Origin of the sequence: Caballeronia sp. ATUFL_M2_KS44 (assembly GCF_023630965.1) — a bacterium.
Classification (GTDB): domain Bacteria; phylum Pseudomonadota; class Gammaproteobacteria; order Burkholderiales; family Burkholderiaceae; genus Caballeronia; species Caballeronia concitans.
In genome coordinates this window covers 508902-739587 of record NZ_JALQEA010000039.1, presented here as the reverse complement: position 1 = coordinate 739587, position 230686 = coordinate 508902, and the positions used below count along the sequence as shown (strand labels likewise).

At 63.4% G+C, this 230686-nt stretch carries 216 protein-coding genes (2 of these 216 only partly in view); 118 read left to right on the top strand and 98 right to left on the bottom strand.

Annotation, left to right across the window (positions count from 1 at the left end; genetic code table 11):
- From NCR39_RS18835 to NCR39_RS18825, 3 genes are all read left to right on the top strand, one after another.
- Window positions 1-560, top strand: partial view of an OpgC domain-containing protein gene (locus NCR39_RS18835; RefSeq protein WP_250453567.1) — the final stretch only. The gene continues 583 nt to the left of window position 1, outside the view; the window shows 560 of its 1143 coding nt (coding positions 584-1143); the start codon falls outside the window, past its left edge; it ends in the stop codon at window positions 558-560.
- A gap of 141 nt (window positions 561-701) precedes the next feature.
- Complete coding sequence (locus NCR39_RS18830) at window positions 702-875, top strand: DUF1328 domain-containing protein (RefSeq protein WP_035964337.1); 174 nt, start codon at window positions 702-704, stop codon at window positions 873-875.
- 153 nt (window positions 876-1028) lie between these two features.
- Window positions 1029-2894 (top strand): sigma-54-dependent Fis family transcriptional regulator, encoded by a 1866-nt coding sequence (locus NCR39_RS18825; RefSeq protein ID WP_250453566.1) that lies wholly within the window; start codon window positions 1029-1031, stop codon window positions 2892-2894.
- On the opposite strand, the gene eutC is transcribed toward NCR39_RS18825, so the two are convergent.
- Entirely contained in the window at window positions 2891-3661 is a 771-nt protein-coding gene (gene eutC / locus NCR39_RS18820; protein WP_250453565.1) for an ethanolamine ammonia-lyase subunit EutC, read from the bottom strand. The genes NCR39_RS18825 and eutC overlap by 4 nt on opposite strands.
- Complete coding sequence (locus tag NCR39_RS18815) at window positions 3658-5046, bottom strand: ethanolamine ammonia-lyase subunit EutB (protein WP_250453564.1); 1389 nt, start codon at window positions 5044-5046, stop codon at window positions 3658-3660. Before NCR39_RS18815 ends, eutC begins: the two co-directional genes overlap by 4 nt.
- 135 nt (window positions 5047-5181) lie before the next feature.
- Here NCR39_RS18815 and mnmH point away from each other — a divergent pair, with 135 nt between their 5' ends.
- The 5 genes from mnmH to NCR39_RS18790 all read left to right on the top strand — a co-directional run bounded on the left by mnmH (window position 5182) and on the right by NCR39_RS18790 (window position 10202).
- Window positions 5182-6249, top strand: a complete 1068-nt coding sequence (mnmH, locus tag NCR39_RS18810) for a tRNA 2-selenouridine(34) synthase MnmH (RefSeq protein WP_250453563.1) — start codon at window positions 5182-5184, stop codon at window positions 6247-6249.
- 29 nt (window positions 6250-6278) lie between these two features.
- Complete coding sequence (locus NCR39_RS18805) at window positions 6279-7331, top strand: permease (protein ID WP_250453562.1); 1053 nt, start codon at window positions 6279-6281, stop codon at window positions 7329-7331.
- Window positions 7332-8022: 691 nt separating this feature from the next.
- Entirely contained in the window at window positions 8023-8574 is a 552-nt protein-coding gene (locus NCR39_RS18800; RefSeq protein WP_250453561.1) for a PAAR domain-containing protein, read from the top strand.
- The gene (locus tag NCR39_RS18795) at window positions 8571-9491 is read left to right on the top strand and encodes a glycine zipper family protein (protein WP_250453560.1); all 921 of its coding nucleotides are present in this window, start codon (window positions 8571-8573) and stop codon (window positions 9489-9491) included. Before NCR39_RS18800 ends, NCR39_RS18795 begins: the two co-directional genes overlap by 4 nt.
- 6 nt (window positions 9492-9497) lie before the next feature.
- The gene (locus NCR39_RS18790; protein WP_250453559.1) at window positions 9498-10202 is read left to right on the top strand and encodes a hypothetical protein; all 705 of its coding nucleotides are present in this window, start codon (window positions 9498-9500) and stop codon (window positions 10200-10202) included.
- A gap of 228 nt (window positions 10203-10430) precedes the next feature.
- On the opposite strand, the gene NCR39_RS18785 is transcribed toward NCR39_RS18790, so the two are convergent.
- Genes NCR39_RS18785 through NCR39_RS18775 form a run of 3 tightly spaced genes read right to left on the bottom strand, consistent with a single transcriptional unit; the run spans window position 10431 to window position 12982 of the window.
- The gene (locus tag NCR39_RS18785) at window positions 10431-10595 is read right to left on the bottom strand and encodes a hypothetical protein (RefSeq protein ID WP_250453558.1); all 165 of its coding nucleotides are present in this window, start codon (window positions 10593-10595) and stop codon (window positions 10431-10433) included.
- The gene (cydB, locus tag NCR39_RS18780) at window positions 10573-11574 is read right to left on the bottom strand and encodes a cytochrome d ubiquinol oxidase subunit II (protein WP_250453557.1); all 1002 of its coding nucleotides are present in this window, start codon (window positions 11572-11574) and stop codon (window positions 10573-10575) included. Before cydB ends, NCR39_RS18785 begins: the two co-directional genes overlap by 23 nt.
- A gap of 4 nt (window positions 11575-11578) precedes the next feature.
- The gene (locus tag NCR39_RS18775; protein WP_250453556.1) at window positions 11579-12982 is read right to left on the bottom strand and encodes a cytochrome ubiquinol oxidase subunit I; all 1404 of its coding nucleotides are present in this window, start codon (window positions 12980-12982) and stop codon (window positions 11579-11581) included.
- Window positions 12983-13401: 419 nt separating this feature from the next.
- Between NCR39_RS18775 and ypfJ the strand changes: the two genes are divergently transcribed.
- Together ypfJ and NCR39_RS18765 are read left to right on the top strand one after the other, a co-directional pair.
- Complete coding sequence (gene ypfJ / locus NCR39_RS18770; protein WP_250453555.1) at window positions 13402-14274, top strand: KPN_02809 family neutral zinc metallopeptidase; 873 nt, start codon at window positions 13402-13404, stop codon at window positions 14272-14274.
- Window positions 14275-14443: 169 nt separating this feature from the next.
- Window positions 14444-15343, top strand: a complete 900-nt coding sequence (locus tag NCR39_RS18765; protein WP_250453554.1) for a flagellar brake protein — start codon at window positions 14444-14446, stop codon at window positions 15341-15343.
- A 21-nt stretch (window positions 15344-15364) separates the two neighbouring features.
- Here the strand turns inward: NCR39_RS18765 and NCR39_RS18760 are convergent, their stop codons facing one another.
- The 4 genes from NCR39_RS18760 to NCR39_RS18745 all read right to left on the bottom strand — a co-directional run bounded on the left by NCR39_RS18760 (window position 15365) and on the right by NCR39_RS18745 (window position 17603).
- Window positions 15365-16015, bottom strand: a complete 651-nt coding sequence (locus tag NCR39_RS18760) for a DsbA family oxidoreductase (RefSeq protein ID WP_250453553.1) — start codon at window positions 16013-16015, stop codon at window positions 15365-15367.
- A gap of 143 nt (window positions 16016-16158) precedes the next feature.
- On the bottom strand, window positions 16159-16617 hold the full coding sequence (locus NCR39_RS18755; RefSeq protein ID WP_250453552.1) for a DUF4279 domain-containing protein: 459 nt from the start codon (window positions 16615-16617) through the stop codon (window positions 16159-16161).
- Window positions 16589-17395 carry a hypothetical protein gene (locus NCR39_RS18750; protein WP_250453551.1) on the bottom strand — a complete coding sequence of 269 codons (807 nt, stop codon included), beginning with the start codon at window positions 17393-17395 and terminating at the stop codon, window positions 16589-16591. The genes NCR39_RS18755 and NCR39_RS18750 overlap by 29 nt, the downstream gene beginning before the upstream one ends.
- A 67-nt stretch (window positions 17396-17462) precedes the next feature.
- On the bottom strand, window positions 17463-17603 hold the full coding sequence (locus tag NCR39_RS18745; protein ID WP_250453550.1) for a hypothetical protein: 141 nt from the start codon (window positions 17601-17603) through the stop codon (window positions 17463-17465).
- 149 nt (window positions 17604-17752) lie between these two features.
- Between NCR39_RS18745 and NCR39_RS18740 the strand changes: the two genes are divergently transcribed.
- The 5 genes from NCR39_RS18740 to NCR39_RS18720 all read left to right on the top strand — a co-directional run bounded on the left by NCR39_RS18740 (window position 17753) and on the right by NCR39_RS18720 (window position 21989).
- The gene (locus NCR39_RS18740) at window positions 17753-18184 is read left to right on the top strand and encodes an OsmC family protein (RefSeq protein ID WP_040050978.1); all 432 of its coding nucleotides are present in this window, start codon (window positions 17753-17755) and stop codon (window positions 18182-18184) included.
- Window positions 18185-18467: 283 nt separating this feature from the next.
- Window positions 18468-19553, top strand: coding sequence for a calcium:cation antiporter (locus NCR39_RS18735; protein WP_250453549.1), 1086 nt, complete (start codon window positions 18468-18470; stop codon window positions 19551-19553).
- Window positions 19554-19672: 119 nt separating this feature from the next.
- Window positions 19673-20482: an ABC transporter substrate-binding protein gene (locus NCR39_RS18730; RefSeq protein WP_250453548.1), complete on the top strand. Its 810-nt coding sequence runs from the start codon at window positions 19673-19675 to the stop codon at window positions 20480-20482.
- 92 nt (window positions 20483-20574) lie between these two features.
- Window positions 20575-21696, top strand: a complete 1122-nt coding sequence (locus NCR39_RS18725) for a succinylglutamate desuccinylase/aspartoacylase family protein (protein ID WP_250453547.1) — start codon at window positions 20575-20577, stop codon at window positions 21694-21696.
- Between the two features lie 143 nt (window positions 21697-21839).
- Window positions 21840-21989, top strand: coding sequence for a hypothetical protein (locus tag NCR39_RS18720; RefSeq protein WP_250453546.1), 150 nt, complete (start codon window positions 21840-21842; stop codon window positions 21987-21989).
- 117 nt (window positions 21990-22106) lie between these two features.
- Here the strand turns inward: NCR39_RS18720 and NCR39_RS18715 are convergent, their stop codons facing one another.
- The 3 genes from NCR39_RS18715 to NCR39_RS18705 all read right to left on the bottom strand — a co-directional run bounded on the left by NCR39_RS18715 (window position 22107) and on the right by NCR39_RS18705 (window position 26337).
- Window positions 22107-23507 (bottom strand): NCS2 family permease, encoded by a 1401-nt coding sequence (locus tag NCR39_RS18715; RefSeq protein ID WP_250453545.1) that lies wholly within the window; start codon window positions 23505-23507, stop codon window positions 22107-22109.
- Window positions 23508-23794: 287 nt separating this feature from the next.
- Window positions 23795-25528 carry a gamma-glutamyltransferase gene (ggt, locus tag NCR39_RS18710; protein WP_250453544.1) on the bottom strand — a complete coding sequence of 578 codons (1734 nt, stop codon included), beginning with the start codon at window positions 25526-25528 and terminating at the stop codon, window positions 23795-23797.
- 47 nt (window positions 25529-25575) lie between these two features.
- Window positions 25576-26337 (bottom strand): SDR family NAD(P)-dependent oxidoreductase, encoded by a 762-nt coding sequence (locus tag NCR39_RS18705; RefSeq protein WP_250453543.1) that lies wholly within the window; start codon window positions 26335-26337, stop codon window positions 25576-25578.
- Window positions 26338-26504: 167 nt separating this feature from the next.
- On the opposite strand from NCR39_RS18705, the gene NCR39_RS18700 reads away from it, so the two are divergent.
- From NCR39_RS18700 to NCR39_RS18650, 11 genes are all read left to right on the top strand, one after another.
- Entirely contained in the window at window positions 26505-26978 is a 474-nt protein-coding gene (locus NCR39_RS18700) for a VOC family protein (protein ID WP_250453542.1), read from the top strand.
- Window positions 26979-27304: 326 nt separating this feature from the next.
- A complete protein-coding gene (locus NCR39_RS18695) occupies window positions 27305-28945 on the top strand; it encodes a peptide ABC transporter substrate-binding protein (protein ID WP_250453541.1) in 1641 nt (546 codons plus the stop codon).
- 18 nt (window positions 28946-28963) lie between these two features.
- Complete coding sequence (locus NCR39_RS18690) at window positions 28964-29884, top strand: ABC transporter permease subunit (RefSeq protein WP_250453540.1); 921 nt, start codon at window positions 28964-28966, stop codon at window positions 29882-29884.
- An 11-nt stretch (window positions 29885-29895) separates the two neighbouring features.
- On the top strand, window positions 29896-30786 hold the full coding sequence (locus NCR39_RS18685; protein WP_250453539.1) for an ABC transporter permease: 891 nt from the start codon (window positions 29896-29898) through the stop codon (window positions 30784-30786).
- Window positions 30787-30789: 3 nt separating this feature from the next.
- Window positions 30790-31785 carry an ABC transporter ATP-binding protein gene (locus NCR39_RS18680; RefSeq protein WP_250453538.1) on the top strand — a complete coding sequence of 332 codons (996 nt, stop codon included), beginning with the start codon at window positions 30790-30792 and terminating at the stop codon, window positions 31783-31785.
- Window positions 31778-32761 carry a murein tripeptide/oligopeptide ABC transporter ATP binding protein OppF gene (gene oppF / locus NCR39_RS18675; protein ID WP_250453537.1) on the top strand — a complete coding sequence of 328 codons (984 nt, stop codon included), beginning with the start codon at window positions 31778-31780 and terminating at the stop codon, window positions 32759-32761. Before NCR39_RS18680 ends, oppF begins: the two co-directional genes overlap by 8 nt.
- A gap of 207 nt (window positions 32762-32968) precedes the next feature.
- Window positions 32969-34366, top strand: coding sequence for an OprD family outer membrane porin (locus tag NCR39_RS18670; RefSeq protein WP_250453536.1), 1398 nt, complete (start codon window positions 32969-32971; stop codon window positions 34364-34366).
- 345 nt (window positions 34367-34711) lie between these two features.
- Window positions 34712-36028 (top strand): oxalate/formate MFS antiporter, encoded by a 1317-nt coding sequence (oxlT, locus tag NCR39_RS18665; protein WP_250453535.1) that lies wholly within the window; start codon window positions 34712-34714, stop codon window positions 36026-36028.
- Between the two features lie 145 nt (window positions 36029-36173).
- Window positions 36174-37298: an MGDG synthase family glycosyltransferase gene (locus tag NCR39_RS18660; protein WP_250453534.1), complete on the top strand. Its 1125-nt coding sequence runs from the start codon at window positions 36174-36176 to the stop codon at window positions 37296-37298.
- Entirely contained in the window at window positions 37295-37786 is a 492-nt protein-coding gene (locus tag NCR39_RS18655; RefSeq protein ID WP_250453533.1) for a hypothetical protein, read from the top strand. Before NCR39_RS18660 ends, NCR39_RS18655 begins: the two co-directional genes overlap by 4 nt.
- Window positions 37779-38423, top strand: a complete 645-nt coding sequence (locus tag NCR39_RS18650) for a dual specificity protein phosphatase family protein (protein WP_502800235.1) — start codon at window positions 37779-37781, stop codon at window positions 38421-38423. The genes NCR39_RS18655 and NCR39_RS18650 overlap by 8 nt, the downstream gene beginning before the upstream one ends.
- A gap of 16 nt (window positions 38424-38439) precedes the next feature.
- Here NCR39_RS18650 and NCR39_RS29665 read toward each other — a convergent pair whose 3' ends face one another.
- The 3 genes from NCR39_RS29665 to NCR39_RS18640 form a co-directional block, all read right to left on the bottom strand.
- The gene (locus tag NCR39_RS29665) at window positions 38440-38574 is read right to left on the bottom strand and encodes a hypothetical protein (RefSeq protein ID WP_284507250.1); all 135 of its coding nucleotides are present in this window, start codon (window positions 38572-38574) and stop codon (window positions 38440-38442) included.
- Window positions 38575-38671: 97 nt separating this feature from the next.
- Complete coding sequence (locus NCR39_RS18645; RefSeq protein WP_250453532.1) at window positions 38672-39076, bottom strand: cupin domain-containing protein; 405 nt, start codon at window positions 39074-39076, stop codon at window positions 38672-38674.
- A 10-nt stretch (window positions 39077-39086) separates the two neighbouring features.
- Window positions 39087-39524: a carboxymuconolactone decarboxylase family protein gene (locus NCR39_RS18640; protein WP_250453531.1), complete on the bottom strand. Its 438-nt coding sequence runs from the start codon at window positions 39522-39524 to the stop codon at window positions 39087-39089.
- A 347-nt stretch (window positions 39525-39871) separates the two neighbouring features.
- Here NCR39_RS18640 and NCR39_RS18635 point away from each other — a divergent pair, with 347 nt between their 5' ends.
- The 5 genes from NCR39_RS18635 (at window position 39872) to NCR39_RS18615 (ending at window position 46101) form a co-directional block, all read left to right on the top strand.
- A complete protein-coding gene (locus tag NCR39_RS18635; protein WP_284507249.1) occupies window positions 39872-40438 on the top strand; it encodes a fimbrial protein in 567 nt (188 codons plus the stop codon).
- A 54-nt stretch (window positions 40439-40492) separates the two neighbouring features.
- The gene (locus NCR39_RS18630; RefSeq protein WP_250453530.1) at window positions 40493-41233 is read left to right on the top strand and encodes a fimbrial biogenesis chaperone; all 741 of its coding nucleotides are present in this window, start codon (window positions 40493-40495) and stop codon (window positions 41231-41233) included.
- A gap of 132 nt (window positions 41234-41365) precedes the next feature.
- The gene (locus tag NCR39_RS18625) at window positions 41366-43981 is read left to right on the top strand and encodes a fimbria/pilus outer membrane usher protein (protein ID WP_250453529.1); all 2616 of its coding nucleotides are present in this window, start codon (window positions 41366-41368) and stop codon (window positions 43979-43981) included.
- A gap of 18 nt (window positions 43982-43999) precedes the next feature.
- Window positions 44000-45085: a fimbrial protein gene (locus NCR39_RS18620; RefSeq protein WP_250453528.1), complete on the top strand. Its 1086-nt coding sequence runs from the start codon at window positions 44000-44002 to the stop codon at window positions 45083-45085.
- 89 nt (window positions 45086-45174) lie between these two features.
- The gene (locus NCR39_RS18615; RefSeq protein WP_250453527.1) at window positions 45175-46101 is read left to right on the top strand and encodes a fimbrial protein; all 927 of its coding nucleotides are present in this window, start codon (window positions 45175-45177) and stop codon (window positions 46099-46101) included.
- Window positions 46102-46151: 50 nt separating this feature from the next.
- Here the strand turns inward: NCR39_RS18615 and hmpA are convergent, their stop codons facing one another.
- Window positions 46152-47336 carry an NO-inducible flavohemoprotein gene (hmpA, locus tag NCR39_RS18610; protein WP_250453526.1) on the bottom strand — a complete coding sequence of 395 codons (1185 nt, stop codon included), beginning with the start codon at window positions 47334-47336 and terminating at the stop codon, window positions 46152-46154.
- A gap of 109 nt (window positions 47337-47445) precedes the next feature.
- Here hmpA and norR point away from each other — a divergent pair, with 109 nt between their 5' ends.
- The 10 genes from norR to NCR39_RS18560 all read left to right on the top strand — a co-directional run bounded on the left by norR (window position 47446) and on the right by NCR39_RS18560 (window position 57219).
- Window positions 47446-49032 (top strand): nitric oxide reductase transcriptional regulator NorR, encoded by a 1587-nt coding sequence (gene norR / locus NCR39_RS18605; protein ID WP_250453525.1) that lies wholly within the window; start codon window positions 47446-47448, stop codon window positions 49030-49032.
- 418 nt (window positions 49033-49450) lie between these two features.
- Window positions 49451-50131: a c-type cytochrome gene (locus tag NCR39_RS18600; protein WP_250453679.1), complete on the top strand. Its 681-nt coding sequence runs from the start codon at window positions 49451-49453 to the stop codon at window positions 50129-50131.
- Window positions 50132-50143: 12 nt separating this feature from the next.
- Window positions 50144-51412: a c-type cytochrome gene (locus tag NCR39_RS18595; RefSeq protein WP_250453524.1), complete on the top strand. Its 1269-nt coding sequence runs from the start codon at window positions 50144-50146 to the stop codon at window positions 51410-51412.
- Between the two features lie 14 nt (window positions 51413-51426).
- Window positions 51427-51585, top strand: a complete 159-nt coding sequence (locus tag NCR39_RS18590) for a hypothetical protein (RefSeq protein WP_250453523.1) — start codon at window positions 51427-51429, stop codon at window positions 51583-51585.
- A gap of 30 nt (window positions 51586-51615) precedes the next feature.
- On the top strand, window positions 51616-52182 hold the full coding sequence (locus tag NCR39_RS18585) for a cupredoxin domain-containing protein (protein WP_250453522.1): 567 nt from the start codon (window positions 51616-51618) through the stop codon (window positions 52180-52182).
- A complete protein-coding gene (locus NCR39_RS18580; RefSeq protein WP_250453521.1) occupies window positions 52172-53797 on the top strand; it encodes a b(o/a)3-type cytochrome-c oxidase subunit 1 in 1626 nt (541 codons plus the stop codon). The genes NCR39_RS18585 and NCR39_RS18580 overlap by 11 nt, the downstream gene beginning before the upstream one ends.
- The gene (locus NCR39_RS18575) at window positions 53794-54594 is read left to right on the top strand and encodes a c-type cytochrome (RefSeq protein ID WP_250453520.1); all 801 of its coding nucleotides are present in this window, start codon (window positions 53794-53796) and stop codon (window positions 54592-54594) included. The genes NCR39_RS18580 and NCR39_RS18575 overlap by 4 nt, the downstream gene beginning before the upstream one ends.
- 146 nt (window positions 54595-54740) lie before the next feature.
- A complete protein-coding gene (locus NCR39_RS18570; RefSeq protein WP_250453519.1) occupies window positions 54741-55784 on the top strand; it encodes an NAD(P)/FAD-dependent oxidoreductase in 1044 nt (347 codons plus the stop codon).
- A gap of 15 nt (window positions 55785-55799) precedes the next feature.
- A complete protein-coding gene (locus NCR39_RS18565) occupies window positions 55800-56510 on the top strand; it encodes an extensin-like domain-containing protein (RefSeq protein ID WP_250453518.1) in 711 nt (236 codons plus the stop codon).
- Between the two features lie 118 nt (window positions 56511-56628).
- Window positions 56629-57219, top strand: coding sequence for a hypothetical protein (locus NCR39_RS18560; RefSeq protein WP_250453517.1), 591 nt, complete (start codon window positions 56629-56631; stop codon window positions 57217-57219).
- A 63-nt stretch (window positions 57220-57282) separates the two neighbouring features.
- Here the strand turns inward: NCR39_RS18560 and NCR39_RS18555 are convergent, their stop codons facing one another.
- Window positions 57283-57627: a hypothetical protein gene (locus NCR39_RS18555; protein WP_250453516.1), complete on the bottom strand. Its 345-nt coding sequence runs from the start codon at window positions 57625-57627 to the stop codon at window positions 57283-57285.
- A 181-nt stretch (window positions 57628-57808) separates the two neighbouring features.
- Between NCR39_RS18555 and NCR39_RS18550 the strand changes: the two genes are divergently transcribed.
- The 3 genes from NCR39_RS18550 to NCR39_RS18540 all read left to right on the top strand — a co-directional run bounded on the left by NCR39_RS18550 (window position 57809) and on the right by NCR39_RS18540 (window position 59637).
- Complete coding sequence (locus NCR39_RS18550; RefSeq protein ID WP_250453515.1) at window positions 57809-58465, top strand: OmpW/AlkL family protein; 657 nt, start codon at window positions 57809-57811, stop codon at window positions 58463-58465.
- Window positions 58466-58656: 191 nt separating this feature from the next.
- Window positions 58657-59169, top strand: a complete 513-nt coding sequence (locus NCR39_RS18545; RefSeq protein ID WP_250453514.1) for a hypothetical protein — start codon at window positions 58657-58659, stop codon at window positions 59167-59169.
- Between the two features lie 66 nt (window positions 59170-59235).
- Entirely contained in the window at window positions 59236-59637 is a 402-nt protein-coding gene (locus tag NCR39_RS18540; protein ID WP_250453513.1) for a GFA family protein, read from the top strand.
- A 21-nt stretch (window positions 59638-59658) separates the two neighbouring features.
- On the opposite strand, the gene NCR39_RS18535 is transcribed toward NCR39_RS18540, so the two are convergent.
- On the bottom strand, window positions 59659-60669 hold the full coding sequence (locus NCR39_RS18535) for a zinc-binding alcohol dehydrogenase family protein (RefSeq protein ID WP_250453512.1): 1011 nt from the start codon (window positions 60667-60669) through the stop codon (window positions 59659-59661).
- 146 nt (window positions 60670-60815) lie between these two features.
- Between NCR39_RS18535 and NCR39_RS18530 the strand changes: the two genes are divergently transcribed.
- Complete coding sequence (locus tag NCR39_RS18530; RefSeq protein ID WP_250453678.1) at window positions 60816-61706, top strand: NAD-dependent protein deacetylase; 891 nt, start codon at window positions 60816-60818, stop codon at window positions 61704-61706.
- Here NCR39_RS18530 and NCR39_RS18525 read toward each other — a convergent pair.
- On the bottom strand, window positions 61678-62943 hold the full coding sequence (locus NCR39_RS18525) for an aminotransferase class V-fold PLP-dependent enzyme (RefSeq protein ID WP_250453511.1): 1266 nt from the start codon (window positions 62941-62943) through the stop codon (window positions 61678-61680). The two genes, NCR39_RS18530 and NCR39_RS18525, sit on opposite strands and share 29 nt — an antisense overlap.
- Window positions 62944-63182: 239 nt before the next feature.
- Here NCR39_RS18525 and NCR39_RS18520 point away from each other — a divergent pair, with 239 nt between their 5' ends.
- Window positions 63183-64751, top strand: coding sequence for a methyl-accepting chemotaxis protein (locus NCR39_RS18520; protein WP_250453510.1), 1569 nt, complete (start codon window positions 63183-63185; stop codon window positions 64749-64751).
- Between the two features lie 270 nt (window positions 64752-65021).
- Here the strand turns inward: NCR39_RS18520 and acuI are convergent, their stop codons facing one another.
- The 9 genes from acuI to NCR39_RS18475 form a co-directional block, all read right to left on the bottom strand.
- Window positions 65022-66005: an acrylyl-CoA reductase (NADPH) gene (gene acuI / locus NCR39_RS18515; protein ID WP_250453509.1), complete on the bottom strand. Its 984-nt coding sequence runs from the start codon at window positions 66003-66005 to the stop codon at window positions 65022-65024.
- An 84-nt stretch (window positions 66006-66089) separates the two neighbouring features.
- Entirely contained in the window at window positions 66090-66527 is a 438-nt protein-coding gene (locus NCR39_RS18510) for a PRC-barrel domain-containing protein (protein WP_250453508.1), read from the bottom strand.
- A gap of 153 nt (window positions 66528-66680) precedes the next feature.
- Window positions 66681-66890: a hypervirulence associated TUDOR domain-containing protein gene (locus NCR39_RS18505; protein ID WP_250453507.1), complete on the bottom strand. Its 210-nt coding sequence runs from the start codon at window positions 66888-66890 to the stop codon at window positions 66681-66683.
- Window positions 66891-66953: 63 nt separating this feature from the next.
- Window positions 66954-67376, bottom strand: a complete 423-nt coding sequence (locus tag NCR39_RS18500; RefSeq protein ID WP_250453506.1) for a DUF1810 domain-containing protein — start codon at window positions 67374-67376, stop codon at window positions 66954-66956.
- Between the two features lie 30 nt (window positions 67377-67406).
- A complete protein-coding gene (locus tag NCR39_RS18495; RefSeq protein WP_250453505.1) occupies window positions 67407-68363 on the bottom strand; it encodes an aldo/keto reductase in 957 nt (318 codons plus the stop codon).
- A 66-nt stretch (window positions 68364-68429) separates the two neighbouring features.
- The gene (locus tag NCR39_RS18490) at window positions 68430-68783 is read right to left on the bottom strand and encodes a winged helix-turn-helix domain-containing protein (protein ID WP_250453504.1); all 354 of its coding nucleotides are present in this window, start codon (window positions 68781-68783) and stop codon (window positions 68430-68432) included.
- A 271-nt stretch (window positions 68784-69054) separates the two neighbouring features.
- On the bottom strand, window positions 69055-70815 hold the full coding sequence (locus NCR39_RS18485) for a chloride channel protein (protein WP_250453503.1): 1761 nt from the start codon (window positions 70813-70815) through the stop codon (window positions 69055-69057).
- 19 nt (window positions 70816-70834) lie between these two features.
- Complete coding sequence (locus NCR39_RS18480; RefSeq protein ID WP_040052308.1) at window positions 70835-71245, bottom strand: MarR family winged helix-turn-helix transcriptional regulator; 411 nt, start codon at window positions 71243-71245, stop codon at window positions 70835-70837.
- A gap of 7 nt (window positions 71246-71252) precedes the next feature.
- Window positions 71253-72410, bottom strand: coding sequence for an HPP family protein (locus NCR39_RS18475; protein WP_250453502.1), 1158 nt, complete (start codon window positions 72408-72410; stop codon window positions 71253-71255).
- Between the two features lie 168 nt (window positions 72411-72578).
- Here NCR39_RS18475 and NCR39_RS18470 point away from each other — a divergent pair, with 168 nt between their 5' ends.
- Window positions 72579-74450 (top strand): DUF3857 domain-containing transglutaminase family protein, encoded by a 1872-nt coding sequence (locus tag NCR39_RS18470; RefSeq protein WP_250453501.1) that lies wholly within the window; start codon window positions 72579-72581, stop codon window positions 74448-74450.
- A 6-nt stretch (window positions 74451-74456) separates the two neighbouring features.
- Here the strand turns inward: NCR39_RS18470 and NCR39_RS18465 are convergent, their stop codons facing one another.
- On the bottom strand, window positions 74457-76319 hold the full coding sequence (locus tag NCR39_RS18465; protein ID WP_250453500.1) for an SUMF1/EgtB/PvdO family nonheme iron enzyme: 1863 nt from the start codon (window positions 76317-76319) through the stop codon (window positions 74457-74459).
- Window positions 76320-76611: 292 nt separating this feature from the next.
- On the opposite strand from NCR39_RS18465, the gene NCR39_RS18460 reads away from it, so the two are divergent.
- The 10 genes from NCR39_RS18460 (at window position 76612) to NCR39_RS18415 (ending at window position 89036) form a co-directional block, all read left to right on the top strand.
- Window positions 76612-77049: a DUF4399 domain-containing protein gene (locus tag NCR39_RS18460; RefSeq protein ID WP_040052305.1), complete on the top strand. Its 438-nt coding sequence runs from the start codon at window positions 76612-76614 to the stop codon at window positions 77047-77049.
- Between the two features lie 109 nt (window positions 77050-77158).
- Entirely contained in the window at window positions 77159-77560 is a 402-nt protein-coding gene (locus NCR39_RS18455) for a DUF4399 domain-containing protein (RefSeq protein ID WP_502800243.1), read from the top strand.
- 228 nt (window positions 77561-77788) lie between these two features.
- Window positions 77789-78073: a hypothetical protein gene (locus NCR39_RS18450; protein WP_250453498.1), complete on the top strand. Its 285-nt coding sequence runs from the start codon at window positions 77789-77791 to the stop codon at window positions 78071-78073.
- 48 nt (window positions 78074-78121) lie between these two features.
- Window positions 78122-78400: a hypothetical protein gene (locus NCR39_RS18445; protein ID WP_250453497.1), complete on the top strand. Its 279-nt coding sequence runs from the start codon at window positions 78122-78124 to the stop codon at window positions 78398-78400.
- Window positions 78401-78526: 126 nt separating this feature from the next.
- Window positions 78527-79936 carry an efflux transporter outer membrane subunit gene (locus NCR39_RS18440; protein ID WP_250453676.1) on the top strand — a complete coding sequence of 470 codons (1410 nt, stop codon included), beginning with the start codon at window positions 78527-78529 and terminating at the stop codon, window positions 79934-79936.
- Between the two features lie 85 nt (window positions 79937-80021).
- Window positions 80022-82520: an FHA domain-containing protein gene (locus NCR39_RS18435; RefSeq protein ID WP_250453496.1), complete on the top strand. Its 2499-nt coding sequence runs from the start codon at window positions 80022-80024 to the stop codon at window positions 82518-82520.
- Complete coding sequence (locus NCR39_RS18430) at window positions 82498-83871, top strand: beta-barrel domain-containing protein (protein ID WP_250453495.1); 1374 nt, start codon at window positions 82498-82500, stop codon at window positions 83869-83871. Before NCR39_RS18435 ends, NCR39_RS18430 begins: the two co-directional genes overlap by 23 nt.
- A 17-nt stretch (window positions 83872-83888) precedes the next feature.
- Entirely contained in the window at window positions 83889-84638 is a 750-nt protein-coding gene (locus tag NCR39_RS18425; protein ID WP_250453494.1) for a peptidylprolyl isomerase, read from the top strand.
- 31 nt (window positions 84639-84669) lie between these two features.
- Window positions 84670-87729, top strand: a complete 3060-nt coding sequence (locus tag NCR39_RS18420) for a peptidase domain-containing ABC transporter (protein WP_250453493.1) — start codon at window positions 84670-84672, stop codon at window positions 87727-87729.
- Window positions 87726-89036 (top strand): sigma-54 interaction domain-containing protein, encoded by a 1311-nt coding sequence (locus NCR39_RS18415; RefSeq protein WP_250453492.1) that lies wholly within the window; start codon window positions 87726-87728, stop codon window positions 89034-89036. Before NCR39_RS18420 ends, NCR39_RS18415 begins: the two co-directional genes overlap by 4 nt.
- A gap of 4 nt (window positions 89037-89040) precedes the next feature.
- On the opposite strand, the gene NCR39_RS18410 is transcribed toward NCR39_RS18415, so the two are convergent.
- Both NCR39_RS18410 and NCR39_RS18405 read right to left on the bottom strand, forming a co-directional pair.
- Window positions 89041-89811 (bottom strand): PP2C family protein-serine/threonine phosphatase, encoded by a 771-nt coding sequence (locus NCR39_RS18410; protein WP_250453491.1) that lies wholly within the window; start codon window positions 89809-89811, stop codon window positions 89041-89043.
- A gap of 78 nt (window positions 89812-89889) precedes the next feature.
- The gene (locus NCR39_RS18405) at window positions 89890-90180 is read right to left on the bottom strand and encodes a hypothetical protein (RefSeq protein ID WP_040052295.1); all 291 of its coding nucleotides are present in this window, start codon (window positions 90178-90180) and stop codon (window positions 89890-89892) included.
- 388 nt (window positions 90181-90568) lie between these two features.
- Here NCR39_RS18405 and NCR39_RS18400 point away from each other — a divergent pair, with 388 nt between their 5' ends.
- The 3 genes from NCR39_RS18400 (at window position 90569) to NCR39_RS18390 (ending at window position 92539) form a co-directional block, all read left to right on the top strand.
- A complete protein-coding gene (locus NCR39_RS18400) occupies window positions 90569-91042 on the top strand; it encodes a lecithin retinol acyltransferase family protein (protein WP_250453675.1) in 474 nt (157 codons plus the stop codon).
- A gap of 10 nt (window positions 91043-91052) precedes the next feature.
- On the top strand, window positions 91053-91301 hold the full coding sequence (locus tag NCR39_RS18395) for a hypothetical protein (RefSeq protein ID WP_250453490.1): 249 nt from the start codon (window positions 91053-91055) through the stop codon (window positions 91299-91301).
- A 134-nt stretch (window positions 91302-91435) separates the two neighbouring features.
- Window positions 91436-92539 carry a 4-hydroxyphenylpyruvate dioxygenase family protein gene (locus NCR39_RS18390; RefSeq protein ID WP_250453489.1) on the top strand — a complete coding sequence of 368 codons (1104 nt, stop codon included), beginning with the start codon at window positions 91436-91438 and terminating at the stop codon, window positions 92537-92539.
- Window positions 92540-92564: 25 nt separating this feature from the next.
- Here the strand turns inward: NCR39_RS18390 and NCR39_RS18385 are convergent, their stop codons facing one another.
- A complete protein-coding gene (locus NCR39_RS18385) occupies window positions 92565-92936 on the bottom strand; it encodes a cupredoxin domain-containing protein (RefSeq protein ID WP_250453488.1) in 372 nt (123 codons plus the stop codon).
- Complete coding sequence (locus NCR39_RS18380) at window positions 92933-93913, bottom strand: metallophosphoesterase family protein (RefSeq protein ID WP_250453487.1); 981 nt, start codon at window positions 93911-93913, stop codon at window positions 92933-92935. The genes NCR39_RS18385 and NCR39_RS18380 overlap by 4 nt, the downstream gene beginning before the upstream one ends.
- 193 nt (window positions 93914-94106) lie before the next feature.
- Between NCR39_RS18380 and NCR39_RS18375 the strand changes: the two genes are divergently transcribed.
- The 7 genes from NCR39_RS18375 to NCR39_RS18345 all read left to right on the top strand — a co-directional run bounded on the left by NCR39_RS18375 (window position 94107) and on the right by NCR39_RS18345 (window position 102695).
- Window positions 94107-94745, top strand: a complete 639-nt coding sequence (locus tag NCR39_RS18375; protein ID WP_040052290.1) for an RNA polymerase sigma factor — start codon at window positions 94107-94109, stop codon at window positions 94743-94745.
- Window positions 94732-95442 carry an anti-sigma factor family protein gene (locus tag NCR39_RS18370; RefSeq protein ID WP_250453486.1) on the top strand — a complete coding sequence of 237 codons (711 nt, stop codon included), beginning with the start codon at window positions 94732-94734 and terminating at the stop codon, window positions 95440-95442. Before NCR39_RS18375 ends, NCR39_RS18370 begins: the two co-directional genes overlap by 14 nt.
- A gap of 233 nt (window positions 95443-95675) precedes the next feature.
- Window positions 95676-96887, top strand: coding sequence for an ABC transporter substrate-binding protein (locus NCR39_RS18365; protein ID WP_502800242.1), 1212 nt, complete (start codon window positions 95676-95678; stop codon window positions 96885-96887).
- 100 nt (window positions 96888-96987) lie between these two features.
- A complete protein-coding gene (locus NCR39_RS18360) occupies window positions 96988-97860 on the top strand; it encodes a branched-chain amino acid ABC transporter permease (protein WP_040052287.1) in 873 nt (290 codons plus the stop codon).
- 10 nt (window positions 97861-97870) lie between these two features.
- Entirely contained in the window at window positions 97871-99814 is a 1944-nt protein-coding gene (locus tag NCR39_RS18355) for a branched-chain amino acid ABC transporter ATP-binding protein/permease (protein ID WP_250453674.1), read from the top strand.
- A gap of 50 nt (window positions 99815-99864) precedes the next feature.
- Entirely contained in the window at window positions 99865-100599 is a 735-nt protein-coding gene (locus NCR39_RS18350) for an ABC transporter ATP-binding protein (RefSeq protein ID WP_250453484.1), read from the top strand.
- A gap of 74 nt (window positions 100600-100673) precedes the next feature.
- Window positions 100674-102695 carry an acyl CoA:acetate/3-ketoacid CoA transferase gene (locus NCR39_RS18345; protein ID WP_284507248.1) on the top strand — a complete coding sequence of 674 codons (2022 nt, stop codon included), beginning with the start codon at window positions 100674-100676 and terminating at the stop codon, window positions 102693-102695.
- A gap of 9 nt (window positions 102696-102704) precedes the next feature.
- Here NCR39_RS18345 and NCR39_RS18340 read toward each other — a convergent pair whose 3' ends face one another.
- The gene (locus tag NCR39_RS18340) at window positions 102705-104216 is read right to left on the bottom strand and encodes an amino acid permease (RefSeq protein WP_250453672.1); all 1512 of its coding nucleotides are present in this window, start codon (window positions 104214-104216) and stop codon (window positions 102705-102707) included.
- 298 nt (window positions 104217-104514) lie between these two features.
- On the opposite strand from NCR39_RS18340, the gene NCR39_RS18335 reads away from it, so the two are divergent.
- A complete protein-coding gene (locus NCR39_RS18335; RefSeq protein ID WP_035963697.1) occupies window positions 104515-105171 on the top strand; it encodes a peroxiredoxin in 657 nt (218 codons plus the stop codon).
- A 56-nt stretch (window positions 105172-105227) separates the two neighbouring features.
- On the opposite strand, the gene NCR39_RS18330 is transcribed toward NCR39_RS18335, so the two are convergent.
- The gene (locus tag NCR39_RS18330) at window positions 105228-105701 is read right to left on the bottom strand and encodes a ferritin-like domain-containing protein (RefSeq protein ID WP_250453483.1); all 474 of its coding nucleotides are present in this window, start codon (window positions 105699-105701) and stop codon (window positions 105228-105230) included.
- Window positions 105702-105796: 95 nt separating this feature from the next.
- Window positions 105797-106507 carry a FadR/GntR family transcriptional regulator gene (locus NCR39_RS18325; RefSeq protein WP_250453482.1) on the bottom strand — a complete coding sequence of 237 codons (711 nt, stop codon included), beginning with the start codon at window positions 106505-106507 and terminating at the stop codon, window positions 105797-105799.
- Between the two features lie 415 nt (window positions 106508-106922).
- Here NCR39_RS18325 and NCR39_RS18320 point away from each other — a divergent pair, with 415 nt between their 5' ends.
- The 4 genes from NCR39_RS18320 (at window position 106923) to NCR39_RS18305 (ending at window position 111562) form a co-directional block, all read left to right on the top strand.
- Window positions 106923-107834, top strand: a complete 912-nt coding sequence (locus NCR39_RS18320; RefSeq protein ID WP_250453481.1) for a ketopantoate reductase family protein — start codon at window positions 106923-106925, stop codon at window positions 107832-107834.
- A gap of 79 nt (window positions 107835-107913) precedes the next feature.
- Window positions 107914-108243, top strand: a complete 330-nt coding sequence (locus NCR39_RS18315; RefSeq protein ID WP_250453480.1) for a DUF4148 domain-containing protein — start codon at window positions 107914-107916, stop codon at window positions 108241-108243.
- Between the two features lie 858 nt (window positions 108244-109101).
- A complete protein-coding gene (locus NCR39_RS18310; protein WP_250453479.1) occupies window positions 109102-109359 on the top strand; it encodes a hypothetical protein in 258 nt (85 codons plus the stop codon).
- 391 nt (window positions 109360-109750) lie between these two features.
- Window positions 109751-111562, top strand: a complete 1812-nt coding sequence (locus NCR39_RS18305) for an alpha/beta fold hydrolase (protein ID WP_250453478.1) — start codon at window positions 109751-109753, stop codon at window positions 111560-111562.
- 151 nt (window positions 111563-111713) lie between these two features.
- On the opposite strand, the gene NCR39_RS18300 is transcribed toward NCR39_RS18305, so the two are convergent.
- The 3 genes from NCR39_RS18300 to NCR39_RS18290 all read right to left on the bottom strand — a co-directional run bounded on the left by NCR39_RS18300 (window position 111714) and on the right by NCR39_RS18290 (window position 114794).
- Window positions 111714-113558: a glycoside hydrolase family 15 protein gene (locus tag NCR39_RS18300; RefSeq protein ID WP_250453477.1), complete on the bottom strand. Its 1845-nt coding sequence runs from the start codon at window positions 113556-113558 to the stop codon at window positions 111714-111716.
- A 75-nt stretch (window positions 113559-113633) separates the two neighbouring features.
- Window positions 113634-113861, bottom strand: a complete 228-nt coding sequence (locus NCR39_RS18295) for a hypothetical protein (protein WP_250453476.1) — start codon at window positions 113859-113861, stop codon at window positions 113634-113636.
- A gap of 114 nt (window positions 113862-113975) precedes the next feature.
- On the bottom strand, window positions 113976-114794 hold the full coding sequence (locus tag NCR39_RS18290; RefSeq protein ID WP_250453671.1) for a TerC family protein: 819 nt from the start codon (window positions 114792-114794) through the stop codon (window positions 113976-113978).
- A gap of 132 nt (window positions 114795-114926) precedes the next feature.
- Here NCR39_RS18290 and NCR39_RS18285 point away from each other — a divergent pair, with 132 nt between their 5' ends.
- Window positions 114927-115808 carry a LysR family transcriptional regulator gene (locus tag NCR39_RS18285; protein WP_250453475.1) on the top strand — a complete coding sequence of 294 codons (882 nt, stop codon included), beginning with the start codon at window positions 114927-114929 and terminating at the stop codon, window positions 115806-115808.
- A 94-nt stretch (window positions 115809-115902) separates the two neighbouring features.
- Window positions 115903-116259, top strand: a complete 357-nt coding sequence (locus NCR39_RS18280) for an HPF/RaiA family ribosome-associated protein (RefSeq protein ID WP_250453474.1) — start codon at window positions 115903-115905, stop codon at window positions 116257-116259.
- A 3-nt stretch (window positions 116260-116262) separates the two neighbouring features.
- On the opposite strand, the gene NCR39_RS18275 is transcribed toward NCR39_RS18280, so the two are convergent.
- The 4 genes from NCR39_RS18275 to NCR39_RS18260 form a co-directional block, all read right to left on the bottom strand.
- Window positions 116263-116580, bottom strand: a complete 318-nt coding sequence (locus NCR39_RS18275; RefSeq protein ID WP_250453473.1) for a four-helix bundle copper-binding protein — start codon at window positions 116578-116580, stop codon at window positions 116263-116265.
- Window positions 116581-116597: 17 nt separating this feature from the next.
- Entirely contained in the window at window positions 116598-116783 is a 186-nt protein-coding gene (locus tag NCR39_RS18270) for a hypothetical protein (protein ID WP_250453472.1), read from the bottom strand.
- Between the two features lie 312 nt (window positions 116784-117095).
- Entirely contained in the window at window positions 117096-118310 is a 1215-nt protein-coding gene (locus NCR39_RS18265; protein WP_250453471.1) for a glycosyltransferase family protein, read from the bottom strand.
- A 241-nt stretch (window positions 118311-118551) separates the two neighbouring features.
- Window positions 118552-119958: an MFS transporter gene (locus tag NCR39_RS18260; RefSeq protein WP_250453470.1), complete on the bottom strand. Its 1407-nt coding sequence runs from the start codon at window positions 119956-119958 to the stop codon at window positions 118552-118554.
- Window positions 119959-120138: 180 nt separating this feature from the next.
- Between NCR39_RS18260 and NCR39_RS18255 the strand changes: the two genes are divergently transcribed.
- Window positions 120139-121740 (top strand): FAD-dependent monooxygenase, encoded by a 1602-nt coding sequence (locus NCR39_RS18255; protein WP_250453469.1) that lies wholly within the window; start codon window positions 120139-120141, stop codon window positions 121738-121740.
- A gap of 17 nt (window positions 121741-121757) precedes the next feature.
- Here the strand turns inward: NCR39_RS18255 and NCR39_RS18250 are convergent, their stop codons facing one another.
- On the bottom strand, window positions 121758-121994 hold the full coding sequence (locus NCR39_RS18250; RefSeq protein WP_250453468.1) for a hypothetical protein: 237 nt from the start codon (window positions 121992-121994) through the stop codon (window positions 121758-121760).
- Window positions 121995-122241: 247 nt separating this feature from the next.
- On the opposite strand from NCR39_RS18250, the gene NCR39_RS18245 reads away from it, so the two are divergent.
- The 11 genes from NCR39_RS18245 to NCR39_RS18195 all read left to right on the top strand — a co-directional run bounded on the left by NCR39_RS18245 (window position 122242) and on the right by NCR39_RS18195 (window position 134083).
- On the top strand, window positions 122242-123246 hold the full coding sequence (locus NCR39_RS18245; protein ID WP_250453467.1) for a hypothetical protein: 1005 nt from the start codon (window positions 122242-122244) through the stop codon (window positions 123244-123246).
- A 78-nt stretch (window positions 123247-123324) separates the two neighbouring features.
- Window positions 123325-124044 carry a PIG-L deacetylase family protein gene (locus NCR39_RS18240; protein WP_250453466.1) on the top strand — a complete coding sequence of 240 codons (720 nt, stop codon included), beginning with the start codon at window positions 123325-123327 and terminating at the stop codon, window positions 124042-124044.
- The gene (locus NCR39_RS18235) at window positions 124041-124961 is read left to right on the top strand and encodes a glycosyltransferase family 2 protein (RefSeq protein ID WP_250453465.1); all 921 of its coding nucleotides are present in this window, start codon (window positions 124041-124043) and stop codon (window positions 124959-124961) included. The genes NCR39_RS18240 and NCR39_RS18235 overlap by 4 nt, the downstream gene beginning before the upstream one ends.
- Window positions 124962-125197: 236 nt before the next feature.
- Window positions 125198-126487: a glycosyltransferase family 4 protein gene (locus tag NCR39_RS18230; RefSeq protein ID WP_250453464.1), complete on the top strand. Its 1290-nt coding sequence runs from the start codon at window positions 125198-125200 to the stop codon at window positions 126485-126487.
- Window positions 126484-127062, top strand: coding sequence for a D-glycero-alpha-D-manno-heptose-1,7-bisphosphate 7-phosphatase (locus tag NCR39_RS18225; protein WP_250453463.1), 579 nt, complete (start codon window positions 126484-126486; stop codon window positions 127060-127062). The genes NCR39_RS18230 and NCR39_RS18225 overlap by 4 nt, the downstream gene beginning before the upstream one ends.
- Window positions 127059-128225, top strand: coding sequence for a lipopolysaccharide heptosyltransferase II (gene waaF, locus NCR39_RS18220; RefSeq protein ID WP_250453462.1), 1167 nt, complete (start codon window positions 127059-127061; stop codon window positions 128223-128225). Before NCR39_RS18225 ends, waaF begins: the two co-directional genes overlap by 4 nt.
- A gap of 12 nt (window positions 128226-128237) precedes the next feature.
- The gene (locus tag NCR39_RS18215; RefSeq protein ID WP_250453461.1) at window positions 128238-129983 is read left to right on the top strand and encodes a carbamoyltransferase family protein; all 1746 of its coding nucleotides are present in this window, start codon (window positions 128238-128240) and stop codon (window positions 129981-129983) included.
- Window positions 129984-130063: 80 nt separating this feature from the next.
- Window positions 130064-131044, top strand: a complete 981-nt coding sequence (locus NCR39_RS18210) for a glycosyltransferase family 2 protein (RefSeq protein WP_250453670.1) — start codon at window positions 130064-130066, stop codon at window positions 131042-131044.
- Window positions 131041-132105: a glycosyltransferase family 9 protein gene (locus NCR39_RS18205; RefSeq protein WP_250453460.1), complete on the top strand. Its 1065-nt coding sequence runs from the start codon at window positions 131041-131043 to the stop codon at window positions 132103-132105. The genes NCR39_RS18210 and NCR39_RS18205 overlap by 4 nt, the downstream gene beginning before the upstream one ends.
- Window positions 132092-133051 (top strand): glycosyltransferase family 4 protein, encoded by a 960-nt coding sequence (locus NCR39_RS18200; protein ID WP_250453459.1) that lies wholly within the window; start codon window positions 132092-132094, stop codon window positions 133049-133051. The genes NCR39_RS18205 and NCR39_RS18200 overlap by 14 nt, the downstream gene beginning before the upstream one ends.
- Window positions 133052-133099: 48 nt before the next feature.
- Window positions 133100-134083, top strand: coding sequence for a UDP-glucuronic acid decarboxylase family protein (locus NCR39_RS18195; RefSeq protein WP_250453458.1), 984 nt, complete (start codon window positions 133100-133102; stop codon window positions 134081-134083).
- Here the strand turns inward: NCR39_RS18195 and NCR39_RS18190 are convergent.
- The 9 genes from NCR39_RS18190 to NCR39_RS18150 all read right to left on the bottom strand — a co-directional run bounded on the left by NCR39_RS18190 (window position 134073) and on the right by NCR39_RS18150 (window position 147575).
- Window positions 134073-134669 (bottom strand): ParB/Srx family N-terminal domain-containing protein, encoded by a 597-nt coding sequence (locus NCR39_RS18190; protein ID WP_250453457.1) that lies wholly within the window; start codon window positions 134667-134669, stop codon window positions 134073-134075. The two genes, NCR39_RS18195 and NCR39_RS18190, sit on opposite strands and share 11 nt — an antisense overlap.
- Window positions 134670-134681: 12 nt before the next feature.
- Window positions 134682-137339, bottom strand: a complete 2658-nt coding sequence (locus NCR39_RS18185) for an ATP-binding cassette domain-containing protein (RefSeq protein ID WP_250453669.1) — start codon at window positions 137337-137339, stop codon at window positions 134682-134684.
- A 96-nt stretch (window positions 137340-137435) separates the two neighbouring features.
- On the bottom strand, window positions 137436-139811 hold the full coding sequence (locus tag NCR39_RS18180) for a DNA polymerase II (RefSeq protein ID WP_250453456.1): 2376 nt from the start codon (window positions 139809-139811) through the stop codon (window positions 137436-137438).
- Between the two features lie 170 nt (window positions 139812-139981).
- Window positions 139982-140653 carry a flagellar transcriptional regulator FlhC gene (flhC, locus tag NCR39_RS18175; RefSeq protein WP_250453455.1) on the bottom strand — a complete coding sequence of 224 codons (672 nt, stop codon included), beginning with the start codon at window positions 140651-140653 and terminating at the stop codon, window positions 139982-139984.
- A 15-nt stretch (window positions 140654-140668) separates the two neighbouring features.
- Window positions 140669-140986, bottom strand: coding sequence for a flagellar transcriptional regulator FlhD (gene flhD, locus NCR39_RS18170; RefSeq protein WP_035963774.1), 318 nt, complete (start codon window positions 140984-140986; stop codon window positions 140669-140671).
- A gap of 689 nt (window positions 140987-141675) precedes the next feature.
- A complete protein-coding gene (locus NCR39_RS18165; protein ID WP_250453454.1) occupies window positions 141676-144219 on the bottom strand; it encodes a mechanosensitive ion channel domain-containing protein in 2544 nt (847 codons plus the stop codon).
- Window positions 144220-144903: 684 nt separating this feature from the next.
- Window positions 144904-145830: a cation diffusion facilitator family transporter gene (locus tag NCR39_RS18160; protein ID WP_250453453.1), complete on the bottom strand. Its 927-nt coding sequence runs from the start codon at window positions 145828-145830 to the stop codon at window positions 144904-144906.
- A 28-nt stretch (window positions 145831-145858) separates the two neighbouring features.
- Window positions 145859-146929 (bottom strand): selenide, water dikinase SelD, encoded by a 1071-nt coding sequence (gene selD, locus NCR39_RS18155; RefSeq protein ID WP_250453452.1) that lies wholly within the window; start codon window positions 146927-146929, stop codon window positions 145859-145861.
- 67 nt (window positions 146930-146996) lie between these two features.
- Window positions 146997-147575 (bottom strand): putative glycolipid-binding domain-containing protein, encoded by a 579-nt coding sequence (locus NCR39_RS18150; protein ID WP_250453451.1) that lies wholly within the window; start codon window positions 147573-147575, stop codon window positions 146997-146999.
- A gap of 229 nt (window positions 147576-147804) precedes the next feature.
- On the opposite strand from NCR39_RS18150, the gene NCR39_RS18145 reads away from it, so the two are divergent.
- Complete coding sequence (locus NCR39_RS18145) at window positions 147805-148227, top strand: BspC domain-containing protein (RefSeq protein ID WP_250453450.1); 423 nt, start codon at window positions 147805-147807, stop codon at window positions 148225-148227.
- A gap of 370 nt (window positions 148228-148597) precedes the next feature.
- Entirely contained in the window at window positions 148598-148816 is a 219-nt protein-coding gene (locus NCR39_RS18140) for a hypothetical protein (RefSeq protein WP_040052255.1), read from the top strand.
- A gap of 54 nt (window positions 148817-148870) precedes the next feature.
- Here NCR39_RS18140 and NCR39_RS18135 read toward each other — a convergent pair whose 3' ends face one another.
- From NCR39_RS18135 to NCR39_RS18120, 4 genes are all read right to left on the bottom strand, one after another.
- The gene (locus tag NCR39_RS18135) at window positions 148871-149641 is read right to left on the bottom strand and encodes an anti-sigma factor family protein (RefSeq protein WP_250453449.1); all 771 of its coding nucleotides are present in this window, start codon (window positions 149639-149641) and stop codon (window positions 148871-148873) included.
- The gene (locus NCR39_RS18130; protein ID WP_250453448.1) at window positions 149638-150156 is read right to left on the bottom strand and encodes an RNA polymerase sigma factor; all 519 of its coding nucleotides are present in this window, start codon (window positions 150154-150156) and stop codon (window positions 149638-149640) included. Before NCR39_RS18130 ends, NCR39_RS18135 begins: the two co-directional genes overlap by 4 nt.
- A 39-nt stretch (window positions 150157-150195) precedes the next feature.
- Complete coding sequence (locus NCR39_RS18125; RefSeq protein WP_250453447.1) at window positions 150196-150567, bottom strand: COG4315 family predicted lipoprotein; 372 nt, start codon at window positions 150565-150567, stop codon at window positions 150196-150198.
- 89 nt (window positions 150568-150656) lie between these two features.
- Window positions 150657-151670, bottom strand: a complete 1014-nt coding sequence (locus NCR39_RS18120) for an AraC family transcriptional regulator (protein WP_250453446.1) — start codon at window positions 151668-151670, stop codon at window positions 150657-150659.
- A 216-nt stretch (window positions 151671-151886) separates the two neighbouring features.
- Here NCR39_RS18120 and NCR39_RS18115 point away from each other — a divergent pair, with 216 nt between their 5' ends.
- On the top strand, window positions 151887-152939 hold the full coding sequence (locus NCR39_RS18115) for an aldo/keto reductase (RefSeq protein ID WP_250453445.1): 1053 nt from the start codon (window positions 151887-151889) through the stop codon (window positions 152937-152939).
- 27 nt (window positions 152940-152966) lie between these two features.
- Here NCR39_RS18115 and NCR39_RS18110 read toward each other — a convergent pair whose 3' ends face one another.
- A complete protein-coding gene (locus NCR39_RS18110) occupies window positions 152967-153833 on the bottom strand; it encodes an SDR family oxidoreductase (protein WP_250453444.1) in 867 nt (288 codons plus the stop codon).
- A 184-nt stretch (window positions 153834-154017) separates the two neighbouring features.
- On the opposite strand from NCR39_RS18110, the gene NCR39_RS18105 reads away from it, so the two are divergent.
- Window positions 154018-155199 (top strand): 4-hydroxybenzoate 3-monooxygenase, encoded by a 1182-nt coding sequence (locus NCR39_RS18105; protein WP_250453443.1) that lies wholly within the window; start codon window positions 154018-154020, stop codon window positions 155197-155199.
- A 314-nt stretch (window positions 155200-155513) separates the two neighbouring features.
- On the opposite strand, the gene NCR39_RS18100 is transcribed toward NCR39_RS18105, so the two are convergent.
- Complete coding sequence (locus tag NCR39_RS18100) at window positions 155514-157772, bottom strand: amylo-alpha-1,6-glucosidase (protein WP_250453442.1); 2259 nt, start codon at window positions 157770-157772, stop codon at window positions 155514-155516.
- A 190-nt stretch (window positions 157773-157962) separates the two neighbouring features.
- Between NCR39_RS18100 and NCR39_RS18095 the strand changes: the two genes are divergently transcribed.
- Complete coding sequence (locus tag NCR39_RS18095; RefSeq protein WP_250453668.1) at window positions 157963-158757, top strand: sulfite exporter TauE/SafE family protein; 795 nt, start codon at window positions 157963-157965, stop codon at window positions 158755-158757.
- Window positions 158758-159033: 276 nt separating this feature from the next.
- The gene (locus NCR39_RS18090) at window positions 159034-160716 is read left to right on the top strand and encodes an acid phosphatase (protein ID WP_250453441.1); all 1683 of its coding nucleotides are present in this window, start codon (window positions 159034-159036) and stop codon (window positions 160714-160716) included.
- Here the strand turns inward: NCR39_RS18090 and NCR39_RS18085 are convergent.
- Together NCR39_RS18085 and NCR39_RS18080 are read right to left on the bottom strand one after the other, a co-directional pair.
- Window positions 160713-161105, bottom strand: coding sequence for a RidA family protein (locus NCR39_RS18085; RefSeq protein WP_250453440.1), 393 nt, complete (start codon window positions 161103-161105; stop codon window positions 160713-160715). The two genes, NCR39_RS18090 and NCR39_RS18085, sit on opposite strands and share 4 nt — an antisense overlap.
- Before the next feature lie 30 nt (window positions 161106-161135).
- Window positions 161136-162035: a LysR substrate-binding domain-containing protein gene (locus tag NCR39_RS18080; protein WP_250453439.1), complete on the bottom strand. Its 900-nt coding sequence runs from the start codon at window positions 162033-162035 to the stop codon at window positions 161136-161138.
- A gap of 126 nt (window positions 162036-162161) precedes the next feature.
- Here NCR39_RS18080 and NCR39_RS18075 point away from each other — a divergent pair, with 126 nt between their 5' ends.
- Window positions 162162-163058, top strand: a complete 897-nt coding sequence (locus NCR39_RS18075) for an NAD-dependent epimerase/dehydratase family protein (protein ID WP_250453438.1) — start codon at window positions 162162-162164, stop codon at window positions 163056-163058.
- A 75-nt stretch (window positions 163059-163133) separates the two neighbouring features.
- On the opposite strand, the gene NCR39_RS18070 is transcribed toward NCR39_RS18075, so the two are convergent.
- The 3 genes from NCR39_RS18070 to NCR39_RS18060 all read right to left on the bottom strand — a co-directional run bounded on the left by NCR39_RS18070 (window position 163134) and on the right by NCR39_RS18060 (window position 168381).
- Entirely contained in the window at window positions 163134-164228 is a 1095-nt protein-coding gene (locus NCR39_RS18070) for a malate/lactate/ureidoglycolate dehydrogenase (protein ID WP_250453437.1), read from the bottom strand.
- A gap of 178 nt (window positions 164229-164406) precedes the next feature.
- Entirely contained in the window at window positions 164407-165876 is a 1470-nt protein-coding gene (locus tag NCR39_RS18065) for a M20 family metallopeptidase (protein ID WP_250453436.1), read from the bottom strand.
- Between the two features lie 81 nt (window positions 165877-165957).
- Complete coding sequence (locus NCR39_RS18060; RefSeq protein ID WP_250453435.1) at window positions 165958-168381, bottom strand: penicillin acylase family protein; 2424 nt, start codon at window positions 168379-168381, stop codon at window positions 165958-165960.
- A gap of 151 nt (window positions 168382-168532) precedes the next feature.
- Here NCR39_RS18060 and NCR39_RS18055 point away from each other — a divergent pair, with 151 nt between their 5' ends.
- Window positions 168533-168721: an oxidoreductase-like domain-containing protein gene (locus tag NCR39_RS18055; protein ID WP_250453434.1), complete on the top strand. Its 189-nt coding sequence runs from the start codon at window positions 168533-168535 to the stop codon at window positions 168719-168721.
- Between the two features lie 101 nt (window positions 168722-168822).
- The gene (locus NCR39_RS18050) at window positions 168823-169332 is read left to right on the top strand and encodes a DUF1993 domain-containing protein (protein WP_250453433.1); all 510 of its coding nucleotides are present in this window, start codon (window positions 168823-168825) and stop codon (window positions 169330-169332) included.
- A 13-nt stretch (window positions 169333-169345) separates the two neighbouring features.
- Here NCR39_RS18050 and NCR39_RS18045 read toward each other — a convergent pair whose 3' ends face one another.
- Both NCR39_RS18045 and mprF read right to left on the bottom strand, forming a co-directional pair.
- Entirely contained in the window at window positions 169346-170653 is a 1308-nt protein-coding gene (locus NCR39_RS18045; RefSeq protein ID WP_250453432.1) for a virulence factor family protein, read from the bottom strand.
- Window positions 170650-173247, bottom strand: coding sequence for a bifunctional lysylphosphatidylglycerol flippase/synthetase MprF (gene mprF / locus NCR39_RS18040; RefSeq protein ID WP_250453431.1), 2598 nt, complete (start codon window positions 173245-173247; stop codon window positions 170650-170652). The genes NCR39_RS18045 and mprF overlap by 4 nt, the downstream gene beginning before the upstream one ends.
- Before the next feature lie 311 nt (window positions 173248-173558).
- Between mprF and NCR39_RS18035 the strand changes: the two genes are divergently transcribed.
- A complete protein-coding gene (locus NCR39_RS18035; RefSeq protein ID WP_250453430.1) occupies window positions 173559-173882 on the top strand; it encodes a hypothetical protein in 324 nt (107 codons plus the stop codon).
- Window positions 173883-173892: 10 nt separating this feature from the next.
- Here NCR39_RS18035 and NCR39_RS18030 read toward each other — a convergent pair whose 3' ends face one another.
- Together NCR39_RS18030 and NCR39_RS18025 are read right to left on the bottom strand one after the other, a co-directional pair.
- Window positions 173893-174444 (bottom strand): hypothetical protein, encoded by a 552-nt coding sequence (locus NCR39_RS18030; RefSeq protein WP_250453429.1) that lies wholly within the window; start codon window positions 174442-174444, stop codon window positions 173893-173895.
- 113 nt (window positions 174445-174557) lie between these two features.
- Window positions 174558-175253: a response regulator gene (locus tag NCR39_RS18025; RefSeq protein WP_284507247.1), complete on the bottom strand. Its 696-nt coding sequence runs from the start codon at window positions 175251-175253 to the stop codon at window positions 174558-174560.
- 193 nt (window positions 175254-175446) lie between these two features.
- Here NCR39_RS18025 and NCR39_RS18020 point away from each other — a divergent pair, with 193 nt between their 5' ends.
- Window positions 175447-175899: an ANTAR domain-containing protein gene (locus NCR39_RS18020; RefSeq protein ID WP_250453427.1), complete on the top strand. Its 453-nt coding sequence runs from the start codon at window positions 175447-175449 to the stop codon at window positions 175897-175899.
- A gap of 57 nt (window positions 175900-175956) precedes the next feature.
- Here NCR39_RS18020 and NCR39_RS18015 read toward each other — a convergent pair whose 3' ends face one another.
- The 9 genes from NCR39_RS18015 to NCR39_RS17975 all read right to left on the bottom strand — a co-directional run bounded on the left by NCR39_RS18015 (window position 175957) and on the right by NCR39_RS17975 (window position 184026).
- Window positions 175957-176907, bottom strand: coding sequence for an aldose epimerase family protein (locus NCR39_RS18015; protein WP_250453426.1), 951 nt, complete (start codon window positions 176905-176907; stop codon window positions 175957-175959).
- Entirely contained in the window at window positions 176904-177743 is an 840-nt protein-coding gene (locus NCR39_RS18010) for an ABC transporter permease (protein WP_374728889.1), read from the bottom strand. The genes NCR39_RS18015 and NCR39_RS18010 overlap by 4 nt, the downstream gene beginning before the upstream one ends.
- Window positions 177744-177811: 68 nt before the next feature.
- Window positions 177812-178675, bottom strand: a complete 864-nt coding sequence (locus NCR39_RS18005) for an ABC transporter permease (RefSeq protein ID WP_250453425.1) — start codon at window positions 178673-178675, stop codon at window positions 177812-177814.
- Window positions 178672-179760, bottom strand: a complete 1089-nt coding sequence (locus tag NCR39_RS18000; protein ID WP_250453424.1) for an ABC transporter ATP-binding protein — start codon at window positions 179758-179760, stop codon at window positions 178672-178674. The genes NCR39_RS18005 and NCR39_RS18000 overlap by 4 nt, the downstream gene beginning before the upstream one ends.
- Window positions 179761-179864: 104 nt before the next feature.
- Window positions 179865-181037 carry an ABC transporter substrate-binding protein gene (locus NCR39_RS17995; protein WP_040052229.1) on the bottom strand — a complete coding sequence of 391 codons (1173 nt, stop codon included), beginning with the start codon at window positions 181035-181037 and terminating at the stop codon, window positions 179865-179867.
- Between the two features lie 569 nt (window positions 181038-181606).
- A complete protein-coding gene (locus NCR39_RS17990) occupies window positions 181607-182299 on the bottom strand; it encodes a FadR/GntR family transcriptional regulator (RefSeq protein WP_250453423.1) in 693 nt (230 codons plus the stop codon).
- A gap of 75 nt (window positions 182300-182374) precedes the next feature.
- Complete coding sequence (locus NCR39_RS17985) at window positions 182375-183211, bottom strand: 3-oxoadipate:acetyl-CoA acetyltransferase (RefSeq protein WP_250453422.1); 837 nt, start codon at window positions 183209-183211, stop codon at window positions 182375-182377.
- A gap of 40 nt (window positions 183212-183251) precedes the next feature.
- Window positions 183252-183530, bottom strand: a complete 279-nt coding sequence (locus tag NCR39_RS17980) for a DUF3303 domain-containing protein (protein WP_250453421.1) — start codon at window positions 183528-183530, stop codon at window positions 183252-183254.
- 157 nt (window positions 183531-183687) lie between these two features.
- Window positions 183688-184026 (bottom strand): hypothetical protein, encoded by a 339-nt coding sequence (locus tag NCR39_RS17975; protein WP_250453420.1) that lies wholly within the window; start codon window positions 184024-184026, stop codon window positions 183688-183690.
- A gap of 255 nt (window positions 184027-184281) precedes the next feature.
- Here NCR39_RS17975 and NCR39_RS17970 point away from each other — a divergent pair, with 255 nt between their 5' ends.
- The 5 genes from NCR39_RS17970 (at window position 184282) to NCR39_RS17950 (ending at window position 188271) form a co-directional block, all read left to right on the top strand.
- Window positions 184282-184590 (top strand): EF-hand domain-containing protein, encoded by a 309-nt coding sequence (locus NCR39_RS17970; RefSeq protein WP_250453419.1) that lies wholly within the window; start codon window positions 184282-184284, stop codon window positions 184588-184590.
- A 19-nt stretch (window positions 184591-184609) separates the two neighbouring features.
- Window positions 184610-185323: a response regulator gene (locus tag NCR39_RS17965; RefSeq protein ID WP_250453418.1), complete on the top strand. Its 714-nt coding sequence runs from the start codon at window positions 184610-184612 to the stop codon at window positions 185321-185323.
- Entirely contained in the window at window positions 185320-186639 is a 1320-nt protein-coding gene (locus NCR39_RS17960) for an ATP-binding protein (RefSeq protein ID WP_250453417.1), read from the top strand. The genes NCR39_RS17965 and NCR39_RS17960 overlap by 4 nt, the downstream gene beginning before the upstream one ends.
- A gap of 70 nt (window positions 186640-186709) precedes the next feature.
- Entirely contained in the window at window positions 186710-187408 is a 699-nt protein-coding gene (locus NCR39_RS17955) for a helix-turn-helix domain-containing protein (protein ID WP_250453416.1), read from the top strand.
- Between the two features lie 479 nt (window positions 187409-187887).
- Window positions 187888-188271: a DUF3564 family protein gene (locus tag NCR39_RS17950; RefSeq protein WP_250453415.1), complete on the top strand. Its 384-nt coding sequence runs from the start codon at window positions 187888-187890 to the stop codon at window positions 188269-188271.
- A 28-nt stretch (window positions 188272-188299) separates the two neighbouring features.
- Here the strand turns inward: NCR39_RS17950 and NCR39_RS17945 are convergent, their stop codons facing one another.
- A complete protein-coding gene (locus tag NCR39_RS17945; protein ID WP_250453414.1) occupies window positions 188300-188491 on the bottom strand; it encodes a DUF2964 family protein in 192 nt (63 codons plus the stop codon).
- A gap of 257 nt (window positions 188492-188748) precedes the next feature.
- Between NCR39_RS17945 and NCR39_RS17940 the strand changes: the two genes are divergently transcribed.
- Window positions 188749-189174, top strand: a complete 426-nt coding sequence (locus NCR39_RS17940) for a phasin family protein (RefSeq protein WP_250453413.1) — start codon at window positions 188749-188751, stop codon at window positions 189172-189174.
- Window positions 189175-189177: 3 nt separating this feature from the next.
- Here the strand turns inward: NCR39_RS17940 and NCR39_RS17935 are convergent, their stop codons facing one another.
- Window positions 189178-191286, bottom strand: a complete 2109-nt coding sequence (locus tag NCR39_RS17935) for a serine/threonine-protein kinase (RefSeq protein ID WP_250453412.1) — start codon at window positions 191284-191286, stop codon at window positions 189178-189180.
- Between the two features lie 369 nt (window positions 191287-191655).
- On the opposite strand from NCR39_RS17935, the gene NCR39_RS17930 reads away from it, so the two are divergent.
- The 3 genes from NCR39_RS17930 to NCR39_RS17920 all read left to right on the top strand — a co-directional run bounded on the left by NCR39_RS17930 (window position 191656) and on the right by NCR39_RS17920 (window position 192644).
- Window positions 191656-191940, top strand: coding sequence for a hypothetical protein (locus NCR39_RS17930; protein WP_250453411.1), 285 nt, complete (start codon window positions 191656-191658; stop codon window positions 191938-191940).
- A 36-nt stretch (window positions 191941-191976) separates the two neighbouring features.
- Entirely contained in the window at window positions 191977-192237 is a 261-nt protein-coding gene (locus NCR39_RS17925; RefSeq protein ID WP_040052219.1) for a hypothetical protein, read from the top strand.
- Window positions 192238-192428: 191 nt separating this feature from the next.
- Window positions 192429-192644, top strand: a complete 216-nt coding sequence (locus NCR39_RS17920; RefSeq protein ID WP_250453410.1) for a hypothetical protein — start codon at window positions 192429-192431, stop codon at window positions 192642-192644.
- A 28-nt stretch (window positions 192645-192672) separates the two neighbouring features.
- On the opposite strand, the gene NCR39_RS17915 is transcribed toward NCR39_RS17920, so the two are convergent.
- Window positions 192673-197040, bottom strand: a complete 4368-nt coding sequence (locus NCR39_RS17915; RefSeq protein ID WP_250453409.1) for a DEAD/DEAH box helicase — start codon at window positions 197038-197040, stop codon at window positions 192673-192675.
- 128 nt (window positions 197041-197168) lie between these two features.
- On the opposite strand from NCR39_RS17915, the gene NCR39_RS17910 reads away from it, so the two are divergent.
- From NCR39_RS17910 to NCR39_RS17900, 3 genes are all read left to right on the top strand, one after another.
- A complete protein-coding gene (locus NCR39_RS17910; protein WP_250453408.1) occupies window positions 197169-198470 on the top strand; it encodes a glycosyltransferase family protein in 1302 nt (433 codons plus the stop codon).
- A gap of 157 nt (window positions 198471-198627) precedes the next feature.
- Window positions 198628-201027 carry a phosphoketolase family protein gene (locus tag NCR39_RS17905; protein ID WP_250453407.1) on the top strand — a complete coding sequence of 800 codons (2400 nt, stop codon included), beginning with the start codon at window positions 198628-198630 and terminating at the stop codon, window positions 201025-201027.
- Between the two features lie 4 nt (window positions 201028-201031).
- Window positions 201032-202138, top strand: coding sequence for an acetate/propionate family kinase (locus tag NCR39_RS17900; protein ID WP_250453406.1), 1107 nt, complete (start codon window positions 201032-201034; stop codon window positions 202136-202138).
- Window positions 202139-202196: 58 nt separating this feature from the next.
- Here the strand turns inward: NCR39_RS17900 and NCR39_RS17895 are convergent, their stop codons facing one another.
- The 4 genes from NCR39_RS17895 to amaB all read right to left on the bottom strand — a co-directional run bounded on the left by NCR39_RS17895 (window position 202197) and on the right by amaB (window position 206552).
- A complete protein-coding gene (locus NCR39_RS17895) occupies window positions 202197-202583 on the bottom strand; it encodes a PaaI family thioesterase (protein ID WP_040052215.1) in 387 nt (128 codons plus the stop codon).
- Window positions 202584-202643: 60 nt separating this feature from the next.
- The gene (locus tag NCR39_RS17890; protein WP_250453405.1) at window positions 202644-203105 is read right to left on the bottom strand and encodes a hypothetical protein; all 462 of its coding nucleotides are present in this window, start codon (window positions 203103-203105) and stop codon (window positions 202644-202646) included.
- 744 nt (window positions 203106-203849) lie between these two features.
- Window positions 203850-205022, bottom strand: a complete 1173-nt coding sequence (locus NCR39_RS17885; protein WP_250453404.1) for an NAD(P)/FAD-dependent oxidoreductase — start codon at window positions 205020-205022, stop codon at window positions 203850-203852.
- Window positions 205023-205052: 30 nt separating this feature from the next.
- Entirely contained in the window at window positions 205053-206552 is a 1500-nt protein-coding gene (gene amaB / locus NCR39_RS17880; RefSeq protein ID WP_250453403.1) for an L-piperidine-6-carboxylate dehydrogenase, read from the bottom strand.
- A 215-nt stretch (window positions 206553-206767) separates the two neighbouring features.
- On the opposite strand from amaB, the gene NCR39_RS17875 reads away from it, so the two are divergent.
- On the top strand, window positions 206768-207370 hold the full coding sequence (locus tag NCR39_RS17875; RefSeq protein ID WP_250453402.1) for a helix-turn-helix domain-containing protein: 603 nt from the start codon (window positions 206768-206770) through the stop codon (window positions 207368-207370).
- Here NCR39_RS17875 and NCR39_RS17870 read toward each other — a convergent pair.
- The 9 genes from NCR39_RS17870 to NCR39_RS17830 all read right to left on the bottom strand — a co-directional run bounded on the left by NCR39_RS17870 (window position 207367) and on the right by NCR39_RS17830 (window position 215838).
- Window positions 207367-208224 (bottom strand): phytanoyl-CoA dioxygenase family protein, encoded by an 858-nt coding sequence (locus NCR39_RS17870; protein ID WP_250453401.1) that lies wholly within the window; start codon window positions 208222-208224, stop codon window positions 207367-207369. The genes NCR39_RS17875 and NCR39_RS17870 overlap by 4 nt on opposite strands.
- Window positions 208225-208265: 41 nt before the next feature.
- Window positions 208266-208550: a type II toxin-antitoxin system RelE/ParE family toxin gene (locus tag NCR39_RS17865; protein WP_250453400.1), complete on the bottom strand. Its 285-nt coding sequence runs from the start codon at window positions 208548-208550 to the stop codon at window positions 208266-208268.
- Window positions 208547-208744, bottom strand: a complete 198-nt coding sequence (relB, locus tag NCR39_RS17860) for a type II toxin-antitoxin system RelB family antitoxin (protein ID WP_250453399.1) — start codon at window positions 208742-208744, stop codon at window positions 208547-208549. Before relB ends, NCR39_RS17865 begins: the two co-directional genes overlap by 4 nt.
- Window positions 208745-208838: 94 nt before the next feature.
- Window positions 208839-209699, bottom strand: coding sequence for an IclR family transcriptional regulator (locus NCR39_RS17855; protein WP_250453398.1), 861 nt, complete (start codon window positions 209697-209699; stop codon window positions 208839-208841).
- Between the two features lie 56 nt (window positions 209700-209755).
- Complete coding sequence (locus NCR39_RS17850) at window positions 209756-210574, bottom strand: sugar phosphate isomerase/epimerase family protein (protein ID WP_502800241.1); 819 nt, start codon at window positions 210572-210574, stop codon at window positions 209756-209758.
- Window positions 210575-210588: 14 nt separating this feature from the next.
- Window positions 210589-211200 carry an NIPSNAP family protein gene (locus NCR39_RS17845; protein ID WP_250453396.1) on the bottom strand — a complete coding sequence of 204 codons (612 nt, stop codon included), beginning with the start codon at window positions 211198-211200 and terminating at the stop codon, window positions 210589-210591.
- Window positions 211197-212945, bottom strand: coding sequence for an FAD-dependent oxidoreductase (locus NCR39_RS17840; protein WP_250453395.1), 1749 nt, complete (start codon window positions 212943-212945; stop codon window positions 211197-211199). Before NCR39_RS17840 ends, NCR39_RS17845 begins: the two co-directional genes overlap by 4 nt.
- Complete coding sequence (locus NCR39_RS17835) at window positions 212942-214711, bottom strand: FAD-dependent oxidoreductase (protein WP_250453394.1); 1770 nt, start codon at window positions 214709-214711, stop codon at window positions 212942-212944. The genes NCR39_RS17840 and NCR39_RS17835 overlap by 4 nt, the downstream gene beginning before the upstream one ends.
- 89 nt (window positions 214712-214800) lie before the next feature.
- Window positions 214801-215838: a Gfo/Idh/MocA family protein gene (locus NCR39_RS17830; protein WP_250453393.1), complete on the bottom strand. Its 1038-nt coding sequence runs from the start codon at window positions 215836-215838 to the stop codon at window positions 214801-214803.
- 190 nt (window positions 215839-216028) lie between these two features.
- Here NCR39_RS17830 and NCR39_RS17825 point away from each other — a divergent pair, with 190 nt between their 5' ends.
- Complete coding sequence (locus NCR39_RS17825) at window positions 216029-216856, top strand: shikimate dehydrogenase family protein (protein ID WP_250453392.1); 828 nt, start codon at window positions 216029-216031, stop codon at window positions 216854-216856.
- Window positions 216857-217076: 220 nt separating this feature from the next.
- Complete coding sequence (locus NCR39_RS17820; RefSeq protein ID WP_250453391.1) at window positions 217077-217550, top strand: hypothetical protein; 474 nt, start codon at window positions 217077-217079, stop codon at window positions 217548-217550.
- Window positions 217551-217872: 322 nt separating this feature from the next.
- On the opposite strand, the gene NCR39_RS17815 is transcribed toward NCR39_RS17820, so the two are convergent.
- Window positions 217873-219138 (bottom strand): hypothetical protein, encoded by a 1266-nt coding sequence (locus tag NCR39_RS17815; protein WP_250453390.1) that lies wholly within the window; start codon window positions 219136-219138, stop codon window positions 217873-217875.
- 561 nt (window positions 219139-219699) lie between these two features.
- On the opposite strand from NCR39_RS17815, the gene NCR39_RS17810 reads away from it, so the two are divergent.
- Window positions 219700-220179, top strand: coding sequence for a hypothetical protein (locus NCR39_RS17810; RefSeq protein WP_250453389.1), 480 nt, complete (start codon window positions 219700-219702; stop codon window positions 220177-220179).
- Between the two features lie 14 nt (window positions 220180-220193).
- On the opposite strand, the gene pdxY is transcribed toward NCR39_RS17810, so the two are convergent.
- Entirely contained in the window at window positions 220194-221075 is an 882-nt protein-coding gene (gene pdxY / locus NCR39_RS17805; RefSeq protein ID WP_250453388.1) for a pyridoxal kinase PdxY, read from the bottom strand.
- Between the two features lie 444 nt (window positions 221076-221519).
- Here pdxY and glgC point away from each other — a divergent pair, with 444 nt between their 5' ends.
- From glgC to NCR39_RS17785, 4 genes are all read left to right on the top strand, one after another.
- The gene (gene glgC / locus NCR39_RS17800; protein ID WP_250453387.1) at window positions 221520-222794 is read left to right on the top strand and encodes a glucose-1-phosphate adenylyltransferase; all 1275 of its coding nucleotides are present in this window, start codon (window positions 221520-221522) and stop codon (window positions 222792-222794) included.
- A gap of 96 nt (window positions 222795-222890) precedes the next feature.
- Entirely contained in the window at window positions 222891-224354 is a 1464-nt protein-coding gene (glgA, locus tag NCR39_RS17795; protein ID WP_250453386.1) for a glycogen synthase GlgA, read from the top strand.
- Between the two features lie 54 nt (window positions 224355-224408).
- On the top strand, window positions 224409-225209 hold the full coding sequence (locus NCR39_RS17790; protein ID WP_250453385.1) for an SDR family oxidoreductase: 801 nt from the start codon (window positions 224409-224411) through the stop codon (window positions 225207-225209).
- Between the two features lie 29 nt (window positions 225210-225238).
- Window positions 225239-226675 (top strand): dihydrolipoyl dehydrogenase, encoded by a 1437-nt coding sequence (locus tag NCR39_RS17785; RefSeq protein ID WP_250453384.1) that lies wholly within the window; start codon window positions 225239-225241, stop codon window positions 226673-226675.
- Window positions 226676-226744: 69 nt separating this feature from the next.
- On the opposite strand, the gene NCR39_RS17780 is transcribed toward NCR39_RS17785, so the two are convergent.
- The 3 genes from NCR39_RS17780 to NCR39_RS17770 form a co-directional block, all read right to left on the bottom strand.
- Window positions 226745-227101: a hypothetical protein gene (locus NCR39_RS17780; RefSeq protein ID WP_250453383.1), complete on the bottom strand. Its 357-nt coding sequence runs from the start codon at window positions 227099-227101 to the stop codon at window positions 226745-226747.
- Between the two features lie 263 nt (window positions 227102-227364).
- A complete protein-coding gene (gene mmsB / locus NCR39_RS17775) occupies window positions 227365-228249 on the bottom strand; it encodes a 3-hydroxyisobutyrate dehydrogenase (RefSeq protein ID WP_250453382.1) in 885 nt (294 codons plus the stop codon).
- Between the two features lie 17 nt (window positions 228250-228266).
- Window positions 228267-229799, bottom strand: a complete 1533-nt coding sequence (locus tag NCR39_RS17770) for a CoA-acylating methylmalonate-semialdehyde dehydrogenase (protein WP_250453381.1) — start codon at window positions 229797-229799, stop codon at window positions 228267-228269.
- Window positions 229800-229978: 179 nt separating this feature from the next.
- Here NCR39_RS17770 and NCR39_RS17765 point away from each other — a divergent pair, with 179 nt between their 5' ends.
- On the top strand, window positions 229979-230686 hold the 5' portion of the coding sequence (locus NCR39_RS17765; RefSeq protein ID WP_250453380.1) for a LysR family transcriptional regulator. It continues 255 nt past the right edge of the window; the window shows 708 of its 963 coding nt (coding positions 1-708); it begins with the start codon at window positions 229979-229981; the stop codon falls past the right edge of the window.

The following is a 230686-nucleotide window of genomic DNA, read 5'->3' as shown; positions in this document are numbered from 1 at the left end:
ACTTCAATCCCGCCGCCTGGCAACTGATGTTCATGCTCGGCGTGCTCGCGCGCTGCCAGCCGGTGTATCAGCGGATCACGTCGCATCGGCTGGGCTGGACGATCAGCGCGACGGCGCTCGCGCTCATCGTCGGCATGGCGTATTACAAGCTGCTCGTGCTGCCGCCCGTACTCGACAGCGCGTTCAAGCGCGATCTCGCGGGCGCGCGCGTCGTCAATTTCCTGGCGATCGCGTGGATCGCGACGAACCTCGCGCGCTATGGCGTGGTGAAGGAAGTCGCGCGGCGTTTGCCGTGGATCGGCGCAGTGGGGCGTGACGGCATGGTGTGCTTCGTCGCGGGGACGGTGATTTCGCTCGTCGTCGATTCGATTCTCTTCACGCTGACCGACGGCCTCATCAACGTGCCGGCCGGTCTCGCCGCCGATGCCATCGCGATTTCCGCGCTGCTGTCGGTGCCGCAAGTGCATCAGCCGATCGCGAACTGGCTGCGCGCGCGGCAAGGCGCGCCCGCTCCGGCGACGGTTGCCGCCACGGACAATCGCGCGCGCGGCGTGCGTTGATTGCGAAAGGGCAGCGTCTTCGGGCGCTGCTTTTTTTAGTCATAAGGAGGCAACTAACGGTCGATCCGATCCACGTCCGCAAACAAAGTGGCACGTCGCTTGCAAGGAGCACGGCATCCGATAACAACAAAGGACGCTGTCATGCTCAAACTCGCCATTCTTTTCGCGGTCATCTCCGTTATCGCCGGCTTCTTCGGCTTCGGGCGCGTGTCGTCCGGCGCGGCGGGCATCGCGAAAATCTGCTTCTTCATCTTCCTCGTGCTGTTCGTGATCTTCCTGATCGTCGCGATTTCGGCGGGATCGCTCGTGCTCTGATAACGCCCGTCAAGGGCGATACCAGCGGACGCTCATAGGCGCTTCCTCGCATCGACCCACGCGCCGGGACAATGTTAAATTCCGTGAAGGAGACATTCGACCGGCGGCGCGGCCCATTGGCCATGCGCGCGATGGATCGACGAGGAGGAGCCCATGCATGCCATCGGCGCGGCTTTGCGGCCGGCGCATCGCGACGTCGTGCAGCAGGACGTCATCCGCCACGCTCACGAGCGATCGGCCACGTTCGGCTTGATCGCCACGATGCGTCCCGAATATGCCGTGCTGAGCGCGACTCAACTGGCCGCGAGCCTCGACGAGAGCCGCACGCTGTGCGCTCACGCGCTGCCGGTCATGGAGACGCTCTACGCGCAGATCGCGAACACGCACAGCATGATCGCGCTGACGGATGCGAGCGGTCTCATCCTCCATTCGCTCGGCGACGACGATTTCCTCGCCCGCGCGCAAAAGGTCGCGCTGCAGGCGGGCGCGGTCTGGAGCGAGGCGCAGCAGGGCACGAACGCGATCGGCACGACCATCGCGGAGCGCGAGGCCGTCACCGTTCACGGCGATCAGCACTATCTGCGCGCGAATCATTTCCTCACCTGTTCGAGCGTGCCGATCCTCGATCCGCTCGGCAATCTGGGCGGCGTGCTCGACGTGACCGGCGACCGGCGCGGCTACCATCAGCACACGATGGCGCTCGCCAAGATGTCCGGACAGATGATCGAGAACCGGCTGATCGCGAGCGCGTTCGGCGAAGGCTTGCGCATCCATTTTCATAGCCGCCCGGAGTTCATCGGCACGTTGATGGAAGGCATCGCCGTATTCGATCCCGACGGCCGCCTGCTCAGCGCGAACCGCAGCGCGCAGTTTCAGTTGGGCATCGAGCTTGGGCGGCTGCGGGCGCAGACGCTGGCGTCGCTGTTCGGCGCGAACGCGGACGTTCTGATCGCGCGCGCGGGCGAGACGTGCCGGCTCGAATTGCACAACGGCGTCGGCGTGTTCGCGAGCGTTCGATTCGAAGCGCGCCGCGTCTTCACGACGCCAGCCCGGAACGCGCAGCCAGCGCCGCCGTCGTCGTCGAAGCTGCTCGAACTCTGCACCGGCGATCCGCCCATGCGCGATATCGTCGAGCGCGTGCGCAAGGTCATCGGCAAGCCGATTCCGATTCTCATCGGCGGCGAAACCGGCGCGGGCAAGGAGATGCTTGCGCGCGCGATTCATGCCGATTCGCCACGTCGTGCGGGGCCGTTCGTGGCGGTGAATTGCGCGTCGCTGCCGGAAACGCTGATCGAATCGGAGCTTTTCGGCTATGCGCAAGGCGCGTTCACCGGCGCGGCGAAGCGCGGCGCGACCGGCAAGATCGTGCAGGCGAACGGCGGCACGCTCTTTCTCGACGAAATCGGCGACATGCCGCTCGCGCTGCAAAGCCGCCTCTTGCGCGTGCTTCAGGAGCGCGTGGTCGAGCCGCTCGGCGCGGCGCGCGCGATGCCCGTCGATTTCATGCTGATTTGCGCGAGCAATCGCAGGCTGCGCGAGCAGGTCGCGGCGGGCGCGTTCCGCGAAGACTTGTATTACCGCGTCAACGGGCTGTCCGTGACGCTGCCGCCGCTTCGCGCGCGTGGCGATCTGCGCGCGGTCGTGCATCGGCTGCTTGCCGTCGATGGCTGCACGGGGCGCGCGATCGGCATCGGCGAGGACGTGCTCGCGCTGTTCGCGCGGCATCGCTGGCCGGGCAACTTGCGGCAGTTGAGCAACGTGCTGCGCACGGCTTCGGCCATGCTCGACGATCACGACGCGTGCATTCGCATCGAGCATCTTCCGCGCGACTTTCTCGAAGAACTCGACGATGCGTCGCCGGAGCAAGCGCCATCGCCATCCGCGAGCGATGCGCGCCTCGCCGATATCGCCGTCAGCGCGGTGGCGGCGGCGCTCGAAAAACATGGCGGCAACGTATCGGCGACGGCGCGGGCGCTGGGCGTATCGCGCACGACGGTGTATCGCAAGTTGCGGAGTTAGGCGCTTTTTCCGATTTCGCCCGCATTCGAAGGCGACGCCAGCGCGCCGCTGTGATCCTTCAGCGCGACGCCCGTCAGCTTCAGCCGCCGCGCTTCGTTCAGCAGCCAGTGCAGCTTGAACGCGGCGGCGTCGTAGCCGAGTCCCTCGGGCCGCACGTTCGATATGCAATTGCGCTCCGCATCGCTGCGACCGGCGCGCGGCGCGTACGTCACGTAGAGGCCCAAGCTGTCGGGCGAACTCAGGCCCGGCCGCTCGCCGATCATCACCACGACGATCCGCGCCCGTAAAAGCTCACCGATGCCGTCGCCGAGCGCCACGCGCGCCTGCGTCGCGATCACGGCGGGACCGATCGCCCAGCCGTCGAGCATCGGACGCAGCTTCGCGAGCAGCGGCGCGGCGTGGCGCTGCGTCGCGACGGCCGAAAGGCCGTCGGCGGCGACGAACACGATTTCGCTTGATGCGGCGTGCGCGGCGAGGCGCGCGGCGCTGGCATCGTCGAGCGTGCGGCCCAAGTCCGGGCGACGCAGATAACAATCGCGATCCGGCGCGGCGCTCGCGGCTTCGAGCGTATCGAAGCCGGCGGCGCGGATGGCATCGGCAAGCGCGGCCGTATTCAGCGGATGATGCACCGCGTCGCGCGCCTGCGCGTGCGCGAGCTGGAACGCAAGCAACGGCGCGGTCGGCAGGCTGCTGCCCGCGCGCCCGAGCGCGATGCGCGCGTTCGTGAAGCGCCGCAGCGCTTCCCACGGATTCGGTTCGATCGTCATTCGTCGATCCAGTCGAGCAGCGGTTGAGCTTGCGGTTGCGTGTGCGCGGAAAGCAGCGCGCCGTGCGTATCCGTGACGCGCATTTTCGCGAGCCACGCCTCGAATTCCGGCGCGCGTTTCAGGTCGAGCACGCGGCGGATAAACAGCGCGTCGTGGAACGAGGTGCTTTGATAATTGAGCATGACGTCGTCGGCGCCGGGCACGCCCATGATGAAGTTCACGCCCGCGACGCCGAGCAGCGTCAGCAGCGTGTCCATGTCGTCCTGATCCGCCTGCGCGTGATTCGTGTAGCAAATGTCGCAGCCCATCGGCACGCCGAGCAGCTTGCCGCAGAAGTGGTCTTCCAGCCCCGCGCGGATGATCTGCCGTCCATCGTAGAGATATTCCGGGCCGATGAAGCCGACCACCGTGTTCGTCAAAAGCGGATCGAACCGGCGCGCGACCGCGTAGGCGCGCGCTTCGCACGTTTGCTGATCGACGCCGTGATGCGCGTTCGCCGACAACGCGCTGCCCTGGCCCGTCTCGAAGTACATCACGTTATTGCCGACGGTCCCGCGCGCCAGCGATTGCGCCGCGTCGCGCGCCTCCTGCAACAGCGCGAGCGATACGCCGAAGCCCGCGTTCGCGCGCTCCGTGCCGGCGACCGACTGGAACACGAGATCGACGGGCGCGCCGCGCTCGATCGCGGCGATCGTGTTGGTGACGTGCGTGAGGACGCACGATTGCATCGGCACGTCGTAGCGCTGACGGAAGTCGTCCATCATCGTGAGCAGCGCGGCGATGGCGGCGGGCGAATCCGATGCCGGATTGATGCCGATCACGGCATCGCCGCAGCCGTAGAAGAGGCCGTCGAGCATGGACGCGGCGATGCCCTTCGGATCGTCGGTCGGATGATTCGGCTGCAGGCGCACCGAAAGCCGGCCCGGCAAACCGATGGTCGTGCGAAAGCGCGTGACGACGGGGCGCTTCTTCGCGGCGACGATCAGATCCTGATTGCGCATCAGTTTCGACACGGCCGCGGCCATTTCCGGCGTCACGCCCATCTCGATGCGCTCCAGCGCGGCGGTATCGGCGGCGTCCGACAGCAGCCACTCGCGAAACTCGCCGACGGTCAGATGCGCGATCGGCGCGAAGGCGTCGGCGTCGTGGGTATCGACGATCAGGCGCGTGACTTCGTCGATTTCATAGGGGATGAGCGGCTCGTCGAGGAACGTGCGCAGCGGCACTTGCGCGAGCGCCATTTTCGCGGCGACGCGCTCTTCCTCCGACGCCGCCGCGACGCCCGCGAGTTCGTCGCCGGAGCGCTGCGGACTTGCGCGGGCGAGCAGCGTCGTAAGGTCGTCGAAGCGGTAGCGGCGCGCGCCGATCGTCTCGTGGTAGCTCATCGCTTTTTCCCGGACCGATGTTCCTGTCACTTTAACCGTATCGCGTTCCGTCGCAAAAATCGGGCGCCGAAGCGAAAACCCGAGCCGTGCGATAATTTCAGTCTTCGCCGCCGCCTCGTTCCCGTTGATTTTCAAGTGAAAAACCTGCTCGCTCCTATCGATCGCCTCGGCGATTTCGAAGAAATCGTCGATGTCCGCACGCCGCTCGAATTCGCCGAGGATCACATTCCGGGCGCCATCAACGCGCCGGTGCTGGACAACGAGGAGCGCGTGATCGTCGGCACGATGTACAAGCAGGTCTCGCCGTTCGAGGCGACGCGCGTGGGCGCCGCGATGGTCGCGCGCAATATCGCGCGTCATCTGGACACGCTGTTCGCCGACCGGCCGCGCAACTGGCGGCCGCTCGTCTATTGCTGGCGCGGCGGCAAGCGTTCCGGCGCCATGACGACGTGGCTCAACATGATCGGCTGGCAGGCGCGGCAGCTCGAAGGCGGCTACAAGAGCTATCGGCGCGACGTGCTCGACCGGCTGACGACGCTGCCCGGCCAATATCGCTATGTCGCGCTGATCGGCCATACGGGCAGCGGCAAGACGCGGCTGTTGCAGGCGCTCGGGCAGGCGGGCGCGCAGGTGCTGGATCTGGAAGGGATGGCGTCGCATCGCGGTTCGCTGCTCGGCGCGCTGCCGGGGCGCGATCAGCCGTCGCAGAAAGCGTTCGATTCCGCGCTCGTCGCGACGCTGCGCGGCTTCGATCCGGCGCGGCCCGTGTTTATCGAGGCGGAAGGGCGGCGGATCGGCGCGATCACGATGCCCGATTCCCTGCTCGACAACCTGCACGCCGCCGCGTGCGTCGAAGTCGAAGCGCGCCGCGAGGACCGCATCGCGTTTCTTTTGCAGGACTACGCGCATCTTTTCGACAGTCCCGCGTTCTTCAAGACGCAATTGTCGAAGCTCGTCGCGCTGCATAGCCGTGAGCGCGTGGCGTACTGGCATCGGCTGATCGATGAAGGCGCGCGCGCCGACCTTTTTGCAGAGCTGATCGACCGGCACTATGATCCCGCCTACGGCCGCAGCAGCCGCGCGCTTTACACGCAATTGCCTCAGGCGGCGCACATGCTGTTCCGTCCGAACGACGCCGACAGTCTCGATCAGGCGAAGGCGCTACTCGCGCAATTGTCCGAGACCGCTCCGGCGCTCGATTGATTTTCTTGTTCCACTCGACGAAATAAAAAATGATGACCACGTTCCGACAACCTCGCGTCGCGCTCGGCTGGATGGTGTTCCTGCTGATCGCGGTCGTGGGCCTTTTCTATGTCAAATGGTTTCCGTACTACAACCGCGCGTTCGTCGCGGCGAGCCAGCATTCGATCGGCAAGTCGATCCTGATGGGCACGGCCGCGAGCGCGCCGGAGCCGTCGTGGCGCGCTGCGCTCGACTACGCGATGGCTTACGGCAAGGCCATCTGGCAGGCGATGGTGCTGGGCCTTTTGCTCGGATCGGCGGTGCAGGCGTTGATTCCGCCGCGCTGGGTGGCGCGCGCGCTCGGCGAGCATGACTTCGGGAGCGTGGTGAACGGCGGCCTGATGTCCTTGCCGGGGATGATGTGCACGTGCTGCGCGGCGCCGGTCGTCGCGGGCTTGCGGGCGCGGCATGCGGCGCCGGGTGCGGCCATTGCGTTCTGGCTGGGCAACACGGTGCTGAATCCGGCGGCGCTGGTGTTCATGGGCTTCGTGCTGGGCTGGCAGTGGACGGGCTTGCGTCTGGTGCTTGGCGTGCTGATGGTGTTCGGCCTTGGTTATGCGGTGAATCGCATGGTGACGCCGGCGCAGGCAGCGGCATCGCGCGAGGCGTTGTCAAAGTTGATCGACGAAGACGATCCCGGCACGGCATTCACGCGCTGGCTGAAGATACTTGGCCGCATGACGTTGCGGCTGGTACCGGAGTACATCGTGCTGGTGCTGCTGCTGGGCGCGGCGCGCGCGTGGCTGTTTCCGCACATTGGGCCGGACATCGGCAATGGTGTGTTGTGGATCGTGGCGTTCGCAGTGGCGGGCATGTTGTTCGTGATTCCGACGGCGGGCGAGGTGCCGATCATCCAGGCGATGCTGTCGCTGGGCATGGCGGCGGGTCCTGCGGGCGCGTTGTTGATGACGTTGCCGCCGGTGAGTGTGCCGTCGCTGGCGATGCTGGGGAAATCATTCCCGGGGAAGGTGTTGGCCTTCGTGGCGGCGGCGGTGGTGATCTTCGGGATCGTCGGCGGCGCGGTTGCGGCGTGGCTATTCTGAGAGCCGAAAGAAAAGCGCTTTGCACAACGTACGATCGGTGTTAACCGAGCCGGGGGGCTCGGCTGACGTGGCGCTCAGTGGGCGTGGAAGGTGCTTCAGGGCTGTGTCAAGCTGAGTGCCACCGATTATCTGCGAAGTGGCATCTGCCCGTTACGCCACCCGCCACCGCTGCCATATCACCTGTGGCACCGCCATCTCCTCGAGCATCGAAGGCGAACCGCGCTTTCTTTTCTCGCGAGTTCAAAGCTCTCATACCTGAAGAAGCGGCCGCGTTCATCGCGACGGCCGCGCATTCCTTCGCGCATGGCGCACCTTTCGCGGGTTGTCTGTCCGAGATGTTGCGAAGTTGATCGGCAAGACGCCCGGCGCCGCTGGCTTCTATGAATCGGCTATTACGCACCGACCGAGCAAGCGCTTCAACTCTTGGCGGATGCGTTCAATTGCACGCTCGATCAATCGACGGTCAAGCCCGGGTTAAACACCGCGCCATGTCTCGATCTTGTGAAGCCGCCGAAGGAGGCGTCGAGCCGCGTGCGCCAGAACGCACCGAGTAGCCCGATGCGCTTTGCATGGTCCCTTTCTCGATTCACTGCCTTCAGGCAACGATCAATTTTGACCGCACCAAGACGCCGAAAACGATAGGGTGAAGTCCTTCGCAGTGCTGACAGGCTATTTCGGTTAGGTTGAAAAGATGCGACGTTATTTTTTGAAAGTAGGCGATAAATCGACGGCCGGCGGACTTGTTCTCGAAGGCGAATCGACCACGATGCATCACGGCACGCCGCTTACGTCTCTTGGTGCGCTGGTCTTCTGTCATGCTTGTAAGTCGCAAGGGAGGCTTGTCGGTCAAGGCCCACGAAGGCCGGTCACGATCATGGGGAAACAGGTGGCGCTGGACGGTGACTTATGCCTATGCAAGTGCACGCCGACCCCGCTCATGCTGGCATCTCAAAGCACGGCGTTTGAAGAATTCGAAAGTGGCGAGCTTCAGAGAATGGGCTTCCAGCCTAACGGCACGCCCATTGAGACAACGCCGAAGAGGGATTTCGATGAACGTGTGCAGATCATGGATGAGCGCAATCGGCCGCTCGCTTGCGTGCCGTATCACATACGCACTTCGCGCGGCATCGTCTACAAGGGAATAACGGATGCTTCGGGCTATTGCCCGCGCGTGTACACCGAGCAAGCGGAATCGCTTGAAATTGCGTTGGGCATGAAGGCTTTGGACCGGTGGGAACAATGACAATCTATGTTCATCGAGCCGATACGAATACGCGCACCGGATCTGAAGTAACGGCTCTCGGACCGCTGATGCCCGCGAGAGCATTCTTCTTTGTCACAGTCGATGAAGTCGGCCCGCAAGGTTTCCTTGTTCGCAAGACATACACCGCCGTCAATGCGCCTTTTCTTCAAGGCATGAACCTTGGCCCGCTCGAAATGATTCGCGATGTTGCGCCCGAACGCTATGGGTTGTGGGCGCGCAATCCGGAATCGCTTGCCAGCATTAGCTCGCATGTTCTTGGAACGGACAAGGTTACTTCATATGTGTCCACGAGCGGCAACTTTCCCGAAGGCTCGCTGCGCTTTGAAGGCAAGAGCATCTACATTGACATCGCCGCCGCTAAGCGTGCGGGCGCGAGGATCGTCACGCCGGAAGAGATTGGTCAAGATATCGATGCGTACCTTAAAGATAAGTCTTCCAAAGTAAAGCGCGAAGGAGAATATCTCAAGAAAAAAGCGCTTGGCACCGACAACGAATTTCTGGTGAAGCCGAACCCGGTCGTACCGCCTGAAGGCATCTTCACGAGGCAGGGTTTGGCTATCGCGATGGGTTTTGAGAAGTGGGCGCGCGTGGTGCAAGTCTGGTGCATCGTGCTGACCGGCTACGATCTCGCCATCGCCACGGAAGAATCAAGCCGGATCAGAAGCATTCGGCCGCTCGAAAAGGCGGTACTCACGAATATCGCCGGATGGGAGGGAAGTATGGCCGGTAGATGGGCTGGCGCGGTTCTGGGCGCGCGCATCGGTGCCGCAACGGGTAGCATCGTCGGCATCGAGACAGGGCCGGGTACCCTTATCACAGGCGCGATTGGCGGCATCATTGGCGGGGCCATCGGCTTCTTCGCTGAATCGTGGGTTATGGAAAAGGCCGGCATGTAGAAGGTCATGATGTCATTCCGAGATTTCTTTAGCCGCAAGTCAAACCAAACGCTCGCGCGGGAACGGGCCGAGCGCGAGCTTCGCGCGTCACTGCGCGATGGCAAACCGCTTGAAACGCAATTTCGGGTGCCACTCGCGCGACTGCGTGAGACATTCACAGTGGATATACCGACTTCATTCGACGGGACGCGCGCATATCCCTATGTTTCGTATCAGGAGGAACACGGTGTAAAGGCGTTCGTGCACTGGCAGAGCATCGAAATGGATGAGTTTCCGCGTTATATCAATGCGATCCGTGCCGGTTGCACCGAAGTCGAAGCGGATCGGCTTCACTATCAACGTGGCGCGCTTCATTCGTTCGTTTCCTACGGCGATGAACTTGCGGGCCGTAACGTTTTCGTCCTATCGAACGATGTAAATTTGATCGAGCGGCTTGCGCCGCCGAAATTCTCGCCTTCGCCGCCGTGGGTTCTTCACTATGCCGAAGGGCCATTTATGTCATACAACCAAGGCGCACCGGAGTACTGGCATCAATTCATTTGGTTGCCCTTTTGGTTGAGCATAAGTCTTGATGAGCAAGCGCAGTATCTTGAGCGACAACGTGCGAAGACAAAGGACTTCATCGACGATGAGGCGTGGTGCGATTGGGTTTATTCAGTTCGCCGCCTAGACCCGCGCACGCGCGATGAGAGCGAGAAAGGACGACGATAAGTAGTCGCGAACTCAAATCCGATCACATCGGGCCGGTATCGCCGTTTCTTCAGCCCGCGAGCGGCAAGCTTTCGGCTTCCGGCTCAAGGTGCGTGGCCCATTCTTGCATCAACTTCACACGCGCTTCGAAGTGTCGGGTGCGTTCGTAGGCTTGCTGGAGTGCATATTCAGGAAAGAAAGTGAGCCCTACTGAAAAAGCCGCCCGTTACCGCGAAAAAGAACGCAGCCTCAAAACCCCGCCGAAGCGCCCCATTTGATCAGCAACTTGAACGGCAGCGCGAGCAGCATGGCCCCGCCGACCCCGGCGACCCACAACGCGACGAACCAGAACACTTTACGAAAGCGCATCGGCCAGAAAGAACCGCATCGCTCAGTGATAGTGATGTTCGCCATGACGCACCTTCCCTCTAAAGACCCAATACCCCAAAGTCGTATAAGCGACGATGACCGGCAGAATGACCGCCGCACCGACGATGGTGAATAGCTGGCTGGACCGCGGCGACGCCGCATCCCAGATCGAAACGCCAGGAAAAATTTCGTGCGGCGAAATGCTCGCCACGAGCCCCGCATAGCCGAGCAGCACGAAGCCGAGCGCCACGGCGAACGGCCGCTTCTCATGCCGCGATTCGATCGACCGGCGCATCGCCCAGGCGCACGCCGCGACGAGCACCGGCGCGGGCAGCATCCGATAAAACAGCGGCGAATCGAACCAGCGCGACGCGATGCCCGCATCGAGCAACGGCGTCCACACGCTGACGACGGCGATCGTCGCGAGTTGCAGAAGCGTGAGCGGCCACACGACGCGATACATCCGCCGCTGCAATTCGCCTTCCGTCTTCGCGATCAGCCAGCACGCGCCGAGCAGCGCATACGTGACGACGAGCGCGCCGCCCGTGAAGATCGCGAACGGCGTGAACCAGCCGAAGGCATCGCCGGAAAAGCGTCCATCTGCGACAGGAATGCCTTCGAGAAACGCGCCCAGCGCCACGCCCTGAAAGAACGTCGCGCCCGCCGATCCGCCGATGAACGCGAGATCCCACATATGCTTCGTGCGCGCGGCCTTCGCGCGAATCTCGAACGACACGCCGCGAAAAATCAGGCACACGAGCATCAGCACGAGCGGCAGATAAAGCGCGGAAAGCACGGTGGAATAGACCATCGGGAACGCGGCGAAGAGGCCCGCGCCGCCGAGCACAAGCCACGTTTCGTTGCCGTCCCAGACGGGCGCGACGGTGTTCATCATCACGTCGCGGTCGTGCTGCTCCGGGAAGAACGGAAAGAGAATGCCGATGCCGAGGTCGAAGCCGTCGAGCACCACGTACATGAAGAGGCCGAGCGCGATGATCGCGGCCCACGCGAGTGTCAGGTCCATGTTCTCATGCTCCTTCGATGGACTGGTTGGGCAGGGAAAGCGGCCGGCGCGCGGTGCCTTCGGATGACGGTTCGTGCGGCGTCTGTCCCGGCAGCGCGGGGCCCTGGCGCAGCAGCTTGAGCAGGTAGTAGATGCCGGTGCCGAACACGATCGTGTAGACGATCACGAACGCCATCAGCGAGACGCCGACCTGCTGCGCGGTGACGGGCGAAACGGCATCGGCGGTGCGCATCACGCCGTAGACGACCCACGGCTGACGGCCCGCTTCGGTCGTGACCCAGCCCGCGAGCAGCGTGACGAAACCGCTCGGGCCCATCAACAACACGAAGCGATGAAACCAGCGCGCCTCGAACAGCTTGCGCTTGCGATGCAGCAGCCACGACGCCACCGACATCGCGATCATCAGCACGCCGAGACCGGCCATCACGCGGAAGCTCCAGAAGACGATCGTCGAGTTGGGGCGCTCGTCCTTCGGGAAGGACTTCAGGCCGCGAATTTCGCCGTCCCAGCTATGCGTGAGGATGAGGCTGCCGAGATGCGGAATCTTCACCGCGTATTTCGTCGTTTCCGCTTCCATGTCGGGGATGCCGAACAGGTTCAGCGCGGTGCCGCCTTTCTCGGTGTCCCACAGACCTTCGATCGCCGCGATCTTCGCCGGTTGATGCTCGCGCGTGTTGATGCCGTGCGCATCGCCGACGACCGCCTGAATCGGCGTCAGCGCGAGCAGCAGCCAGAGCGCCATCGAGAAGGTCTTCTTGATCGCGGGATCGCGCCGTCCTTTCAGCAGATGCCACGCGCCCGTCGCGGCCACCACCAGCGCCGCCACGATGAACGCCGCGATCGCCATGTGCGCGAGCCGGTACGGAAACGACGGATTGAAGATGATCGCGAACCAGTCGACCGGCACGACGTGATCGCCTTCGATGCGGAATCCTTGCGGCGTCTGCATCCAGCTATTCGAGGCGAGAATCCAGAACGTCGAGATGAGCGTGCCGATGGCGACCATCAGCGTCGCGCCGAAATGCGCCCTCGGGCCGACCTTGTTCCAGCCGAACAGCATGATGCCGAGGAAGCCCGCTTCGAGGAAGAACGCGGTCATCACTTCGTAGGTCAGCAGCGGGCCGGTGACCGGGCCGGCGAAGCTGGAGAAGCCGCCCCAGTTGGTGCCGAATTCGTACGCCATGACGACGCCCGAGACCACGCCCATGCCGAAAGCCACGGCGAAGATTTTCGACCAGAAGAGGCACAGCTCCTTGTAGACAGGCTTGCCGGTTTTGAGCCACGCGCCTTCGAGCACGGCGATGAAGCTCGCGAGCCCGATGCTCAGGGCAGGAAAGATGATGTGGAACGATACGGTGAACGCGAACTGGATCCGCGCCAGATCGATTGCTTCGGGAGTCGAGTGCATGATGACTTGTGCTTTGAAATTCACGCGCCCGTGTTGGAAGGCCGGGCCGGTCCTGTACTTCGACGAAATGCGTCAGATGACGGGCCGGAGCTTAGCGCCGAATTTCGCCGGGTGTTGCGCTGCGTCAGTTACGTCGCATTGCGCGGAAATGCCGCAGTTTCAAAGGCTTATCGTCGCTATCGGCTTGATATTTATCGTTTTTCGAGATGACCGCATGTGATCCGATGTCAGGCGCGCCGCGTGCCCTTCGCGACAATCGACCGCACTGCATCACGCGTTTTCATCGACATTCGGCAATGCGTTGCGGACGAAATCGGCGAACGAAGTTTCACCTGCGGGCAGCAAGAAAGCCCACGGCGCGCAGGTACGATATTGGCTTTTGAGAAGCGCGCGACGCGCGAACACAACGGAGAACCAACATGCGCCTCGATGATGAAGCGGAAAGTCAGAACGTCGAAGACCGGCGCGGCTCGGGCGGCATCGGCATCGGCGGGGGAACGATAGGCATCGGCACGATCATCGTGGCGCTGGCTGCGTCGTACTTTTTCGGCATCAATCCGATGACGATCATCAACGGCGCGCAGGTTTTGCACGGCAACGCGCCGCAGCAGCAGGCCGCGCCGAGCAACGCCGAGCCCGCGCACGATGCCGGCGCGGTGTTCGTGCGCCGCGTGCTCGGCAACACCGAGCGCACGTGGCAGCACATCTTTCGCACGGAGTTCAACCAGGACTATCCGGCGCCGAAGCTCGTGATGTTCACGGGCGGCACGCAGACCGGCTGCGGCATGGGCCAGTCGGCGATGGGACCGTTCTATTGTCCGGCGGACCGCAATGTTTATATCGATTTGTCGTTCTATCGCGAACTGCGCGATCGATTCGGCGCGAGCGGCGACTTCGCGCAGGCGTATGTGATCGCGCACGAAGTGGGGCATCACGTGCAGAACGTGCTCGGCATTTCGGACAAGGTGGAGCGGGCGCGCGCGCGGATGTCGCGCGAGCAGGCGAACGCGTTGTCGGTGCGCGTCGAGTTGCAGGCGGACTGCTTCGCAGGCGTCTGGGCGGCGGTCGCGCAGCAGCAGAATGCGAAGCTGATCGAGCCGGGCGATTTCGAGCAGGGGTTGAACGCGGCGGGCGCCATCGGCGATGACCGTCTGCAGCAGCAGACGCAAGGGCGCGTCGTGCCCGAAGCCTTCACTCACGGAACGAGCGCGCAGCGTCAGCGGTGGTTGCGCCGGGGTTTGACCAGTGGCGACGTACGGCAATGCGACACCTATTCGGCACAAAATCTTTGAATGCTTATTTCTCGACGCCGATATTTATGCGCATAAAAGCGGTATGAATAACCGATGTTGACGGATATCGGCCTCGCGGCGTAAGGCTTGCCGAAAATCGCTTGACGAGGCCGCCATCATTCGGGACGATTCAGGAAAACATTAAGAATTTTCCTAACATTCCGAACCCATGATCGCAGAACCCGTCCTTGAGAAACGACCGGCTCTCGTCCGTCTCAGTCCAGCCGACATCCCTCTGAACGCGCCGCTCGAATGGCCGATTCTGTCGCCGGAAGGCGCGGTGCTGTTCGAAAGCGGCACCGTCGTTCCCGATGAAGCCGCCCGCGCATTCCTCTGCGTTCAGTTCCAGCCGCATCGTCCGTCGCAGGAAGCGGCGGGGACCGCATCTGGCGACGCCGCCGGCGAAGGCCCGCCGACGCTCGAAGACATGGGTCTTGCCATCGGCGGGCGCGTGGGATTGCGGGGCAGCGGCGTGTCAGGCTCCGCGATGTACGCGAGCCGGGTCATCGGCTTCTCGAATCCGCGGCGCAACGGCGAGCGCTCGCTTTTCATCACGCAGCCCCTGATGACCGGCTTCGCGCCGCTCGAATTGACGCGCGGCGAGCAGGTCGACCTGATCGCGCTGACGGGACGCGGCGTGTTTCGCTTCGCCTGCACCGTCGATGCGACGAGCCGCGAGCCGTTCAATTACGTGGTGTTATCGGCGCCGGGCGCGATTCGCCGGCTGCGCGCACGCAAGTTCGCGCGCATGCCGACGCGGCTCGGAGCGCGATTCACGGTGGAAAGCGCGACGGACGCCGTGCCGCAACTCGGCCGCGTGGCGGACATCAGCCCGTACGGCATGTCGTTGACGGTGCCCGCCGCGACGGCCGCCGCCGGCGATCGGCTGAAGCTGTCGTTTCGCTTCAGCACGGATGGCGTCGATGTGCAGATCGATACCATCGCGATCGTGCGTCACGTCGGCCCGACCGAATCGGGTGCGCCGGGCGCTGCCTACGGACTCGAATTCGAGGCGCTCGAACCGTCGCAGCGGATCGCGCTGAAGTCGTTCATGGCGGAGCACAGCTAGAAGGCGCTGCGCTCGTCGAGGTCAGCTTCCGGGAAAGCCGTCCGGAAAGAGGCGTTCGATGGCGGCTTCGTAGTGTTGAATCGGCGCGGCGCCGCGCAGCGCGATGGGCGGCGGCGGTTCCTGGCCCGGCGCGGGTTCGCGCGAGAGCACGGCGAACGGCACGCCGCTCACGCCGAGCTTCTTCGCGAACTCTTCGTCCTCGATGACAAGGTCGGTGTACGTGCCGTCGTCGAGCGATTCTTCCAGCAGTTCGGGATCGATGCCGCAGGCCGCGGCAATGTCGAGGAGGGCGTCCGTATCGCCGATATCGATGCCTTCCTCGAAATACGCCTTGAAAATGGCGCGATGCACGACGTCGTACCGGCCCGACTCGCGCGCGAACAGTGCCGTTTCGAATGCCTTGCGGCTGCGCGGCGCGACCGGCGGCATACGCATGAGCAGACCGCGCTCGTCGGCGAGCGGGCGCACGGAATTTTCCCATGCATCGACGATGCGCTCGCTGTTCGGATCGAGTAGCGGCGCCGGCTCGGGGCGCAGTTCGAACGCGTGCCAGCGAATTTCGACGGCGTCCCCGTACGCGTTGCGCAACTGGTCGAGCACCGGCGTTTCCAGGTAGCAGAAGGGACAGACGAAGTCCGACCAGACGTCGACGTACAGAAGAGGGCTTGTCATATAAGGCTTTGGCGGATGCCGTTCAAAATTCGTTCAAAACATCGTCCAAAATTTTAGCCGACTTTCGCCTTCACCTCAGTCCACTCGCGATACCGTGCAGCCATGTCGGCCGACGCGCGCCATAACGATCCCGGCGGCGTTTGCTACCGATACTCGTCTAACTCGACCGTGCCGCCGAGCGCTTCCATCATCTCCCGAATGTCGTCGGGCACGTCTGGAACGCGGTCGCCTGACCTGTTGAGCCAGTAGCACCACAAAGCCAGTTTGGCGCCTTGCTGCTGGATCATTTCTCGCAGGTCCGCCCGTGGCAGCGCGAGGCGGCTCTTGATGAACCGCAGGTGCGGCGCAAGGTGATCGCTGCGAAGTGCGTGTTCGCTCGTGAATGCCCAGAATCCGCTTCGCGCCGGTCGATTGCTCAGTTTCCCAGACGGATAGCGGTACAACTCCCCCTTGGTTCGAACACCGCTCGGTGTGACGTTGAAATAGCCGGTCCAGAATTCTGGGACTACAGCGTCACCGGAGACGATGAGTGTCGCGAATGCGAGCCTGCGCGCGCTGCTTTCGTGCGTTGTCTCAGGGCGCATAGTCGTGGATGCCTTCATCGAGAATTTTCCCATCAAACTCAACGCTGCCGTCGTCATGAAAAATGACGTTGTCCGCGGGTCCCAAGCCGTTCCTGGGCTTGAACAAGTGAAGCATTTTGCTGAAGGTGTCTCGATCATATCCGAGCATCTTCGCGGCGTAATCGGGGTTGCGGGTACTGGCGGCAATGTCCAGGACATCGTCACTCAACTCGTCCGGCACATAATCGAACGGCGCCGCATCGCTCAACGCTGTGGCGATTCTTCCGTCCGGCAGCACGTCGCCCGGTTCTGCTGCCATGATCGCGAAAAAATCATCGGCGGGCAGTCTCGGGAGCGTTGGAGGAGCGCACGTACGGACGGCCGCCGCGACACCCGCTCCGCGAGCAAACAATTGCGATGACGTGAATGTGAACGACTGCGGCCTTGGCGCATCGCCGCCGCGACTGCCGCGACTGCCGCGACTGCCGCGCAGGCCGCTGCTCGGCGCATCGGGAATTGTCAGCAACTCGCCCGATTCGATCGCGCGCCGTACCTTCCATCGAGCGATCTGTGCGTCGTCTTCGTCGAGTTCGAGCAGCGCGCACACTCGTTCGATAAACGATTGATCGTGCTCCCATTCGAACGAATCAGCCAGGAAAGCGCGTGCCGCCTGCGATGCTCTTTCTCGGTCCTTCGCGCTCGCGAACACTGCATCGCGTCGCCTGTAAAGCGTGAGCGAGCGAGTTCCTATACGTATGGCGTTTTGCAAGTCCGTCTCTGGCAGTTTGTCGAAGAAGCCCAGGTGAGAGGCGAGCACACGCCTGCCTGATCAGCCGCCGATGCAGGTAGCGCGGCGTGAACGCATCATGATGCTCAACGCAGCATCACGAGCAAAAGGCGAATCTTCCGAAATGCCCGGAAACCTTGGGGTGCGCAAAGAGCCGCGCTTTCTCCCACGCGCGCAGCCGCTCAAAACCACCATCGATCTCGACGGTGACCACCGGCGCACGCTGATGCACCACCAATCCCGTTCCGCTACGATGAACGCGATGACGTCGTCACGTCGTCACGTCAGCGGCACCGGGCACGGTGCGTGCGGTTCGTCGGCGCTGCGAAAGGCAGTACTCAGGCCGGCTGTGCCGGTCATCGCAATCCCATTTTTTGGAGAACTCTCGTGCAAAAGACTGCATCGGCAAAATGGAGCGGCGGCATCAAGGATGGCAAGGGGTTCATTTCGACGCAAACCGGCGTGCTCAACGAAGCGCCGTACGGATTCAAGTCGCGTTTCGAAGACGGTCCGGGTACCAATCCCGAAGAATTGATCGGCGCGGCGCACGCGGGCTGCTTCACGATGGCGCTCTCGCTGCAACTCGAACAGGCGGGCATGAAGGCCGAAAGCCTCGAAACGAAATCGACGGTCACGCTCGAAAAGGACGGCGAAGGCTTCTCGATCACCTCGTGTCAACTCGACCTGAAGGCGAAGATTCCCGGCGCCGACAAAGCCGCCTTCGACAAGGCCGCACAGGCCGCCAAGGAAGGCTGCCCGGTTTCGAAGCTGTTCGCGGGCAACGCGAAGATCACGCTGAACGCGCAACTCGAATCCTGACGTTCGTAGCGTTCGGAAGACCGGCCTGCGCGCTTCGATGCCGCAGGCCGGTTTTTTTGCGCCTGTCACCTCCAAACCAATCGTCAATTGACACGTGCCGGATCGGACCGTCAGCACGCAAGCCACAATGCACGTCCACCGCTTGCCACGGGCGCTATCATGCCGATGGCATGCGGCCCTTTGCCGCGGCGCTTTCATCGCACGCTTGCTGCGCGGGGCGGTCGGACCACTTCGCCGCATCGCCACGAGCGCACGCCCCTCCACCGACCCACCCGGATTGCCGATGAAATCGAAGCTGAACTGGACCGTCCTTACCCCGATTGCAGCGATCGTCGTGCTCGCCGCCGCCGCGTTCATCCACAGCGCATGGCTGACCGGCCTTTCGGCGGTCGCGCTGGCGCTCGCGGTGTTCGCGGCCGTGCATCACGCGGAAGTGGTCGCGCATCGCGTCGGAGAGCCGTTCGGCACGCTGGTGCTGGCGGTCGCGGTCACGGTGATCGAAGTCGCGCTGATCGTCTCCGTGATGCTCTCCGGCGGCCCGGAAAAAGCCGGCCTGCCGCGCGACACCGTGTTCGCCGCGATCATGATCTGCAGCAGCGGAATCGTCGGCTTGTGTCTGCTCGTCGGCGGCTTGCGGCATCACGTGCAGGATTTTCAGCTGCAAGGCGCGAGCGCGGCGCTCGCCATCCTCTGCGCGCTGTCCGTCATGACGCTCGTGCTGCCGAACTTCACGAGCACGGTCGAGGGCCCGGCGTTGTCCACGTCGCAACTGATTTTCGTGGGCGTCATATCGCTCGTGCTGTATGTGGTGTTCGTGTTCGTGCAGACGATACGTCATCGCGACTACTTCCTGCCGACCGCCGCGAAGCAGACCGCCGCAGAAGACGACGCCCCGCACGCGCCGCCGCCGACCAACGGCGAAGCGTGGTTCGCACTCGCGCTGCTGATGGTGTCGCTCGTGGCGGTGGTCGGGCTCGCGAAGCTGCTTTCGCCGGCGGTCGAGGCGGGCGTCGCGGCGGCGGGCGCGCCCGAGGCGGTGGTCGGCGTGGTGATCGCCGCGCTCGTGCTGCTGCCCGAAGGGCTCGCGGCGCTGCGGGCGGCGCGGCTCGACCGGCTTCAGACGAGCCTCAACCTCGCGCTCGGCTCGGCGCTGGCGAGCATCGGCCTGACGATACCGACGGTCGCCGTCGTGTCGATCGCGATGGGTCAGCCGATCTCGCTCGGCCTCGCGCCGAAGGAAATCACGATGCTCGCGCTCACGCTGCTCGTGTCCGTCATCACGCTCGGCACGGGGCGATCGACCGTGCTGCAGGGCGTCGTGCATCTCGTCATCTTCGCGGCGTTCCTGTTTCTCTCGGTCGTGCCGTGACCGCTGTGCCGTTTTGTTACCATTCAGGGTTTTCCCGCAAGGGAGTCATCGCGCGCCGTGCTTGGGGCTTCATGACGGCATCGCGCGCCAGCATTTATCGCAAGTCTCGAAGGATTGGAATGTCGCACAAGAAGTTCGCCAGCAAGACCGCATCGTTCGCCCTGCGCGCGATGCTCGCCGCACTCGCCGCCACGTCGTTCGCCGCGCACGCAAAGGAAATCACGCAGATCCGCTTCGCCGTCGATCCGTCGTATCCGCCGTTCGAATCGAAGCAGGCCGACGGCAAGCTCGTCGGTTTCGACATCGACCTCGGCAATGCGCTTTGCGCGCAGATGAAGGTCAAATGCGTGTGGGTCGAAAACAATTTCGACGGCATGATTCCCGGCCTCAAGGCCCGCAAGTTCGACGCCGTGCTGTCCGACATGGGCATCACCGAAGAGCGTCTGAAACAGATCGACTTCACGAACCCGCTTTACGACACGCACGCGCAACTCGTCGCGCGCGCGGGCTCGGGCATTCTCCCGACGCCGCAGGCGCTGAAGGGCAAGCGCGTCGGCGTGGAGCAGGGCACGGTGCAGGAACGCTACGCCAAGGCGAAGTGGGAGCCGCAAGGCGTGCAGATCGTCGCTTACGGCGATCAGGAGCAGGTCGAGTCGGATCTCGTCGCGGGCCGTATCGACGCGATGTTCACCGACGCCGCGCAAGCCGCCATCGGCTTTCTGAAGAAGCCGCAGGGCAAGCCGTTCGCGCTCGTGGGGCCGATCGTCGAAGACAAGGCGATCATCGGTCCGGGCACGGCCATCGGCTTGCGCAAGGGCGACGCCGATCTGCAGAAGGGCCTGAACGACGCGTTCGCCGAACTGAAGAAGAACGGCACGTTCAAGCGCATCATGGCGAAGTACTTCGAAACCGACGTCTCCATTCAGTAATCGCCGCACGGCGCTTCCGGGCGCAGTCATGAAAAGGCATCGCTTGCGGTGCCTTTCTTTTTTCACGCGATTTTTCCGAAGGATTTCCGTCGATGCACGTTCACAGCCATCCGCTCGCCGGCGTGTCGCTCGGCACGCAGCGGACGATCACGAGCTATCGCTTCGGCCCCGACGACGACACCGCGCCGAAGCTGTATATCCAGGCATCGCTGCACGCGGACGAATTGCCGGGCGCGGTCGTCGCGTGGATGCTCAAGCGGCGGTTCGCGGAACTGGAGGCGGCGGGCCGGCTGCGCGCGCGCATCGTGCTCGTGCCGCTCGCGAATCCGGCGGGGCTCAACCAGCACTGGTTCGGCGCGCACATGGGACGCTTCGACATGCGATCGGGGCACGACTACAACCGGCGCTTTCCCGATCCCGGCCCCGCGCTCGCGACGCAACTCGACGGCCATCTGACCGGCGACGCCGCGCACAACGCGCGTCTCATTCGCGCGGCGCTGCGCGCGCATTTCGCGGCGCAAACAGGCGCGACGGAACTGGAATCGCAGCGGATCGCGCTGACGCGGATCGCGTGCGACGCGGATCTCGTGATCGATCTGCATTGCGACTGGGAAGCCGTCCCGCATCTCTACACGACGCCCGACGCGTGGCCGGGCATCGCGCCGCTCGCGCGGTATCTCGGCAGCGAGGCGCAGTTGCTCGCGGATGTATCGGGCGGCGAGCCGTTCGACGAAGCGTGCGGCTCGGCGTGGCGCTATTTGCGCGGCGCGTTCGGCGCACGCTTCCCGATTCCGATGGGCGTCGCGCCCGTCACGCTGGAGTTGCGCGGCGTGCGCGATGTATCGCAGGAAACGGCCGCGCGCGATGCTCAGGCGATCGTCGATTACCTGACGCACGCAGGCCTGATCGCGGGCGATGCGCCCGAGCCGCCTGCGCTGCGCCATCCCGCGACGCCGCTCGCCGGATGCGATTACGTGTATTCGCCCGTATCGGGCGTGATTCTGCATTCGCGCGAGATGGGCGATCGCGTCCGTGCGGGCGATACGGTCGCCGAAATCCTCGATCCGCTCGCCGACCGGCTCGTGCCGCTCATCGCGCAGACGGACGGCGTGCTGTACGCGCGACACTGGACGCGCTTCGCGACGGCGGGAATGCTCGTCGCGCGGATCGCAGGCGAGGGCGCGGCGCGTCACGGTGACTTGCTGGTGCCGTGAGCGCTTCGCAAAAGCGATGAAACGGCAAAACTGACCGTCGCTTTTCAGCAAACGCTGCGTTCTTTTGTGAAATTAGGTTGCAATGCAGCATGATCGGCGTATAGTTAGGGTTATCACCTAGCTAGTTACCCTGAGAGACGCTCATGAAGACCACCGCTCAACAATCAGTGTTCGTTTCGTTTGGTTCCTGGGTGCGCGCAGCCAAGGCTGCGGTGCGTCGCGAGTGGAATCGTGCGCTGCAGTTGCATCTGCAGAACTGCGAAATCCTCGTCGAATCGTATCGCCGCAAGTAAGTCGCCTCACGCCCGGTCAAAAGCAGTCGGCAGTATCGAAGCAGTATTGGACAAAGCCCCCGGAAGCTCATGCTTTCGGGGGCTTTGTCGTTTTCGGGACTTAAGGACGATTCGTCGTCAAATCGCCCATCCGCCGAGATAAAACACCGCCAGCACCACCGCGATCGCCACCGTCCCGACATTCAGCTTGCGAAACTCGCCCGCCACCACGCGCCCGATCACGAGCGTGCAGAATCCCAGCATGATCCCCGTCACGATATTCGCCGTCAGCACGATGAACACCGCGCATACGAGACCGGACATCGTGTCGACGGTATCGTCCATATGCAGCTTCGAGACGTTGCCGAGCATCAGCAGGCCGACGTACATCAGCGCGGGCGCCGTCGCGTAGGAGGGCACGAGGCCCGCGAGCGGCGAGAGGAACATCACCGCCAGAAAGAGCGCGCCGACGACGCTCGCAGCCAGTCCCGTCTTCGCGCCCGCCGCCACGCCCACCGACGATTCGATATACGCCGCCGCCGGCGCACCGCCGAAGCACGCCGAGAAGATCGAGCTGAGCGAATCCGCGGTCAGCGCGCGGCCGCCGTTCACGATGCGCCCGTTCGCGTCGATCTGGCCCGCCTGGCCCGCGACCGCGCGGATGGTGCCGGTGGCGTCGAACACGGCGGTCATGACCAGCGCGAGCACGCTCGGCAGCACGGCCATCGAGAGCGCGCCCTTGATATCCATCGCGCCGATCAGCGACGCATGGCCCGGCGCCGACAGCGAAGGCAGCGCGAAGATGCCGTGAAAGCGCACGGACGGATCGAAGATCAGGCCGATCGCCGACAAGCCGACCACCACGAGCAGGATTCCGCCCGGCACGCGCCGGCGCTCCAGGCCGAAGATCGCGGCAAGGCCGAGCACCGACATCAGCACCGGAAACGCCGTGATGTGCCCGAGCGAAACGGGCATGCCGGGCGCGGGATTCTTCACGATCAGCCCGACATCGTTCGATGCGATCAGCAGCAGGAACAAGCCGATGCCGATGCCCGTTCCGTGCGCGACGCCCGTCGGCAGATTGCGCAGGATCCACGAGCGCACGCCGGTCACCGAGATCGCCGTGAACACGATGCCCATCAGGAACACAGCGCCCAGCGCGACCGCGGGCGACAGCCCTTTGCCCAGCACGAGGCCGAACGCGGTGAACGCGGTCAGCGAGATCGCGCAGCCGATCGCGATGGGCAGCCGCGCCCACACGCCCATCAGGAGCGAGCCGAACGCCGTCGTCAGGCACACGGCGACGAACACCGCGCTCGTATCGAAGCCCGCCTTGCCGAGCATGCCGGGCACGACGAACACGGAATAGACCATCGCGAGGAACGTCGTCACGCCCGCGATCACTTCGCGTTTCTGCGTGCTGCCGGCTTTGGAAATGCCGAAATAGCGGTCGATGAAGCCGCCGCGTGCCGACTGCACGTCGTCCGTGTGATCAGCGGAAGGGATGTCGCCAAGCTGCCGGGCGGGGGATTCCAACATGATGAGCTGCTCCTTTATCAGCACGCTGAAACGGATGCTCGCGCGCGCACGGCGGCTCCGTCGTCAGGGTCGTCTCGTATGATTTTTTCGATGTCGCCGCGTGCATCGCATAGAAGGCTGCACTCGGTCAGGCAAAGACTAGGTGAATGGGATACGAGGTCCAATCCCGTGAAAAACATTCCGCTCATGCGAACATTCTTATATTTCTGAGCGGTCAAGCGGGAAGGGCGTTGCAGCGAGGGAGAGAAGACCGGACTAGGGCAAACGCCTAGTCCGGTTCGAAGCGTTTATTGAATCACGCGCGATACGCCGCGTCCGCGTGGGTCGGACATCGGCTGGGGAGTGGTGTCGTCGATGCGGATGGCCTGGATATCTCCATTGAAGCCCTGCATCGAGAATTTGTAGCCCTTGTCTTCGAGCTGCTTCACGACATCCGGGTCGAGTTGATGGAACGGCTCCTGGAAGATCGTGTTCGGCGGCAGCAACTGATGATGGAAGCGCGTGGCGCCCACCGCTTCCGCCAGCGGCATCTGGAAGTCGTACACGTTCGAGAGCACCTGGAAGATCGACGTGAAGATGCGCGATCCGCCCGGCGTGCCGATGACCATCGCGACCTTGTCGTCCTTCGTGAGGATGGTCGGGGTCATCGACGAAAGCGGACGCTTGCGCGGCGCGATGGCGTTGGCATCGCTGCCGACCACGCCGAACATGTTCGCGACGCCCGGCTTCGCGGAGAAGTCGTCCATCTCGTCGTTCAGCACGACGCCCGTGCCTTCCGCGATCACGCCCGAGCCGAAGTAGCCGTTGATCGTGTACGTGTTCGACACCGCGTTGCCCCACTTGTCGACAACCGAAAAGTGCGTCGTCTCGGCCTTCTCGGGCATCGACGTGCCGAGACCCGGCTGCACGCTCTTCGTGTCCGAAGGCGTTTCGGGATTCACCTCTTGCGCGCGCTTCAGGATGTAGTCGTCGTTGACCAGTTGCGCGACCGGCACCTTGTAGAAGTCCGGATCGCCGAGATATTGCGCGCGATCGGCGAACACGCGCTTCTCGATTTCCGCGACGAGATGGATGTACTGCGCCGAATCCAGCGGCACGCCGTCGAACTTGTCCTTCAGGTCGGCCTTCATCTTGAGCATCTGCACGAGGCCGATGCCGCCCGAGCTCGGCGGCGGCGCGGTAATCACGCGATAGCCGTTCCAGCTCGCGACCACCGGCTGCCGCCACACGGCCTTGTACTCCTTAAGATCGCGCGCGGTGATGAGACCGTGGCCCGTCATCGACGTGGCGATCAACTCGGCTGTCTTGCCCTGATAGAAGCCCTTCGCGCCCTTGTCGGAGATGCGCTGGAGCGTATCGGCGAGATCGGGCTGCTTGAACGTCTGGCCGGCCTTCATGCTGCCGAAGTACAGATCGAAATTCGTCTTGCCGGCGAAGTCCTTCGCGGCGCGGTCGCGCCGTTCGATCAGTTGATCGTCGACGACGAAGCCGTTCTCCGCATACTTGATGGCGGGCGCGAGCACCTGTTTCCACTTCAGCTTGCCGAAGCGCTTCTGCGCTTCCCACATGCCTTCGACGGTGCCCGGCACGCCCACCGCGCGATGCCCGTACAGGCTCATGCCCTTGATGACTTCGCCCTTGTCGTCGAGATACATGTTGCGCGTGGCGGACATCGGCGCGCGTTCGCGATAGTCGAGGAAGTACGGCCGATGGTCCACGTAAAGCGTCATGAACCCGCCGCCGCCGATGTTGCCCGCTTCCGGGTACGTGACCGCCAGCGTGAATGCAATGGCGACGGCGGCATCGACGGCATTGCCGCCTTGCCTGAAGATCTCCTCGGCGGTGTCGGCGGCGTATTTGTCGGCGACGGCGACCGCGGAAGCGGTCAGCGCCTGCTGCTGCGTGTCCGACGTCTTCGCATAAGCGGGCGTGCTTTCGACGAAGCCGGCCACGCTGAACGCGGCGGCGGCGACAGCCGTCAGCGCGAGGGATCGAAAGCGATGTTCCTGTTTCAACGGCATCTCCTGCGTTCTCCTTCCTCGACATGAAGTTACGGCTTATACCACGATCACGGCATCAGTTGGCCGCCGTTGACGTCGATGATCTGCCCCGTCACGTAGCGCGACATCGCCTCCGACGCGAGATAGAGGAACGCGCCGCTGCAATCGTCCGGCTCGCCGATGAAGCCCATCGGAATGGCCTTGCGGAACGCGTCGAGTTGCTCGGGCGTCGTGAAGCGCTCGTGGAACGGCGTTTCGATCACGCCCGGCGCGACGGCGTTCACGCGGATGCGGTCGGCCACCAGTTCCTTCGCCATGCCCTTCGTGATGGTGCTGACGAAGCCCTTCGACGCGGCGTACAGGAGCGCGCCCGGGCCGCCGCCGTTGCGCGCCGCGACCGACGTCACGTTGATGATCGAGCCGCCGCCGCCTTCGCGCAGCGCCGGCAGCGCCGCCCGCGTGAACGCGACGACCGAGCGCGCGTTGATGTGCATGATCTCGTCGAAGAGTTCGTCGGTGACGGACGCGATCGGCTCGCGCTTCACGAGGCTGCCCGCATTGTTGATGAGCACGTCGATCTTGCCGAACGCTTCGACGGTCTGCGCGACGGCGGCATCGATCGCTTTCGAATCGCGCACGTCCGCGCCGACCGTGATCGCCGATACGCCCAGCGCGCGCACGTCCTTCGCGACTTCTTCGGCCTTGTCCTTCGAGCTGTTGTAGTGGACGGCGACATTCGCGCCGTATTGCCCGAACGCGCGGGCCGCCGCTGCGCCGATGCCCGTGCTCGCGCCCGTGATGAGAACCGACTTTCCTTTCAAATCATGCATGTCTGCTCCGATGTGTACGCTCGATGAAGGGATGTAAGCGGATGCTGCATTCGGCAGTATGAAGCGAAATCGCCGCTTTGCCACCTCGCGGCGAAAGCGGCACCATGGCGATTGCGTCGCGGTGCATCGTCCGCGCGCGCTCAACCTAGCCGAACCAGGAGGCACTCATGAATGCACAGGTCGATCCCATCCCCGAAGGCCGTCAGGGCGTGATTCCTTACATCGCGGTGGCGGGCGGCGTCGCGGCCATCGACTTTTACAAGAAGGCTTTCGGCGCCACGGAAGTGTTCAGCATGCAGGAGCCGGGCGGGCGCGTCGGGCATGCGGAATTGCTGATCGGCGGCCATCCGTTCTATCTCAGCGACGAGTTTCCCGAAATGGATGTGAAGGGGCCGCTCGCGGTCGGCGGCACGCCGGTGATGCTGCATCTCTATGTCGAAGACGTCGATGCCGTCGTGCAACGCGCGGTCGATGAGGGCGCGGTGATCCTTCGGGCGGTCGAGGACCAGTTCTATGGCGACCGCGGCGGCAAGCTGCGCGATCCGTTCGGCCATGTGTGGTGGATCGCGACGCACAAAGAGGATGTTGCGCCCGACGAACTGCGCGCACGCGCCGAGCGGCTGTTCGGCGGCGGCGCCTGAATAGCCGCGTCGTAGTGAAGGATGCCAGCGCCAATCCCCCGCGCTGGCCTTCTCGCCTGATCGGACGAAAATTCGAAACATTTGGTCATGTTCGGCCCGGGCAGGTGGCATCTGTCTTATTGATGGGAAATACTCGCGCCCAGCCGCGAGGCGTTTCAAAGCCGTAAGGAAACTTCCAAAAGGCGTTCGGGAACGGTGCGTCGTTAGGCACACTAATCGTGTTGCGACGCAGATTTCGCTCGCCTGCGCGTTTGTTTTCGATGAACGCGACGGCGTACCACAAGCTAGAAAACAAGCATTAGAACGAGACAAGAAGGAGAAATTCGATGAAGTCATTCGCCGCTCTCACGCGCTTCAATCGCACGGCGCTGGGCGTCGCCGGCTCGGCGCTCGCTGCGCTGACGCTGCCGGCCGCGGTTTCGGCCGCAATCGTGCCGCCGGGCGTCACGCTCGCCGCGAAGCAAGAACTCGTGCGCAACAACGGTTCGGAAGTCGAGACGCTCGATCCGGCGCTCGTCGAATCCGTCGGCGCGGCCAATCTCGGGCGCGACCTGTTCGAAGGCCTGACCGTCACGAACGGCGACGGCGCGGTGGCGCCGGGCGTCGCGGAGAAATGGGAGCAGAAAGACCCGACGACGTGGATCTTTCATCTGCGCAAGAACGCGCGCTGGTCGAACGGCCAGAACGTGACGGCGAACGACTTCGTCTACGGCTGCCAGCGCTTCATCGATCCGAAAACGGCGTCGTCATACGGCAACGTGTACGGCCCGTTCCTGCTGAACGGCGCGGATATCGTCGCGGGCAAGAAGCCGGTGAGCGCGCTCGGCGTGCGCGCCGTCGACGCTTACACGCTCGAAGTCCGTACCGCCGGCCCCGTGCCGTTCCTTCCCGAACTGATGTCGAATCCGAACCTCGGGCCGGTGCATCGCGCGACCGTCGAGAAGTTCGGCAAGGGATGGACGAAGCCCGGCAACATCGTCAGTAACGGCCCGTTCCAGTTGAAGGACTGGCAGGTCAACAGCAAGCTCGTGCTGACGAAGAACCCGAACTACTGGGACAAGGAACACGTTCAGTTGACGCAGGTGACGTATCTGCCGGTCGAGGACGAAAACACCGACGTCAAGCTGTTCCAGTCCGGCGACAACGACATGACGTATCAACTTCCCACGGGCAGTTACGCGAAGTATCGCCAGCAATTCCCGAACGACACGCGCAATTCGCTCGTCCTCGGCACGCGTTACTACAGCTTCAATAATCGCGATCCGCTCTTGAAGGACGTGCGCGTGCGCAAGGCGCTCTCGATGGTCATCGACCGCGATCTGCTCGCGCAGCGCGTGACCGCCGACGGCCAGGTGCCGATGTACGGCCTCATGCCGAAGGGCGTGAGCGGCGCGGACGTGTCGAATTACGATTGGGCGTCGTGGCCCATGGAGAAGCGCGTCGCGGAAGCGAAGAAGCTGCTGGAGCAGGCGGGCGTGAAGCCGGGCACGAAGCTGCGTTTCGCGATGAACACGAGCGACTACAACAAGAAGATGGCGATCTTCGCGGCATCCGAATGGAAGACGAAGCTCGGTCTTGCCACCGACATCGAATCGATGGAATTCAAGGTGCTGCTCAAGAAGCGCCATGACGGCGACTATCAGATTGCGCGCAACGGCTGGGTGGCCGACTACAACGACGCCACGACGTTCCTGCAGCTCGTGCAATGCAAATCGACGCAGAATGACAACTTCAACTGCAGTCCGAAGGCCGACGCGCTGATCCAGCAGGCCAGCGAAACGACCGATCAGGCGAAGCGCAAGCAATTGCAGACCGAAGCGGCGAAGCTCGTGATGGAAGACTATCCGATGCTGCCGCTCCTGCAATACGGCCTGCCGCGCCTCGTCAAGAGCTATGTGGGCGGCTATTCGCTGAAGAATCCGATGGATCATTACGGCAGCAAGGATCTCTATATCGTCAAACACTGACGCACAGGAGCCTTTCGCATGTGGTCCTATACGCTGCGGCGCGTGTTGCTCACGCTGCCGACACTGCTGATCGTCGTCACGGTCTGCTATCTGCTTCTGCACGCCACGCCGGGCGGCCCGTTCGACGGCGAGCGCAAGGTGTCCGCCGAAGTGCTCGCGAACCTGCAAGCCAAGTATCACCTGGGCGAGCCGTTGTGGAAGCAGTATCTGCTTTATCTCGACGGCCTCGTGCACGGCGATCTCGGCGCGTCGTTCCGTTACGCCGACTGGAGCGTGAACGAGCTCGTGCTGCGCGCGCTGCCGGTGTCGCTCGCGATCGGCGGCGTTTCGATGGCGCTGGCGATCGTCATCGGCGTGCTGCTCGGCGCGGCGGCGGCGCTGCGGCGCAACAGCATCGCGGATTACGCGCTCATGCTCGTGAGCAACGCGGGCAACGCGTTTCCGTCGTTCGTGATCGGGCCGGTGCTGATCCTCGTGTTCGCCATCTGGTTCAAGTGGCTGCCGGCGGGCGGCTGGAACGCGTTCGAAGCGCGTTACATGGTGCTGCCCGTCGCGCTTCTCGTGATGATCAACGTCGCGACGGTCGGACGCGTGACGCGCGCGAGTCTCATCGAAGTGATGAACACGCCGTATATCCGCACCGCGCGTGCGAAGGGCCTGCCGATGCGCACCATCGTGCTGCGTCACGCGATGAAACCGACGCTCATTCCCGTCGTGTCAGTCATCGGGCCGCTCGCGATCGCGTCGATCACGGCGGCGGTCGTCACGGAATCCGTGTTCTCGCTGCCGGGCATCGGCAAGCTGATCGTGAACGGCGCGGCCAATCGCGATTACACGCTCGTGCTCGGTCTCGTCGTGCTCGTCACGGTCGTGGCCGTGCTGCTCAACCTGCTGGTCGATCTCGCGTACGCGTGGCTCGATCCGAAAATCCGTTACTGAAAAGGCGCGCGATGAAATCAGCTTCTTTGAGCGCCACGCTGGAAAAAGCGGTCGCCGGCCGCAGTCCGTGGCAGGACGCCCGCGCGCGCTTTCTGCGCAACAAGGCGGCGGTGGTCAGCCTCGCGCTGCTGGCGGTCATCACGCTGGCGTGCGTCATCGGACCGTGGCTGTCGCCGAATCAGTTCGATTCCGCCGACTGGAACGCGATGAGCGTGCCGCCCACGTTCGCGAACTGGCATCTCTTCGGCACCGACGAAACCGGCCGCGATCTGCTCGTGCGCTGTCTGATAGGCGGCCGCGTGTCGCTCATGATCGGCGCGCTCGCCACGTTCACGTCGGTGACGCTCGGCATCGTGTGGGGCGCGGTGGCGGGGTTCGTCGGCGGGCGCGTCGACAACGCGATGATGCGCTTCGTCGACATGATGTACGCCATTCCGTACCTGCTCATCGCCATCCTCATGGTGACGCTGCTCGGCCGCGAGTTCTATCTCGTCGTGCTGACCATCACCGTGTTCTCGTGGATGGACATGGCGCGCGTCGTGCGCGGCCAGACGCTCGCCATCCGCTCGAAGGAATACGTGGAGGCCGCGCGCGCCATCGGCGTGCCGACGCAGCGCATCATCGTGCGGCATGTGGTGCCGAATCTGCTCGGCATCGTCGCGATCTATACGACCGTCACCGTGCCCGGCGTGATTCTCACGGAATCGGTGCTGTCGTTTCTCGGTCTCGGCGTTCAGGAACCGATGACGAGCTGGGGCGTGCTGATTCAGGACGGCGTCGGCGTGATGGAATCGTCGCCGTGGATTCTGCTGTTCCCGGCGGCGCTGCTCTCGATCACGCTCTATTGCATCAACTTTGTCGGCGACGGGCTGCGCGACGCGCTCGATCCGAAGGACAGGTAAGCCATGCCGCTACTCGAAGTCAACGGCTTGCAAGTCGAATTCAAGACGCACGACGCCGCCGTGCGCGCCGTCAACGGCGTGAGCTTCGCGCTGGAAGAGGGCGAGACGCTCGGTATCGTCGGCGAATCGGGATCGGGCAAGAGCCAGACCGTGCTCGCGATGCTCGGGCTGCTCGCATCGAACGGACGCGCGAGCGGACAGGCGCTGTATCGCGGCGAGAACCTGCTCGGCATGCCGGCGAAGGCGCTGAACCGCATTCGCGGCAATCGTCTCTCGATGATCTTTCAGGACCCGATGAGTTCGCTCAATCCGTACCTGACCATCGACAGGCAGATGACGGAAGTGCTCGAGCTGCACAAGAACCTCACGCGGCGCGAAGCCAGAAAGCGCGCTATTTCCATGCTCGAAGCCGTGCGCATTCCTGAGGCGGCGCATCGGATCGGGCAGTATCCGCACGAGCTGTCGGGCGGCATGCGCCAGCGCGTGATGATCGCGATGGCGCTGCTCTGCGAACCCGACATCCTCTTCGCCGACGAGCCGACCACCGCGCTCGACGTCACCGTGCAGGCGCAAGTGCTGCAACTGCTGCGCGATCTTCAGCGCGACTTCGGCACGTCCATCGTGTTGATCACGCACGATCTGGGCGTCGTCGCCGGGCTGTGCGAGAAGGTCATGGTGATGTACGGCGGCCGCGTGATGGAACAGTGCGATGCGTCGACGTTGTTCGCGAAGCCGTCGCATCCGTACACCATCGGATTGCTGCGCGCGTTGCCGCGCCTCGATCAAGAAGGCGGCGAGCTTGCGGGCATTCCGGGCAATCCGCCGAACATGGCGCATCCGCCGGCCGGATGTCCGTTCCACGAGCGCTGCGCCGATGCCACCGCCGAGTGCGCCGAGCAAGCGCCCGCGCTCGAAGCCGTCGGCACGCATTGGCTGCGCGCGTGCCATCGTCCCGTCGATGCGCTGATCACCCGCTATCAGGAACAAAGCCATGTCTGACGCCACGATTCTTTCCGTGCGCGACATGCGCGTGCATTTTCAGGTGAAGGCGAAGAGCCGCCTGCCGTGGGCGCCGTCGCGCACGCTCAAGGCGGTCGATGGCGTGAGCTTCGACTTGCGCGCGGGCGAGACGCTCGGCGTCGTGGGCGAATCGGGCTGCGGCAAGTCCTCGCTGTCGCGCGCGATCCTCAATCTCATTCCCGCGACGCACGGCGAAATCGTGTGGATGGGCGCGAAGCTCGCGCAGGCATCGGCGCGCGAATGGCACGCGGTGCGCGCCGACGTGCAGATGATCTTCCAGGACCCGCTCGCATCGCTCGATCCGCGCATGACGATCGGGCAGATCATCGCGGAGCCGTTGACGGAGCATCGGCCGGGCATGAGCCGCAAGGACATCGACGTCCGCGTGCGCGCGATGATGGCGAAAGTCGGCCTGCGCGAGCAGATGATCAATCGCTATCCGCACGAGTTCTCGGGCGGGCAGTGCCAGCGCATCGGCATTGCGCGGGCGCTGATCGTGGAGCCGAAGCTCGTCATCTGCGACGAGCCGGTGTCCGCGCTCGACGTGTCCATTCAGGCGCAGATCGTCAATCTGCTGAAGGCGTTGCAGGCGGAGATGAAGCTGTCGCTGATCTTCATCGCGCACGATCTGGCCGTGGTGCGGCACATCTCGGATCGCGTGATGGTCATGTATCTCGGCCGCGTGATGGAGCTTGCGGACAAGAACGCGCTCTACGACACGCCGCGTCATCCGTACACGCGCGCGTTGCTGTCGGCGGTGCCGGTGCCCGATCCGGCCGTCGAGCGCGGCAAGGTCGTGCAGATTCTTTCCGGCGATATCCCGAGTCCCATGAATCCGCCCGCCGGATGCGTGTTCCATACGCGCTGTCCGATGGCAGAGTCGCGCTGTTCGCAGGAAGTGCCGGAACTTCGCGTGCTGGCGCAGGGTTCTTCCGCCGCGTGTTTCTTCGCCTGATGCGCGCGTTCATATCCACCCCATGCGAGGAAACGAAGCAGCCCTGAAAGAACGCTAGACGCACGCATCGCCCGTCCCCAACAACGTCCGTGACGCCGCACGCCGCCTCGACTTTTCGTCGCGAGGCGTGGCTCGTTGCATTCGTTCAGTTTTGAGTTGTCGTTTTTTGTCGTTAGCAGGTTGAGTCAGCAGCAGGAGATACATTCAATGAAAAAACAAAAACTTTCAGTCGCGCTCTCGATTTTGTTGTTCAGCGGCGCCATGGCCGCAAACGTGGCTGCATATGGCCAGGAAGCCGATACCGATCCGCCTTCGCGTCACACGGAAGCCGTGCCGAGTTCGCCGCCCAATACCGAAGCCGATGCGCCGGTCAGCAATCAGGCGAAAGCGAAGGGCTTTATCGAGGATTCGCATTTGAATGTGCTGGCGCGGTCTTTCACCGAGCACGATGAATTCAAGGGCGCCGGGAAAAAGGACGCGTGGGTGCTCGGCGCGCAGGCCGTGTTCGAGTCGGGCTATACGCGCGGGCTGATCGGGCTGGGCGCGGATGTGACGCTGTTCGGCGCGTTCAAGCTGAATGGCGGCGAAGGCGCGACCAATCGCGTGCACGTCGGGACCGACGGCGGCGGATCGAATCAGCTTGCGTGGGCGTATCCGGGCGTGTGGGACGTGAAGGCGCGCGTGTCGAACACCGTGCTCAAGTATGGCCAGCAACTCTTCGATAACCCGTTCCTCGTGCCGCACGACAACCGCGCGCTGCCGCCGACGTTCCGCGGCTTCTCGCTCGTGAGCGACGAAGTCAAGAACTTGACGCTCAAGGCAGGAACCGTGGATGGCGTGATCGCTCGCGGCATGACCACCGTGAGCGGCCTGAAGACGGAATATGGTGGCAAGCCCATCTCGCAGTTCACCTATTTCGGCGGCGACTGGACGCGCGGCGACGACACGGCTGTCACGCTATACGGCAGCGTGGCGAACAACGTGTGGCAGCAGTACTACCTGAGCGCGACGCAAAGCATCGGCGACGCGAAGGCCGTGCGCTGGACCGGTTCGCTCAACTACTACTACACGGGCGCGATCGGCGACAAGCGCCAAGGGCCGATCAACAACAACGCGTATAGCCTGGCGTTTGCCGGCACGCATGGCGCGCACACGATCCAGTTCGCGTTCCAGCAGATTCTCGGCGACCAGATGTTCGATTACGTCCACGAGACGGGCGGCGATTATCTGTCGAACTCGCTCGACGTGGACTACAACCAGCCGCACGAAAAATCCGTGAGCCTGTCGTACTCGCTGAACATGAAGGACTACGGCGTGCCGGGCCTCAAGATCACGATGTGGACGGCCTACGGCTGGGGCGCGGACGGCAGCGCGATGGCCAACAGCGGCACCGCGAACGCGGGCAGCTACATCGTCAACGGACAACCCTTGCACGGCTCGCATTACGAGTTGGGCATCATCCCCGGCTATACCGTGCCGGACGGCAAGTTCAAGAACACGTCGATCAAGTTCTACTACATGCATCATCACGGCAGCGATTTCTATCCGGACGGATCGAGCAACGTCTATCGCCTGATGGTCAACATGCCGATCAACGTGTTCTGAACCCCGAATCCACCGGCGGTGTAAACCCTACAAAACATCCTCTTTACATTACGTTTAACTTTCATCTATAAAGAGAGGGCGTGCTGCGGATTGCCATGTCTCGCCCACGCTCATCGCCTGGCAGGCTTCGTTCCTGCCGGGTTTTTTTTCGTCCGTCGCCGCGTCGAAGGAATGCTTTCAGTGCCTTACGAAAAGCGCATCGCTCAGTGAAAACCCCGTCGTTTCTTTCGCTTGACTTACTTGATATATCACATACTGTGTATATGCGATGACGCGTGGGCGGCATCGTAAGAGGCGTCGCTCGACGTCCAATGACACAAACGCAGCAGTGCCAAGGAGACAGGCATGGGAAGTGACCGGATGAACCGCCAGGAGGGGGCGTCGCGCCTAGCGTCGCCGTGGGTGCAGTTGGTGTTCGGCGTGATCTGTATGGCGATGATCGCCAACATGCAGTACGGGTGGACGCTCTTCGTTAATCCAATCGACGAGAAATATCACTGGGGCCGCGCCGCGATTCAAGTGGCGTTCACGATCTTCGTCGTCACCGAAACGTGGCTGGTGCCGGTGGAAGGCTATCTCGTCGACAAGTACGGGCCGCGTCCGGTGGTCGTCGGCGGCGGGCTTCTGTGTGCGATCGCGTGGGCGATGAATTCGGTGGCGTCGTCGCTGCCGCTCCTGTATCTCGCGGCAGCGATCGGCGGCGTCGGTGCGGGCGCGGTGTACGGCACGTGCGTCGGCAACGCGCTCAAGTGGTTCCCCACGCGACGCGGCCTCGCGGCGGGCATCACGGCGGCGGGCTTCGGCATGGGATCGGCGGCGACGGTGGTGCCCATCGCGCACATGATCAAATCGAGCGGCTACGAAGCGACCTTCCTCTGGTTCGGACTCGGGCAGGGTCTCGTCGTGTTCCTGCTGGGCATGGCGCTTCTCGCGCCGCCCGCGCACGTGCTCGCGGCGGTCAAGAGCACCGTGAAGCGCGCGGTGTACAACGCGAGTCCGAAGCAGGTGCTGGCATCGCCGATCTTCTGGGTGATGTACGTGATGTTCGTGATGATGGCCGCCGGCGGCCTGATGGCGACGGCGCAACTCGGCCCCATCGCGAAGGACTTCGGCTTGCAGGATTCGCCCGTGTCGATTCTCGGCCTCACGCTGCCCGCGCTGACGTTCGCGCTGACCATCGACCGCGTGCTCAACGGGCTGACGCGGCCGTTTTTCGGCTGGGTGTCGGACAGGATCGGGCGCGAGAACACGATGTTCGTCGCGTTCGCGATCGAAGCGGTCGGCATCGTCGCGCTGTCGAAGTTCGGGCATAACCCGGTGGCGTTCGTCGTGCTGACGGGCATCGTGTTCTTCGCGTGGGGCGAGATCTATAGCCTCTTCCCGGCGACGTGCGGCGACACGTTCGGCCCGAAATTCGCGGCCACCAACGCCGGTCTGCTCTACACGGCGAAGGGCACGGCGGCGCTGCTCGTGCCGTTTTCGAGCGTCATCACGAAGTCGACGGGAAGCTGGCACGCGGTCTTCATGCTGGCTGCGGGAATGGCCGCGGTCGCGGCGCTGCTCGCGCTCTTCGTGCTGAAGCCGATGCGCAGCGCGCACTCGCAACGGCATGCACGCGATGCGAGCCTGGACATGGCGTATTCGCCGGCCGTCAAGGAGTAGCGCGACAAGACGTTTCAATTCGGCGCGAGCGGGACGACTGTGAAAATCGATCCACTCGCGCTTTCCGCGATGCGTTGGCAGCTATGATCCAGACCTTTCGCGTGACGCACGTCGCGCGAAAGCTTCCTGCATCGAGTTCCTTCGCATGTCAAAACTTCTCCTTCTCAGCGTCAGCGCGGGCGCGGGCCACGCGCGCGCCGCCGAAGCGCTACGCGCGTGCGCGGCGCTTCATCCCACAGGCGTCGAAGCCGTGCATCTGGACGTCATGGACTTCGTCCCGGCGAGCTTCAGGGCGCTTTACGCGGACTTCTACATCAAGCTCGTCACACATCAGCCGGCGTTGTGGAGCTATCTTTATCAGAAGACCGACAACGCATCGCCGCGATCCATCGGCGAGCGCGTGCGACGCGCCGTCGAGCGGCTCAACTGCCGCGCGCTGAAAGCGGAGATCGCGCGCCACAACGCCGACGCCATCGTCTGCACGCATTTTCTGCCGGCCGAATTGCTGTCGCGCGAGCGTCGAAAGGGCAATCTGCAGACGCCGGTATGGGTGCAGGTGACGGACTTCGACCTGCATCGGCTATGGGTCGTCCCGCATATGCAGGGCTATTTCGCCGCGAACGATGAAATCGCCTGGCGCATGCGCGAACGCGGCCTGCCGCACGATTCGATTCACGTAAGCGGCATTCCCGTGATGCCCGCGTTCGGCGAGCGCTACGACCGCGCGTCGTGCGCGGCGGAGTTCGGCCTCGATCCGCAGCGCCGCACGTTTCTGATGATGTCGGGGGGCGCCGGACTCGGCGGCCTGGATGCGCTCGCCACGCGTTTGTTGTCGATGGATGCGGATTTTCAGCTCATCGCGCTCGCGGGCCGCAACGAAGCGCTGCTGCATGCGCTGCGTGAAGTCGCGCGGCGTCATCCGGGACGACTGTTGCCGATGGGTTTCACATCGCAGGTCGAGCGCCTGATGGCTTGCGCCGATCTCGTCATCACGAAGCCGGGCGGGCTCACGACATCCGAATGCCTCGCGATGGGCGTGCCGATGATCGTCAATTCGCCGATTCCCGGTCAGGAAGAGCGCAACGCCGATTTCCTGCTGGAACGCGGCGTGGCGCTGAAGGCCATCGATGCCGCCGCGCTCGAATATCGCATTCGCATGCTGCTGAGCGAGCCCGCGCAACTGGACGCGATGCGCGAACGCATCGCGCCGATCGCGCGTCCCGATGCCGCGCGCGTCGTGCTGGACACGGTGCTCGGGAGGGCGGCATGAGGCAATGCGCATGTAAAACGGGCCGCTTGATCGCGCTGATCGCGTGGGTCGTGCTCCTCGGCTTTTTCTTCGCCAACGTCGAAATTCAGATCGAAGGCAGCGCGGGCTGGGCCGCGAATCTGCCGACGTGGCGCATCGAACATCACTGGCTGCTCGACATCTTCTGGGGCGGCCGGCCCATGACCGGCTATCACGCGTGGGTGTTTCCGTTCGTCGCGCTCTTCTTTCATCTTCCGGCCGTCTTCTTCGCGCGATGGTCGTGGCGCATGGAAGCGCGCATCGTCGCGTGCATCATGACGTTCTGGCTCGTCGAGGACTTTCTGTGGTTCGTCCTCAATCCGGCGTACGGCGTCGCGCGTTTCGATCCGCAGCACGTGGCGTGGCACAAGCACTGGATTGCGTTCGCGCCCACCGATTACTGGACGATGAGCGCCGCCGCGTGCGTGCTGTTTTTCCTGTCGATGCGGGAAGGATCGCGCCGTGCGTAGCGTCGTGATGGTCGCGTTTTATGGCGCGGGCGCGGTCGCGGCGGCGTTCGCGGTTGCGTCGATGCTGAAGGCCGCGCCGGTCGTCCCGCATTCGAGCGATGCGCCGCGCGCGATGACCGTCGCCGCGCGGCCGCTGAACTGGGCCGAGCCGATGGTCTTCACGCATGTCGACAATCTGCATCGCATCACGCCGTCGCTTTACCGGAGCGCGCAGATTACCGCCGACGATCTCCCGCATCTGCGCGCGCTCGGCATCCGCAAGATCATCAGCTTTCGCTCGTTTCATTCCGACGAAGCGCTGCTTGCAGGAAGCGGCATCGCGCTGGAACGCATCCCCATGAATACATGGGACATTCGCGACGAAGACATGATCGCCGCGCTCAAGGCGCTACGCGACGCGGACCGCGATGGCCCGATCCTCATTCATTGCCAGCACGGCGCGGACAGGACGGGGCTGGTGTCGGCGCTGTATCGCGTGGTCTATCAGGGATGGACGAAGCAGCAGGCGGAAGACGAACTGCTGCATGGCGGCTACGGCTTTCATCCGGTGTGGGGAAATATCGTGCGCTATCTGGAGCGCGTGGATGTCGAGCGGCTCAGGCGCGAGGCGGGCGTCGTTTTGGCGACGCGCGGCTGACACGCTGCGAAGCAAGTCAGAAGCGCGTGCCGACGCTGCATCCGCCGAAGCCGCCGCCGTTGGTCGCCCAGCCGGCGCATCCGAAGAGACCGCATCCGCCGAGCAGAAGCGTTGCGACGACGACCACGGCAGCAGTGCGAACGATGTTCATGGCGATGCGAGCGTTGACCGGAATGGCGCGCATTGTCGCCGACGCGTGCCGCGTCGCTGTGAAAATGCGTCGCCATCCTCGGAGCGCGAAGGCATCGTCAATGCGGAATCGGCAACTTGATCGGATCGCGTTCTCCGGCGATCGCGAACACGAGCAGCTTCGCCGGCTCGGTGGCGCTCGCATTCTTCGCCACGATGTGATGCGCCCCCGGCGGTTCGTACCACGAGTCGCCCGGCCCGTACGTCCTCGCCGCCGATCCTTCGAGCTGCGAGACGACGTGTCCTTCGAGCACATACGCGAAGATCGACCCCGGATGCATGTGCGCCTCCGATGCCTGCCCCGGCTTGAACGCGACGGTCGCCATCAGCACGTTCTTGCCGGGCGCTTCGGGCACGGCTTGTTTCATCACGGGCGTGACGGTTTCCGAATCGGCGCCTTGCGCCCACGCGCCGGACGTTGCCGCCGTCATCGCCGTCATGAGAAGAATTCGACGGATGCTCATGTGCGTCTCCTCACTCGGGCATCTTGCGGAACGCGATCGCAAAGCGGTTCCAGCTATTGATCGTCGACACGAGCAAGGTCAGGTCGGCGATTTCCTCGTCGCTGAAATGCGGCTTGACGGCTTCCCAGACGGCGTCCGGCACGTGGTTCTGCGCGATGAGCGTGAGCGCTTCCGTCCATTCGAGCGCGGCGCGTTCGCGGTCGGTGAAGAACGGCGTTTCGCGCCATGCAACGACCGTCGCGAGACGCCGCTCCGTTTCACCGCCCTTGCGCGCGTCGGCCGTGTGCATGTCGACGCAAAACGCGCAGCCGTTGATCTGCGATGCGCGGAGCCGCACCAGTTCGGCAAGCGACTTTTCGATCGACGACTTGCCGATCCGCTCCTCCACGCCCAAAAGTGCTTTGATCGCGGCGGGACTGGCTTTATAGAAGTCGAGACGAGGTTTCATGAGTGGCTCCTTGGCGGGTTGCTCGGGAATGCGCGAAGTGGCGCGACATCGACAGAATAGGCGCGCTGCTGGCGCGAAGAAATGACCGCTTTGGCCGAATTCGAGGTGACCAGCGGCAAATGGAGCTGGAACGCGCGGCGTTCTGTGCGGGGAGTTGAATCACCGTGTTTCGGAATTGTTCCAATTCTATTGAGAGATTTCCTAGATACCGCCGGGGGGCAACTGCGTAGCATTCGTTCGTACGTTGAGGTTGGCCCGAGCGAGCGAATGAAGGCGTCTTTTCATCGGGAAGTGCAACGCAAAAACGTCTGTCCGTTTTCCTAAACATTCATTTTTCTGGAGTAGCAATGAAGAAAGGCATCATGTCCGCCGCCGTCGCCGTCACGGGTCTCGCTGGTCTGTTCTGCATGTCGGCGCACGCCGCCGACGGCACCATCACCATCAACGGCGCGGTGTCGGATACGACGTGCTCGATCAACGGCGTGGCAAGCGGCTCGCCGGCCAACGTCACCGTCACGCTGCCGACGGTCCCGACAGGTTCGCTCGCTTCGGCAGGCGCGGTCGCGGGTACGTCGAATCTCGGCGACATCACGCTCGCACTGAGCGGCTGTTCCGGCGCGGCCACGAAGGCCGTCGCGCATTTCGAAAACGGCCCGACCGTCGACCAGGCGACCGGCTATCTGCTCAATCAGGCATCGGCATCGCCGGCGACGAACGTCGAAGTGCGCCTGCTCAACTCGGCCATGCAGCCGATCAGCGTGCTGACGAACGCAAACAACGCCATCGGCACGAACGGCGCAACGATCACCGCCGGCGCGGGCACGCTGAACTACTTCGCGCAGTACTACGCAACCGGCAAGGCGCAGGCGGGCGCGGTGAACACGACGGTGCAGTACACGATGCAGTATCAGTAAGTCACTGTCGCGCGGTGACTTCGCGGTCATTAGTGAATCAATCGGAGTAATGAAATGAAGACGATCAACACATGGCTCGCGGCGCTCGGAATGGCCGCGATGTTCTCGGCGACGGGCGCTGAGGCAAGCGTCGTGATCGGCGCCACGCGGGTCGTCTATCCGATGGATCAACGGGAAGTCACCGTCAAGCTGACCAACGACAGCGCGAACCCGTCGCTCGTGCAAGTGTGGATGGACGACGGCAACGCCGACGCCACGCCCGCCGACAGCAAGGCGCCGTTCGTCATCACGCCGCCGATCTTCCGCATGGACGCGGGCAAGTCGCAGACGCTGCGCGTGATGTTCGGCGGCGGTGCGCTGCCGCAGGACCGCGAATCGGTGTTTTGGCTCAACGTGCTCGACGTGCCGCCGAAAGCGGATGCGCAACCGGGCGCGAATACGTTGCAGTTTGCGTATCGCACGCGCATCAAGCTGTTCGCGCGGCCGACGAAACTCCCCGGTTCCCCCGACGACGCGCCGCGTCAGCTCGTCTGGAAGGTCGTGCCCGCGGCTCACGGCGATGGTCAGGCGCTCGCCGTATCGAACCCGACGCCGTACTACGTGTCGTTCAGCGAAATCAGCGTATCGGCGGATGGTCGCCGTTACGTCAACGATCAGGGCGGCATGGTCCCGCCGAAAGGCCAGGGCGTGATCGACATTCCGAAGATGACCGGCGTGCATGCCGGCAAGGTCCACTTCACCGCGATCAACGACTTCGGCGGCGGCATGGAAGGCGACGCGGCGATCGCTCCGTAGCTTCGACATCCGGCGGCGCGCCGGTCGCGCGCCACACCCCGTTTTTTCTTCTCGCGAAACGCAATGCGTGTGTTCGCCACACGCATCGGATGCGGTCGCGCCGATCTTCCTGCGCCTGTTGCATCGCCCTGAATGAACCCGTCTCGTCAACGCTCACTGCAAAGCGGAATCAGCAACGAACTGCCGTTCAAGGCGTTCTCGATGAATCCCGCCGCCTCGCTCGCGATGTTCGCATTCGCGACGCTCGGCGGCATGCACGTGGGCGCGGTTCGGGCGGCGGACGTGGCGAGCGGCAGCGCGAACGTCGAGTTCGACACGACGTTCCTGCGCCTCGACGCGAAGGAGCGCCAGGACGTTTCGCGCTTCTCGCGCGGCAACACGGTCAAGCCGGGCACGTACGACGTCGACATCTGGATCAACGACGGCCGCGTGGCCCGCGAGCCGGTGCGCTTCGTCGCGCCGCCCGAAGGCGGCAACGCGCGCGCCTGCCTTACGCGCACGGCGCTGCAAGGCTATGTCGATTTCGCGAGAGTCGCGGCGGATCGTCATGACGAAGCCGACGCGTGCATCGACGTCAGCGCCGCCATTCCGGGCGCGAGCGCCGATTTCGACTTCGGCGAGCAGAAGCTGTCGCTGTCGATTCCGCAGATCTACGTTCGCAACACCGCGCGCGGCTACGTGCCGCCGGAACAATGGGACGAGGGCGTCAACGCGGGCTTTCTGAGCTACAACGCGAACGCGTACCGCTCGAACAACGGCGGCGTGAGTTCGACGCAGGAATATCTCGGCATCGACGCGGGCGTCAACATCGGCGGATGGCACTTCCGGCATCAATCGTCGGTGACGGCGGCGACGCGTCAGGCCACGCAATTCGACGACATCGCCACCTACGTCCAGCACGATCTGCCGAAGCTGCGCGCGCAGGTCACGCTCGGCGACGCGCGCACGACCGGCGACGTCTTCGACAGCGTGCAGTTTCGCGGCGCGCAAGTCGCCACCGACGACCGCATGCTGCCCGAATCGCTGCGCGGTTATGCGCCGGTCGTGCGCGGCACGGCGGAATCGAATGCGCGCGTGACGGTGCGGCAGAACGGCCAGGTGATCTACGAAACCAGCGTGCCGCCCGGACCGTTCGAGCTTCGCGATCTCTACGCGACGGGCTACGGCGGCAATCTCGACGTGACCGTCACGGAAGCCGACGGCCGCACGCGGCAATTTTCCGTTCCGTACGCATCGATTGCGCAGTTGCTTCGTCCGGGCACCACGCGATTCGCGGTCACGGCGGGCCAGTTGCGCGACGAGGCGCTCGACACGCAACCCGGCTTCGTGCAACTCACGATGCAGCGCGGGCTGACCAACCTCGTCACGCTGTACGGCGGCGCGGTTGCATCGACGGGCTATGTGGCCGCGAACCTGGGCGCGGCGCTGAACACGAAGCTGGGCGCGCTCGCCGCCGACATCACGACCGCCCGCACCGACGTTCCCGGCGGGCAGACGCTGAGCGGACACAGCCTGCATATCGGCTACAGCAAGGTGTTTTCGCCGACGGACACGAATATCTCGCTGGGCGCGTATCGCTTTTCGGATGCGAACTATCTCGGCCTCGCCGATGCCGCGCGTCTTCGCGACGACGCCATGCACGGCGGCAACCTCGCGCAGCCCGACCGCCAGCGCGGACGCTTCCAGCTCACGGTGAATCAGTCGCTCGGCACGCACGGATCGTTCTTTGCAACGGTGTCGTCGCAGAGTTACTGGAATCGCCCGAGACACGACACGTTCTATCAGGCGGGCTATTCGAACAGTTTCAAATACGGCACCTATAGCGTCTCGGCGGGCCGCACGCGCAACGGCGACGGCAAGCTGTCCGATCAGTTCATGGTCAGCACGACGATTCCGCTCGGCCATTCGCAACACGCGCCGATGCTGTCCGCGAACTTCAATTCGAACGATGGCGCGGCGAGCTTGCAGACGAGCATCGGCGGGACGGCGGGCGATCGCAACGAGTACAGCTACAACGTGTACGGCACGGCCGCGAAGAACGACAACGCGGATGCGAACGTCAACGGCGGCGCGAGCGGCATCTATCGCGGCCCGCACGCGCAGGTGAGCGCGTCGGCGAGCGGCGGGGCGCATTCGTCGCAGATGTCGGCGGGCGTGAGCGGATCGATCGTCGCGCATCCGGGCGGCATCACGCTGGCGCAGACGGTCGGCGACACGTTCGGCATCGTCGAGGCGAAGGGCGCAGAAGGCGCGAGCGTGTCCGGCGCGCAGGGCGTCGAAGTGGACAAGCGCGGCTACGCGGTCGTGCCGTATCTGACGCCGTACGGCATGAATACGATCGATCTCGATCCGAAGGGCACGTCCACCGATGTCGAGCTTGAATCGACGTCGGAGCGTACCGCGCCGCATCTCGGCTCCATCGTGATGCTCAAGTACAAGACCACGACGGGCCGCGCCGCGCTCATCCGCGCGCCGCTCGTCGGCGGCGAGCCGTTGCCGTTCGGCGCGGAAGTGGTCGATGCGAACGGGCGCAATGTCGGCGTCGTCGCGCAGGACAGCCGCGTGTTCGCGCGCGGTATCGAAGAGAGCGGAACGCTCGTGGCGAAGTGGGGCGATCAGCCGGCTCAGCAATGCGCGATCGCCTACACGCTGCCGAAGAAAGACGCGAACGGCGATGCAAGTCCGATTTACGCATCGATCGAATCGCATTGCCGGGTGGCGATCACGACGGCGGGCGACCTACACTGATAATCGAAGGAGGCTTCCTTGACGCACGCAAGCACGATCGCTTCATCCTGCCGGACCGGGCGCAGGCTCCCCGGACTGTTTCTTTTGCTCATGCTCGCGATTGCATGGGCGTGCGCGTTGCCGGGCAACGCCTACGCGGGTCTGACGTGCGGCACGGGAAACGTGAACAAGTCGCTTGCGGCAGGGGCCATTCCCGTATCGGTCACCGCCGCGCCGGGCATGACCGTGGCGACCGTCCCGCCCGCTGCCTTCCAACTGAACTGCCATTTCATCAGCACCCTCAACCCGACGACCATCACGTCGGCTGTGCTGTATGCGGATTTCAAAACGAACGCGTCGCTGGTGTCGGGTTATAACGATGTGTACCAGACCAGCGTCGCGGGCCTCGGCGTTCGATTTACCTTCGATTCATCGCAGTGCAATGCAAGCGGTGTCGTGCTGGCCAATGGCGCCGTTCGGCTGTCCTGTCCGTTCAACGGACCCGTGGACGGCCCATACATGGCGGCGAACGTCACGGTCACTGCAACTTTGCTCATGACGGGGCCACTTGCGTCCGGTGCGTCTTCGCTGACGTCTGCGCCCGCGGTGACGATCACGTTCTCGCAGTCGGACCAGTCCGGTTCCTGGGGGCAGACGCCGCTCTTCACCGGCGCGGCGTCGGGCGTGGTGACGCACGCGACATGCTCCGTCAACCAGTCGAGCGTCGCCGTCCTGATGCCGACCGCCGATACGCGCGCGTTCGCCGCCGGCATCGGCGCGGTCGCGGCTCCGCAGCCGTTCTCGCTATCGCTTTCCTGCGCGACGGGCGCAACGGTGCTCATCACCCTGACAGACGCTGTCGATGCGAGCAATCGAACGACGACGCTCAAGACGACGGCCGATTCCACCGCGCAGGGCATCGGCGTTCAGATTCTGAACAGCGCGGGCACGCCGGTGGCGTTCGGGCCCGACTCCGCCTTGCCGGGCAACACGAATCAATGGACGGTCGGCAGTTCGCCGAACGGGACGCTTCAAGTGCCGCTGACGGCCCGCTACGTGCGCACGGGCGTGGTCAATGCCGGGACGGTCAGGGCGCTCGCGACGTTCACGATGTCATACCAGTGACGCCTCATTGACAGCAATCGAAAGTGATTATTCCAACGAACCCGCTTGGCCGCCGATCAATAGCATTCCTGGCGATACTCGTCGCCCTCATGACGCAGACGCTGCCCGCCCTGGCCGGCACGATCCTGTTTCCCTCCAGCGGCGCCGGCAGTCTCGCGAATCTGGCGTTTCCAGCCTCGATGACCATTTCACGCGATGCGGCCGTCGGCACGGTCCTGAACACTCAGTCTGCGAATGTCGGGTTGTCGGCGTCAGGCGTGACGTGCGACGTTCAGAAAAACGTGACGGTCAACGGCACGGCCATTTCCGGCGACGTGCAAACTTTCCAGACCAACGTGCCAGGCATCGGGGTGCGCTTTTACATCACCAACGGCTGGAATGGCGGGTTCGTTCAGGTTCCCATCTCGCAGACCCTGGTATCGCCCACGGGATCGACGGCTCACTATACGAGAGCGGATATCGTCGTCACCGGACCCGTCGGCGCGGGTTCCCTGACGACACTTCCGAGCATGACCGTCACGTTCACCGGAAGCTGCATCACGACGGTGACCACCACGCAGTACCTCACGACCGGCTCGGCGATCACGAGCAACACATGCAGCGTCACGACGCCCGCGATCGTCTTCAATCTGCCGAAAGGGCTGTCGAAGAACCTGCCGACAGTCGGCACGACCACGGGCGATACGACGCTGCCGATCGGCCTGAACTGTGCCGCCGGCGTGAAGGTCGCCGTGACCATCACCGACGCCACGACGCCCTTGAACCGGACCACGGCGTTGTCGCTGGCGCAGGGATCGTCGGCTTCCCGCGTCGGTATCCAGATACTGAACGGCAGCACGCCCGTCGCATTCGGACCGGATTCGGCCGTGGCGGGGAATACAAATCAGTGGTCGGCGGGCACCGCATCCGGCGGCGTGATGCAGATTCCGATCACGGCGCGGTACGTGCGCACGTCGGCGACGCTCGTACCCGGCAGCGTCGCGGCCCGCGCCACGTTCACCATGTCGTATCAGTAATGCCGCATCGAACGAAAAAAAACCGCGCATGAAGCGCGGGTTTCGTTGGCTCACTCCAGCGCCGCAGCCGGCCCGAAGAACTCATAGCGGCTCTGCGATTCCGGCACGCCGAGCGCCTTCAGATGCTTCTTGACCGCCTGCATGAACGACTTCGGCCCGAGGAAATAAGCATCGACGTCGCGATTCTTCGGCAGCCACTTGTCGAGCAGCGCCTCGGTCACGAAGCCGAAGCCGTGCGCTTCGCGATCGCCGTCGCGCCGCTGTTCGTAGCAGTAGAAGTGCTTCAATTGCGGATGCTTCGCCGCAAGCTCCTCGATAGCCGCGCGAAACGCATGCACGCCGCCATGCCGCGCCGCGTGGATGAAGTGGATCGGACGCGTGGTCGCGGCGAGCGCGGCGTGCAGCATCGCGAGCGTCGGGGTGATGCCCACGCCGCCGCTGATCAGCACGAGCGGCTTTTCGCTGTGATCCAGCTTGAAATCGCCGGCGGGCGGATAGAGTTCCAGCACGTCCTTTTGGCGCACCTGATCGTGCAGGAAATTCGAGACCTTGCCTTCCGGCTCGCGCTTCACGCTGATGCGGTATTCGCGTCCGTTCGGCGCGGCCGACAGCGAGTAGTTACGGCGCAGTTCTTCGCCGCCGATCATCATGCGCAAGCCGATGTACTGCCCCGGATGGAAATCGAGCAGCGCGCCGCCGTCTTCGGGCACGAGATAGAACGACGTGATCTCGTCGGTCTCGGCCACCTTGCGCGCGACGACGAAGCGCCGCGTGCCGCGCCATCCGCCGGGCGCTTTTTCGCGCTCGCTGTAGATGCCTTCTTCCAGCCCGATCAGCAGATCGGCGAGTTGCTGATACGCGGCGGCCCATGCCTCGATCACGGCATCGGTGGCGATTTCTTCGCCGAGCACTTCGCGGATCGCGCGCAGCAGACACGCGCCGACGATCGGATAGTGCTCGGCCTGAATGTTGAGCGCGACGTGCTTGTTGATGATCTGCCCGACGAGGCCGCCGAGCTTTTCGAGTTCGTCGATATGACGCGCGTACATCAGCACGCCGTTGGCGAGCGCGCGCTGCTGAGCGCCGCTGGCCTGATGCGCCTGGTTGAACATCGGGCGCACTTCCGGATACTCATCGAGCATCATCGCGTAGAAGTGGCGGGTGAGCGCCTCGCCGCCGCTTTCGAGCAGGGGAACGGTGGCTTTGACGATGGCGCGGTGTTCGGCTGACAGCATGGTGTAGTCCTCGTGACAAGGCGAAGCGCGTGCTTCGCAATCGGCTGTTCTTTATACAGATTCCGTGCCAATGTAGAATTGTTGTCGAATCAAGCGCTTAGGAAACAAAATGGTCGATTCAACCCTGGTCAAACGGACTGCCGATGTAGTCGCAATGACTTCGCGTGTTTTGCTCGATGCGCTCGTGCCGCTTATCGAAGACCTGTCGCGAGACATGCCGGAGGCCGAGCGCTACCGGCGTTTGCTGAGCACGCTGCGCGCGCTTTTCCCCGGCGATGCCGCCGCGCTCCTGCGTCTCGACGGCGACACGCTCGTGCCGCTCGCCATCGACGGGCTGTCGAGCGACACGCTCGGCCGGCGCTTTCGCGTGAGCGAACATCCGCGTTTCGCGCGCATTCTGGCTCAACCAGAACCGACGCGTTTTCCCGCCAATTCCAAGCTGCCCGATCCTTACGACGGCCTCGTCAAGCACGCGGGCGCGGATCTCGAAGTGCACGATTGCCTCGGCAGCCCGCTTTTCATCGACGGCCGGCCGTGGGGCCTGCTCACGCTCGATGCGCTCGATCCCGCGCGTTTCGACGGCATCGACATGGCGTCGCTGCAGGCGTTTCTCAGTCTCGCGGCGGCGACCGTGAGCGTCGCGGAGCGCATCGACAGGCTCGCGCAGACGAGCGAAACCGAACGGCAGCGCGCCGAGGTGTATCGGCAGGCGAGCGGGCCGCGTCGACGGGAGATGATCGGCAGCAGCGCGTCGCACAAGCATCTGATGGACGAAATCGCGATCGTCGCGTCGAGCGATCTGACCGTGCTCGTGACCGGCGAAACCGGCGTCGGCAAGGAACTCGTCGCGGGCCAGATTCACGCGCTCTCGCCGCGCGCGGACAAGCCGCTCGTGAGCCTCAACTGCGCGGCGCTGCCCGATACGCTCGTCGAAAGCGAGCTGTTCGGGCATGTGCGCGGGGCGTTCTCGGGCGCGTCGTCGGACCGGCGCGGGAAGTTCGAACTCGCGGATGGCGGCACGCTCTTTCTCGATGAAGTCGGCGAACTGCCGCTCGCCGTGCAGGCCAAGCTGCTGCGCGTGCTGCAGAACGGCCAGTTGCAGCGCATCGGGTCGGATAGCGAGCATCGCGTGGATGTGCGGCTGATCGCCGCTACCAATCGCGATCTCGCCGATGAAGTGCGCGGCGGACGTTTTCGCGCGGATTTGTATCACCGGCTGTCGGTGTATCCGCTCGTCGTGCCGCCGCTGCGCGAGCGCGGCCGCGACGTGCTGCTGCTCGCGGGCTATTTCCTCGAAGAGAACCGCTCGCGGCTCGGGCTGTTGAGCCTGCGGCTGTCGGCGGATGCGCAGGCCGCGCTGCTCGCGTATCGCTGGCCCGGCAACGTGCGCGAACTCGAGCATCTGATCGGGCGAAGCGCGCTGAAGGCGTTGGCGGCGCATCGCGAACGGCCGCGCATCCTCACGCTCACCGCCGCCGATTTCGGTATCGCCGATAACGCGACGCCCGCGTCGCCGAGCGCGCCCGCGACGAGCGCGCCAGCCGCCGATTTCCGCGAAGCCGTGACCGCCTACGAGCGCACGCTCATCCTCGATGCGCTCGCGCGCAACGGCCAGAACTGGGCATCGACGGCGCGGGAGCTTGGCATCGACCGGGCGAATCTGAACCGGCTTGCGCGGCGTCTCGGCCTGAAATGATGCGTTACCCCGAAAACATGCGTCATACGAAGCCACGCCAATATGGACGCGCTTGTGACGCAATCGACCGTTCAGTTACCCATCTCAAAATAATGCGTTTCCTTGTCTAAACGCAAAAAAGTGTGTCGTCTTGTCATGCGTATCGATTGAAGGTATTGAGACAATCTCAGGGCTGGAGAAAACGGGGATGACCTCCTAACATCTGAAAAGTCAGGCTGAACCCGTCATCGGCGAAAGACAGTGCAGTGCCTTGAACAAGCGCGCCGGGCGTGCATCGAGTGGATGCAATCGATGCGCACGCGGCGAACCAAAAACGGCAACTCGACACGGGGGATACGTGCATAACGTGGGATACGTGGAATACGCGGCTCAGCGTAGCGCCAGGATCGCGCTCTCCGCGCTCTTCGCGTTTTTCAGCATGGCGGCGTTCGCCGCGGACGCGCCGCAATCCGCTGCGGGCGCGCCGCTCGAACGCGCACCGGACACGATGCAGGCGCGCGTCATGGGATGCGCCGCGTGTCACGGCGCGCACGGCGAGGGCACCGACAACGACTACTTCCCGCGTCTGTCCGGCAAGCCCGCGGGCTATCTCTACAACCAGTTGCTCGCATTCCGCGACGGGCGCCGCAAGTACCCGCCGATGAATTACCTGCTCGCGTATCTGCCCGACGCCTATCTCAAGCAAATCGCCGATTACTTCGCCGCCGAGCGTCCGCCGTTCCCGCCGCCCGCGCCCGTCACCGCCGACGCGAAGACGCTCGATCTCGGCAAGACGCTCGTCGCCAAAGGCGATGCATCGCGCAAGATACCGGCCTGCGTGAGCTGCCACGGCGCGTCGATGACCGGCATGGAACCGGCCATTCCCGGCTTGCTCGGCCTGCATGCGGACTACATCAGCGCGCAACTGGGCGCATGGCGATACGGCACGCGCACGACGTTCGCGCCCGACTGCATGCGCCAGATCTCGCAGCTTTTGGGCGAACGCGACATCACCGCGATCTCGGCCTATCTCGCTTCGCTACCCGCGCCGGCCAATCCGTCGCCGGTCGCGGCCGGCTCATTGAAGATGCCGCTCGCGTGCGGCAGCGTTCAACACTAAAAAGGACCCGACGTGCTTCGTTTCCGACAACTTGGGGCGCTTGCCGTGACGGTCTTTCTCGCGGCGTTGGCCGGGCCGGTGCAGGATGCGGCGGCGCAAGCGAAGACTTTCGATGCGGCCACCGTGAAGCGCGGCGAGTATCTCGCGCGCGCGGGCGATTGCATCGCGTGTCATACGCTGCCCGCGGGCAAGACCTTCGGCGGCGGCCGTCCGATGGAAACGCCCTTCGGCACGCTTTACACGCCGAACATCTCGTCGGACAAGGAGACGGGCCTCGGTCAATGGACCGCCGACGACTTCTACAACATGATGCACACGGGCCGCTCGCGCGACGGCTCGCTGCTTTATCCGGCGATGCCGTTCACGTCCTATACGAAGGTCACGCGAGCCGACTCCGACGCCATCTACGCGTTCCTGATGTCCACGCCGCCCGTGCATCAGCCGAACCGCCAGCATGAGTTGCGCTTTCCGTTCAACCGTCGCGAATTGCTGATCGGCTGGCGCTCGCTCTTCTTCAGGCAAGGCGAGTACGAGCCGGACCGGAAGCAGTCCGTCGAATGGAACCGTGGCGCATATCTCGTCGAAGGGCTCGGGCATTGCTCGATGTGCCATACCGCGATCAACGCGCTCGGCGGCAACGTGTCGTCGAAGGCGTTCGAAGGCGGCCTCATCCCCATTCAGAACTGGTACGCGCCGTCGCTGACGTCGAACAGGGAAGCGGGCCTGGGCGAATGGAGCATCGACGAGATCGTGGGGCTGCTGCACGCGGGCGTGTCGAACAAGGGCGCGGTGTACGGGCCGATGGCCGAGGTTGTCTACGACAGCCTGCAATATCTGAACGAGGAAGACGTGCGCGCGATGGCCGTCTATCTGAAGGCGCTGCCCGCGCGCGCCGGCGACAAGTCCGAGCCGCCGAGCCAGGCCGTCACCGAGCAGCGCACGAGTCTTTCGCCGCTCGGCAAGAAGATCTACGACGCGCAATGCGCCGAATGCCACGCCGCGCAAGGTCAGGGCAAGCCGCCCGATTTTCCGCCGCTCGCGAACAATCAGTCGATCGTGATGAGTTCCGCGGTCAACCCGATCCGCATGGTGCTGAACGGCGGCTATCCGCCCGGCACGTTCAAGAATCCGAAGCCTTACGGCATGCCGCCGTTCGCGCAATCGCTGTCGGACGTGGAAGTCGCGGCGGTGGTCACCTATATCCGCACGGCGTGGGGCAATCGCGGCGCGCCGGTATCGGTGAAGGAAGTGAACGAGCTGCGTTCCGCGCCCCTTTATTGAGCATCGACGACACCATGAACGAAGATCCGAACGAAAACGCGAAGCTCGACGAAATCGTCCGAAGCGGTCCCGGCGGCGCGCTCGCGGTCGCGGGCGTGGCGACGGCCATCGTCGTCGGCCTCTGGTTCGCCTTTTACTTCGCCGTGTTTCTGCCTCGCGGCGTCATCCAGTGATTCACGCATCGATTCATTAGCGCAGAACTTATGGCCATCCATCCCGATTCACACGAAGTCGCCGAACGCGTCGAAAAACGCTGGGCGATGCTCGTCCTCGCGATCGTCGTCGTGCTCGTCGCGATGGTCGTCTACACCGGCCTGCACTGGGCGATGATGCCGCCCTCGCGCGTCGAAACCGTGCGGCCCGAAACGCTGCACGTGTCGGGCGAATTCATCGAAAGCAATCTGGGCAGCGCGCCCGAAAGCGACGGCTCGGTGACCGTGCGCGTGGTCGCCCAGCAGTACTCGTTCACGCCGCAATGCCTGCTCGTGCCGGCCGGCGTGCCCATCACGTTCCGCGCGACGAGCTCGGATGTGGTGCACGGCTTTCTCATCACGAAGACCAATATCAACTCGATGCTGGAGCCGGGTTATGTCTCGACGTTCAAGACCACGTTCGACGAACCCGGCGACCATCTGATGCCGTGCCACGAGTTCTGCGGCGTCGGGCATCACGGCATGTGGGCGCATGTGAAGGTGATCGATCGAGCGGAGTTCATGCAGATGGCCGACAAGCTGCCGGCCGATTCGCGGAGACTGTCCTGTGTTAAATAGCAAGCGCCTCATCCTCGCGCACTTCTGGCTCGCGTTCATTGCGTTCGGCGTCGCGCTCCTGCTCGGCGCGTGGCAGATGTTCGCGCGCAGTCCCCTCTTCGCCGGGCTGCAGAATCCCGAGATCTACTATCGATCGGTGACGGCTCACGGCTCCGCGATGGGCTACGTGTTCCCGACGCTCATCGCGATGGGCTTCGGCTACGCGGTCACGGAGCTTGCGCTGAAGCGCGCGCTCGTGGGCCTGCGCTGGGCGTGGATCGGCTTCTGGCTCGTCGCGGTCGGCTCCGTCATGGCGATGATTCCCGTCGCCATGGGCCTCGCCTCGGTGCTCTACACGTTCTATCCGCCGATGATCGGCAACGCGTTCTATTACTTGGGCGTGGTGTTAGTCGTGGTCGGATCGTGGATATGGGTCGCGCTGATGTCGGTGAATCTGCACGCATGGAAGCGCGACAACCCCGGCAAGACCGTGCCGCTGCCGATGTTCGCCACGGTCGCGGGCGCGTATCTGTGGGGCTGGACGGCGGTGGGCGCGGCCATCGAAGTGCTCTTCATGATCCTGCCGGTGGCGCTCGGCTGGAAGTCCACCATCGATGCCGGCCTCGCGCGCGTGTTCTTCTCGTGGACGCTGCACGCGATCGTCTATTTCTGGCTGATGCCCGCGTATATCGCGTATTACACGATCATCCCGCGGGCCATCGGCGGACGTCTTTATAGCGATGCGATGGCGCGCATCTCGTTCATCCTGTTCCTCGTGGTCTCGATGCCGATCGGCATTCACCACTTGTTCGCCGATCCGCAAGTCGGCTCGGGCTTCAAGTTCATGCATTCGGTATTCACCGCGCTCGTCGCCGTGCCGACGCTTTTGACCGTGTTCACGATCTGCGCATCCGTGGAGATCGCGGCGCGGTTGCGCGGCGGCAAGGGCGCATTCGGCTGGGTCAAGGCGCTGCCGTGGAGCAATCCGATGATGCTGGCCGTCGCGTTCTCGTTCGTCATGCTCGGTTTCGGCGGCGCGGGCGGGATCATCAACATGAGCTATCAGCTCGATTCCACCGTGCACAACACGCAATGGGTCACGGGCCATTTCCATCTGATTTTCGCGGGCGCGATCGTCATCATGTACTTCGCGATTGCGTATGACCTGTGGCCGCATCTCACGGGGCGCGCGCTGCAAAGCGTGAGGCTCATGCGCTGGCAACTGTGGCTGTGGTTCGTCGGCATGATCGTGCTGACGTTTCCGTGGCATTACACCGGCATTCTCGGCATGCCGCGCCGCATGGCTTTCTATGACTATGGCGATCCGCAGATCGCGCATCAGGCGGCGTCGGTCATCATGTCGGTGATCGGCGGCTTCATTCTGGTCGTGTCGGCGGTGCTGTTCTTCGTCGTGCTGATACGCGGGCATCGCGCGCCGCGCGTGAGCGTCGAGCAATTCACGTTCAGCCGCGCGATACACGAGCCGCGTTCGATGCCCGTCGCGCTCAACAGTTTCGCGCTGTGGCTCGCGCTGATGATCGGGCTCACGCTCGTCAACTACGGCTATCCGATCGCGCAGCTTCTCGCGCGTTCCGATACGTCGGTGCCCGCCGTTCCCATCGGAGCGCAGCGATGAGCGAAGAACGCCTCTTCACCTTCCGCAATCGCTGGTTCGCGACCAGCGTGCTGGGGACCATCGGCATCGCGGCGGTATCGGCGGTGATCGGTTTCGTGTGGCTGCCGTCCGTTCAGCGCGATGCGCCGTTCACCGGCATCTGGAACGCCATCTGCAGCGCGGCGGGCGCGCCGCGCAACTGGTTCGCGGGCGAGTCGACAGTCGAGCCGAAGAAGAAGCTCACCGCCGTGGAAGTCACGCCGCAACTGCTCGTCAACGCGACGTCGAATTCCATCGGACGCGGTGCGACGCTCGCCTTGCGATGCACGATGTGCCACGGCGAACGCGGCATGAGCGAAGCGAATTCGCCGAATCTCGCGGGGCAGTACGCGTCGGTGATCTACAAGCAGTTGATCGATTTTCAGACGGGCGCGCGCAATAACGCGGTGATGTCGCCGATGTCCGTCAATCTGAGCGATCAGGACATGCGCGATCTCGCCGCCTACTATGCGAACCTGCCGCGCCCGCCCGCGCAGCGCAAGGTGAGCGACGCGCTCGCGCCGGCGATCGTTTCCCACGGTGCGCCGATGCGCAATATCGCGCCGTGCGCGGCGTGTCATGGCGGCATCGACAACAAGGCGGGCAGTCCTTGGATCGATGGCCTTCCGGCGGCTTATACGAAGGCACAACTGATCGCGTTCGGCAACGGCACGCGCACGAACGACATCAACGAGGTCATGCGCAACGTCGCGCGCAACATGACGCCCGAGGAGATCGATGCCGCCGCGAATTACTACGCGCGCGAGCTGAACCGCTAATGCGCGGATGAGCGGCGACGCGCGAATCGCCGCTTGACGGGCAGGGGCTTCGTTGCCCTGGCCGTGCGCTTTCTGTATCGTGGACCGATGAATGCCGGGCGTTCGTAAGGAACGTGCGACTGCCCGCACCAACGGAAGACGATCACATGGACGCACACAGCAGCACCATCCGCACCGACGTATTGATCATCGGCGCCGGGCCTGTCGGCCTTTTTGCCGCGTTCGAGGCCGGCGTCATCGGGCTTTCGTGTCATATCGTCGATGCGCTCGGGCGGATCGGCGGGCAATGCATCGAGTTGTATCCCGACAAGCCCATCTACGATATCCCCGCGATTCCCTCCTGCACGGCGCGCGAACTCGTCGATCGTCTCATGACGCAGATTCGCCCCTTCGACGTGCCGATTCATCTTTCGCAGCGCGTGCAGACGGTGACGCAGCGCGAGGATCGTCGCTTCACGGTGCGTACCGAACAAGGCCTCACGTTCGATGTCGCCGCCATCCTGATCGCAGCGGGCAACGGCGCGTTCGTGCCGCAGCGTTTGCTGGTGCCGCAAGCCGATGCGCTCGAAGATCGTCACGTGTTCTACAGCGTGCCGCGCATCGACGATTTCCGCGATCGCGATGTCGTGATCGCCGGCGGCGGCGATTCCGCGCTCGACTGGGCGCTCGCGCTATGCGGCGTCGCGCGCAAGCTGACGCTCGTGCATCGGCGCAACGGCTTTTCGGCGGCGGCGGCTTCCGTGGCCGCGATGAAAAGCAAGGTAGAAGCGGGCGCGATGGACTTCGTCGTCGGCATGATCGATTCGCTCGATGCCCCCGACGACGCGCTGCGCGCCGTGCGCATCAAGCATATCGACGGCACGACGGATATCGCCGCCGACAAGCTGCTCGTGCTGTACGGACTCGTCGCGGATCTCGGGCCGATCGCGGACTGGAATCTCGATGTGCGCGGCGGGCGCATCGAAGTCGATACGTCGAATTACGAATCGTCGCGGCCCGGCATCTTCGCGGTCGGCGATATCGCGCAGTATCCGAACAAGCAGAAGCTCATTCTGTCGGGCTTTCACGAGGCGTCGCTCGCGCTGCGCAAGGCGTATGCGTATGCGTATCCCGACAAGAAGCGCGTGCACGTTCATTCGAGCTACGACGCGAAACTCGCCGAGCGCGTGCAGGCCAGTGCCGCCGAATGAGACGCGGGCCGCGCGATGATCGGGCGAATCATCGGCTGGCTCGTGCTGCTCGCGTTCGTCGCGGCGCTGATCTTCGCGTATGGCGTGTGGTCGCGGCGCATTGCCGTGCCCGAGCAATACGATCCCTTCGCACCGCTCGACGTGCGCGCGCCGCGCGGCCCGCTCACCGCGTACAAGCTCTGGCGCACGACGCATGATGCGAAGCTCTGCGACGCGGCGCTCGCGCAATCCGGCATCGTCTATCGACCGATGGCCGATACATCCGCACCCGCCGGCTGTGAGTTGAAAGACGTGGTGCGCGTGACGCAGGCGCAAGACGTGCGCTTCAGCGCGTCGTTTCTCGCGACATGTCCGCTCGCAGTCGGCGTGGCGTTTTTCGAGCAGCAGTATCTGCAGCCCGCGGCCATCGGCGTGTTCGGCGAGCGCGTCACGCGCATCGAGCATGTCGGCAGTTATGCATGCCGCAACGTGAATCATCAGAAAGACGCGGCGCTCAGTCAGCACGCGAGCGCGAACGCTATCGACCTGACGGGCTTCGTTCTGGCCGATGGCCGGCGCATCACGCTTGCGCAATGGGACGATGCGGGCACGCCCGGCGCGGATTTTCTGCGCCGCGTGCATGAAGGCGCGTGCCATTCCTTCGATACGACGCTCGGCCCCGACTACAACGCGCTTCACAAGACGCACTTTCACGTGGACATGGGCCCGTATCGAATCTGCCGATGATTCGTCATCGCACGTGCCGCATGGTGCATGGCTTCAGGTTCGCTAGAATCGTCATGACGCGGCGCGAGGCAAGACCGGCGCTCGCCCTTTATTCAACCCTTACCGAACGGAAGAGCGAATGACGAAAGAGGCCGCCACGCAAGACCCCTATGAACGGCGCGCATTGCTGCTGCATCTCGGCGATGTGCTGGAGACGGTGTTTTGCCTGAGCCAATGCGCCGATGAATACGCGAGCATCGGCGATGCGGTGCGCGGCAACGACGCACTCGCCAACTTCACGTTGCTCGGCTTCGTCGATCAGAAGATGACGCCGCGTGATTTCATCCGGCGCGCATCGGGTGCGTTCTTCATCTGGCCGAAGTCGCTGCTCGACGAAACGCTCAATCGCCCGATGCTCGCGAGTACCGTCAAGTCCGATCTCTTCGACGACAACGCGGCCGGCTGGCGCGCGTATGTCGAAGAGCGGCGCGCGGAAGTGTCGTGGTTCGGAGACGACGTGCCCGAGGTCGCCGCGAGCGCGGCGCCGGCGCATGCGGCGGGCGAGGCGAAGGAATCGCCGGAGCGCGGGTCGGCATCCGAAGCGAAGAACGAAAGCGTGGCGCGCAAGGGCAAGGGAAGCGCGAAGGCCGAAGCCGCCGCCGGAAAAGAATCAGCTAAAGACGAACCTTCGCGATACGCCACCTGGCCGTGGCCCAACAAGTCGAAGTGATCCGATCTGCCGCCTGAGGGCAAGCGGCAGTCAGCCGCTTGGCCCTGCGGAAACATCAAGCCGTCAAGGCTTCTTCCCCATGCTTCCCGAGTCGCTGTCGAAGCCGATACCGTTCGGCCGTTTCGGCGCAGGCGCTTTTCCCGCCGATGTCTTGCCCGGCTCCGTGTTCAACGCGCCGCTCGCGGCGGTCGCAGCCTGTGCCGGCGGCGTGACGTTGCGCTCCTGATAAGCGGGCGTGCTGTCGTTGTCGAGCCGGCTCGGTTTCGGCGAATTCGGCTGCATTTCCGTTTGCCCGGACGGCTTCTTGTTCGGCGTCGCCGTCGGTTGCTGCGCGCTCACGGCCACCGCGATCGTCGCGCTGACCAGCATCGCCGCGAGGCGCCCGAGCTTTCCTGTAGCGGGTCTCATCTCGTCCTCCCAATGTTCTGCGTTTATTGGATTCGCAGCAAACACCGGTCCTGACGCGCATTGCTTGTCATCGCGCAATATTCGACGTTGCGTATTTGCCGATTGCAACAATGTGTTGTCAGGCGTCAAAGGTGCATGCGTGCGCCATCGAGACAATCGGGCTTTCAATGGGGAAAGCACGATGAGAACAAGTCTCGGAGCAATGGTGGTGGCTTGCGCGGCCCTGTTTGCGGGCGCGGCCCACGCGGACGATGCCGCATCCGCGAGCGATACGTCGGTATCGTCGATGAGCGGCATTCACGCGGGCGACGTCCTCGTGCGGCTGCGCGCCATCAGCATTCAGCCGCAAGTGAGCGCGGGCGGCGCGCTCGGTTCGCTGGGCGTCGATGTCAACAACGCGATCGTCCCGGAACTCGATTTCACGTACATGATTCGCGACGACATCGGCGTCGAGCTGATTCTCGCGACGTCGCGGCATCAGGTGACGTCGGATATCGGCGGGCTCGGCGGCGTGGGCGTGCTGCCGCCGACGCTGCTGCTTCAGTATCACTTCAATCATCAGGGACGCGTGCGGCCGTACGTGGGCGCGGGCCTGAACTACACGTACTTCTATAACGACAAGCTTAAGGCCGGCGATACGCCCGTCTCCATCAAGCGCAGCAGTTTCGGCCCGGCACTGCAGGCGGGCGTCGATGTTCAGGTGACGAAGACGCTCTTCGTCAACGCGGACGTGAAGAAGATCTGGATGCGCACGAGCGCGTCGGCGGGCGGCGCTGATTTGGGTTCGCTGAAGATCGATCCGTGGGTGCTGGGTCTCGGCGTCGGCATGAAGTTCTGAACGGCGCGTTGTGTCGCGTTTTCTCCGATCAGCCGAATTTGGCGGAAGAAGCCGGTGCTTCTGGCGTGGCGCGCTCGGGCAGCGCGGTATCCTTGACAGCAGGCCCGGCGCAGGCCCGCGCGCATTCGCCCATCGGCGAATGAAGGCGGACTGCAACGACTAAAAACACCGCATCGGGGACACGCTCGCCAATGAAACCTTCCACTTACGCGGGATTCGCGCTGCTCGCGGCATCCTGCGCCGCACTCGCCCAGCAGCCGATGACGCTGCCCGGCCGCAGCCAAAGCACGGGCCAGCAGGCCGTCGATACGGCCGCCTGTTATGGCTATGCCAATCAGACGACGAAGGTCAACATGGCGCGCGAATCGCAGACGCCGCCGAAGCAAGGCGCGGGCGAGACGCGCACGCTGGTTTCGCCGCGTCCGGTCGAGCCGCCGCTGCCGCCGGGCGCACAGGGCGCATCGGCTGCGGTGGCGGCGTCCGGCGCATCGGCGACGGTGGCTGCGGGCGCATCGGCGCCGCGCGGCGCATCGGCGGCGATGCCGGCATCGGACCTGGCGGCGATGCCGGCGTCGGGTGCATCGGATGCCATTCTCGGCGGCGACATGAAAATGCCGCCGCTGCCGCCGCCCGAACCGCCGATGGCCCGCTACTGGCGCGCGTACAGCGACTGCATGCAGAACAAGGGGTACTTCGTGCGCTGAGCGCGAATCGCCTGACCGGTGGACGAGCCGGGTTAAGCTGCGCGGAAGGCAACTTCGGAGCGTCGCATGAACCGGATTCCCGTCCACCAGGGACATTGCGCATGCGGCGCGGTTCGCGTGAGCGTGTTCGCCGAGCCGAAGGACATCAACCTGTGTCACTGCATGACGTGCCGGCGCGTTCACGGCGCGCCGTTCGGCGTCTATGCGATTTTCGAGCGCGATGCCGTCGAGGTTTGCGGCGACACCATCGCGTGGACAAGCTCCGCGACGGGCCGCCGCCATCATTGCCGGACGTGCGGATCGCCGGTCTATCTGGCCTTCGACGGCGTGCCGGAAATCGAAGTGCCGGCCGGCATCTTCGATGAAATCGGCCTCTATCCGCCCGCCTACGAAATCTGGTGCGGCACCGCCGAGCCGTGGCACGACGCGCAGGGCCGGCCGCGCTATCCGCGTAGCCGCCCTGACTAATGCCGCGTCAGGCGGCCATCCTCAGCATTCGACGATCGCCTTCACCACGCCCGCCTTCGGATCGAGCAGCGTCGAGAACTGCTGCGGCACGTCGTTGAGCGCGAGGCGGTGCGTATTGAGCGCATCGGTCGGCACCTTGCCCGCGCGCATCGCGGCGAGCACGGTTTCGAAGTCCTCGGGCGTGGCGTTGCGGCTCGCGAGCAGCGTCGCTTCGCGCTTGTGGAATTCGGGATCGGCGAACGAAATGCGATCCGGCACGATCGACACCAGCACGTACTTCCCGCCATGCGCGATGAATTCGAAGCCGCGTTCCATCGCGCGCGGGTTGCCGGTCGCATCGAAGACGACATCGAAGAATTCGCCGTTCGTGAGCTGCGACAGTTCTTCCTTGTCGCGCTCGCCGATCTGCACGGTCGCATCCACGCTCAACTCGCGACGGCAAAACGCCAGGCGGTCTTCGCGCGTATCGAGCGCCGTGACGTTCGCGCCGCGCAGCCGCGAGAACGTGATCGCCGCCATGCCGATCGGCCCCGTGCCGACCACCAGCACGCGCTGGCCCGGCTGCACGTCCGCGCGGCGCACGGCGTGCGCGCCGATCGCGAGGAATTCGATCATCGCGGCCTGATCGAGCGTGACGCCTTCCGCCTTGTGCACGAACTGCGCGGGGAGGTTGAGATACTCGGTGAACGCGCCGTCGCGATGCACGCCGAGCACCTGAATATTCACGCAGCAGTTGGTCTTGCCCTGACGGCACGCGATGCATTTCCCGCACGACAGATACGGCATCACGTAGACGGTGTCGCCTGCCTTGAGACCGCTCGATTCGTCCGCTTCCTCGATCACGCCCGAAAGCTCGTGGCCCATCACGCGCGGATACGACAGATACGGCTGATTGCCCGTGAAAATGTGCAGATCCGTGCCGCACACGCCGACGCGCTTCACGCGCAGCAGCACTTCATCGGCGCCGCGCTGCGGTTTTTCGCGCTGTTCGGCCTTCAGGGTTCCGGGGGTTTCGCAGATGACGGTCAGCATCGTGAGTCTCGTTCTGTTTGAGGACGGGGAAGCGTATCAATCTATCGGCGCCGCGCGGTTTGGTCAAGCCAGTTATTCACCTGAGCCAACTGGTAAGGCCACATTCGGCGAAAACGGGCGTCGAGCGCGCCCGTCCGTTTACCCGTATATTTTCACGATACTTCGCCCAAGGAAGGCACGTGCTTTCACTTCATGAATTCGTCGAGCGGCATCCGCGGCTCTTCGTGCTGTCGGGCGCGGGCATCAGCACCGAGTCCGGCATTCCGTGTTATCGCGACCGCGAAGGCCAGCGCACCGGGCGCGCGCCGATCCTGCTGAAAGACTTTCTCGAATCCGACTACGCGCGCAGGCGTTACTGGGCGCGCAGCATGATCGGCTGGCCGGTGGTCGCGCATGCCGTGCCGAACGCCGCGCATCACGCGGTGCGGGCGCTGGCGGCGCGGTCGCGGGTGCATCGGCTGGTGACGCAGAACGTCGACGGCCTGCATACGCGCGCCGGCAACCCCGACGTGATCGAGCTGCACGGGAACATTGGCCGGGTGCGATGCATGGCGTGCGGCGCGCGGCATCATCGTGCGGATGTGCAGCGGCTGCTCGAAGCGGCGAATCCCGATTTCGTGGGTCACACAGCGCCCGCGGTTCCGGACGGCGACGCGCTGATCGAACACCTCGATTTCGCCGCCTTCGATGTCCCCGGCTGCACGCATTGCGGCGGCATGCTGAAACCGGACGTGGTGTTCTTCGGCGAGAGCGTGCCGCGCGAACTCGTGCACGACGCCGCGAGCGCGCTGGATGGCGCGGACGCGATGCTCGTCATCGGTTCGTCGCTGATGGTGTATTCGGGCTACCGCTTCTGCGAGTGGGCGGCGAAGAGCGGCAAGCCGATCGCGGCGATCAACATCGGCAAGACGCGCGCCGATTCCTTGCTCGCGCTGAAAGTCGAAGCGCCGTGCTCGGAAGCGCTCAACGCGCTGATCGACCGGCTCGACGCCGCGCAGCGCACCGCCGCTAGCCCGCTTCCCGCGCCAGCACCGTAAGCGCCTCGACGAGCCGTTGCGCGTCCCGCATGCGCGAGAAGAGCGCGGGCGTCACGCGCACGACATCGCCCGCATCGGGGCCGGGCCGCGTCACCGTGAACACGCCGAAGCGCTCGCGCAGCGCATCGCACGTGGCTTTCGACGATTGGCCTTTCAGCCGGAACGCGGTGATGCCCGCCGTCATCGACGGACCGTCGGGCGTCATGATCCGCACGCCGGGCAACGCACGCGCGGGCGTCACCCACGCATCGCGCAGCGCGCGCAGACGCGCTTCCTTCGCATGCGCGCCAATCCGCCGATGCAGTTCCAGCGCGGCCGGCAGCGTGAGCCATGCCGCAAAATTCGGCGATCCGGTGTGCACGCGCGCGCGGATGTCGTTGGCGGGCCAGGTGCGGTCGCCGAGATACGGATCGATCTTGCCGAGGTGTCCCTTGCGGATGTAGATCGCTCCGCAGCCGAGCGGCGCGCCGATCCACTTGTGCAGGTTCAGCGCGGCGAACGGCGCGTTCAGCGACGGCACGTCGAAGTCCAGCATGCCCCAGGAATGCGCCGCATCGACGATGACGTCCGCGCCCGCATCTTCGGCCATCGCGGAAAGCTCGGCGACGGGCATCACGAGGCCGGTCGCGAAGCACACGTGCGACAGCAGCACGAGGCGCGTGCGCGGATGCGCGCTCAATGCGGCCGCATAGGTATCGAGCACGGTGCGATGAAACTCATCCTGCGACGCGCCCGGCTCGGGCATCGTGATGCGAACGGGCGTGACGCCGCGACGCTCGCGCAGCCATTCCATCGCGTCCTTGCAGCACGGGTAATCGAGGTCGCTGTAGAGCACCGTATCGCCGGGCGAGAGGCGGTTGTAACCGCTGATCAGCGCGAGCAGCCCTTCGGTGGCGTTGCGCGTGAACTCGATTTCATCGACGGCGCAGCCCATCGCGGCGGCGGCGCGTTCGCGCAGGCCGTCGTGAAGCGCGGACCAGTGCGGGCGCACGAGCGTCGTCGTCTCGAAGTTCACGCGGTCGGTCCAGTAGTGGAACATGGCCTTGACCGGCTCGGCCATTGCGCCCCAGAAGCCGTTTTCCAGATTGATCAGCGCATCCGTCTGCCGATACAGCCCACGCACGGCGTCCCAATAACGCTCGTCCGTGGCGATGGCGGGCGCCGGTTCGGGCGTCGCGGGAAGCGCGGCGAGCGCGGCTTCGAATTCGGGCGTGCGGAGGTCGAGCAGATCGGTCATGGGCGAACGTCGATGGTGAGCGGAAGCTGCTCAGTATCGCCGATCATCGGGCCGGACTCTATTGGACGAATGTCGGACATTCGTGCGAACTGACCTTCAGAGCCGCAAAAGCGCGCCGTAATAAAAGAGCAAGAGTGCCGCGTTCCCGCGCAGCCAAACGTTCGCGCGTGCAATTTTCGCGTGATTTGCGGGAGGAATGACGGCGCCGACTGTCGACCGTATCCGAGAGAGGGCCCCAAGTGAATCTGCAAAACATCACGATCAAGAACAAGCTGATTGCCGGATTCGGCGTGCTCGCCGTGCTGGTGGTGCTGGTCGCGGGCATGTCGCTGCGCGCGCTGTCCGCCGCCACCGATGGCTTCGCGCACTATGTCCACGGCATCAACGCGCGCGCCGACGTGGCGGCCGAAATCCGCGCCGCCGTCGACCGCCGCGCGATTGCCGCGCGCAATCTCGTGCTCGTCACGAAACCCGCCGACGTCGAGCTGGAAAAGAACGAAGCGCTGCGTGCGCACGCCGATGTATCGGCGCGTCTGAAGCAGTTGAACGACATGATCGCCGCCGCGAGCGACACGAGCGAGAAGGCGCGCGGCCTCGTGGCCGACATGATGCGCGTCGAGGCGCTTTACGGGCCGGTGGCGACGAACATCCTGAATCTCGCGCTCGCGGGCCGCCACGACGAGGCGGTCGTGAAGCTGGACGAAGATTGCCGGCCGCTGCTCGCGCAACTCGTGAAGGCGACGGTCGATTACGCGACGTACACCAACGCCCGCCGCGACGAGATCGTGCGCGAGCACGAGGCGAGCTACGTGCAGCAACGCAACCTGCTGATCGCGCTATGCACGATCGGCGCGCTTTTCGCGGTGTTCGCGGGCATCGCGATCACGCGTTCGATCACCGCGCCGATTGGCGTGGCGGTGGGCATCGCCCAGACGGTGGCGCGGGGCGATTTGCGCAGCCGGATCGTGGCGGAGAGAAAGGACGAGACCGGCGACCTGTTGCGTGCGCTTGCGCAGATGAATGCGCGCCTGACCGAGACCGTTGGCCGAGTGCGCGAGAGTAGCGGCGCGGTGGGCGGCGCGGCGAAGGAACTGGCGAGCGGCAATACGAACCTGAGCCAGCGCACGGAGGAACAGGCGGCGTCGCTGGAGGAGACGGCGGCGAGCATGGAGCAGTTGACATCGACGGTTCGCCAGAACGCCGACAATGCGCAGCAGGCGAGTGCGCTGGCGTCGAATGCGTCGGAGGTGGCTAGGAAGGGCAGCGATGTGGTGGAGCGGGTGGTATCGACGATGCAGGGCATCAGCGACAGTTCGACGAAGATTGCCGAGATCACGGGGATGATCGAGGGCATTGCGTTCCAGACGAACATCCTCGCGTTGAACGCGGCGGTGGAGGCGGCGCGTGCGGGCGAACATGGGCGTGGTTTTGCGGTGGTGGCGAGCGAAGTGCGGAGTTTGGCGCAGCGTTCGTCGACGGCGGCGAAGGAGATACGCGAGTTGATTGCGGAGTCGGTGGACAAGGTGCGAGGCGGATCGGCGCTGGCGGGCGAGGCGGGCACGACGATGAGCGACGTGACGCGGGCGATTGCGCGTGTGACGGACATCATGGAGGAGATTGCGGCGGCGTCGGAGGAGCAGGGACGCGGTATCGAGCAGATCAACCAGGCGATCACGCAGATGGATGAGGTGACGCAGCAGAATGCGGCGTTGGTGGAGGAGGCGGCGGCGGCATCGCAGGCGCTGGAGGAGCAGGGGCGCAGGTTGAATGATGCGGTGGCGGTCTTCGCGGTGGAGGAGAGGGCGTGAAGCGTTGCCACACCGAATGAGCCGGATAACCGATGGTGTTAACGAGCCGAGGGGCTCGGAGGACGTGGCGCACAGTGGGCGCGGAGGGTGATTCAGGGTAGTGTCAAGCTGAGTGCCAACGTGGCTCTACGGAGTGCACGGTCAACAAAGAAACAGCGGGCGAAAAAGCTGCTTTCTTTGGTTACTTTCTTTGCAGCGGCAAAGAAAGTGACCCCCGCCCCGGGGAGGGGCGCGCTAATAGACCGACACGAAAAGAAAAGCACGAACGATTCAGCGATTGACATCGACGATAACGCGCCCGGCGACTTCCCCACGAAGCAACGCGCCGGCGGCATCGACGGCATCGCGAAGCGAAATGATGGAAGCGACGCTTTCGATGGTAGAAACAGGCACATCCTGGGCGATGGAAGCCCAAGCAGCCACCCGCCGCGCCCGCGGCACATAAACGCTGTCGATGCCAAGCAACGCGACCCCGCGAAGAATAAAAGGCGCGACGGAAGCCGGCAGATCCATCCCTTGCGCGAGCCCGCAAGCGGCCACGGCGCCGCCGTATCGCAGACTCGCGCAGACGTTGGCGAGCGTATGACTCCCGACGCAATCGACAGCCGCAGCAAACCGCTCTTTTTGCAGCGGCTTCCCGGGCGCAGACAGCGCGGCCCGATCGATCACCTCCGCCGCCCCCAACTCGCGCAACCGCGCGGTTTCCTCCGGCCGTCCGGTAGAAGCCACCACGCGATACCCGCGCTTCGCGAGAATCGCGACCGCGAAACTGCCGACGCCGCCGTTCGCGCCGGTCACGAGCACGTCGCCGTCCGAAGCCGCGACGCCGTGCCGCTCGAGCGCCTGCACGCAGAGCATCGCGGTATAGCCTGCGGTGCCGACGGCCATCGCCTGCCGCGTCGTGATGCCGGTGGGCAGCGGAATCAGATGATCGCCCGCCACGCGCGCCTTCTGCGCGAGCCCGCCCCAATGCGTTTCGCCCGCGCCCCAGCCGTTGAGCACCACGGCGTCGCCCGGCCGATACCCCGCATGCGTGCTTTCCTCGACGATGCCCGCGAAATCGATGCCCGGCACCATCGGAAACGATCGGACGACCGGCGCCTTGCCCGTGATCGCGAGCGCGTCCTTGTAGTTGAGCGTCGAATAGTCGATGCGCACGAGCACATCGCCATCGGCGAGACGCGATTCGTCGATCGCCTGAATGGACGCGACCGTGCGGTCGTCCTGTTTGTCGAGCAGAAGTGCGTTGAACATGAGCCGTTCCGTTGACGGTTGAAGGACCGCAGCGGCACACGCGCCGCCGCTGCGCCGGAACTCGCGCGCTATGCGCGCATCGCGTCAATGATGATCGAAGTCCGCGCGCGGGACGGGCGTCGCCTTGACCTTCGTGTACTGGAATTCCGGCAGCGCCTTGATGGCGTCCTTCGTCGCGCCGGCCAGCACGAGCTTGCCGTTCTTGAAGTCGAGCTGCTCGACGGGAATCGCGACATCGTGATGCGATACGCCCAGGAACTGATTGGCCGAGATGATCGCGAAAGAGACCGAACGGTCGGGCGCGACGATGATGTCGTGGATCACGCCGACGCGCGCGCCCTGGTCGTTCACGACGGGCTTGTTGAGGATGGACTTCCTCACGCTCCATCCGTCGATGATCGCGGTCGATACCTGGACGGACACGCCGAGCGGCTGCGCGCCCGCGACCTGCGCGAACGCGTGAGTGGAAGCGAGGCCGATGGCCGACGATGCGAGAAGCGATGCCACGAGTTTCAAGTTCATGTCGATTCCTCAAAAGATTTGGCAGACGATTCCTGATGCATGCGCCCAAGGACCGTTCGACAGAACTCGCAGCGCGATAGCAGTTTGACCGGTTATCGCCGCGTTTGCAGCAACGGTGCCGCATCGCACCATGCGCAAAGCGAAAGCTCGATGCTAAATGCGCTTGAGCGCATCGCTTTTATGGACGGCGCGCTTGCCGCTCTTGTCGCTTTCCACTTCGTAATGCGGATCGTCGTGCGATGCGTCGACCGTGTGGCCATCGACCTTCGTTCGCTCCGATATCACGCGCACGATGCGCCCCGTCGTTTCGCCTTGCGGCGTGTTCCAGCTCACGTGGTCGTGCAGCTTGTGGCTGTGGCTCATGGCGTTTTCCTCCGGTGAAGTAACGCGCAAAGCCCGCGCAACGGCCATGCCCATGAGCGGCGATCAGCGCAGGCGCGAGAGCGTCGCGTCGTCGGGACGGCCGCCGAAATAGCGGCGCAGCGCTTCGTCGAAGATGGCGGGATCGGATGCGGTACGCGCGAAAAGCGTCATCGACGAATGAAATTTCATGTCGTCCGGATAGCCGAAGATTTGTTCGACGCTGCGCTCGCGCACGCCATTGACGATGCCCGTCAGCTCGACGAGCCGCGCGCCCAGCACCGGATGCGCGAGATACGCCTCGGCTTCGGCGCGCGACTGTATCGCGTAATGCTGCGCCATCTGGCTGTGCCCGAGTCCCGCGATCTGCGGAAACACGAACCACATCCAGTGCGTGCGCTTCTTCCCGGCGAGCAGTTCGCTGCGCACGTCGTCGATGACGCTGTCTTGCGCCGCGACGAAGCGCTGAAGGTTGAATGGATCGCTCATCGTTCGTCTCCTGGCACGCGCGCCGAGCGCTCAGGCCACGGCTTGCGCGATGCGCTCCCGCAGCTTCGCATCCGGATAGACGCCGATGCCCGCGTGCACGTTGTCGATCATGTATTCGCGCCGTCCCGTGCCGGGAATCACGCACGTGACGGCCGGATGGCCCAGCACGAACTTGAGCAGAAGCTGTGCCCAGCTCGTGCAGCCGAGATCGGCCGCGAAAGGCGGCAGAGGCCGCCCGCGCAGGCTTGCGAGCAGCGATCCGCCGCCGAACGGCTGATTCACGATGACCGCGACGCCGCGTTCCGCCGCGAGCGGCAGGAGTCGCGCTTCGGCGTCGCGGTCGTTGGCGGCGTAGTTGATCTGCACGAAATCGACGCGCTCCGTGCGCAGCACCGCTTCGACCTGGGGAAACGCACTCGACGTGTAATGCGTCACGCCGATATACCGCACGCGCCCCGCGGCTTTCCAGTCGCGCAGCGTGGCGAGCTGCGTGCGCCAGTCGAGCAGGTTGTGGATCTGCATCAGGTCGATGCGGTCGGCGGCGAGGCGCTGCATCGATTGACGCATCTGCGCGATGCCTTCCTCGCGGCCTTCGGTCCAGACTTTCGTCGCGATGAAGGCTTTCCCGCGCGCGTTCATTTCCGTGAGAAGCGCGCCGGCGACGGCCTCGGACGTGCCGTACATCGGCGATGAATCGATGACCGAGCCGCCCGCCGCGAACAGCACGCGCAGCACGGCGGCGAGTTCGCGGCGGCGCGCGGCGTCGTCGCCGACATCGAACGTGCGCCAGGTGCCGCATCCGACGATGGGCAACGCCTCGCCTGTCGATGGAATCGGGCGCTTGTGCATCGGCGCAAAAGCGTCTTCAGCCGGCGATGCGCTTCCGAGATGCACGCCAAGCGCCGCGCCGGCTGCGGCGCGCAGAAAATCGCGCCGATGGAAGGGGCCGCGCGCCATGGCGAGACTTGCCTTCGAGATACGGCTCATGGCGTCGGCTCCTTCGGGCTGGAGCCACAGAATAGCGCGCCGGCGCGAGGACTGCGGGCGTCGCCGCTACTTCTTCTTCGCTTCTTCCAGACACGCGGCGAGCTGCTCGAAATACGCGAGCGCCTTCTTCGTCGGCACGACGGATTTGGTGCGCTGGTCCGCGCCGGTTTCGTCGAGCGTGACGAGCCCTTGCGCCTTGAGGCGCGTGAGCTTGCGATGCACCGTGGCCGGCGCGCCCGCCGTGGAGAGCGCCATGGTTTCGGTGACGGTCAGCGTGCGGCCCGCGTGCCAGGCGGCCGTGAGCGCTTCGAGCAGCCGTTCTTCGGCGGCATCGAGTTTGGGGACCGAGGGCAAGGCCTGAACCGCCTGAGCGAGGTTCAGAAAGCGGAAATAGGCGTCGACGAGATGTTTGTTCGCCATGGTCGTGCGCTTCCTTGGACGCTGCGTGTCATTGCTTCGATGTGCGGGTCATCATACTTGTTCCCGCCTTCGCGCCCGAACACAAAGTAACTTATCAAAGTGATAAACAACTGCTATTATGCAGCAATCGGGTTGGCGATAATGACCGTCATCGCCTACGCGAGGACCTGAGAGAAGATAGGAAGGGTGGGACCGGCGCCGCTCGCATCGTGCGAGGCGGCGCTTTTTGTTTCTGGGCGGCGCGGCATCCGCCGACTGGCTCGACGCGCGCTTACAGCTTTTTCAACGCTTGCGCGCGCCGGAACGTCCTGAACCGCTCGCGCCGATGCTCGTCGTCGAAGTGCGCGCGCGCCGGTTTCACCAGATCGCTGCGCGACACGATGCCCACGAGCGTCATCGACGCCACGTCCGACACCACCGGCAAGCGCTCCAGTTCGTGCACGGCGAGGCGCGTCGCGGCGAGGCGGCACGGTTCGCCCGGCAGCGCGACGGCCGGCGGCGCATCCGTCTCGCGCGCGAACGCGTCGCCGGCGGTCGCGGCACCCGATGCGGCGGAGAGCGCCGCGCGATCCAGCATGCCGACGAGCGCGCCATCGCGCACGACCGGATACGCCCGATGCGCCTGCTGCGGTCCGAAATGCTGCGCGAGCACATCGGAGAGCGGCGTGGCGGCGTCGATGGTGCGGACATCGCGCGTCATCACTTCATCGACATGATGACGTTCGAGCGGATCCACGCCATATTCCCGATAGATGTGATACCCGCGCCGCGCGATCTTCTCCGTCATGATCGAGCGCCGCATCACGACCGCCGAGAAGCCGTGCGCGACGAGCGTCGCGGCGAGCAGCGGCAGGAGCGCGTTACTGTCGTGCGTGAGGCCGAACGCGAACACGATGGCCGTCAGCGGCGCGCCCAGCGTGGCGCCGAGCGTCGCGGCCATGCAGACGAGCGGCCACAGCGCGGCGTCGTGGCCCGGCAGCACTGCGCCGAGCGCCGTGCCGAGCCCCGCGCCGAGCATGAGCAGCGGCGCGAGCACGCCGCCCGACGTGCCCGACGCGAGCGCGACGACCCAGATCACCGCCTTCACCGCGAGAATCGCGAGCGCGATCTTAATGGCGATGTGCTGATGCAGCAGATCGCCGATCACGTCGTAACCGACGCCCAGCGCGCGCGGCTCGATGAATCCGCCGATGCCGACCACCACTCCGCCGATGGCCGGCCACCACATCCAGTGCAGCGGCAGCTTGCCGAAGGCATCCTCGAGCTTGTAGAGCGCCGCCGACAACCCCGACGCCAGCGCGCCCGACAGCAGCCCCGCGACGAGGCACGAGAAGAGCGAGATCATTTCGGGCGGCTGCGTCTGCATGGGGAAAAGCGCGCCGGTGCCGAACACCAGCGCCCGCGCGAAGCCCGCCACCGCGCACGCCAGCGCGACCGGCAGGAAGCTGCGCGGACGCCATTCGAAAAGCAGCAGTTCGACCGCGAGCAGCACCGCCGCGACCGGCGTGCCGAACACCGCCGTCATGCCGGCCGCCGCGCCCGCGACGAGCAGCGTCTTGCGCTCGGCCGCGGTCACGTCGATGCACTGCGCGATCAGCGAGCCGAGCGCGCCGCCCGTCATGATGATCGGGCCTTCCGCGCCGAACGGCCCGCCACTGCCGATCACGATGCCCGACGACAGCGGCTTCAACACCGCCACTTTCGGCGACATGCGGCTCTTGCCGAAGAGAATCGCTTCGATCGCTTCGGGAATGCCGTGGCCGCGAATCTTCTCGGAGCCGAAGCGCGCCATCATCCCGACGATCAGTCCGCCGATCACCGGAATGACGATGACCCACGCGCCGAGCGTGTTCAGCGCGGGCGAGCGGTCTTCGATCGACAACGTCCCGAAGAAGAACAGGTTCGTGAAGAGATGGATGAGCGCGAGCAGCACGACCGCCGCAAGCGTGCTGATGCCGCCGATGACCGCCGCCAGTCCGCAGATGCGCAGAAGCCGGTCGTTGACGGCGAAATCGCGTTTGTGATGGTTCATGCGAATGCTCCAGGAATGCTCAGAGGTCGATCTGCGGCACGCGAAACGCGCCTTCCAGCGATTTCAGTTCCGCGCGATGCAGCGCCGCGAGCCGCGCCAGCACTTGCTCGCCGCGCGGTTCGAGATGCACCTGCACCTGCCGCCGATCTTCCGCGCTCGGCTCGCGCCGCACGAGCCCGAGCGCTTCGCAACGCGTGACGAGCGCCACCACGCCGTGATGCTGCGACTGCAGCCGCTCGGCCAGTTCGCCGACCGTCGCCCACGCGCGGCCGGGATAGCCCTTGATATGAAGCAGCAGCAGATATTGCAGCGGCGTGATGCCTTCTTCCTGCGCGGCGCGCTCGGAGAATCGCTCGAAGCGCCGCATCTGATAGCGGAATTCGGAAAGCTGCTCGAAGTCGGGTTTGGCTAAGGTGCGCGAGGTTTTCATCAGATAGTCAGGCAGTCCGGCGTTCGCCGGCAAAGCTCTGGCGATACAGTCCCGAAATGAGGTCGGTTTCAGTGATCATGCCGACCAGCCGCTTTTCCGCATCGACGACCGGAATGTGGTGGTGGCCGAAGTCGGCGAACATCGGCACGAGATCGGCGATGGCGGTGCGCGCGTCGATCGTGCACACGTCCGTCGTCATCAGCGAGGCGACGCGCGGCGGCGCGGCGAGCGGCCCGCGCATGATCCGTTCGACCGCGCGCGCGAACGCATCGCGCGGACCGGCGGCATGCGCCGGCGCAATGTCCGCCCGCGTGACGATGCCGGTCACGCGGCGAGCGGCATCCGTCACCGGCAGCGCCTTCACGCGATGCTTCTCCAAGAGCGCGAGCGCCTCGTCCGCGCTCGTTTGCGCCGACACCGCGACGACCGCGCGCGACATGATGTCCGCGCACGTGAACTCGGTGAACCGGCGCGCGTACGCCCGCAATCGCGTTTCGCGCATCAGCGCTTCGAGATCGTCCGGGTCGATGTCGAGCATCTCGCTGCGATGCGCGAGCACGGCTTCGATATCGGCGCGCAGGAACGACGCGGCATCGGGCGCGGCATCCGGCATTTTGGGCGCAGCCTGCGCGACGTGCGGATACCGGTGCCCCGTCAGCGCATGAAACACGACGGCCGAGCACAGAAGCGCGAACGACTGGATCGCGACCGGCGCGAGCACGAAACCGTAGCCGAGCGCGTGGATCGACGGCCCGCCGAGCACCGCCGTCAGCGCGACCGCGCCCGATGGCGGATGCACGCAGCGCAGCGCGAACATCGCGCAGATGGCGAGCGCGACGGCGAGTGCGGCGGCATCGACGGGATCGTGGATCAGCGCGGCGCACGTCACGCCGACGATCGCGGACACGAGATTTCCGCCGATGATCGACCACGGCTGCGCGAGCGGGCTTGCGGGCACGGCGAACAGCAGCACGGCGGAGGCGCCCATCGGCGCGATCAGGAACGGAATGACCGATGCATCGCCGACCAGGAGATGCGCGACGCCGCCCGTCAGCGCAATGCCGATGAGCGCGCCCACGCCCGCGCGCAGGCGTTCGGTCCATCTGAGCGTGACCGGAGCGGGAAGAAAGCCATGTAACCATCGAAGCAGAACGGAGCGCGACACGTTTCTTTAAGCCTTGAGGTCGATGAAGCCGATGAGTGGAAAGGGAGACGGTCGACCGCAGGGCGCGCGCCGAAAGCGTTAAATTATATCGCAACATGATACAAATTGTCGCGGGGCTATCGGCTCCTGTACGATGGACGTTCGCACCGTTTCCATCGTCCGCCGACCATGAAGCGATTCCCGCATGCCCTGGCGTTGCTGCTGGTCGCGCTTCCGGCGCTCGACGCGCGGGCGGCATCGCAGGAGGGCGACGATCCTTCGAGCATCGTGAGCGACGTGCACGAGTTCGTCGTATCGGACGACGGCTCCGTCACCGAGAACGACGCGACCGTGCTGCGCGCGAACACGCCGGCGGGCATCGACGAAATCGCGCAGCGTTACGTGTGGTACGACCGCAGCGTGTCGAAGGTGGAGATCGTCGAGGCTTATTCGGTCGATGCGAACGGCGCGCGTCACGATGTATCGCCCGATCAGATCCGCGACATTCAGGAGCCGCGTTCAGCCGGCGCGCCGACGTTTCAGGACGCGAAACTGCGCGCGGTGATTTTTCCGGCGGTGGGCGTCGGCTCGACGGTGCATCTGCATTTCAGAAAGAGCCAGGCGAGCCCGGTCATCCCGGGGCAATTCGATTACTACGTCGAGCCGGCGCAGCGGCCGGTGCTGGATCAGCGCCTCGTGTTCGATCTTCCCGCCGGCAAGCCGCTTTACGCCGATGCGCGCGGCTTCGTCGCCGAGCCGCCCGTCACCGCGAACGGACGCACGCGCTACGCGTTCGACTATCGCCGCGAGCAGATCGCGCGCATAGAAAGCGGGTCGGTCGGCTACGCGCAGTACGGCGACCGGCTGATGGTCTCGACGTTCCCCGACTACGCGAGTTTCGCGGCGAGCTATCGCGCGCCCGCCGTCGACGCCACCGCGAACGATCCGGCGATACGCGCGCTCGCGCTGTCGCTGACGCGCAATGACGCCGATGCCCGCGCGAAGGCGAAAACGCTCTACGACTGGGTGCGCCGCAATATCCGCTACGTCGCGATGTTCATCGGACAAAGCCCGGCGACGCCGCATCGCGTGACGGACGTGCTCGCGAACCGTTACGGCGATTGCAAGGACCACGTGGCGCTGTACGGCGCGTTGCTCGATGCCGTCGGCGTGCGCAACGAGCCCGCGCTGATCGGGCTGGGTTCGGTGTACGCGCTGCCGTCGGTGCCGGGCTACGGCGCGGGCGCGATCAATCACGTCATCACGTATCTGCCAGAGCTGGAGATGTACGCGGACAGCACGGCGTCGAGCGTCGAATTCGGCTTCTTGCCGCTCGCCGATATGGACCGGCCGACGGTGCTCGTCGAGTCCGCCGTGTTGTCGCGCACGCCATCGACGCAGGCGTTGTCGCGCACGGCGCGCTTGCAGATCGATGTCGCGCCGGAAGGCGTCGCCCGCTTCGCGTACTGGGTCGAGGACGCGGGATGGAGCGCCGAAATCGAGCGGATGAATCTTCGGCTCGCCAGTGCGCAAAGGCGCGATCAGATTGCGGCGGATCGCTTGCGTTATACGAATCTGCGCGGTGCGGCCGCGTTGACCACGAGCGATATCGACGCCACCAGCGGCCCGTTCGAAACCACCTTGCGCGGCACGCTCGATGAAATCGTGTGGCCGACCGGCACGACCGCGTTGCCCGCGTTGACGAGTCTTTCGGGCGGCATCGCGACGCAAACGCGCAACTGGCTTGCCGAACGCACGCGCACGCAGCCTTACTTGTGCGTCGGCGGCGCTTACGACGAGGTCTCGCAGATTGCGCTTCCCAAAGCGATGCAAGTGGTCGAAGTCCCCGACGATCTCACTGTGACGAGTGAGTTTTTCAGCTATCGCGCGCGCTATGTGTTCGATCCGTCGAGCAACGTGATTCAGGTATCGCGCACGCTGAATGCGCGCTTCGGCAAGCAGATGTGTTCACCCGATGATTTCAAACTGGCGCTTCCGCCGCTCAAGAAAATCGAGCGCGATACGCAAGCGCAGATCATCGTCAAGGCGTCCGTGCGTTGAGTGAGTTCATTGCACATCGCGCGCCACGCGAAAGCCGTTTTGCGATTGACGCACGCTCGCGCTGTATTTGAAGCGCGTCGCCGACTGCATGTACGTCGCGCCTTCGCGCCACGATCCGCCGCGAATCACGCGCACGGAGCAACTCGGATCGTCCCACGCGCGGGCATCGGCGGGGGCGTTCTTGTATGAGCTATGCCAGCAATCGGCGACCCATTCCCACACGCTGCCGTTGACGTCGTAAAGGCCAAAAGGATTCGCTGCAAACGAGCCTGCGGGCGTGGGACTATCCGCGCGATACGGCTCGCCGCAGTCCTTGCAATCGGCCGTGCCTTTCTTCATTTGCTCGCCCCACCAGTAAGTGCTTTGCGTGCCGCCGCGCGCCGCATATTCCCACTCGGCTTCTGTCGGCAGACGATAAGCCTTGCCGCCTACTTTGCTTAGCCATTTCACATAGACTTGCGCGTCGTCCCAACTCACATTGCGCATCGGTGAGTTGGCGACCGGAGTGGCCGCGCTGCTGTCCGGCGCGATGCGCGTGCATGCGCCCGCATCCGCGCACGCATTCCATTGCTCGACCGTGACTTCGTATTTACCGATGGCGAAGGGCCGCGCAATGTTCACGCGATGCGGCGGCTTTTCGGCGGGATCGTCGTTGTTGCTGCCCATCGTGAAGCTGCCGGGCGAGATCGGTATCAGCAGCGGACACGCGGGGCAATCCTTGATTTCACTCGCAGTGGCTTTGGTCGTGGTGTTCGCGTTGGTGGCGGGCTTCGTTGCGACGGCTGCAGGCGCGGTGGTCTCTTGCCGAGGCTTTTCCGTCGTATTGACGGGCGATGCAGGCTTGACCTGCGTAGGCGCGGATGCGGCCGGCTTCGCGTTTGCCGATGCACGCAGTCGCTCTATACGCGCCTTGGCGAGCGCCGCAAAGCGTCCGTTGGGATAAGCCTTTAAATAAGCCTCGTAATCGCTCGGAAAGGTACTGTCCTTGATCGAATCCCAGAAGGTCAACTCATATTGCTCATTGCTGTCTTTAGGGAGAATGCCGCGCGTGCTGAGCGGCGTTTCGGCGATGCTCGCCAATCGATCGGTCGTTTGAAGATTCACTGCATGACGTCCAAGCGCAAAGTCTCCGGCGAGCGTCGACGCGATCCACGGTCGTTGTGCGCCGTGCGTTCTTCGTTGAACATCGGACGCGGCGATATCGAATGAAGCGGCCGTTACGTTCGAATGTGCGCTCAGCACCCGCAAGATCGCGGCAGTGAAAAACCCATTGCGTGTGCCTTCGATGGCGAGTGAATCCGGCGACGCTGCATACGCCACCAACGTGCGCGGCGGCAAATTCAACGCGCGTGCAGGCGTGTGGCCGAAGGGATCGTTAAGACACGTATCGAGCACGACGATGTTCGTTGCAAGCGGCCTGTCATGCGCCAATCGAGCGACGATATCCTTCACCGCAACGCCTTTCTTTAGCAAGCCGAGCGGTGCATTCTCGTGCGCGTCGAGCGGAAGGAGCAGCGCGTCGCCTCCGGCCTGAATGCCGTGGCCCGCGAAATAGATGAATGCGGTATCGCGTGCGCCGAGACGATCGATGAAGGCATCGAGCGCATGCTGCATTGCGTCGGCGTCCAGGTCGGTTTGCCGCGTGACGTTGAAGCCGAGCGATGCAAGCGTGTTGCCGATGTCGTTCGCATCGTGCTGCGCGCTTGCTAAAGGACGCTCCGCATATTCCGCATTGCCGATAACGAGCGCCACGCGATGCTCCGCCTCTTTAGCCGCGATGACGGCAGGCGGTGAAGGAGGGAGCGCAGACTGCGCGAGCGTCGCGCCGATCGTGACGAACATGCCCGCGATCAAGAGAATTCGCCACATATTCATTTCCTGTCCGTTCGGCTTCGATTAAACGGCAAGCGCGGCTTGCACGGCATTCGATAACACCTCACCACGATAGCACGCTGTCTTTGCCCGTTTAATCCCCTAAAAAGAAGGTATGCGAATGAGGCAATGCGCATCCCTCTCGACGAACGTATCTTTTCAAAACGCTACGTCCTAATCTGAAAGCGAACGACAGGCGGCATATCGAGCACGGACGTGCGCGTCGTTATACCGAAGCAATCGAATGCCGGACTCTTTCCCTTAAGCTCTCTGAAGAGGCATCCATAACATGCTGAGAAGAACCGTGCTGGGCGCATTGGCTTCCCTCGCTGCACTGGCCGCCGATTCGTCGTTCTCCGCCGGGCGTACCCGCACGCCTGCGCCGGCGAATGCGGAGGCGTACATCATCTGGCCGTCCGACGGCGCGGTGATCAGCGGCGGCAAGCTATGGGTGCGCATGGGCTTGCGCAACATGGGCGTGTGTCCGAAGGGCATCGACATGCCGAATGTCGGTCATCACCATCTGCTGGTCGATACGGACTTGCCGCCGCTCGATCAGGAGATTCCGTCGGACCGCAATCATCTCCATTACGGCGCAGGCGAAACCGATGCGCGCCTCGAATTGCCGCCCGGAAAACATACGCTGCAATTGCTGATGGGCGATTACAACCACGTACCGCACGACCCGCCCGTTTATTCGAAGAAGATCACGATCACGGTGACCTGATCCGCATCTCGATCGGGTCTCATCACGCGCGCACTCGCCGAGGGCAAACGACATGAATCCACCACTCGCTGGCGCGTTCTCGCGCTCACGATCGATCCTGCTCGCCGCCATGCTGGCGCTGCCGTTTCATGCGAGCTTCGCGGAGGGCGGACCGACGCCCGCGCCTGCGAACGCATACGCGTATATCGGCTATCCGAACAACGGGCAGACGCTACCTGCGGGCAAGCCGTTTCGCGTGTGGTTCGGCCTGCGCTTCATGGGCGTCGCGCCGCGCGGCGTGAAATTTCCCAACACGGGTCATCACCATTTGCTGATCGATACGCCTCTGCCGCCGCTGGATCAGGAGATTCCTTCGGACCGCAATCACCTGCATTTTGGTGCTGGCGAAACCGAAGCGATGCTCGAACTGCCGCCGGGTAAGCACACGCTTCAACTTCTGATGGGCGATGACCGGCATATCCCGCATAACCCGCCGGTCTATTCGAAGGTCATCACCATCTACGTGAAGTGAGTCGTGTCTGTGTGAATCAAACGGTTGGCCCGCAAAGTGTATGGAATGAAGCGTCAGTGTGTTCTGGAGTGAGTCGATGCAGTGAGTTGACGAATCGGCTCCGAGGCTTGTGCAGAAGGGATGTCAGCGAAATACGCTCAAAGTGGCACACCTCATGCATTTAACTGGCCCGAGCAAACAGATTGCTCGAACCCACTCAATGCGCGATGCGCACCCAAGGAGAACACCATGAAGACGCTGACCATCCTGGACCTTCCCGTTACCGAAGAACTCGATCGCCGTGCGATGTCGGCCGTGCGCGGCGGCAGTTCGTTCTATTTCCCCGGCTACGACGTCTCGAAGTACGACCTGACGTTCAACACGCAGCAACTCATCGATCAATCGCAAAGCACGGAAAGCCATAACGGCGTGAACGTGGCGTTCGCCAACGACATTACGTCGAACGTGAAGCCGAAGCAGGAAGCGCACAACACCAGCACCATCAACATCGGCTCGGGCTTCATGGTCCGCTGATCGACAGACGTTCTCAAACCAGCCTACGCCTCGCCAGGAGCCTCAATCATGTCCACACTCATCATCCGCGATCTCGCCCACCACGCCGAAATGGGCCACAGCGAAATGTCTGCCGTGCGCGGCGGCATGAGCCTGTATTTCCCGAGCTACAACGCTTCGTACAGCCTCGACGCCACGACGCAACAACTCGCCAATCAGGCGCAGAAGACGTTCAACGTCAACGGCGTGAACGACGCGTTCGCGCAAGACATCACGTCCAAGGTCGGCCCGAAACAGAAGGCGAACAACGACAGCAGCATCAACGTGTACGGGCCGTATGCGATGTAACGATGCCCGATATAAGCCGCGCGACGACGCGGTAAGGCATACAAGTAGTTAAGCGGTACAGGCGGAGCACGGGGAGCTCCGCTTGATCGATCAGCGTGAGCGCCGGAGTGAATCGTGCGAGCCCTGTTGTCATCGTTGCGCCGGACAGTCGTATGCGCGAGTGCATGCACCGCTGTGCTGCTTGCGGGATGTATCGACGTGAAGGTGCCCGTCTATAAGCGTCCCGATACGCCGGAGAAAACAGCCTTCACGACGTTCGATGCATCCAGACTCGCCGCCGCCGACACCATTCAGCCCGATTGGTGGAAGCAATTCCGCGATCCTTATCTCGACGCACTGGTGGACAAGGCCGTTCAAGGCAACTTCGATATCAAGGTATTGGCCGCACGCATTCAAGTGGCGGGCGCGCAGATCGGCGAGGCACGCGCGGGCGCGTTGCCGTCGATGGATCTCGGTGCGGGCGCGAGCTTCGAAAAGACGACAGGTCAGCCGTTTTCCAAACAATACAACCTTGCGACTCAGGTCAATTGGGATATCGACATCTGGGGCGCGGTGGAAAAGGGCGTGCAAGCGCAGAAGGCCGAATATCGCGCAACCGAAGCGGATTGGCGCGCGGGTTATCTTCAACTCGTGGCGAGCGTGTCCACGACGTACTTCCAGATTCTTCAGTTCGATGACCAGATCGAGCAGCAACAGCAGACCATCAAGACGAATCAACAGATCCTCACCATCTTCGAGGGCATGGAAAAGAACGGACTCGTGCCGCATACGCAAGTGCTCACGCAGCGTGCGGAATTGAATCGTCTGACGCGCGACTTACTCGAATTGCGCCGCTCGCGCGATCTTGCGAACAACGCGCTCGCCACGCTCACCGGCGTGCCGGCGGGCGAATTCAAGGTGCCGGATGGCCAATTGGAGAAGCGCGTGCACATTCCGCCCGTGCCGTCAGGCTTGCCCTCGCAATTGCTTTCGCGAAGGCCTGATCTCATCGCGGCGGAATATCGCGTGCTCGAATCCTACGATCTTGTCGGCCAGGCCAAGCTCGCGCAATTACCCACCATTAGTCTGACCGGACGCGGTGGCACGGCCAGTTTCGCACTCACGGATTTATTGAAGTCCTTCACGTTCAGCTTCATGCCGAGCATCAATATTCCGATTCTCGATCCAAGCGTGCGCGCTCACGTGAAGACGACGCAAGCGCAAAGCACCGTGGCCGAACAGCAATACCGCAGCACGGTGATGGGCGCGTTCGAAGAAGTGGAAAACGCACTCGTCAACCTGGATTCGCATACGAAGCAGCGCGATGAGCTGCAGCAGGAAGTGGCGCATCTGACTATCGTGGCGGCGCAAATCGACGCGCAACTCAAGGAAGGCGTGATTTCTCAACTGGAAGTCTTTGAGACCGAACGTACGCTTCTGGCGGCTCAACTTGCACTGCTCGCGAATCATCAGCAAATGCTTTCCGACACGGTGACGCTTTATAAAGCGCTGGGCGGCGGCTGGCCAGCAATCGACGTGCAAAGCGCCGCTAATTGACTACGACGATGCGTGACTTAAACTCAGAACAGCCGCTGCATGCGTTTCATTTCGATCGCGGCTTGACCAACCCAGTGACGTCGACATGGCCCCAGGCGATCCGATAGCGGAACAGCAGCCGAGCGTGGGCGAAGCGTTCGACGTCGTCCTCAAGCCCGTATCGCGCGGCGATCTGGATGATCCATTAAGCGATATCCGCATCGATGAAAATCTCTTTGCGATAGGCCGAGCCGAACCGCCGTTCGACGAAAGCCCGCCCGATGCGGTCGCGCAGCTTTCGCGGCGGCACGCGCGCATTTTCATCGAGCACGGCCACGTCTATATCGCGGATCTCAGCAGCAAGAACGGCACTGCGGTAAATGGCACGCCCGTGCGTGATGTTCCCGCACGCGTGCGCAATGGCGACGAGATTTCGTTCGGCAACAGGCTCGCGTATCGCGTGCAATTCGCGCCGCGCAAGCGCCGTACGATTGCGCCGAAGCCGGTTACCGTGATGCTCCTGCCGCAACAGGAGGATCGTGGGCTGTCGCCCATCGACATCGTGCAGTTTCCATTTCTCGTCAGCAAGACGGACGAGACATTCGCGCGTTATCGCGCCGATTATCCGCATCAGGTGAATTACGTATCGCGACGTCACGCGCATGTGTTCGTCAAAGGCGGTGCGCCATTCGTCGAAGATCTCGGCAGCACGAATGGCACGTTCGTGAACGGGCATCGAATCACGGAACATGCTGTCGAGTTAAAGAATGGCGACACGCTTGCGTTCGGCGGCACGCACTTCGCCTATCGCGTTCAGATACATGGCGACGAAAGCGAATCCACGCTCACCGAAATGGTCGATGCTTCGAGCGCCAGCGATCAGATGCACGACGAGCACGACGGCGACAAGACGACGTTCGTCGGTTCCGCGCATTCGTTCCTCGATATCTTCTGCATCGATCAAACCGCGCCGGCCGATGAAGTCAACGAGGACGCTCACGCGGCCGAACATGCACCCGATGCGGGAGAAGGCAAAAAGCGCGGCAAGCTGGCGCTTTTCATCGCTGAATTACGCAAGGCATTCGCGGCCGATGACCGGCGCGCCGCACGGCGAACGCGCATCGTTGCCGCTTGCATACTTACTGTGCTGATCGCAATTGGCGTTGCACTGTTCTATGGCGGTGCGCCCGAACGTCATGCGAAGTCACTCATGGCAAGCGGCGATTACACGCGCGCCGCCACATTGACCGACGGCTATTTGAAGACGCATCCGGACGACGCGCGCTTCGTCTCGATGAACACCGAAGCCGTACTCAAATCGAATGTACCGCGCTGGTTAGGCGCCTTGCGCAATGGCGAATATCAGAACGCGGAGACCATTCTCGCGCAAATGGATTCATTGAGCGAACACAACACGGACGTGCGTTCGTTGCTCGATGAACTGCGCTGGATAGGCAAGCTCGAGCGCTTCGTGATGGGGCGCGGCGGTCCCGACGCGCCCGTTCGCATGTATGCTGACGAAGCGAGCATCGGCGAAATTTTGAAGCATTGGAATGCGGATGCATCGGGTCATCAACGCGATCTGGACCGCATCGCCGGTTATGTGCCTGAATTCCGCGAACCTTACGCGCTCGCGCTCAGCCATCTGCGCAAGCTGCAAAGCGACGACTCCGTTTATCTCGCGGCTATCGATCGGCTGAATGCAAGCGTCGTCGCGAGTCTTGCATCGGATGACCTCGATAGCGTCGATTCGACGCTCAAGGAGTACGCGGAGAAATATCCGCGCCTGGGAGGGCTCGATCGCATTCGCGCGGATGCGGACGCCTATGCGAACGTGAGACACGCGATGAGCGAACCCAGCCTTGCGCCGCTGGCTTCAGCACTAAAGAAAGCCAGTTTCTCGACGCCGCCCTTTCAGCAACGATTCGCGCAGATGAGCGCGAGTCAGTTGCCGCCACCGGACGTGCTTGCGCAATACACCGCAATTGCCGATGCATGGAGCAATGGAGATAGCGCGCGCGCCATCGATGGTTTGCACAAGATTCCGCAAGGAACGTGGTCATCGACCGTGCAGAAGGAAATCGCGCACAAGCAGTCTGTCGCCGCACAGTTCGCGGACTTGCAAAGGGCGCGCGGCTCGAAGCAGTACGAGGATGCGCTTCTCTCCTTCTACGAAACGCTCGATCTTCAAGCCGATACGTACTTCGCTAAAGCCGTCGCGCCCGAAATGTCTGCGCTCAAGACCAAAGCCGCAGCGCGCGCTCAGGCATTGATGAATCAGGCCCAGGCGCTTTGGGCGCAGTATCGGACCAACGGCGGCATTGGAGGATCCCAGCGCCTTGAATCCGCTGTATCCGATACGTTCCGCACGCAGGCGCGGCTCTTGTCGGATGCGCAGGAAACGGCAGCGCGTGGCATGCGTATCTCGAGGCAAGTGAATGCGGACGCAAGCAAATGGACCGCGTTGACAAGCGAGATCGATAACGAAGTGGAATTACAGCGACGCTCGCTGCAAGACCTTCGCATGGTGCTCGAACCGGCTTTGCTCGAAAGCAAGCTGGCGTTGATCAAAGGAGCCGGCGGTGAAGCGCGACGCGCCCCTTAAACCCTTCTCCGAAGCGCTGGGCGACCACGGTGCGGAAGGCATCGCCATTCTCACGGCCGAGCCGCTCAAGTTGACGCGTGCGCTCGTGTACACGATGGTGTCGCTCGTGGTGGCCGCACTCGTGTGGTCGTTCGTCGGTCATGCAGATGTCATGGTGACGGCACAAGGCACGCTCGCGCCGGAATCGGAAGTGCGTCGCTTCTATACGCCGATCGATGGTGAACTTGCAGATCTTTATATCGCGGAAGGGCAGCCGGTGCGCAAGGACGATGTCGTCGCTCGCCTCAATGCCCGGGGCGCAATCGAAGCCGCAACGAATGCACTCGAAGCACAACTCAAACTCGATGACGCCGAGCGCGAATGGAAGCAGTTTCCAGAGAAAAAGCTGCTCATGGAGCGCAGGATCGTGGCGCTCAAGAATCAAATGGAAGTGGAAGAGCATCAGCATCAGCAACGCGTGACCGAAGGCACCAGCAAGCTAGCGGAAGGGCAGAAGGCTCAATTGCAGGAACAGCGCAGCACGCTTGAAAACGCCCGTCGTGCGCGCGATGCCGCCAAGAATGAACTCGATCGATTCACGCGATTATTCGCGTTGCCCGGCGGCGGTGGCGTGTCGGAATCGCAGGTGGATGCCAAGCGCAATGTCTATCTCGAAGCGGATGGCGCCTATCGCGTCGAGCAGGCGAAACTCTCTGAACTGGACTTTCGTTTGAGCCACGAATTCACTCAGGCTAAAGCGCAACTCGAAACGAGCGGTCAGGAATCCACGAATCTCAGGCTGCAATACGAAGCCGCCATGCGCGAAGTGGCGAGCACGGAAGACAAGCTCCGCCTGCAATTGCAGACTGCGCGCCTCGTGGCGGACGCCGCCGCGCGTATTCGTTTCGAGAATATCGACAAGGATAATTTTCTCCTGATTCTCGCACCGGTCTCGGGCGTGGTCACCGATGTGACTTCGACACAGCCCGGCGACAAGATTCAGGCGAATGCGCCGCTTGGCGGCATCGCTCCCGCCAATGCGCGTCCCGTGTTGAAGATAGAGATTGCGGAGCACGATCGCGCTTTCTTGCGCGAGGGGCAACGCGTGAAGCTCAAATTCAACGCATTCCCTTATCAACGCTATGGCGTGATCGACGGCACGCTCGCGTTCATTTCGCCCGCGACCAAGCCGAGTGCAGCGACGAAGCAGCCGGTGTACGAAGGACGCGTCACGCTCGATCGCGACTATTACCAGATTGGCGGAACGCGCTATCCGCTGCGCTACGGCATGACCGCGGCTGCGGAAGTCGTCGTGCGCGAGCGGCGGTTGATCGATCTGGGCCTTGATCCATTCCGCAACGTGGCTGGATAAACCGAACGGAGAACGATATGACGGCAATTGTGCGTATCGATGACGAAGTGGTCGATGTGAGCGAATTCATCAGGTTGCTCAAGCTCAACGGCCAGTTCGACGGTCTCATCGAGCAACTGGTGCGCGACAAGCTCACCGTGCGCGCCGCCAGAAAAGCGGGTGTCGAATTGTCGGCCGACGAGATCCAGACGCGCGCCGATCAGTTCCGGCGCATTCGTGGACTGCATCGCGCGGCCGATATGAACAATTATCTCGATGCACTGCACGTGAGCCTCGACGAATTCGAAGTCTTTATCACCGACACGCTTTATCAGGAAAAAATGCTCGAGAGAGTCGGCACGCGGCCGGAGATCGAAGAGTATTTCCAGCTCAATTCGCCACGGTTCGACAGCATGGAAATCAGTCATATCGTGCTCGGCACGGAAGGCAGCGCCAAGGAAATGATTTCGTATCTGCACGACGATCCCGTCAGCTTCGCCGACATGGCGCGCGAACATTCTCTAGCCGATACGCGCGACAACGGTGGCGTGATCGGCCGCGTGATGCGTGGGCAACTCAAGCCGGACATCGAGGCGAAAGTGTTCAATGCGGAGCCTGGCGACTTGCTTGGACCATTCGTTTCAGCGGATGGCGGCTATGAGATTTTCGCGGTCACGGCCAAGTATCCCGCCACGCTCGATGAAGACGTGACCGGTGAAATTCGCCGGCTGCTGCGTGAACAATGGCTGCTTGCGCGCGCGCAAGAGCATGTAATCGAAGCGCGCTAAGCGCAGTGCAACGCAACGCACGCCAACGAAAATGGACGCACCTGTCAACTTCGATTCGACCGCCGAGTTCCTTGCGGCAGTGGAGATACTTGCATCGTTTTCCCGAGAGGAAATCGAGCAATTGGCCGCGCACGTCGAATCGCGCCGCTATGGTTTTGGCGAAACGGTGTGCAATGCGGGCGATCCGGCTGATGGCCTCTTTGTCGTGAGAGCAGGCTCCGTGCGCATCTTTACGGAGGAGCACGGCAAGGAAATCAGCATGGGAGTGAAGAAGGAACGCGAGACCTTCGCCGATATCGCGATGCTGCGTGAATATCGGCACGAGTCGTCCGTGCGTTCTTCGGGCAAGACCGAATTGCTGTTCATTCCGCGCAAGGCTGCGGAGCCCGTGATATCGCGCAATCCTGCGGCGCTCGCGTTCGTCACGAGCTATGTGGCGATCAACTCGGCGGGCGGCTTTGTCGCGAAGCTGTTCGATCTGCGCGGTAAGCTGAATAAAGCGGAACTCGAAGAATGCGTGCGCAGCGTCGGCGTCAAGCGCATTGGCGAGGGCAAGGAAATCCTGAAGCAGGACTCGCGCGATGACAGACGCCTTTATGTCGTCCGTCAGGGCGAAGTGCGTATCGTGCGTGAAGAAGGCGGTCAACAGCACTTACTCGCGACGCTCGGTCCCGGCGAAATCTTCGGGGAAAAAGCTTGCGTGATGCGTCAGGAACAAATGGCGTCGGCTATCGCGAGCGTCGATACGCGGTTGCTCGTCATTCCCGAGAAAACGGTGCATTTCATCATCGAGCGCAACGTCAAGCTGCGCGAAGTGCTCGAGGAGCGCATCCGCTTCATCGAACGTGAATTGCAGCGGCAACGGAAACTGGCCGAGCGCCGCAAGTTGCCGACGATGCTCGACCTGCAGTCGAAGCCTGAACTTGGCGAGCGCGTCATCAAGCGTTTTGCGTGCGTGGAACAGGCCGAAGAAATGGATTGCGGCGCTGCGTGCCTCGCGATGATCTGCCGGCACTACGGTATCGGCATGACGCTGGGCAAGCTGCGGGAACTTGCGAACGTGACGACGCAAGGCGCCACGCTCGACAGCCTTGCGCGCGCCGGCGAAGCGCTCGGCTTCACGACGCGTGGCGTGCAATGCACGTATGAATCGTTACGCGGCTTCGAGTTGCCTTTTATCGCGCATTGGGAGGGCTATCACTACGTCATCGTCTATGGAATCTCCAAAGAGAATGTCTGGGTAGCGGACCCGGCCATCGGCTTTAGAAAGATGACCGTGGGCGAGTTCGAGCGCGGATGGAGCGGCACGTGTCTGCTTTTCACGCCGGCACAGGATCTCGTGCAGAAGGCCGTTTCGAATTCGCCGTGGATACGTTTCGTGGGTTATCTGAAGCCGTACCGCACGATATTGCTGCACCTCTTTCTGGCCACGTTCGTCATTCAGGTTCTGGGCGTGGTGCCGCCGCTCATCATCCAGAACATACTGGATGGCGTGATCGTGCATCAGAACGTCGGTTTGCTGCATGTGCTGATTGCAGGGTTGATCGTCTCCAACGTGTTCTCGCAACTGATGTCCACCATACGCGCCTATCTCGCCAATTTCATGGTGCGCAACATGGACTTCTCGATGATGTCGCAGTTCTTCAAGCACACGTTCTCGCTTCCGTTCAGTTTCTTTGCAAAGCGAAAGACTGGCGATATATTCGCGCGCTTTCAGGAAAACCACACCATCCGCGCGTTTCTCACGGAGTCGACAGTCACGACAGTCTTGAACCTTCTGATGATCTTCATCTACTTCACGATCATGTTTCTCTACAACGTGAAACTCACGTTGTTGTTGATTGCGTTCGTGATTCCATTGATGGCGCTGACCGTACTCGCGACACCGCGCGTGAAGCATAACGCGCGCGAAACGTTCAGTTCGAGCACGGATGCGCGTTCGTACCTGATGGAAGCCCTGGGCGGCGTCGAGACGGTCAAAGGCATGGGCATCGAGCGGGCGGTGCGGCTCAAGTGGGAGAAGAAGTACGCGAAGTCGCTCGAAGTGCAATATAAGTCGCAGCGATTCAATATCGCCGTTGGTTTGTGCAGCCAGCTATTGAACGCCGCGACGACCATCGCGGTGCTATGGGTGGGCGCGAATCTCGTGCTTGCGCGCGAGTTGACCATCGGCCAGTTGATCGCATTCAACGCATTCATGGGAAGCGTGCTGTCTCCGCTCATGGGGCTGATCGGATTGTGGAGCCTGCTCAACGATGCAGGCGTCGCGATGGAGCGTCTTGGCGACGTACTCGATATCGAGCCCGAGCAGAAGCCTTCCGAAATGCAGCAGCGCGTCATGCTGCCGGACCTTCAAGGCAACATCAGCTTTAATGGCGTGTATTTCCGTTATGGCGATGGCGATACGCCCTACGTGCTGGAAAACATCAGCTTCGATATCAAGCCGGGTGAATTGATTGCGGTGGTGGGCCGCAGCGGCTCTGGCAAGACAACGCTGGCGAAACTGCTCGTTGGTTTCTATGCGGCAAGCGAGGGAAAGATGACGGTCGATGGCTACGATATCAACGTGATCGACAAAAGCTTTTATCGCGCGCAGATCGGCTATGTCATGCAAAGCAATCTGCTGTTCTCGGGGACGATCGCGGATAACATCGCAAGCGGTGACGAAGCATCGGACCGCAGGCGCATCGAAGAAGTCGCGAAAATGGCCGACGCGCACGCGTTCATCACACGCATGCCGCTCGGTTACGAGCAAGTGGTGGGCGAACGAGGCGTGGGACTCTCTGGCGGCCAGATTCAGCGGCTATGCATTGCACGTGCGCTTTATCACGATCCGCGCCTGCTCGTATTCGACGAAGCGACGTCCGCGCTCGATACGCAGTCGGAAAGCAATATTCTGGGGAACATGCAGGAGATTCTAAAGGGACGCACGGCGGTCATCATCGCGCACCGGCTTTCGACGATCATGCGCGCCGACAAGATACTTGTCCTGTATGAAGGCGGGATTGTGGAACAGGGCAAGCATGACGAACTCGTCGCGCGAAAGGGCATGTATTACCAACTCGTGCAGAAGCAATTGAGCGCAGCATGAAGATACTCGACCAACCCGAAAGCGATAGCAGCGTCCCCGTATCGGCGATTTCGTATGCCGGACTCATCGAAAAGATAGAGATATTGCGCTCGACGTTGCGATGGACTTCTCGCCTCGAGCGTCCGGAGATCGAAAAGCTGCTACGACAGGCGAGCGCCCTGCGCGACGAAGTCATGCAGCTTTCGCACAAGGAGCGCTTCGTGCAGGCCGCCGCCTCCGAACCGAAGCGAGAACTATCGGCGGGCGCCCGGCGGCAGGCACTGATCGAACGCAGCTTCGTATTCGAAGGTACGTTCGGCGACAACCCGAAGCTGCTGGAAGCGCTGGAAATAGCGGAGAAAGCTGCGCCAACCGATCTTCCCGTCCTGATCGATGGCGAGAGCGGGACCGGCAAGGAACTGATGGCGAAAGTCATTCACGCCAATGGATCGCGTGCGGATAAACCCTATATTTCAGTGAATTGCGGCGCGATTCCGGAAAACTTGCTCGAGTCGGAATTGTTTGGACATCGCAAGGGCGCTTTTACGGGCGCAACGAACGATCGCAAGGGAAAATTCGAAAGCGCGCATACGGGAACCATCTTCCTCGATGAGATCGGTGAGCTTCCGCTTTCAGGGCAGGTGAAATTACTGCGCGTGCTCGAAGCACATGAGATACAACGAGTAGGTTCCGACGAACCGATTGCGGTGGACACGCGCATCGTCGCTGCGACGAATCGCAATCTAAGGCGCTTCTGCGATGAAGGGCGTTTTCGCGAAGACCTGTTTTATCGCCTCAGCGTGATCCATGTGACCCTGCCGGCGTTGCGCGAGCGGCGGGACGAGATACCGCTATTGCTTGCGTATTTCGGCGATGAAGCCGCGGCCACGCTCGAGCGCCGGCCCGTGAAAATGTCGCCTCGACTACGCGATTTTTTGCGCAATTACGAGTTTCCCGGCAATATTCGCGAGCTGCGCAACATCGTGTACCGGCTCGCCTGTCTCGCGGGCGAGATGGCCGATATCGATCATCTGCCATTGGATATTCGGCCCAAGTCGTCGCTTTCGGTCGCGATGAGCGGGACTTCGTCGAGCGGCAACGGCATTGCCACGGCAATCTCACTGAGCGAGGCAAAGCGCGTGGCAAGCGACGAAGCCGAGCGCGCCTTTCTCGAACGCGGCTTGCAGGAAGTGGGCGGCACGGTCGCCGAGCTTGCCCGGCGCTATGAAATGAACCGGTCGCATTTGCAAATGCTTTTGAAGAAACATGGCTTGCATTCCAAGGACTTTCGGCTTGCCGCGCAAAAGGCCAGGGACGCACAGGAATGAAACGCTAAATCGATGGATTGATCTGCGTTCTGTCCATTGCGAGCATATCGTCAGCATGCGCGACGACGAGTGAGATATTGTCCCGGCCTCCACGTTCGAGCGCTATTTCAAGCAGTCGTTGCGCCGCCCATTCGCAATTGCCCGGCGCGAGTTCGCTTGCCATTTCTGCCTCGCTGACCTCGTTCGACAACCCATCGCTGCAGAGAAGGAACGTATCGCCGTCCTTTAGCGCGACGGTGCTTTCGTCCAGTTCGAGTGTGTCGAGCGCGCCCACCGCACGAGTAATCAAATGCTGCGCAGGATGATGCAGCGCTTCTTCAGCGGTCAGTTGGCCGCGCGCCTTGAGTTCTTCCACCTGACTGTGATCGCGTGTCAGTTGCACAAGCCGTCCGTTTCTAAAGAGATAAATGCGGCTATCGCCGGCCCATAAATAAGCGCATGCGCCGTCACGGGCGGCAAGCAAGACGACCGTGCTGCCGATGCGCGACACGAGCCGCCTTGCCGCCTCGGTGCGCAATTTTCCGTTCACGTCGATAAGGCGTTCCCGCGCATCCGCGATCACACTGGCGAGTCCGTTGTCCGCGGACATATTCGAGAGACTCTCGATGACCATGCGGCTCGCCAGATCGCCTACCGCGTGTCCGCCCATGCCATCGGCGACGGCCCATATGCCGCGTTCGAGAGAATCGAGCAGGGCATCCTCATTCACTTGCCGTACGCAGCCGACATCGGAACGGGCTGCGGACGTCCATCGAAATTCAGCGGTGAAGGTCACGACAACCTCCCTTGATCGGGTAGCGAGCGCGCATTCCGCCGATTGTGCGCCAACGGGCGCATTTGAACATCAGCCGCGTCAACTCGCGGTATTCGACGACATCGCATTCGGATTGACGGTGAGATTCGCGCCATTGCCGGTGTTGTGGACATCGACGGACTGGAACTGATTGATCATCTGGTCCGCCGTGAAATTGTTCGTGATGTCGTAGATATTCACGACGCCGCCAAAGCCCTGTTGTCGATCGGGCATGTACGGCGTGATCCAGCCATAAACCCACGGCGCGCCGCCTCCACCGCTGATGGCCGACATGGCCGCTCGATCGAGTTCTCGGTCGTAATCGAGATCGGTAACGGTAAGGGCGCTCATATCGAATCTCCGCTTGGCTCTTTGCGACGCCCGAAGGCAATGCAAGTGCTATGCCGACGAACGCTTCGACGCAAAGAGTCCGTGTGGCGCGGTTCTGGAGAATGGCGCAAGTCAGAGAGTTGTTCGCTTGCCGACATCGTCGCATCGTGATGCCGGTTATCCACCGACACTTTCTTCCCGCTCAAAGAGACACTAGAGACCCAACAGACTCTATTGATTTTAGTTGGTTTTACAAAGACAGAAAGTCCTCAGCCAATTTGGTCAAAAACGTCTAAATGACGAAAAATCAACGAGTTAATAAATTGGCAAGAAATCTGCAAATGACTTGGCAACGAAGGCGCCGCACAAACACCTGGCGCCATCTCGAGAGAATGAATCGGAGCCAGCCATGTCGAGCAGCCAGACGTCCGGATCGATCGATGAACAAGCCGCAACCGGCTTTTCGCTCGGCGCCGAACTGGTCACGCGGCGCTCCGGCTATGCGCACCACGGCATTTATTCGGGCAACGGCATGGTGATTCACTACGCCGGCTTCGCAAAGTCACTGCATCGCGGTCCGGTCGAAGAAGTCAGTCTCGCTCAATTCGCGGGCGGTCATGACGTCTTCATGCGTCAGAGTCCGGCCGCCCGCTTCGCCGGCCCGGAAGCGGTGCGCCGCGCACGCAGCAGGCTCGGCGAAGACCGGTATCGCCTGTTGACCAATAACTGCGAGCACTTCGTTTCATGGTGCCTGTTCGGTGAAGCCCGCAGCCACCAGGTGCGCGCGTGCTTCATTCATCCACGTGTCGCAATTCGGGCGGTCAAGGGGCTCGTTCAAGCCTGTATCGCCAATATCGGGTCGAGCACGGCTTGGGCCTTTTGAGGAGACCATCATGCAAACCGCCGAAAATTCGCTGCACTGGGCCGTCGATAAATGGCTTGCGCCGACGCCCGCGCATCCGGCACGCATCGTGCAACTCTGCCGCTCGCATTCCACGGGCATGCGTTTTGTTCGCATCGAGGCATGGCACGCGGGCGGCTCCATCGCGATTATTTTCTTCCGGCACGACGACGGCACCTGGAATGTATTTCCGCCGGAGGTGCGGCGTCCTTCGATGAATGCAGCGCGGCTCGCCGCGTGAAGCGCAGCCGGGCGGACTTTGACACGAACGACACGCTGCCGCTACTCTAGCTTACGATGCCGTGGCGCAAGATGCAGAAGTCATGGTAGTTTCGCGACAGTGAACCGGTTCGTACATTTTGAGGTATTGCCCCGATGACCCAGCCCGACTCCGCCGACTTTACTGCGTCCGCCAGCCCGGTCTCCGAGCCCCAGGCTAGCGACAATCCGCTTGGCATCGCGGGGCTGGAGTTCGTGGAGTTTTCGAGTCCCGATCCGCATGCGCTCGCCGTGCTGTTCGAGCGGCTGGGCTTTACGCCGGTGGCCGGGCACGTGAGCAAGGCGGTCACGCTTTATCGTCAGGGCAGCATGAATTTTCTGCTCAACGCCGAGCCGGATTCGTTTGCGACGCGGTTTGCAGAAACGCATGGCGTCGGCATTGCCGCTATCGGCATTCGCGTGATGGATGCGCAAACCGCGCATGAGCGCGCGGTCGATTACGGCGCATGGGATTTCGAGGGCGAGAAGATCGGTCCTAATGAACTGGCGATACCGGCCATTCAAGGCATCGGCGATTCGCATATGTATTTCGTGGATCACTGGCCCGGCAAGAATAGTGGCGAAGCATCGATCTATGACATCGATTTCCGCGCCATTTCCGATGCAAACGCTGATTTGAAAGGCGCGGGTCTGCTGGAAGTCGATCACTTCACGCAAACAGTCGGTGCGGGCCGGATTCAGGAATGGCTCGACTTCTACGACGACGTACTGCATTTCCGCGAGATTCATCAAGTGCATCCGGACTGGCATGTCTCGCAGGATTCGGCTGTGACGGTTTCGCCTTGTGGTTCCATTCGAATCACGGTCTATGAGGAAGGCACTTATCGCACGGACCTCATGCAGCAATATCTGCCGGGTCACGAAGGCGAGGGCGTGCAGCACATTGCCCTGGCATCTGCCGATATCTTTGCATCGGTCGATGCGCTAAGCGCGCGTGGCGTGCGTTTTCTCATGCCGCCGCAGCGCTATTACGACGAGATCGATGCGCGTTTGCCCGGCCATGGCCTGGACATCGACAAGCTGCGCACACGCGGCATTCTCGTCGATGGCGAGATATTGCCGGACGGTACGCCTCAACTCTTTCTGCAAACGTTCATCGAGCGCGAGCCGGGCGACATGTTCTTCGAAATCGTCGAACGGCGCGGACATCATGGCTTCGGCGAAGGCAACCTGGCCGCAATCGCCAAGGCGCGTAGCTGAACCGGCACGCCTCGGCATCGCCTGGTCATTTCACGATGATCGTGCCTGTCATGTGCGGATGCAGCGAACAAAAATACGTGTACGTGCCGGGTTTATCGAACACGTGCGAGAAGCTGTCGCCACTATCCAGCGGATCGGACTTGAATGACTTGCCCTCGTCCACAACGGTATGCAGCATGTCGTCGTGATTGATCCACGTCACTTTCGTACCGACCGGAACCGTTAGCGCCGCCTTGCTGAACGAGAAGTTATCGATGGATATGGTGGGCACACTCACTGCCGCCATCTGCTGTGCAGGTTCTTCGGCGCATGCGGAAGGTATTCCGCTCACGAGTCCCCTGACGACGAGTGCAATGGCAAGCTGGCGCGCGCATTGGCCGATGAAGTTCGCGTTCATGCGTGTGCCTCCGCAAGCGACGTATCGACAATGGCCAACTGTTCGCGTCCCGCTACGTGAGTGACGGCGCGCAAGCCGAGCATCGAACGCAAACGGTCCGCGCCGACTTTCATTGGTCCGGGTCCCGATGCAGCGCCGGGCGCGGGCTGCGGAAATGCCGTGGACATGGCGGAATAGAAGCGCATGTCGCCTTCGACTTTCTGTGCGACCTGATGCACGTGACCATTCAAAACCGTCACCGAGCCGAAGCGCTTGAGTAACGCGAGCGCCTGTTCGCTGTCGTCGGTGCCCCATCCCCATGCGGGATAAAGCGCCCACAACGGTATATGCGCGAATACGACGATTGGCGTGCTGCTCGTCCTTGCCTGCAGATCCTGCTTGAGCCACGCGAGCTGTTCATCGCCGAGAAAACCGAGTCCGCCGCCCTTCAAGTCGATTACGTTAGTCAGGCCGATGAAATGCACGCCGCCTTCGTCGAAGCTATACCAATGGCGCGTGCTGCCGCGTCCGTATTGATTCGAAAAGCGCGAGAAGAATGGATCGCCATTGTCGACGAGTACATCGTGCTCGCCCGGCACGTAATGCACGGGCATGCCCGCGTCGCCGATGATCTGCGTGGCCGTATCGAACTGCGCGGGTTTGGAAACATGCGTGATGTCGCCGGTATGGATCATGAACGCAGGCCGCTGAGGCATCTTGCGAACCTGGCCGATGGCTTCCTGAAGCGTGCTCGTCGGCTCCGTGTTCGGGTCTTTATTGAAGCCGATATGGCTATCGCTGATTTGCACGAAGCTGAACGAATGAGTGGTTTCTTCGGCATAAGCGGTGGAAATCAGGCGCGAACGCGGCACGCCGCCGCTCAGTGTCCACAGCACGCCTGCGCCCGCCCACGCCATGCAGGACAGGGCGGTGCGCCGACGCTTGCCGTGATCGTCGAGTTGATCTGTAGCGGGCGGGTCGTTTAACTTGGTGTTCATGGCAATTCCTTGACGAGTGGGGTCGATGAAATGAATGCCTTTGCGGTATCCGTTCATCGAACCGGCTCGCGCAGCGCGTTATTCCCGGAAAATTTTCTGGGAGCATGGGAATAAAACACCCGCGATGGAAGTAATGGAGGATGTGCACGCGTGATTCGAGCGTGCGTTCAACCGTCACCAGGAGACCCGCGCGATGTGGCCGAGCAGGTCGAAACAAGGCAAGTCCCCGCATGCGCGCTTCGAGGCGACGGTGATGCCGCATATCGACGCCGCGTATAACCTCGCGCGCTGGCTCTCGGGTAGCGCGAGCGATGCCGACGATGTCGTGCAGGAAGCGTATTTGCGTGCATTCCGTTTCTTCGACGGCTTCGAAGGTGAAGAAGAAGCGAACGCACGTGCGTGGCTGCTTGCCATCGTGCGGAACACGTGGTTCACCGAATGGCGCCGACGCGTGCAACTGGCGGACGCGACGCCTTACGATGAAGAAATCGCCGGCGACGAAGCATTGCCCGGCTGGTCCGATGAAGCGGGCGTGAATCCCGAGACGCTCGCGGTGCGGAAAGACGAAGTGCATCTCGTGCATCGCGCACTGGAGGCTTTACCGCTCGTGTTTCGGGAAGTGCTGGTGTTACGTGAAATCGAGGATATGAGTTACAAGGAAGTGGCCGCCATCACGGGCGTGCCGATTGGAACGGTCATGTCGAGGCTTGCACGCGGCCGCAAGATGTTGGCGACTGCCGTGCGCGCGGCGCAAAGCGACAGACCGAGCGTGCGGCTCGTGCGCAGATTGGGGCCGGGTCATTCCGAGGAGTCGGGCAATGGACAAAAATGAAACCGCCTCGCTCGATACGAGGCTGACCGATGGCTCGCTTTATCATCACGCGCCGGTGCATTTGCGCGCGCAAGTGCTGTCGCGCGTGCGAGAGGAAGCAGCGCGCGAAGAGCGTCAACAGCCGCAAACGAACAAGCAACCTCGCTCATGGCGGCTTGCCTTCGGCACGCCTTGGCCTTTCTTCGGTGGCGCATTCACTGGCGCGACGCTTTCGGCTGTCGTGCTCGGCGTAATGCTGTGGTTTCAGTCCGCGCCGCGATTGAACAACGATGCGCCTGTCGCGCAGGAGATCGTGTCCAGCCACGTGCGCGCGTTGATGTCGGACCGTCCGATCGATGTATTGTCCAGCGATAAACACACTGTCAAGCCATGGTTCAATGGCCGCATCGATTACGCGCCGCCGGTGATCGACCCGGCGGGACCGGGCTTCGCGCTAGTGGGCGGAAGGCTCGATTATGTCGGCCATCGGCCGGTGGCGGTGGTCGTGTATCGGTATCTGAAGCATCCCATCGATGTCTACGTGTTTCCGGAAAAGCCGTCACGAGAAGACGGCAAAGCCGTCGTCACACAGTCCGATGACGGCTATGCGCTTGCGCGCTGGAATCGCGACGGCATGACGTTCTGGGCCGTGACCGATGCGTCCAGCTCGGTGTTGCGGCAATTCACTCAAGCGCTCGACGCCGGAACGCCGCGCTAAGTTGGTGCATCGCCAAAACTTACTCTTCGCGTCCCAAAGCCTTACGGCCTGGGACGCTCTCGTTTTCATTCCGATGTGCGCTAACGCTCGTGCCGTTCGGGTATGTCCGAATATGGTCTGATCCTTACATTTTTCTAAACTCGATCACCAAGCGCCTAATTAAACGAAAGGTAGAAGAAATCGGGCGGGGCAGGCCTTTAAAAGCGGTTCATGCGACGGAGACACACATGGGAATGCAGATGAAACTCATCGCGGGCATGCTCGCGTTCGGCGTTTTCTCGTCAGCCTACGCGGCTGATCCGATCAAGATCGGCGTCGACGGCCCGTTCACGGGCGGCTCGTCGTCGATGGGCGTCAGCATGCGCGACGGCGTGCGGCTTGCCACTGCGGAAATCAACAAGTCGGGTGGCGTGCTTGGCCGGCAGATCGTACTCGTCGAACGCGACGACGAAGCGAAGAACGAGCGCGGCGTGCAGATTGCGCAGGAACTGATTAACAAGGAGAAAGTGGTCGCGGTAGTGGGTTATATCAATACCGGTGTGGCGCTCGCGTCGCAGCGCTTCTTTCAGGAAGCGAAGATTCCCGTCTTCAACAATGTGGCGACGGGTTCGGTCGTGACGAAGCAATTCGACGATCAGCCCGACAACTACGTTTTCCGCAATGCCGCGGCAGACCGCATTCAGGCGCCGATGATCGTCGAGGAAGCCGTGACCAAGCGTGGTTTCAAGAAGGTCGCCATTCTCGCCGACTCCACGAATTACGGTCAGCTTGGCCGTGAAGACCTCGAAAAGGCGCTGGCGGCCAAAGGCGTCAAGCCGGTCGCGGTCGAGAAATTCAATATCAAGGACGTCGACATGACCGCTCAATTGCTCAAGGCAAAAGAGGCGGGCGCCGAAGCCGTCCTGACATATGGCATTGGGCCGGAGCTTGCGCAGATTGCCAACGGCATGGCCAAACTGGGCTGGAAAGTGCCGCTGATCGGCAGTTGGACGCTTTCGATGGCGAACTATATCGACAACGCTGGCGCGAACGGCGAAGGCGCGCGCATGCCGCAGACGTTCATTCAGGACGCGAATACGCCCAAGCGCAAGGCGTTCATCGAAGCGTATCTGAAGGAATTCAAGCCGAAGAACGATCGTATCGATTCACCGGTGTCGGCGGCGCAAGGCTATGACTCGGTTTATCTGCTCGCAGCGGCGATCAAGCAGGCCGGCTCGACGGACGGCCCCAAGGTCAAGCAAGCGCTCGAAAATCTGAATACGAAAGTCGATGGCGTGGTGATGTCCTACGACAAGCCGTTCACCAAGCAAGATCATGAAGCGATCAGCCCGAACGTGCCGGTCATCGGCGAAGTGAAGGGCGGTCGAGTGATTTACGCCTACGACGCGGACAAGAAAGGCGGCAGCACGCTGCGCACCAAGCAGACGACGACCGCTTCGAACTGACACACGAGTTTCATTCCGAGGGTAAAAGCCGCGCCCGCCATGCAAGGTGGGCGCGGCTTGCTGTATGCGCTTCGTGTACCGATTCTAAGGCGTCCATACGATGATTCTCCTTCAGCTCATTTATAGCGGCATCGCGCTCGGCATGATCTACGCGGTGATCGCATTCGGTTATCAGCTTACCTTCGCGACGTCCGGCACGCTGAACTTCGGCCAGGGCGATGCGCTCATGCTCGGCGCACTCGTGGGCCTGACGCTCGTGTCGGCAGGCGTCAATTACTGGCTGATGATTCCGCTCGTGTGTCTCTTCGGGCTCGTGCAAGGCTCGTTCGTCGAACGAATCGGCGTGCGGCCCGCTATCAAGATCAAGTCGGAATTCGGCTGGATCATGTCGACGATCGCGCTTGGCATCATCTTCAAGAACGTCGCGGAAAACGTGTGGGGCCGTGACGATCTTCGCTTTCCGTCGCCGTTGCCCGAAGCACCGCTCAAGGTTTTCGGCGCGAATGTATTGCCGATGGAATTGCTCGTCGTGGGCGGCGCACTCGTCATGATGCTCGCGGTGGAGTTCTTCAATCGCAAGACGATCTTCGGCAAGGCAGTCGTCGCGACGGCCAACGATCGCGATGCGGCCGCGCTCATGGGCATCAACACCGGCCTCGTCATCACGTTCTCTTACGCGCTTTCGTCGCTGACAGCGGCGTTTGCGGGCGTTCTCATTGCACCGCTTACGCTCACGGGCGCGACGATGGGTGCGGTGCTCGGACTCAAGGCTTTCGCCGTGGCGATCATCGGCGGCTTGTCGAGCGGCATGGGCATTATCGTCGGCGGCATGATTCTGGGCATCGCGGAAACAACGACCGGCTTCTATATTTCCACCGGCTACAAGGACGTGCCAGGGCTCGTATTGCTCTTGATCGTGCTGGCCGTGAAGCCTGCGGGTCTCTTCGGCAAGACGGCGATCAAGAAGGTCTGAGGCAGCCATGATGAAAGCAAAGAACTGGATTGCGGCCCTCATCGGCCTTGCGGCGCTCGCGATTTTCCCGGTCCTGTCGGGTAATCCGTATTACATCCATCTCGTCGAAACCATCATGATTTACGCGATCCTGCTGTTCGGGCTCGATATCGTGGTGGGCTACACGGGGCAGGTGTCGCTCGGACACGCGGGCTTGTTCGGCGTGGGCGCATATACAGCGGGCGTGCTGTTCGCCAAGCTCGGCATGCCTTTCTATGTGACTGCGCCGCTCGCCATCGCGGTGACGGCCGCATTCGGCGCGATACTCGCGTTGCCTGCGCTGCGCGTGTCCGGCCCTTATCTGGCGATGGTCACGCTCGCGTTCGGCACCATCATCCAGATCCTGATCAACGAGATGGATTTTCTGACGAACGGCCCAATGGGACTCAAGATTCCCAAGCCGATGTTCGCCGGTCACAGGCTCGATGAAGTGCAGTATTACTGGCTCGTGGCGGCGCTGCTGGTTGCCTCGCTCATCGTCGTGCATCGCGTGTTGAAGTCGCATCTCGGGCGCGCATTCGAAGCCTTGCGCGATAGTCCCATTGCGTCGGACTGCATGGGCGTGTCGGTTTATCGCTACAAGGTTTATGCGTTCGTCATCAGTGCGGGCTTTGCCGGACTCGCGGGCTGCCTCTATTCTTACTCCGAGCAATACATCTCGCCCAACACCTATAACTTCGAACTCACTATTCTCTTTTTGCTTGCGATCATCATGGGCGGTCGCAAGACGCGCACAGGCGCGATCATCGGTTCGACGGTGATCGTGATGTTGCCCAAGCTGCTCGACGATATCGCCAACTTCAGAGTCGTCGCGACGGCGCTTGCGGTGCTCGTCGTTGCGGGAGCAGCGCTCGCACTCGCGCGCAAGACGACGACACCGCAACGCGTCGCCATACCGGTCATCGGCACGGCGGGCCTCGCTGCATTCTCATTCTGGATCGACGCGCTCACCGACTGGCGCTTGACCATTTTCGGCTTGATGATTCTGCTCGTCGTGTATTACTTGCAGGACGGCATAGTCGGTTTCGTGCGCAAGACGCTGCATATGGGCCGCGTGCGTGTGACGAAGGTCGACACCGAAGCCCTTGCAAGCGATACGCGTGAAGGCGATGCAGTCGCCGCCGTGGTAACCGAAGGCGCCGACGCCATTCTCGATGTGAGAGGCGTGCTGATGCAATTCAGCGGCCTCAAGGCGCTCAACGATGTCAGCCTGACGGTCAAGCGCGGCACGATTCATGGCCTGATCGGTCCGAACGGATCGGGCAAGAGCACGATGATGAATGTCCTGACGGGCATCTATGTGCCTACCGCGGGCGTGATCGAATATCAGGGGCAGGCGATCGCGGGTCGCACGTCGTCGAGAATTGCGCTGTCGGGCATCGCGCGCACTTTTCAGAACGTGCAGCTCTTCGGCGAAATGACGGCACTCGAAAACGTACTCGTCGGTTTGCACCATACGTTTCGCTCGAACTTCGCGGATGTCGGCGTCATGAGCGGGCGTTATCGGCGTGAAGAACATGCGGCGCGGGAACGTGCGTTCAACATGCTGCGCTTCGTGGGACTCGAACATGTCGCGGGCGAGGAGGCGCGCAATCTTCCCTACGGCAAGCAGCGTCTGCTGGAAATCGCACGGGCGCTCGCGCTCGATCCGCAATTGCTTCTGCTCGATGAACCCGCTGCCGGACTCACTGCGCCCGATATTCGCGAACTCGTCGCCATCATTCGAAAGGTGCGCCATCACGGCATTACCGTGGTGCTGATCGAGCATCATATGGACGTGGTCATGAGCGTGTGCGATACCGTGTCCGTGCTGGACTTCGGGCAGAAGATCGCCGAAGGCAAGCCTGCGGAGATTCAGGCTAACGAGAAAGTCATTGAAGCCTACCTCGGCGGACAAGCTGCGCAAACGGCTTGAAGCAATTCCTTTGAGTGATAGCGCGGGGCCATGCAAACGAAGGACCATCGATGCTGACGATAAAAAACCTCCACGCGGGTTACGGCAAAGTAAAAGTGCTTCACGGCATATCGCTTGACGTGCCCAAGGCAAAAGTCGTCACGCTGATCGGCTCGAACGGGGCCGGCAAGACGACGACCATGCGCGCGATATCCGGCATGATCAAGCCGACCGACGGCGAGATCACGATGGGCGTCGGCAATGCGGCAAAGCGGATCGACGCGATGGACTCGCACAAGATCGCGCGCCTGGGCCTCGCGCATTCGCCGGAAGGAAGACGCGTGTTCGCGACGATGTCCGTCACGGACAACTTACTGCTCGGCGCGTTTCCACGCCTGACATGGGCGCGTCCGAAGGGCGACGTCGCCGCCGATCTCGAACGCGCGATCGAAATTTTTCCGCGCCTGAAGGAACGCCGGCATCAACTCGCCGGCACGCTTTCGGGCGGCGAACAGCAAATGCTTGCAATGGCACGCGCAATCATGCTGAATCCGGATCTCGTCCTGCTCGATGAACCCTCGATGGGTCTCGCACCCATTCTCGTCGAAGAAGTATTTCGCATCATCGAGCGTTTAAAGCAGGACGGCGTCACGATGCTGCTCGTCGAACAATTCGCCGCTGCCGCGCTGAATGTCGCGGATTATGGATATGTACTGGAGAATGGCCGCGTCGCAACGCATGGCCCGGCGGAGCAACTGCGCAACGATCCTTCTGTCAAAGCGGCCTATCTGGGCGCGAGTCATTGATGGCGATTTGGTGATACCGTGATGCGAAACATCGAGATGATCGTTAGCACGGGCATCGAATAAAGGGAGACGCCATGACCGCCAGCAGCGCCACGCCTCGCCATCCGTTTCCGTCGTCAGCGCGTCTCGTGGAGCGCGGCAAGATCGTGTCCGCCCGCGAGGCAGTGAGATTGATTCGCCCAGGCGACACCATTGCGACGAGCGGCTTCGTGGGCGTCGGCTTCGCGGAAGAAGTCGCGATTGCGCTCGAAGCGCGGTATCTCGACGAGAAAGAGCAAGGCGCCGCCGACGCTCAGGAGCCGCTTGCGAATCTCACGATCGTTTATGCGGCTGGCCAGGGCGACGGTCGCACGAAAGGCCTCAACCATTTCGCGCATGAAGGCCTGATCAAGCGCGTCATCGGCGGACATTGGGGCCTCGTGCCGGGCTTGCAAAGAATGGCGATCGAGAACCGCATCGAGGCTTATAACCTGCCGCAAGGCGTGATTTCGCAACTCTTTCGCGATATAGCCGCGCATCGGCCCGGGCAACTCTCCAGCGTAGGTTTGGGCACGTTCGTCGATCCACGCAACGGCGGCGGCAAACTCAATGCGCGCACGACCGAAGACATCGTGCGGCTCATGCAGATAGACGGCGCGGATTACCTGTACTACAAGGCATTTCCAATCGATGTCGCTATCGTGAGAGGCACGACTGCGGATCTCAATGGCAATATCACGATGGAAAAGGAAGCGCTCACGCTCGAAGCGCTTTCCATCGCGATGGCCGCGCGCAATTCGGGCGGCATCGTCATCGCGCAAGTGGAGCGGCTCGCGGAATCCAACACACTCCATTCGCGGCAAGTGAAAATCCCTGGCGTGATGGTGGATTGCGTCGTCGTCGCGCGGCCTGAAAATCACTGGCAGACTTTCGGCGAGCAATATAGTGCCGCCTTTTCCAGTGAATTGCGCGTGGCCGCGAGTTCCGTGCCGCCCATGCCGCTCAATGAACGCAAGATCATCGCGCGCCGCGCCGCATTCGAGTTGATGGCCAATAGCGTCGTGAATCTCGGCATCGGCATGCCGGAAGGCATCGCGAGTGTCGCGAATGAAGAGCAGGTCATCGATCTGTTCACCATGACGACAGAACCCGGCGTGATCGGCGGCATTCCCGCTGGCGGACTCAATTTCGGCGCGGCCACGAATACGCAAGCCATCATCGACCAGCCGTATCAATTCGACTTCTACGACGGCGGCGGTCTGGACATCGCATTTCTGGGGCTTGCGCAAGCGGATCGCGAAGGCAATCTCAATGTCAGCAAGTTCGGTCCAAAACTCGCGGGCGCGGGTGGCTTCATCAACATCAGTCAGGCGGCGAAGAAGGTCGTGTTCGTCGGCACGTTCAACGCGGGCAAGCTGGACATTGCCATCGACGGCGGCAAGCTCGACATTCGCCGAGATGGCGATTGCCGCAAGTTCGTCGATGCCGTGGAGCATCGCACATTCAGCGGCCGCTATGCCGTCGAGCGCGGGCAGACCGTGCTTTACGTGACGGAGCGCTGCGTGTTCGAACTGACGAATGAAGGGTTGGTATTGACGGAGGTCGCGCCGGGCATCGATGTCGAGCGGGATATCGTTGCCCAGATGGGTTTCCGGCCCGTGATCAAGTCGCCGCCGCGACTGATGGATGAGCGCATTTTCCGCGACACGCCGATGGGCCTGCGCAACGCACTACTCGGGCTCGACTTGTCTGAACGATTTAGCTACGACGCAGAGAAGCATCTTTTCTTTATCAATTTCGAGGGGCACGAAGTTGCCACGTTGCACGACGTGGAAGCCATTCGTCGTGAAGTGGAAAAGCAACTGGCGAATGTTGAAGCCAAGCCGCATGCCATTGTGAATTACGACAATTTTTCGATCCGCCCCGAAATGCTCGATGCCTATTCGGAAATGGTCACGAAGCTCGTCGGCGATTTCTATGATGGCGTGACGCGCTATACGACGAGCAGCTTCCTGCGCATGAAACTGGGCGACGCACTCAAGCAGCGCGGCGTCGCGCCCTATATCTATGAAAGCGCGCAAGAAGCGCGCGAACATGGCACGCGACGCCCTAGCTAGGTCAACAAGTCAGTTCCTCGCCGTGTGCGCCGGCGGCGTCTCGCTGGCGTTACGCAATCGGCTATTGCGTATGCCATAGCCGAAGTAAATGACGATGCCAATGGCCATCCAGATGACGAGGCGTATCCACGTATCGGCGGGCAGTCCCGTCATCAGGAATACGGATGAAATCGCGCCGAGCGGGGCCACGATGAATACCGCGGGCGTCTTGAACGCGCGCTTCAATTCAGGCTGAGTGATGCGCAACACGAGTACGCCAATGCACACGACAGCAAACGCGAAGAGCGTGCCGATGCTGACGAGCTCGCCGACCAGACCGATCGGCAGCAAGCCGGCGAGAACCATCACGATGAGTCCCGTCACGATCGTGGTGATATAGGGCGTATGAAAACGCGGGTGAATCTTCGAAGCAAAAGGCGGAAGCAATCCGTCTTTTGCCATCGAATAGAAAATGCGCGGCTGACTCAGCAGCAGCACGAGAATGACCGAGGTCAAGCCGAAGATCGCACCCAGTTTCACGATAGGCGAGAGCCAGCGCATGCCGATTGCATCGACACCTACGGCGATAGGATCGGCCACATTGAGCTTGTCGTACGAAACGATACCCGTGAGTACATACGACACGAGCACATAGAGAATCGTGCAAATGGTGAGTGAGCCGAGCAGTCCGATCGGCATGTCGCGCCTCGGGTTGCGCGTTTCCTGCGCGACGCACGACACCGAATCGAAACCGATATACGCGAAGAACACGACTGCCGCACCGCGCAAGACACCGCTCATGCCATAGACACCTGCCTCGCCTGTATTGGGCGGAAGGAATGCGCCTGTCGGATTCGTCGCGGTGACCCAATGGCTCGTATCGACATAAGTGATGCCTGCCGCAATGAACGCGAGCACGATCAGCACCTTGATCACGACGATGAAACTATTGACGCGCGCCGATTCGCGAATGCCGATGACAAGCAGAATAGTGATGAGCCCGACGATCACCATGGCCGGTACGTTGAGAATCGCGCCGGCATGACTCCAGCCTTTGCCTGGGTCGTAAGCGAAGGGCGCTTGAGAGAGTTGCGCGGGGATATCGATATGCAGCGAATGCAGAAAGCTTACGACGTAGCCCGACCAGCCGATGGCGACCGTCGTCGCACCGACCGCATATTCGAGTATCAGGTCCCAGCCGATGAGCCACGCGATGAGTTCGCCCATGGTGGCGTACGCATAGGTATAGGCGCTGCCGGAAACCGGCACCGTCGACGCCATTTCCGCGTAACACAGCCCAGCCAGTGCGCAAACGATTGCTCCAAGCACGAACGAAATGACGATGGCAGGGCCCGCGTTCGCAGCGGCCGCATGCCCCGTCAGCACGAAAATCCCCGCGCCGATGATGCAGCCGATGCCGAGCAGCACGACATCGAACGCAGACAATGTGCGTTTCAATGCATGGCCGCCGTGCGTTTCCTGAAGCATCTCATCCGTTTCTCCGGCCTCGGTTTGCAACGCGGCCACGGTCTTCTTTCGCATGACGGTCACGATCGCCTCCTTTGCGATGGCAGCTCGGCTGTCCAAGATCATCGCTCATTCGTGATAGCAGATTTTCCCGGGGAATACGAGTGACGAACGAAACGTCTGCCTGGAACGTGCGCTCGATTTAGCACTTTCCATGCCTTAAACCATACTCGCGACGCGGGGAAATGGCCAGGCCGGACCGCCCGCATGTGCGGCGCACTATAATCGGTTTGTCAGTTGCGCTCATAGCCGGAAGCGTTTCGCATTGGCATACGAAACGCTCACCGACCAATTTCTAACGTGGAGATCAAATATGTCCATCCGTATTGGTGATGAAGCCCCCGATTTCACCGCAGAAACCACCCAGGGCCAGATTCGTTTTCATGAGTGGATTGGCGACCAGTGGGCCATTCTGTTCTCGCATCCCAAGGACTTCACGCCCGTCTGCACCACGGAACTCGGCTATATGGCGAAGCTCAAGCCCGAGTTCGACAAGCGCAATACCAAGGTCATCGGGCTGTCCATCGACCCGGTCGATAACCATTCGAAATGGGCGAAGGACATCGAGGAAACGCAGGGCGCGGCCGTGAACTATCCGATGATCGGCGACGCGGACCTGAACGTGGCGAAGCTCTACGACATGATCCATCCCAACGCGAGCGGCGGTGGCCCGCGTACGGCGGTGGACAACGCGACCATTCGCGCCGTGTTCATCATTGGACCGGACAAGAAGATCAAGGCCACGTTCACTTATCCGATGAGCGCGGGCCGCAACTTCGACGAAGTCCTGCGCTTGCTCGACGCGCTGCAACTGAACGCGAAGCATACGGTTGCGACGCCCGTGAACTGGAAGCCGGGCGAGGACGTGATCATCCCGACGTCCGTCTCCGACGAAGACGCCAAGAAGAAATACCCGGAAGGCTTCAAGACGCTCAAGCCTTATTTGCGCACCGTCGCCCAGCCGAAGTAAGTTCTTTGCCGTCGTCAAAACGCGCTGGCCGTTTCGTACGGGCAGCGCGTTTTTTCTTAGCTGTGCCCTGATCGTCTTTCCGGCGAAGTATCGACTTCACCGGGACGGCGCAGCATTTTATCCACTTCGCCCGCATGCAATTCTTCGGTCTGAATCATCTGCCGCGCGTATTCTTCTAGCGCGACGGACCGATCCTCGACAAGGCCCAGCAACTGGCGATACAAGTCGAGCGCGACATTTTCCGCTTGCAGTGATTCGCGCAGAATGGTCGCGATATCGAACGTGTGATTGTCGAGCAGCGGACCGATTGCAAGCGACGGATAGGCGCCGAGCGTCGTGATCCATTCGCCTGCCTGATGCGCATGCGTCAGCGATTCGTCGGCCTGCGCGCGCAGCCACGACACGATCGGAATGCGGCCGAAGCCGAACACCAGAAACGAATAGTGCGTATAGCGCACGACGCCAGCGAGTTCCGATTCGAGAATCCGGTTCAGTACGCCGACCACTTCTTCCTTGTCGAGTTCTGCCATCGTTGCCTCCGGTCATTGCATTGCGAAGCGCTTCACGGCCACTCAAGGCACTCGACCATTGTAGTCACGGATTGCAATCGGCGTACGCGGGGATATCAGACCGGTTCTTCCACCCACATCGACGCAGTGCGGCCAAGCACTTGCGACATCGCGAGGCGAGCGCCGTTGCCGTCGGCCGTATCGATTGCACGCACGACACGGCCATAATCGCTCAGTTGCGATTCGGTCACGCGCGCGAGCGCATGCGGCTGCATGCGCACCGACGCTTTCAACGCCCTTATGCCCACGCGAACGACGCTTCCCATCTGGCGCAAGACTTCGTCGCCGCTGGCATCGACGATAGCGGTAAGCAAAGCTTCTTCCGTCGACGACTGCAAGTCCTCCGAAGGCGATGCATGCACGAGCCGCTGGAAAGCTGCATTGATGGCGATACGCTGATGCCGGTTGGCGCGCGTCGCGGCAAGCGCGGCGGCGGGTGGATCGACGAGCGAGCGGAAGTGAATCAGCCGGCGCATGCAGTCGGTGTCGGGCAGGGCGCGCAACCGCCACTCCGCGACTTCCGAATCGATGATGAGCCATTCGCCTGCAGGACGGATGCGCGTGCCTGTCTTGGGCCGGACATCGAGCATGCGCCGTGAGATGAGAACGCTTAACGCTTCTCGCATGATGGTCCGGGAAACACCATGCTTCTTTGAAAGGATCACTTGTGGCGGCAGGACATTGTCTTTGTATTCTCCGTTGACGATGCTCGCGACAAGCTGATTGACGACTCGCTTGACGAGCGATGCTTCATATCCATGGTTCATTTTTTGTTCTCGTGAAAACGCCCACGCTTCGGCCATGCGGTGCCCCTTGGCGGGCCGCTGCCGCTTTTTTGTTCTTCCTGATGTTGACGCCTCGGTGCGTCGTGAGTTGGTCTCCCTGTGCCGCGATCGTTATTCCAATACTCATTGCCGATACGGAACGAGCACGCAGCACAATCCCCATAGCGGTCGGCCGTTGTTGGGCACGTACCCGTCGATCCGCTGGAGCAAAGCGTAGCGTCCCACGCCACGGTTTAACAATATGGTTCATAACGAATTCGACTGACTATCGTGCGTCGGCACACAAAGCAAAGAGCGCGGCGCGGCACGCAAGCGTTTGCCGCTCACGAGGCATCGCAGTCAGTGCATTGCGGCGTTATGTTATTTTCTCGTCCGTGAATGCAACGAGGAAACCGATATGAAGATCGCCGTAATGGGTGCGGGTGCAGTGGGTTGCTATTACGGCGGCATGCTTGCACGCGCGGGTCATGATGTCGTGCTCATCGCGCGGCCACAGCATGTCGAAGCCATTCAACGCGATGGCCTCAGGCTCGATACAAAGACCTTCGACGAACACGTACGTCTTGGCGCAAGCACCGAAGCAAGCGCGGCAAAAGACGCGGACGTCGTGCTGTTTTGCGTGAAGTCGACGGACACGGACAGCGCCGCGCTCGCGCTCGAACCGTATCTGAATGAACGCACGCTTGTCTTGTCGCTGCAGAACGGCGTCGAGAATGCGGAGCGCTTGCGCGAACTGCTGCCGCAGCAAGTGGCGGCAGCCGTGGTCTATGTCGCGGCTGAAATGGCAGGGCCGGGGCATATCAGGCATCACGGCAGAGGCGAGCTGGTGATCGAACCGTCGAGCATGAGTGAAGAGGTGGCTCGCACGCTGGTGGCTGCGTCGGTGCCGACGGAGATATCCGATAACGTGCGCGGTGCGCTATGGGCCAAGCTCGTGCTCAATTGCGCCTACAACGCGCTATCGGCGATCACACAGACACCCTACGGACGTCTGGTCCAGGGCGAGGGCGTGACGCGTGCAATGCGCGATGTGGTCGATGAATGCCTGGCCGTTGCGAAAGCTGATGGCGTGACCATTCCCGGCGACGTCGATGCGGCGGTGCGCGGTATCGCCGAGACGATGCCCAATCAATATTCATCGACGGCGCAAGACATGGCGCGCGGCAAGCACAGCGAGATCGATCATTTGAACGGCTTGATCGTGCGGCGCGGGGAGGCGTTGGGCATACCGACGCCTGCTAATCGCATGCTTCATGTGCTCGTCAAACTTTTGGAGAACCAGGCCGGGAAGGGCGCAGAGAAGCGCTGAATGCCGGGCACGGACGATGCTGAAATTCCGTGGCAAGCGCATAAATACTTTGCGCTGCCCTACAAACCGGAGGTTCGACATGAAATCGTTCGTCAAAGCTGTGGCCGCCGCTGCCGTCCTGGCAGCGCCGGTATTTTCGTTCGCTCAAACCGACTCGTCTGTCACCCGCTCGCAAGTGCAGCAGGACTTGCGGCAGGTGGAAGCCGCTGGCTATAACCCCGGCCAATCGGATCGCACGACTTACCCCAACGACATCCAGGCTGCGGAAAGCCGCGCATCGCGGCAGAACGGCGCGATGCCGAATCAGAACAACGAGTATGGTGGCGTGAATAGCGGCACGTCGGCGGCGGGCATGCGGGCGCTACGGCCCATGAACGATGGCAGCAAGCCCGTTTATTTCGGCCATTGAGTTCGCTGACTCTTTGGTGCATGAAGCGTGATGTCCTGAGGGACGTCACGCACCCAAAAAAAAGCCCGGCTTGGAGCCGGGCTCAAATGGGATGGTCATCGCCTGCGCTTCATGCGCCGTTGCGTGCGCCGAAAGCGTTGCCCGGTACAACCATCCGCGTGGACGCGTCACGGAACCATCATGCTTGCCGCAACCGCATGATCCTTTTTAGTCTTCGATGCTTAAACCATCCTTAAAGTGTGCGGCTCTGGGCGACGCCCGTTTCGCGCCGCAACGCCGTACAGTCGGAACGAACCGCGCGCTTAAGAAATAATTGCCGAATACAGTTCGCACTTGAGAGACTTCCCTGAGGGACAGCAAACTTTTCTTGGTTTGACGCTGCATGTTTGCTAGCATGTATTCGTAAGGACGCCGCGCAAACGATTCCGAGCTTGATAACGCCCACAGTCGCGACGTACTTGCACGCGCAACTCGCGCGGAAATCTTATCTTTTCTTTGAGTCTTTGGACGCGTGACGAGAAAGGTGCGCGGCGATACTACGCGTCCGCCGCATTCTCCGTCGAGCCTTCTCATCGGCGCAACGCGCGCGGTGACGGTCGGCATGTCACTTTGATTTCGGCAGTTGAAAGTCTTTAAGCACGGGCCGTCGTTCGCGCGTCGAATGACGTCAAGGGAGCTTTGCGCGTGTAACCCGGGGATCTTACGGGAGGAAACGTGGAAACCGAATTGAGCCAACGGCTTGCAAAGGCATTGCGACGCTGCGCATCTCATCGGCAATTGCTGACGTATCAGCGTTTTCATTCACTATGTGACAAGGGCGTGCCACTCGTTCAGCGATATGCCGCGCTCGAGTCTGCCGTGCAGACATTAGGCGATCTGCGCGATATCGATTATGGCGTGCTTCTCGCGCTCGATAGCGGCTTGCCCGGCACGGAATTCTTTCAGCGTTATCTGCGCTATCGCCATAACGAATACGTCATGTCGATGGGCGATCCCAAATACCAGCGACAGACGCTTGCTCGCAAGAAGGCGCTCGTGGCGCGTGAACGCGCGCGCGTCTACGCGCATGCACGCGGCACGGAAGAGAGCCGCGCGAAGACGGTCATGGCCGCGTAGTAAGTTTGCTCAAAGGCCTCGGCGTAATCGCCGGGGTCTGTTTCTTCAGTTGTTTTCTCACTCATTTCAATTTCGCTTCTCTCCACGTTCGTCACCGCACATACGCGCAAAGAAGCGTACGCGATATGAATATTTCCCAAATGGCATAGTAAATACGGACGCTGCCTGGACCGCCAATTAATAGCCTAATTGAGCAGAAATGTGGGAATACGACTTTGCGGATCGCTTTCGATTCCTATAATTGCACGGACTAGCCTGCTCGCCGCTTTCAATTCATAGCGGATTCGGCATTGCGAATGGCCTTCACTCATTCGCTATCGCACGGGAAGCCAGGCAGACGGGAGCGGGGAACTCCCTTACTTTGTGCGCCGCCAGAGAGAGGACATAAAAAATGAAACCGGTGGTATTCGGAAGCCGCTTCGGATGGCTTCATGCAGGCGCGAGCAACCGAGGCGTCGTGCTCTGCAACACGTACGGTCACGAGTATGTTTGGACCTATAGCGGCATGCGCGTCCTCTCGGAAGCGCTCGCTGCACGCGGTATCTGGGTACTGCGTTTCGACTATCGCGGGACCGGGGACTCCTGGGGCGAAGACGCCGCGCCCGGTCAATACGAGTCTTCGATTGAAGATGTCGGGGCGGCCGTCGACTTTCTCAAGGCTCAAACGGGCGTCGAACATGTGACGCTGTGCGGGTTTCGCGTCGGCACGGCGTTCGCGGTGCAAGCGGCGCTGCGTCGTCCTGTCGATGATCTCGTGCTGCTTGCGCCTGTCGTCAGTGGACGCACCTATATGCGCGAACTGAGCGTGACGCGCAAGACATGGCTCGATCAACTCGCCGCACCGTTGCGCGAAATTCAGCCGCAAGACGGACCGCTCAATATCCTTGGGCAAGTGTATGGCGAGGATATGAAGCGCGACCTCGAATCGATCGATCTTGCGGCGAGCGTCAAGCGTGCGGGCGTTGCACCTGCGCGCCGTGCATTGCTGATGCACGCACGCGTCGGTTCAAAAGATCCGTTGCGTGATGCGCTCGTCGATGCCGGCGTGGATGCGCAGTCGCAGCCCTTCGAGGACATGACCGGTTTCATTCAGGAAACCGCTTTCACGGTCATGCCGAATGCGGCATTCGCCAAGGTCGTCGACTGGATTGCAGGCGATCAGCCTCGACAGGCCGTCAAAACATTTTCCCCGTGGCCTGAAGAAGATCTGCGCATCGAGACGCCGGAAGCTATCGAGCGTCCGGTTTGCATCGGCGAGGAAAGCCTTTTCGGCATCGTGTGCGAGCCGCGCTTCGCAGCGTCGCGTGGCCCGGTGTTTCTTCTTGCGAATACGTCGTCCAGTTCGCGAGTGGGCGACAGCAGACTTTCCGTGCGCATTGCAAGAGACCTTGCGCGGCGCGGCATCGCTTCATTGCGCGTCGATGCACGCGGTCGTGGCGATAGTCCCGCTGTGCCGGGCGCCACGGAATTGGACACGCCATACAGCCGCATCTATAACCCGATTGCGACGCAGGACACGGCCGCCGCTGCGCGATGGCTCTCGCGTCAGGGCTATAAGTCGATTCTCTCATTCGGCATTTGTTCGGGCGGATATCACGCGCTAAAGGCCGCGGTGATGGAAACGGCCATCACCGGTGTGATCGCGGTGAATATCCCCACGTTCAAGCAGCCGGAAGACAAGACGGCGCAAGCAATGCGCGAATCGACGCGCAATTCCATGGCCGGCTATGCAGCATCGATGTTCGAACTCGACAAATGGAGAGCCATTTTTCGCGGCGACAAGAATCTGCTGCGCGTGCTCGGCTTTATCGGAAGCTACGTGACGACGCGCGCGCGATCGCGTATTGCCGATGCGTTGCGGCTGGACGGCTTGAGTCAGATTTCGCCGGAGCAGGCCACGACGCCTCAGGCCATTGCTCGCGCGCTCGATGCGAAAGGCGTGAAAGCCGTGCTCGTGTATGGAAGCTATGACGCTGGTCTCGATGTGCTCGCTGCGCATTGCGGCAAGCTCGGCGCGCGCCTCGCGCGTTATAAGAGCGTGCGTGTGACGACGTTTCCCGATGTCGATCATTCGCTGTTCAATCCGGTGAGTTCCGCGCAAGTTATTGCGTTGTGCGAGAGCGTGACTAAAGAAGGCACGGCGCCGGTGCAGCAGCCGACGATCACCGTGCATGCGCCGGGTGTGCCTTTCAGGAAGGCTTGAACAACCTCGGTTGGGACTCGTCGTCTTTTGCGCTTGGGCGCGGTTGATGGCGAGTCCCGTAGAAGTCGGTGTTTGAAGCGGCTAATAAAATGTTGCTAATTTATGTTATGTCAAGTGACCCGAGCGAGCCAATCAAAATGGCCCCGCGCGATCAAGTCCAAGCCACATGCGTCCGATCCAAATCCCGATCCAGCTGATACGCCGCGCTGATGAGCGCCAGATGCGTGAGCGCTTGAGGAAAGTTGCCCATCGCTTCGCCACTGGTCGAGACTTCCTCGGAGAACAGCCCGACGTGATTCGCATAGGCCAGCATCTTCTCGAAGACGAGCCGCCCTTCATCGACACGCCCCGCGCGCGCCAGCGCTTCCGCATACCAGAACGAACACGCGCTAAAGCCGCCTTCCAGTCCGGGCAAACCGTCGAGCGTATCGCCGCGCGTATAGCGAAAAATCAGCGGATCCACGCGCAATTCGCGGCCAATGGCATCGAGCGTGCCGGTCCAGCGCGGATCTTTCGGACCGATGAAGCGAACGAGCGGCATCATCAATGCGGAAGCATCCAGTGTCGATGAACCCGGTGTCTGCACGAACGACTGCAGATCCTCGTTCCAGAACTGCTCGTGAATGTCGCGATGAATCTCGTCTCGCGTCTTGAACCATGTCGCCAGCGGCGCAGGCAACGAACGCTTCTGCGCAAGCCGCAGCGCGCGATCGACCGTGACCCAGCACATCAGCCGCGAATGCAGCAACGGCCGCGTACCGTTGCGGAATTCCCAGATGCCATGATCGGCTTCATGCCAATGTTCGACGACATAATCGACAGTGCGCGTCACATGCCGCCAGCCCTGATAAGAAATGGCCGCACCGTACTTGTTGTAGAGATAAACCGAATCGAGCAGCGCGCCGTACACATCGAGTTGCGTCTGGTCACGCGCGCCATTGCCGATAAACACTTGCCCCGGCACCGAAGTCGCAAGACTCGATAGCTCCGCTTCTTCCATCGCCTGCTCGCCATCCACGGCATACATCACGCTAAGCGATCCATCTGAACTGCAATCGCGATTGCGCTCGGCAATCCATCGCATGAAGCGCTCTGCTTCGCCGGTATAGCCGAGCCGCAGCAACGCATAGACGGAGAACGCGGCGTCGCGTATCCATGTGAAGCGATAATCCCAGCGGCGCGATCCGTCCTGCGCTTCGGGCAAGCCGAACGTCGGCGCGGCGACGATTGCGCCGTACTCATCGGAGCTGAGTAATTTCAATGTCAGCGCCGATCGCAATACGACTTCGCGATACCGTCCACGATATGTCGAACGCGACGACCACTCCTTCCAGAAGCCGATCGTCTCGCTCAGCATGCCATCAAACTTTTCTTTCGAATCGAGCTTGGGCATTTCATCGACGGCGCCAAGCGCGAAGCATGCCGAATCACCTTCGTTCATCTCAAGCACCGCGCGTGCGCCATCGTCTTCGATAGATAGCGGCACGCTCGCACGCAATTGCATTGGCGGGAAGTTATCGGCGGGCCGGAATTCGACGCCCTTTTCCACGGCATGCGCCGTATGTTTCGCGCGTGCGTAGTTGAAGCGCGGATCGCATTGCACGTCGAGCGTCATGCGCCCATATATCAGCCGGACGATACGCATCACGCAGTTCGGCACGTCATCGACGCGCGCCTTGGACGACGGCACCGGCATCAGGTCGAGCAGTTCGCACACGCCCTCGCCCGTCATGAAACGCGTGAGCAGGACGTTCGTCTCCGGCAGATACATCTGCTTGACGTTCGCATCGCGCTCGCGCGGGGCGATGGAAAACCTACCGCCGTTCTCCTTATCGAGCAGCGAAGCAAAAAGCGTGGGCGAATCGATGCGCGGATAGCACATGAAGTCGATTGCGCCGCGTATCGATACGAGCGCGGCCGTCTTCATGTTGCCGATCACGCCGCGCGCATCGACGGGTAACTCGGCGTGTGCAATGTGCTGGGACGGGTGGCCCATCGTGACGTGCTCCGGCTTGACTTTGGCAAGCCTTGAAGCAAGTCATATTCCTGTTTCTCGCGTGTCTTTTGTAAGTCAGCGCGCTGCGGTTTGTGCGCGTGGGCCGGATGCCGAGTCAGTTGTTGCGGCACTGAATGCGGTATCGCTTGCAGAGAGATCTTGCGTGGCAATGGCATGGCCGGACGCCGACGAGTCTTCCGCATGGTGCGATGACTTGCCGAAGCTCGCGATATAAAGCGTCACGGCAACGGCGACACCGACCAGCACCGCCACCACTGCCGCCCCTGACGATTTGCGTCTCATGCTTGCTCCTTTCTTGCGAATCGGTGGCCCAAGCGTGGGAATCTAACAGCTATTCACTCCATCGTCAGTGTGCGGCTGCGCATTCGAACGTGGGCTGAAGAATTCTTTGGTGGTTCAAGCGGATAACGTGCCGGTCCCGGGCTTGTCCACAGGCTTGTTCACCGAAAATGTGGATATCTCGCCTTTAGCCATAAGCCCTTCCCGCTTCCTTCGCCCGTTGCGCGCCAGCAAATTCAATCCCTCGACAAAACCTGCAAATCCCATCGCGGCGTAGACATATCCCTTGGGCACGTGCGTGCCGAAGCCTTCCGCGATCAACGTCATCGCGATCACCAGCAAGAAGCTGAGCGCAAGCGTGACGACGGTCGGGTTACGTTCGATGAAGCGCGACAGCGGTTGCGCGGCGAACAGCATCGTGGCCACCGCGAAGATCACCGCGATGAACATGATCGGCAAATGCTCGGTCATGCCGACAGCGGTGATGATGCTGTCGACCGAGAACACGAGATCCAGCAGCAGAATCTGGCCGATGGCGGCCCCAGCCGTGATCGTCCCCACTTTCGACACGACGCCCTCACCTTGTGAATCCTTTCGCACGTGATGGTGCATTTCTATGGTCGCCTTCCACACGAGGAACAGCCCGCCCGCCAGCAGGATGAGATCGCGCCAGGAGAAAGCGTGATCGAACACGGAAAACACGGGTTGTGTCAAACGCGCGATCCACGCAACGGTGCCGAGCAATGCAAGCCGCATGACGAGTGCGAGCATGATGCCAAGACGCTGCACGCGCGCGCGTCGGTGCTCCGGCAACTTGTTCGTGAGAATGGAGATGAACACGAGATTGTCGATGCCCAGCACCACTTCCATCGCGATGAGCGTGACGAGTGCGGCCCAGACGGCGGGATCGGCGGCGAGGGAAAGAAGATAGTCCATGAGCAGTTCGACGATGTGCGGTAAGCCATGATCATCGCCCACGCGGAGACGCCGAAAAAATCAGCGATAATCGAATGGAAAGTTCGGTTTTTACGAACCACCGAGAATCGCCATTCGAAGGAGAGTTCAACGATGCTCAACTATCGCCATTTGCATTACTTCTGGGTCGTCGTGAAAGAAGGCGGCTTTGCTCGCGCGGCGGAACGGCTCGACATGGCGGTGCAAACCATCAGCGCACAAGTGCGGGAACTGGAAAAATCGCTCGGGCACCAGTTGCTCAAGCCCGCCGGTCGCGGCGTGACGATGACCGAAGCAGGCCAGGCAGCATTCGCGCGCGCCGAAGAGATCTTCCAGATCGGCCAACTCATTCACGACGAAGTGCGAGAAGCCGCGAGCGGCACGCTTGCGCGTTTCGCGGTCGGCCTTTCCGATGGCATTTCCAAGCTCGCCGCCCAGGCACTGCTATCGCCCGTGCTCGGCGATCCCTCGCTGCGTCTCCTATGTCACGAAGGCGAAACCGACGAACTGCTCGGCGAACTGGCGCTGCATCGCCTCGATCTCGTGCTCGCAAGCCAGCCCGCACCGCATAACCAGAACATGCGGCTCACGAGCGAACGGTTGATCGCATCGCCGGTGGACTGGTATGGCCCCGCGTCGATCGTGCGCAAGAGCGCCATCGATCACTTCCCCGACAGCCTCGCTTCGCTGCCGATTCTTCTTCCAACCGGTCATTCATCGTTGCGCGCGCGACTCGATCGGTGGCTCGAAACCCAGCGCATCACGCCGCGCGTCGTCGGCGAATTCGAGGACAGTGCGCTCATGGCGGTGTTCGGCGCGCGCGGGCTCGGCGTGTTTCCGCTCGCGGAATTCGGCGCGGGCGATGTGCCGCTGCTGCGCGGTCTTCGCTGGCTCGGACGCTCGCCCGAAGTGAAGGAGGAAGTGCATGCCATCGTGTCGCGACGCGGGCGGCATCATCCGCTGACGCAGCGCGTGCTCGCCAGTGCAGGCGTGTAACTGCGGTTTTTACGAAGTGCTGCTTCGAACGATGCTGCTTTTTCCGATGCCGCCATCTCCGTACGCTGGACTCATCTTCAACACGGAGGCATCCATGAAACTCTTGTTCAAGTCGCGCGACCCCGAAGGCATTTCGATGCACGAGCTTGCCAGGGCACGCACCGAATTCGTGTTTCGCCGGCTCGCGTGGCTCATTTCGAAGGCTACGGTTAGTCTCTCGGACATCAACGGCCCGCGCGGCGGCGTCGACAAGCGATGCCAGGTGGAATTGCAAGTGACTCGCGAGCAGAAGGTCGTCGCGACATCGATTGCACGCGACTGGCGAGGCGCGATCGATCTTGCCCTCGCTCGCGCGGTCCGCACGCTCGTGCGCAAACGTCAGAACGCGAGACCGGTCAGGCGCGTGCGCGCTCGCAGTCTCGCGTGGAAAGGATCGCCCGATGCGGCATGAGGTCTACATCGCGCGGCACAGTTCGGCGCAGCGGCGGCACGCGTCGCTGCACGCCTGACAGTGATCGGCGGGATGCCGGCTGCATTCGTCGGCGCATGCATCGCAGATTCGCGCGCACAGGTCGCAGAAATCGCGCATGAATTGCGTGTCGCGTGCGAGCGACTCGGACGTGAAGCGGCACAGTGCCGCGCAGTCCAGGTCCAGGCGAATGCACTTCTCCATCTCCGGAAGATGGCCCTCCGCGATGCACGCGGACGCGCAGTTGTGACACGCGGCGGCGCAGCGATCCAAAGCGGCGATGCAATCGATGTAGTCACTCATCGGGGTGGCTCCGTACGTTAGCGGCGCGTGGAATCGGGCGGGATCGGGTTCTTGTCCTGCGACGAAGGCAGCGCGTTTTCGCTCGCTTCGTGGTTTTGCTTTTCTTCTGCGTCGAGGTTTTGCTGGCGCGTGTCGCTGGATGGGGTCGCACCGCTTGGCGGTTCATCCATATCGTCGGATGTCGTACGCGGTATCTGCGTCATCGTGACCTCCTTCTTTCTCTCTGGTTATCCACTCCTTCTTTGCAGCAAGCGGCGGTCCTGTCGTGGGAGTTTCTTATCGCGTCGGTCTATTTGGGTGCCCCTCCCCGGGGCGGGGGTCACTTTCTTTGCTGCTGCAAAGAAAGTAACCAAAGAAAGCAGCTTCTCGGGCCCAAAGCATTGAATGTCTGCTCACTTCGTAGAACCACGTTGGCACTCAGCTTGAATCAGCCTTGAATCACCCTCCGCGCCCACTGAACACCACCCCATGCGAGCCCCCTGGCTCGACAACACCAACGCTTGCAACGCGCGTCGCTAACCTCGTTGCTGTTCTATCCACTCGAAGCCGCCTTCAGGCACCGCGTTCATCGACATGAACAACATCCGTAATTCCGTACTCAGGCCGTGGAAGTGACACATGAATGTGGCCGGGGTCGCGAAGTACCACGGCGTGTTCAATGCGTTGAAGCTTATAAGTTCGGGCGAGTCCGGGGCGGGGCACAGGCCATGTGAAATCATCTGCTCCATGAAATAAAACTGGTCACCCTGACTCGAAAACGTGTACTTCACATCCTCCGTTTCCAGCACGCGCGCTAGCACGCTTCGAATCACATTCGTATTCGCTTCCGTGTTGGCAAAACCCATTACACCGCTGTTGAAGCGCCAGCCGCATATGTCCGCCGTCAACACGCGGTCGCGGCCTTCCATGAACTGCTCCAGTTTCACCGCAGGGTTCATCACCAGAATATCGGCATCCACCCAGAACACCCACTCGTGATTCGGCAAATGCCTGTCCAATAGAAACGGCTTCGACCAGTTGCCGCACGCCTCACGCGGAAAATCCACCGGCACATCACGGTACTGATACAACGTGTAGCCGTGGCGCTCGCAATATGCGCGCATGCTCGCCTCTCCAAATCGCGCATAGCCCGCAATGTTCGGCGTGTAAAGCATGACCAACGCAATCGGCCTGCCCGGTTGATACGCCGTCAGCGGCTCCGTGCACGCAGGCTCGGGCGGCGCAATGTCGAAAACAGTCCTCTCTTGCGACGCGTGGCACTCGTTGAGATGACGCGCGAACACGGCGCGCCAGCGCGGTCCGTACTTGCTATACAGGCGCGGCGTGAATACCAGCGATACCGCAATGACCGGCGCGCCACGAAGATCAGGATGCTGCCCCGACCACATCGATGCAATCGGAATGACGCCGTTGACGAACTCCACATCCGATACCACCGGAAACGCTTCAAGCAACGCTTCCTCGGTCACGAACTCGCCATATCGATAAAACTCGCGGCATCTCGCGGCCATGCCTCGTGCTATGCGGCGGTTCTCATCATTATTTCGGATAACGAACATATCCGTGTTGATGCCGAAGAAACCCTTCGTCACGAGGCTGTCGCGTCCGGCCATGATTTGCTCGAAATCCTCGAACCGCACGAAAAGCGCATTCTCGGTCGCGAATATCAATAGCTCGCCCTCGGCAGCTTGCGCCAGGCGATCGCTGATCATCTGATATTTGAAGAGCACGCCGAGTTCGAGCGAATCGGCGCTGCTCGATATCGGCTCGTCTCGATGACGCGCGCGCGTGTGGCGGCAGAATGCGGCGTGGTTGTCGCGCGAATACGTCGCGCGGCGGTCGGAAAAACAGCTAATGAGTGTGACCATGTCGGATCAGCAAGCGAACGTGCAAGGGCGCCTAGCTTATCCGTCACCGTCGAACGACTTGCAAATTATTGCGTCAGGCGCCACTCGAACGCGCTCGCGCGCGTCAACGCGTCTTGACGACCCGCACCACGCCCGCCGCCACGCCCAGCGCCGCCGATACCGCCCCGCCCACCAGCGCAACCCGCGCACCGCCCTGCCCGAACACGCCGAACGCGACCGCCGCCAGCGCCGCGCCGAGCGAAAGGCCGATCATGCGCGCCATCGTCATGAGTCCGCCTGCCGCGCCGCTGCGCTCATGCGGCGCCGACGTCAGCATGATGCGGTTATTCGGCGTCTGGAAAAGGCCGAAGCCGATGCCGCACACCGCGACGCGCCAAGCAATATCCGCGTTCGAAGGCGACGCCGGCAAGCCGATCAGAAGGCATAGCCCGATGGTCATGATCGCGAGGCCCAGGCCGCCGATCAGTCCCGGCGCGTGACGGTCGGACAGGCGGCCCGCGAGCGGCGCCACGAACACGATCACGAGCGGCCACGGCGTCACGAGCAAGCCGGTCGTCGTCGCGCTGCGGGCGAACTGATGCTGAAGCATGAACGGCAACGCGAGATACGCAAGCGTCTGCGCGACATACGAACAAACCGACGTCACCGAAGACAGCGAAAGAATCGGAATGCGCAACAGATCGAGCGGCACGAGGGGCGCCGCGCGTCCGCGTTGATGCCGGATCAGCGCGAATCCGGCCACACATGCGAGCGCGATCTCGACAATCGGCAGCGCATGCAATTGCGCCCCGCCGCTTGCCGCGCCTTCGCCCGCGCCGAGCCCGCCGACGCCGAGAATGAACAGCGCAATCGTGATGCCGCTCAACGCCGCGCCGGCGAAGTCGAAGCGACGCGTCGCGGCGGGCGTGCCGGCCGGCAGCATCGCGCCGGCGAGAAAGAGGCCGAAGACGCCGAGCGGCACGTTCACGGCAAAGAGCCATCGCCAACTCGCGACGGAAAGAATGCCCGCCGCGACCGTCGGCCCGAGCGCCGCCGAAAGCGCGACCGTCAGCCCGAGCAGCGCAATGCCGCGCCCGACGAGCTTCGGCGGATAAACCTGCCGCAAGAGCGCCGGAACGATGGTCGACATGCACGCCCCGCCCACGCCCTGCAACGCGCGCGCGGCGACGAGGAGCGGCAGCGTCGGCGCGACCGCGCAGACCACGGACGCCAGCGTGAACAGTACGACGCCCCACAGAAACACGCGCTTGAAGCCAAGCATCTCGCCGAGCGCGGCGAGCGGCAGCACGGACACCGCGACCGCCAGCTGATACGCGGTCACGACCCAGACCGTATCGGCGGCGCTGCGCGACAAGTTGTGCGCGATGGTCGGCAACGCGACGTTCGCGATCGACGAATCCAGATTGCCGAGAAAAGTGCCGAGCAGAACCGAAACCACCGCCCAGTAGTTGACGCGCTCTATCGTCTGACTTGCCGGTTGTTTCGTCTGTTGTGGTGTGTCGTTCTTCATGTTGCGTTCTTTGATTTCTGGCGATGGCGTCGGCCAAGGCGCGCATGATAACGGACGCGCGCGCACGCCCGCACATCGCGCACTGCGCCATTCGTCTGAACGGAGAAAGCGCCCACGCGCGCGCCCGCCACGACTATGCTTTGCAGGACGACGGCCTTCCCATTCGACAGGAGCCCGCACATGCCCGAAACGACCGAAGTGTTGATTGCAGGCGCGGGCCCGGTCGGCCTGATGCTTGCCGCCGAACTGCATCGCGATGGCGTGGATGTGCGCATCATCGATGCCCACGCGCATCGCGTGTTCTTCGTGAAGGCGCTCGGCGTGACGGCGCGCACGCTGGAGCTGTTCGAGGATATCGGCATCGTGCAGGAGGCGATCGAGTCGGGCATCTGGCTCACGGGCGTCGATGCCTACAAGGACGGCGCGCTCGTTTCCAGCACGCCCGTGCCGCGCGAAAACATGCCTTATGGCGCGCTGTCGCTGCCGCAATACGAGACCGAGCGCATTCTCGAACGTGCGCTCGTGCGACATGGCGGATACGTCGAATACGGCACGACGCTCGTCGAGTTCAAGGAAGATTCCGGCGGCGTGCTATGTACGCTCGAGACCGCGCAAGGCGAGACACGCGAGCTTCGTTGCCGATGGCTCGTCGGTTGCGACGGCGCGCGCAGCGCCGTGCGCCAGCATCTCAACGCGCCGTTCGAAGGCGATCAATATCCGCAGACCTTCATGCTCGCCGATCTCGATGTCGAGTGGGACCTGCCGCGCGGTCCGATGATGCGCATCAATCACTCCGCAGGCAGCGACGGCCGCGGCCCCGCGACGCTCGCCGCGGTGCCGGTGAAAGGATCGCCGCGACGCTATCGCCTCTCGATGGTCCTGCCGCCCGACGACGCCGCCCGCCTCGCCTCCGTCACCGCGCCTCCTTTCGCCGACGTCGAGCGCATCATGCTGCCGATCCTCCCGCAAGGCACGCGTCTCTCGACGATGCGCTGGGCGTCGGTGTATCGCGTGAGTCATCGGATCGCGCAGCATTACGCGCGCGGACGTGTCTTTCTTGCCGGCGATGCCGCGCACATTCATCCGCCCGTCGGCGGGCAAGGCATGAACACCGGCTTGCAGGACGCGCACAACCTCGCGTGGAAGCTGTCGCTCGCGGCGCGCGGGCTCGCGCATGAGTCGCTGCTCGCGAGCTATGAGGCCGAGCGCCGTCCAGTGGGCCTCGATGTGGTCGAATCGACGAGCCGCGCGCTCAACACCGTGCTCGCCCACGGCGAAGTGAAGCCGGCCATGCGCGAAACGCAATTGCTGGTGGCCTATCGCGACAGTCCGATCGTCGCGGAGGAATGCGGCGACATCGGGCCCGAACTGCCCGCACCGGGCGATCGCGTGCCGGAAATCGGCGGTCTGACGGAGGACTTCATCGGCCATCGGCAGCGGCTGGCGGCGCATATCGGTGGCGGAAGGCATGCGCTCGTCGGCTATTTCGCAGGCGATTTCGACGACGCCCCATTCGCCGATGCCGTCGATGCGTGGCGCGGCGCGCTGGGCGCGGCGTCGAATGCGCTGCGGATCGTCGCACCGGGAGCGGCGGCCGGCGCGAGCGAACGCTATCGCACGCTGATCGATTCCGCTGGCGAATTCGCCGCGGCGTTCGGTGCGCGAAGCGGCATGATCTGGGCCGTGCGACCCGATGGACATATCGGTTTCAGAAGCGGCGCGTGTTCGACTGCGGCGCTGATCGCGTGGCTCGATGCGTCGCTGGGCCGCGCGCGCGGCTGACGACCGGCCGGCTCCGCTTACCCCGCCGCCGTCCGCGGTTCCGTCGTCACATGACGGCCGTCCAGCACATCCTTTGCGTACTGGATGGCGAACTGCTCCGCTGCACGCGCCGTCGCGAACGGACGGAACGGGCCGACCGCGCGACGCACGCCTCCGGGCCGCTCGATCAGCACGGTCGATACGAACTCGCCCGCCGCATGCACGACGACCGCCGACAGTTCAGCGCCCTGGTAATCGACTGGAATGCAGTCCATTGCTGACCTCGCTACGTTGATGGCCGGACCATGCAGTCATTCACGCAGGCAGCGCGTCGGAAGACCGGCGTGTGCGTGCTCGAAGCAAGCAGAATCCCGAGCCTCATTTGTAGCGCGGTTCGCGCGATTCGCCCGTGCGTCGACGAACATTGAGCGCGACAGGTTGTGCATGATTCGCATTTAGACGGTATTCTCGGCGAACCGTCCAGGACGAAACGCAGGACATTCGCCATTCAATTCATGCTCGATGACTCACATTCCGAAACAACGACAACGTAAAACCGCCGCGTTTGCAATTGCCTGCATTTCGCTGGCCGTCAGGGGCAAGAGCGCGCAGGCGCAGGAATTTTCGGTACTCGCCGGCCCGCTCCAGACCAGCAGCCAGAACACGTATTCATGGGAAGCGGACTATCGCGAAGGGCTCGGGCCGTATGCCGCGTGGAGCTTCTCGTGGGTCAACGAAGGCCATGTTCCGAACCATCATCGCGATGGACAATCCGTGCAGTTGTGGGGCCGCATGCCGCTCATGGACAACCGGCTGGAACTGTCGGCGGGTGCGGGGCCGTATCGCTACTTCGATACCAGCGCGGCGGAAGCCGGCGGAAACTATTCGAACACGCATGGCTGGGGCGTCATGTTCACGCTGCGCGCCGCGTATTACTTCGATAATCGCTGGATCGCGCAGATGAAACTCAATCGCGTGCAGGCGTTCGGCGGTCCGGATACGACGGCGCTGCTCTTCGGCATCGGCTATCAGCTCGACGCGCCGAACGGACACGGTCCGCGCGATAGCGCCCCATCCCGCACGACCAACGTCACCGGCAACGAAGTCACGCTGATGCTCGGCACCACCGTGCTCAATAGTCTCGACTCGGAAACCAATCTGGCGGCGGGCGTGGAGTATCGGCGCGGCTTGTGGCGTTATGTGGATTTCACCGCGTCGTATCTGCATGAAGGCGGACACGTGCAGTCGCGCCGCGATGGCGTCGCCGCGCAACTCTGGGCCACGCGCGCGTTCTTCGATGACCGCCTCACGCTGGGCGTCGGCGCGGGCCCGTATCTGTCCATCACGCAGAACGACGACCTGCCGCAGAACCGCACCGGCGACGGACGCTTCTCGGGCCTCGTGTCGCTATCGGCGAGTTATCGCTTCACGAACCGCTGGCTTGCGCGTCTCACGTGGAATCGCATGGTGACGCGTTACGACCGCGACGCGGACATCATCGAGGCGGGCGTCGGCATGCGCTTCTAGCACGGCCCGCTTTTGCGCCACGCGGACGTGGCCCGTTACTTGCGCGTCGACGAGCCGTTCCCCACTCGACGCTCGCTCATGTTCGACGCCACGTCCAGACTTCTGGTGATTTCCCCTCATCTCGACGACGCCGTGTTCGGCTGCGGCGCGGCTATCGTCAGCGCAGCGGATGCGCGCGTTTGCACCGTGTTCACGGCGCGCCCCGCTGAAGACGCGGCGACCGACTGGGACGGCCAATGCGGCTTTTCGAGCGCATTCGACGCGATGGACGCGCGCCTCGAAGAAGACAAGCGCGCGCTCGGCGTGCTGGGCGCCAAGCCGTTTCATCTCGGCCTGCTCGACTCACAGTACATTCCTTACTCGCCCGCGTCCGCGAAAGCCACTCGCGAAACGATCGCGCGCGCATTGATCGACGCAATCGACGCGCATCGTCCGGATGTGCTGTTGATGCCGCTCGGTCTCTTTCATTCGGACCACATTCTCGTGCATCAGGGCGCGTGCGATGCGTGGCTCGCGCATCCCACGCTTACGTGCTTCGGATATGAGGAAGGGTTATATCGCGCGATGCCGGGCGTCGTGCAGCAGCGTCTCGCCGATTTGCACGAACGCGGCATCGAAGCGACGCCGTTCAATCCACCGCTTCCCCCGCCTGCCGAACTGCAACGCCGCGATGCGAAGAAGCGCGAAGCCGTGGCTGCATATTCGAGCCAGTTGAAGGCGTTCGGCGATAACGGCTATGCGGACGTGTTCCTGCCCGAGCGCTTCTGGACGCTCGCGCCCGCCGAGGATCGACGATGAGCGCGTTGCCGCAAGCATCGACGTCTCACGTTGCGCATGGCGACGCGCGCGTGAGCGTCGTGGTGCTCACGTATAACCGCGCCGAACAAGTGCTCGACACACTCGCGCGCCTTGCGGCATTGCCGGACCGCATCGAGATCATCGTGGTCGACAATGCATCGACCGACGATACCGCCGAACGCGTGGCGCAAGCGTTCCCGTCAGTGGAACTGATCGTCGCGCCGTCGAACATGGGCGCGGCGGGCCGCAATCTTGGCGTGGACAAAGTGCGGACCGAGTACGTCGCCTTCTGCGATGACGATACGTGGTGGGGCGCAGGCTCGCTCACACGCGCGGCCGAGATTCTCGATGCGTCTCCACGCGTCGCGGTGCTGAGCGCGCGCGTGGTCGTCGGCGAAGACGGCGATGCCGATGAAACCTGCGAACGCATGCGCGTGAGTCCGCTCGGCGCGCGCGGATTGCCGGGGCCGTCGCTCGTCGGTTACATGGCAGGCGCAAGCGTGTTCCGCACGACCGTGTTCAAAGCGATGGGCGGCTATGAGCCGCGGCTGTTCATCGGCGGTGAGGAGTCGTTGCTCGCGCTCGACATGCTCGATCACGGCCACGCACTCGTCTATGCCGATGAACTCGTGCTTCATCACCATCCCTCGCCCATACGCGACAGCGCGCTGCGCCGCCGTCTGCTCGCGCGTAACGCAGCGTGGGTTGCATGGCTGCGTTTGCCCTTGCGCGAAGCCATCGACTCGACGGTGCGTGCGCTCGGCGTGATGCATCGCGAACGCACGCTGCTGAGCGATGCAACGCAACTGCTGAGCGGCCTGCCGTGGGCGCTCACGCAACGCCGCGTGGTGGGCCGTCATGTTCAGATGATGCGGGCGATCGTTCGCGATGACGACCGCCGCCGCGAAAGCCGTTAAGCGCGGTCGCGCGCCAGCGCGCACAACTACACGCACCGTGTAAAAGCGCCTCATCGAGTGCGAAGCGTCTTAACGAAATTGCTTTCGTCTACCAACGAACAAACGATCCTGCGCATTTTCGCGAGCGTGGCACAACGAATGCTCACCCAGCAGGTTGCTTCGGAGCCTGCCCGCAATCCTCGGACCGCGAACGCTTCGGAGCACACATCGAACAATGCGGATCAAGGGGCCATCACGTGAAGATCGCACTTATTAGTGAGCATGCGTCGCCTCTTGCGGTGGCAGGCGGCGTCGATAGCGGCGGGCAGAACATCTATGTCGCGCATGTGGCGCGGCACCTCGCACGCAATGGCCATGAAGTGGATGTCTTCACGCGGCGCGACCGTTCCCTGCTGCCGCTCGTGTCGCGCTTCGAAGGCATTCAGAACATCCGTGTCATCAACGTGCCTGCGGGTCCGCCGGTGCAGTTGCCCAAAGAGCAGCTTTTGCCGCACATGGACGAGTTCGCGCGCTTCATGATCGGCTACTTCAGGAAGCAGGCGACGCCTTATCACGTCGTGCATGCGAACTTTTTCATGTCGGGGCTCGTGGGCATGCGCATCAAGGAAGCGCTCGGCACGCCGCTCGTCACGACGTTTCATGCGCTCGGCCGCGTGCGCCGCATTCATCAAGGTGCGGGCGATGGCTTTCCCGACGAACGCTTCGATATCGAAGACGCGCTCGTGCGCGAATCGGACTCGGTGATCGCGGAGTGCCCGCAAGACGAAGCCGATCTTCTCGCGCTCTATCATGCAGACCCTGCGCGCATCGATCTCGTGCCGTGCGGTTTCGACAGCACCGAGTTTCATCCGATGAAGAAGGCCGAAGCGCGCGAGCGTCTCGGCTGGCCGCAAGACCGCTTCATCGTGCTCCAGCTCGGACGCATGGTGCCGCGCAAGGGCATCGATAACGTGGTGCGGGGCATCGGCATCTGCAATCGCGAACTAAACGAAGATGCGCATCTTTATGTGATCGGCGGCAACTCCGATGAGGCGAACGAAATCGCGACGCCGGAAATCGGCCGTCTGCGCGGAATTGCTACGGAGTCCGGAGTAAGTGACAAGGTCGAATTCCTCGGCCGTCATGGACGCCAGCGCCTCAAGATCTTCTACAACGCTGCCGACGTGTTCGTGACGACGCCGTGGTACGAGCCGTTCGGCATCACGCCGCTGGAAGCGATGGCGTGCGGCCGGCCCGTGATCGGTGCGGACGTGGGCGGCATACGCTATTCGGTGGCGCACCGCGAAACCGGCTTGCTCGTGCCGCCGAAAGACCCGGCTGCGCTTGCCGATGCGCTCGCGATCATCAAACGTGATCCGGCGCTCGCCGAACGCATGGGCGCGGCGGGACTCGAACGCGCACGCGCCATGTTCACCTGGGCGAGCGTCGCGCAATCGCTCGAACAGGTCTATGCACGCGTGGCCGGCGTGGATACGGCAGCGGAAGTCCGCAGCGGCCGCGCGGCATATGGCGGCGCGAGCGCATGAAGCCTGCTGTTTTTCTCGACAAGGACGGCACGCTGCTCGACGATGTGCCCTATAACGTCGATCCGCACAAGATGCGCCTCGCGCCCGGCGCATTCGATGCACTCGTGACGTTCGCGCGCATGAACGTGCCGATCGTCGTGATCAGCAATCAAAGCGGCGTCGCGCTCGGCAAGTTCGATGAAAGCGCGCTCGGCCATGTCGAACGCAAGCTGCATGAACTCGCGGCTGAAGCCGGTGCGAAGATCGCGGGCGTGTACTGGTGCCCGCATCATCCGCAAGGAACAGTGACACGTTATGCGCTCGCTTGCGATTGCCGCAAGCCTGCGCCCGGCATGATCCAGCGCGCGGCGCGTGAACATGGCCTGGATCTCGAACGAAGCTGGTTCGTCGGCGATATTCTCGACGACATCGAAGCGGGACATCGCGCGGGCTGCCGTGCAGTGCTCATCGATAACGGCAATGAGACGGTATGGCAGCGCGGTCCGCTGCGTGAACCCGATGCCATCGCGAAGGACATGTTCGACGCCGCGTGCATCATCGAACGCTCTTGGCAAGCGACGGAACTTGCGACATGAAGCGCGAAATCCCGGTCACGATCCAGCCCGCCGATGCGCACGCGCGTGCGCCCGCTGTCGCTACACAACGCGTGTGGGGCGAGGACGTGCGCCGCATATTGTGCATTCGCCCCGACAATCTCGGCGACGTGTTGATGACCACGCCCGCGATACATGCGCTCAAGCATGCGTATCCGGGCCGGCATCTGACTTTGCTTGCATCCGGATCGGGCGCACAGGCGGCACGTTTTATCGACGATATCGACGACGTCATTGAATATCACGCGCCATGGGTGAAGCACGAGAAACCGATCGACGCCGCCGCCGATCTCGCCATGCGCGAGCGCCTTGCATCGCTCGGTTTCGATGCCGCCGTCATCTTCAGCGTGTATAGCCAGAATCCGTTGCCCGCCGCGATGCTTTGCCATCTCGCGAGCATTCCGCGAAGGCTCGCGCATTGCCGCGAAAATCCGTATGGCCTGTTGACCGACTGGGTCGCGGAGCGCGAGCCGCAGCATGGAACGCGGCATGAAGTGGAACGGCAGCTTGCGCTCGTTGCAAGCGTCGGCGCTGTTGCGAGCGATACACGTATGCGCTTTGCGTTGCGCGCAGCCGACGAAGCATCGCTCGAACGCAAGCTCGATGAACGCGGCATCGATCCTCACGCGCCCTACTTCGTCATGCATCCCGGCGCGACGGCTGCATCGCGCCGCTACCCGCCCGAGCGATTCGCAGAAGCCGCACGCGTGGTCGCCGCGCGCACCGGCTGGCCCGTGCTTATCACCGGCTCTGCGAGCGAAGCCGCGTTGTGCGATGCCGTCAGCGCGAGCGATGCGCGCATCGTCAATCTTGCGGGCGCGCTGCAGCTCGGCGAACTCGCGGCGCTTATCAACGAAGCGCGCGTGCTCGTGTCGAACAACAGTGGTCCGGTGCATATCGCGTCGGCGGTGGGCACGCCCGTCGTCGATCTCTATGCGCTCACGAATCCGCAGCACATGCCGTGGCAAACGCCGCATCGCGTGCTCTATCACGATGTGCCTTGCCGCTGGTGCTATCGCAGCGTGTGTCCCGAAGGACATCACGCGTGCCTGCTCGGTGTGAGCGTCGATGAAGTCGTCGACGCTGCCTTGTCGCTCATCGATGCCCGCACGGAACAGCATCCCGCTCATCTGACATTACCCTGAGAGACGCGCCTTATGTACACACTCGGAATCAATGCGGTCTATCACGACAGCGCTGCGGCGCTGGTTCACGACGGCGTCGTGATCGCGGCGGCCGAAGACGAGCGCTTCACGCATGTGAAGCACGCAAAGCGTCCCGTGCCCTTCTCGACGTGGCAACTTCCGTTCGATGCCATCGACTATTGCCTGAAGGAAGCGGGCATCGAACTCGCGGATGTCGATCACATTGCCTACTCGTACGACCCGCATCTTTTTTCAGGCATGCCGAAGCAGGCCAAGGCGACCATCACGCTGCCGTTCATGCCGACGGAGCATGTCAGCAGCAACCCTTCGGAATCGCCGTGGGACCCGCTCTTTCTGAGCTATATCGCCAATGCGCGCGGCCAGTTGATCGACGGCGCGCCGCATCATTTGAAGAAGCGCTTCGTGAGCGGCGGACGTGCGCCGCGCTTCGAATGGCATAACGTCGATCATCATCTGTCGCATGAAGCAAGCGCGTTTCTCGCGGCGCCTTATGAAAACACCGCCGTGCTCACCATGGACGGACGCGGCGAAGGCGTGACCACGAGTCTCGGTCAATTCGTCGATGGCGAATATCAACGCGTGAAGCAAGTGGAATTGCCGCACTCGCTCGGCTTGCTTTATGAAGCCGTGACGGACTATCTCGGCTTTCTGCATTCGTCGGACGAGTACAAGGTCATGGCGCTTGCATCGTTCGGCAAGCCCGCTTATGTCGATCAGTTCCGCGAGATCGTGAAGTATCGCAATGACGGCAGTTATACCGTCGATGCCCCGCGTCTCGTCGAACGCTTCGGTCCGCGTCGCGAACGCGGCGGTCCGCTCACGCAGCATCACTACGACATCGCGCATTCGCTGCAAGTCGTGCTCGAAGAGACCGCGCTGGAACTGGCGCGCTGGCTGCATGAACGCACCGGCCTCAAGCATCTCGCGATGGCGGGCGGCGTCGCGCTCAACTGCGTGATGAATGCGCGTCTTCGCGATCGCGGCCCGTTCGAGGACATCTGGGTTCAGCCCGCAGCGGGCGATGCAGGCACCGCGCTCGGCGCGGCGCTCTGGACCGACTATCAGCAACGCGTGAAGGAAGGCGACAAGAGCCGTCGCTGGCACATGAATCATGCGTATCTCGGGCCGTGTTATGGCGAGAAGGACATCGAGGACTTCCTCAAGTGGTCGAAGACGCCGTATCGCAGGCTCGACGATATCGCCGCTGAAACAGCCGACATTCTCGCGTCGAACCGCGTGATCGGCTGGTATCAGGGACGCACCGAGTTCGGGCCGCGCGCGTTGGGCGCACGCTCGATTCTCGCTTCGCCGATCGATCCGTCGATGCAGGCGCGCCTGAACGAGATCAAGGACCGCGAGGATTTTCGTCCCGTCGCGCCCGTCGTGATGGAAGAGCACGCGGCCGACTGGTTCGTCGATGCACGCGTCGCGCCGTTCATGCTCTTCGTGTTCGACGTGCGCGAGGACATGAAGGCGCGCATCCCGGCCGTCACGCATATCGACGGCACCGCGCGCGTGCAGACCGTCAGTCGCTCGCAACATCCGCTCTACTACGATTTGCTTGCTGCATTCAAGGCGCGCACGGGCGTGCCGGTGCTCGTGAACACGTCGTTCAACACGCGCGGTGAACCGATGGTCAACTCGCCACGCGATGCAGTCGAATCGTTCTGGACGTCGCCGCTCGATGCGCTCGTGATCGGCCCGTTCCTCATCGAGAAGCCGGGAGGGCACGCATGAGTACGATTGCGGGCTCGATCCCGTTCGATGATGCAAGAGACGCAGCGGCGCATGAAGCCAGCGAGAGCCATGCGTCGGACATGGCCTTCGATGTGTCCGTCGTCGTGCCGACGTATCGCCGCCCCGACATGCTCGAACGCTGTCTGCGCGCGATCGTCGCGCAGGACTATGACCACGCGCGTTACGAGATCATCGTATGCGACGACGGTCCCGATGAACCGACGCGTTCGCGCGTGGCATCGCTTGCACGCGAGTTCGAGCAAGGCCCGCGCATTCGCTATGTGCCCGTGACCGCGACGCAAGGACCGGCGGGCGCGCGCAACGCGGGATGGCGGGCATCGAACGCTGCGTCGATCGCCTTCACCGACGACGACACGATCCCCGATCCGCATTGGCTCGCGGCCGGCGTTGCAGCGCTGCACGCGGGCACGGGCGCGGATGCGGTGTCCGGCCGCATCGTGGTGCCGCTCGACCCGCGCCCGACCGATTACGAGCTGGACGCAGCGGGCCTTTCGCATACGGAGTTCGCGACGGCCAACACGTTCGTCACGCGTTCGGCGCTCAAGCGTGTCGGCGGTTTCGATGCGCGGTTCACATCTGCATGGCGCGAAGACTCGGACCTTCAATTCAAGCTGATGCGATCGGGCGCGCATATCGTTCGCTCGGACGATGCAATCGTGCTGCATCCCGTGCGTCCCGCGCGTTGGGGCGTGAGTCTCTCGCAGCAGAAGAAGAGTCAGTTCGATGCGCTGCTCTACAAGAAGCATCGCGAGCTCTTCAAGACGCGCATCAGGAGTACACCGCCGCTCCTTTACTACGCGATACTCGCCGTAGCCGTGATCGCCCTGCTCGCCTTTGCAAACGGCAACGCGACGCTCGGGCTGCTGGGCATCGAGATATGGCTATGCCTTTCCGCATGGTTCTGTTTCAAGCGGCTCAGGTCCACGGCGCTCACGCGCTCGCACATACTCGAAATGGCGTGGACGTCCCTGTGGATTCCATTCCTCTCGATCTATTGGCGGCTCTACGGCGCGGTGAAGTTCCGCGTGCTGTTCATATGAAAGCCGCCAACGTCGAGCGCATCGCGATCTTCCGCGCGCTTCAGCTCGGCGACATGCTGTGCGCCGTGCCCGCGTTGCGCGCGTTGCGTCGCGGTTATCCGAAGGCGCGTATCGCGCTGATCGGCTTGCCGTGGGCGAAGAGTTTCGTCGAACGTTATGCGCATCTGATCGATGAACTTATCGTGTTTCCGGGGGCCATCGGCTTTCCGGAGCAAAAGGAAACGGACGCACATCTGCCCGCTTTCTACGATGCAATGCGCGCGCGCCGCTTCGATCTCGCGATTCAATTGCACGGCAGCGGCGGCGTGGCGAACGATATCGTCGAGCAGATGCACGCGCGCATCGACGCGGGCTTTCTCAAGCCGGACGAAGCGCCGCGCGAAGGCATGTTCATTCCGTGGCCCGATGACCTTCAGGAAGTCGCACGCTATAACGCATTGATGGACGCGCTCGGCATCGATGCACGCGATACGCAACTCGAGATTCCGCTGACGCAACAAGACACGCGCGAATGCGATGCCTTGATCGAACGCTACGGCCTCGATACGTCGCGCCTCGTGCTCGTTCATGCGGGATCGCAATTGCCTTCGCGACGCTGGCCCGCCGAACGCTTCGCACAAGTGGCGGCTGCGCTGGCACGCGACGGCTGGCAAGTCGCGTTGACAGGCAGCGCGAGCGAAGCGGTCATCACGGCGAGCATTGCCGGCACGCCTGGCGTCGATGCAATCGATCTCACCGGCAAGACATCGCTCGGGGGACTCGCGGCGCTCGTTGCGCGTGCACGGCTCATCGTATGCAACGACACGGGCCTCTCTCATGTTGCTGCGGCGATGCGCACGAAGAGCGTGGTCATCGCATCGGGGAGCGACACGCGGCGTTGGGCGCCGCTCGATCATGAACGTCATCGCGTGCTTGCGGACTATCCGCCCTGCCGCCCCTGTGCGTTTCGCGAGTGCCCGTATGGGCATCCGTGCGCACTGAATATCAGCGTCGCGCAAGTGCTCGACGTTGCGCGACTTCAATTGCCTGCAGAAAAACTGGAAACCGATGCCCACTGCTAATCAACGACGTCTGCGCGTGCTCACGTGGCATGTCCACGGCAACTACATGTATTACCTGAGCCACGCGAAGCACGACTTCCATCTCGTGACCAAGCCCGGTCATCCGCCGGGCTATGCGGGCAAGGTCGGCGTGCTGCCGTGGGGCGACAACGTGCATGAAGTCCCTGCGGATCAAGTGGCTTCGCAAGAATTCGATGTCGTGCTCTTTCAGCATCGCACGCATTGGGACGACGATCGCATCAACCTGCTGTCCGATGCGCAACGGCGCTTGCCGCGGGTCTATATCGAACATGATCCGCCGCAAGAGAATCCCTTCGAGCAGCGTCACTGGGTGAATGATCGCAGTACGTTGTTGGTACACGTGACGCACTTCAATCGCCTGATGTGGGACAGCGGCGAGACGCCCACGCGCGTGATCGAGCATGGCGTCGTTGTGCCGGAAGGCGTGCGTTATAGCGGCGAGAAGGAACGCGGCATCGTCGTCATCAATCATTTGAGGCAGCGCGGGCGCAGGCTCGGCAACGATGTATTCGCGGAGGCGAAGCAACTCGTTCCGCTCGATCTCGTCGGCATGGATGCGGAATCGGCGGGTGGAATCGGCGAAGTCGGCAATCTGGATCTGGCTGCGTTCACCGCGCAATACCGCTTCTTTTTCAATCCGATTCGCTGGACGAGCCTCGGTCTCGCAATCGTCGAGGCAATGACCATCGGCATGCCGATCGTCGGGCTTGCCACGACGGAACTCGCCACTGTGATACGCAACGGCGAAAGCGGCTTCGTGCATACCGATACGAACGCACTCGTCGATGCCATGCAGCGCCTGCTGCGCGATCCTGCCGAAGCGCGGCGTCTCGGCGAAGGTGCGCGACGGCTTGCGCTGGAACGCTTTCATATCGACCGCTTCGCCGCCGAATGGGAGGCGACGTTGCGGCACGTATGCAGTTGAGCGCATGCGTTCAACGAATCGGGATGCATCACATTAAAGGGAATCGTCATGAAAGAAGCATTTCGCAAGCGCATTCTGGTGACCGGCGGCGCGGGCTTTCTCGGCTCGCATCTGTGCGAACGGCTGCTCGCGCAAGGCCACGACGTGCTGTGCGTCGATAACTTCTATACCGGCACGAAGGACAACATCGCTCATCTGCTCGACAGTCCCAACTTCGAACTGATGCGTCATGACGTGACCTTCCCGCTGTATGTGGAAGTCGACGAGATTTATAACCTCGCGTGTCCCGCATCGCCGGTGCATTATCAGCATGATCCCGTGCAGACGACGAAGACGAGCGTGCACGGCGCGATCAACATGCTGGGCCTCGCCAAGCGCGTGAAGGCCAAGATCTTTCAGGCATCGACGAGCGAAGTCTATGGCGATGCGCGCGTGCATCCGCAGCAGGAAGCGTATTGGGGCAATGTGAATCCCATCGGTCCGCGTTCGTGTTACGACGAAGGCAAGCGCTGCGCCGAAACGCTCTTCATGGATTATCGGCGGCAGCATGGACTCAACATCAAGATCGCGCGCATCTTCAATACGTACGGTCCGCGCATGCATCCGAGCGATGGCCGCGTGGTGTCCAACTTCATGATGCAGGCGCTCGCCGGCGAAGCGATCACCGTGTATGGCGAAGGCACGCAGACGCGCTCGTTCTGCTATGTCGACGACATGGTCGATGCGTTCATTCGCCTGATGAACACGCCCGATGAAGTCACCGGACCCGTGAATCTCGGCAATCCGCATGAGATATCGATGCTCGAAATCGCGCAGCGCATCGTCGCGTTGACGGGATCGAAATCGGAGATCGTGTTCCGGCCGCTGCCGATGGACGATCCGTGGCATCGTCAGCCGGATATCACGCAAGCGCACAAGCTGCTCGACTGGCAGCCCGTCACCGTGCTCGATGAAGGACTGCGACGCACTGCGGCCTACTTCCGTCAGATCATCGAAGCACACGAATCGCGCTCGGCGATGGCTACGCTTTGAAGCCCGGCAGTTCGCGCGCTTCGTCTTCGCGCGAAGCCGCGACTGCCTGCGCGAGCGCCTTGGCGAAGCCCGCAACCGATGCGAAATCGCCTTCGATGCGCTCGCGAAAATAGTCGGCCCATGCGAACTTGGCGTTGAATTCGGGCGAGTCTTCGAACATGCCCGCCATGCGCACGAACGCGGCGAGGCTGAGATAAGGATCGTCGGGCATCGCTGCAATGGAAGGCGGCAATGCATCGACGGATGTTTCGCGGCCTTGCGCATCGAATGGATGAATCCAGCCTTCTTCGCGCATGGCCGCGACGAATGCATCGTGATCGCGGTCGCTGAAGTCGCATGCGATGGAGACGGGCACGATGTCCATGCCGAGTTCGTCCCACGCGCGCGCCCAGTGATGATGATCGATCACATGCAGCGTGCCGCCCGGACCGCGCACCACGCGCAGCGCATGTTCGTTCATGAAGGCGGTGCGATTCTCTTCGGGCTGTTCGCTCGTCAAACGCATTTTCTCGCGCACGTGTTCCATGCCCAATGCGCCTTGCGTCGGCTTCAATTCGTCGATGCGCGCGGTTGCTCGCGTGTCCATGTCATGCGCTCCTCATGCCTCTGTGGGAACGGCGACCTGCCGGATGGCTGCAATGAGCCGCTCCGTGGGAACCGGCTTCGTCATGTGCATCTGAAAGCCCGCCATTTGCGCGCGAAGCCGATCTTCGGTTTGCGTGTGGCCGGTCAATGCAATCGCCGGCATGCGCTGATCGAGCGATACGCGACGGCTCGCCTCCAGTTCGCGCACGCGGCGCAGCACCTTATAACCGTCTTCTTCGCCGAGCACGATGTCGCATAGCAATGCATCGGGCCATTGTTCAGTCGGCGTTTGCGCGAGCCATTCGAGCGCTTCCTTGCCCGATGCCGCGAGTCGCACGCTCGCGCCCGTGGTTTCGAGCACGGCGCCGAGTGCTTCGCGTGCGGCTTCCTGATCGTCGAGGACCATCACGCACAGGCCATCGAGATTGCCGGTGGCGTCGGTTTCAGCGGGCTCGTGTTCGTCCGTATCGACGACGGGCCGCAGGGGCATCATCGCGACATACGCTAGGTGGCCATCGACATAACCAACCGTGAACGTGCCGCCCGTTTCGCTCAACGCTTCTTCCAGCCTGCGCGCCTGTTTCTGCGAAAGCGGCGCGGGCTGCGCACGGCGGCCGAGCACGCATACGCGCACCTGATTCGCTTCGCGTTCCACACGAAGCTCGACGCGCTCGCCGCGATCCGCCGCGCGAATCTCCGTGCGGCACAGGTCGGCTATCACGAGTTGCAGCACGCCGGGATCGCCTGTCACGCGCAGATCGTCGTCGGGCATCATCGTGTAAAGCTGCACACCGTGTTCGACGATCTCTTCGTGCAAGCCATCGACCACGCCTGCGATCAACGCGTTGAGACCGACCGGTTGCGCCGATACCTTGCGCTGCACTTGCGCAAGCTCGCCCTGTTGCGATTGCAGCGACCACATGCGCGCATAAACCCCCTCGCGTTCGATCAATTCCGCATGCTGTCCCTGCTCGACGATGCGCCCATGTTCCATCACGAGGATCCAGTCCGCGTTGACCACCGTGGACAACCGATGCGCGATCACAATCGACGTGCGCCCTTGCGCAAGCCGGTCCAGCTCGCTTTGAATCGCGCGTTCGGAACGCGTGTCGAGCGCGGACGTCGCTTCATCGAAGACGATGATGCGCGGGTCTTTCAATATCGCGCGTGCGATTGCGATGCGTTGCCGCTCGCCGCCCGAGAGCCGCACGCCGCGCTCGCCGACGCGCGTATCGTAATGATCGGGCAGGCGTTCGATGAAGCTGTCGAGTTGCGCCGCACGCGCCGCGCGCACGACATCCGCGCGCGTGGCGCTCGGACGCCCATATGCGATGTTGTAGGCGATCGTATCGTTGAAGAGCACGGTGTCTTGCGGCACGATGCCGATGGCTTCGCGCAGGCTCTTTTGCGTGACGTGCCGTATGTCCTGACCGTCGATGGTGATGACGCCCGCCGTCGGCTGATAGAGCCTGAAAAGCAGCTTCATCAGCGTCGACTTGCCCGAGCCGCTGCCGCCCACTACCGCCAGCTTCTTGCCGGGATGCGCGCGGAAATCGATATCGCGCAAGATCTGGCGCGCGGGATCGTAGCCGAAATCGACATGCTCGAATTCGATCTCGCCTGCTGTCACCTGAAGCGGCTTCGCTTCGACTTCATCGACATCTTCACCGCGACGCCCTCGTGCAAGCAGAATTTCGAACATGCGTTCGACGTTCACGATTGCATCGTTCGTCTCGCGAAACACGAAGCCGAGCGTGTTGAGCGGCGCACAGACCTGCACGATATACGCGTTCACCAGCACGAGATCGCCGACGCTCATCGTGCCGGCCACGACGTGCTGCGCGGCGAGCAGCATCACCGCGCCGATGCCGATGGTGATGACCGTGCTTTGCCCGACATGCAGAATGGTCAACGCGCGTTGATTCGCGGTGCGCGCCGTGACCCATTTTTCGAGCACGGTCGAAAGGCGCTTGCGTTCGACGTCTTCGCTCGCGAAGAGCTTGACCGTTTCATAGTTCAGCAGGCTGTCCACGAGCCGGCTGTCCGATTGCGCTTCGAGCCGGTTCACCGCGCGCTGAAAGCGCATGCGATAGCGCGTGAAAATAAGCGTGTAGACCGCATAACCCACGAACGTCAAGCCGATGGCAATCGTGAAAGTCCGCGCATACTGACTCACCATGATCGCGACGACCGTGCCTATTTCGATCAACGTCGGCACGATGGTGAAGATGGCGACGCCTAGCAAAAAGCCGATGCCATCCGCGCCCTTTTGCACGTCGCGCACCACGCCGCCCGTTTCGCGCTGCGCATGAAAGCGCGCCCCCATTCCGTGCAGATGCGAGAACGTGCGTTCGGTGAACGATGCAACGGTGTGCTGCGTGACGATGCTGAATATGACATCGCGCGCTTCGTTGAGCACGTCGCCGAGATAACGCATCAACACGTATGTGAGAATCACGAACACCGGGAACACGGCGTTCGCCGTCGGCCGGCTAAATTCGTCGATCACGTGCTTCAGCATCAGCGGCACGGCGACCACCGCGAGCCGCGACGCGATCATCAGCGTGACAGCCGCGAGCGTCTGCAGGCGGAACTTCCATATCGCCTGCGCGAGATCGCTCACGATGCGGTTGCGCAGTTGCGAGCGGCTGATTTCCGTGGACGCAGTCATCATGTGCATGCTTCCATATGTCGTTTTCCCGTTGCAAGCATCGTGAAATGCGGCAGCAAATGCCGCGCCCGCTTCAAGGCGCGATTCGCGAAACGGTCAAAACAACTCTTGCTGCCCCGACATCAGCGCCGTGAAATCGTCGCGCATGAAAGGCAGAATGCCGTCCGCCACGGGTTCCAGCTGCTTGCTCACGTAATGCTCGTAGTCGATGGGCGCCGAACGCGCTTCGATCGGCTCCGGGCCGCCCTGCGTCATCACATAACTGATCCAGCCGCCGCTCTGATATTGCAGCGGACGTCCTTGCCGCGCGTTGAATTCATCGGCGATGCGCGCAGCGCGCACATGAGGCGGCACGTTGCGCTGGTATTCGTCGAGGCTTCGGCGCAGACGCTTGCGATAGACCAGCAGCGCATCCATCTCGCCGCGTCGCGTGCGGTCGACGTAATCGCGCACATAGTCCTCGTAAGGCTCGCCTTTGAAGATGCGCATATAAAGCTCTTGCTGAAAACGTTGCGCGAGCGGCGTCCAGTCCGTGCGTACCGTCTCGAGCCCTTTATAGATGATTTCTTCGCTGCCGTCGGCGCGGCGCGTGAGTCCGGCGTAACGCTTCTTGCTGCCCTCTTCCGTGCCGCGTATCGTCGGCATCAGGAAGCGCTTGAAATGCGTTTCGAATTGCAATTCGAGCGCGCTGTCGAGCCCGAATGTTTCATGAAGATGCTTGCGCCAGTGTTCGTTCACGTATTCGACGAGCGCGCGGCCTATGCGCGCGGCGTCGTCTTCATCGCGTGCGCGGCGCAGCCACACGAAGGTCGAATCGGTGTCGCCGTATATGACGCTATAGCCGCGCCCTTCGATCAGCTCGCGCGTGCGATGCATGATTTCGTGCCCGCGCATGGTGATGGACGATGCAAGGCGTGGATCGAAGAAGCGGCATCCGCTCGATCCCAGCACGCCGTAGAACGAGTTCATGATGATCTTGAGCGCCTGCGAAAGCGGCTTGTTGCGCTGACGCTTCGCGGCTTCGCGTCCTTGCCAGACTTGCGCGACGATCGCGGGCAGGCAATGCGTGTCGCGCGAAAACAGCGCGCCGCGAAAACCGGGCACGGTGCGCGTTGCATCGTGCTCGCTCATGCCTTGCGCGAGGCCCACGGGATCGATCAAAAACGTGCGGATGATCGACGGATACAGGCTCTTGTAGTCGAGCACGAGCACGGAGTCATAGAGGCCGGGCCGCGAGTCCATGACGAAGCCGCCGGGACTGGCTTCCTCGGGCACGTCGCCGAGATTCGGCGCGACATAGCCCAGCCGATGCATCCGCGGCATATACAAATGCGTGAACGCCGCCACGGACCCGCCGCTGCGATCGGCGGCCAGGCCCGTGACGGTCGCGCGTTCGAGCAGGAACGGCAGCAGTTCCGTTTTCTCGAAGACCTTCGTGACAAGCTCGCAGTCGGTCAGGTTATAGCGCGCGAGCGCGGGCTTGTCTTCCTGAAAGCGCCGCTCGATTTCATCCATGCGCGCATAAGGACTGTCGCTCGCCTTGCCTTCGCCCAGCAAGGACTGCGCGACGTATTCGAGACTGAACGACGGAAAATTCCACGTAGCCGAACGCAACGCTTCGATGCCGTCGATCACGAGCCGTCCCGCAATCGACACGAAAAAGTGATTGCGCTTCATGCCGTGCTCGCGCCATTCGACGACGCCGCCATCGCGGCCCAGCGCAAGCGGCACGCCGTAATCGTCGGCATGTTTTTGCAGCACGCGCAGATCGAACTGCACCACGTTCCAGCCGATGATCGCATCCGGATCATGCAAGGCGATCCACGCGTTGAAGCGCCGCAACATCTCCGCGCGGCTCGCGCAATAGTCGAGATCGAAGTCGAGCGCGGCGTGCGCATCGCCATTCGGCGGGCCGAGCATGTAGACCTGACGCGCGCCGCATCCTTCGAGCGCGATGGAATACAGCTCGCCCTTCACGCTCGTTTCGATATCGAGCGATACGAGCCTCAGCGCAGGCCGGTAATCCGCCGAAGGCTTCAGTTCGCTATGCACGACTGCGCTCGTTCCGTCGTCATCGAAAGAAACGGGCGCCGTGATGAAGCGCTCCATCAGATAGCGTTCAGTGGGACGGACATCCGCCTCGAACACATTGACGCCCGCATGCTTCAGCGTCTTTTCGAGCGCAAGCAACTGGCGATACTGCGTGCAGTACAAGCCGAGCACCGGCTTCTGGCGGAAGTCCTTGAGCGGCAATTCACGAAGTTGCGCATCGCGCACGGTGCGAACGAACGGCGCGGCTTTGTCGCCGTCTTCGGCGCGGATGAATGCAACGGGTGTTTGCGAAGCGATGCGAATCTTGCGCGGGCCGTCGTCGGTGGCGAGCCAGAACTCGACCTCCGTGCCGGTTGCCGTGTCGCGCCAATGACGCGTCAGCAAGAAGCCCTGCTTCGATGTGCGTGGTGCCTGAATCAAGGCGAATCCTTCGAGAGCGCGTGCTATCGAAGCATTTTACTTGGGCAATGAAAGAAAGCCTGCGATGCGCGCGAACGGCGCAATGAGAGAAGCAGTAAAACACGGTAGCGGTGCCGGTCGTCCGCCATCCCGAAGATGGCCCCCGAAGGACGAACCGGCGCCGCTACCGCCTAAGCAGCCTGTGCGACCAGGCTCGCGCGTTGCGGCTGCGACGCCACAACGTTATCGAGTGCAATCCGCTCCGGATGAACCGGTGCTTGCGGCACTTCGTTCTTGCTCGATACCACCTCCAGAGCGGCTTCTTGAACGGCCTGTTTCGCGGCCGCCGCTTTCTTGGTCTTCCCCGCGCGTGACGGCGGCTGGCAGGCCCCGCACACCACGTTGTTCTGCAAATCATGTTTGTGTGCGACAAACTTCCCGGTGCATCGGCAGCAGGGTGTCATCTGCAGCATGCCCGCGTCGAAGAAGCGCACAAGAGTCCAGGCCCGCGTGAGATCGAGTACCGCCTCGGCGCCGCTATGGTTGCAGTGCTCGAGATACAGCCGATACCCCTTGGTCAACGCATCGAGATGCGAGCAACCCGCTTCGTTCTTAAGGAACGTATAGGTGTTATAGAAAAGCGATGCGTGGATGTTCGCCAGCCACGTCATGTACCAGTCCGCCGAGAACGGCAGCATGCCCTTGGGCGGCGAAACGCCCTTCACTTCGCGATAGAGACGAATCATGCGGTCCCGCGAGAGCGTCAGTTCGCTCTCCAGCACTTGCATGCGCGCGCCGAGCTCGATCAGCGCGATTGCGCGGAACACTTCCTGGGCGTCTTCAGTGAGGCTCTTCTTCAGCATGGCTCGCTCCGGCTCTTAAGCGAACTGTTCGGCCGGCTGGCCAGCCAGCAGGATTGCGGCGTGCGTCGGCGCAATGTCCGCGTTCTTCGCGGGTTGCGTCAGCGCCGACAACATCGTGTGATCGTTGAAGCGGAACGCGCAAAGCAGGTTGTCCGACTGAGCGAGCTTGACAACCTGTGCGAGCGTCAGCCCGGACAGCAAGTCAGCCAGTTCCTTCGACAGACCGAGCCGGAACATTCCGATTGCCCGATCCTCGCGCAGCAGACGCTGAGCGAGCATGATGTACGACAAGTTGATTTCCCGGATCGATTCCAGCGTTTCGCGACCGTTCATGGTTGCTGCTTCCAGTAAATCCCCGAATTTCCCGCCGGCTTGTTGCCGCTATCTTTTTTATTCCCTCGCCGTGCCGGTTTAGACCGGCTACGTACTTTGATACAGCGCGTTACATCTTGTAACAGCTACTGTGAAACGGATTCTAAGTACCGTCTGAAACGAAAGCAAGATCATCTCAATAATATTTCGTTTCAAACAACACTTTGAATCGGTAACTTTTGGATCAGAAAAAATGACCGCGTCATTTCGTAGGATGTGCCGTGGGTCCGGACTGATCTACGCAGGCTGGTTTTTGATAAGAATAATTGCCTGACGCCCGCTACAACGGGGCGTTGCGGGATTCGGTTGACAGTTTTCGAAGGTATTTTTAAGACGCGCAAATATGCGGAAAAACCGGTAAAAAAGGCGTAATTCCCGGTTTTACCGATTTGCGCTTAATAAGGTAGTTTTTGCAAGAGACTTGTTACGGCGCCTGTTACGTCGTACGAGCGACGTCGTTTCTGTGCGAACAACGGTGCGGCCCACCGTTGCGCGATGCGGTCCAAAAGGTGCCGATTTCGTGAACGAACGGTTGCGCGCAAGAAGCAAATTTAGGATCGCACGGCTTAGTGGAGGTCGCGTCGTCCGGGCGGCCGTGCTCCTCGTGCAACAGTCACCGCGCCGTTACGGTTCAACGGCGCGGCAGCGCGTCACGTGCCGCTCTGCGCCCCGCGCGGCGGCGGCGCGCTCGATGCGGCATCGGTGCCGCCGGCGGCTTCGTTCGTCGGATGCTGCGCCGCCTTCGACGGCTCCGCGCGCTGATCCGCGCCGGCCTTGTCGCTATCGTCCTGCATCTCTTGCGTCGTGTCCTGGCCATTGCCGTTGACAATGACGAAGTTACGCTGCGGATTCGCGATCTCGATACCCCGCGCCGTGAACTCGTTCAGGATGCGGCGATTGAATTCGCGCTGCACCGGCCAGCGCGCGCTGTCGCGGCACTGGATCTGGCCCGCGAGCGTGACGGTCGATCCGTCGACGGCATCGACGCCCCAGAAGCTGAAGTCGGACAGGATGCCGTCGCGGAAGGCTTCGTCCTCGCGCAACGCCGAGCCGATCTCCTTGAGCGTGGAGATGGCGAGATCCACGTCCTGACCCAGCGCAATCGACACGCGCACCGCCGCATTGCCGATGCCCCGGTTCGTGTTGTTCACCGTCGTCACGGAACTGAACGGCACGGTGTACAGCGATCCGTCGCCGCCGCGCAGACGCACCGTGCGGATCGACAGATACTCCACCGTCCCCGATACGCCCGACACCGTCACCCAGTCGCCGACCTGCATCGCGTTTTCCATCAGCAGGAAGATGCCCGTGATGAAATCCTGCACGAGCTTTTGCGAGCCGAAGCCGAGCGCCACGCCGAAAATGCTCGCGCTCGCCAGCAGCGGCGCGGTGTTCACGCCGATCTCGGAGAGTCCCGTCAGCACCACCACCATCGCGATGACGATGAAAAGCGCGCTGCGCATCATCGGCAGGAGCGTGCGCAGGCGCGCGGCGCGTACGCGATCGCCCGTGGTGTTCCACTGATCGAGGCGTCGTTCGACGAACACGTTCGCCGTTTCCCACACGAGCACCGCGAACACGGCGGCGACCGCGATGGTCAGCAGCGCCGACGCGAGCCGGTTGCCGACGCCGCCCGACGTGAAGAAGCGCAGAACATGCACGCCCCACACTTCGAGCAGCGCGATCATGGTCGCCACGCCGATCACCGTTTGCACGATACGGCGCAGAACCGGGTAATACCGATACGCGTGCCGATGCGCGATCGACTGGCTGGCGAAGTCGACTTCGTCGTTCTCGTTGTCGCGAAAGAGCCGCGCGAGCGCGCCGAACGCGACGATCGCCGCCACGCGCGAGCCGACCAGCACCAGCAGCGATACGCCGCCGAGGTGGAACAGCGTCGCATAGCCGTTCTGCACGCCGAGCGCCCAGACGAACCACATCGCCATCACGAAGAAGATCGCGACGCCGGCCCAGACGTCCGCCACCCAGCTGCCGACGAGCGCCACCGAGCGATGCGCCGACATGCGCTGCCGAATGCTCTCGGCGACGATCCTGCGCGATTCGAAGATCACCCACGCGATCATCAGATGGACGACGAGCGTGACGACCTTGAGGATCGCGATATGCGCCGCATTGGACAGGCCGAGCGGCTCGCAGCCGTTCGCGAGCGCGATGCCCGCCCCCGCGACGATCACGATGCGCCGCAGCCAGCGATACGTGTAAGCCGCGTACTGATCGCGCATCTGGATGAGGCGCAGTCCGCGCGCACGCGGCGCGATGAAGAACGCGCAGAGGATCATCACCGCGCGGCAGACGAGATACACGTCGATGAGCGCGCCGGCGACGTGCGCTTCGGTCGTGTTGTCGTCGACGAAAATGGACATCAGGATCGTCACCGCGCCCATGAACACGCCGAGCGGGATCAGGTTGAACACGAAATACAGCAGCGCGCTCGGCAGACGTTGCAGCAAGGTCCAGTGGTGCGCCGCGTGCCGCTTGCCGCGAGCGGTGTCGGCCTTGCGCTCGGCGACGTGCATAGCGACGTCGTCGCCGGTGCGCTGCGCCGTGTCTTCGGCGCGCTCGGCGGCGCGTTGTTCGTGCACGAGCTCGGGCTCGCGCGCTTCGGCATCGCTAATGCCGCGCGCCGCGACCTTCTCGCGCGGTCGGCGCAAGAGCCGCGACGCGAAATATTCGATCAACAACGCGGGCACGAGCGACAACAGCACCATCAGCACGACATGCACGAGCAGTGCGCGCTCCTGCGGGGAATCGATGCGGTCGCGCCACCAGTACACCACCGAGCGCACGCTCAGGAGCGCGGCAGCCGAGTGCCGCAGGCCGGTGCCGAATTGCACGAGCCAGTGGCCTGCCTGACGCGATATTTGCGACGCGAGGCCGTTTGCGGTCAACGAATTGGCGAGCACGCCCGAGGCGCCCGACGCAGGCGCCGCCGACGATGCCGGCTGCGCGGCGCTTGCGGGCGCGGCCAAAGCGCCGGCTGCCGCGACGGCCCGCAGCGTATCGGCGACTTGCGCGCGGCGCTGCGGATCGTTCAGGACCGAGAGCGCATCGCGGGCCTGCTGCGGCGTCAGCGCGACAGCGGGTTGAGACGCGGATTGCGGCGCGGCTGCATCGGCGTTCTGGGAAAGGATCGCTATGGCGATCAGATACAAGGCAAGAATGAATTTGCGCATGGGTCGGATGAAGATTACGTAATTTCGGGGACTCGATGCGAGATTGCCGGCGCTTGTCGCCCGGCGGTACGGAGGGTGCTACTACGTGGCACCTGGAGCGCTTTTCGCGCCTGGGTTTATTGATAACGGAATATTCGAACGCAATGGTTAAGGGTTTGCAATTTCGTAAGGTTTTCGCAGGTTTCTGCTGTGTGGTTTCTGTAGCACTAAGTGCTCCTGTTCGTGCGGGTGTTCCGCAGGATTCGGCGCACGATGCGCCTGTCGCTTCTTCTGCGTTGGCTTCCGGTAGCGCTCTTCTCGATTCTGCGCCTTTGCCTCGGATGGGCGTTACGCAAGTGCCCGATCACGGGCGCACTCAAGTGCCGGACACGCCGGTCACGCCTCGCACTCGGTATGCGCGGCCGCCCGCGCATTTGCCCTGATTTTTCTTTTTTTCGCGTCGGTCTATTGGCGTTGCCCCTCCCCGGGGCGGGGGTCACTTTCTTTGCTGCTGCAAAGAAAGTAACCAAAGAAAGCAGCTTTTTCGCCCGCTGTTTCTTTGTTGACCGTGCACTCCGTAGAGCCACGTTGGCACTCAGCTTGACACTACCCTGAATCACCCTCCGCGCCCACTGTGCGCCACGTCCTCCGAGCCCCTCGGCTCGTTAACACCGTCGGGCGCTCGTCGCACGCGGGCTGAGTTGCTCATGCCGCTGCGCGTTCACTTGCTTCTTTTTGTACATCCGGTTCGAAGAACACCCAGCGGATTTCCGGAAACGCATTCTGCAAGTCTTCCTCTATCACGTTGATCGCATCGATCATCGCGCGGCCACTCGCATACTCAATCATCTCCGCCTGCACCGCCACCACTATGTGCTTGCCCCACTGCAACGTAATCAGGCTGCTGATTCGCGTGATCTCCGGTCTCGCGCGCAAATGCGCATCGATCGCGCGACGCACCTCCGGACTCGCCGATTCACCCACGATCATCGACTTCACCTCGCGTGCCACCAAAAACGCAATCACCATCAGCAGCACACCCACGCCTATCGATCCCGCCGCGTCATACGCCGCATTGCCCGTGATCATCGTCAGCAACACCGCCGCGAACGCTATCGCAAGGCCCGCCAGCGCCGCTACGTCCTCGCCCGCCACCACCAGCAACTCCGACTCGCGCGTCTCGCGAAACCATCGCCACAACGTCTTGTTCGGCGCGCCCTTGCGAATCTCACGCAGCGCGCCCGCAAGCGAAAATGCCTCCAGCACCACCGATACACCCAGTATCACCAGCGCCACGATCGGGTTCGATAACGGCTCGTGATGCAGCAGCCGATGCGCTCCCTCATACACCGAGAACGCCCCGCCCACGAAGAACAGCAGCAGCGCCACCACCAGCGCATAAAAGTAGACCTCTCGCCCTGAGCCCAGCGGATGTAGCGCATTCGCGGGCGCCCGCGAACGCTTCAGGCCCAGAAGCAGCAGCAACTGATTGCCGCAATCGGCTGTCGAGTGAATGGCTTCGGCGAACATCGAGCCCGATCCCGTGAACGCGGCCGCGCCGTACTTGAACACGGCAATGCCCAGGTTCGCGGCGAGCGCGTAGAAAATGGCTTTCGGCGATTCTTCGCTCATGTCCACCTTGATCGTCTTGGATGACGGCTCATCTCACTTCCACGCGGCCCGCTCCGTCCGTCATCTCGCCGATCACCGCTGCATGGTCGAAACCATCGGCACGGAAAATCGCGAGCACGTCATCGACGGCTTCGGGCGCGCACGAGACCAGCAGCCCGCCGGATGTTTGCGGATCTGTAAGCAAGGCGCGGGCCGCTTCCATCGATCCATCGATCGAATCGCCCAGCACCACATTCGCGCCATACGCCGCCCAGTTGCGCCCCGACGCGCCCGTGAATATGCCCTCGCCCACGAACTCGCGCACGCCAGGCAGCCACGGCAAATCCGCATAGCGGATGCGCGCCGTCAGCCCCGCGCCGCGCGCCAGTTCCAGCGTATGACCGAGCAGGCCGAAGCCCGTCACATCCGTCAGCGCGTGGACGCCATCGAGTTGCGCGAGGTCCGCGCCCGGGCGATTCAGCTTCGTCGTGGCGGCGATCATCGCGGCATAGCCGGCGGCATCGAGCTTGTCCTTCTTCAACGCCGCCGACAGCACGCCGACACCCAGCGGCTTGCCGAGCACGAGCACATCGCCCGCACGTGCCGCGGCATTGCGCTTCACACGCGACGGATGCACGATGCCGAGCGCCGCGAGTCCATAGATCGGCTCGACGGAATCGATCGAATGACCGCCCGCCACCGGAATGCCCGCCTCCGCGCAGACCGCTTCGCCGCCCTTCAGCACTTGCGCGATCACCTCGTGCGGCAACACGTTGATCGGCATGCCGACGAGCGCGAGCGCAAGGATCGGCTTGCCGCCCATCGCGTACACATCGGACAGCGCATTGGTCGCCGCAATGCGCCCGAAGTCGAAGGGATCGTCGACGATCGGCATGAAGAAGTCCGTCGTCGCGACAATGGCCTGCTCGTCGTTGAGCTTGTAGACGGCAGCGTCGTCGGCGGTGTCGTTGCCGACGAGAAGATCGGGAAACGCGGCCATCGGCGTGCTGCGCTTGAGCAGCTCGGCCAGCACGCCCGGCGCGATCTTGCAGCCGCAGCCGCCGCCGTGCGAAAGGCTCGTGAGGCGCGGGGAGTTCGTGGTGTCGTGAGTCGTGGTCATCGTGTGTACCGTGCAAAAAATTCGTTCGATGACCCGCATTATCGCCGGTCGCGCCCCGAGGCGTCTTTTACGCGATGCGCCTGAAAAGGCTGGGATAGTCGGTGACGAAGCCGTCGTCATCCGTCGTGATCTCTGCCTCGAAGCCCGTGTCGAGTCCTTCGAAGCGATAGCGCCAATGCGCTTTTTCCCGCGCGATGCACGTATAAGCCTGATCGACGGCGCTCACGGTCATCGACGGCACGCTCACATACACCACGCGAATCACGCGACGCTCGCCGGGCTGCAACTGCAGGCGGCGAATCGGCAAGGTGTTGGTGAAAGGCGTCGCCATGATGTCCACGTCGATACAGCCGTTGAGCATCTCTTGCGGCGTGCCTTCGGCATCGGTCCAGACGTGGGGCGCGCCCTCGTTGTCGTCACTGCGGTCACTGCGCCGCAGATCCAGCGCGATGCCGCCCGCGAGCCGCACCGCAAGACGCGTGACCTCCCATTGCATATTGCATTCAATGCGATACATCAGCCCGAAGGCTTCGCCATCGTTCTCGCCGACGACCGCGCTCTCGATCACGATGCCGTCGGCCCGCGTGTCGAGTACCAGATGTTCGAGGCCCGTCCCGTCCTGCTGCGACCATCGCACTGTTTTCATCGCGTACCCTGGCTCGTGTTATCGGCCACAAAGAATACAGCGCCGCGAGCCTTTCGGTTTGCATTCAAAATGCACGATTCGCTCGACGAATAAAAACATCGCACGGTATACTTCGCGACATCTCAAAAAGGCGCGTGGCTCCGTGAAGCCGCCACGATCGTCGCGGTTTCAATGCGATACGCGCCTCCCGTTTTTTCGTGCTGTCTGCCGCCATCCTCACCGTCATCGCATGAAAATCTCTTTCGCTCCGGCGCTCGCCGCGCTTCTCTTTTCAGCTTCCGTGTTCCAGTTGGCCCAGGCGCAAGAGACGCCCGACGCATCGGAAGACTATTCGTACCTCGCCCGTCTGCATGTTCCCGACACCGTCGTGCAATGCGTCGCTGCGTTCGATCGCTGGGTCGAAGACGCACCGCGTTACGACACGCTGATCGTCCCTGATCGACGCGTGCTGTCCGCGAAGATCGACAGCCAGACGCCCATCTTCGACGCCGGCAATCCCATTCCCGTCGATCAGGTCATCGTGATGCGCGCGTTCGCGAAGGCGCGCGGCAAGCCGCAATGGACGCGCGTCGATAGCCGATGCGGCGTGCGCGATGGTCATGTCGTCGGCGTATCGCTGACGCCGAATCTCAAGCCGAAGATCGTTCGCTGATCTGCGCTTAATCGCTCGAAGAAAAAGCATCGTCATCGCCCGCTCGAATGTGGGCGGTGTCCACATTTGCGCCTTCCAGGTTCGCATCGAAGTTCAAAGCGAGTTCACACGCAGCCTTCGTGAATATTTCACGCAACACGTTTGCTTACAAACGATCACGGCTTGTCATTTTGCCAACAGCTACATTCCTCTCCATGGATTCACACGGAGAAACCCATGAAGAAGTTGGCGATTCTTGCAGCCCTGAGCGTCTTGCTGGGAAGCGCGTTGTCGGGCTGCATCATTCTGCCGGATGATGGCGGCGGTTATCACCATCATCACGACTACTACCGCTGATCCAGCGAACTCGATAACTCGAAGGAGCAAAACCATGTTCGACAAGACAAAGAAAAGCCTGCTGATCGCATCGCTTGCTGCATCGCTGGGACTCGGCCTCGTGAACGTCGCATCGGCCGAGGTGTATCACGATCATCATCACGCGGTCACGGTCGGCTGGCACGGCGATCGTTACTGGGACGGCCACCGCTACTGGGCGCGTACGGAGTGGGAACGTCATCATCCGCATCATTTCGAACCCGCGCATCGTTAATGATTAAGCCGCAGCGTGTACCCTCCGCTGCGGCTTTTTTAATCGATGCATGCGCTACCACTTCGCGGGATCGCCGCCGAGTTCCTTGCATGTGTCATAGGCGATAGCCTGCAGCTTCGCTTCGCCGATCTGTCCGGACAGCGCATAGCCCACGCTATCCGACGCCCAGTAGTAGGTTCTTCGCGGACCATCGCGCAGCATTCTTATCTTGGTTTCATTGCGCGCGACCGTCGTCATGTAGAGCGTGAGACGCTCGCCCGCCGCATTCTGATACATGATCTGCGCGGCGGGGCCTTCGTCGCCCGGCAGCAATCGTCCGCCGACGAGCTGAAAGCCGTATTCGGTCAGCGACGGAATCGTGAGCGTGCGGTTCAAGCGCTTCGACAGCCACGTGACGAGGTGATCCTGCTGCGACGCCGCCACTTCCACCGCATGACGCTGTTCCGGCGCATACACCGCATAGGCGATATCGGCGCGTTCGGCGAAGCGTGAACGCGCATCTTTATCGATAGTCGGCAACAGCATGTGGATCAGCACGCCGCACGCAATGCCCACGACGAGGAAGCACGCCGCCAGCAGATAACGCTCGCGCGCACGCGGCCGCATCACGATGACGTGCGGCTCGGCATGATCGCCCGTGAAGAGCGCGCGCAATGCGTTGTCCTGCGCGCGATACGCGGCCACCGTCGCAACGGCTGCGGGATCGTTCGCCATGCGATGCGTGAGCGCGTCGCGCTCGTCGGCGCCGAGTTCGTCGTCGATATAGGACGACAGCGCCTGCAAGTCGCGCTCGGTGCTGTCCGAAGGGCGCTCGGGATTCGTCATGACCGCCTCACCACTTTCAGCGACGACGCCTTGCGCCCCGCTTCCTCGCCGAGCAAAACCCGCATGTGCTCGCGCGCCCGCGAAAGACGCGACATCACGGTGCCCGCGGGCACGTTCAGCACTTGCGATGCCTCCTGATAGCTCATTTCCTCGACACACACGAGCAGCATCACTTCGCGTTGCTCGACGGGCAGGCAATACAGCGCGCGCTGCACGTCGCGCAGCACGAGCCCGTCGACCTCGCCGCGCGGCGCGGCCATCTGTCGCCAGGGCGCGGTTTCATCGTCGACGGCAATGTCGCGGCGTCCGCGCAATTGATCGATATAGAGATTGCGCATGATCGTGAACAGCCACGCGCGCAGGTTCGTGCCCGGGCGAAACGCGCTCGCGCGATTCAGTGCGCGTTCGGTCGCGTCCTGAACGAGATCGTCGGCCCAGGCGCGATCGCCCGTCAGCGCGCGCGCATAGCGCCGCAACTGCGGAAGATGCGCGAGCAGGTCGCTTTCGAAGGTCATCGCCATGATCCCGAACCGGCTCGCGCGAACACGCGAGGCTCAGGGCTTGACCACGTGCCAGACGTCGCGGAAGTTGTCGCCGTTCTTGTCGCCGGGCTTCGTATCCTTCCCGAAGCGGTAGACGCGCTTGCCGTCGTAGGCCCACTGTTTGCCGCCATCGGCCGATTCCATCGTCCATTTGCCGCTCGGCTGGTCCGAGCCGCTCGCCATCGCGGCGGGCCAGGCCGTCGCGCAGCCGCCCGTGCACGCGCTCGGGCTGCCTGCCTTGTCCTTGTCGAACGTGTAGAGCGTCATGCCGTTCTCGTCGACGAACATGCCGTTCGATTCCTTCGGCGCTGCAGCATGCGCGGCCGTTGCGACGCACGCGAAAGCCGTCAGAGCCGAAAGAGCCAACCTGGTTTGCCTCTTCATTTCATCTTCCTTTTCGTGGCTGCGGTGAAGTATCCGTGGAACGTTCGGCACGGCCGCCCTATTCCACAAACGATGAAATAAATCGATCCTTATGCACCGGCCGCCGCCGCATCGCGCCAGCGCCGTGTGTCGCGCAGCGGCGGCGCGCCGAACAGCCGGCTGTACTCGCGGCTGAACTGCGACGCGCTTTCATAGCCGACGCGATGCGCCGCCGTCGCGGCATCCGCGATATCGAGCAGCATCAGGCGGCGCGCTTCCTGCAGGCGCAACTGCTTCTGGTATTGCAGCGGGCTCATCGCCGTGACGGCCTTGAAGTGATGATGCAGCGAAGACACGCTCATGTGCACGTCTTTCGCGATGTCCTCCACGCGCAGCGGCTGGTCGAAGTGCTGGCGCAGCAGCTTGATGGCCTTCGCGATGCGCTGCGTCTGGCTGTCCTGCAGCGCGATCTGGCGCAGGCGCGCGCCGGAGCCGTTCATCAATAGCCGATACAGAATCTCGCGCTTCACGAGCGGCGCGACGATAGGCACGTCCTCGGGGGTATCGATGAGGCGCAAAAGGCGCAGCACGGCGTCGAGCATGGAACTGCCGAGGCGGTTCACGTAGAGGCCGCGCGAGGCGTCCGCCTGCGTCGCGGGCGGCAGGTGCTGGTCCTGAATCAGCGACGTGATCTCTTCGACGTCGAGGTCCAGCCGCATGCCGAGATACGGCTCCGTTTCGCTCGCGGCGGTCACCTGCCCGATCACCGGCAGATCGACGGACGAGACGAGATAGTGCATCGGGTCGTAGACGTAGACGTCGTCGCCGACCATCACGCGCTTGCTGCCCTGCGCAATCAGCGCGAGCGCGGGCGTCTGCATGCCGGGCTTCGGCCCGCCCGGATTCGTGATGCGATGCAGATACACGCCCGGCACCGGCGTTTCGAGCGAGCCTTCGCAGCCGGCCGTGAAGCGGTCGAGCAGCGACACGAGATCGACGCGCGCCTGATCGAGCGTCGCGTCGTGCGCGCCGGCGCGACGGCGGGCATCGTGCATATCGCGGCTGTCGCGGGGTTGATCGTGAGCATCTTTGCCGGCGAGGCCGGGCGTGTCGTTCAGCGCCATGGTGTCCGCGGGAAGAGGAGCGTGGGAGAGTGTCGATAGCTTACTCGCGCGAACGCGTTCGTGCGCGCGCGAGGCCCCCGCGTTTGCAGGAAAAGGCAAGGATCCGACAGGATCAGGCTATGAACGGTCCGCGTTGCCGGACGATACTGCATTGGCTGGCGAACGCCCGTCAACTTCGACGCGCGCTTCACGCCGATCATTCACACGGGAGCAACCATGCGCTACAGGAAATTCGGCAACACGGGTCTATTCGTCTCGGAACTGTGCCTCGGCACGATGACCTTCGGCGGCGGCACGGGCGGCATCTGGGACAACATCGGCCAGCTTCAGCAGGCGGATGCCGACAAGCTCGTCGGCCGGTCGCTGGACGCGGGCATCAATTTCATCGATACCGCCGATGTCTACGCCGACGGCCGCTCCGAGATCATCACCGGACAGGCGCTGAAGAACCTCAAGGTGCCGCGCGAGAACGTCGTCGTGGCGACGAAGATTCTCGGCGAAGCGGGCACCAAAAGCGTGAATTCGCGCGGCGCGTCGCGGTTCCACATCATCGACGGCGTGAAGGAAAGCCTGAAGCGCCTGCAACTCGATCACGTCGATCTGTACCAGATTCACGGCTTCGATCCCGTCACGCCGATCGAGGAAACGCTGCGCGCACTCGATACGCTCGTGCAGCACGGCCACGTGCGCTACATCGGCGTGTCGAACTGGGCGGCGTGGCAGATCATGAAGGCGCTCGGCATTTCCGAGCGGCTCGGGCTCGCGCGATTCGAATCGCTGCAGGCGTATTACACCGTCGCGGGCCGCGATCTCGAACGCGAAATCGTGCCGCTGCTACAGAGCGAAAACGTCGGCCTGATGGTGTGGAGTCCGCTCGCGGGCGGCTTGCTGTCGGGCAAGTACACGCGCGATGGCGGCAAGGAGGAAGGCAGCCGCCGCACGAAGTTCGATTTCCCGCCGGTGAACGTCGATCGCGCGTACGACTGCATCGACGTGATGCGGCGCATCGGGGAAACGAAGGGCGTGTCCGTCGCGCAGGTCGCGCTCGCGTGGCTGCTGCATCAGAAGGTGGTGACGAGCGTGATCGTCGGCGCGAAGCGGATCGAGCAACTCGACGACAACATCGCGGCGACGAACGTGAAGCTGAATGGCGACGAACTCGCCGCACTCGACGAAGTGAGCCAGTTGCCGTCCGAATATCCCGGCTGGATGCTCACGCGGCAAGGCGAATACCGCCGCAATCAACTGAAGGATGCGGCGGGCGAGTAAGGCGTCGCGCAGGTCGCGGCGGGCCGGTCAGATGATCGGCTTGCCGCCCGTCACCGCGACCGTCGCGCCGGAAATGTAGCTGGCTTCGTCGGAGGCGAGCATCACGTAGGCCGCGGCGAGTTCGGCGGGCTGGCCGGCGCGCTTCATCGGCACTTGCGAGCCGAAGTTCTTGACCTTTTCCGGGGGCATGGTCGACGGAATCAGCGGCGTCCAGATCGGCCCCGGCGCGACGCAGTTCACGCGGATGCCGCGCTCCGCCAGCAACTGCGCGAGGCCGCCGGTGAAGTTCTGAATCGCGCCTTTCGTGCTCGCGTACGCGATCAGGCCGGGATTCGGATGGTCCGCGTTCACCGACGTCGTGTTGACGATCGCCCCGCCCTCTTTCATGTGCGCGAGCGCGGCCTTCGTGATGCGGAACATCGCGCCGATATTCGTCGAATAGGTCTTGTCCCATTCGTCGTCGCTGATGTCCTCGAGGCTGTCGTAGGTCATCTGATACGCCGCGTTGTTCACGAGCACGTCGATGCGCCCGAACGCTTCCGCCGTCTTCGCGACGAGATCCTTGCAATGCTGGCCATCGGTGATGTCGCCCGGCAAAAGCAGCGCCTTGCGCCCGGCTTCTTCGACCCAGCGCGCGGTTTCCTTCGCGTCGTCGTGTTCGTCCAGATACGAGATGGCGACGTCCGCGCCTTCACGCGCATAGGCAATCGCGACCGCGCGCCCGATGCCGCTGTCCGCGCCCGTGATGAGCGCCGCTTTTCCCGCCAGCCTGCCGCTTCCCTTGTAGCTCTGCTCGCCGTGATCGGGCTTCGGATTCATCGGCTCCGTCAGGCCCGGCGTGCGGTCCTGCTGCTGCTCGGGCAACGGCGGAGTGGGATAAGCATTGGGGTTCATGTCGTGTCCTCGCGGATGATGAGTCGGGATTTACCCTCGTTCAGCAAGCACCGGACCCGATTTTGGGCGCTTTTCGGGCCTTTATCGAGATAGGCGATAGACGCTATCCGCCGTATCGCGTTGCGGCATATGGCCGCGATGCCGACACTGTACGCACAACATCACGACGCAAACGGAGACATTCATGCGTACTCAAGTCGGCATCGTCGGCGCGGGCCCGGCCGGGCTTCTGCTCTCCCATCTGCTTCATCAGCGCGGTATCGAATCTGTCGTGCTCGAAGCGCGCAGCCAGCAGGACATCGAATCCACCATTCGCGCGGGCGTGCTCGAACAAGGCACGATGGACCTGCTGAACGAAGCGGGCCTCGGCGCGCGCATGCAGGCGGAAGGCGCGCTGCATCACGGCTTCGAGCTGGCGTTCGAAGGACAGCGCCGGCGTATTGCGCTGACCGAGCTGACCGGCCATTCGATCACGGTCTATGCGCAGCACGAAGTCATCAAGGATCTGGTCGCCGCGCGCACGGCTGCGAACGGTGCGCTGAAGTTCAACGTGTCGAACGTGTCGCTGCACGACTTCGCCGAGAACAGCGACCGCAAGCCGCGCATCAAGTATCGCCACGAAGGACGCGACGAAGAGCTGGAGTGCGACTTCATCATCGGATGCGACGGCTCGCAGGGCGTGTCGCGGCAGTCCATTCCGGAAGCGGTGCGCCAGGATTATCAGCGCGTGTATCCGTTCGGCTGGTTCGGCATTCTGGTCGAAGCGCCGCCTTCGTCGGACGAACTGATCTATGCGCGGCATGATCGCGGCTTTGCGCTCATCAGCACGCGCTCGCCGGGCGTGCAGCGCATGTACTTCCAGTGCGATCCGAAGGATTCCGTCGATGCCTGGTCCGACGACCGCATCTGGGCGGAACTGCACGCACGTGTCGATACGGCGGACGGCTGGCAGATCACCGAGGGCCGGATTTTCCAGAAGAACATTGTCGGCATGCGCAGTTTCGTTTCGACGCCGATGCAGTCCGGCAAGCTCTTCCTCGCCGGCGATGCCGCGCACATCGTGCCGCCGACCGGCGCGAAGGGGCTGAATCTGGCGGTATCGGACGTGCGCGTGCTGACAGCCGCGCTGGTCGGCTTCTACAAGGAAGGCAGCGCCGACAAGCTCGCGCATTACACGGAAACGGCGCTCAAGCGCGTGTGGCGCGCGGAGCACTTCTCGTGGTGGATGACGCGCATGCTGCACAAGCTCGATGACACGTCGCCGTTCGAACAGCGCTTGCAAGTGGCCGAATTGGAGCATGTAACGACGTCGCGGGCTGCCGCGACCGCGCTCGCCGAGAACTATGTGGGAAGCGTGGCGGTTTGATGCTCTATGGCTTGAACGACGGTAAGTGTCCGGTTTTGGAGCGCTTTCCTTTTTGCGTGGTTGGTTGCGATGCGTTGTCCGGAAGACAGCAAGGCGAGGCGTCATGCTTGCATGCGCGACGGAAGTCGCCGGAAGCGCTCGGTCCTTGAGCGCTTCCTGCGATCTTATCGCCGCGCTTTACTGCGCGATGGTGTCGGTTGGTCGTCGTAACGCGTCGCGATGCGACTGCGGTCGCATGCGTTAAGTTAAGCCGCCAGAAGCGCGCTGTTTTCGGGCGCTTCTGGCGAGATACGACTGCACTGTCAATCCAACGCTCAAAGCACCGCGACCACCCGCACATCCCCTTCCACCGACGGCACCACCTGCCCGCCAACCCGCCTGAACGTGATCGCAACGTCGCGGTCGCCCAGCCGCAAATCCGCGATCTCCAGCCAGTCGATGCCGTCCGGCAACTGCGGCCGGTCGATCCGAATTTCTTCGTTGACGGCATCGACCGTCACGCCGAGGCACGCTTCGAGAATCATGAACGGCGCGCCGGCCGCCCAAGCCTGCGGCAGACACGCGACCGGATACGCGATCGGCCGCTCGCCGCGCTGCCGCGTGAAGCCGCAGAAAAGCTCGGGCAACCGCATATCGAACGTGACGGCGGCTTCGAACAAGGCCTGAAGCAGGCCCACCGCCGCACGGCGATCCCCATACCGCGCGAGACCACGCGCGCAGAGCGCCGTGTCGTGCGGCCAGACGGAACCGTTGTGGTAGGACATCGGATTGAAGCGCGGCTGACCCGCCGCGAGCGTGCGCACGCCCCAGCCGGTATGAAAGAGCGCGGATTCGAGTTGCCGCGCGACAGCCTCGCCGCGTTTTCTCTCGACGAGATCGAACGCGAGCAGATGTCCCGCATTCGACGACAGCACCCGGCACAACTCGCTGCGTCCATCGAGCGCGATGCCGTAGAAATCCATCTCTGGCATCCAGAACAACGCCTCGACGCGCTCGCGAATGTGAGCCGCGCGCCGCTCGAAATCCGCGCCGCGTGGTTCATCGCCGCGCTCGCGGGCGAGGCGTGCCATCGTCGAGAATGCCGTCGATGCGTACGCCTGCACTTCCACCAGCGCAATCGGCCCGATGGGAAACTTGCCGTCGGCATGAAACACCGAGTCGTGGCTGTCCTTCCAGCCCTGATTCGCGAGCCCGTATTCGGTCGCCCGCTGATAGTCGAGCAGGCCGTGCGGATTCTTGTCGCAATGACGCGCGACCCAATCGGCCGCCAGTTGCAAGGCTGGCCAGAGTTCGTCGATCAGCGCACGGTCGCCGGTGCGCTGCGCATATGCGCCCGCGAGCACGATGAAAAGCGGCGTGCTGTCAACACCGCCGTAATACAGCGCGAACGGCACTTCGCCCGTGGCGGCCATCTCGCTCTTGCGCGTCTCGTGCATGATCTTGCCGATTTCGGCGTCGCGAAACGCGGAATCTTCGCGCGCCTGATGCGCCGCCAGAAAGCGCAGCACGCCTCGCGCGAGCGCCGGATGCAGCCAAAGCATTTGCAGCGAAGTGATGATCGCATCGCGTCCGAACGGGGTCGAGAACCACGGAATGCCCGCATAGGGATACGGGCCGGTATCGAGGTCGGTGGTCAGCAGCCCGAGGTCCGCGAGGGAGCGGTCGATCCATTCGCTGAAAAGTGGATTGCTCGACCGCACGCGGGCGCTGGCGCGGCGCTTGTCGCGCATGCGGCGGTGCGCATCGACGAGCGCCTCGCGGATGGCCGGCCGCCCCGACTCCGGCACGCACTCCGCGGCTTCGGCGGCGTTGCGCTTGCTTTCGTCGCTGGCGTCGCTCAGGGCGCGTGTGACGGCCGTGACCGACAGATACACCGAGATCGCCGTCTCCGACTGGATGTGCAGCGCGTAATCGGCGCGCGTTGGCGAGAGCGAATCCGGCGCGGGCGTGAACTGAATGCGCGCAACGCGCTCGACTTCGTCGAGTCCCACATAACGCAGCACGACTTCGCCATTCTCGACGGCGGGCGGCCATAGCTTGCCGCGCTTGGGCCGCTTCGTGCCGCGCACTTCGAACATGTCGAGGAAATCAGCCGCGTACGAAATCGAAATAGGCACCGTGGATGGTTCCGTGCCGTAATTCGTCAACACGATGCTCTCGTGCAGCACGTGCCCCGACAGCACACGCTTGCGCTCGACGTGAATCACGCCCTCCGGCGTGCGCGCCCCGCCGATGGGCGGAAGCGGACGGTTCGTCAGATGCGCCGTGAACACCGCGTTATCGCTCGATACGCTGCCCGACAGCAACGAAGGCGCGCGGCCGCCGAAGCTCAGCACGAGTTCCGACAGCACGCGCGTATCGTTGACGAACAGGCCGTCGTCGCCGCCGCGAATGTCGCCGTTTGTATCGTAGACGGCGAAGGTATTGCCGGATTTCAGGACGAACTGACGCTCGTTCGGCATGTTCGCGTGTTCAGTGGGAATGAACGCCTCGTCCGTCGTCGCCGACTGCTGCTGTTGCTGCTGTTGTTGTTGCTGTTGGGTCGGTTGCTGCGTCTGTTGCTTCGTATCCATTGCACCATCCTGAAAGTGACTTGAAAGACCATCCGGCGGCATTTTGGGCAGACAGCGATGTTCCGCCGCCCGGCTCACACAGCCCGCAGTCCGTGGGCCAGACGCGGCCTTCATGCAGCAATTGGACGGCTTACCGGCTATCATCGACGGTTTTTCGACTCCCCCTCGCCTGACGGGTTCTCTCCGATCGATGTCATTTCCGCATATCGACTTACTCTATTCCGTCTCCGGGCTCGCGGTCGGATTCCTCGTCGGCCTGACGGGCGTGGGCGGCGGCTCGCTGATGACGCCGCTACTCGTGCTGCTGTTCGGCATACATCCCGCGACGGCGGTCGGCACCGACCTGCTCTACGCCGCCGCCACGAAGACCGCTGGCACGCTCGTGCACGGCCTGAAAGGGTCGGTCGACTGGCGCATCACCGGCCGGCTCGCCGCAGGCAGCGTGCCGGCCGCGGCGCTCACCCTGTATTTCCTGCACCGGCACGGCATAACCTCGCCCGACACGGCGCGGCTCATCCAGTCGATTCTCGGCACCGCCCTGCTCGTCACGGCCGTTTCGCTCATATTCCGGCCGCAACTCGCGCGCCTCGCTTACAAAAAGGGCCACGACCGCCCGGACAATCCGGCGCGCATGACCGCGTGGACCGTGCTGACCGGAGCAATTCTCGGCGTGCTCGTTTCGATTACCTCCGTGGGCGCCGGCGCGATTGGCGTCACGGTCCTGCTGCTGATCTATCCGCGCCTTGCGACGGCGCGCATTGTCGGTTCGGACGTGGCGCACGCCGTGCCGCTGACGCTCATTGCCGGTGCCGGGCACTGGATGGTCGGCTCCGTTGACTGGGCGCTGCTCCTTTCGCTCCTCGTGGGCTCGATCCCGGGCATTGCCATTGGCAGCGCGCTGTCTTCGAAGGCGCCCGAAGCGCTGCTGCGCCACGTACTCGCCGCGACGCTGGTTCTCGTCGGAGCGAAGCTCGTGTTCAGTTGAGGATGTTAGTCACCCCGTTCGAGAGTTTCCAGTCGGCCAAATGGCATAAGCGCATTCGCAAGCTTTTCCTGGCTTTGCCTATGCCGTTTGACCGACTATCACGCGCCGGGACGATGCGGCATCATGCGCTGTCAATCGGTCGACGTGCTTGCCAGGCAAAGCGCACGGCCATTCCGGCGGCGCAGCGCGGCGTAGTGCCATGCGTGCGTCATCTTCTGCCGTCGATAATGCGAGCGCCGGTCCGCGCCCGCCCGCATGTTCACGAGGAGTCAGGCAATGAAAGAGCACGAGCATCCGCATCAGGACCTTCCCACGGAAAACGACGCGCCCGCCGATCCCGCGCGGCGGCGGCTCATTGCAGCCGGCGTCGGTCTTGCCGGCCTGTCACTCGGCGGATGCAACCTGTTCGATCCCAAGCCGTCCACGCCCAAGACCGCCGCCGATGCTTCGCTGGACCGCACGCTCGCCGCGAAGGTTCGGCAGATCGTCGTGATCTACGCCGAGAACCGCAGCTTCACCAATCTCTATGGCGACTTTCCGGGCGTGCAATATCCGCTTTCGGCCGTCGCGGCGTCGCAGTACACGCAACTCGACCGCGACGGCGTCACGCCGCTGCCCACGCTGCCGAAAATCTGGGGCGGACTCGTCCCGCAGGCGCAGGAAGTCGATGGAAAGCGGTATGCAATTGCTGAAAATCAGATCAACAGTTTGCGCAACGGCCCATTCCGGCTCGCGGACGCACACGGCGAGCCGCTGCCGAACGGCGTCATTACGCGGGATCTCGTGCATCGCTTCTATCAGAATCAGATGCAGATCAACGCCGGGCGCAACAATCAGTTCGCAGCGTGGGGCGACTCGGGCGGCCTCGTCATGGGGCATTACCGGAACTCGCCGGACACGCTGAAGCTCTGGGGACTCGCACAGCAATACACGCTGTGCGACAACTTCTTCATGTCCGCCTTCGGCGGTTCCTGGCTGAATCACATCTTCCTGATTTCGGCACAGGCGCCGTTTTATGCCGATGCGCGCAACGGCCCGGCCGCGAAGCTTCTGGCCGTCGTGGAAGGCAACGACCCGACCGGCTCGCGGCTGAAGCTCGCGCCCGATTCGCCGAAGTCCGCGCTGGAAGGACCGCCCAAATTCGTGCGCGACGGCTCGCTCACCGCCGACGGCTACGCGGTCAACACCATGTTCGCGCCGTATCAGCCGAGCAATGTCAAGCCCGCGCCGGGCGGCGATCCTCGTTTCGCGGACACATCGAACGCGCTCGTGTTGCCGCCGCAGACGTACGCCACCATTGGCGATCGCCTGTCGGAAAAAGGCATCGACTGGGCGTGGTATAGCGGCGCTTGGCAATACGCGCTCGATCATCGCGATACCGGCGCGGTGCCGGACTTTCAGTACCATCACCAGCCGTTCAACTACTTCCGAAACTTCGCGCCGGGTACGGCCGCACGCGAGCGGCATCTGCGCGACGCCGGCCTCGGCGACGATCCCTCGTCCAACAAGCTGCTCGCCGACATCGACGCGGGCCGCCTGCCGCCCGTCACGTTCTACAAGCCGCAAGGCAATCTCAACATGCACGCGGGGTATGCGGACGTCGCGTCGGGCGACCGTCATATCACCAGCGTGATCGAGCACATCCGGCGCGGGCCGCAGTGGGAGAACACGGTCGTGATCGTGACCGTCGACGAAAACGGCGGCTGGTGGGACCACGTTGCGCCGCCGAAGGGCGATCGCTGGGGACCGGGTTCGCGCATTCCGGCGCTCGTCGTGTCGCCGCTGGCGAAGAAGGCGTACGTCGATCACACCGTCTACGACACGAACTCGATCCTGCGCTTCATTTCGCGCGTGCATGATTTGGCGCCGCTGGACGGCGTCGCCGCCCGCGATCGCGCATTCGCGGCGAATGGCGAAGCGCCGCTCGGCGACCTCACGCACGCGCTCGATCTGGCCTAGACGGGCTCAACCCACGCACGCGCCGAAATTTCGAGCAGATAGCCGTAGTGCAGCGCGCCGACCGGCACGACGGCGCGCGCGGGCTTCCAGTCGCCGAAGTGCCGCGCGTAGATCTCGTTGAACGCCTTCCAGTGCTCGACGCCGACGAGATAGACCGTCACTTCGATGCAGTCGTTGAGGCTCGCGCCCGCCGCTTCCAGCACGGTCCGCAGATTGAGCAAGGTCTGCTCGGCCTGCTCTTCGAACGGCCGGTCGCCGGTGTGCGTGCCGTCGGGGCGCATCGGCAATTGGCCAGACACGCAGACGAGGTTGCCGGCGCGCGTCGCGTGACTGTAGTGACCGGCAGGAATCGGCAGGCCGGGAGCGTTGATGGCTTCTATCGGTGGCATGGTCGGATTGATGAGTTAAAGGTCGATGGATCAGAGCGTCAGTTTGTTGGAAAGGAAATCCAGGAACGCGCGTGTGCGCGCCGCAAGCGATTCGCTCTGGTAGTACACCGCGCTGATCGGCTGCCGAACGTCCTCGAGCGCGTCGTCGAGAATCGTGCGAAGGCGGCCGGCTTCGACATCGGCGGCGGTCATGAAGTCGGCGAGACACGCAATGCCGCCGCCGTCGATTGCGATTTGCCGGATAGTTTCGCCGCTGGAGGCCCAAACCGCCGGTTTGATCGTCACGAAAGCGGCGCCGCGGCCGTCGCGTCCATCACGCAAGGGCCAGTCGTTGAGGCTTTCCGGCGCGGTGAAGCCGATGAGCCTCGCACGCGCGAGTTCGTCGACGTCGCGCGGTTCGCCGTGTTCCGCGAGATAAGCGGGACTCGCGAGCACGCGCAGCCGGCTGCTGCCGAGCGTGCGCGCATGCAGCGTGGAATCCTGCAGCGCGCCGATACGAATCGCGATATCCACGCGTTGCTCCAGCAAGTCGACGATGCGTTCGTTGCTCGTCAGTTCGAGCGATATCTCCGGGTAGAGCGTGGCGAACGCCTTCACGTGCGGCACGACGCAATGAAGCATGAAAGGCGACGCCGCGTCCACGCGCAGCCGCCCGGCGGGACGCTCGCGCTGCCGCGAGATGGCTTCTTCGGCGTCGTCCATCGCGGCGAGGATCGCGCGGGCGCGGGTCAGAAAAAGTTCGCCTTCGTCCGTGAGTTGCAGGCGGCGGGTGGTACGGCGCACGAGCGTCGCGTCGAGCTTCTTTTCGAGGCGCGTGAGCGTGCGGCTCACGCCGGAGACGGTTTGCTGCAAGGCTTCGGCGGCGGCCGTCATCGAACCGCTGTCGATCACGGTGACGAAAACCAGCAATTCGTCGGTGTTGGTTTTCACTGGAATTCGTCCGGGCGCGCGAAGATTGTTGATCGGCAGTCAAGGTTGTTTTGAGACTACCACTCTTTTTGCGAAAGTCGAAGCGAACCATACTGTGCGCACTGATTCATTTAGCGGAGTAACTTCATGAATATTTTCATTACGGGCGCGGGCGGTTTCATCGGCGGTTCCATTGCGGCGGGACTCGCGCACGACGGTCACCGGGTGCGCGGGCTGATTCGCCGGGCGGAACAAAGCGACGCGTTGAAGCGCGCGGGCATTGAGCCGGTCGTCGGCAGTCTGGATGACGCCGCCCTGCTCGCCGCCGAAGCGCGCGCAGCCGATGCCGTCATCAACGCCGCCAGCAGCGATCATCGCGGCGCGGTCGAAGCGTTGACGAGCGCGCTCGAAGGCTCGAATAAGCCCTTCCTGCATACGAGCGGATCGAGCATCGTCGGGGACGCGTCGGGCGGCGAGGCATCGGATTCCATCTATACGGAAGACACGCTGCCGAAGCCGACCGCCGACAAGGCGCCGCGCGTCGCCATCGACAATCTCGTGCTGGATGCCGCCAAGCGCGGCGTGCGCTCGGCCGTCCTCTGCAACACGCTAATCTACGGCCACGGCGCAATTCCCGACACCGCGAGCGTGCAGTTGCCGCGCCTCGAACGGCAGGCGAAGAAGAGCGGCGTCGTGCGTCACGTGGGACGCGGGCTGAACATCTGGTCGAACGTGCATATCGACGATGTCGTCGATGCCTATCGCCGCGCGCTCGAAAAAACGCCGGCGGGCACGTTCTATTTCATCGAAAGCGGCGAAGCGCAGTTCCGCGACATGACCGCCGCGATGGCGAAGGCGCTCGGCCTGCGCGGACCGGAAGACTGGCCGCTCGAACAGGCGATCGAGGAATGGGGCTACGAAATGGCGTCGTACGGGCTCGGTTCGAATAGCCGCGTGCGCGGTGAACGCGCCCGCACGTTGCTCGGCTGGCAGCCGAAGCGGACGTCGGTGATCGAATGGATCGAGCGAGACATGGTGCGCTGATCCATCACACGACGCGCGGCGAAATTGGCTTGACCAATTTGCCGCGCGCCGATCGAGCTGACGGACGCGTGCGGCTTACTTCAGCGCACTCGCGAATTTCTCGATTTCCGCTTCCGCCATGCCCGATTTCTGCGCCGATTCACGAATCTGCTTCCACGTGGTCGGATCGATCGGCACGCCGTTCGCACCGCGTTCCGCGCGACGCGCGTCTTCCGGCTCGCCCGGCGCGTAGATCGATTCGACGCCTTCACCGTGCGGCGATGCCTTCATCCATTCGAGGAAGGCCTCGGCTTCGGCTTGAGCGGCGGGAGCGTCGAAGGCATTGGGATCGAGAATCACGGAGGTCATGCAGTTCATGATTGCGCTCGTCTTTTGCAGCGTGCTCTCGTGCGTCGTGTAGCCGCCCGACAGCGCCCCGCCGAAGATCTCGCACAGCGCGGCGAGCCCGGAACCCTTGTGCAGACCGAACGCCGTCAGCGTGCCGAACGGCTCTTCGTGCATGACTTTCGGCTCGACGGTCGGGCGCCCTTCGTGGTCGAGCAGCATGCCCGGCGCAACCGTGACGCCCTTGTTGTAGGCCACGCGCGTCTTGCCATATGCGATGCCCGCCGTCGCGAAGTCGAGCACGAGCGGATTCTTGCCCTCGCGCGGATACGCCGCGCAGAACGGATTCGTGCCGAAGCGCCGGTCGATGCCGCCGAACGGCGCGACGAGCGGGTCGCCCGCCACGTTGACGAAGTGGAACGACACCAGTCCCGCCTTCGCGCACTGCTCCGCCCAATGGCCGATGCGCCCGATGTGATGCGCGTTGCGCAGGCCGACCGCGCACACGCCGAACTTCTTCGCGCGCTCGATACCGTGCTCCATCGCTTCGTAGGCCACGACTTGACCGAACCCCTTGCGGCCGTCGACGGTCAGCACCGCGCCTGCGTCGCGGACGATTTCCGCGTGCGTGTTCAGTTGCAGCTCGCCGTCCCCGAGCGACGACACATAGCGCGGGATCATCCCGACGCCGTGCGAATCGTGGCCCGACAGGTTGGACATCACGAGGTGATCCGCGACCAGTTCCGCTTCGCGCGGCGCGCTGCCGGCGCTTTCCCAGATGGCGCGAACGTAGGCGTGCAGGGTATCGGCGGCAATGCGTTGTTCGGATTTGCTGGTTTCGTTCATTGCGACTCTCGTCTCCTTGATCGATGGCTGGGCGGCGCTTTCTCCGGAAGCGCGCGGCCTTCCACTTTACAGACGATCAACTGGCCTGACCAGTTCCATTTTAGGAATTCGCTAAGAACAGGCGAAAAAACGCCCGCGAGCAGCGGGCGTCCGTGAAGCAAGAAGAAGTCGATACAACTCAGGGCGCGGCGGCGATCACTTCGGCCACCGCCGCCGTCAGCTTCCTCGCGTACGGGACGTGCAGGAATTCGTTCGGTCCGTGCGCGTTGGACTTCGGCCCGAGCACGCCGCACACCATGAACTGCGAACGCGGGAAGCCCTCCTTCAGCGTGTTCATGAGCGGAATCGTGCCGCCCTGCCCGATATACGCGACATCCGCGCCAAAGTGATGACGCGACGCATCGTTCAGCGACGACGCCAGCCACGGCGCAAGCTCCGGCGCGCTCCAGCCCGTCGCCGCGCCGGCCTCGGGCTTGAACGTGACTTTCGCGTTGTACGGGGGATCGAATTCGAGCAACGACTTGAGTTGCGCGACCGCTTCCGTCGCCTCGACGAGCGGCGGCAGGCGCAACGACAGCTTGAACGCCGTGCGCGGCGCGAGGACATTGCCGGCATCGGCGAGCGCCGGAAGGCCGGCCGCGCCCGTCACCGTCAGCGAAGGACGCCACGTCGAATTGAGGAGCGCCTCTTTCGGATCGGTCGTGGTCGGCAGCACGCTGCCGCCGTCCTGACCGCAACTCCACGGCAGCTTCTTCCAGACGTCGTCGCCGAGAATGTGCGCTGTCGCTTCGGCTTCGCGCAGCCGTTGCAACGGAATCGGGCAATGAAAATCCTTCGGCAGCAGATTGCCGCTGGCCGCGTCTTCGAGCCGCTCGAAGAGTTGCCGCATGATGCGGAACGTCGACGGCGCGATGCCGCCGTAGCCGCCCGAATGCAGCCCTTCTTCCAGCACCTGCACTTCCAGATCGCCGGCGACGAGGCCGCGCAGCGACGTGGTCAGCCACAGTTGATCGTAGTTGCCCGCGCCCGAATCGAGGCAGATCACGAGGCCGACGTCGCCGAGCCGGTCGCGCAATGCATCGATGTACGGCAGCAAGTCGTAGCTGCCCGATTCCTCGCACGTCTCGATAATGCCGACGCAGCGCGGCCGCTCGACGCCCTGCGCATCCAGCGCCGCGATCGCGGTGATGCTGGCGTACGTGGCGTAACCGTCGTCGGCGCCGCCGCGGCCGTAGAGCTTGTCGTCTTCGAGCTTGGGCGTCCACGGACCGAGGTCGCTGCGCCAGCCTTCGAATTCCGGCTGCTTGTCGAGGTGACCGTAGAGCACGACCGTTTCGGTGCTGCCCGAGCGCGTGGCGGGCGCTTCGAAGAAGATCACCGGCGTGCGTCCGGCAAGGCGCACGATTTCGACCTTCAGGCCCTTGACGGGCTGCGCCTTCACCCAGTCGACGGCGTCCGTGACCACGCGTTCGATGAAGCCGTGCCGCGCCCAGTCGACGTCGAACATGGGGCTTTTCGCGGGCACCGCGATGTAGTCGGTCAGCGCGGGAACGATCTCGTCGTTCCATTTGCGATCGACGAATTCCTGCAACGCGGACGCGTCGAGCCGTACCGCTTCTTCGTGTTGGGTGCTGTCGCCAGTAGTCATGACGGGTTTCCGTGCGGGCAAACCTCCATCATAGACGGGATTCCTCTTGATTCGGTGACGCGTGTCGTCTGAAGATTGGCGTCATCGCGCGCCCGACACCACCACGCGCGATCCGGCGGAATCTGCCTCGATCGCTTGCTCGGTGAACGGGAAGCGCTGCCAGCGCTTCGCTGCGAAAAGACGCGTCGCGTCGCCGGAATGCGGCGAAGCCGGATCGTCCGATTCGGCGGGCGCGAGCAGCGTGTCGGCTTCGACGCCCGCAGGCCCGTTCTCCGTGAACGTCACCACTTGCAGATAGCTGTCACCCTCGCCGCTGACGTCCATCGGATAGCCCTTTGCGTCGAGCGGACGTCCCGCGCACACGACCGTGAAGTAGCCCTCCTCGTCGCAGCCGCCGAAGAGCGGCACGCGCTCGCCGTTGCGTGTCGTGTAGAGCAGATCGCCTCGGCGCGAATCGAGCGCGAAGCCGTTCAGCCGCAACGACAACGCCGCCCCGCCGAGCGCCTGCCGAATTTGCTGCACCACGGCCGGATCGCGCGTGTTCAGCCCGCTGGGCGTCGCGAGCGGGCGCGACGGATCGAAGCGCGTCGTGAAAAGACGCCCCGGCGGAATGCGCGCGAGCCGCTCCCAGAGCTCGTCCCAGAGATTCGCGCCGCGTGCGTCGATGTCCGCCGTGCCGTTCCAGTTACGCAGCACCTCGCAGGCGTCGTTGAGCGCGCTCGCGGCATCGCCGGGCGTGCAGACGGCATCGAGCAGCGGCTGCCGATACAGCGTCTCCGACATCGATTTCGCCTCCAGCACCGCCGATTCGACCGCATCGCGCGTCACCCCGCCGCTTTCGCGCTGCAGCCGCGCGGCGAGCAGATGACCGTAGCGCGTGCGCAGCGACTGCGGTTCGCGCGTCGCGCCCATGATGCGCGGATAGCCGTTAAGCGGCGCGTTCGCGTTCGTGAGCCAGTAGCTGTCGTTGAAATTGCCGACGTAATCGCCGCGCGCGGTGAAGGGCATTTGATCGACCGGCAGCGCGCCGGGCCGGACGCTGCCCGCCGAGGTGCGCCACGCGCACGCGCTCTTCGATCCATCGAGGAACGGCACGCCCGGCATCCGCGCCGCGACCGCGCGGCCGGTGGGCGTCGTGCAGGCATCGGCGAGCGCGTCCGGGACGCCGGGCACCGCGCCGATGTCCGCGAACCACGCGCGCGCATCGCCACGGCCGATCGCGAACGTGTTGGCCCACGGAATCGCCGCGTAGCGCTTCTGGATCGCGATGAAATCGTCGAGCGAGCGCGCCTGGTTCCACGCGAAGAAGTTCTCGAAGCTGCGCACGTTGTCCGCGTTGATGTCGGCGAGCGCGTAGGCGTGCTGTGCGTTCCAGCCGAGCGCCGCGTTGAGCGGCGACAGATCGACGACCGGCCCGAAGCGCGTCCGGTACAGCGTGCGCGTCACCGATGCGAGCGAGCCGTCGGCGCGGCGCGCGCGCACGGTGAGCGGCACGGGCGTCATCGGTTCGCTCGCGCCGTCGTACCGGTAGCGCGTGGGATCGGCGGGATCGAGCGTCAGTTCGTAGATGCCGAAGCGGCGCGCGGTCGAAACCGTGTGCGTCCACGCGATGTTCTCGTTGAAGCCGATCACGATGAGCGGCACGCCGAGAAACGACACGCCCGCCACGTCGAGCCGGCCGGGAATGGTGAGTTGTGCCTGATAGAAACGGTCCGGGCCGCGCCAGTACCAGTGCGGATTGCCGAACAGGATGCTGCGCCGGTCGCGCGTGATCGGCGCGCCGAACGCGAGCGCGTTGCTGCCGATGCCGGGCACGTCGCCGACCGAATAACGCAAGTCGTTCGTATCGAGCGATGCGGCCGGCGCCTGCGCCCCCGCCTTCGGAGGATGCGCCGCCGCGATCGATTGCACGAAGCGCGCCGATCCGCCCGCGAGATTCGCCGCGATCAGCCGGCGATAAATGTCGTCGGCGGCGATGTTCCCGGCCCACGGCTGGCTGCGGCACGCCGCATGCGCGCCCGGGAATTGCCCGGCGTTCAGGTCGGCGAGATAGCGGTTGTAGCCCGCGACGAAGCCGTCGATCAGACCGCGCAAATCGGCCGATTGCGCCGCGCGATATCGGTCGACGGCGGCTTGATCGTCGACGAAGCGGAAGAAGAAATCGGAATCGAGATTGCGCGGCTGGCCGAAAATCGATGCAGCCGGCGGACGCGCCTCGCCGCCGAAGTATTCCGAGCGCTGGCCGCGCCAGGTGACGAAGCCGTCGGCGAGCGAACACAGATTGTCTTGCGCCTGCGCGTAGCCGTAACCGTAGCCGAGGCTGCCCCAGTCGGCGGCGCGGATGTGCGGAATGCCCGACTGCGTGCGACGGATTTCCGCGCTGTACGGCGTCTGGTCGCCGCGCGCGGTTTGGGCGGACTCGGACGCATCCTGCGATGCAGCGCAGCCCGCGAGCATCGCGCTCGCGAGCGCCCCGAGGATCGCACGCCTGACGGTCTGGTTCATCGATCACAGTCCTCGCTTGTTGGAAGCACGGCGGTTCGCGGCAAGTATCGCATCGTCGCGCGGCGAGGCTCCGCCAAAAGCTAGGTCGAGCGGCGGCGTTCAACACGCGCGAGTCGCACAATACGGCTATGCATCGCGCAATATCGCCGTCATGACTTCAGCCAATCCAGCCGATTCCACCGACCCGCGCCCAACGCAGCCCGAGCGCCCTTCGCCCGACGACTGCTGCAACAGCGGCTGCCATCCGTGCGTGTTCGATCTCTATGAAGAAGCGCTCGAGCGCTACGAGCAGCAGGTCCGCGCGTGGGAAGCGCGGCACGCGCCGCGCGACGAGAAGTAGCGCCCGGTCATCCGAGCAGCGAAAAGCGCCGGGCGCTATGCTTGACGTCCTTCCCCCAGACGGACCGCTGCGGTCCGCACAACGCCAAGGAGCGCCAGACCATGTCCCTTTCGATGTATCGCGCGTCGATTCCCGTGTTCATTCGCGGGTTGGAAGTGTGCTCGTCCCTGCTGGAAAAAGGCGCCGCCTTCGCCGATGAAAAAGGCCTCGCCCACGCCGATGTCATCGCCGCGCGCCTCGCGCCCGACATGCTGCCGCTCGCCGCGCAGATCCAGCGCGCAAGCGATACCGCGAAGCTCTCCGCGCAGCGCCTCTCGGGCGTCGAAGCGCCGCGTTTCGAGGACAACGAGGACAGCTTCTCGGCATTGCAGGAACGCATCGCGAAGACGATTGCGTACCTGAAGAGCATCGACCAAGCCACGCTCGCCGATAGCGAAACCCGCACGGTGACGCTCAAGTTCCCGGACTTTTCGCCCTCGTTTTCGGGCGTCGATTATCTGCTCGGCTTCGGGCTGCCGAACTTCTATTTCCACGTCGTGACCACGCACGACATCCTGCGCCATCTCGGCGCGCCCATCGGCAAGCGCGACTTTCTCGGCGCGCTTCAGTAACCGGGAACGCGGCTCAGGCCCCCGCCCGCGCCGCGATCTGCTTGCGCCATCCTGCGAGAATGCGGCGCGCGAGCGCATCGTAATCGCCGCCGAAGTGGTGATCGCCCGGCAGCTTCACCACTTCGATGCCCGTCTTCGTGAGCGTCGGGCACAGCGTGTCGTCTTCCTTTTCGCCGTAGATGCACTGGACCATCGCGGGCGGCAGCTTCGCCAGTTCCGGCTTGACCTTCAGCGCCTTCTCGCTCGCCTTCATGCCGAGCCAGCCCGTCACGCGAATCTGGAAGTCCGCTTCCGGCGCGAAGCCCATCAGCGAGATATAGGACACCTGCGCGCGCACCGCGTCCGGCAGGCGGTTGTACGCGAACGGCATCACGTCCGCGCCGAACGAATAGCCGACGAGCGCCACGTGGCTCGTATGCCAGCGCGCATCGTACGTGCGGATCACGCGCGCGATGTCCGATGCCGTCTTCTCCGGCGACTTCTCGCTCCAGAAGTAGCGCAGCGAATCGATGCCGATCACCGAGACGCCGTCGCGTTGCAGCGCGAGCGCCATCGTCTTGTCGAGATCGCGCCAGCCGCCGTCGCCGGAAATGACGATCGCGAGCAGATCGGTCGGTTGCGCCGCGCGCAGTTCGATGAGCGGCAGATCGGACACGTCGCTATCGACGGGCGCTTCGGGCTTCTTCAGATGCGGCGCGGCCATCGCGACGAGGGCATCGGCGCGGGAATGGCCCGGCTGCAGCGCGGCGCGCTCCATGAAGCCCGGCAAGCCTTTCATATGGATGATGGTCGGATCGGGCGGACACGGGTTGAAGCGCGCATCGAGCTGCGCGTCCGGCGCGAGCGACACCGCGCCCGCCACCGTGTTGTCGGGCGCCTGGCCGAGCGCGCGTTCGCTCAGGGTCGCGCCTTGTCCGGTGCCCGCGAAGATCGGCGAGAAATAGTGGCTCGTCTGCACCGTGCGTTCGAGCTGATGGCTCATGTCTTCCGCATCGCCGACGAGGTTGTGGCACTTCTCCTTCTTCTCCGTGGCGAGATGCGCGGCGTAGTGCGGCGTATCGACACCGACGACCATCGCGCCCTTCGCGGCGAGCGCGTTGGCGGCTTCGGCATCGGCGGGACTCCAGCCGGTCTTTTCCGAGAACAGCACGACGAAGCCGGTCATCTCGCCCGCGGGCTTCGTCAACGTCACCTGCCCGTAGCGTCCGCCGGAAATGACGCTGGTGCTGGTGTCGGTGGATGCGTGCGCCGCGCCGAACAGGGAAACGCCACACACGGCGGCCGTCGCGAGCGCCGCCAGTTTCTTGCCAAAGTAATTCATGAACGCCAGCCTCCCGCCAGCAGCGAAAGGTCCGCCAAAGTGAAAAACACGCCAACCGAACCGGACGCCGCGAGATAACGCGGCTCCCAGTGCGGCTGGAACTTGCTCTTGAATCCGCGCAGCCCGCGGAAGTTGTAGAAACGCCCGCCGAAACGCCACACGAGTCCGGCCAGCCGATGCCAGTGCGATGCAAGCGGCGTCGGCTCCATGCCCGAAAGCGGCGCGATGCCGAGCGACAGCGACTTGAACCCCGCTTCCTTCAGATGCAGCGCGAGCTTCGTGAAGAGATATTCCATCGCGTACGGCGACGCCTGCGCGACGTGGCGCATCACGCCGACGGTCGCTTCGGTGTTGAGATCCGTCGTCATGAAGGTGACGAACGCGACGGGCGCGCCCGCCTGACGCACGAGCAGCACCGACTGCGCGGCCAGATAGTCCTCGTTGAAGGCCGCGACCGAGAAGCTCTTTTCGCGCGCGGAACGGCTGTCGAGCCAGTCGTCGGAAATTTCGCGCAGCATCGGCATGCATTCGGCGATACGCTCCGGGCCGATCAGCTCGGTGTCGAAGCCATCGCGTTCGCCGCGCTTCAGCGCATAACGCAGATTCGCGCGGTGCGCGCCCTTCAGATCGAAATCCGACAGCGCGACGTGCGCTTCTTCGCCGAGCTTCATGAGCGTGAGACCGGCGTCGAGATAGAGCGGAAGCGCGTCGGCGCGAACCTGATAGAACGCCGCGCGGCCGTTGTGCCGGTGCGCGAGCGCGACGAATTCGCGGATCAGCGCCGCCCATTCGCTGCGCGGGCCGACCGGATCGTGCAGCGCGGCCCACGTGCGGCCGTGTTTCGCGTACATCAGGAAGGCTTCGCGCGATTCGGAAAAGAGGAAGCTCTTGTCGCCCATCATCGCGAGGCCGGCGTCGCTGCGCTCCTGCGCGCGGAAGATGCGCGCGGCATCGGCGAGATCCTGCGGCGCGGGCTTCACGAAGCGGCCCGCCGCCGGACGCAGCAGTTGCCACACCGCGAACGCCGCCGCGAACACGCCGGCCGCGAGCGTCGCGCGCAGCGCACGCGGGGCGCGCTCGTCGAACGCGAATTGCCACCAGAGGTCCGTGTTGTACGGCACGTCGCGGAAAGCGAAGAACATGATCCACACGGCGACGGCCATCACCATGCCGGCGGAAAAGAGCCACGTCAGCGTGAAGCGTTCCGCAAAGAGCGATGCCCGCCGATTGAACCGCTCGCGCGTCACGACGAGCAGCACGATGAGGAACGCCAGCACGCCTGCTTCGACGAACGCGAGGCCTTTCGCGAGCGACAGCGCGAAGTTCGCCACCGCGATGATCAGCGCGAGCCACCACGCGGCGTCGAGCCGGCGCATCAGGCCGCGCGCGACGAAGAGCAGCAGCACGCCGAGCACGCTGCCGAGCAACTGCGAGCTTTCCAGCACCCACAGCGGCACGATGGTCTGCAACAGCGCGATACGCATCTTGAACGCGGGCGTGGCGCCCGAGATGACGAGCATCGAACCGGCGGCGAACGTGACGATCGCGAGAAAGAGCGGCGCCAGTTGCGACACGCGATGCGGGCTCAGGAACGCGAAGCGGCCCTTCAGCGCGCGGCCTTCGAACGCGGCCATGACGCCGGCGGACAGGATCAGCGGCAAGCCGAAGTAGATCGCGCGATACGCGAGCAGCGCGGCGAGCACGTCGGGCGTCGCGACATCGCGGCCGAGCGCGAACACCATCGCCGCCTCGAACACGCCGACGCCGCCCGGCGTGTGGCCAATCATGCCGAGGAGCATCGCCGCCGAGAAGACCGTCATGAATTCGCCAAGACCGACGTGCGCGCCCGGCAGCAGCGCCCAGAGCGCGAGGCCCGCGCCGAAGACGTCGACGACGGCGAGCGCCGTTTGCGCGACGAAATCGCGGCGCGTCGGCACGTTGAAGGCGAGCCACTTCCAGCGCGAACGCAGCGTGCGCGGTTCGCGTCCGCAGGAGACGAGCATCGCGGCGAACAGGGCGAGGAACGCCGCGCCGATCACGCGAAGCATCGCCGGGGACAGATGCATCATGCCCGCGAGCGTGCCCGCCGACGCGACCATGCCGACCGCCGTCATGAACGCCAGCGAGAGCGCGAGCGTCACGCCCGTGAAAACCGACAGCCGGCCGACCTGCGCCGGCGTGACATCCGCCGCGCCGTACACGCGGCAGCGCACGGCGCCGCCCGTCAGCGCGCCGAAGCCCGTCACGTTGCCGAGCGCGGAACCGACCGTCGCGCCGACCCACAGCAGCGAGCGCGGCACCGTCGCGCCGATGTGACGCAAGCCGATGGCGTCGCGCCCGACGAGCGCGGCGAAACTGAGCGCGGTCGCGAAGAGCGCCCCGCCCCACGCCTCGAACGAAAGCAGGCGCAGCGAGCGGACCACGGACTTGTAGTCGACCGAATGGGACAAATGCTGGAACACGACGAGCAACAGCGCGCACACGACGACCGCGAGCACGGGCGTGACGAAGCGCTGAATATCGGGAGAGGCGCCGGGCGAATCTCCGGGCTTCGAATGGGCGCGAAGCCGGGCGAACAACTTTCTGCGAGACATGCGATTGTTTGGAACCTGCTCGCGCCGCTGCCTGACGATGAAACTGCCGGCTGCTGCGCTAATCGTTGTTATGGGGGCCGCGCGTGATGCACAGTGGGGGCGCGGCGCCGGCTTACAGCAGCGGCATTCGCGCCCTACAAAACGTTGCAGAACAAGAAACGTCTGTATAACGGCTACGGTTGACCCGACTTGACGCTATCGGGAGCGACGGCTGCTCATCAACGAAGCGCGTCAGGTGTCATCGGCGCCAAGACTAAGTGGATACCGCTCACAGGGGCATCGGAAATATGAGAAAAATTGTCGCGAATTGCTTGGCGGCTTGTTTCACGCTCGGGCTCGCGTCGTGCGTGACGACGGACGACGCCCTGCTCAAGACCGTGCCGATCGGCTCGGGCACGTCGAACCTGGCGACGTTCGATTTCGTCCGCTGCGTGAAGGAACAATGGATACCGTTCGGCGCGCCCGTGCGCGAGTACGGACTCGGCGCGGACAGCCAGGCGGTATCGGTGAAGGGGAAAGGCGGCGCATCGACGGTGCTCGTCGTCGCGCAACCGGCCGCGCGAGGCACCGGCTACACGCTTTACGGCGATATCGCGGCGAGCCGCTACGTCACGGCCACGCACGCGTGCGACTGATCCGGCGCGCTTACGACGGCTGGCCGTTGCGCATGTCTTCGCCGGCCAGATGCGTGCCGACGATGCGCCCGATCAGATAGCCGTCCGACGCGCAGGCGTTCGTGCGCTCCTTGCCGTTCCACTGGATCTTGTACTCGTCGTCGAGCGAATGGACGGCGGCGGCGTCGAACTTGCCGAGCTTGCGCTTCGCCGGCTTGCCGCCGCTGCCGCGCATTTCCTCGCCGACGAGCCGGTTCCAGGTCAGCGCGTAGCCGTAGCGGACGCCGTCGGCGAAGGCGTCGTTGTCGCAGACCTGCGCGGGCGGCGTCGTTTTTACCGTCAGACGATACCCGCTCGCCCCGCCGACGACGATCCGCTGCTCCGTCGGTCCCGTCGCGGGCGCGGCGGCTTTCGCTGCCGCTGCCGCGCTCGCCGCCCGTGCAGCGGATGCCGCGGAAGCGGCGGCGGCATCGGCATTGGCTTGCTGCTCGGGAAGCGGCGCGCATGCGGCAAGCGCGAACGCTCCCGACAATGCCGCCACACACGCGAATGTTTTACCGGCGCCTTTCAACTTGTTGAACATCGACCTGCTATCCACCTGCACTCATCCCGTCTTAAGAATAATCTCAGCGTTACCTTAACATCCCGGCGGGCGATGCCCGGAATTTTGAGAGACGGAAGCCGCCGCGCGAATCGTCACGAAGCCGACGACGTGTTGCCCATCGGCATTTCGATTCCGCGCCGCGCCATTTCGACGATGAGAAACGTTCGCCGCGTGACGTGAAAACGCGCGAGCAGGTCGCTCGAATATTCCTTGGCGGTGTTTTCGCTGATGTTCATCTTCCGCGCGATCGCCTTGTTCGACAGCCCTTGCAGCAGGTAGCGCAGCGTTTCGGTGAGACGCGGCGGCAGATCGAGCGATTCGATGGTCACGGCCGAGTGCGTGGAAACGGGCTTCGGACTGTGGCCGCCCTTGCCGAGCACGGTGTTCGGCAGATAGACGCGTCCGTTGAGAATGGTCTTGAGCGCCTCGCGAAACACGCTCGCGCCCTGCTCGCTGCCCTTCGAGATGAAGCCGCACGCGCCGCTGCGGATGCATTCGAGCACCGTGTCGCGGTCGTCCTGCGCGGACAGCATGATGGTCTGAACCTCGCGCTCTTCCTCGCGTATCCAGTTGAGCAGATCGATGCCCGTGGCCTGGCCGCGCAGGTTGTAGTCGAGGAACATCAGGTCGTACGAGCGGGCGCCGAGCCTCGCTTTCGCCTGATCGAAGCCGTCGGCCTCGTCGATTTCGAGCAAAGGCTCGTTCGCCAGGATCAGGCTTTTCATCGCGCTCCTGGTGAGCCCTTCGTCCTCTACCAGCAATACCGTTTTGAAATAACCGTTTTCCATTGCGAGTCCCCGAGAACGCTTTCGATACTACGCGCGGCGCGCACGCGTGCCCAACCCTCCTTTCGCGGGGATACGAAAGGAGGTCTCCCAAAAGGCCTGCGATTCCCCGCCCGTGCCGGGTTGGGCCGATGCCGCGAACCGCCGACACTGGGCGCATCACGACAATCACGATCTTGCGAAGAGGGAGGATGTCATGGCGCCCCGTCCGGCCGACCACGAAAGCGAATTCGCGTTGTGGCGCATCAAGCGCGCGCCCGCCGGCAACTTCGCGCGCCGCGTGCTGATTGCCCACAAGGACAAGTCGATCGGCGATTCGCTCGCGCTGCAATTGCGCGGCAAAGGCTTGCAGGTGATCCATTCGCAGGATCTCGGGGCGATCCGCTCGCTCGTGCATAGCTGGCATCCGCAGGCGCTCGCGCTCGATACGAGTCTCGACAGCGAATCGGGCTATGTCTTCATCCGCACGCTGCGCATGGACGCCGACGTGACCGGGCGGCTGCTCGTCGCGATGAGCAACGTGTGGCCCGCCGATCCCGTCGAGGTGCTGAAAGACGCCGGCTTCGACGCGCATTGCCGCCGGCCGTGTTCGACGTGGCGCATCGTCGATATGGTCGATGCGTTCTTCTCCTCCCCGGTGACGCGATGATGAACGCGACGAACGCGACGAATGCGTGCGATGCGCCGCCTTGCGTGAGCGCCCGTGTCAGGCGGCGTCGGCGGCGCGGGCCGGGTGCGGGCGCGCGTCAGTTGCCATCGCGAGCGACGCCGCTATTTCACTACCTGGCGCAATCACGGCGACACCCGTTCCCGGCACGCCTTGCGCCTGCAGATTGAAGCCGTCGCTCACGTGCGAAACCGGCTCGACGCACAGGTACGCCGCGCCCGCCGGACAATGCACGACGACGTGATCGAGCGGCCCGTCAGCGATGAGCGTGAGCGTGCGGCCGTCGCCGTCGTCCTCATCGTCGCCGTATTGCAGCGTCGCGCGGCGGTTCCAGCCGCTCATGTATCGCGTGTAGCCTGCGTCCTCTTTCGCGTGATGGCGCGGCGGTTTCTCGTCCGACTGCCCCACCGCGATTTCCGCTTCGTGACGCCAGAGCGTCGTTGCATCGAGGTCCGCTGCCTGCGCCGCGAAGTACGGATGAAAGCCGAATCCCACGGGCATCGGCTGCGACGAACGGTTGATCACGCGCATGGAGAGCCGCGCGCCATCGTCGGTGACGCGTATCGTCTGGACGGCTTCGTAAGCCCACGGCCAGCCATGCTCGCCCTCGCGATGAACATGGCGCATCTCGATGCAATCCGCATCATGACGCTCGACGCTCCACGCCGCGTACTGGCCGAAGCCATGCAGCGCGTGCGCCATGCCGGGGAACGTCGTCAGTTCGATGCGCGTGCCGTCCGGCGCGGGAAAATGCACGTCCCGCACGCGATTCGAGAAAGGCACGAGCGGATAGCTGCCGCCTTTCGGCCACGCATCGCACGGCCAGCTTTGCGCGGTGACGGGCACGAGCCACTCGTGCGCGCCGCGCGCGCCGTTTGTCGTGAAGCGCACGATGCGCCCGCCCGCCGATGGCGCCACGTCCACGCCATGCGCGCCACGCGCGATCCGCAGCAGCGGCTCCGGCTTCAGATCGACGACTGCGCGCGTCACTGGCGCTGCTCCTTCACGCGCGAAACGAGCTGCGTCGGGCTCACGAACTGCAGCGCGATCAGCACCCAGATCAGCGTGATGGCCATGTAGATCATCGCCATGGCGTCGATGGATTGCGGCGCGCGCACGCCCGTCGAAAACACCGCGTAGTACAGCGCGACGACGAGCGTTTGCGTGGTCGGTCCAGCGGTGAAGAACGTCAGCTCGAACATGCCGATGGTGCGCACCAGCACGAGCAGCCCCGCCGCCAGCATGCCCGGCACGAGCAGCGGCAACAGCACGTAGCGGAAATAGCGCGCGGTGTTCGCCCCGAAAATGCGCGCGGCGGATTCCAGATTCGGATCGATCTGCTCGATGAACGGCGTCATCACGAGAATCACGAACGGCAGCGCCGGCACCAGATTCGCGAGGATCACGCCGGTCAGCGTGCCGGCCAGATGGAACTTGTACATGACCGTCGCCATCGGAATGCCGTAGGTCACGGGCGGCACCATCAACGGCAGCAGGAAGACGAGCATCGCGAAACGCTTGCCCGGAAACTGCACGCGCGCGAGCGCATACGCGGCCGGCACGCCGAGCACGATGGACAGCAGCACCACCGCGCCCACCACTTCGAGCGTCACGAGCAGCACGCTCGACAATTGAAAGTCGCTCCACGCCTGCGCATACCAGTGCAGCGTGAAGCCCTGCGGCAGCAGGGTGCCGAACCAGCGCGTCGCGACCGAATTGACCGCGACGGTCGCAATCAGCAGCAGCACGTTGACGAGAAAGAAGCCCATCGTCGTCCAGACGAAGAACTTCCACAGCCTGTCGCGCAGGCTCGCATGCTGTTTCATGTTCTTGCCGGAACGTTGAGTCGGAGCCGGGGCTTGCCACGTGGACGCGGCGCGATTGTCGGTGGTCATTATCCCTTTCCTCCCGTCACCGGGCCCGTGTAGAAGAAGCGGCGCGCGCCGAGCATGCCGCCCACCACGAGCAATTGCACGAAGCCCATGACGATCGCAATCGTCGATGCCAGCGAGTAGTCGTAGCTTTCGAACGCGGCTTCGGACGCGGCGATCGAAATGACGCGCGTCGGGCCGGCCGGCGCGCCAAGCAGCACCGCCGACGGAAACACCGAGAACGCCTGCACGAACGAAAGACACGCGGTCATCGTGAGGCCGGGAAGCAGGAGCGGCAGATAGATCTGGCGAAACTGCTGCCACGGACTCGCGCCGAGCGTGGCGGCCGCGCGCGCGAGCGTCGGATCGATGCCCGTCACATACGAAAGCGTCAGCAGAAACGCGAACGGAAAGCCCGACACGATCAGCGAAATCAGCACGCCCCAGTAGTTATGCGTGAGCCGCACTTCGTCGCCATAGAGATGCAGCGCCTGGATGGCTTGCGGAAACCAGCCGTTCGGGCTGAAGTACGTGAGCATGCCGTCCGCGATCAACACCGTGCCGAGCGTGACCGGAATCACGAGCAACGTGGTCGCGAACTTCTGATACGGCGACGAACGGCGCAGCGCGAACGCAACCGGCACTGACACGCCCACGTTGATGATCGTCGCGGGCACGGCGAGCTTCAGCGTGACGATGATGGTCGGCCACATCGACGTATCGGTGAAGAACGTGATGTAGTTGGCCCAGACGCCGCCGCCGTTCATCGGATTGAACGACAGCATGAGGCCGTACGCGAACGGATAGATGAACAGCGCGACGATGAAGATCAGCGCCGGCGCGACGAGCCAGCCCTTCGGATCGCGCTGCGCGGGAAGCGCGATCATGCTTGTTCTCCGCGTTCTTGTCCGTACACGAGCGCCTTGGAAGGCGCGACGCGCAACGCAATGCGCTCGCCTTCGCTGCATTCGCCCGCGATGCGCGCCCACAGCTTGCCGAACGCCGTGTTCACGATGATGAGCGAATCGCGCCCGCCGTATTCGACGGTTTCGACGAGCGCGTCGAACGCGTTCTGCTCGCCAGGCGCGCAGCGTTCCATGTCTTCCGGACGCAGCGCGACGCTGACGTTCTTGCTGTCGAAGCCTTCCATCGGCGTGCCGAAGAGGCGCACGCCGTTCGCGTTCACCGCGACCATCTCGCCCTGCGTGCCTTCGAGCGTGAACGGCACGACATTGCGAAAGCCCATGAAACGCGCGACATGCAGGTTCTTCGGCCGCGAATAGACTTCCTTCGGCGACGCCACTTGCTGCACCACGCCCTCTTTCATCACGACGATGCGATCGGCCATCGAAAGCGCTTCGTCCTGATCGTGCGTCACGTAGATCGTGGCGCGTTCGAGCTTGCCGTGAATGCGTCGAATCTCCGCGCGCATTTCGATGCGCAGCTTGGTGTCGAGATTGGAAAGCGGCTCGTCCATCAACACGAGCGGCGGTTCGATGACGATCGCGCGCGCGATCGCCACGCGCTGCTGCTGGCCGCCCGACAATTGGCCGGGCAGCTTGGCGTCGTGACCGATCAGCTGCACGAGCTGCAGCGCGGCCTTCGCGCGCTTGACCGCTTCGGCCTTCGGCACGCCGCGCATCTTCAGCCCGAAGCCGACGTTATCGAGCACGGACATATGCGGAAACAGCGCGTAGTTCTGAAACACCATGCCGAAGCCGCGCTTTTCCGGCGGCAACACGTCGATGCGCTTGTCGTCGAGCCAGATGCCGCCGCCCGTCAACGGCTGCAATCCGGCGATGCAGTTCAGCGCGGTCGACTTGCCGCAACCCGACGGCCCCAGCAGCGCGATGAACTCGCCGCGCTGAATGTTCAGATCGAGTCCCTTCAGCGCGGCGAGCTGATGCCCTTCCGCGCTCGTGAAGCTGCGCGAGACCGAGTCGAGGCGCAACTGCTCAAATGTGTGCTTCATGACGATTTCCTGCGCGCGTTCGTGCGCGCTTATGTGCGCTCTTTGTACAAGCGGCGACGCTCCCCACGAGGAACGCCGCCGTCTCAAGGCAATGATCCGCCGAATTACTTGGTCTTCTGCGCGCCGATCTCACGGTCCCATTTCTGGAATGCCGCGACCATCGCCTGCGCATTCAGCGGCACGACGTGCGGACGATCCGCCAGCAGCTTCGCGTACTCGGGGCGGCCGAACTTCTGGATCACTTCCTGGCTCTTCGCGGGCGCGGCGGAGAGCGGCACGTCCTTCACGGCGGGGCCGGGATAGAAGTAGCCGTCGTCATAGGTCATCGCCTGCTGCGCGGGCTCCAGCATGAAGTTCATCAGCTTGTAGAGCACGTCGAGCTTTTCTTTCGGCACGCCCTTCGGGATCACCATGTAATGCGCGTCGTTCACCCACGTCATGTTGTCGAACGCCTGCACCTTGAATTCCGCCGGGACGATGCCAAGCGCGCGCGGATTGATGTCCCATCCGGTGACGGTCACGGTCATGTCGCGCGTGCCTTCGCCGAGTTCCTTCATCACCGCCGACGTGCCGCCCGGATAGTAAGGAATGCAATCGTTCAGTTGCTTGAGGAACGCCCAGGTCTTGTCCCAGCCGTTGACCGGATCCATCGGATTCTTGTCGCCGAGCACATACGGCAGGCCCATCAGGAACGTGCGGCCCGGACCGGAGTTCGCCGGGCGCGCGTAGATCAGCTTGTTCGGATGCGCCTTGCACCACGCGAGCAGTTGATCGGGCGTCTTCGGGACATCGCTGACCTTGGCCGGGTTGTATTCGAGCAGCGGGCCGGCGGGCATGTACGTCACTTCGAGACCGTAGCCCTGCGCGATGTCCTGCATCTTGCGCGGACCGGGCGCGTACTTGTCGAGCACGCCGGGGAACGCGGCCGACTGCTCGGGCAGCAGCTTCTCCCACAGGCCTTGCTGGATGCCGGCGGCGAGCGCATCGGTGCCCGTCACGACGAGGTCGATATCCGAGCGGCCGGCGGCCTGCATCGCCTTGATCTTGCCCGGCAACTGCGGCGCGGGCGCGTTGGTGAACGTGATGCTGGAAACCAGATTCGGGTATTTGGCCTTGAACGCCTCGAAACCCTTCTGCGTCAGTTGAAGATTGCCCGCGACATCGACGATGTTGATCGCGACGGGATCGGCCGCATTAGCCGCGCTCGACGCGAACGCCGCGCCCACGGCGACGCACAGCGCCGCCAGTTTCACTGACAGTCCTGCCTTGAAAGCCATTTTGTCTCCTCACTTCTCTCGCAACCACTGTTGGGACTTCGTTCTGGTGTGTTGTGCTCGGCCCGCGCGCTTTTTGATGTTCGGTGGTGTTCGCTTTGCGTCCTCGCGGTCCGTATTAGCTCACGAAGCTGAAAAATAGCCAACTGAATCATCGTATGTCAAGCAAATCGGAAGCCGCATCGCGTGTTTCCCAAGCGCGTGGAACGGCTTCTCTTCGGCTTTCCAGTTGGCGTTGCGTGAGATGCTCGGGATATACCCGAAGCGCTTGTTACCCGGCTTGTTTAACTTCTTTTAACCGGCGTTTTCCTGGGCGATGACGTGAGACGTCATGCGACGGAGCGACTGAATTTCTTCCCGTGATCCGGGCCGATGACCGGAATGACGCGTGACCGCGCTCCGGGATTCTGCGCCGCCATGTCAGGCAACTCGCGATGTTGCCGCCGTAAAGAAGCGTGCGCACGCCGCGTGCTTCGATGTGGCTTCGAAAGTGACAAAGCCGCCCCAAGTTGTCAAACAACTCGTCGACTACGTCGGCATCGCCGTCTCGATAAGCATCGGTCGTATGACAACTAGTCGCCGAACATGCGGTCGAGCGCACTTTCTAGGTGAGTCTTCATGGCCTGCCCGGCGCGTGCGGCGTCTTTGGCGCGAATGGCGTCGAGAATGTCGAGATGCTCGCGTTGCACGGGCCGTTGCCGTTCCAGCGTCTTCACGAGCGACAGATTGCGCGACAGGTTCATGCTGAACTCCACCTGCTCCTCGATGCCCGACAACGCCGTGATGAAAAACTGATTCCGCGAAGCGCGCGCGATTGCCAGATGGAACGCGAAATCGTCCTTCGCGCCGATGCCCTGCTGCGCTTCGACCACGCGCTGCAACTGATCCCACGCGTCCTGAATCGCGCGGACGTCGTCGTCAGTGGCCTTGAGCGCGGCGAGTTCGGCGGCGCCCGCCTCGGTCGCGATGCGGAATTCATAGCAGCGCCGGATGTCGGACAGCGTTTCGAGCGGCGCGAAGCGGCGCACGTCCGGATCGGGGCGACGGCCCACGGTGGTGCCCGAGCCGCGCCTCGTCACGATGATCCCGTCGGCACGCAAGCGCGCGAGCGCCTCGCGCACGGTGGGCCGCGAAGTCGCGAAGCGCTCGGCGAGCGCGTGCTCGGTCATCAGCCGGTCGCCCTCCTTGAACTCGCCTTCGACGATGCTGTTGAGAATATCGCCGTAGATGCGGTCGGCGAGACCGTGCGACTTACGCTCGTTCATGTGCGCGCGTGGGCGTGTTGTCAAGGTGGAGACCGATTGTAAGACAGATTCCACGCATCGCCCACGCACGAGTGTTCACAGCGCCAACAACGCGCGCGCCTCCTGTGCGCTCGCCACGGCGCGTCCATATTCCGCGCACAGCGACGCCACGCGCTCCACCAGTTGCGCGTTGCTCTTCGCGAGCGTGTCCTTGTCCCAGCGCACGTTGTCTTCGAGCCCGGTGCGGCAATGTCCGCCCATCTGAAGCGTCCAGTGATTCACTTCGAGCTGATGCCGTCCGATGCCCGCCGCCGTCCACGTCGCGTCGGGCAGCAGTTTCCTCAACTGCTCGACTTCGAATTCGAGAATCTCGCGACGCGCCGGCAACGCGTTCTTCACGCCGAGCACGAACTGCACGTGCACGGGCGGTTTCAGCAAGCCCTGGTTCACCAGATCGACCGTGCTGTAAAGCATCGCGAGGTCGAAGATTTCGATCTCGGGCTTCACGTCGTGATCGAGCATGAGCTGCGCGAGCGAGCGCACGAAGTCGGGCGGGTTCTCATAGACGATCGTCGGAAAGTTCACCGATCCCGTCGCCAGCGACGCCATGTCCGGCTTCAGATCGAGCATCGCGCCGCGCTGTTCGAACGATCGTCCGCGGCCGCCCGTCGAGAACTGAATGATGATGTCGGGACAATGCTTGCGAATGCCCTCTTGCAGTTCTTCGAAGCGATGCCGGTCCGAACTCGACTTCTCGTCTTCGTCGCGCACGTGCAGATGAACGAGCGTCGCGCCCGCCTCGTAGGCTTCGTGCGTGCTTTCGATCTGCTCGGGTATAGAGATCGGCACCGCGGGATTGTCCTTCTTGCGCGGCACGGAACCGGTGATCGCGACGGATATGATGCACGGATCGTTTGTAGTGGCTTGCGTCACGCTTGTCTCCTTGAATGACCGATGCCCTGCAAGAAAACCGCTACCGTCCGGCCGCTTCGGCGAGCACCGTGCCGAGCTGCTCGTCCGTCATCGCGGGCACGACGTCGAGCGTGAAAAGATCGGCCCATTCGTGCGCCCATCGCGCGATCGGTTCTATCTCGCTGCACTCGCATACTGCGAACCCGCGTATCGAACCGATGCCGTGCCAGCGTCCCAGCAAGCGGACGCCATCGGGCGGCGCACCGCCGCTCTGCAAGAAGCGCTCGGCCGCCGTTTCCCGAACCTCGGGCAGCGCGGTCCAATTGACGATGAATAACATGGCACGTCCCTCCTTCCGGCGATGCCACGACCGGGCGCGCTTGCCCGATGTGGTTGATTCAGTATAGGAGCCGGCCATGCCGTCATGGCAACGCGTGCGCAAGGAGCGGACCCGCGCGCGCATTCGACACGCGCAGAGCGGACGCTATCGTCTATTCTCAGTGCATGACGACGACCGGCGCGGCGAGCACCGGCTGCGCGTAGGTCACGCGCACGGGCGGCGCGTACACAGGCGGGTAGATCGGCACGGGCGCGGTCACGATCACGGGACGCGGCGGCGGAACGACGGCGACCGGGACCACGGGCGTCACCGGCACGATGGCGACGGGATGCGGCGGCGCATAGTAAGGCCGCGCGTAGTAGTAGACGGGACGCGGCGCATAGACCACGGCGGGCGCGGCGTAAGCGACGCTGACGGTCGTTCCCGCCGATGCGCCTTGCGCGCAAGTCAGACCAATGGCGGCGACAGCGGTTGCACTGAAGAGACGGATGTTCATCGTGATGTCCTTGATGTTCGACTGACTGGATGTGGATGGCGGCCTCAGGCGGAACGAGTCACGCCCGACCGGCCAGCGGAACGATAGCGAAGGACCGCGCAAACCGTGAGCGCAAAGATGTGTCGCCGGATGTCGGATCGAGCCGGTCCGTGCGCGATGAAACATGCCGACATGCTTCGTCACATCGCCGGCATTGCCATCGACGCGCGGCTCAATAGAATCACGTCAACCCGGATACGAATCGAGGAGAGCATCATGCAGAAGATCGCCGCCGCGCTTGCCGTGTGCGCCGCCCTTGCATCGGGCGCGGCGCATGCGCAAACGGCCACGCAGCCGATGGGCGCGAGCCCGCATGTCGAACACATCGGACAGATGATGCCGAAGCTGCAGACGCGCTTCGCCAACGCGAACACCACGCACGACGGCAAGCTCACGCGCGATCAGGCCGCGACCGGCATGCCGATGGTCGCGAAGCATTTCGACGAGATTGACGCGCAGAAGAACGGTTACGTCACGCTGCCGCAGATCGAAGCCTTCCTGCGTGAGCACGCCGCGCAACGCTGAAGTCAACGGAGCACGCTTCATGGAAGCCTTGCCGAAGATCATCGTGCTCGACGACGAAGCCGAGCTGCGCAACATGCTTCAGCGTTTCCTTACTTCGCAGGGCTTCGACGTGCGCGTCGTCGAAAACGGCAAGCGGCTCGACCGCTATCTTCAGCGCGAACCGTATGACCTGCTCGTGCTCGACTGGATGATGGAGCCGGAAGACGGCCTCTCCGTCTGCCGCCGGTTGCGCACCGAAGGTCACACGCTGCCTATCCTCATGCTCACGGCGAAGGGCGATCCCGTCGATAAAGTCGTCGGCCTCGAAACCGGCGCGGACGATTACCTCGCCAAGCCGTTCTTGCCGCAGGAACTCGTCGCTCGCGTGCGCGCGCTGCTGCGCCGCCAGAAGATCGCCGCGGGCGATCCGACGCTCACGTCGCAAATCATCCGCTTCGGGGATTTCCGGCTCGATCTCGGCAAGCAACGGCTCTTTCGCGGCGGCGATCCGTTCGACATTCATTCGGCGCAGATGCAATTGCTGAACGCACTGGGCTCGTCGCCGAATCGCGCGGTGAGCCGCGATAACTTGATCGCTCGCACGCGCGGCCGCGATCACGACGCACTCGACCGCAGCATCGACGTGCAGGTGTTGCGGCTGCGTCAGTTGATCGAGGACGATCCCGCCAAGCCGCGCTTCATCAAGACCGTGTGGGGCGTCGGCTATATGCTGCTCGCGGAAGTCGAACCGTGAGCGTCGTGCCGCGCTCGCTCTTCGCGCGCAACGTGCTGCTGCTCGTCGCGCTGGTCGCGGTGAGTCAGGTCTGCGCGCTCGCCGTGCTGCTGCATTTCATTCAGACGCCGCGCATCGAACGGGCGGCCGCGACGTTCGCGAGCTATATCGAAACGCTCGATGCCGTCCTGCGCTCCGCACCGCCCGCCGCCGTGCAACTCGACGTGCGCCGCGAGTTGCCCGCCGCCGCGAGCGTGCGCCCCGATGCATCGCGCTTGCGGTTTTATCAGACGTATCAGCGCGAGACGTTCGTCGAAAGCCTGCGCCGTCATTTGCCCGCCGACATGCCGGTGCGCTGGCAAAGCGCCGATACGTCCGACGACGGACAGCAGCGCCTCTGGATTCGCATCCACGTTTCCGGCGAGCCGCGATGGATGGCGTTGCCCGTTCCCGAAGCCGCGCACGACGACGGCCTCGCCACCGCGCTTTTTCTGTCGCTCGCGCTGGGCGCGCTGGCGGTTGCGACGGCGTATCTGATCCAGCGGCATTTGAATCGCCCGCTCGAACATCTCGCCGATGCCGCGCGTCGCGTATCCGCCGGCGACGACCCCGGCACGCTGCCGACGAACGGCCCGACCGAGATCGCGCAGGTCAGCGACGCGTTCAATCGCATGACGTCCGCGCTCGCCGAAGCGGAAGCCACGCGCGCGCTGATGCTCGCAGGCATCTCGCACGACATCCGCACGCCGATGACCAAGCTGCGCCTCGCCATGGCGATGTCCGCCGTGCCGTCGAAGGACGCGGCGTTCGCGGCATCGGCGGAAGGCTATCTCGAACAGATCGACGGCATTCTTCAGCAGTTCATGGACTACGCGGGCAGCGGCGCGAAGGAAACGCCTATCGTCGGCGATCTCAACGCGCTCGTTGCAAATCTCGCCGCGGACTTCGCGGGACTCGGGCATGAGTTCGCGCTGTCGCTCGGCGACATCCGAACGTTCGCGTTTCGCCCGATCAGCGTGATGCGCATGCTCATGAACCTGATGCAGAACGCGGTGCTCTACGGCGTGCAGGGTCTGGAAGTTCGCACATGGACCGATGCGAACGCGAACGCGGCGTGCATCGTGATTGCGGATCGCGGCAAGGGACTCGGCACGCACGACCCGGAATCGCTCAAGCAGCCGTTCAAGCGCGGCGGCGGCGAAGGCCAGCCGAAGGGCACCGGACTCGGGCTTGCCATCGTCGAGCGCATTGCGCGGCTGCACGGCGGCACATTCGACTTGCGCGCGCGCGAAGGCGGCGGCGTCGAAGCGACCATTGTCTTGCCGATGCACGCATGAACGCGACGTCCTACACATTTTGCCGCCATGCACCATACTGAATGCGTAGGAACCCGTAGGAGAAATGGCCATGGACACACCCGCGAGCCCCGGCGCTCGGCGTCATGTCCCGGCTCTGCACGTCCACTTCGACAACGCCGACGCGATCCCCTTCCCCACGCGCAACGTGGCTCGCGGCGACGCGTTGTATTGCTCGGGCGAGCCGCTGCGTAGCCTGTACACGGTGCAGTCCGGCTGCTTCAAGAGCGTGGCCGCGTACCCGAGCACGAATGACGACGATCCGCCGCATACGCAAGTCACCGCGTTCCATCTGACCGATGAAACCCTCGCGCTCGACGGCATCTGCACGGGCCAGCATGAAAGCGATGCCATCGCGCTCGAAGACAGCGTCGTGCGGATCATGCCGGTCGGCATACTGGAGCCGCTGTGTCGCGAATACGCGCCGATGCAGCACGCGTTGCTCGCGCTCATGAGCGCGGAAATCGTGCGTGCGGCACGGCTCGCGCTGATGCTCGGCACGATGCCGGCGCTCATGCGTGTCTCGGCTTTTCTGCTGGACTTGTCGAACCGGCTCGATACGGACGCCACGCGACCGCAACAGCCCGACGACGTGCTTCTGCCGATGACCCGCGCCGATATCGGCAGCTATCTCGGGCTGGAGCTTGAAACCGTGAGCCGCATGCTGTCGAAGCTGCAACGCGAAGGCGCCATCGCGCTGAGCGGAAGGCAGGTTCGCATCGTGGATCGCGCACGTCTCGCGCGTATCTGATCGCCATGCATGCTGCGATGCAACGCATGTCTCAACGACGAAGCGACATGCTGGGGCGCGCGCAATCGACGCGGTGCACGCATGCACGCAGAACGCGCGTCGTCTGAAGAAACAATCCCACTTGTGTATGACGGTTGTCGTCATGCCGCCTTAATGCCGGGCTAATCTACACGGACACGCATCATAGAGTTCGTCGGCATCGGACTTGCTTTGAACATCATGACGCGCTGATGCATCGCACAAGATGTTTCGCAGCACGAATATCGAACCGAACGCCGCATAGTCAATCGAAACGATTGCGCGTGAATTTCATGTAACGGGCAATGCCCGCGGCATGCACGCGACTCAACGAATGCATCAGGCGGTGCGGGACAGCATGAAGCCCGGATGGTATGCCGCCACTTAACTCGATGACGCTCATGGCCGGCGCAATCGCGCTGAGCGTCTCCTTCGTCTAATCGATGTTCATGGAGGATGTCATGCGTATCACCGTCAAGCTGGATGGCTTCGAAGGCAGCCCGAACGCCGCGTACGCCATTCTGTGGCTCGACAAGGAATCCCGCCGCTGGTCGCGCGAAGGGCATCAGGCGCTCGAAGTGCCGGACTGGGGCGGGCTGCGCTCGGGCTCGAACGGCACGATGATCTGCGATCAGCACACGGAACAACCCATCTGCGTGCTGGAACAACTCGACGTCGACGCGCCCGGCGGACCGAACGAAGGGCTCGCAGGACGTGTCGTGTGGTATGTGGATGCGTCGCGCAAGGAAAGCGCGGGCCGGTGGCATGTGCAATGCATCGACCGCGCGCAAATCAAGGCCGAGCACAGTGTGTTCGCGGGCGAAGAAGACGCCTGGCGCGTTTAGCGTGATGTGAACAAAAAGTCGTGGAAAGTCAGGGTCCGTCTTCCGGCATCGGCATCAGCATGACCGCGAACGACGCGACCCCGACGAGAATGGTGAGCACGCCATAGTTGAGCACGGCCACTTTGTCGAAGACGAGTCCGTGCAGCGCAATGAAGATGCCCGCCAGCGTCGTGAACACCGCGATCGCCGCCGCCACGATTCGCGCTTCGCTGCTGACCATGATGTTCTCCTTCCGCGCGGCCCGCCGCCTCTGTTCCTTATCTTCATCGTCGTCGCTGCGGTGGCGTGCGTCTTGACCTGCGTCAACCTCCTCGCGGCGCGCTCTGGTGTTTTCCCTTGCCCCATTTTCGCCGCCGATATTGGTAGTATCGGGTTCGGGCTGCCAGCGTTATCGACGCTGCAACCGCCCATTGCCGCGCGATGACGCCGGTCTTCCCGATCCGCTCGCGCTCATACGAAAAGAACCTGGGAGGCAAGATGAATCAGTCTAAGTTCAGCGATCCGTTCAGCCAGTTTGCCGCCATGTTCCAGCAATATCAGCTACCGGGATTCGACGTCGCCGCGATCATGGAATCGCGGCGCAAGGACGTCGAAGCGCTGGCCGCGACGAATCGCGTGGCGTTCGGTGGAATGGAAGCGCTGCGCGACAAGCAGCTCGAAATCCTGCGCCGCACGCTCGGCGAACTCGAAGGTATCGCGAAGCAGTTCGCGTCGTCGTCGGCCAAGCCGCCTTTCAATGCGAACGAAGTCGTTCAGCGCACGCTGCATAACGCGCTCGCCGACATGCAGGACATCGCACGGACCACGCAGCAGACGCAGGCCGAGGCGTACGCGCTCGTGACGCAACGCGTGGAGCAAGCGCTGCAGGAACTGAAAGCCGCCGTCGAAAGGCCGCAAAACTAGCGCTTATTTCTTCGCCTGCGTCGTGATCTGAAAGATGTCGACGAGCACGCGCTCGCGTCCATATCGGGCCGCGAGCGCGGCAAGGCGCTTGTCCACTGCGCGCAGATAGCCGGCCTTCGCTTCGCTGTCCGGGCGCGGCGCGTCGAAGAGCGGCGCGGGCGTCACCATCAGCACGATCATCTCCGCACCGAACGGCTTGCCGACGACCCAGTCGCCCATCGTGCCGATGGTCGCCGTGTAATTCGGCGGCGCCTGGTTGTCGCGCGAACGTTCGTTCGGCAGCAGATGCACGGCGCTGCCGTCGAGCATGAAGTAATCGACGTTGACGTAGGAATCGAAGGCGGGCGTCATCAGATCGACGATGAGCGGATCGCCTTCCGTGAGCCGCGTCTGGTTCGCGCGCGTATGCACCGACGCGGGATGCCCCGCCTGCCGGTTTGCCGTCCAGTACGGACCGAGCACCTTGAGCACGTCGCATTTGTCGTCGCTGACGGGCTGCACGCCGAAGTTCGTCGTGCGCACGCCGGGCACGCGGCCAAGCGATTCCTTCAGTCGCGCGAGGCCGTACTTCTCGGATACGAAGCCCTGTACATCCACGGTCTGATCTTGCACCGACGCAACCAGCGCCGAGCACGGCACGCTCGCGAGCACGGGCGTGACGGCGGCCATCGTGAGCGTCGGCGCGGGCGCGGCGGGCGTGGGCATCGCGATGGGCGCTGTCGCGGTGGACGTCGGTGCGCGGCTCTTCTGATGCGCGACGAACACATAGCCCGCGCCCGCGATCACCGCGAGCACCAGCGCGCCGATAGCGAGCTTCGGCACGCCCGTGCGCTTCGTCCTCGCTTGCGCCGATGCAGCCGGCTGCTCCTCGCCGATGTCGTCGAGAAACTGCGCGACGCTCGGCGTCCTGTTTTCGCGTTCGAATGCAAGCGCCGCTTTCAGCGCCTTCCATTGCTTGTTGCCGAGATTCTCCGGACGCAGCGGCTTCATGCCCGCGCTCTTCGCCTGCAACGCGGGCACGCGATCGAACGGATGCTTGCCGGTCAGAAGCTCGTACGTGATGCAGCCGAGCGCGTAGATATCGTCGCGCGGATCGGGCTCGCGATGTTCGAGCATCTCCGGGCTCGCATAAGCGGGCGTTAGCGCGCCCAGGCTGCCGGGATCGAACACGGTGGCTTCGGTTTCCTCTTCGGGCCGCTGAATCACGCGCGCGATGCCGAAGTCGATGACCTTCACTTCCGATGCATCCGTGACGAACACGTTCGCCGGCTTGAAGTCGCAATGCACGAAGCCGCGCTCGTGCGCATACGCGAGCGCCGTCGCCATGCCCTTGAAGATGCGGAAGACTTCGGGAAACGGCATGCCCTTGAAGTTCGGCGTCCGAAGTATTCTGGACAATGGCTGGCCGGACAGATACTCCATCGTCAGATAGACGATGGCCCCGTCGCGATCGAAGTCGTACACCGTCACGATGTTGCGATGCGCGAGCTGCTGCGCCTTGCGCGCCTCGCGTTGCAGCGCGATCAGCGATTTCGGATTGCCGCGAAACTGCAGGTTCAGCACCTTGATCGCGACATACGGCCGCCGATCCGACGCCTCCAGCTTGCGCAGGTCCAGCGCCTTGTAGACGGTCCCCATCCCGCCGATGCCGAGACATTCTTCGAGCACGAAGCGATTGTTCAACGTATCGCCCACGCCCTTGATCTGATCGACTTCGGGAAGTACTTGCGTCGCCTGGCCCGATGTCGCACCGGTCGCGCCGGTTGCGCCCGTCGCGTCCGGGCCGACGCTCGCGCTCGTCATGGCGCGCGGCGGCAAAGGCGGCGGTGCGGCGGGCGTCATGTGCAGACGCGTTTCGTCACGGCCCGGATGATAGGTCGTGCCGGAATCCGGTTGCGCGCGCATGCGCGCCGTATGCTCGATGCGGCGGCGAATGGCGGAATAGATATCGGGCGGCAAGGGGCTTGCCGCGTTTTCCTCGTCGAGGATGTCGATGAGCCGCGCGCCCGGCGTGCGATCGGCGGCCAGTGCGCCATCGACCCCTGCGAAGAACGCGTCGCGCGACCCGACATCGCCCCGATATTGACGAAGCGCTTCTCGGAAGCTAGTCATCTGTGCGACTCGATGCGGCTCCAATCGACCGACAATTCACTTGTCGTACCAAACAACCGGTGCTCGTTCGATACTAGCCTTCGCGTGCGGCTTAGGCAAATGGCGTTTTCAACGATGAGCGGCATCGCGCACATGTCGTTCGGATACCGACACATCGCGATGTCTGTTGGTCCGGCGGCGGCATCATGATCGACTCGCGACGATGAAACTGAATGCGTTCCCGATGAGAAAAGCCCATGAAACAAGGCTCCAAAGCGATTTCGTTCGCACAGACGCGCGCTTGGCATACCTCATGCGTTTAACTGGCCCGAGCAGACAAGTTGCTCACCACCACCACCGAACGCGCGATGCGCACTCAGGAGAACCGCAATGAAGACGCTGACCATCAAGGACCTGCCCGTCACCGAAGAACTCGATCGCCGCGCGATGTCTGCCGTGCGTGGCGGCACGAGCTATTTCGCGCCGGGCTTCGATATGTCGAAGTACTCGCTCTCGTTCAACACGCAACAGATGATCCAGCAGGATCAGAAGACGTTCAACGAGAACGGCGCGAACGTCGCGTTCGCGGACGACATCGATTCGAAGGTCAAGCCGGTTCAGACGGCGCGCAACACGAGCAACGTCAACATCGGCGGCGGGCTGGCCTGGGTCTGAGCCGGAACGACGATTCCCTACGCGAGGAGCACCATCATGTCGTCCATCATCGTCCGGGACCTGTCCCACAGCAAGGACCTCGACCGTCGCGCGATGTCCGCCGTATCCGGCGGGCAAGGCTACGGACCGTATGCCAACGTGGAAGTGAACGTCGGCATCCTTCAGAACCTCACGCAGGTTCAGAAGGTCGATGTCACCGCGCTCAGCAACATCGGCTATGTCGGCGCGGGCGTCTCGCCGCACTTCGATATCAGTCCGGTGCAGATCGGCAAGCTGAACGCATCGGCGTTTCTCTGATGCGCGCGCCGTAGTAGACGCATCGAACATGGAACGCGGCGTTTGCGGCGAAAGGCTTCGGCCTTTCGCCGCCTTTGGCTTTATCGCGCCGGCGCAAAGCGGTCCCGGTGAGGAGCCGGCCGGGATTGCCTATACTCGATCCGATGCCCCCAAGCACGACTCCGATCTTCAGTCACCAAGGAGCAACCGTCATGAGCGTCATCAAGATCAGGGACCTCGCGGACAGCGTCGAACTCGACCGGCAAGCCATGGCGACCATCGCCGGCGGCGCGCGCGATGCGGCGCATCCGTGGTTTCGCGTCAGGGCGTCGAATCCGAACCGCGTGGTCGATTATCCCGGCGTGCCGGTGAAGGACGTGCCGGTGCAGCAGCCGGGGCCGTTCAGGAACAAGATCGTTTCGCGATGAATCGTCGCGTGCCGAGCGGTGCGCGTGTTCATCGCGATGAAAGTCCCGCGATGCCGCCGCTCACCGGCACGCTCGATGATCGGCCGCTGCGCTTGACGAGCGCGAGCCGCATGCGTTCGCGCGCGTCGCCGTCGATATCGCCGAAATAGCGCGTCTTGCCCGCGATCACCGCGCCCACGGGCACGCCGTCCAGATACAGCACGCGATTGCCCGCCAGCGCGGGCACTTTTTCACCGGGCAGGAGCGTGCCGACGAGATTGAGCGGATCGACCGCGCTCAGCGCGACGAACGCGTTCTCCTTCGGCCGCTTGCGCATGTCGCGCAGAAGCGGCACCGCCTCGGGCAGCGCGAACTGCTCGCCCGCCAGCCCGGCGACGAAGCGCCCGCCGCGAATCTCGCCGCGCGCCTCCAGCCGGTGATAGACGCGCAGCAAGTCACGCCACGGCGGAAGCCACTGCGCTTCGCGCTCCAGAAGCCGCCAGAACACGACGCCGTAACGCCGCAGCAGCGTCAGCGCAACGTGTTCGATATCGCCGCTTTCATCGGTTCCATTGCCCGCGCGACGCAGCAGCGCCCAGCGGCCCGCATCGTCCATTCCGCCGATAAACAGTCCGCCCGAGCCTCGGCGCGACCGGCGCGACCACGCGTTGCGCTTCGCGGCGGGCGTGAGCAGCGCGCGCAGCCCGGCGAAACTATCGGCGTTGACGAGGCCGAGCGCGACCAGTTCGCCGAGCGCGTCTTCGAGTTCGGTGCGCAGGAGCCGCGTGTCGGCGAGCAGTTCGTCGAAGAACATCGCGCCGTGCGACGTCAGCGCATCGAACACGCGTTGCGCGCGCGATGACAACGCGGGCGCTTCGTCGGCGGCCATCAGCGCGTTCCACGCCGCGAGCCGTCGACGCGGCAACAGCACGATGGGCGTGCCGCGCACCGGCCCGCCCGTCGCGCGCGTGCGTCCCGCGGGCCGCGACCACACGATCTTCCCCGCGCGGCAGATTTCGTCGAGCCACATGCCGGAATAATCGGCGATGCGCGCGGGCAGAATCTCGTCCTCCCACGCGACGGCGGGCGCTTCGAATCCTTCTAGCTGTTCGATCACGGCGAGCAATGCATCGCGGCCTTCGCCGTGCGCATCGGGCGCGACGCGCTGCCATTCGAACAGGAAGCGCATGAAGTCCTGCCGCTCGACCGGCTCGATTTCGCGACGCAGCCGCCGCACGGTGTATCGATGAATTCGCGCAAGCAGATGCCGCTCGCACCATTGCTCTTCCGTGCTCATCGAATTTGGCGTGAAGCGGCCGCGCATCACGTAGCCTTCGCTTTCGAGCCGCGTCAAGGCAATCGCGATGGCCGATGCCGGCAACGCCAGCGGCCGCGCGATTTCCGCCACCGTCAGCGGCCCGAATCCCGACAGCCGCGCGCGCACGATTTCCACGAGCGCGTCGTCCTCGGTCCATGCATCGTCGAAGCCGGGCGGCGGCGTGAGGCGCGGGTGCATCGGCGCATGCGGATAGACGGCGCGCACGCACGCGAGGCGTTCGACGGGCGTCCACAGCGCGTCGTGATCCGCGATCTGCAGGCGCGTCGCGCGGCCCGCGCGGGCGAGCGCGTCGAGCCACGCGGGCCAGCCATCGGTTGCGGCGGCTTCCGTATCGGCGATGCAGGACAGCGTCGTCAGCGCTTCGTGCATCTCGTCCGCGCTCGTGACCGACGGCCACGCTTCCTCCCGCACGCTCGCGATGGCGTCGGCGTCGAGCGCGCCTAAGTCGTCCGTCGATTGCGGATCGGTCCAGCGGCGCGCGAGCACGGCCTGCGTGCGACGCTCTTCGAGCGGGGCGTCGTCGAGAAAAGCGTAGGGCCGCGCCGACAGAATCTCGGCGGCGAGCGGCGACGGCGCGGGCAGCTCGCGCGTCACGAGCCGCACCGCGCCCGCCTCGATGCGCCGCAGAAGCGCGAGCCACGCGTCGCTGTCCATGGCGTCGTGCAGGCAATCGTCGATCGTCTGCTCGACGAGCGGATGCGCCGGCACCTCGCGCTCCCCGACGACGTTTTCCGCGCACGCCACCTGATCCGGAAACACGGCGGCGAGCAGGTCCTCGCTCTTCATCCGCTGAAGCTGCGGCGCGACCTTGCGCCCGCCCGTGTAGCGCGGCAGCGCGAGCGCGTTGGTCGCGTTCCAGCGCCAGCGCACGCCGAAGAGCGGTGCGTCGAGCAGCGCCTGAATCAGCAGATGCTCGGCCGTGGCGGATTTCAGATAGCGCCAGACTTCATCGAGCGCGAAGCTGTGGCCCGCCGTGAGCGACAGCACGATGGCGTCCTCGGTCGCCGCCGCCTGCAATTCGAAGTTGAACGTGCGGCAAAAGCGCTTGCGGAGCGCCAGGCCCCACGCGCGGTTGACGCGGCTGCCGAACGGCGCGTGGATGACGAGCTGCGTGCCGCCGGATTCGTCGAAGAAGCGCTCCATGACGAGCGTGTCCTGCGTCGGCAACACGGAGAGCGCGGCGCGCGCGCGGGCGAGATAGTCGACGATCTGCCGCGCGGCTTCCATGCCGATGCCGGTTTCGTCCGCGAGCCATTCGGTCGCAGCGCTGTGAGAATCGGCGAGCCGCGCATCGACGTCCGCGCGCAAGCGCGCGATCGCGAAGGAAAGTTCATCGCTGCGTCCCGGCGCTTCGCCGAGCCAGAACGGGATGTTCGGCGGCTGCCCGTTCGCATTCTCGACGCGCACGCGCCCGCCTTCCACCCTCAAGATCCGGTACGACGTGTTCCCGAGCTGAAAAATGTCGCCCGCCAGACTTTCGACGGCGAAGTCCTCGTTCACCGTGCCGATCTGCAAGCCTTGCGGTTCCAGCAGCACCGCGAAATCGGCGTTGTCGGGAATGGCGCCGCCCGATGTCACCGCCGTCAGCTTGCCGCCGCGACGGCCGCGCAGCGTGCGGCTGACCGCATCGCGATGCACATACGCGCCGCGCACGCCCTGTCGCCCCGTATAGCCTTCCGCGAGCGTCTTCACGACGGCGTCGTAACGCGCGCGTTCGAGCGTCGCGTACGGATGCGCGCGCCGGATCTGCTCGAACAGCGCGTCCTCGCCCCACTCGCGGCACGCCACTTCGGCGGTGATCTGCTGCGCGAGCACGTCGAGCGGCGCGCGAGGAATGGTCAGCGCGTCGAGTTCGCCGCGCCGCACGCAGTCGAGCAGCGCCGCGCATTCGATCAGATCGTCGCGCGAAGTCGGAAAAAGCCGTCCTTTCGGCACGCCGCCCACGTGATGCCCCGAGCGCCCCACGCGCTGCAAAAACGCGCCGATGGAACCCGGCGAGCCGATCTGGCAGACGAGATCGACATCGCCGATATCGATTCCCAGTTCCAGCGAAGCCGTTGCTATCAGCACGCGCAACTCGCCGCGCTTGAGCCGCTGCTCGGCGTCCAGCCGATGCTCCCGCGCGAGACTGCCGTGATGCGCCGCGACCGCTTCCTTTCCGAGCCGGTCGGTCAGATGCCGCGCCGCGCGTTCGGCCATGCGGCGGGTGTTGACGAAGACGAGCGTTGTCCGATGCTGCGACGACAGTTCCGCGAGCCTGTCGTAGACGCGCTCCCACATGTCGTTGGACATGATGGCTTCGAGCGGCATCGGCGGAAGCTCCAGCGCGAGGTCGCGCGCACGCGCGTGCCCGACATCGACGATCTCGCACGGCTCGCCCTCGCCCGCCAGAAATCGCGCGACGAGTTCGATCGGCTTTTGCGTCGCCGACAACCCGACGCGCACCGGACGCGCCTCGCCGCGCGCCTCGCATAGCGCGTCGAGCCGCTCTAGGCTCAGGCTCAAATGCGAGCCGCGCTTGCTTCCGGCCACGGCGTGAATTTCATCGACGATGACCGTGCGTGTCGTGGACAGCATCGCGCGGCCGGAGTCCGACGAAAGCAGCACGTAAAGCGATTCCGGCGTCGTCACGAGAATATGCGGCGGACGCTTGCGCACGGCGTTGCGCTCCTGCTGCGTGGTGTCGCCGGTGCGCACGGCCGCGCGAATCTCGGGCGCCGCCGCGCCCATGCCGCTCAACTGACGCGCGATGCCCGCGAGCGGCTCTTCCAGATTGACGCGGATATCGTTCGACAGCGCCTTCAGCGGCGACACGTACACCACGCGCGTCTCGTCCGGCAGAACGCCGCCGCCCGCGATGCCGTCGCGCACGAGTTCGTCGAGCGCGGCCAGGAACGCGGTCAGCGTCTTGCCCGAGCCGGTCGGCGCGGCGACGAGCGTGGAGCGGCGCGCGTGGATCAGCGGCCAGGCGCGCGCCTGCGCGGCGGTCGGCGCGGCGAAATGCGCGCGAAACCAGTCGGCGACAGCCGGATGGAAGCCGTCGAGCGCGGTGTCGGGCGAAGCGGAATCTGAGGTCATCGGCACATTCTAGGGGCGCACGCGACGAGACGCGCGCCACGGTTTTAGGACACATCCCATGCGAACTTCTCCTATTTGCGGCGATGCTAGTCGGTTTTCAATCGTCAGCGTCGTTCGCTCTTCGCCTCATGATCGTCATCAGCCTTCTCTTCGACCACGCGCCGGGCGCGCTCGCCAATCATCGCCGCTACGCGCGCACGCACGGTTACCGGCACGTCGAAATCGACATGCCGGAACTGTCCGGAAGCAAGCCCGAAGTGCTCTGGATGTACAAGTACGAAACGCTGCTGCTCTGGCTTCAGCGCGCGGAGGCCGGCGAGATCGTGCTGCTGCTGAACGAGAACGCCGCGATTCTCGGTTCGACGCCGCTGCCCGCGCTGCTGGACGGCCGCGACTGGCTGCTCACGTGCGCGGAATCCGCGTTGCCGCAAACGGATATGCAGATCTGGCGCAACACGGAAACGGTTCGGCGCAAGCTCCACAAGGTCGTTTCGCACTGCCGCTTCGGTGTCGAATTGCCCGGCGACGAAGGCGAACTGCTATGCGAATTCGACGCGATGCCGTCGCGGTACATGATCGGCGATGCGCACGTGGTCGTGCCCGCCGCCACGAATCTCGACAGCGTCTGGGCGACGTGGCCCACGTTTTCCGTGAGCATCCGCGAAGGCGGGCAGCATCGGCGGTTTCGCGCGGCGTTCTTCGCGCACGTCAACGAACGCATGACGCGCAGCCAGCCGATGCTTTCGTTTCCCCACACTCACGACGCCGCCGACAATGCGGCGAGCAGCGTCTATCAACCGGGCCAGCCGATCGCCGTCGTCACGCTTTACACGCCGAACGTTGCACGATACGGACGCATCGCGGAGCACAATTTCAGGCGTTATTGCGAGCGTCACGGCTATACGCTTTACGTTCATCGGGAGATTCCGTCGCATCTGAACGATGGCAAGACGTCGGGCAACTGGCTCAAGCCCGCGCTGCTGCGCGAATATCTGCCGCATCACGAATGGGTGTTCTGGGTCGATGCCGACGTGCTCGTCAACGACATGAACCGCACGCTCGAATCGATCATGCCTGGACACGATGCCGTGCTCGCGCGCGATGTCGGCTCGTGGACGTTCAATTCCGGCATCATGGGTTTCAGGCGCACGCAGCCCAACTACGACGCGTTCCAGCGCATTCTCGATGCCTGCGCGCAACTCGACGACAAATCCCATGTCTACGCCAGTCTGGGCGATCAGTTCTATTTCATTCGCGAGTACGAGCAGCATGCGGACTTCGATGCCACGCACGTCGCATCGTTCATCGAATGGAATACGGCGTGGCTCTACCGGCGCGCCGACAGCTTCATGGTTCATTACATCGGCATGTGGGAAGACCATAAAGCCTTGCTGATGGACTACGACATCGCGCAATCGGCGATGGAATGAGCTTCTGTCAAAAACGCGTCGCGCGAACCCAAGTATGATGTTGCGCGACGCTCGCAAGGAGCGCGAAGCAAGACATCGCATCGCCCGCATCAATCAGCATCAGCATCGAAGCCGCAAGACCGACGCTCCACCCAACTCTCACCACGAGGAGAAGCAAGTGAACGACGACGTCCAGGGCAAGACCGCGACGCAGACGCCTCTCTCCCCCGACCTTCTGCGCAGCATCGACGCGTATTGGCGCGCGTGCAATTATCTTTCGGTCGGCATGATCTACCTGCGCGCGAATCCGCTGCTGCGCGAACCGTTGAAGCCCGAGCACATCAAGCGGCGCCTGCTCGGTCACTGGGGTTCGGACCCCGGCCAATCGTTCGTGTGGGTGCATCTCAACCGTCTCATCAAGCGCGACGACCTCGACGTGATGTTCGTCTCCGGTCCCGGCCACGGCGCGCCCGCGACGCTCGCGAATTCGTATCTCGAAGGCTTCTACTCCGAGATCTATCCGGATCGCAGTTATGACGAACGCGGCATGCTCAGGCTGTTTCGCGCGTTCTCGTCGCCGGGTGGCATCGGTTCGCATTGCACGCCGGAAACGCCGGGCTCCATCCACGAAGGCGGCGAACTCGGCTATAGCCTCTCGCATTCGTTCGGCGCGGCGTTCGACAATCCCGATTTGATCGTCGCGACGGTGGTCGGCGACGGCGAAGCGGAAACAGGGCCGCTCGCCACATCGTGGCATTCCAACAAGTTCCTCAATCCCGCGACCGATGGCGCGGTGCTGCCGATCCTTCATCTCAACGGCTACAAGATCGCGAATCCGACGATCCTCGCGCGCATTCCGCACGACGAACTCGAAGCGCTCTTCAAGGGCTACGGCTACGAGCCGCATTTCGTCGAAGGCGACGAGCCCGAGGTCATGCATCAGTTGATGGCGGCGACGCTCGAACGCTGCATCGGCGATATTCGCGCCATTCAACAGCGCGCACGCGCGAACCCAGATGACGTAACGCGTCCGCGCTGGCCGATGATCGTGTTGCGCACGCCGAAAGGCTGGACCGGCCCGAAGGAAGTCGCGGGGCACAAGGTCGAGAACTTCTGGCGTTCGCATCAGGTGCCCGTGCCCGATCCGGCGAGCAATCCGAAGAGTCTCGTCGTGCTGGAAGAATGGATGCGCAGCTACAAGCCCGAAGAGCTTTTCGATGACGAAGGCCGGCTCGTCGAAAGTCTGCGCGCGCTTGCGCCCGAAGGCACGCGCCGGATCAGCGCGAATCCGCATGCGAACGGCGGCGTGTTGCGGCAAGCGCTCGATCTGCCGGACATCCGCGCCTATGCGTGCGAATTCGAAGCGGCGGCCGCCATTTATCAATCGCCGACAGCCGTGCTCGCCACGTTCCTGCGCGATGTGATTCGCCGCAACATGGAGACGTTCCGTCTCTTCGGTCCCGATGAAACCGCGAGCAACAAGCTCGATGGCGTCTATGAAGCATCAGGCAAGCGCTGGCTTGCCGAGACGAAGCCGGAAGACGCCGATGGCGGCGCGCTCTCGCCCACCGGCCGCGTGATGGAAATGCTCTCGGAACACACGCTCGAAGGCTGGTTCGAAGGCTATGTGCTCACAGGCCGCCACGGTCTCTTCGCCACGTATGAAGCCTTCGTGCACGTGATCGATTCGATGTTCAACCAGCACGCGAAGTGGCTCGAAAAAGCGAAGAACGAACTCGCGTGGCGCGCACCGGTGCCGTCGATCAATCTGCTCATCACGTCGCTCGTATGGCGGCAGGATCACAACGGCTTCACGCATCAGGATCCCGGCTTTCTCGATGTCGTCACGAACAAAAGTCCCGGCGTCGTGCGCATTTATCTGCCGCCGGATGCGAACTGCCTGTTGAGCGTCGCGGACCATTGCCTGCGCTCGCATGACTACGTGAACGTGATCGTCGCGGACAAGCAGCCGCATCTGCAATACCTCGGCATGGACGACGCAATCGTGCATTGCGCGAAGGGCATCGGCATATGGGATTGGGCGTCGACGGATCAGGGTTGCGAGCCGGACGTGGTGATCGCCTGTGCCGGCGACATCGCGACGATGGAAGCGCTCGCCGCCGTCGAAATCCTGAGGACGCAGTGCCGCGATCTGAAGATCCGCTTCGTCAACGTGGTCGATCTTTTCAGGCTGATGCCCGACACCGATCATCCGCACGGCCTTTCCGACCGCGATTTCGATTCCATCTTCACGCGCGACAAGCCCGTGATCTTCAACTTCCACTCGTATGCGTCGCTCGTGCACAAGTTCACGTATAACCGCACGAATCACGACAACATTCACGTGCACGGATATCGCGAACGCGGCAACATCAACACGCCGTTTGAGCTTGCGATCATCAACGGCGTGGACCGCTATACGCTCGCCATCGACGTGATCGATCGCGTGCCCGGTCTCGCCAGCACCGCTGCGCATACGAAGGAAACGCTCAAGAACCGCATCATCGAGAGCGTGCGATACGCGCATGAAGAAGGCATCGACCGCGACGAAATCCGCGAATGGACCTGGAAGGGCTGAAGCCATGACGCAAGGCATTCTGGTGTTGAATAGCGGCTCTTCGTCGCTGAAGTTCGGCGTGTTCATCGCGCGCGATGACGACGAAGCCGCGTGGCTTTCCGGCAGTGCGAAAGGCATCGGGCGCGCGAATGGATCGTTGTCGATGCGCTCGTCGGATGGCGCGATAAACATGGCGCAGGATCATCTGATGGAGTCGCAACACGATGCGTTGCAGCGCGTCGCCGATGCGCTCGCGAAGCACTTGCGCGAGCCGCTTGCGTGCGTGGGGCATCGCGTGGTGCATGGCGGTCCGCACGTGCGCTCGCATTGCAAGCTCGATGCCGGCGTGAAGGACGCGTTGCGCGAAGCGGTGCCTTTTGCGCCGCTGCATTTGCCGCAGTCTTTGGCGCTGATCGACGAAGCGCAGCGCATCTTCTCCGGCGTGCCGCATTTCGCGTGCTTCGACACGGTGTTTCATCGCACGATGCCCGAGCGTGCAACGCGCTTCGCGTTGCCGCGCGACTATGCGGAACGCGGCGTCGTGCGATACGGCTTTCATGGGCTGTCGTACGAGTCCATCGTGAACACGCTCGGTGCGGGCGTGCCTTCGCGCATGGTGATCGCGCATCTCGGCTCCGGCTCGAGTCTGTGCGCGCTGAAGGATGGCCGTTCCGTCGATACGTCGATGGGCATGACGCCGGCAGGCGGCATTCCGATGGCCACGCGCAGCGGCGACCTCGATCCCGGCGTGCTGATTCATTTGCTGCGCAACGAATCGCTCGATGCAAACGCGCTGGAGACGCTCGTGAATCGCGGAAGCGGCCTGAAAGCGCTATCCGATTCCGATGACGACATGGAAGCGCTATTGACCCGCCGCGATCAGGGCGATGCCGACGCGGCGCTCGCCATCGACATCTTCTGCACCGCGATTCGCAAGACGATCGGCGCTTATGCGGCGCTGCTGGGCGGCGTGGATCTGATCGTGTTCAGCGGCGGCATCGGCGAACATGCGGAAGCCATCCGCGCGCAAGTTCTCGACGGGCTTGGTTTTTTGCATGCAGAACATCGCGTCGTGGCGACGGATGAGGAAAGGCAGATCGCGCGTCATTGCCGGCGGATGCTGGCGGAATGACTTTGCATTTTGCATTCGGCGCGATGCATGCGGCATGCCGCATGCAAAATGCCAACGCTTAGCGCGTGTACTTGAACGTGCCTTGCGCGCTCGCGATCATCACGCGGTCATCGACCCACGCTTCGCCGCGTGCGAAGTACACCGAGCGCCCTTGCCTTTCGAGGAAACCTTTCGCAACCACCTTGTCGCCGATACCGCGATCCAGATAGTTCACCGTCAGCGAAAGCGTGAAGCCGTGAATCGGCGTCGGCCCGGTCGTGAAGAGGCCCGTGTAGCCGCAAGCGACATCGAGCAGCGTCGCAATGGCGCCGCCCTGCAGCACACGCTGACGGTTCAGATGCCCTGCGTGAATCGGCATCGTGAATTCCGCGTAGCCTGCGCGCCATTCCGTCAGCGTTGCGCCGAGTGCTTCGAGGAAAGGATTGTCGAGATCGGAATTCGCCAAGCTGCATTCTCCCTGCGTCGTGGTTTTGTGCGATGCAAGGAATTGTGCCACCGTTCGATATCACCGCATGCGCGGCTTCATATGCAGCGCGATGAGCGCGAGCGTGGCGAGCTTCGTCAGGCATTCGACGCTCGATAGCACCGCGAGCCACGGCGCATTCACGAATTCGCCGGGCAGCTCGGGTGCAATGGCGAGCACGCTCGTCAGGCAAACGAAGAGCAGGACATAACGCGGGATGCGCCGTCCTTGCAGCGAGAGCCACGCGACGGCCATCAACAGCGCCTTCGCGGTGATGACCGCGGCCCATTGCTCGATACTGCTGTCGGCGTCGATTTCCCAAGGGACTTCGAACAGCGACCACGCGACCATCATGCACGTCGATGCCGCCAGCGCGCGGCGAAGGCGGTTCGCATCGGCGCGGACATCGCCGAAATTGCGCTTGCGCGCAGGCATTGCGATGCGCGAGTCTTCGTCTTCGATCAGGCGCGTGGGCAGCGCCGCGTTTTCGTCGATATGCATCATGTGTCGCCTGAGGGACGATTCGTGCGCGTATAGCCACGCCAATGGCGCGGTCAAGCGTTTCCTGGCCGGTTATTTCCATCTGCAAGCGACAGCGTAGGCGATCAAAAAAAATCGCGCCCCGCGACGCAGTGTTGGTTCAAGGCGTCGGCTTGAAGATTTCTTCTTGATAAGGAATAAGTGCTTGAGTGAAGAAGCGAGACGGCGCTAATTTACCGCTCGCAATGAGCACAGCGAGACGCTGCGATTCGGATTATCGCTTGCGCGCCCGCTATAACGCGTCTGCGCGCAAGGAATCACACTCTAAAAACGATTAGTTATATCCGCGGACTACGCAGGACTTTTGTTCCTCTTCCGTTTTTTCTCCAGCAAAACGGCCGCATATTTCGGCAACATATTCCGGCTCCGCACTCACCTGACTGGAACGATGCGACGCGGGAGCCGTCGTATCGGCGTGTGCTTCCGAGTCTTCCATCCATTCCGCTAAACCCGTGCTTTGTGTGTTGGATCGAGCATCCATCTTTCGCCTCCTGTTTTCCTCGACGGTTTCAGAATGCGCTTTTCCGGGCCAAGTGGCCCTAGTGGATTTCATTGATGGACGCAGCCTGCAACCGTGCGGATGATAAAAAGAATGCGTGTCTGGCGGACGCATCCGTAAAGAACCGACTTCAACAAAATCCGCCTGTTTTTAAGCTAGCCAAAACGATGCCCGGTATGCACTGCATGTGCAAACTTAAGCCATCGCTTTTACACCACATTCTTTTCGACGATCGGCCTTCCTTCAATCACGCGCGCCCAGCCGAGTGGCGAGAGATCGAGCGTGGTATATCGGCCACGCAGAATGAGTTCGCTGATGCCGCGTCCCGTCGCCGGTCCGTGTTGAAGCCCGTGCCCGCTAAAGCCGCTTCCGAAAATACAGTTGTCGATGTCCGGATGCGCGCCGATGATCGCGTTCTGATCGAGCACGTTGTATTCGTAATAGCCGGACCACGCGTGCTCCACGCGCAACGCCTCGAATTGCGGCACGCGATGCGCAAGCGTGGGCCAAATGACATCGTCGAAGAGCGCGTGGTCCACTTCGTCGAGCGGTAAGTCGTCGGGATCGTTATCCGCGGCGGGCGACGTCCCGCAGATATACGTGCGGCCCTCGGGACGAAAGTACACGCCGGTGGGATCGATCAGCAATGGACAGCCGCCGAGCTTCGCCGGCGACGACACATTGAAGATGCTGCGCCGCCGCGCATGCACGGGAATGTCGATGCCGAGCATCGACGCGATCGAACGCGACCACGCGCCCGCCGCGTTCACGACGACATCGCATGCATACGCTTCGCCATTCGATGCGCGCACACGCGTCACGCGCCGGCCCTCGCGCGCCATGCCGACGACTTCCGCCGCCACGTATCGCGCGCCGAGCGATGCCGCCTTGCGCCGCAGCGCCTGCACGAGACCGTAGCCGTCGAACCAGCCCTCGCCGCTTTCGCCGAACGCGCCCGCTGCGAGATCGTCCGTGTTCAGCCACGGGAAGCGCGTGCGCAGACCGGCGGCATCGAGCAGCGTGATATCGGCGCCGAGTTCGCGTTGCATCGAATGATTCTCGCGTAACGTGGCTTCGCCGCGAGGCGTTGCGAGAAAGAGATAGCCGCCCTCGTGCAGGTCGATGGAAGGCCGCTCACCGTTCACTTCCAGCCGTTCGCCGAGGGTGCGCAGGAAGTCGATGCCGTACAGCGACATGCGCACCGAAAGCGGCGTGGAGAACTGCTGGCGGATCGACGCCGCCGACAACGCCGACGACGAGCGCGCGTAAGTCGGATCGCGCTCGATCACCGTCACCTGCACGTTCGGGTCCGATGCGCGCAAAAAATACGCGACCGCACTGCCGATCACCCCGCCACCGACGATCACCACTTGAGAAGCCACGCCGCCCCCGTCGCGAAATAGTTCGAAGCCTTAGCCGAGATTGAAGTCGATGCCCTGCGCCAGCGGCAATGCCGACGAGTAGTTGATCGTATTCGTCGCGCGCCGCATGTAGGCCTTCCACGCATCGGAGCCGGACTCGCGCCCGCCGCCGGTTTCCTTTTCGCCGCCGAATGCGCCGCCGATTTCCGCGCCGCTCGGCCCGATGTTCACGTTCGCGATGCCGCAATCGCTGCCCGATGCGGACAGGAAGCGTTCGGCCTCGCGCAAGTCGGTGGTGAACGCGCACGACGACAGGCCGTGCACGGCGGCATTGTTCGCGGCGATGGCGTCGTCGAAATCGGTGTAACGCATCACGTACAGAATGGGCGCGAAGGTTTCCTTCAGCACGACATCGCTTTGCGCCGGCATTTCGACGAGCGCGGGCCGCACGTAATAGCCGCCTTCGCAGCCCTCGACCGGCACGCGCTCGCCGCCGAACACCTTGCCGCCCTCGCCCTTCGCCTGCTCGATTGCATCTTGCATGCGAGCGAACGCCTGCACGTCGATGAGCGGCCCCATCAGCACGCCGTCTTTCAGCGGATTGCCGACCGGCACCTTCGCGTAAAGGTCTTTGAGGCGCGCGACGGTATCGTCGTAAATCCTGTCATGGACAAACAGACGCCTGAGCGACGTGCAGCGCTGCCCCGCCGTGCCGACCGCCGAGAACAGAATGCCGCGCAGCGCGAGATCGCGATTGGCCGACTGAGAGACGATGCCCGCGTTGTTGCCGCCGAGTTCGAGGATCGAGCGCCCGAAGCGCCGCGCCACTTCCACGCCCACCGCGCGGCCCATCTCCGTGCTGCCCGTCGCGCTGACGATGTCCGACCGCTTGTCCGCGACGAGCTGCGCGCCGACGTCCCGGTCGCCGATGATGACCGACGCGAGTCCTTCGGGCGCGTCGCCGAATTCGTCGATGGCGTCGCGCAGAATGCGATCGACGGCGAGCGCCGTGAGCGGCGTCTTCTCCGAAGGCTTCCAGATCACCGCGTTGCCGCAGACGAGCGCGAGCGCCGCGTTCCACGACCACACGGCGACCGGAAAGTTGAACGCAGAAATGATGGTGCAGACGCCGAACGGATGCCACGTCTCCGCCATGCGATGCCCGGGGCGCTCGGACGCGATCGTGAGGCCGTATAACTGCCGCGACAGGCCGACGGCGAAATCGCAGATATCGATCATTTCCTGCACTTCGCCCAAGCCTTCCTGAAGAATCTTGCCTGCTTCGAGCGACACGAGCCGGCCGAGCGCGGCCTTCTTTTCGCGCAGGCGATTGCCGAGCAGCCGCACGAGTTCGCCGCGACGCGGCGCGGGCACGTTGCGCCAGGCGGTGAACGCGGTGCGCGCTTGCGCGAGCGTTGCATCGACTTGCGCGGACGTGTGGCGCTTCACGCGTCCGATGACATCGCCCGTGATCGGCGACGTCGCCGCGATGTCGCCGTCCGCGACGAGACCGGCAATGCCGAGGTCGGAAAGAATCGATTGAACGTCCACGATGAGAGTCTCCAAAAGCTGAAGCGGTTTCGCGTGTTTCTGATCAGAAACTTTTCGCTGGTCGGAGAGACTATACGCGCCGTTTCCGCCGCTCACAATGCAGCCAATATTCGGGTTTTCTCGGATTAAAACGCATGCAAGGGCGCGCCGTCCGGCGTGCATCGCCGATGTTATTATCGGAAACAAAGCGCTCCGTCACTAATGAACACCATCGCATGAACAACCCGACCGAACCTTCTCTCGCCGATCTCGGGCGCCGGGTGAAACAGGCGCGCGTCGCGCACGACCTCACGCTCGAAAGCGCCAGCCGCTTGTGCGGCGTGTCGCGCTCGGCGCTCTCGAAGATCGAAAACGGGCTGATGTCGCCGACCTTCGACGTGCTGCAGAAAATCGTGCGCGGCTTGCGGATCGATCTCGGCGAGCTGTTCGGCAGCGGCAGCGCGAGCGCACCGAGCGCGAACGGCCGTCGCGCGCTCACGCGTCGCAACGAGGGACAGCGTCACGCGTATCGCGGGTATCAGATGGAACTGCTCGCCACCGACCTTGCGCACAAGGCGATGCTGCCGTTTCGCATCCGCATTTCGGCGCATACGCTCGACGCGTTCGATGACTGGGGCCGTCACGAAGGCGAAGAATTCCTGTACGTGATCAGCGGCAGCGTGTGCCTGTATTCGGAACTCTATGCGCCGACGCATCTGAACGCGGGCGACAGCCTCTACTTCGACAGCCGCACCGGCCACGCGGCGGTTTCGACCAGCGAGGAAGACGCCGAAGTGCTATGGATGGCCACCGGCGGCGGTGCGCCGCCCGCTGCTTAATAGCGCTTTGCGTTCGTGCGGCCTTCGGCGTTCGTCGCCTTGTCGATCGCTTCGAGGTTCTGCGGATACGGGTAGTTCAGTCCGAGCAACTGCCGCATCGTTCCGCTTGCGCGCTTCACGAATGCTTCGCCGACCATCGCGCGCAGGTCTTCCATCGGCTTCACGAATTTCGGCAGATACTGGATAAGCACGGCGCTGCGGTCGCGCGTGCTGTGGTTCGGCATCGCGCAATGCCATGTCGCGCCGAAGAAGACGATCGCATCGCCCGGTTCCGCTTCCATGCGCATCGCGCGTTCGTAGAAGCGGTCATGTTCATTCGGATACCGAAGCATATGCTGAGTGTGCGGCACGAACGCCGTCGCGCCGGTCTCGGCGGTGAAGGGATCGAGCGGAATAGTCACTTGTGCGTTGAGCGGAAAGCTCGTGTTGATGCCGGCCGGAAACGTGCCGGGCATGTGATAGTCCCAGTACGGATAGTCGATGTGCGGCTCCTGCCCCGGCCCGCCCGGCAGAATGCGGTTCGCGGCGATCGATCCCATGATGAAGTCGTCGCCCAGAAAGGCGCGCATGGCCGCGACGATCCGTTCCTCTTCGGCCATCTGCGAGAACACCTCGCCCTTCGCGAGCAGATTCCACACGCGGCGCTGCAAGTGCAGCTTTTCGTCCTGCGCCGCCTGCCCCTGAAAATGCGTGACCGTCTGCGCGCGATCGTCCGAATGCGCCATGACGATTCGTCGCGCTTCGTCGATTTGCGCCGGGCTGAAGAGGCCGCGCACGCAGAGGGCGCCGGGGCCGTTGAGAAGCGCATCGACGGTGAGTTCGGGGGTGAACGACGCGGGATCGACTCGTTGCACGGCTGTCTCCTTGGCTGCGCATGTGAACGCTCAAGCGTGCTTCAGTCGAACGGGTAACGCTGGCGCGCGTGCACGACGTTGACGACTTCGAGCACAGCATCGATCACGCGATAAACGACGATGTAGTTAGGGTGAACGACGATCTCCCGCGTACCCGCAATTCGACCGGGCCTGAAAAGCTCCGGAGCGAGCGCGGCGGCACTGGGCGCGGCTTCGATTCTCTCCTTCAGCGAGCGTGCCGCCGTGGGACTGTGTTCTGCAATGTACCGAATGATTTCGCGGATATCTGAACGTGCTTCGTGGGTCCACAAAACCTGCAGCGTCAAGCAGCCCTCTCGCGACGGCGTTTCTCCGCGGCATCGATGATTGCATCGAGTTCGTCCATGACCTCGTCATGTCCAAAGCGCGGCCGAGTATCCGCCATCGACCGCTGCACTTTTGCGCGATACCACTTGTCGTAAGCCTCGGCTTCTTCGACAGATGCGAACTCGGACACGGTGGGATCGAACGGATTGGTCATTTGAATATCTCGGCTGCTCATGAAACCCATGATACTGCAGGGTTGACAGTCACGTCGCCTCTGCCGTTCGGCCAATTCGTCCGATTCGACCGCCTCAAACCGCCGCTTTCCGCTTCTTCCCCGCCGCCTGCGCCGGCTCCGTCGCTGCGTCCGTCGCCACGTCCTTCACCGCGGGCCGCTTGAAGTACGGCGAGCTCAACGTCGCCGCGCCCATATCCGACGCCGCCTCCAGCAACGCGGGCGCAAGCTCCTTCAAACGCGCATCGGGCAGGCGGCTCGTCGGTCCGGCGAGGCTCACCACGCCCACCACCGCGCCCGTCACCGGATGATGAATCGGCGCGGCCATCGACGTCATGCCGGCCTCGTACGTTTCGCTCGCGATGCCGTAGCCGCGCTTTCGCGCCGCCTGCAAATCCGCGAGGAATTGCTGGATCGTCTTCGGCGCCTTCGGGCCGCCTTGCCCCGGCTTGCCGAGGCCGCCCTGCTTCGATACCAGCGCGAGCGCTTCCTCATCCGACAGCGACGACAGCCACGCCTGCCCGCTCGCCGTGCAATGCAGCGGCGGCTGGCTGCCCATGTCGGGGTCGTAACGCAGGCCGGACTTCGCGCCCTGCGCCTTGCCGACGAACGTGATGTGATCGTCCTCGACGACACCCAGCCGCGCCAATTCCCCCGACGCCGCCGCGAGCCGGTCGAGCACCGGCTGCGACACGTCGAGCACGCCGCCCGTCGACAGATAGATCAGCGCGAGCGACACGAGCTTGAGCGCGAGCATGTACTCGCCGTGATCCTCGTCCTGACGCACATAGCCTTCGTCGATCAGCATGGCGAGCAGCCGATGCGTGCCGCTGCGCGGAATGTTGAGCGTATCCGCGATGGTCGCAAGCGGCATGCGCCCGCCGTTCTTCGCCAGCAGTTCGATGATCGACAACGCGCGCTCGAGATTTCCTGCCATCTTTAGTTCTCGTTTGAATTACCGATTCGAATGAGAACACGATTCCACCACGGAATTCAACCGTAGACTTCGCCGAGCACGGCAAGCGTCGCTTCGCGCAGACGCTTCGCGCGTTCGAGCGCGGTCGCGGTCTTCGCCCATTCGTCCATCGGCGCTTCGACGGAAAGCGGCAAATCGTCCGGCAACGCCCGCAAAATGCCCGCGAGATCGATGCCGCCTTCGCCCGGAATCATCCGCGCGCAACGCGCCTGATGCAGCAAGGTCGCGAGATCGGCCGGGCGCTCGGCGGGCGCATCGCAGAATTGCAGATAGCCGAAGTGCTCGCGCGGCAGCGCACGCAGCGCGTCGACGGACGATCCCGCGCGATCGAAATGAATCGGATCGACGATCAGCCCGGTGTTCGCGCGCCCCGCCGCCTTCACGATGCGCGCGCCCTGCACGATGTCCTTCACATCGGTCCATGGCATCGGTTCCAGCGACGGCGCGAGTCCGTATGGCTTCGCGATATCGCACAGTTGCGCGAGCCGGTCGGCGGTGCGCGCCTCGTCCGGATCGTTGCCCGCGACGAGCACGAAGCGCGCGCCCAGCTCGGCGGCGGTGTCGAGCATCGGCGCGTAGCCGGCGACGTCCGTGTCCGGCTTGAGCCGCAGGATTTCGGTATCGAGCACGCCGATTCCCGTGTCGCGCAACGCCGCGAGCGTTTCGCGCTTCAGTGGCGTCGCGCCGATGATCTCGTGCCGCACTTCCGTTTCCGTCGCCGGCAGAAGCCGCAGGCCGACGAAATCGTAGCCGGCAAGCGCCGCGCACTCGACCATCTGCGGCGGCGTCAGTTCGAGCACCGTCAGCGCGGAAAGGGACAGCTTGCGTGATGACATCGTCATGTCGGACCTCAGCGCAGCGGCGAAAACGGCGCGGGCACGTAGATGGTCGATTCCATCGTCGTGAGATGCGCCGGCCCGCCCTTCGGCGGCCAGACGCCGTCCTTCACCGCCTCGGCGCGAATGCGCGAGCGCTCGTCCACGCTCTTGTACGGCCAGATGTTCAGAAAACGCGGCACGGTGCCGTCGAGCGCGAACATCGCGCCGATCAGCGGCGAACGCTGCGTGCGCTCGGGCACGGCGTTGCGCCACGCGTCGATGGTGTGCTGAAGGCTGCCGAGCTTCGTGCCGTAGACGCGCATCTCGTAGATGCCGCCGTGCTCGGCGGGCTGAATGGGCGGCAGGAACGGAAAGAGCGCGTAGCTGCTCACTTCGACATCGGTGATGAATTCGCCGCAGCCGAACGGATTGCCTTCGAGCAAAAGCCGCTTGCGTTCGCCGATCAGCGCCGCCTCCGATTCGAAGCCGCGCAGCACCATGACCTTGCCGAGCGCGCCGATGTCCGAATACCAGCAGCCGAGCAGCGTGGTGCCGGGTTGCGCGGCGCTCGCCTGGATGTTTTCGAAGACTTGCGCGTTTGTGCCGATTTTGACGGTGAGCGTGACCGTGTCGTACAGATTCATGGGAACGTCCTTGCGTGATTGAGTGATGAGAGTTCCGCGTCTTCGCCGGCTTCGGCTTCGACCGGCCGCGCGAGATCGTGTGCCGCGAGATAGCCGAAAGTCATCGCCGGGCCGAGCGTGATGCCGCCCGCCGGATAGTGGCCGCCCATCATGCTGGCGGCGTCGTTGCCGACGGCGTAGAGGCCGCGAATCGGCGCGCGCGTCGCGTCGAGCACACGCGCGCGGGCGTCGGTGGCGAGTCCCGCGAACGTGCCGAGGCTGCCGGGCAGCACCTTCACCGCGTGAAACGGACCATCGACGATCGGCGCGACACACGGATTCGGCTTCTGCGATGCATCGCCCTGTATGCGGTTGTAGGGCGTCGAGCCTTTGTGGAACTGCGGATCGCGGCCGTCCCGCGCGTGCGCGTTGTAGGCCGCGATGGTTTCGCTCAACGCGTGCGCATCGATGCCGCATTGGCGGGCAAGCGCATCGAGCGTCGGCGCGGATTTCAGATAGCCGGAGCGCTCATAAGGATGCAGCGGGAACGGAAACGGCTTCGCCGCGCCGAGGCCGTAGCGCCGCTGAAAACGATGATCGCAGACGAGCCACGCGCACACTTCCTCGGCGGGAGGCGTGGCATCGATCAGCGCGGCGACGAAGTCGTGATAAGACGACGCCTCGTTGACGAAGCGCTTGCCCGCGCGCGTCACCGCGATCACGCCCGGCTTCGCCCGCTCGATGAGATGCGCGAACGCGACGGCATCGCCATCACGTTTCGGCGCGAGCGATACGGGCGCCCACGCCGCCGGCGCTTTCAGCGAGGCATCGAAATGCGCGCCGGCCGCTTCGCCGATGCGCACGCCATCGCCCGTATTGCTGCGCGGCGCGGCGGACCAGTGTTCGTCGCCCGACGGCGTGTAGGCGAAGCTCTGCGCGCGCCGCGCCTGATCGTGTGGATAGCCGCCGCACGCCAGCACGACGCCTCGCCGCGCAATCACTTCATGCGGCACGCCTTCGATCTCGACGCGCGCGCCCGTCACGCGCGCGCCATCGCGTATCAATTCGACGGCTTTTGCGCGCGTCATGAGCTGCACGCCGCGATCCGCCGCCGACTTGAGCAGACGCGCGACGAGCGCATTGCCGTTCACGAGATGCATCGAGCGGCCATGGCGCAGCTTGTGCATCGCGAAGGCGGCGAGGCGCTTCGTCACGTGCCAGGCGGAACGCGGCGACCGCGTCGCGTTGAAGAAATGCGCGAGGTCTTGCCCGGATGCGATCGCCATTCCGCTAATCGTCATCTCCAAGAGCGGCGGCCGCAGCTTGTCGATGAGCGGACCGAGCGCGCGCCCATCGAACGGCATCGCGCAGACGGAACGCCCGCCGCTGCCCGCGCCTTGCGTCGTGTGGAAATCGGGGATGCGGTTGCCGTCGATGAAACGCATCGACGTATTGCGTTCGAAGAAGTCGATCATGCGCGGACCGTGTTCGATCAGCGCGTCGGCTTTCGCGGCGTCGTAGCGCGCGCCGAGTTCGTTGCGCAGATAGGTGCGCGGAGCATCGGCGGTTTCGACGATGCCCGCGCGCATCGCGAGCGGATTGCGCGGAATCCACATCCATCCGCCCGACCACGCGGTCGTGCCGCCGAACACGTCTTCTTTCTCGCAGACGATCACGGAGAGGCCGAGCGCCGCGGCCGTGACGGCCGTGGACAAGCCGCCCGCGCCCGAGCCGAGCACGAGGACGTCGCAGTGCAATGTGTTCATGGCGTTTGCTCGTGCGCTTCTTGCTGCGCTTTCTTGTGCGATTCCCGCTCCGGCGACTTCGCCCGCGCCGCCGCATGCCGCGCGGCCAGATACGCGAATGCAAGGCCCGGCCCGAGCGTGATGCCCGGCCCCGGATAGACGCCGCCCATCACCGATTGCATGTCGTTGCCGCAGGCGTAGAGGCCGGCGATCGGCTCGTCGTCGCGATCGAGCACGCGCGCGTCGGTATCGGTGACGAGTCCCGTCGCCGCGCCGATGTCGCCGGGATAAAGCCGCACCGCATAGAACGGCGCACGCGCGATCGGGCCGAGGCACGGATTGGGACCGCTCCAGTTCGCGTCGCCGTTCGCGCGCTGATAGTCGGTCGTGCCGCGCTGAAAGTCCGGATCGACGCCCGTTTGCGCATATCGATTGATGCGCGCGACGCTATCCGCGAGTCCCGCGCCGTCGATGCCGAGCTTCGACGCAAGCATGGCGAGCGTGACGCCCTCGGTGAGATAGCCATCGTCGATGAACGGCTTCAGTCCTTTGCCGCCCGGCCGCACCATGCCAAGACCGTACTTGCGCAATCCTTCGGAATCCGTAACAAGATACGCGGGCACGGACGGATTCGTTCGATGCGCCTCCTGCATCGCGATGCCGAACAGGTGATACGACGTGTTTTCGTTGAGAAAGCGCTTGCCGCTTTTATCGACGACGATCATCCCCGGCTTGCCGCGATCCATCAGAAAGTGCGGGAACACGGCGGTCGTGCCGTCGGCGCGCTTGCGCACGGAAACCGGCGCCCAGAATGCATTCGACAACGCGCCTGCGCCGAAACGCCCGCCCGCTGCCAGCGCAAGATCCTGCGCGCCGCCCTTGTGCCCCGGCGCGCCCGGACACCATGCGGGATCGGCGCCCGGCAGCATGTCGGCGCGACGCGCGGCGTGACGGTTGAAGCCGCCGCTCGCGAGAATCACGCCGCCCGTCACCGCGATGCGCCGGCGTTCGTCGCCCTGAACGAGCGTCACGCCTTCGATGCGGCCCGCGCTCACATGCAGCGTCTCGACGGTCGTGCGCGTCAGCACCGGCACGCCGCGCCGTTGCAACGAATACAAAAGGCGGCCGATCAGCGCGTTGCCCATCACGAGCCGCATGCCGCGCGGCGCGCTCATGCGGTCGCGTGCGTGACGTGCCAGCAGTTTCACCGCATGTTTCAGCGACGCGAATGATTTCGTCATCCCAAGCAGATGCGCGACATCGTCGCGATCGACCATCATGCCGCCGAGCACGGTGAATTCCGGAATCGGCGGACGGATGAGCGCGAATGCGCGGCCGAGCTTGCGGCCATCGAACGGCAGCGGTTCCAGCGCGCGGCCGCAGAGCGTCGAGCCTTCCAGTTCGGAGAGATAGTCGGGATGAAACGGGCGCGCGCGGTATTTCACGTCCGAATTCGCTTCGATGTGCGCGACCGCCTTCGGTCCGGCATCGAGGAAAGCGCGACGCATCGCGGCGCTGCTGCGTTCGCCGACAGCGCGATCAAGAAAGCGCTCCGCGACCGTCCGCGAATCGGCGGGATTGACGCTCGCCATGTGCATCGACGCGGGAATCCACGTCGTGCCCGCCGAAAACGCCGTCGTCCCGCCGACGAATTCCGTGCTCTCGACAAGCAGCACGCGCGCGCCGTCGATCGCCGCGAACAGCGCCGCCGACATGCCCGCGCCGCCCGCGCCGACCACCACGACATCGAACTCCGTACCGCTCAGACTCGCCAGCGTCTCCACCATCTTTCGCTCCTCTCTCGGAACTTGATTTGATGTTGGAATGCTATTCCACTATCGGAGCACTTGCCAAGCGTTTTTTCGCGATGCCCTCGTCAAAAAGCCGGCGCGACAGGCGCACGCTCCCGCGCCGACCGATGCACCGCGAGCGTCGCGTCGAGCGTGCGCGCGCCGTCATCGCCGGAACAAAGCGGCGTCTCCTTGCGGTCGATCACCGCCGCGAAATGGCGCAATTGTTCGTGGTACGGGTCGCCCGCGTGGGGCGCGGTGCGCTCGGCGGTCAGCGGATCGTGCCAGCCCTTTGCCGCGCGATACTCCCAGACATCGAGCTGGGGCAACGCGAGCGACGCATCGGTGCCGGAAATGAAATGCGTGTTCACGCTCTGCCGCGGATAGTGCGCCGCCTCGCCCGCCGCGAGATCCCAGTTCCACGGCGACACCGCGCAATCGGAGACCGTCAGCGTACCGAGCGCGCCGTTCTCGAAACGCAGCAGCACGGCGGCCGTATCCTCGACTTCGAAGCCGCGCACCGCGTTCGACGTCAGCGACTGCACTTCGACGATCTCGCCGAGCAGAAACCGCATCATGTCGATGTCGTGGATCAGGTTGATCAGCACCGGTCCGCCGCCCGCTTTCCTGCGCCAGTCGATCTCGAAATACGGATCGGGCTTGTAGAACGTGGCGAGCGCGTTCGCCGATACCGCCCGCCCGATGCGCCCGCTCGCCACGATCTCCCGCGCGCGCCGGAGAATCGGGCTATGCCGGCGGTGATGCCCGACCAGGAGCGGGACGCGCGCGTGCGCGGCGGCATCGACGAGAATGCGCGCCTGTTCGACCGTGTCCGCGATCGGCTTTTCGATCAGCACCGCGATGCCGCGCTCGATGCACGCGAGGCCCGCTTCGACGTGCGTTGCGTTCGGCGTCGCGACGATCACGCCATCGGGCTTTTCGGCGTCGAGCATGGCGTCGATGGTCGAAAACCAGCGCGCGCCGTGCTCCTGCGCGATCGACTGCGCCGCCGCCGATGGGTCCGCCACCGCAATGACTTCGCAATCCGGATGCAAACGCGCGCGCTCCATGTGCATGCGTCCGATCGCGCCCGCTCCTGCTACTGCCAGCCGTTTCTTGCTCATGCGCATGCTCTCCTCGATTCGTGGATTTCGACGAAAAAGACGGTTAGTTGCTTCGTCACTGGAATGGCTTTTGTTGAATACTATTCCATTTTCAACTACAGTTTCACCGACGCAGCCCACAAATTTTTTCAATTGGCAACGTGCGTTCGCTGGAGCGATCCGCGAGCGCCTCACGGGAGACAGTCGAAGCATGGCGCAGGACACAACCTTTTCCGCATCGCTGGATGCGGGCTTGAGCGGCGCGACACGCGTGTACTTCATCGTCGGCGATCCGATCGCGCAGGTGCGCTCGCCGTCCGGCGTCACCGCGGCGTTGCGCGCGGCCGGGCGCGACGCGATCGTGATTCCGGCGCACGTCGCCCCCGCCGACCTCGACGCGTTCTTCGAAGGCGTCACGCGGATGCAGAACGTCGACGGCGTCATCATCACGGTGCCGCACAAGTTCGACGCGACGCGCCATTGCCGCACGCTCGCCGCCGAATCCGCGTTCCTCGGCGCGACGAACATGCTCAGGCGCAACGCGGACGGCACGTGGCACGGCGGCATGTCGGACGGCGTCGCGATGGTCGCCGCGCTCCGCGACGCGGGCTGCGAGCCGGAAGGCAAACGCGCGCTGCTGATCGGCGCGGGCGGCGCGGGTTCGGCCATCGGTCATGCGCTCGTCGACGCGGGCGTGGCGTCGCTCGCCATTCGCGATTTCGACGCCGCGCGCACGAACGCGCTCGCCTCGCGGCTGGCGTCGTTGGGACGCGGCGCGGTCGGCGTCGCCGATGACGCGGGCGCGGAAACCTACGACATCGTCGTGAACGCGTCGCCAGCGGGCATGCGTCCCGGCGATCCGCTGCCGGTCGACGTATCGCGCCTCGCACCCACGACCTTCGTCGGCGATGTGGTGACCAAGCCGCCCGTCACGCCGTTCATCGAGGCCGCCCGCGCGCGCGGCTGTCCGACCGTCACCGGCACGCAGATGTTCGGCCGCGTGTGCGATGCGATCGTCGACTATCTGCTGAAGGACTGAGCCTGCGCAAAGCCGCGCCGGGAATCGGAGCAATCTGGTTCAAACGCCCCGCGCGATGCTGCACCATAGCGCCGCGCAATCGTCCCCTCGGGAGCGCACGCCGGCCTCGGCTTGCATTGGAAGCCGCCCTTTCACGGGCGGCATTTTTTTGTCCGACGCCACGAGCGCCCGCGCCGGCGCGAGAAGAAACGAGGGTCAATCACGGGTCAACGAAGCTCTCATGAATTCCAACCAACGCATGTTCAAACGCGCGGCGCGGGCAGGCGTCGCGGCCGCCGCGCTCACGTTGCTCGCGGCGTGCGCGAGCGGTCCGGGCGCATCGGCCGCGATTCCGTCCGATGCCGCGTTCGCCAACGGGCGCGTCATCGGCAAGCAATATCTGACGACGGTCGTGGCCGGCGCGCCTTCCTCGTCCGGGCCGACGGTCGGCGTCGGTGCGGGCGGCATCGGTGGCGGAGGCGGCGGCGGATGGAGCGGCGTCGGGGCCGGCGCGGGACTGAGCTTCGATCTCACGAGCCTCTTCGAGAAAAGCCCGGAGCAGACGGCTAAGGTCTATCGCTACAGCATTCAGATGCGCGACGGCGCCAGGCGCGACATCGACAGCACGCTGGATCTGCCGGACGGCGCGTGCGTGACGACGATCGATTCGACGCAGCCGGGTTATCCGCGACTGGTGGCATCGAACGAATGCTGAGTCTTGCCGACGAAAGCGCAACGGTTGGGGCCGGCGTTTTGTGGATGCATCTCATGCGTCACGCGCCGATGCCGCGACGTGTCCACGCATCGGCATAATCGGGCCGAAACGAAACGCACTGCTTCAAACAGACGATTGAGCCGGTTCCACGCGTTTGCCATACTGAGTCGCATCCGGTTGTCTCCTCACGCGTCCGTCCCCGACCGGGACAGTCTCGCAACGGACGCGCTCTCGCCGCCTCCCCGGGCGGCTTTTTTTTGCGCAAAGAAAAAGCCGCCGTTGGAAACGGCGGCTTCGTGCGGCATCGACTACAACGCGTGGCTTATTGCGGCTCGTACCACGAGTACGTCGGGAGCGAAGTCACCGGCGTGCCGATCTGCAAGGTGATATCGCGCAGCGAATCCAGTGCGATATCGCGCGGATCGCCCATGTAGCGGCGCACATCGCCGTTGTCGTTGATATAGACGACCACATCGCCCTGGAAGCCCGCGACATTCGTGAGGGTCAGCGGCTGGCCCCAGATGTCGAAGAACTGACCGAGCGTGAAGCGCTTGTCGTTCGGCGTTTCGATGTGGATGATCCCGGTGTTGTCGTGCGTGTGCAGCTCATAGTTGCACGACCCCGGCAGGCCGATGCTCTTCGGCAGCGCGAGCTGTTGCCCGTTGTTGAAGATCGCCAGATGCGAGTGCACGTGGAACGTCTCGGTCATGCCTGCCGCGCAGACCACGCCGTCCACCGTTGCCCCGTTGCCCGCCGCGGTCGGGCCGTCCGGCCAGGCCGAGGTGCCGACGATGCCGCCGTACACCAGCGTGATGGGGGTGGTGTTGAACGGCGGCGGATCGGTCCACGCGTAGGTGGGAATCTGCGAGAGCGGCGTGCCGACTTCGAGCGTCACTTCACCGTTGCGCGGCAGCACGAGGCTCGACAGATCGCCGGTGTATTGCGTGAGCGTGCCGCCCGTGTTCACCCATGCCGTGACCGGTCCCGTGATGCCCGCGACGTTCGTCGACGAGAGCGTTTGACCCCACACGGAGAAGAACTGGCCGAGCGTGTACTGCGTGTTGGTGCTCGAATCGATGCGGATCTTGCCGCTGGCATCGTCGGTATGAACCGGATAGACGCATCCGCGCTGGAAGTTGAGGCTCGAATCCACCGTGCCGATGTTCGCCGGCAGCGCGAGCTGCTTGCCGTTCTGATAGATGGAAAGATGCGAGTACGTGTACGACGGGCCCGCCGTTGCGCACGTGAGCGCGCCCACGGCCTGGCCCGTGCCGCCGGAGGGCGAGCCAGCGGGCCATTGCGCGGCGCCGAGCGTGGTGCCGTCGATGACGGGCGTCGCGGCGGCGAGCGTCGGCGTGGTGTTCGCCGCGGGCGTGCTGGCGCCGGAAGGCGAGCTGGCAGACGACGGCGAGCTTGCACCCGCAGGCGAACTGGCCGCCGAGGGCGAGCTTGCGCCCGTTGCCGGCGCGCTCGACGAGGTCGTGCCGTTATTCGAACCGCTTCCGCCGCCTCCACAACCGGCGAGAACGGCGAGCGCAGCCGCCGAAGCGATTGCGCTCATCCAATAGGCATACTTTCCTTCTTTCATGTCTCAACTCCGCTTTTTCGTTAATGAAACTCTTCTGGCGAAGCGCGCTTTTTAAACGCGCGACGCATTAGACGGCATGCGCATGCATGCCTTGTCTGCGTGAATCGAGCACACTGGCAAAACCCGAAAAACGGCATAAGACAGACGAAACGATTCGTTTCGCTCCGGGCGCGGGTCTAATGCACGCAAGTTTTGCCGTGTATGGCGTTGGCATGCGGTCGATTTATCCGATGCATGCCGAAGGCCACGGGACAACGCCCTCGCGGGCGCGGGTTAATCTCGACTAAACGATAATTAAGCTGATACGCGTTACGGCGAGTAAATCGCCGGTGAGCGAAGCGTAACGTTCCGGACTCGTCATCGCAAGTGGAACTGTCGCTGTATTTCAACGCGAATCCGATTAAACGCGCATTAATCGTTCATATGTTCAGATTAAAACTCGTCGGAAGACAAAACAAAGTATTAATCCGCAATTCTTCGGCAAGTGCTAATTGACAGCATCGACAGCAACATGAAAGCATGCGCGGCGCAGTCTCCTCATTTTCGACCGGAGCGCCCGTCATGATCTTCCACGCGTCCATTCCCGCCCGCGATCCGAAGCACGTCGCGCACGTGCTCGCCGAACTGTGGGACGGCTTCGCCGCGCCTTTCTCGCCTTTCCCCGACGCATGGATGGCCGTGGCCGGCGACGATCGCGGCAGCATCATCGAGGTGTATCCGGGGAATCGCGTCATCACGCCGGGCGGCGGTCACGAGACGAGCGTGAGCTATGGCGCGGGGTCGGTCGAGCGCCCGCAATACAGCGCGTTCCATATGGCGATTGCGACAAAGCTGAGCGCGGCGCAAGTGCTGGAAATCGGCGAGCGCGAAGGATGGCGCGCGGTGCAATGCACGCGCGGCAACGATTTCTTCGATGTGATCGAGTTCTGGGTCGAGAATTCGACGATGCTCGAATTCCTCACGCCCGAGATGCAGGCTCAGTACCTTGCCTTCGCCACGCCGGAAAACTTCAAGGCGATGGCGGCCGCGGCGGTCGCCTGAGTTTGGCGCGCGTTTCAGCCGCGCCGCACGATCTCGCCGCCCGTCACGCGGATGGCGGGAAAACGGTCGGTCGGCTTCGCTATTTCGTCCTGCGAAGCCACGATCTCCAGTTCGTAGCGGCCCGCGTCGTACGTTGCCTTCACGACCGCATTGACTGCCGCGAGCGTATGTTCGAGCGCGTTGCGCAGCGAATCGCCGAGCAGCGTGCGCGCGACGAACACCGCGCTCGTCAGGTCGCCGACGCCGACCGGCTGGCGCGCGAACGGATACAGCGGACGCTGCGCGAACCAGGCTTCGCTCGGGCTGACGGCGAGCATGTTGAACGTATCGGCGCGACTGTTGCGATCCAGCAGATGCTTGACGAGCACGATGCGCGGCCCGCGCGCGATCACTTCGCGGCAGGCATCGACGGCTTCTTCCACCGTTTCGATGCTGCGCCCGACGAGTTTTTCGAGTTCGGTGTGGTTGGGCATCATCGCGTCGGCGACTTCGGGCATGGTCGTGACGAGAAAGTCTTCGATGCCCGCCGCCACCGTGCAGCCGCCCGTCATGCCCATGACCGGATCGCAGAAGTACATCGCACGCGGATTCACCGCCTTCACCATCTTCACGATTTCGACGACCGCGCGCCCTTGCTCCGTCGCCCCGAGATAGCCCGACAGCACGGCGTTGCAGCGGCCCAGCACGCCGATCGCGCCGATGCCGTCGATCACGCTTTGCAGCTCGTCGGCATCGAACACGCTGCCGGTCCAGCGGCCGTATTGCGTGTGATTGGAGAACTGCACCGTGTTGAGCGGCCACACGTTGACGCCGAGCCGCCGCATGGGAAACACCGCCGCGCTATTGCCCGCATGCCCGAAGACGACGTGCGACTGGATACTCAGGACGTTATTCATATTGCGATTCCAGGGCGAGGCATGGGCGGTGACGGATGACTGTCGGGCTCGACAGCGCGAGGCGTGCTCCGCGGAATGGCTCCGCGGACGTGCTTCGTATTGTGCCGTGCCGCGACGCAATGCGGCACGGCCCGCTCGTTATAAATTGCGCCAACGCAATCCGCGAGTCGCGCGCCTGCAACAACGCCGCGCACCGCGACGGCACGGTGCTTGCTCCATGGGTCGCGGATGCGATGCACTCGGCCGCTTGCGGATGATCCATCGCGCGCGCCATCGATAAAAATTCGAACGACTTCAGCACACGAATCCGAATGCGCGCCGGATAATGCAACGACTGACCACGACTGCAAGCGCTCGCCTCCGGCGCCCGCGCACAGCCATCACACGAGGACTCCCGCACCACTCACACGACATCAACAGACGCAAGTCAAATCAGGAGCTGACATGGAGACGCCGTCTAAGAATCGCACCGATTTGCAAAAGTCGACCCTCGCAATCGTCCTTGCCGGCGGGCGCGGCACGCGTCTCGGGCCGCTCACGGACAAGCGCGTGAAACCCGCCGTGCACTTTGGCGGCAAGTACCGCATCGTCGATTTCGCGCTGTCCAATTGCCTCAACTCAGGCATCCGCCGCATCGCGGTCGTCACGCAGTACAAGGCGCATTCGCTGTTGCGCCATCTGCAGCGCGGCTGGGGTTTCCTGCGCGGCGAGTTCAACGAGTTCATCGATATCTGGCCGGCGCAGCAGCGCGTCGATTCGAGCTGGTATCGCGGCACCGCCGACGCCGTGTTCCAGAATCTCGACATCATCCGGTCGATTTCGCCGCAGTTCATCATCGTGCTGGCGGGCGATCACGTCTACAAGATGGACTACACGCGCATGGTGCTGGATCACGTCGAAAGCGGCGCGGACTGCACGGTCGGCTGCATCGAGGTGCCGCGCATGGAAGCGACCGCGTTCGGCGTGATGCACGTCGACGAAAACCGCCGCGTCACCGACTTCCTCGAAAAGCCCGCCGATCCGCCCGCGATGCCGGGCAAGCCCGATATCGCGCTGGCGAGCATGGGCATCTACGTGTTCAGCGCGAAGTATCTGTATCACCTGCTCGAGGAAAACATCGCGGCGTCGAGCACGGATCACGATTTCGGCAAGGACATCATCCCGCGCGTGGTGACGAGCGGCCGCGCGATCGCGCATCCGTTCAGCATGTCGTGCGTGACGTCCGACGCCGATCCGAACGCGCCCGCGTATTGGCGCGATGTCGGCACCGTCGATGCCTACTGGGCCGCGAATCTCGATCTCGCCTCAACCATTCCGCAGCTCGATTTGTATGACCGCAACTGGCCGATCTGGACCAATCAGGAGCAGTTGCCGCCGGGCAAGTTCGTGCGCGACCTGAACGGCCAGCAAGGCGCGATCACCAATCTGCTCGTGTGCGGCGGCTGCGTGATATCGGGATCGCAGGTATCGAAGTCGGTGTTTTCGTCGGCGGTGCGCGTGCATTCCTTCTGCAACATCAACGAGGCGGTTCTGTTGCCGCAGGTGACCGTCGGGCCGAGTTGCCGATTGCAGCGCGTCGTGGTGGATCGCGGGTGCACGGTGCCGGAAGGGCTCGTGATCGGCGAGGATCCGGACGACGACGCCGCGCGCTTCTTCCGCACCGAATCGGGCGTCACGCTGGTCACGCGCGAAGCGCTCGCGCGGCTCGCGCAGCGTTAGCCATCGCAGGCTGCGTTGCCGTCATGACGTAGCTGGCCGGATCACGACGCGCGATCGTCGGCTCCGGCCGATTTTCACTTTGCCCCTGGAGCGCCGATGACCCTATGCGTGCTGCACGTCGCAGCAGAAATGTTTCCGCTGTTGAAAACCGGCGGTCTCGCCGATGTCGCCGGCGCGTTGCCGCCCGCGCAATCGCAATTGGGCATGGACGTGCGCGTGGTGCTGCCGGGCTTCCCGGCCGTGCTCGCGGGCTTGTCCGATATCGAGCCCGTCGCCGATCTGGGCGCGGCGTTCGGCGCCGGGCAGGTGCGGCTCGAACGCGGCGTGCTGAAGCCGCATGGCATCGTGGTGTACGTGGTGCGCGCGGATGCGTTCTATGACCGCCCCGGCAATCCTTATCTCGATGCCGCGCATCGCCCTTACGCGGATAACGATCGCCGCTTCGCGCTGCTCGGCTGGAGCGCGGCGCGCATCGCAACCGGCGCCGATCCCGGCTGGAAGCCGCACATCGTCCACGCGCACGACTGGCACGCGGGCCTCGCGCCCGCGTATCTGCGCGCGTTCGAACGCGGCGGCGCGGCGCGCGTCGCCAGCGTCATGACCGTGCACAATCTCGCGTATCAGGGCGTGTTCCCGGCATCCGAATTCGGCGTGCTCCAGTTGCCCGCCGACTTCTACGCCGTCGATGGCGTCGAGTTCTACGGTCACGTTTCCTTCCTGAAGGCGGGCCTCTTCTACGCTGACCGCATCACCACGGTCAGCCCGACCTACGCCCGCGAGATTCAGACGCAGGCGCACGGCGCGGGACTGCACGGCCTGCTGCAAACGCGCACGCACGACATCAGCGGCATTCTGAACGGCGTCGACTATACGATCTGGAGCCCGACGATCGACGACGCCATCGCGTCGCGCTACACCGCCGCGAAGCCGTCCGGCAAGAGCAAGTGCAAGGAGGCGCTGCAAGAACGCGTGGGCCTCGCGCGCGACGACGACGCCCTGCTCTTCGGCGTCGTGAGCCGTCTGACCGAGCAGAAAGGGCTCGACTTGCTGCTTTCGGCGGTGCCGGATATCGTGCAGCGCGGCGGGCAGCTCGTCGTGCTCGGCACCGGCGACCCGGCGCTCGAAACCGGCATGAAGAACGCGGCGGCGGCGCATCCGGGCGCGGTCGCGGTCGTGCTCGGTTTCGACGAAACGCTGTCGCACTCGATCATCGCGGGCAGCGACGTGGTGATGGTGCCGTCGCGCTTCGAGCCGTGCGGCCTCACGCAGTTGTACGCGCTCGCGTACGGCGCGTTGCCGCTGGTGCATCGCGTGGGCGGACTGGCCGATACCGTCGTCGATTGCTCGCTCGAAAATCTCGCCGAAGGACTCGCGACCGGCTTCGTGTTCGACAACTTCGACCGCGCGGGCATTGTCGCGGCGATCCGCCGGGCATTCGCGCTCAAGGGACGCCGCACCGAATGGAAGGCCGTCGTCAAGCGCGCGATGTGTCAGAACTTCGGCTGGGAAGCGGCGGCGCTGCGGTACGCGGAGGTGTATCAGGGGCTGCTCGGACCTTGAGCCGGGCGCGTCACTTGCTCGTCCGGGGAGATTCACACGACCCCGGGAACAGTCATGCAAAAAGCTCTCGCAGGCCAGATCGCGCTCGTGACGGGCGCGAGTTCGGGAATCGGCGCGGGCGTCGCGAAGGCGCTCGCCGAGGCGGGCGCGCACGTCGCCATCAACTATCACTCGCACGCGGAGCCGGCCGAAAAGCTCGCCGATGAAATCGCGTCGCTCGGCGGCGAAGCGCTTCCGGTCGGCGCGGACGTCTCCGACGAAAACGACGTCGACGCCATGTTCGACGCTGTCGTCAAGCGCTTCGGCACGGTGGATATCGTCGTCGCGAATTCGGGGTTGCAGCAGGACGCGGCGTTCGCCGACATGTCGCTCGCCGACTGGCGCAAGGTGATCGAGACGAATCTCACGGGCCAATTTCTCACGGCGCAGCGCGCGGTGCGCGAGTTCCAGCGGCGCGGGCCGCGTTCCGTCTCGAAGGCGCTCGGCAAGATCATCTGCATGAGTTCCGTGCACGAAGTCATTCCGTGGGCGGGACACGTGAACTACGCGGCGTCGAAGGGCGGCATTCAGATGATGATGAAATCGCTCGCGCAGGAAGTCGCGCCGCAGCGCATCCGCGTCAATTCGATCGCGCCCGGCGCTATCCGCACGCCGATCAACGAGGACGCGTGGGCGTCGAAAGAAGCGATGGACCGGCTGCTGACGCTCGTGCCGTACGGGCGCATCGGCGAAGTGGACGACATCGGGCGCGCGGCGGTGTGGCTCGCGTCGGACGATAGCGATTACGTCGTCGGCACGACGCTTTTCGTCGATGGCGGCATGACGCTTTATCCCGCGTTCGCCGGCAACGGCTGAATCGCACGAATACGACAACGGGGGCGAACATGAAAACGATAGAAGTCGATGTCGCCGTGATCGGCGCGGGCACCGCCGGCATGGCCGCGTTCCGGGCGGCGCGCGATGCGGGCGCGAACGCCGTGCTCATCGAAGGCGGCGAGCTGGGAACGACGTGCGCGCGCGTCGGCTGCATGCCGTCGAAGCTGCTGATCGCCGCCGCCAACGGGCTTCACGATGCGCGCGCGCTCGGGCCGCGCGGCATCGAAGGCGGCGAGGCGCTCGCGGCCGACTCCGCCCGCGTGATGGACTACGTGCGGCGCGAGCGCGATCACTTCGTGGCGGGCGTCATCGAGGAAGCGGAGGCGTTTCCGGACGGCGCGATTCTGCGCGGACAGGCGCGCTTCGAATCGCCGCAGCGTTTGATGATCGGCGACGACACGCGCGTGCAAGCGAAGAGCGTGGTCATTGCGACGGGCGCATCGTCCATGGTGCCCGACGAGCTGAAGGTGTTCGGCGACAAGCTCATCACGAGCGACGATCTCTTCGAATTGCGCGCGCTGCCGAAGCGCATCGCGGTGTTCGGCGCGGGGCCGCTCGCGCTCGAATTGGGGCAGGCGCTCTCGCGGCTGTCGGTCGACGTGTTCATGTTCGGCAAGGGCGGCAGCGTCGCCGCGTTGTCCGACACGCCCGTGCGCGATGCGCTCGCCGCCGCGCTCGCCAGCGAGTTCTATTTCGATCCCGACGCGCATATCGACGGCATGTCGCTCGAAAACGGCCAGCCGACGCTGCGCTTTACCTCGCGCGACGGCGAGAAGCGCATCGAGCGTTTCGACCTCGTGCTTGCCGCGACGGGCCGCGCGCCGAATTTGAAGCCGCTGGCGCTGGATCGCGCGGGCATCGAACTGAACAACAAGGGCGTGCCGCTTTTCGACGAAACCACGATGCAGTGCGGCAAAAGCCCGATTTTCATCGCGGGCGATTGCGACGGCACGCGTCCGTGGCTGCACGACGCCGCCGACGAAGGCAAGCTCGCGGGCGACAATGCCGCGCGCTTCCCGGACGTGCAGGCGGTCGAGCGCAAGGTGCCCTTCTCGATCGTATTTTGCGAGCCGCAGGTGGCGATCGTCGGCGCTTCGTATGACGAACTCGAGAAGCAGATGACCGTGACCGGCGAGGCGTCGTTCGAGACGCAGGGCAGAAGCCGCGTGATGCGGCAGAATCGCGGCCTGCTGCACGTCTATGCCGACGCGAAGACCGGCACGCTACGCGGCGCGCAAGGCTGCGGTCCGGCAATGGAACATCTCGGACATCTGCTCGCGTGGGCCGTGCAACTGAAACTGACGCTCGACGACATGCTGAAGCTGCCGTTTTATCATCCGGTCGTGGAAGAAGGCTTGCGCACGGCGCTGGAAGATGCCGACAGGAAGTGCTACGCAGAGCGATCCGCGAAGCCGCCCGCCATGCCGAGCGCAGCGGGTTACTGAATTCGCGCGCAGAAAGAAAAAAGGCCGGCTGCGCGCCGGCCTTCGTCGTTGCAATTTCGCCTGAGTTAATCAGCTTCCGCTCAAGCCATATTGCAGTGCGAGATCGAAGCCGAGCACGACCATCGAGCAGAAAAGGCCCGCCAGCAAATTCGCCAGCCGATGGCCGACATCCTTATGCCGAGTCAGCACGGCCCCCGCGAGAAACGCGATTTCCACGATCACCTGCATCGCGAATACGGCGATCATCAATGCGAACTCATAACCCATCGCGTTGAAGTTGGTGAAGTTGAATCCATTCACCGCGACCCACGATCCCACTCGCCACGCTTCGTATGCCAATAGCAGCAACGGAAAGAAATAGCTGGCGACATAAGTCGGCACGGTGGCGTGCCGCAATTCCATGTTTAAGTGACGTGTGACTTGCATCGCGTACTCCTCGTTTGATCGCCCGAAAGGCCGGGCTTTTCGCCTGCGTCGGAGGCGCGCGCAGCGTCGTTATCAAGGCGCTTAATTCAACGACACACGCGCGTCGTGCTTTCAGAATAGGACATTTTTTGGGAAAGCGAATCATCGTATTCCCGATCATTCCGCCCGATAAGCGAGTCCGCGATGCGTTGTGCAGTGCAGCTTAATAAAAGGGCTAAATACTCATATCGAATCGGCACGCACGTGCGTGCCGTATCGCGCACTTATTCTTTTCCGTATAACTTGATAATGCCTGAAAAATCGAGTCCGCCGAGGCCCTGCTGACTCATCGATTGATACAACTGCTGCGCCAGCGCGCCCATGAAAACGGGCTGCTTCGCGCCGCGCGCGGCATCGACGGCGAGGCCGAGATCCTTCAGCATCAGATCCGCGCCGAAGCCGCCGCTATATCCGCGCGACGCAGGCGCCGTCTCCACGATGCCCGGATACGGATTGCACGTGTCGGCGCTCCAGCATCGGCCTGTCGACGTGTTGATGATGCTCGCCAGCTTCGCCGGGTCGATGCCGAGTGTTTCGCCGAGCTTCATCGCTTCCGCGACGCCGATCATCGAGACGGCGAGCAGCAGGTTGTTGCATATCTTCGCAATCTGCCCGGTGCCGGTTTCGCCGCAACGCACCATGTTCTTGCCCATGCCGCCGAGCACCGGGCGCAGCGTTTCGAAGAGCGCTTCGTCCGCGCCGACCATGAAGGTGAGCGTGCCCGCCTGCGCGCCGACGACACCGCCCGACACCGGCGCATCCGCGAACGGATTGCCGTGCGCGGCGGCCGCTTCGCCGATGAGCTTCGCCGTCGCCGGATCGATCGTGCTGCTGTCCACGAGCGGCACGCCTGCGCGCACGCCCGCGAGCACGCCGTCGTCGTTCAGGTAGACCGCTTTCACGTGCTGCGCGGCGGGCAGCATGGTGATGACGGCTTCCGCGCTTTCCACCGCTTCGCGCGGCGATGCGGCGAGCGTCGCGCCGGCATTTTTCGCGGCCTCCAGCGCGGGCGCGGACAAGTCGAAGGCGGTCACGGCGTGCCCCGCTTTCAGGAGATTCGCCGCCATCGGGCCGCCCATGTGGCCTAAGCCGATAAAACCGATTTGCATCGTCATTCCTCCGTCGTTTATCGCAGCGAAATCGTCGTGTTCACGCCGTCGTTCACGGTCGCGTCGTCGAACCAGCGCGCGGTCACGGTTTTCGTCTGCGTGTAGAATTGCACGACCTGCTTGCCGTACGGCCCCAGATCGCCGAGTTTCGAGCCGCGCGAACCCGTGAAGCTGAAGGTCGGCACCGGCACCGGAATCGGAATGTTGATGCCCACCTGGCCGATGTCGATCTCGCTCTGGAACTTGCGCGCCGCCGCGCCGCTCTGCGTGAAAAGCCCGACGCCGTTGCCCATCGGATTGCGATTGACGAGCGCGATGGCGTCGTCGAGCGTCGCCGCTTCGACGATGCACAGCACCGGCCCGAAAATCTCCGTCTTGTAGACGGTCATGTCGGTCGTGACATCGGAAAAAATCGTCGGGCCGATGAAGTTGCCGTTCTCGTAACCCGACACCGCGATCCCGCGTCCGTCGAGCGCGAGCGTCGCGCCCTCGTCGACGCCCTTCTCGATCAGCCCAAGAATGCGTTCCTTCGCCGTCCGCGACACGACCGGCCCGAGGTCCGCGCCCTCCTCCACACCTGCATTGACCTTCAGCGACCGCGCGCGCTCGACCAGGTCCGGCAGCCATTCCTTCGACGCGCCCACGAGCACCACCACCGACGTCGCCATGCAGCGCTGCCCCGCCGCGCCGAAGCCCGCACCGGCCAGCGCGTTGAGCGTCTGCTCCTTGTTGGCGTCGGGCAGCACGACGGCGTGATTCTTCGCGCCCATCATCGATTGCACGCGCTTGCCGTGCTGGCTCGCGAGGTTGTAGACGTGCGTGCCGACAGCCGTCGAACCGACGAACGAAATCGCCTTGATATCGGGATGCGTGCAGAGCGCATCGACGACATCCTTGCCGCCGTGCACGACGTTCAGCACGCCCGGCGGCACGCCCGCCTGCATCGCCAGTTCGACGAGTTCCATCGTCGACAGCGGGTCCTGCTCGGACGGCTTCAGCACGAAGGTGTTGCCGCAGACGATCGCCATCGGGAACATCCAGAGCGGGATCATCGCGGGGAAATTGAACGGCGTGATGCCCGCGCAGACGCCGATCGGCTGACGCAGCGTGTAGGTATCGACGCCGCCCGCGACGTTCTCCGCGAATTCGCCCTGCTGCAGCGTGCCGATGGAACACGCGTGCTCGACCACTTCGAGGCCGCGGAAGATGTCGCCTTCCGCGTCCGCGAGCGTCTTGCCCTGCTCCGCGGTCAGCGTCTCCGCGATCCGCTTCATGTTCTGCCGGACCAGATCCTGAAAGCGGAGCATGAGCCGCATGCGCACGCCGAGCGGCGTCGTGCGCCACGTCGCGAAGGCCGCTTGCGCGGAGGCGACGGCGGCGTTCACTTCGTCCGGCGTCGCGAACGGCACGCGCCCCACGGTTTCCTGCGTCGCCGGATTGACGATGTCGCGCCAATCGCTCGTCTTCGAATCGACGAACTCGCCGTCGATGAGCAGCTTCGCGGTGCGCACGCGCGCGCGCTGCGCCGGTTGTTCAGCAGCGATATTCACGGATGACTCCTTGGGGATCAATGCGAAAAAGGAAGGAGCGAAGACGCGCGCGGCAAGGCGCGGTGTGATGAGGCATGTCGTCTCCGTTATGGGTATTCGGCCCGCTATGCGGCAGGCTCGTAACTTTGAGTATAGTTATGCAAAAGTCCGTCAAGACACGAGAAAAATACCCGATCGATATGCAAAAACGCCCGACGCTCGATCCCGCCAAACTCAACTGGGACGATCTGCGCTATTTCCTCGAAGTCGCCCGCACGCAGCGCGCGAGCGGTGCGGCAAAGCGCCTGGGCGTCGATTACACGACGGTCGCTCGGCGCGTGCGCGCGCTGGAAGATGCGCTCGGCACGCTGCTCTTCGATAAATCGCGCAGCGGCGGTTTCGTGCTGACGGCGGAAGGCCAGCGCCTGCTCGGTTTCGTCGATGCGATGGAAACGACGGTGCAATCCGCCACCGAGCAGATCGCCAATACGGGACACGCGCTGTCGGGGCACGTGCGCGTCGGTTCGACGGAAGGTTTCGGCTGCTTCTTTCTCGCGCCGCAACTCGCGCGCTTTCAGGACGCGCATCCGAACATATCCATCGATCTTTTGCCGGTGCCGCATTTCGTGAGCCTGTCGAAGCGCGAGGCGGATATCGCGGTGACGCTGGAGCGGCCCGAGCAAGGCCAGTACGTCTACACCAAGCTCTGCGACTATCGTCTGAAGCTCTACGCGACGCCCGATTACCTCGCCGGACACGAGCCCATCCGCACGCCCGACGATCTGCGCAACCATCGTTTCGCGAGCTATATCGACGATCTCGCGTTCAGCCACGAACTGCTGTATCTCGAACGCGCGGTGCCGGGCGCGGTGTCGCGCTGGCGCAGCACGAGCGCGATCGCGCAATAT

Coding starts and splice junctions, on each gene's coding strand:
- NCR39_RS18830 (WP_035964337.1), top strand. CDS start 702: ATGCTCAAACTCGCCATTCTTTTCGCGGTCATCTCCGTTATCGCCGGC.
- NCR39_RS18825 (WP_250453566.1), top strand. CDS start 1,029: ATGCATGCCATCGGCGCGGCTTTGCGGCCGGCGCATCGCGACGTCGTG.
- eutC (WP_250453565.1), bottom strand. CDS start 3,661: ATGACGATCGAACCGAATCCGTGGGAAGCGCTGCGGCGCTTCACGAAC.
- NCR39_RS18815 (WP_250453564.1), bottom strand. CDS start 5,046: ATGAGCTACCACGAGACGATCGGCGCGCGCCGCTACCGCTTCGACGAC.
- NCR39_RS18805 (WP_250453562.1), top strand. CDS start 6,279: ATGATGACCACGTTCCGACAACCTCGCGTCGCGCTCGGCTGGATGGTG.
- NCR39_RS18800 (WP_250453561.1), top strand. CDS start 8,023: ATGCGACGTTATTTTTTGAAAGTAGGCGATAAATCGACGGCCGGCGGA.
- NCR39_RS18795 (WP_250453560.1), top strand. CDS start 8,571: ATGACAATCTATGTTCATCGAGCCGATACGAATACGCGCACCGGATCT.
- NCR39_RS18790 (WP_250453559.1), top strand. CDS start 9,498: ATGATGTCATTCCGAGATTTCTTTAGCCGCAAGTCAAACCAAACGCTC.
- NCR39_RS18785 (WP_250453558.1), bottom strand. CDS start 10,595: ATGGCGAACATCACTATCACTGAGCGATGCGGTTCTTTCTGGCCGATG.
- cydB (WP_250453557.1), bottom strand. CDS start 11,574: ATGGACCTGACACTCGCGTGGGCCGCGATCATCGCGCTCGGCCTCTTC.
- NCR39_RS18775 (WP_250453556.1), bottom strand. CDS start 12,982: ATGCACTCGACTCCCGAAGCAATCGATCTGGCGCGGATCCAGTTCGCG.
- ypfJ (WP_250453555.1), top strand. CDS start 13,402: ATGCGCCTCGATGATGAAGCGGAAAGTCAGAACGTCGAAGACCGGCGC.
- NCR39_RS18765 (WP_250453554.1), top strand. CDS start 14,444: ATGATCGCAGAACCCGTCCTTGAGAAACGACCGGCTCTCGTCCGTCTC.
- NCR39_RS18760 (WP_250453553.1), bottom strand. CDS start 16,015: ATGACAAGCCCTCTTCTGTACGTCGACGTCTGGTCGGACTTCGTCTGT.
- NCR39_RS18755 (WP_250453552.1), bottom strand. CDS start 16,617: ATGAAGGCATCCACGACTATGCGCCCTGAGACAACGCACGAAAGCAGC.
- NCR39_RS18735 (WP_250453549.1), top strand. CDS start 18,468: ATGAAATCGAAGCTGAACTGGACCGTCCTTACCCCGATTGCAGCGATC.
- NCR39_RS18730 (WP_250453548.1), top strand. CDS start 19,673: ATGTCGCACAAGAAGTTCGCCAGCAAGACCGCATCGTTCGCCCTGCGC.
- NCR39_RS18725 (WP_250453547.1), top strand. CDS start 20,575: ATGCACGTTCACAGCCATCCGCTCGCCGGCGTGTCGCTCGGCACGCAG.
- NCR39_RS18720 (WP_250453546.1), top strand. CDS start 21,840: ATGAAGACCACCGCTCAACAATCAGTGTTCGTTTCGTTTGGTTCCTGG.
- NCR39_RS18715 (WP_250453545.1), bottom strand. CDS start 23,507: ATGTTGGAATCCCCCGCCCGGCAGCTTGGCGACATCCCTTCCGCTGAT.
- ggt (WP_250453544.1), bottom strand. CDS start 25,528: ATGCCGTTGAAACAGGAACATCGCTTTCGATCCCTCGCGCTGACGGCT.
- NCR39_RS18705 (WP_250453543.1), bottom strand. CDS start 26,337: ATGCATGATTTGAAAGGAAAGTCGGTTCTCATCACGGGCGCGAGCACG.
- NCR39_RS18700 (WP_250453542.1), top strand. CDS start 26,505: ATGAATGCACAGGTCGATCCCATCCCCGAAGGCCGTCAGGGCGTGATT.
- NCR39_RS18695 (WP_250453541.1), top strand. CDS start 27,305: ATGAAGTCATTCGCCGCTCTCACGCGCTTCAATCGCACGGCGCTGGGC.
- NCR39_RS18690 (WP_250453540.1), top strand. CDS start 28,964: ATGTGGTCCTATACGCTGCGGCGCGTGTTGCTCACGCTGCCGACACTG.
- NCR39_RS18685 (WP_250453539.1), top strand. CDS start 29,896: ATGAAATCAGCTTCTTTGAGCGCCACGCTGGAAAAAGCGGTCGCCGGC.
- NCR39_RS18680 (WP_250453538.1), top strand. CDS start 30,790: ATGCCGCTACTCGAAGTCAACGGCTTGCAAGTCGAATTCAAGACGCAC.
- oppF (WP_250453537.1), top strand. CDS start 31,778: ATGTCTGACGCCACGATTCTTTCCGTGCGCGACATGCGCGTGCATTTT.
- NCR39_RS18670 (WP_250453536.1), top strand. CDS start 32,969: ATGAAAAAACAAAAACTTTCAGTCGCGCTCTCGATTTTGTTGTTCAGC.
- oxlT (WP_250453535.1), top strand. CDS start 34,712: ATGGGAAGTGACCGGATGAACCGCCAGGAGGGGGCGTCGCGCCTAGCG.
- NCR39_RS18660 (WP_250453534.1), top strand. CDS start 36,174: ATGTCAAAACTTCTCCTTCTCAGCGTCAGCGCGGGCGCGGGCCACGCG.
- NCR39_RS18655 (WP_250453533.1), top strand. CDS start 37,295: ATGAGGCAATGCGCATGTAAAACGGGCCGCTTGATCGCGCTGATCGCG.
- NCR39_RS29665 (WP_284507250.1), bottom strand. CDS start 38,574: ATGAACATCGTTCGCACTGCTGCCGTGGTCGTCGTCGCAACGCTTCTG.
- NCR39_RS18645 (WP_250453532.1), bottom strand. CDS start 39,076: ATGAGCATCCGTCGAATTCTTCTCATGACGGCGATGACGGCGGCAACG.
- NCR39_RS18640 (WP_250453531.1), bottom strand. CDS start 39,524: ATGAAACCTCGTCTCGACTTCTATAAAGCCAGTCCCGCCGCGATCAAA.
- NCR39_RS18635 (WP_284507249.1), top strand. CDS start 39,872: ATGAAGAAAGGCATCATGTCCGCCGCCGTCGCCGTCACGGGTCTCGCT.
- NCR39_RS18630 (WP_250453530.1), top strand. CDS start 40,493: ATGAAGACGATCAACACATGGCTCGCGGCGCTCGGAATGGCCGCGATG.
- NCR39_RS18625 (WP_250453529.1), top strand. CDS start 41,366: ATGAACCCGTCTCGTCAACGCTCACTGCAAAGCGGAATCAGCAACGAA.
- NCR39_RS18615 (WP_250453527.1), top strand. CDS start 45,175: ATGACGCAGACGCTGCCCGCCCTGGCCGGCACGATCCTGTTTCCCTCC.
- hmpA (WP_250453526.1), bottom strand. CDS start 47,336: ATGCTGTCAGCCGAACACCGCGCCATCGTCAAAGCCACCGTTCCCCTG.
- norR (WP_250453525.1), top strand. CDS start 47,446: ATGGTCGATTCAACCCTGGTCAAACGGACTGCCGATGTAGTCGCAATG.
- NCR39_RS18600 (WP_250453679.1), top strand. CDS start 49,451: ATGGCGGCGTTCGCCGCGGACGCGCCGCAATCCGCTGCGGGCGCGCCG.
- NCR39_RS18590 (WP_250453523.1), top strand. CDS start 51,427: ATGAACGAAGATCCGAACGAAAACGCGAAGCTCGACGAAATCGTCCGA.
- NCR39_RS18585 (WP_250453522.1), top strand. CDS start 51,616: ATGGCCATCCATCCCGATTCACACGAAGTCGCCGAACGCGTCGAAAAA.
- NCR39_RS18575 (WP_250453520.1), top strand. CDS start 53,794: ATGAGCGAAGAACGCCTCTTCACCTTCCGCAATCGCTGGTTCGCGACC.
- NCR39_RS18570 (WP_250453519.1), top strand. CDS start 54,741: ATGGACGCACACAGCAGCACCATCCGCACCGACGTATTGATCATCGGC.
- NCR39_RS18565 (WP_250453518.1), top strand. CDS start 55,800: ATGATCGGGCGAATCATCGGCTGGCTCGTGCTGCTCGCGTTCGTCGCG.
- NCR39_RS18560 (WP_250453517.1), top strand. CDS start 56,629: ATGACGAAAGAGGCCGCCACGCAAGACCCCTATGAACGGCGCGCATTG.
- NCR39_RS18555 (WP_250453516.1), bottom strand. CDS start 57,627: ATGAGACCCGCTACAGGAAAGCTCGGGCGCCTCGCGGCGATGCTGGTC.
- NCR39_RS18550 (WP_250453515.1), top strand. CDS start 57,809: ATGAGAACAAGTCTCGGAGCAATGGTGGTGGCTTGCGCGGCCCTGTTT.
- NCR39_RS18545 (WP_250453514.1), top strand. CDS start 58,657: ATGAAACCTTCCACTTACGCGGGATTCGCGCTGCTCGCGGCATCCTGC.
- NCR39_RS18540 (WP_250453513.1), top strand. CDS start 59,236: ATGAACCGGATTCCCGTCCACCAGGGACATTGCGCATGCGGCGCGGTT.
- NCR39_RS18535 (WP_250453512.1), bottom strand. CDS start 60,669: ATGCTGACCGTCATCTGCGAAACCCCCGGAACCCTGAAGGCCGAACAG.
- NCR39_RS18525 (WP_250453511.1), bottom strand. CDS start 62,943: ATGACCGATCTGCTCGACCTCCGCACGCCCGAATTCGAAGCCGCGCTC.
- acuI (WP_250453509.1), bottom strand. CDS start 66,005: ATGTTCAACGCACTTCTGCTCGACAAACAGGACGACCGCACGGTCGCG.
- NCR39_RS18510 (WP_250453508.1), bottom strand. CDS start 66,527: ATGAACTTGAAACTCGTGGCATCGCTTCTCGCATCGTCGGCCATCGGC.
- NCR39_RS18505 (WP_250453507.1), bottom strand. CDS start 66,890: ATGAGCCACAGCCACAAGCTGCACGACCACGTGAGCTGGAACACGCCG.
- NCR39_RS18500 (WP_250453506.1), bottom strand. CDS start 67,376: ATGAGCGATCCATTCAACCTTCAGCGCTTCGTCGCGGCGCAAGACAGC.
- NCR39_RS18495 (WP_250453505.1), bottom strand. CDS start 68,363: ATGAGCCGTATCTCGAAGGCAAGTCTCGCCATGGCGCGCGGCCCCTTC.
- NCR39_RS18490 (WP_250453504.1), bottom strand. CDS start 68,783: ATGGCGAACAAACATCTCGTCGACGCCTATTTCCGCTTTCTGAACCTC.
- NCR39_RS18485 (WP_250453503.1), bottom strand. CDS start 70,815: ATGAACCATCACAAACGCGATTTCGCCGTCAACGACCGGCTTCTGCGC.
- NCR39_RS18480 (WP_040052308.1), bottom strand. CDS start 71,245: ATGAAAACCTCGCGCACCTTAGCCAAACCCGACTTCGAGCAGCTTTCC.
- NCR39_RS18470 (WP_250453501.1), top strand. CDS start 72,579: ATGAAGCGATTCCCGCATGCCCTGGCGTTGCTGCTGGTCGCGCTTCCG.
- NCR39_RS18465 (WP_250453500.1), bottom strand. CDS start 76,319: ATGTGGCGAATTCTCTTGATCGCGGGCATGTTCGTCACGATCGGCGCG.
- NCR39_RS18460 (WP_040052305.1), top strand. CDS start 76,612: ATGCTGAGAAGAACCGTGCTGGGCGCATTGGCTTCCCTCGCTGCACTG.
- NCR39_RS18455 (WP_502800243.1), top strand. CDS start 77,159: ATGCTGGCGCTGCCGTTTCATGCGAGCTTCGCGGAGGGCGGACCGACG.
- NCR39_RS18450 (WP_250453498.1), top strand. CDS start 77,789: ATGAAGACGCTGACCATCCTGGACCTTCCCGTTACCGAAGAACTCGAT.
- NCR39_RS18445 (WP_250453497.1), top strand. CDS start 78,122: ATGTCCACACTCATCATCCGCGATCTCGCCCACCACGCCGAAATGGGC.
- NCR39_RS18435 (WP_250453496.1), top strand. CDS start 80,022: ATGGCCCCAGGCGATCCGATAGCGGAACAGCAGCCGAGCGTGGGCGAA.
- NCR39_RS18425 (WP_250453494.1), top strand. CDS start 83,889: ATGACGGCAATTGTGCGTATCGATGACGAAGTGGTCGATGTGAGCGAA.
- NCR39_RS18420 (WP_250453493.1), top strand. CDS start 84,670: ATGGACGCACCTGTCAACTTCGATTCGACCGCCGAGTTCCTTGCGGCA.
- NCR39_RS18415 (WP_250453492.1), top strand. CDS start 87,726: ATGAAGATACTCGACCAACCCGAAAGCGATAGCAGCGTCCCCGTATCG.
- NCR39_RS18405 (WP_040052295.1), bottom strand. CDS start 90,180: ATGAGCGCCCTTACCGTTACCGATCTCGATTACGACCGAGAACTCGAT.
- NCR39_RS18400 (WP_250453675.1), top strand. CDS start 90,569: ATGTCGAGCAGCCAGACGTCCGGATCGATCGATGAACAAGCCGCAACC.
- NCR39_RS18395 (WP_250453490.1), top strand. CDS start 91,053: ATGCAAACCGCCGAAAATTCGCTGCACTGGGCCGTCGATAAATGGCTT.
- NCR39_RS18390 (WP_250453489.1), top strand. CDS start 91,436: ATGACCCAGCCCGACTCCGCCGACTTTACTGCGTCCGCCAGCCCGGTC.
- NCR39_RS18385 (WP_250453488.1), bottom strand. CDS start 92,936: ATGAACGCGAACTTCATCGGCCAATGCGCGCGCCAGCTTGCCATTGCA.
- NCR39_RS18380 (WP_250453487.1), bottom strand. CDS start 93,913: ATGAACACCAAGTTAAACGACCCGCCCGCTACAGATCAACTCGACGAT.
- NCR39_RS18375 (WP_040052290.1), top strand. CDS start 94,107: ATGTGGCCGAGCAGGTCGAAACAAGGCAAGTCCCCGCATGCGCGCTTC.
- NCR39_RS18370 (WP_250453486.1), top strand. CDS start 94,732: ATGGACAAAAATGAAACCGCCTCGCTCGATACGAGGCTGACCGATGGC.
- NCR39_RS18365 (WP_502800242.1), top strand. CDS start 95,676: ATGCAGATGAAACTCATCGCGGGCATGCTCGCGTTCGGCGTTTTCTCG.
- NCR39_RS18360 (WP_040052287.1), top strand. CDS start 96,988: ATGATTCTCCTTCAGCTCATTTATAGCGGCATCGCGCTCGGCATGATC.
- NCR39_RS18355 (WP_250453674.1), top strand. CDS start 97,871: ATGAAAGCAAAGAACTGGATTGCGGCCCTCATCGGCCTTGCGGCGCTC.
- NCR39_RS18350 (WP_250453484.1), top strand. CDS start 99,865: ATGCTGACGATAAAAAACCTCCACGCGGGTTACGGCAAAGTAAAAGTG.
- NCR39_RS18345 (WP_284507248.1), top strand. CDS start 100,674: ATGACCGCCAGCAGCGCCACGCCTCGCCATCCGTTTCCGTCGTCAGCG.
- NCR39_RS18340 (WP_250453672.1), bottom strand. CDS start 104,216: ATGCGAAAGAAGACCGTGGCCGCGTTGCAAACCGAGGCCGGAGAAACG.
- NCR39_RS18335 (WP_035963697.1), top strand. CDS start 104,515: ATGTCCATCCGTATTGGTGATGAAGCCCCCGATTTCACCGCAGAAACC.
- NCR39_RS18330 (WP_250453483.1), bottom strand. CDS start 105,701: ATGGCAGAACTCGACAAGGAAGAAGTGGTCGGCGTACTGAACCGGATT.
- NCR39_RS18325 (WP_250453482.1), bottom strand. CDS start 106,507: ATGAACCATGGATATGAAGCATCGCTCGTCAAGCGAGTCGTCAATCAG.
- NCR39_RS18320 (WP_250453481.1), top strand. CDS start 106,923: ATGAAGATCGCCGTAATGGGTGCGGGTGCAGTGGGTTGCTATTACGGC.
- NCR39_RS18315 (WP_250453480.1), top strand. CDS start 107,914: ATGAAATCGTTCGTCAAAGCTGTGGCCGCCGCTGCCGTCCTGGCAGCG.
- NCR39_RS18305 (WP_250453478.1), top strand. CDS start 109,751: ATGAAACCGGTGGTATTCGGAAGCCGCTTCGGATGGCTTCATGCAGGC.
- NCR39_RS18300 (WP_250453477.1), bottom strand. CDS start 113,558: ATGGGCCACCCGTCCCAGCACATTGCACACGCCGAGTTACCCGTCGAT.
- NCR39_RS18295 (WP_250453476.1), bottom strand. CDS start 113,861: ATGAGACGCAAATCGTCAGGGGCGGCAGTGGTGGCGGTGCTGGTCGGT.
- NCR39_RS18290 (WP_250453671.1), bottom strand. CDS start 114,794: ATGGACTATCTTCTTTCCCTCGCCGCCGATCCCGCCGTCTGGGCCGCA.
- NCR39_RS18285 (WP_250453475.1), top strand. CDS start 114,927: ATGCTCAACTATCGCCATTTGCATTACTTCTGGGTCGTCGTGAAAGAA.
- NCR39_RS18280 (WP_250453474.1), top strand. CDS start 115,903: ATGAAACTCTTGTTCAAGTCGCGCGACCCCGAAGGCATTTCGATGCAC.
- NCR39_RS18275 (WP_250453473.1), bottom strand. CDS start 116,580: ATGAGTGACTACATCGATTGCATCGCCGCTTTGGATCGCTGCGCCGCC.
- NCR39_RS18270 (WP_250453472.1), bottom strand. CDS start 116,783: ATGACGCAGATACCGCGTACGACATCCGACGATATGGATGAACCGCCA.
- NCR39_RS18260 (WP_250453470.1), bottom strand. CDS start 119,958: ATGAAGAACGACACACCACAACAGACGAAACAACCGGCAAGTCAGACG.
- NCR39_RS18255 (WP_250453469.1), top strand. CDS start 120,139: ATGCCCGAAACGACCGAAGTGTTGATTGCAGGCGCGGGCCCGGTCGGC.
- NCR39_RS18250 (WP_250453468.1), bottom strand. CDS start 121,994: ATGGACTGCATTCCAGTCGATTACCAGGGCGCTGAACTGTCGGCGGTC.
- NCR39_RS18245 (WP_250453467.1), top strand. CDS start 122,242: ATGACTCACATTCCGAAACAACGACAACGTAAAACCGCCGCGTTTGCA.
- NCR39_RS18240 (WP_250453466.1), top strand. CDS start 123,325: ATGTTCGACGCCACGTCCAGACTTCTGGTGATTTCCCCTCATCTCGAC.
- NCR39_RS18235 (WP_250453465.1), top strand. CDS start 124,041: ATGAGCGCGTTGCCGCAAGCATCGACGTCTCACGTTGCGCATGGCGAC.
- NCR39_RS18225 (WP_250453463.1), top strand. CDS start 126,484: ATGAAGCCTGCTGTTTTTCTCGACAAGGACGGCACGCTGCTCGACGAT.
- waaF (WP_250453462.1), top strand. CDS start 127,059: ATGAAGCGCGAAATCCCGGTCACGATCCAGCCCGCCGATGCGCACGCG.
- NCR39_RS18215 (WP_250453461.1), top strand. CDS start 128,238: ATGTACACACTCGGAATCAATGCGGTCTATCACGACAGCGCTGCGGCG.
- NCR39_RS18210 (WP_250453670.1), top strand. CDS start 130,064: ATGGCCTTCGATGTGTCCGTCGTCGTGCCGACGTATCGCCGCCCCGAC.
- NCR39_RS18205 (WP_250453460.1), top strand. CDS start 131,041: ATGAAAGCCGCCAACGTCGAGCGCATCGCGATCTTCCGCGCGCTTCAG.
- NCR39_RS18200 (WP_250453459.1), top strand. CDS start 132,092: ATGCCCACTGCTAATCAACGACGTCTGCGCGTGCTCACGTGGCATGTC.
- NCR39_RS18195 (WP_250453458.1), top strand. CDS start 133,100: ATGAAAGAAGCATTTCGCAAGCGCATTCTGGTGACCGGCGGCGCGGGC.
- NCR39_RS18190 (WP_250453457.1), bottom strand. CDS start 134,669: ATGGACACGCGAGCAACCGCGCGCATCGACGAATTGAAGCCGACGCAA.
- NCR39_RS18185 (WP_250453669.1), bottom strand. CDS start 137,339: ATGACTGCGTCCACGGAAATCAGCCGCTCGCAACTGCGCAACCGCATC.
- flhC (WP_250453455.1), bottom strand. CDS start 140,653: ATGCTGAAGAAGAGCCTCACTGAAGACGCCCAGGAAGTGTTCCGCGCA.
- flhD (WP_035963774.1), bottom strand. CDS start 140,986: ATGAACGGTCGCGAAACGCTGGAATCGATCCGGGAAATCAACTTGTCG.
- NCR39_RS18165 (WP_250453454.1), bottom strand. CDS start 144,219: ATGCGCAAATTCATTCTTGCCTTGTATCTGATCGCCATAGCGATCCTT.
- NCR39_RS18160 (WP_250453453.1), bottom strand. CDS start 145,830: ATGAGCGAAGAATCGCCGAAAGCCATTTTCTACGCGCTCGCCGCGAAC.
- selD (WP_250453452.1), bottom strand. CDS start 146,929: ATGACCACGACTCACGACACCACGAACTCCCCGCGCCTCACGAGCCTT.
- NCR39_RS18150 (WP_250453451.1), bottom strand. CDS start 147,575: ATGAAAACAGTGCGATGGTCGCAGCAGGACGGGACGGGCCTCGAACAT.
- NCR39_RS18145 (WP_250453450.1), top strand. CDS start 147,805: ATGAAAATCTCTTTCGCTCCGGCGCTCGCCGCGCTTCTCTTTTCAGCT.
- NCR39_RS18140 (WP_040052255.1), top strand. CDS start 148,598: ATGTTCGACAAGACAAAGAAAAGCCTGCTGATCGCATCGCTTGCTGCA.
- NCR39_RS18135 (WP_250453449.1), bottom strand. CDS start 149,641: ATGACGAATCCCGAGCGCCCTTCGGACAGCACCGAGCGCGACTTGCAG.
- NCR39_RS18130 (WP_250453448.1), bottom strand. CDS start 150,156: ATGACCTTCGAAAGCGACCTGCTCGCGCATCTTCCGCAGTTGCGGCGC.
- NCR39_RS18125 (WP_250453447.1), bottom strand. CDS start 150,567: ATGAAGAGGCAAACCAGGTTGGCTCTTTCGGCTCTGACGGCTTTCGCG.
- NCR39_RS18120 (WP_250453446.1), bottom strand. CDS start 151,670: ATGGCGCTGAACGACACGCCCGGCCTCGCCGGCAAAGATGCTCACGAT.
- NCR39_RS18115 (WP_250453445.1), top strand. CDS start 151,887: ATGCGCTACAGGAAATTCGGCAACACGGGTCTATTCGTCTCGGAACTG.
- NCR39_RS18110 (WP_250453444.1), bottom strand. CDS start 153,833: ATGAACCCCAATGCTTATCCCACTCCGCCGTTGCCCGAGCAGCAGCAG.
- NCR39_RS18105 (WP_250453443.1), top strand. CDS start 154,018: ATGCGTACTCAAGTCGGCATCGTCGGCGCGGGCCCGGCCGGGCTTCTG.
- NCR39_RS18100 (WP_250453442.1), bottom strand. CDS start 157,772: ATGGATACGAAGCAACAGACGCAGCAACCGACCCAACAGCAACAACAA.
- NCR39_RS18095 (WP_250453668.1), top strand. CDS start 157,963: ATGTCATTTCCGCATATCGACTTACTCTATTCCGTCTCCGGGCTCGCG.
- NCR39_RS18090 (WP_250453441.1), top strand. CDS start 159,034: ATGAAAGAGCACGAGCATCCGCATCAGGACCTTCCCACGGAAAACGAC.
- NCR39_RS18085 (WP_250453440.1), bottom strand. CDS start 161,105: ATGCCACCGATAGAAGCCATCAACGCTCCCGGCCTGCCGATTCCTGCC.
- NCR39_RS18075 (WP_250453438.1), top strand. CDS start 162,162: ATGAATATTTTCATTACGGGCGCGGGCGGTTTCATCGGCGGTTCCATT.
- NCR39_RS18070 (WP_250453437.1), bottom strand. CDS start 164,228: ATGAACGAAACCAGCAAATCCGAACAACGCATTGCCGCCGATACCCTG.
- NCR39_RS18065 (WP_250453436.1), bottom strand. CDS start 165,876: ATGACTACTGGCGACAGCACCCAACACGAAGAAGCGGTACGGCTCGAC.
- NCR39_RS18060 (WP_250453435.1), bottom strand. CDS start 168,381: ATGAACCAGACCGTCAGGCGTGCGATCCTCGGGGCGCTCGCGAGCGCG.
- NCR39_RS18055 (WP_250453434.1), top strand. CDS start 168,533: ATGACTTCAGCCAATCCAGCCGATTCCACCGACCCGCGCCCAACGCAG.
- NCR39_RS18050 (WP_250453433.1), top strand. CDS start 168,823: ATGTCCCTTTCGATGTATCGCGCGTCGATTCCCGTGTTCATTCGCGGG.
- NCR39_RS18045 (WP_250453432.1), bottom strand. CDS start 170,653: ATGAATTACTTTGGCAAGAAACTGGCGGCGCTCGCGACGGCCGCCGTG.
- mprF (WP_250453431.1), bottom strand. CDS start 173,247: ATGTCTCGCAGAAAGTTGTTCGCCCGGCTTCGCGCCCATTCGAAGCCC.
- NCR39_RS18030 (WP_250453429.1), bottom strand. CDS start 174,444: ATGTTCAACAAGTTGAAAGGCGCCGGTAAAACATTCGCGTGTGTGGCG.
- NCR39_RS18025 (WP_284507247.1), bottom strand. CDS start 175,253: ATGGAAAACGGTTATTTCAAAACGGTATTGCTGGTAGAGGACGAAGGG.
- NCR39_RS18020 (WP_250453427.1), top strand. CDS start 175,447: ATGGCGCCCCGTCCGGCCGACCACGAAAGCGAATTCGCGTTGTGGCGC.
- NCR39_RS18010 (WP_374728889.1), bottom strand. CDS start 177,743: ATGAAACAGCATGCGAGCCTGCGCGACAGGCTGTGGAAGTTCTTCGTC.
- NCR39_RS18005 (WP_250453425.1), bottom strand. CDS start 178,675: ATGATCGCGCTTCCCGCGCAGCGCGATCCGAAGGGCTGGCTCGTCGCG.
- NCR39_RS18000 (WP_250453424.1), bottom strand. CDS start 179,760: ATGAAGCACACATTTGAGCAGTTGCGCCTCGACTCGGTCTCGCGCAGC.
- NCR39_RS17995 (WP_040052229.1), bottom strand. CDS start 181,037: ATGGCTTTCAAGGCAGGACTGTCAGTGAAACTGGCGGCGCTGTGCGTC.
- NCR39_RS17990 (WP_250453423.1), bottom strand. CDS start 182,299: ATGAACGAGCGTAAGTCGCACGGTCTCGCCGACCGCATCTACGGCGAT.
- NCR39_RS17980 (WP_250453421.1), bottom strand. CDS start 183,530: ATGTTATTCATCGTCAATTGGACCGCGCTGCCCGAGGTTCGGGAAACG.
- NCR39_RS17975 (WP_250453420.1), bottom strand. CDS start 184,026: ATGAACATCCGTCTCTTCAGTGCAACCGCTGTCGCCGCCATTGGTCTG.
- NCR39_RS17970 (WP_250453419.1), top strand. CDS start 184,282: ATGCAGAAGATCGCCGCCGCGCTTGCCGTGTGCGCCGCCCTTGCATCG.
- NCR39_RS17965 (WP_250453418.1), top strand. CDS start 184,610: ATGGAAGCCTTGCCGAAGATCATCGTGCTCGACGACGAAGCCGAGCTG.
- NCR39_RS17955 (WP_250453416.1), top strand. CDS start 186,710: ATGGACACACCCGCGAGCCCCGGCGCTCGGCGTCATGTCCCGGCTCTG.
- NCR39_RS17950 (WP_250453415.1), top strand. CDS start 187,888: ATGCGTATCACCGTCAAGCTGGATGGCTTCGAAGGCAGCCCGAACGCC.
- NCR39_RS17945 (WP_250453414.1), bottom strand. CDS start 188,491: ATGGTCAGCAGCGAAGCGCGAATCGTGGCGGCGGCGATCGCGGTGTTC.
- NCR39_RS17940 (WP_250453413.1), top strand. CDS start 188,749: ATGAATCAGTCTAAGTTCAGCGATCCGTTCAGCCAGTTTGCCGCCATG.
- NCR39_RS17935 (WP_250453412.1), bottom strand. CDS start 191,286: ATGACTAGCTTCCGAGAAGCGCTTCGTCAATATCGGGGCGATGTCGGG.
- NCR39_RS17930 (WP_250453411.1), top strand. CDS start 191,656: ATGAAGACGCTGACCATCAAGGACCTGCCCGTCACCGAAGAACTCGAT.
- NCR39_RS17925 (WP_040052219.1), top strand. CDS start 191,977: ATGTCGTCCATCATCGTCCGGGACCTGTCCCACAGCAAGGACCTCGAC.
- NCR39_RS17920 (WP_250453410.1), top strand. CDS start 192,429: ATGAGCGTCATCAAGATCAGGGACCTCGCGGACAGCGTCGAACTCGAC.
- NCR39_RS17915 (WP_250453409.1), bottom strand. CDS start 197,040: ATGACCTCAGATTCCGCTTCGCCCGACACCGCGCTCGACGGCTTCCAT.
- NCR39_RS17910 (WP_250453408.1), top strand. CDS start 197,169: ATGATCGTCATCAGCCTTCTCTTCGACCACGCGCCGGGCGCGCTCGCC.
- NCR39_RS17900 (WP_250453406.1), top strand. CDS start 201,032: ATGACGCAAGGCATTCTGGTGTTGAATAGCGGCTCTTCGTCGCTGAAG.
- NCR39_RS17890 (WP_250453405.1), bottom strand. CDS start 203,105: ATGATGCATATCGACGAAAACGCGGCGCTGCCCACGCGCCTGATCGAA.
- NCR39_RS17875 (WP_250453402.1), top strand. CDS start 206,768: ATGAACAACCCGACCGAACCTTCTCTCGCCGATCTCGGGCGCCGGGTG.
- relB (WP_250453399.1), bottom strand. CDS start 208,744: ATGACCAATCCGTTCGATCCCACCGTGTCCGAGTTCGCATCTGTCGAA.
- NCR39_RS17855 (WP_250453398.1), bottom strand. CDS start 209,699: ATGGCAGGAAATCTCGAGCGCGCGTTGTCGATCATCGAACTGCTGGCG.
- NCR39_RS17850 (WP_502800241.1), bottom strand. CDS start 210,574: ATGTCATCACGCAAGCTGTCCCTTTCCGCGCTGACGGTGCTCGAACTG.
- NCR39_RS17845 (WP_250453396.1), bottom strand. CDS start 211,200: ATGAATCTGTACGACACGGTCACGCTCACCGTCAAAATCGGCACAAAC.
- NCR39_RS17840 (WP_250453395.1), bottom strand. CDS start 212,945: ATGAACACATTGCACTGCGACGTCCTCGTGCTCGGCTCGGGCGCGGGC.
- NCR39_RS17835 (WP_250453394.1), bottom strand. CDS start 214,711: ATGGTGGAGACGCTGGCGAGTCTGAGCGGTACGGAGTTCGATGTCGTG.
- NCR39_RS17830 (WP_250453393.1), bottom strand. CDS start 215,838: ATGAGCAAGAAACGGCTGGCAGTAGCAGGAGCGGGCGCGATCGGACGC.
- NCR39_RS17825 (WP_250453392.1), top strand. CDS start 216,029: ATGGCGCAGGACACAACCTTTTCCGCATCGCTGGATGCGGGCTTGAGC.
- NCR39_RS17820 (WP_250453391.1), top strand. CDS start 217,077: ATGAATTCCAACCAACGCATGTTCAAACGCGCGGCGCGGGCAGGCGTC.
- NCR39_RS17815 (WP_250453390.1), bottom strand. CDS start 219,138: ATGAAAGAAGGAAAGTATGCCTATTGGATGAGCGCAATCGCTTCGGCG.
- NCR39_RS17810 (WP_250453389.1), top strand. CDS start 219,700: ATGATCTTCCACGCGTCCATTCCCGCCCGCGATCCGAAGCACGTCGCG.
- pdxY (WP_250453388.1), bottom strand. CDS start 221,075: ATGAATAACGTCCTGAGTATCCAGTCGCACGTCGTCTTCGGGCATGCG.
- glgC (WP_250453387.1), top strand. CDS start 221,520: ATGGAGACGCCGTCTAAGAATCGCACCGATTTGCAAAAGTCGACCCTC.
- glgA (WP_250453386.1), top strand. CDS start 222,891: ATGACCCTATGCGTGCTGCACGTCGCAGCAGAAATGTTTCCGCTGTTG.
- NCR39_RS17790 (WP_250453385.1), top strand. CDS start 224,409: ATGCAAAAAGCTCTCGCAGGCCAGATCGCGCTCGTGACGGGCGCGAGT.
- NCR39_RS17785 (WP_250453384.1), top strand. CDS start 225,239: ATGAAAACGATAGAAGTCGATGTCGCCGTGATCGGCGCGGGCACCGCC.
- NCR39_RS17780 (WP_250453383.1), bottom strand. CDS start 227,101: ATGCAAGTCACACGTCACTTAAACATGGAATTGCGGCACGCCACCGTG.
- mmsB (WP_250453382.1), bottom strand. CDS start 228,249: ATGCAAATCGGTTTTATCGGCTTAGGCCACATGGGCGGCCCGATGGCG.